The following is a 199,143-nucleotide window of genomic DNA, read 5'->3' on the forward strand; positions in this document are numbered from 1 at the left end:
AGGTCTTTGCGTTGCTATGTCCCTCTTGCTGAGCGTGTTCGCGTACAGCCCGTGACCCAATCAGTTACGTACCGAACCTCTGACTAGGTGCTTAGGTGCTCGTCCGGACCCGGGCGCGATCTTGAAAAGACGCGTTTGTTGCGCACAAGTAAAAGTCCATCGATGTCATTGACCACTCGGCGGCCCTCTGATGATCTGTGATCACGGCGCGACGGAAGGTGGCGCAAGCTGGACACAAGCGAGTTCGACGTGGTCATCGTCGGAGGCGGAACGGCCGGCTCGGTCGTCGCCTCCCGGGTGTCCGCGGACCCGGCGGTGCGGGTCTGCCTCATCGAGGGCGGCCCTTCGGACGTGGGTGACCAGCGAGTTCTGCAACTGCGGAACTGGCTGAACCTGCTGGAGACCGAGTTCGACTACGACTACCCGATCGTCCCGCAGCCGCGCGGCAACTCGCACCTGCGGCACTCGCGGGCCCGGGTGCTCGGCGGCTGCTCGTCGCACAACACGATGATCAGCTTCCGGCCTCCGCCCGGTGACTTCGCCGACTGGGTCGCGGCCGGCGCCACCGGCTGGTCCTACGACGAGATGCTGCCCCTCTGGAAGCGCCTGGCCGTCAACATCACGCCGGTGGCCGAACCCCGCAACCCGCTCGCCGCCGATTTCGTGGCCGCCTGCCACCGCGCGCTCGGCGTGCCGGTGCACGACGACTTCAACGCGGCGCCGTTCGCCGACGGCACCGGGTTCTTCCCGGTCGGCTATTACCCGGAGAGCGGTGTGCGATCCTCGGCCTCGGTCGCCTACCTGCACCCGCACCTCGACCGCCCGAACCTCACGATCATGACCGAGACCTGGGCGTTCCACCTCGACCCCAGCACCGGCGTCACGGTCCGGCAGGGCGAGCAGATCAAGACCATCAAGGCCCGGCACGAGTACGTGTTGAGCGCGGGCGCCATCGACACACCGCGCCTGCTGCTGCTCTCCGGCATCGGGCCGGCTGCCGACCTGGAACGGCTCGGCATCGAGGTGCGGGCGGACCTGCCCGGCGTGGGCGAGCACCTGCTCGACCACCCGGAGTCGCTGATCCTGTGGGAGGCCTCGCGGCCCATCCCGCCGATGTCGGCGATGGACTCCGACGCCGGCCTGTTCGTGCGGCGGGACGCCACCGCCGAACGCCCCGACCTGATGTTCCACCTCTATCAGATCCCGTTCACGGTCAACACCGAACGGCTCGGGTACGACGTACCCCAGCATGGTTTCGGAATGACGCCGAACGTGCCCCGCCCGCACAGCGTGGGCCGCCTCACGCTGGCCGACGCCGATCCGGCGACCAAGCCGCTGCTGGACTTCCGCTACTTCACCGATCCGGACGGCTACGACGAGCGGACCATCGTGGACGGCCTGCGGCTGGCCCGCGAGGTCGCCGCGACCGAGCCGTTCGCCTCCTGGATCACCCGGGAGATCGCGCCCGGGCCGGCGGTGCGCACCGACGAGGAGCTCTCCGCGTACGGCCGGGCCGTGCACCACACCGTCTTCCACCCGGCCGGCACCTGCCGGATGGGCGCGGCCGGTGACGACCTGGCCGTGGTCGACCCGTCGCTGCGGTTGCGCGGCTTCCCGAACGTACGGATCGCCGACGCCTCGGTCTTCCCGACGATGCTCACGGTGAACCCGATGGTGGCGGTCTTCCTGGTCGGGGAGCGCGCCGCGGATCTGATCAGCGCCGATCTCGCGAAGCGTTAGCTCCGCTACGTCCCGGGAGGGCCGATGACGTCCACGATCACCGTCGAGCATTTGTGGAAGGTCTTCGGCCCGAAACCGGAACGCGTCGTCGGCACCGAACTCGCCGACCTGCCGCGGGCCGAGCTGCGCGCCCGCACCGGCTGCCTGGCCGCGGTGAAGGACGTCAGCTTCGCGGTCGAGGCGGGTGAGGTCTTCGTCGTGATGGGGCTCTCCGGCAGCGGCAAGTCGACGCTGGTGCGCTGCCTGACCCGGCTGATCGAGCCGACCAGCGGCGAGATCGGCATCGACGGCGAGGCGGTCCGCTCGATGAACGCCCGCCGCCTGCGCGAACTGCGCCGGCACCGGGTGGCGATGGTGTTCCAGCACTTCGGGCTGCTGCCGCACCGGCCGGTGCTGGACAACGTCGCCTACGGCCTGGAGGTCCAGGGAGTCGGCCGGGCTGAACGGCACCGGCGGGCCGGCGAGATGCTGTCGCTGGTCGGCCTGGACGGACACGAGCACCAATACCCGGAGCAGCTCTCCGGCGGCATGCAGCAGCGGGTCGGCCTGGCCCGGGCGCTCGCCATCGACCCGGCGGTGCTGCTGTTCGACGAGCCGTTCAGCGCACTCGACCCGCTGATCCGCCGGGACATGCAGACCGAGGTGCGCCGGCTGCACGCCGAGGTGGGCAAGACGCTGCTCTTCATCACCCACGACCTGGCCGAGGCACTCACCCTGGGCGACCGGATCGCGGTGCTGCGCGACGGCGAACTGGTGCAGGTCGGCACCCCCGAGGAACTGGTCGGCGACCCCGCCGACGACTACGTCGCCGACTTCGTGCGCGACGTGCCCCGCTCCGACGTGCTCACCCTGCGCTGGATCATGCGCGACCCCACCGACGGCGAAACATGCGACGACCACCCCCTGCCGCTGACCACCGTGATCCGCGACGCGGTCCCCCGCATCCTGCGGGCCCACCACCCGGTCCCGGTAACCGACGGCACCCGCCGAGTCGGCGTAGTCGACGCCGACCAGCTCCTGCCGGCCCTCGTCGGCCACCACCGCCAGGTCCCCGCATGACCACCGAGCCGAGCGTGCTCTCCGCGCCACGCGTGTCCGCCGCGCGGAACGTGTCCGCCGAGCCGAGCATGTCTGCCGTGCCGGGCCTGTTCTCCGTGCCGGGCCTGTTCTCCGTGCCGGGCCTGTTCTCCGCGCCGGGCCTGTTCTCCGCGCCGGGCCTGTTCTCCGCGCCGGGCCTGTTCTCCGCGCCGCGCAGTGGGGTCCGGTCATGACCGCGACCGTCACCCCGCCTGCGGTTCAGTCCGGGGGCCGGGTGCTGGCCGCGGCCGGCGCTGGTGCGGCGCCACGGCGATTGACTCGGCGGCGCGCGCTCTGGGTCGTTCTCGTTCTTGCTGCCGTGGCTGCCTACCTCGGCTTTCGCACGAGCGGGGCGGCGGATTCGGATGATGCGGCGGCGTTCCGGTTCTTCACCGACGTGCGCAACTGGGTCGACGACAACCGGGACTCCAGCCCGCTCTTTCTCTACGGCTTCAATTACCTGCGGCTCGGTGTGCGGCTGCTGGTCGACGCGGTGCATGCCGGGCTCTACGGGCTCGGGTTCGCCGGGCTCGTCGCCGCGGTCACGGCGGTCGCGCTGGTGCTGGCGGGCTGGCGGACGGCCCTGGTGGCGCTGGGCGGATTTCTCGCGTTCGGGTTCCTCGGGCTGTGGGCGGAGAGCGTCGACACGCTGGTGCTGACGGTGTCGGCGGTGCTGCTGGCGGTCGTGATCGGCGTGCCGATCGGGGTGCTGGCGGCCCGGGTCGGCTGGGTGAGCGCAGCCTTGCGGCCGGTGCTCGACGTCATGCAGATCATGCCGACCTTCGCCTACCTCGCGCCGATGACGCTGCTCTTCCTGATCGGGGAGCCGGCCGCGGTGATCGCGACCCTGATCTACGCGGTGCCGGCCACGATCCGGATCACCGAGCTGGGCATCCGCGAGGTGCCGCCGGTCAGCGTCGAGGCGGCCACCGCGCTCGGCTCGACCGGGTGGCAGCTGCTGACCAAGGTGCGCCTGCCGATGGCCCGGCCGACCATCGTGCTCGCGGTCAACCAGACGATCATGATGGCGCTGTCCATGGTGGTGATCACCGCGCTGATCGACGCCCCGGGGCTGGGCCAGAACATCGTCAAGGCCCTCGAGCGGGTCAACGTCGGCCTCGCCTTCGACGCCGGCCTGGCCATCGTGATCATGGCCGTGGTCCTGGACCGGATAACCGCCGGCGCCGCCCGCCGCCGCCCCACAGCAAGCGCCGGCGGTTCCCGCCCCGCAGCGAGCGCCGGCGGTTCCCGCCCCGCAGCGAGCAGCCGCGGCCACCAGCCCGTGATCCGCGAGGCCTGGCTCGCGGTCCGTGGCCGCGGTGCCTGGTTTGCGGCCCGTGGGCTGAGCCGGTGGGGCGGGGCGGGGGCTGCTCTCGTCGCGGTGGTCGTGGTGGCGCTGTTGCCGATCGGGGAGGGGCTGCCGCGCGTTTCGTTTGCGGCGCCGGTCAACGAGGTCACCGGCTGGGTTGAGCTGCACTGGTATGACGCCACTGAGTGGATCAAGAACACCGCCAGCGCCGGGCTGCTCGACCCGCTCGAGACGGTGCTCACGACCACGCCTTGGTGGCTCTTCGTGCTGTTCGTGGGCGCTTTCGGTGCGCTGGTCGGTGGTCTGCGGGCGGCGGTGATCGCGGCCGGTGCGGCGGCTGGGATCGCTGGTCTGGGGCTGTGGCAGCACGCCATGCAGACGCTGGCCACGGTGCTGATCACCATCGTGCTCACCATGGTGGCCGGGATCGTGCTGGGGGTCTGGTCGGCGCGGCACGACTGGTTCGCCGCCGGGCTGCGGCCGCTGCTGGACGCCGCGCAGACGATGCCGTCCTTCGTTTATCTGCTGCCGGCCGTGGCGCTTTTCGGCGCGAGCCGCTTCACCGCGATCATGGCCGGTTTCGTCTACGCCGTTCCGCCGGTGGTGCGGCTCGTCGACCGGGGGCTGCGCGACGTGCCGGCCACCGTGATCGAGGCCGCGCTCTCGGCCGGTTCCACTCCGCGGCAGCTGCTCTGGAAGGTGCAGCTGCCGATGGCCCGCGGCGGCCTGTTGCTCGCTGTGAACCAGGGGATCGTCATGGTCCTGGCGATGGTCGTCCTCGGTGGCCTGGTCGGTGCGGGCGCCCTCGGTTACGACGTGGTCGCCGGCTTCTCCCAGCGTGAGGACTTCGGCAAGGGCCTCGCGGCCGGTTTCGCCATCGTCCTGCTCGGCATCCTGCTCGACCGTCTTACCCAGGGTTTCCATGATGCGAAGGGACCTCGTCGATGAGATTTCGGACAGTTGTCGCGGCGGCACTGATATTGAGCCTGACCGCCTGTGGCGGTGCCACGTCGGGCGCCGGGGAGTCGGCGCCGAGCGCGGGCGCGAAGGGCACCGTGAAGCTGGCGGTCAACCCGTGGGTCGGTTATGAGGCGGACGCCGCGGTCGTCGCCTACCTCCTGGAGAAGAAGCTCGGTTACACGGTCGACAAGAAGGAGCTCAAGGAGGAGATCTCCTGGCAGGGCTTCGAGACCGGTGAGGTCGACGCGATCCTGGAGAACTGGGGGCACGACGACCTGAAGAAGACTTACATCACCGACAAGAAGGTCGCGGTCGCGGTCGGCTCGACCGGCAACAAGGGCGTGATCGGCTGGTACGTCCCGCAGTGGATGGCTGACCAATACCCGGACATCACCGATTCCAAGAACCTCAACAAGTACGCCGGCCTCTTCAAGACCTCGGAGTCGAAGGGGAAGGGGCAGCTGCTCGACGGCGACCCGTCCTACGTCACCAACGACGTGGCGCTGGTCAGCAACCTGAAGCTGGATTACCACGTCGTCTTCTCCGGCAGCGAAGCGGCGATCATCAAGGCCGCCCAGCAGGCCACCGCGCAGAAGAAGCCGCTGCTCTTCTACTTCTACGAGCCGCAGTGGCTGTTCGCCAAGGAGAAGTACGCCCGGGTCAAGCTCCCCGCTTACACCACCGGGTGCGACGCCGACCCCAAGAAGGTCGCCTGCGATTACCCCGATTACGACCTCGACAAGATCGCCAGCAAGAAGTTCGCGGATGCGAACAGCACTGCTTACCAGCTCATCAAGAACTTCCAGTGGACCAACGACGACCAGAACCTCGTCTCGGATTACCTCACCAACCAGGGCATGACCGCCGACCAGGCGGCCGAGAAGTGGGTGACCGAGCACGAGTCGACCTGGAAGCCGTGGATCCCGGCCGGGAGCTGAGCGATGGGACCCAAGGTCGTGATCATCGGCGCCGGCATCGTCGGTTGCGCGCTCGCCGATGAGCTGACCGCGCGCGGCTGGACCGACGTCACGGTGCTGGACCGGGGCCCGCTCTTCGTGACCGGCGGCTCCAGTTCGCACGCGCCGGGCCTGGTCTTCCAGACCAACCCGTCGCGCACGATGGCCCGGATGGCGCGTTACACCGTGGAGAAGCTGGCCGGCCTGGACTGTTTCCGCCAGGTCGGCAGCCTCGAGGTGGCCACCACCCCGGAACGGCTGGCCGAGCTGCACCGCCGCCACGGTTTCGGTCAGTCGTGGGGGATCGGCTCGTCGGTCATCGACGCGGCGCAGTGTGCCGAGCTGTTCCCGCTGCTCGACCGGGAGCGGGCGCTCGGCGGTCTGCATGTGCCGACGGACGGCCTGGCTCTCGCCGTGAAGGCGTGCGAGATGCAGGCCGGCCGGGCGGTCATGCGCGGCGCCCGGTTCGTCGGCGGGGCCGAGGTCGTCGAGATCCTCCAGCTCGGCGGCCGGGTGGTCGGCGTCCGCACGGCGGACGGAGATTTTCCGGCTGAGATCGTGGTCAGCTGCGCCGGTTTCTGGGGGCCGCGGATCGGGGCGCTGGCGGGGGTGCCGATCCCGCTGCTGCCGATGGCCCACCAGTACGCCCGGAGCACGCCGGTCGGTGCGGCCGACGACCTGCCGATCCTGCGCCATCAGGACCGCGACCTGTATTTCCGGGCGCACGGCGATGCCCTCGGCATCGGCTCCTATCTGCACGAGCCGATGCCGGTCGACCTCGACGATCTGCCCGGCGGTGAACACCCGTCGATGATGGCGTTCACCCCCGACACTTTTTCCGAGTCGTGGGCGGCGGCCGGCGACCTGCTGCCCGTTCTGCGGGATGCCGAACGAACGGACGGCTTCAACGGCGTCTTCTCGTTCACCGCCGACGGCTTCCCGCTGCTCGGCGAGTCCCGTGACCTGCGCGGGTTCTGGACCGCCGAGGCCATCTGGGTCACCCACTCGGCCGGCGCCGCGAAGGCCGTCGCCGAGTGGATGGTCACCGGCCGGCCGGAGACCGACCTGCACGAGTGCGATCTCAACCGGTTCGACCCGGCCCAGCTCGCGCCGCACTATGTGAAGACCAGGGCGATCCGCAGCTTCGTCGAGGTCTACGACATCGTTCATCCGCTCGACCCGCCGTCCGTGCGGGAGTTGCGGGTCAGCCCGTTCCACGAGCGGCAGGTCGCGCTGGGCGCGGTCTTCGGCGAGGCGGCCGGCTGGGAGCGACCGCTCTGGTACGCGACCAACCCGCCCCCGCCGGACGTGACACCCCGCGACGAGTGGTCGTCCCGGCACTGGTCGCCGATCGCCGCGACCGAGGCCCACCTGACCCGCGAGGGCGTGGCGCTCTACGACATGACCCCGCTGACCCGCCTGGAGGTGATCGGCCCGGTCTCCTTCCTCCAGTCGCTGACCAGCGGAAACGTCGACCGTCCAGTTGGCAGTGTGGTCTACACGCTGCTGCTCGACCGGGCCGGCGGCATCCGCAGCGACATCACCGTGGCCCGGCTCGGCGAGCAGCGGTTCCAGGTCGGCGTCAACGGTCCGCTCGACCTGGACTGGCTGCTGCGGCACGCCCCGGTCGGCGTCACGGTCCGCGACGTCACCGGCGGCACCTGCGGCGTCGGCCTCTGGGGACCGAAAGCCAGAACAACCATCGAAAAGCTGACCGACATCGACGTACGGCCGGAGTCGTTCCGTTATTTCCAATGCCGTGAGGGCTATCTCGGCACCGTCCCGGTGACCATGCTGCGCCTGTCCTACGTGGGTGAGCTGGGCTGGGAGATCTACACCCGGGCCGAGTACGGCCTGAGGCTGTGGGACACCCTCTGGGCCGCCGGGCGCGACCACGGCCTGATCGCCGCCGGCCGGCACGCCTTCACCAGCCTGCGCCTGGAGAAGGGCTACCGGGCCTGGGGCGTCGACATGACCACCGAGGACGACCCGTGGCAGGCGGGTCTCGGCTTCGCGGTGGCCGGCCTCGGACCGGACCCGCAAAGAAGGCTGACCTGCCTCGTTCTGGCGGAGAGCGACGCGGTCCCGATGGGCCGGGAGCCGGTTTTCCGCGAGGGGCAGCCGGTCGGGCACGTGACCAGCGCCGCGTTCGGGCACACCATCGGGGCGCCGATCGCCTATGCCTGGTTGCCGGCGAGCGAGCCGGGAACCGAGGTGGAGATCGGCTACTTCGACCGCCGGCTGCGGGCGACCGTGACCGCTGAGCCGCTCGTCGACCCGAAGCACGAGCGCCTGAGAAGGTAGGGGGCACCATTTGTCCGCGTACGATGTGATTGTCGTCGGCCTGGGCGGGATGGGCAGCGCCACCGCCATGCATCTCGCCACCCGTGGCGTGCGGGTGCTGGGCCTGGAGAAGTTCGGTCCGGCGCACGACCGCGGCGCCAGCCACGGCGGCTCCCGGATCACCCGCCAGTCGTACTTCGAGGGCGCCGAGTACGTCCCGCTGCTGTTGCGCGCCTACGAGCTGTACGACCAGCTGGCGGTCGACTCGGGCCGGGACGTGATCACGCTGACCGGCGGGCTGATGATCGGCCGGCCGGAGACGCGGACCGTGGCCGGCAGCCGGGCCAGCGCCGAGCAGTGGGGCCTGGAGCACGAGATCCTGGACGCCGTCGAGATCCGCCGCCGTTACCCGACCCTGGCCCCGGAGCCCGAGGAGATCGCCCTCTACGAGGCGAAGGCCGGCTTCGTGCGCCCCGAGGCGACGGTGGCGGCGAACCTGGAGCTGGCCGCGAAGCGGGGCGCCGACCTGCGCTTCCAGGAGCCGATGACAAGCTGGGAGCCGGCCGGCGACGGCGTCCGGGTGACCACCGGCCGGGGCACGTACACGGCCGGGCAGTTGGTGATCGCGCCGGGCCCGTGGGCGCCGGAGCTGCTCGCCGACCTGGGCGTTCCGTTCTCGATCGAGCGACTGGTGCAGTTCTGGTTCCGCCCGCGGGGCGGGGTGGCCCCGTTCCTGCCGGACCGCCATCCGATCTACATCTGGGAGGACGTGTCCGGCGAGCAGATCTACGGCTTCCCGGCGATCGACGGCCCGGACGGGGGCGCCAAGATCGCCTACTTCCGGAAAGGCACCCCGACCACGCCGGACACCCTGGACACCGAGGTGCGCCCGGCCGAGATCGCCGAGATGGCGGCCTACTGCGGCAAGCGGCTGCCGAATCTGCCCGGCGAATTCCGCCGCGGCGAGCCGTGCATGTACAGCACGACGCCGGACGAGCACTTCGTGATCAGTCGTCACCCGGCGCACGAGGCGGTGACCGTGGCCTGCGGTTTCTCCGGGCACGGATTCAAGTTCGTGCCGGTGATCGGCGAGATCGTGGCCGACCTGGCGACCACCGGCACGACCGCCCACCCGATCGCCCTGTTCGATCCCCGACGGCTGACCGGAGCGAAACCGTGAGTACGAGCAGCCTGCTGCCCACGCTGACCGGCAACTACTACACCGACCCGGCGATCTTCGCGGCCGAGCAGGAGCTGATCTTCGAACAGATGTGGTTCTGCGTGGCGCGCGGCGAGGACGTCGCCACGCCGGGCGCGTTCCGCACGGTCGAAGTCGGCCGGGAGAGCCTGCTGGTCACCCGGGCCGCCGACGGCGCCGCGCGCGCCTTCCTCAACGTCTGCCGGCATCGTGGCGCGAAGCTGTGCGCCGAGGAGTCGGGCGCGGTGAAGCGCACCTTCCGCTGCATGTACCACGCCTGGGCGTACGACCTGGACGGCAAGCTGGTGGCCGCACCCAACCTGGTGAAGATGCCGGACGTGAACCGGGTCGAGTACGGCCTGCGCAAGGTGCACGTCCGCGAATGGCTCGGCTACGTCTGGGTCTGTCTCGCCGAGCGGCCGCCGTCCTTCGAGGCCGACGTGATGGGCGCGTGTGTGGAGCGGCTGGGCAACCTCGACTCGATCGAGCGGTACGGCCTGGAAGCGCTCACGGTGGGCCGGCGGATCCGCTACGACGTCAAGGCCAACTGGAAGCTGATCATCGAGAACTTCATGGAGTGTTACCACTGCTCGACGATCCATCCGGAACTGGTGCATGTGCTCCCCGAGTTCGCCGGTGGCTACGCCGCGCAGTACTACGTGGGGCACGGCGCCGAGTTCGGCCGCGACGTCGAGGGCTTCACGGTGGACGGCAGCGCCGGGTTGCCGGCGATCTCGACGATCGCCGCCGAGCAGGACCGGCGCTACTACGCGATCACCATCAAACCCCAGGTCTTCATCAACCTGGTGCCCGATCACGTCATTTTCCACCGAATGTATCCGCTGGCCGTGGACCGGACGATCGTCGAATGTGACTGGCTGTACCCGCCCGGGGTGGTCGCGTCGGGCGCCGACCTGTCCCGCTCGGTGGAGCTGTTCGACCGGGTCAACCGGCAGGACTTCGAGGCGTGCGAGCGCTGCCAGCCGGGCATGAGCTCGCGGGCGTACGCCGAGGGTGGCGTTCTCGTGCCGAGCGAGCACCACATCGCCGTTTTCCACCACTGGGTGCAAGATCGACTCGTACGTCCGGAGAAGTGATTAGAAGTCCAATTTGGGGTAAATAAACCAGTCTCGGTTACGCGACTCTGCGCACTGTCCTACGTTAGGCCACGTCCAAGTAGGGCAAATCATCCGAATTGGAGCGCAGAACCGTGTTCTCTTCACGTTCTTCGCGAGTCGCTCGCGGCGGCCTGGTGGCCGCTTTCACCTTCTCCATAGCGATCGCCGCCGCGCCCGCCTATGCGTCCGTTCCCGACGGCCAGGCGCTGATCAACTACACGACGTTCGCCGGTGCGTCGAAGACGCTGGACCGCAACGGGACGGCTGACATCCTCACCTCGGCCGGCAAAGTCCACCAGCGGATCCTGCGCCTGTCGGCCGGTGGCTTCCGCCAGTCCGGCTCGGCCTGGGACCGGCAGATGCTCGACCTGACCGACTCGTTCGAGTCGACCTTCAAGGTCTACCTGCACCATGGCCAGCCGGGCGCCGACGGCATTGCGTTCGTCGTGCAGGCCGAGGGCCCGCGCGCGCTCGGCGGCTGGGGCGGCGGTCTCGGTTACCGCGGCATCAAGCGCAGCGTCGCCGTCGAGTTCGACACCTTCCAGAACACGCCCGACCCGAGCAGCAACCACCTCGCGGTGGTTCTCGGCGGCAACCCCGACGTGCACCACTCCGTCGCCGAGCCGTCGATCCCGCTCTACGGGCGGCCGTTCCTGGCCCGGGTCAACTACGACGCGGACAGCAACGAGCTGCGCGTCTACGTGAAGTCGCTGCGCGCCGGCGCCAAGGAACAGCTGGCGCTCAAGGACACCGTGGATCTGGCCGGCGAGACCGGGTCGAGCGACGCCTGGGTGGGCTTCACCGCCGCCACCGGCGCCGCTCTGTCGAAGCAGGACATCTACTCGTGGTCGGTCCAGGGCTCCGGCGCCTGACCGAGTAACCGGCGCCGCCGGTGCCATGGAGCGTCCGTGGCGCCGGCCGTGCCTGCCCGCCCGTCATCCCACCGCACGACGAGACTTGGAGAACTGTCATGTCCACGGTCCCCTACGTTCCACCATCAGCCGGAACGGGAACCGCGCTGCCGCCGCCGGCGGTGGTAGATGCGAGCGAGCCGCTGGTCAGCGTCATCATTCCGGCCCTCAACGAGGCGCGAAACCTGCCGCATGTGATGGCTGCCCTGCCCGAGGTCGACGAGGTCATCCTCGTCGACGGCGGCTCGACCGACGACACGGTCGAGGTCGCCCGCCGGCTGATGCCCGGCATCCGCGTCGTCACCCAGAACCGCAAGGGCAAGGGCAACGCGCTGGCCTGCGGTTTCGCGGCGGCCACCGGAGACATCCTGGTGATGATCGACGCCGACGGCTCGACCGACCCGCGGGAGATCCCGAGCTTCATCGCCGCGCTGCGGGCCGGCGCCGACTTCGCCAAGGGCTCGCGGTTCCGCGGCCCCGGCGGCAGCGCCGACATCACCCGCCTGCGCAGCGCCGGCAACCACTGCCTGAGCCTGCTGGTCAACACCCTTTTCCGTACGCGTTACAGCGACCTCTGCTACGGCTACAACGCGTTCTGGGCCAAGCACCTCGACGTCTTCGAACTGGACTCGACGTCGCCGCGGCCGGTCGGCGACGGCCGCCTGTGGGGCGACGGCTTCGAGATCGAGACCCTGCTCAACCTGCGGGCGGCCCGGGCCCGGCTGCGCATCGTCGAGGTGCCCAGCTTCGAGCAGGCCCGCATCCACGGGGAGAGCAACCTCAACGCGGTGACCGACGGCCTGCGCGTGCTGCGGACCATCGTGCGGGAATGGCCACGGCGCAACCACACGGTGAAAACGCCGGAGAACGCAAGGTGAGGATCGGCGTCGTCACCAGCGCCTACCACCCCGATGTGGGTGGGGTGGAGACGCACGCCCGCCGGCTCTGCGCGGCCCTGGTCGCGGCCGGCGACGAGGTCGAGGTGCTCACCCAGCACGCGGTGGGCACCGACGAGACGATCGACGGGGTGCTGGTCCGGCGCTTCCCGCTGACCGTCGCCGCATCGAACTACCGCTTCTCGCGCGCGCTCTGGCACTACCTGAGCGGTCATGCCGGCCGCTACGACGTGCTGCACGCGCACAGTTATCACGCCCTGGCCGCGCTGCCGGCCGCCCTGACCAACAGCGTTCCGCTGGTCTTCACCCCGCACTACCACGGCACCGGGCACAGCCTGCTGCGCCGGGCGCTGCACCCGATCTACCGCCCGGTCGGCCGGCGGATCGTGGCCCGGTCGAGCCGGCTCATCTGCGTCACCCACGCGGAACGGGAGCTGCTGATCCAGCACTTCCCGGAGGCGGCCGACCGGATCGTGGTCATCCCTAACGGCACCGACCCGGCTTCCCTCGTCGGGCGGCTCGGTGTCGAGCCCGCCGTCGAGCCCGGCCGGAGCATCCTCTGCGTCGGCCGGCTCGAGAAGTACAAGCGGGTCGACCGGGTGATCCGGGCGATGCGGCACCTCGGCGACGACCACCGGCTCGAGGTGGTCGGCGCCGGGCCGGCCCGCGACGAGCTCGAACAGCTGGCCCGCCGGCTCGGCCTGGCCGGCGACCGGGTGCGCTTCCACGGGCGGCTGGCCGAGGAGGCGTTCGCCGGCCGGATGTCGGCGGCCGCCGCGGCCGTCTCCGCCTCGGCCCACGAGGCGTTCGGGATGGCGGTGGCCGACGCGCTCGCGGCCGGCCTGCCGACCGTGGCGTCGTTCATCCCGGCGCATCGGGAGCTGGCCGTGATGGCCGGCTCCGGCGTTCCGCTGTGGCTGGTCAACCCGGACGACGAGGTCGCGCTCGCGGAGGCGTTGCGGGTCGCGTCCGCGACCCCGCGGGCCGATCTCGGCCGGCATCCGCTGCCCACCTGGAGCGACGTGGTGCTGGAGACCCGGGAGGTCTACGCGAGCGTCGCGCCCAGGGTGCGACTGATTCAACAGAGTGGAGCGGGAGCCACCGAACGATGACCCTGACCGCGCCCGCCGCTGTATTGCCGAAGACTTCCGTGCCCGGCCCACGCCGGGACCGCAGCGCCCTCTGGTGCGCCGCGTCGCTGACGGCCGCGGGCGTGGCCGGGGCGGTGGCGCTGGTCGCGGCGGATCGGGCCGCCGAGTGGGGCCACGGCCGGCCGTTCGAGCTGTTCTGGCTGGGCATGCTGGTGTTCACGCTGCCGGCCGCCTTCTGGGCGGGGCGACGTGCGACCGGCTCCCGGCTGCGGTTGGCGGTGCTCATCGCGTACGCAAGCTTCAGTTATCTGCCCAAACTGCTGCGCAACCCGACCGGTCCGCTGTACCACGATGAATTTGCGCATTGGCGGCAAAGCCGCCAGATCCTGCTCGAGGGGCGCCTGTTCGAGGCGAACCCGATCGTCCGGGTGGTCGGCGACTTCCCGGGCCTGCACTCCACGGTGTCGGCGGTCTCCGCGCTGACCGGTTTCTCGGTCTGGCACGCCGCGCTGGCCGTGCTGATCGGCGCACACCTGCTGATGGTGCTCGGCGTCGCGGTGCTCGCTCAGGAGATCTGGAAGGACGGGCGGACCGCCGCGATCGCCGCCCTGATCTACGGGCTGAACAGCTCGTTCCTGTTCTTCGACACGCAGTTCGGCTACGAGTCGCTGGCCATCGCGCTGTGGGTCTGGACGCTGGTGGCGCTGGTCCGCGCGCTGCGTTCGCCGGCGAAGGCCGGGCTCGCCGTGCTGCTGATCGCGGCCACCGTGATGACCCACCACCTGACCGCGCTCGGCCTGATCGCCACCATGCTGATCCTGACGCTGATGGTGAGCGTCCGGCCCGGACCGGCCGCGGCCCGCTGGACCGCGTGGGCGCTCACCCTGACCGCCGTGGCCATGACCACCGGGTGGCTGCTCTGGGTCGCGCCCAAGACGGCCGGCTACCTGGAGCCCTATCTCGGCCGGTCGCTCGACCAGTTCGCCGGCATGTTCAAAGACAGCGGCGAGAGCGGGCGCACCCTGTTCAAGCAGTCGATCGCGCCCTGGTGGGAGCAGAAGACCGCGTTCGCCGCGCAGATCTGCGCGCTGGTGGCGATGATCGGCGCCGCGCTGCACGTGTGGCGCCGGACCAGGCGCGAGCCGCTCGCGCTGGGCATGCTGCTGATCGGCGCCTGCTACTTCCCGGCGGTGGGGCTCATTCTCACCCCGTCCGGCGCCGAGGGCGCCCGCCGCTCCTGGGCGTTCAGCTATCTCGGCATCGCCCTGGTGGTCGCGCCCCTCGCGGTCCGGCTGCTGGACCGCTGGGTGGCCAAGGCTGCCACCGTCCTGCTGATCGGCTTCGCGATCGTCCAGGTCGGCAACACCGCGGCCGGGATGAACCCGTCCTACCGGTTCCCCGGCCCGCCGGTGTACGGCTCGGACACCCGCGCGATGACCCCCGAGGTGGTCGCCGCCTCCGACTGGCTGCGCACCACCCAGGGCCGCGGCCTGCGCATCGTCGCCGACCGCTACTCCGGCCTGATCTTCGGCTCGTTCGGCGGGCAGGACCCGGTCACCGGCTCGGTCACGTTCCCCACCTACGACGTCTATCTCGCGAAGCCCGGCCGGCCGGTGCCGCCGAAGCTGATCGGGCAGCTCAGCGCGTGGCACTTCGGCTACCTCGTGGTCGACCGGCGGATGGCCACCCAGGTGCCGGAGATCCAGATCTACTTCGAGAACAACGAGCCGATCGCGCACGACGGGCGGCCCGGGTTCACGCTCGGCCAGCTCACCAAGTTCGACCGGACGCCGTGGACCATCAAGATCTACGACAGCGGCAACATCGCGATCTACCGCTTCGACTTCGACCTGGTCGGCCACCCGGCGATCGGGGGGACGAAGTGAGCACCTATCGCGTCCTCGCCGCCGACCTCGCCGCGCTGGGCCTGCTCGCGCTCGCCGCCGGCCATCCGGCGCTGCGCTGGGGGTTGCCGCCGGTTCTGCTGCTCGTGCTGCTCGCGACCGGCGAGCTGTGGCTGCGGGTGCTGGTCGCCGAATCGGTGGCGCCGGCCGCCCGGATCGGCCTCGGCGCGGCGTGCGGGCTGGTCAGCCTGCCGCTGGTGGCGGTCGTGCTGCACCTGCTGTCGGCGCCGGTGCGAGCGGTGCCGATCACCGCCGGGCTCGCCGTCCTGTCCGTCCTGCTGGGCGCGGGGACGCTGCTGCGCGAACGCGCCGGCCGGGTGCCGGCCGACCCGCGCCTGGCGCGGACCCTCGTGGCGGTGGCCATCCCGGTGGTGGTTGCGCTGGTCGTCGGCGGTGCGGCGGCCATCGCGTACGTCCGGCTGCCGCACCCGCCGCAGCAGGGATTCACCAGCCTGGCCCTCGGCGGGTGGGCGGCGAGCATCGATCGGCCGGTGACGTTCCCGCGCGCCGGCCTGGACGTGCCGATCCGGCTGAGCAGCACCGGCGAGCCCCGCACGGTGGCCCAGCTGCGGGTGCGTGTCGGCGACCGGCCGGCCGCGGCCCCGCGCCCGGTGACCCTCGAGGCCGACACCACCCGCTCGTTCGCGGTGCACGTGCCGGCGCCGCTGACCGGCTGCCTGCACCGCATCGAGATCAGCGTGGGCGGCGCGAGCACCGTCTTCTACGGACGGGGGCCGGCCGCGTGCTGAAGAACTCTCTTGCCCGCAACAGTGCGCTGATCATGCTGAGCACGGTCGGCACCAGCGGGCTCGGCTATCTCTACTGGATGATCGCGGCCCGCGAGCTGCCCCGGCCGGCGATCGGCACCGCCACCGCGCTGATCTCCGCGGCCACCGTGGTCAGCATGGTGGCCAACCTCGGGCTCGGGCACATGTTCATCCAGCGGCTGCCGTCGACGCCGACCCCGGCCTGGTCCCGGATCGTCAGCGCCGGCTTGTTGATCGGCTGTGCCGCGACCGCGTTCGCGTCGATCGCGGCGGTGCTGGTGCTGCCGCGGCTGGCCGGAAATTTCGGTTTCCTGAATGGTCTGTCGGGCGCGATTGCGCTGGTGGTGACGGCCGTCGCGCTGACCGCCTCGATGCTGCTCGACTACGTCTTCGTCGCGCACCGGGCCAGCCAGGGGATGCTCTGGCGCAACCTGGCCCTGGCCGCTGGCAAGGTGGCGGCGCTCGCCGGGCTGACCGCCGCCGGGCTCGCCTCGGCGTCGGCGGTGGTGCTCGCCTGGACGGTGCCGTCGCTGCTGGTCTCCACATACACCCTGCGGTGGAGCCTGCGCCGGCTGCAGCCCGGCTATCGGCTCGGCGGCTCGGGTCTCGGCGCCGAGCTGCGGCACGTGCGCGGCTCGATGACCGGCCATCACCTGGTCAACCTCGCCCAGGCCGGGCCGAGCGCGGTGCTGCCGGTGCTGGTCACCGCCCGGCTCGGCGCCGCCGAGAACGCCCACTTCTACGTGGCCTGGATGACCGCGTCGGTGCTGTTCATGGTGTCGCCGGCGGTGGCGTCCGCGTTCTACGCCGAGCGCACCAACGCGGCCGGCCGGTCGGCGTCGCTGCCCCGGGCCGCCTTCGTCGTCCTGGTCGTGATCGGCGGCCCCGCCCTCGTGCTCTTCCTGGCCGGCGGCTGGATCCTCGGTCTGTTCAGCCCGGCCTACGCGGCCGCCGGCGGGCTCCTGCTGAAGATCCTGGTCCTGGCGGCCATCCCGGACGCCATCACCAATCTCGCGGTGGCGCACTGGCGGTCGCTCGGCGAGCTGCGCCGCTGCGTGCGCCTCAACCTGGCGATGGCGGTCAGCTGCCTGACCCTGACCTGGCTGTGGCTGCCTTCGTTCGGCATCGAGGCGGCCGGCCTGGCCTGGCTGGCCGGCCAGACCCTGGGCGCCCTGCTGGTCGCGGCCGTGGCCGCCGGCAACCGGGTCCGGACCTTCCTCCTCGGCCCGGACCGGGCGACCGGGTCGCTGCGCGGGCGGATCGCGCCCCGGCCGCGGCGGCCGCTCTTCCATCCGGCCGTGCGCGGGCGTCCGGCCCTGCGCATCCGGTCCGGCACCCGACGCCCCTCTCCGCACGCCCGGCCCCGTTCGCGATCTTGGAGAGTCCCGTGAGGATCCTGCATCTGGCCAACCTCTACGCGCCCGTCATCGGCGGGCTCGAACGCAGCATCGCCACCAGCAGCGAGGAACTGGTGCGGCGCGGCCACGACGTGACCGTGCTGACCCTGGCCACGCCCGGCTTGCCGCTGGAAGAGAAACACCACGGCGTGCGGGTCGTCCGGGTGCGCAGCGTCGCCACCAGCCTGCTCCCGGGCATCAACCAGGACCCGGCCAAACCGTTCCACCCGACTGCGCCCGACCCGCTCGCCCTCGCCGGCATCCGGCGTGAGCTGCGCGGCGGCCGATACGACGTGGTGCACAGCCACGACTGGCTGATGTACAGCTACCTGCCACTCCGGTTCGGCCCGGACGGGCTGCCGCACGTGCACACCGCACACGACTTCGGGCTGGCCTGCGTGAAGAAGACGTTCGCCCGGGACGGCGGCGGCTGCTCGACCGGGCCGCGGCTGTCCCGCTGCCTGCCCTGCGCCTCCGGGCAGTACGGCCGGCCCAAGGCGGTGGCGCTCACCGCGGCGCTGCGCTCGCACCGGCACCGGGGCATCGACGCGCTCACCGCGATCTCGCCGTCCGTGGCCCAGGCCCTCACCCAGGCCCGACTGCCCGCCGGGCTGCCGGTGCGGGTGGTGTCCAGCCTGGTGCCGGACGGGCTCGACGAGATCGCCGGAAACACGCCGCGGCCGGACTGGCTGCCCGACCGGCCGTACCTCCTCTTCGTCGGCGCCCTCGGGCCGCACAAGGGCGTGGACGTGCTGTTCACCGCGTACCGGAATCTGGTCGGGCGATGGGCCGGCAGCGCGCCGCCGCCGGCGCTGGTCTGCATCGGGACCTCGCGCCCGGACACCCCGCCGATCCCGCCCGGGGTTCTGGTGCGGCACGACGTGCCACACGCGCAGGTGATGGCGGCCTGGCACGGCGCCGCGGCCGGCGTGGTGCCGTCGCTCAACGAGGCGATGGGGCAGGTCGCGGTGGAGGCGCTGCTCGCCCGTACGCCGGTGATCGCCTCCCGGGTCGGCGGCCTCGCCGACATGATCCGCGACGGCGAGAGCGGCCTGCACGTGCCGCCCGGTGACGCGGACGCCCTGCTCGTGGCCCTGGAACGGGTTCTCACCGATGACGCCCTCGCCGACCGGCTGCGCGAGGCCGGCTATCGGCGCGGGCTCGACTTCACCGCCGCCCGAGTCGTCCCGCAGATCGAGGAGGTCTACCGTGCCTGCGTCGCCTGAGTCCCGCCACGCCACCGTCCCCACCGTCCGCCCGCCGGTGCCCGCGGAGCCCTCGCCCACCCCGGCAGCGGAGGCCGCGCACGCCTGGGCATCCGTCGCCACCGCTGGTCCGATTTGTGCGGAAATGCGGGCCGCGACGGCGCCCCCGCGCATTCTTGTCGTCGGGTCCGGCTGGCGGTTTCTCTCCGGGATCAGCTACTACACCTGCCGGCTGGCGAACGCGCTGAACACCCGTTACGACGTCGGCGCCGTCCTGATGCGACAACTGCTGCCCGCGCGCCTCTATCCGGGGCGCGATCGGGTCGGCCGTCAGCTCAGCGACCTGCGTTACGACGACGGGATCCCGGTTTTCGACGGGGTCGACTGGTGGGGCGTGCCGAGCCTCGCCCGAGCCGTCCAATTTATCCGTAAATTTCACCCAGACGTTCTCGTTCTGCAGTGGTGGACCGGCACCGTCCTGCACTCCTACCTGGCACTCTGCATCGCCGCCCGGCTCGCCGGCGTCCGGGTGATCGTCGAGTTCCACGAGGTGCAGGACACCGGCGAGGCGCAGCACCGCTGGGCCGCTGCTTACGTCCGCAAATTCATTCAGCCGCTGCTGCGGCGCACCGACGGCGTGGTGGTCCACTCGCGCTTCGATCAGAAGACACTGCGGCAGACGTACGCGTTGAGCAACGTCCCGCTCGTGGTCGCCCGGCATGGGCCGTTCGACCATCACGACGCCGCTGTCCCCGAGCCGCGCAACCCGAGCGGCCCGCGACGGATTCTGTTCTTCGGGACGATCCGGCCGTACAAAGGCCTCGAGGATTTGATCGAAGCTTTTGCCTCTCTGCCCCGCGACTATCAGCTGACCGTGGTGGGGGAGACCTGGGAGGGCTGGGACCGGCCGGCCGGTCTGATCGCCACCTCGCCGGCGGCCGGCCGCATCGAGTTCGTCAACCGCTACGTCGCCGACTCCGAGGTGGACGCCTACTTCGCGGCGGCCGACCTGGTCGTGCTGCCGTACCGGCGCAGCTCGGCGAGCGGCCCGCTGCACATCGCGATGAGCCACGGCCTGCCGGTGGTGGTGACCGCGGTCGGCGGCCTGGTGGAGGCGGCCGAGGAATACCCGGGCGCGGTGTTCGCGCCGGCCGGCGACCCGGCCGCGCTGTCCGCGGCGATCCGCGACGCCGACCGGCTGGTCGGCCGCCGGCACGCCGACCCGTCGTCGTGGGAGAAGACCGTCGCCGCGTACGACGAGTTGCTGTCCCGAATCGGCGTGACGCCGCCGCCTCTGGCCGAGGCGGCGGCGTCTTTCGTCAAGGAGGATCAGGAAGCGGAGACGACCACGTCGTCGAACCAGACGGTGCCCTTGTTCTCGCCCGACTTGAGGTGAATCTGCATGCTGGCGGAGCCGGCCGGGGCGACCCCGTCCACGGTCAGCTTCGTCCAGTTGGTGGTGCCCACCGGCAGCGCCGCCGAGGCAACGCCGCCCAGCCACTTGTCGTTGATGTCGAACCAGCTCAGCGCGATCTGGGTGGTGCCGGTGGCGGCGTTGCCGCGGACCCAGGCCTCGACGTGCCACTTCTGGTTCGACGAGACCGGCGCGATCGGGGAAACCCGGAAGGACGGTGTGCCGGACGCGTTCTTGCCGGTGTTGGTGAGGCTGACCGACCACTTGCCGGTGCGCGCCTGCGCCTGCGTCTTGACCGCCTGGCCGAGCTCCGGCAGGTAGGCCCGCCACGGGGTGAGGCCGGTCGCGTTCTCGAAGCTGGTGTCCATCAGCGTGGCCGGCATGGCGGTGCCGGTCCAGGCCGACTTCACGACGGCGGCGGCCGCCTTGGCGGCGCCGTTGGTGCGGTAGAGACCGTAGTTGTACTGGGCCGGAATCTTCGACACCGCCGACTCGGGGATGGCGCCGGTGGTGAAGTCGTTGAGGGTCCACGGCGCCACCGACTGCACGCCGGCCACGCCCGCCGCCTGGAACACCCGGGCCAGGAACGCGGCCTGCTCGCCCTCGGTGTTCTGCAGGGTGTTCAGGCCGACCTCGCCGATCACCATGGGCGTCGGGGCCACGGTCGCCTGCGCCTGCTTGATCGTCGCGAGCGCCCGCTCCGAGTTGCCGTAGTAGTGGAAGTCGTAGTAGTCGATCGGGTTCGCGGTCATCGCTGCCTTGATCTTGGCCATCCCGGCGGCGCCGTCGTCGCCGTTCACCGAGAAGGTCAGCGGCATCGTCGGGTACGCGGCCCGGACCAGCGGGACGATCTTCTTGCCCCACACGATCGCGCCCGCGTCGTCCGGGTCGAACTCGTTCTGCAGCTCGACCGAGATCACCCGGGGGTCGTCGCGGTACGGCTTGAGCAGGTTGTTCGCCCAGTTGAAGCTGTTGGCGACCTCGCTGTACTGGCCCCACCAGTCGAAGAGCGTGAACTTGACCGTCATGCCGTACTTGTCGGCGGTGTTCACGAAGGTGGCGAGCTTGCTGGTGTACGCGGAGTTCAGCGTCGGGTAGCCGAACGTCGACGGGAAGATGATCGCCCGGGCGCTGGTCGCGCCGAGCGCGTCGGCCTTCTTCAGGTCGGCGTCGATCGTCGCGGCGTCGAAGTTGGTCCACATCTTCGACCAGCCGGCGTTGGCCGGGTAGTAGTTGATGGTCTTGGCGGTCTTCACGGCGGCGAGCCGGGACGCCAGGGTCGGCACCGCGGTGGTCGTCTTGGTGCTGACGGTGGTGGCCGCCGGCTTGGCGCTGGCGGGGCCGTGCGGGACGGTGAGTGCGAGCATGACCGTCGAGGCGATGACGGCGGCGCGGCGGCGGGAGAGGTTCACTTGCGGTCCCTTCCGTGGGACATGTGAGATCAGTGCGGCTGTGGCCCCTCTCATCGGCAGAGTTGTTTTCGGGGGATCCAGGTTTACTGATTGCATCGACGGTGCGGCTCGGTGGCGGCCCGGTTGCCTGCACCCGAATCCATCCGACTTTTTGCCTTTGTAGAGCCTGTGAGCTGCGGAAATGTGCCGAAGGCCGGTCATTTTCCGGGCTGCGGCACGGGTGCGGCACGGTGGTAGCCGCCCCGATGCATGCAGGATGCATCGGGGGCTGAAGCGGGTGTTTAGTGGCGTAAACCCCCGCGACAGTTGCGGTCGGGTTGTTACCGCTGCGGGTAGTGCCTCGGGGTGTAGACGCGAGGGGTCCCGTCGGCCGCGGTGACCGCCTTGGTCTGGCTCGAGCCGATCAGCACCAGGCAGCGCATGTCGACGGTGGCCGGGTCGAACTCGCCGAGGGTGGTGACCCGCACCGACTCGGCCGGACCACCCACATCGCGGCCGATCACCACCACGGTCGCCGGCGGGCGGTGCTCCAGCAGCGCCGCCCGCGCCCGCACCAACTGCTCGGTGCGCGACTTCGAAGCCGGGTTGTAGATCGCGATCACCAGATCTGCGTTCGCCGCGGCGACCAGGCGCGACTCGATCACCGACCACGGCTTGAGCCGGTCACTCAGCGACAGCACACAGAAGTCGTGCCCGAGCGGCGCCCCGACCCGGGCGGCGACCGCCTGCGCCGCGGTCAGCCCCGGCACGATCCGCACCGCGACGTCCTTCCACTGCGGGTCGTCGGCCACCTCGAGCACGGCGGCGGCCATCGCGAACACGCCCGGGTCACCGGCCGAGATCACTGCGACCCGGCGGCCGCGGCGGGCCAGGTAGAGCGCGAACGCGGCCCGCTCGGCCTCGACCCGGTTGTCGGAGGGATGTTTGCGCTGGCCGGGCCGGTCGGTGACCCGATCCAGGTAGGGCCCGTAGCCGATCAGGTCATCGGCGGCCGCGATCTCGGCGCGCGCCTCCGGGGTGAGCCACCGCGGGTCGCCCGGCCCCAGCCCGACGACCGCGACGCTGCCTTCCCGGTCGGTCCGGTCCACCCCGAAGCCGGCCGCCGCCGGGCTCGGCAGCAGAGCCAGCGAGAAGTACGGCACGGTCGCCGGGTCGACCTCGGCCAGCGGTGCGGTGCGCTCGCCGGTCGTGGTCGCCCGCTCGACGTACCACGCGTCGCCGAGCCGGCCGGACTTCTCCAGGGCGGCCCGTACGTTCGGGAACGTGCGCCCCAGCTTCATGATCGCGGCGGACTCGGTGCCGGCCAGGTGGGCGGCCAGCTCGCCGGCGGGCAGCGTGCCCGGCAGGATCGTGAGCACCTCGTCGCGCTCCATCAGCGGCCGGCCGAGCGCGGCCGAGGCGGCGCTGACCGAGGTCACCCCGGGCACGACCACGGTCTCGTAGCGGCCGGCGAGGCGCTTGTGCATGTGCATGTAGGACCCGTAGAAGAACGGGTCGCCCTCGGCCAGCACCACCACGTCGCGACCGGCGTCGAGGTGCGCGGCGAGCCGGGCTGCCGACTCGGTGTAGAAGTCGTCGATCGCACCCTGGTAGCCGCCCGGGTGGTCGGTGGTCTCGGTGGTGACCGGGTAGATCAGCGCTTCCTCGATCTGATCCTCGCGCAGGTGGGCGGCGGCGATGGCGCGCGCGTTGCTGCGTCCGTGCCGGGCCGCGTGATAGGCCACCACGTCGGCCGCCTCGATCAGCCGTACCGCCTTCACCGTGATCAGTTCCGGGTCGCCGGGGCCGACCCCCACGCCGTAGAGCTTTCCGGCCATGGACGTCACTCCGCCTCCGACGCGAGAGCGTTGACGGCAGCCGCGGTGATGGCGCTGCCGCCCCGCCGTCCACGCACGATCAGGAACTCCAGGTCGGAGGCGGCGAGCGCCTCCTTGGACTCGGCCGCCCCGATGAACCCGACCGGGATGCCGAGCACCGCCGCGGGCCGCGGCGCACCTGCCGCCACCATCTCGAGCAGCCGGAACAGCGCGGTCGGCGCGTTCCCGATGGCCACCACGCTGCCGCCGAGCCGCTCGGTCCAGAGGTCGAGCGCGGCCGCGCTGCGCGTGGTTCCGAGCTTCGCGGCCAGCTCCGGCACACCAGGCTCGCGCAGCGTGCAGACGACGTCGTTGCCGGCCGGCAGCCGCTTGCGCGTGATCCCCGAGGCCACCATCTGCGCGTCGCAGAGAATCGGCGCCCCGTCGAGCAGCGCCTTACGCGCGGCGTGCCCCACTCCGGAACTGAACCCGACGTCCCCCGCGAGGTCGACCATCCCACACGCATGGATCATCCGAACCACGACGCGATCCAGCTCCGCCGGAAACCGCGCCAGATCAGCCTCGGCCCGAATGGTCGCGAACGACCGCCGATAAATCTCGGCCCCGTCCCGCTCGTAGTCGAATTCCATACTCAGCTCCTGCGTGCCGCAGCGACAACGGCGGCCAGACCGGCGTCGCCGCCCGCGGCGGGGTGGGGGTGGGTGGCAGCGACGTCTTCCGCCGGACCGGCTTGGTCGCCGCCTGCGCCGGGGTGGGGTGCGGCGTTCTTTTTCGTCGGGTCGGCTTGGCCGCCTGGGGCGGGGTGGGGTGCGGCGGTGTTTTTCGTCGGGTCGGCTTGGCCGCCTGGGGCGGGGTGGGGTGCGGCGGTGTTTTTCGTCGGGTCGGCTTCGCCGCCCGCGACCGGGTGGGGGTGGGCAGTGAGGGGCGCCGCGGTGGCGGCTGCTGGTGACGCCGATGCCTTGGTCAGCGTGCCGTCCGGCGTGCGGATGACGTAGCCGTCCGGGGTGGCCTCGACGCGGACGTGCGGGCCGGCGGGGGAGCCGCAACCGCGGTCGCAGCCGAGCCAATGCACGGGCAGGCCGTCGACGAAGCGGGTGGCGGTGAGGGCGTCGGCGCGGATGTCGGCCCGGGACTTGGCGCAGCCGGGGAGGCCGGCGCAGGCGGTCACGCCGGTCCAGCGGGAGTCGGGCTCGGCCGGCAGGCCGGCCTCGGTGAGGCGACGCTGCCAACCCACGGCCGCCTCCGGCGACAGATCGGCCACGACGACCCCACGCCAGGCGGTAACGACCAGCTGATCGGCTTCGGCCAAGACCTGCATCTGTACGCCGGTGAGCCGCCCCAGCGGAACAATCGCCCCCACCGCGACCCGCCCGTCGGGCTGTCGCAGCACACCGACCGGCGACGTGGGAAAACCGGGCGCGAGCGCCGCCACTTCCCGAAGCGAAACGCCAAGCGCGGTGGCCGTCTGCTCGGCGATCATCCGCGCGCCCCCGGGAAGCTCGGCTAGCCGCCAAGCAAGCGCCCCCGCCCCGGCCGCGCTCCGCGGCTCAGCCCCGCCTTCAGCCGATCTTGGCGAGTTGGTGTTCGGGCCGGACGCTATTTCTCCAAGATCGGCGAAGCGGGCTTGAGTGCTGTCCGGCTTGGCTGCGCCTTCAGCGGATCTTGGTGAGTTGGTGTTCGGAGCGGACGCTATTTCTCCAAGGTCGGCGAAGCGGGCTTGAGCGCTGTCCGGCCCGGCTGTGCCGTTGGCGGATCTTGGTGAGTTGGTGTTCGGGGCGGACGGTAACTCTCCAAGATCGGCGGCGGGGCGATGGGTGGCGGTGAGGCGGGCTCGCGTTGACAGGAATGCGTGAGCGGCGGCGAGCAGGGCCGTTACCACGCGGTTGGCTGGGACGCGCAGGCCCTCGTCGTGGCCGGCGAAGAGGATCGCGAACGCGTCGCCGTCGGGGACCGCGGACACGTCGGGAGCCAGCGGGACGGTGCCGATGGCGAACAAGAAGCGCCCCGGCAGGGCGGCCAGTGCCGGATCGGCGCACAGCGCGAAGTCGAGGTCGTGGATCAGGGCGCGGGTCCGGGCGTCGGCCAGGGGCGGGGCGGCGATGTTGCGTACCGTCTCGTGGGTTGGTGACGGCAGCAGGCCGGCGGCGGACAGCCGGGCCGCCAGTTCCGTGGGGGTTGTCCGGTTCAGGGCGCGGAGCTGGACGTTGGCCCGGGAGGTCAGCTCCATGCCGCCGTCGCCCGCCTCGGTGGCCAGCGATGCCAGGACCGCCAGCTGGGCGCCGGTCAGGCGGCCGCCGGGGAGACGGATGCGCGCCAGCGGACCGTCGGCTGCCTGGTGCAGCCGGAGGGCGCCGGGGCAGGCGTCGGTCTCGGACCGGCGGATCGGGTGGGGCACGATCCGGATCCTACGGAGCGACACCGACATGAACGCATCCTCGGGTCGGCATAGTCACACCGGCGACCCCGGCTTGACGGCGGTCGGCGCGGCCCGGGAGGCTGGGAGTTCACGAGCGGCGACGCCGCGGAGGAAGCCGGTGGAAGTCCGGCGCGGTCCCGCCACTGTCACCGGCCTGATCAGGGCCGGGAGCCAGGAACTCCGGTCGCCGTGATCCGTCTACCCGGGGCGCGGACCCCGAGGGGAGTGCGCGTGTTTCTGCTGCTGTCGACGTCCGACACCGACCTGCTCAGCGCCCGGGCGAGCGGCGCCGACTGGCGACTCGCCAACCCGGCCCGCACCGGGGTGGATGATCTGCCGGGCCTGCTCGACGGGGTCGATCTCGTCGTCGTGCGCATCCTGGGCGGCAAGCGGGCCTGGGAGGAAGGGCTCGACGCGCTGCTCGCCGGGCCGGTTCCGGTCGTGGTGCTGGGTGGCGAGCAGGCGCCGGACGCCGAGCTGATGAGGTTGTCCACGGTGCCGGCCGGGGTGGCCGCCGAGGCGCACGCCTACCTCGCGCAGGGCGGCCGGGAAAACCTCGCCGCGGTCTGGCACTTCCTCTCCGACACCGTGCTGCTCACCGGGTTCGGCTTCGCGCCGCCGGTGGCCGCGCCGGACTGGGGGCCGCTGCCGCGCGAGTCCGCGACCGACGCCGGGCCGGTCGTCGCGGTGCTCTACTACCGCGCGCACCACATGGCCGGGAACACCGCCTTCGTCGAGTCGCTCTGCCAGCAGATCGAGGCGAAGGGCGCGCGGCCGCTGCCGATCTTCACGGCCTCATTGCGTACGGCATCAGATGAGCTCCTCGCCGAATTGCGCAAGGCCGACGCCCTGGTCGTGACCGTCCTCGCTGCCGGTGGCACGAAGCCCGCGACCGTCGGCGCCGGAGGCGACGACGAGGCGTGGGACGTCGGTGTTCTGGCCGGCCTGGACGTGCCGATCCTGCAGGCGTTGTGCCTGACCAGCAGCCGGGCCACCTGGGAGGCGAGCGACGACGGGCTGTCGCCGCTGGACGCGGCCACCCAGGTGGCGATCCCCGAGTTCGACGGCCGGATCATCACGGTGCCGTTCTCGTTCAAGGAGATCGACCCGGACGGCCTGTCGGTCTATGTCGCCGACGACGAGCGGGCCGCGCGGGTGGCCGGCATCGCGGTGGCGCACGCCCGGCTGCGGCACATCCCGGCGGCCGAGCGGCGCATCGTGCTGATGCTGTCGGCCTACCCGACCAAGCACTCCCGGATCGGCAACGCGGTCGGCCTGGACACCCCGGCCTCCACCGTCGCGCTGCTGGCGGCGCTGCGCGAGCGGGGTTACCGCACCGGGTCGTTCGGCGACTACGACGGCGACGGGCTGATCCACGCGCTGATCGCGGCGGGCGGGCAGGACCCGGACTGGCTGACCGAGGACCAACTGGCCGCCAACAAGGTGCGGATCCCGGCGACGCGGTACGCGGAATTCTTCGCCACGCTGCCGGCCGACCTGCGTTCCCGGATGGAGCAGCACTGGGGTCCGCCGCCGGGCGAGCTCTACGTGGACAACGGCGACATCGTGCTGGCCGCCATGCGCGACGAGAACGTCGTGGTGATGGTGCAGCCGCCGCGCGGCTTCGGCGCCAACCCGGTGGCCATCTACCACGATCCGGACCTGCCGCCGAGCCACCACTACCTGGCCGCCTACCGCTGGGTGGCCGACGAGTTCGGCGCGCACGCGGTCGTGCACGTCGGCAAGCACGGCAACCTGGAGTGGCTGCCGGGCAAAAATGTGGGGATGTCGGCGAGCGACGGCACCGACGCGGCTCTCGGCGATCTGCCGCTGATCTATCCGTTCCTGGTCAACGACCCCGGCGAGGGCACCCAGGCCAAGCGCCGGGCGCACGCCACCCTGGTCGACCACCTGATCCCGCCGATGGCCCGGGCCGAGTCGTACGGCGACGTCGCCCGTCTCGAGCAGCTGCTGGACGAACACGCCAACATCGCCGCCCTCGACCCCGCGAAGCTCCCGGCCGTCCGGGCGCAGATCTGGACCCTGATCCAGGCGGCCAAGATGGACCACGACCTGGGCCTGGACAACCGCCCCGGCGACGAGGAGTTCGACGAGTTCATCCTGCACGTCGACGGCTGGCTCTGCGAGATCAAGGACGTGCAGATCCGCGACGGCCTGCACATCCTCGGCGCCGCACCGGTCGGCGAGGCACGCGTCAACCTGGTGCTCGCGATGCTGCGGGCCCGGCAGATGTGGGCCGGCAAGGTGGCCGCGCTGCCCGGTCTGCGCGAGGCGCTGGGGCTGGCGGAGGACGCGTCCACGGCGGAGACCGATGCGGTGGAGGCATCCGCGAGGGCGTTGGTCGTGGCGATGGAGGAGGCCGGCTGGCCCACCTCGTGCGACCTCTCCGACCTTCCGGAAGTGAACCGGGTGCTGGAGTTCGCCGCCACCGAGATCGTGCCCCGGCTGGCGCGCACCACCGACGAGCTGACCAACGTGCTGCACGCGCTGGACGGCGGTTACGTCCCGGCCGGGCCGAGCGGCTCACCGCTCCGCGGCCTGATCAACGTGCTGCCCACCGGCCGCAACTTCTACTCGGTCGACCCCAAGGCCATCCCGAGCGCCCTCGCCTGGGAGACCGGCCAGGCGATGGCCGACTCGCTGCTCGAGCGCTACCGCGCCGACTACGGCGAGTGGCCCCGCTCGGTCGGCCTATCCGCGTGGGGAACCAGCGCGATGCGCACGGCCGGCGACGACATCGCCGAGATTCTCGCGCTGATCGGCGTCCGCCCGATCTGGGACCCGGCGTCTCGCCGGGTGACCGGCCTGGAGCCGATCTCGCGCGCGGAACTGGCCCGGCCCCGCGTCGACGTCACGGTCCGCATCTCCGGCTTCTTCCGGGACGCGTTCCCGCACGTGGTGGCGATGCTCGACGACGCGTTCCGGATGATCGCCGAGCTTGACGAGCCGGACAACTACGTGCGCGACCACGCGATGCGCGACAACAACGAGCACGGCGACTGGCGGCGGGCCACCATGCGCATCTTCGGCTCCCGGCCGGGCGCCTACGGCGCCGGCATCCTTCCGCTCATCGACAGCCGGAACTGGCGCGACGACAAAGACCTGGCCGAGGTGTACGCCGTGTGGGGCGGCTTCGCCTACGGCCGTGGCCTGGACGGGGTGCCCGCGCGGCCGGACATGGAAAACGCCTACCGGCGGATCGACGTGGCCGCCAAGAACATCGACACCCGCGAGCACGACATCGCCGACTCGGACGACTATTTCCAATATCACGGCGGCATGATCGCCACGGTGCGCGCGCTGACCGGCAAGGCCCCCGCGGCGTACGTCGGCGACTCCACCAACCCGGACGCCACCCGCACCCGCAGCCTGACCGAGGAGACCGCGCGGATCTTCCGGGCCCGGGTGGTGAACCCGCGCTGGATCGCCGCGATGCGCCGGCACGGCTACAAGGGTGCGTTCGAGCTGGCCGCGACCGTCGACTACCTGTTCGGCTTCGACGCCACCGCCGGCGTCGTCACCGACTGGATGTACGAACAGCTGGCCGCGAGCTACGTGCTCGACCCGGAGAACCAGAAGTTCATGTCCGAGTCGAACCCGTGGGCCCTGCACGGCATCACCGAGCGCCTCCTGGAGGCGGCCGACCGCAAGCTCTGGGAGTCGCCCGACCCCGGCACGCTGACCGCCCTGCAGGAGGTCTTCCTGGCCACCGAGGGCGACCTGGAGGACCACTAGTCAGGGCCGGCGCAGCAGGTAGGTGTCCATGATCCAGCCGTGCTTCTCGCGGGCCTCGGCCCGGATGCGCAGGATCTCGCCGGACACCTCGGCGACCGGGCCGGACGCGAGCAGCTCGTCCGGGGTGCCGAGGTAGGCGCCCCAGTAGATGTGGGCGTCCGGGTGGGCGGTGAAGGCCTGCTGGGCGTCGAGCATGACGACCAGATCGTCGACGCCCTCCGGCCAGCCCTCGTCGGCGAGCCGGCGGCCGGTCGTCACCTGGAACGCGCGGCCGACCCGGTTGAGGCCGATGCGGTGCTTGGCGGCCAGGGCGGAGACGCTGCTGACGCCGGGGATCACCTCGTATTCGAAGAGGGTCTGCCCGCGCCCCAGGATCTCGTCGAGGATGGCGATCGTCGAGTCGTAGAGCGACGGGTCGCCCCACACCAGGAAGCCGCCGGTCTCGCCGTCGAGCAGGTGCTCGCCGATCAGCGCCTCGGTGACCTCGGAGCGCCGGTGCCGCCAGTCGGCGATCGTGCCCTGGTAGTCGTCGGGGGTGCGGTCCCGGGACGGGTCCTGGCCCTCGGCGATGCGCCGGCTGGGCCGCCCGTACGCCTTCATCAGCTGCCGCCGCAGCTCGATCATGCTCTCCTTCGCCTCGCCCTTGTCGAGCACGAAGAAGACATCGGTCCGCCCGATCGCCTTGGCTGCCTGCAGGGTCAGGTGGTCCGGGTGGCCGGCACCGATCCCGATCACGTAGATCTTCCGCACGGTTGTGCACGTTATCTCGGGTCCGGCCAGATCTCGAAGTCGACTATCTTCTATATATATGGGGAGCGAGCCGACCGCGGGGGCCCTGCTCGCCGCCGGGCACGAGGCGATGCTGGAGGCCGGCTTCCGTGCCGGTGACTATCTCCCGGCCCGGCAACTGCTGGAAGCGGCCCGGGGCCGGGCGCAGGCGGGCCGGGACCGGATCACCGAGGCGGCCGCCCTGACCCGGCTCGGCATGCTCGCGCATTTCGCGGCGATCAGCGAGGACCTCAGCCGGGCCGACTGGGCGGCCGAGGAGCGGTTGTTCCAGGAGGCGCTGGACATCCAGCGGGAGGCCGACGACCCGGCCGGCGCGGCCGAGTCGCTGTTCGGGCTGGGTCTGGTGCACCAGGTGCTGCGCGGCGACTGGGCCACCGCGATGCCGTTCTACCGCGAGGCCCTCGAGTTGGCCGAGCGGTACGCCGACGAGATGGTGCGCTCCGAGGTGCACCGGCATATCGGGTTCTTCCACGTCTACGTGGCCGGTGACCCGGAGCGCGGGCTCCGGCATCTGCGCATGTCGCAGGTGCTGCGCGAGCGTTACGGCGATCCGCGCCGGGTGGCGACCGGCACCCTCGCGCTGGGCGAGGCCGAGCTGGCCGCGGGCAACCGGGCCGAGGCGATGCGCCTGCTCCACGAGGCGGTCTACCAGGCCCGGGCGGCGGGGCTGAGTGAGCAGCGGATCGGCTGGGCGCAGCGGGCCCTGCACGACGCCGAGGTCCGGCGCCCGTAATCGGGAACGCCGCTGTCCAGCCTTCGTCGGATTGCCGACGGATCGATCGTGATCAGTTCCCGTCGTCAGTAAGTTAACCGACAGTGAGCTGGTCATAGGGGGCGGCCTTGACCGAGCACAGCGATTCGTCCTCTCCCTACCATCCCGTCGTCGGGATCGACCTCGGCACGACCTCGTGCACGATGTCCGTCTGGGACGGCTCGAAGCTGATCGTCATCCCGGCCCCGGACGGCGCGGCTACTCTCCCGGCCGTGGTCGGGCAGAACCCGGCCGGTCAGATCGTGGTCGGCCGCCCGTCGCCGACCGATGCCCTGCCGCAGATCGACGGCATCAAGCGCGAGCTCGGCACCGACGAGCGGCTCCGGTTGCGCGGCCGGCAGTACCGCCCGCCGGAGATCTGCGCGTTTCTGTTGATCGAGCTGAAGCGGCAGGCCGAGGCGTTCCTCGGCGGCCCGGTGCACGACGCGGTGATCACGGTTTCCTGCTCGGCGGGGGAGCCCCAGCGCCGAGCGATCCGGGAGGCGGCCGCTCTCGCCCAGCTCAACGTGCGCCGGCTGCTCGACGACCCGATCGCGGCCGCGGTCGCGCTCGGCGCCGACGACCAGGAGCGCACCTATGCGATCTACGACCTCGGCGGCGGCACCTTCGACACGGCGATCGTGCGGATCGGGCCGGAGGGGGTGGCGGTGCTCGGCGCGGCCGGCGATCCGCGGCTGGGCGGCGACGACTTCGACGAGCACATCGTGGGGTACGCGTTGCGTCAGATCCGGGAGCGGCATCACGTCGACCTGAGCCGCGACGAGCACGTGCGCCGGCGGATCCGGCGGGAGGCCGAGCGCCGCAAGCGGGAGCTGTCCACCGCCGAGACCACGGTGCTGGAGCTGCCGCTGCTGACCGCGACGGTGAGCGCGAGCGTGCCGCTGTCCCGCCGCGGCTTCGAGGCGATGATCGAGGCGGACGTGACCAAGTCGCTCGGCTACCTGACCGCCGCGCTGGAGGCGGCCGCGCTGGTGCCCGGCATCGGCCGCCGCGGCGTCGACCAGGTGATCCTCTCCGGCGGCTCGACCCGGATCCCGTCGGTGCGGGCGAGGCTGGCCGACTATTTCGGCCTGGGCGCCGACGGGGTGCGGGCCGACGTCGACCCGGCCGAGCTGAACGCCCGCGGCGCCGGCCTGATCGCCCGCGAATACCAGCCGGCCCTGACCTTCGAGGGCCTGCGCCCGGGCCTGCTCGGCGCCAACCTCCGCCTGCGGGCCGAGATGGCCGACCTGTCCCCGGCCGCCGAGATCGCCGACCCCGGCCCACCCGACCTGCTGCCGGGTGTGCCGGCCGAGACCCCGGCCGATTTCCGCCCGGTCGCGGTGGCCGCCCACGGCTTGCTGGCCACCACCCTGGACGGCGGCCGCGCCGACCTGCGAACCGCCTACCTGGCGTTCGTCGCCGCCATCCAGGCAGCGGCACCGGACAGCCGCCTCGCCGAACTCGGCAGCCGGTTGTCCGAGGAGTACGGCCGGCCGGGTTTGGCCACGCACGCAGAATGAAGGCCTCGGGCCAGCTCTGCTGGGCCCCAGGCCGGCCTCGGCGGGAGCAGCGGTCCGCACCATGCAACCAGGCACGACATCAAGAATTTGATCTTGAGGGCCCGAGGTGGGGTGGTGCAGACCTCGGGCTAACGTGAGAGTTATGTTGATCAGCCTAGGTTTGCCCGTCTCGGGGGCGTGGGCGACACCCGCGTCGCTGGGCCGGATCGCCAAGCTGGCGGAGGAGCTCGGCTATCACGGGCTGTGGGCGTTCCAGCGGCTGCTGGTCGGGGCGGACCAGGAGCTGGCGCCGGTCTACCAGAGCGTGCTCGACCCGATGGTGGCGCTGAGTTACACGGCCGCCTGCACGTCGCGTATCCGGCTCGGGGTCGCGGTGATCAACCTGCCGTACGTGTCACCGGCCTACCTCGCCAAGCAGGCGGCCTCGCTGGACGTGGTCTCCGGCGGGCGGCACGACCTGGGCCTGGGCACCGGCTGGTCGGAACCGGAGTTCGTGGCGACCGGCTCGGACCCGAACCCGCGCGGCCGGCGCACCGAGGAATATTTGGCGGCGCTGCGCACTCTCTGGAACGACCCGGAGGCATCGTTCGACGGCGAGTTCTACACGGTTCCGCCGAGCCGGTTCGCGCCGCCGCCGGTTCAGGCCGGTGGGCCGCCGGTCCTGCTGGGTGGCACCGCCGACGCGGCCCTGCGCCGGGCCGGCCGGATCGCCGCGGGCTGGGTGAGCAGCAGCCAGGCCCGGCTCGCCGACGTTGAGCGCGGCGTGCAGGTGGTGCGGCGGGCGGCCGAGGAGTCCGGACGGGACCCGGACGAGATGCGCATCGTGGTCCGGGGCTGGGTAAAAGCGGGTGTTCGGGACGATTCGCTGCCGCTTTCCGGCGATGCCGAGCAGATCCGCGCCGGCGCCTCGCGTTACGCCGAGGCCGGGGTGACCGAGCTGTTCTACGACCTGAACTGGGACCCGCTGATCACGGGGGCGGATGCCGACCCGTCGGTGGCGCTGGAGCGGGCCGCAGCGATCATCACCGATCTTGCACCGGCCGACTTCGCAACGTAGGGAAGACGCCCGTCGAAGTCCGCGGAATGGCCGGGAATGGCACCCGATTCGTAATCGGAATGGCCCGTAGGCCCTTTCGGCAAGTGTGCACTGGGTAACCGACCGCACGACAGATCCGTGTCTTTAGGCCGGTCCAGGCCGTGGATCCAGCCATCTTGGACATGATCCACGGGAGATCTTCCTTGTGAGAGCGCTCACGGCCGGACGATCGTTCGGGGCACCCTTCCAAGATCGACATCCGGCCGAAACCCTGACGAAACAGCGGCCTTCCGTGACCTGACCGTTACTTCCATGACTTTGCGCAACAGTACGATTGCCCTTTGGCTTGTGATATCCGACAATAAGGACACTCCGCGCTGCTGTATCAGGTCTTTTGTCCGATCAAGTGGTGCTTCGTGCAGGGCTGGCAGTATGAGCGCCGCAGGATGGTCAAGCCATCGCTTTCAGCTGGCTGTTATTCATTCGATGCGTCAACTCATTTCCTACGGACGATTTCCGGGCTACCTTCCCAACCGCAGCATCCGAATACCTCTCGCGCACGGCGCATGTGAGGGTGTGTCGTTCGATGGAGGTGATTGAGCGTGGAACCGCTGATCGAAGAGGCCGCGCTGGAGAGCAAGGGCGCGTCGCTCGACGCGATGACCGCTCCCACGGGGGACACGAAGAAGGTCGAGACGCGGCGTAAGTCGCCGACCCAGATCGCTCTTGCGCGGCTGCGCAAGGACAAGGTCGCGATGATCTGCATCGGGGTCTTCAGCTTCTTCATCCTGATCGCGGTGTTCGCCCCGCTTCTCGTGAAGCTCGAGGGCCAGGACACCACGACACTGCACCAGGACCTGCTCGACCAGTACGGCTTCCCGACCATCTCGGCCACCAGCGACCACTGGTTCGGCGTCGAGCCCCGGCTCGGGCGCGACCTGTTCGCCCGCTTCGTCTACGGCGCGCGGCCGTCGCTGATCGTGGCCATCTCGGTCACCCTGATCACCGGCCTGGTCGGCGTGGTCATGGGCCTGCTGGCCGGCTTCCTTGGCGGCTGGGTCGACCGGATCATCTCCTGGGTCATCGACTTCGTCCTGAGCCTTCCTTACCTCCTGTTCGCCATCGCCGTCCCGGCCGTGATCCTCACGCTGTTCGTGGCCGACGCGTCGACGGCCGACACCAGCGAGGTCACCCGGGCGCGGTTCGCCTCGCTGATCCTGGTGCTGTCGTTCTTCGGCTGGGCGAGTCTGGCCCGGCTCATCCGCGGTGAGGTCCTGTCGCTGCGTGAGCGCGAGTTCATCGCCGCCGCACGGGTGCTGGGCGTGCCCACCCACAAGGTTCTGTTCAAGGAGCTGCTGCCGAACCTGGTGGCGCCGATCATCATCTCCACCTCGCTGGCCCTGCCGAGCTACATCGTTGCCGAGGCTGGTCTGACCTTCCTCGGTGTGGGTTTGGTCGAGCCGACCCCGTCGTGGGGGCTCACGATCAGCAATGCCACGACGTACTACCGGGCCGATCCGCTCTACCTGTGGCTGCCGGTCCTGGCGATCAGCATTCTGGTGCTGTCGCTGAGCCTCCTCGGTGACTCGATCCGAGACGCTTTTGATCCCCGCACCCGACGGTGACCCCGTCGACGCATTGTTTAGAAAGAGGACAAATGGCAAGGCGCTTCAAGGTGGCCGTGGCGGCGACAGCCGCCGTGGCGATCGGTTTGTCGGGCTGCGGTAGCCCGTCATCGAAGAGTGATACCGGCAAGGCGGACACCGGCAAGCTGCAGGCTCAGCAGGCCGCCACCGACCCGAACGCGAAGGGCCCGGCGGAGGAGGTGGCGGGGGCGAAGAAGGGCGGCACGATCACGATCGTGGCGCAGACCACGCCGTCGACGCTCGACCCGACCGACACGTACTACACCGACTCGAACGAGATCGAGAAGCTGACCTTCCGCACGCCCACGCAGTACGACGTGCGCAACGGCCAGCCGGTCCTCGTCCCCGACCTCACCGACCTCGGTACGGTCTCGGCGGACAAGCTGACCTGGACGTTCAAGATGCAGCAGGGCATCAAGTACGAGGACGGCACCGCCGTCAAGGTCGAGGACCTGGCGTACGCGATCAAGCGTTCGTTCGCCCACGACGTCTACCCGAACGGCCCGGCGTACCAGCTGACCTACTTCAAGGACGGCGACAAGTACAAGGGCCCGTACGCGTCCGGTGACACCTACTCCGGCGTGGAGACCCAGGGCACCGACACCCTGATCATCCACCTGGCGAAGCCGTTCGCCGACCTGCCGTTCTACCTGACCTTCCCGGCCTTCACGCCGATCCCGAAGGCCAAGGACACCAAGCAGGACTACAAGAACCACCCGATCTCGACCGGCCCGTACATGTTCGACCAGTACGTTGCCGGCACCTCGCTGACGCTGAAGAAGAACCCGAACTGGGACCCGGCGACGGACCCGGCGCGGCACCAGTACGCCGACGCGTGGAGCTTCAAGTGGGGCGGCGAGCTCGTCACCCTGCAGCAGAAGGTGCTCAACAGCGCCGGTGACGACGCCAACTCGCTGGCCTACGACGAGGTCGACGCGTCCCTGATCCCGCAGCTGACCGGCGACAAGGCCAACCAGCTGATCAAGGGTGAGAGCCCCTGCCTCTACATCCTGAACATGGACACCCGGAAGATCACGGACATCAACGTCCGTAAGGCGATCGCCAAGGCGTACCCGTACGACGCGCTGTCGAAGGCGAACGGCAACAACGACTACACGTCGGAGCCGGCCAGCACCTTCCTCCCCCCGGGCGTCCCCGGCTACACCAAGTACACCCCGCTCGCGGACCTGACCGGCACCGGTGCCGGTGACCCCGAGGGTGCCAAGAAGCTGCTCACCGACGCCGGCAAGCTCGGCTTCGAGGTCCAGTGGTACTACGACAACACCAAGCCGATCTCGCAGCAGATCTCGAACATCCGGGCCGACGCCCTCACCAAGGCCGGCTTCAAGGTCAAGGCGATCGGTGTGGCCACGGCCGACCTGCGTTCGAAGACCTCGGACTACGACGCTCCGGTCAACCTGGGCCAGTCGCCGCGCGGCTGGTGCTCCGACTGGCCGACCGGCTCGTCGTGGCTGCCGGTGCTCTTCGAGTCGAAGAGCATCGCCGAGGGCCAGAGCTGGGGCATGCTGCAGGACAAGACGCTCGACCAGAAGATCGAGGACGTCGCGAACCTGCCGACGGACCAGGCGACCGCCAAGTGGGCCGCTCTGGACCAGGAAATCATGAGCCAGTACGTCGCTCTGCCGTGGTACTACACCAAGATGGCCGTCATTGCCGGCACCAACATCGGTGGCGCCGTCGGCGACGCGACCGTGGGCATGCCGTTCTTCCCGGACATGTACCTCAAGAGCTGACCTAGGTCAGCTCGGCCGGTGGCCCGGCCGCTCGCGCGGCCGGGCCACCGTTCACGCCAACCGGCGTCCATCTACTTACCTGTCTCGATCTCTATCTACACGAGGTGCCGGCCGTGCTGTTTTACATCCTGCGACGCGTGCTCAGCGCGATCTCGGTCGTGATAGTCACGGTGGTGGCCAGCTTCATGCTGTTCTTCGTCGCACCGACTGACCCGGCCGGCGTCATCTGCGGCCCGAAGTGCACGCCGGACCGCCTCGCGGACATCAGCCGCAGCCTCAACCTCGACCAGCCCGCGGTCGAGCAGATCGGCCTCTACTTCAAGGGCATCGTGGCCGGCCGCGACTACAGCGCCGGCGGCGTCACCCGGCACTGCGCGGCGCCCTGCCTGGGCTACTCGTACATTCTCGGCGTCCCGGTCACCGACCTGCTCGTGAAGGCGGTCCCGGTCACCCTGTCGATCGTGTTCGGCGGCGCCACGATCTACCTGCTGTTCGGTGTGCTGATCGGAACGATCTCGGCCCGTGTCCGAGGAACGACGCTCGACAAGGTCTCGGTCGGCACGTCCCTGGTGATCGGCTCGATTCCGTACTTCATCGTCGCCCTGGTCATCGCGCTGTACGCGACGTTCCTGCCGAAGTCGCAGTACACGTCGTTCTTCGAGAATCCGGTGCAATGGGCGTCCGGCATGCTCGCGGCGTGGCTCTGTCTCGGCCTGACCAACTCGGCGTCGTACACCCGGTACTCCCGCGCCTCCATGATCGAGGCGCTGGGCCAGGACTTCACCCGGACCGCCCGGTCGAAGGGCATCTCCGAACGGCGCGTGGTCTATCGGCACGGCCTGCGGGCCGCCATGACCCCGGTCATCACGATCTTCGGCGTCGACGTCGCTTACCAGCTGGTCAACACGATCTTCACCGAGCGCATCTTCCAGCTGCCCGGCCTCGGCACCCGCATCATCAACGCGTTCAACCAGTACGACCTGCCGGTTCTGATGGGTGGCGTCATCGTCGGCGCGACCGTCCTGGTGGTCATGAACCTGGTGGTAGACATCCTGTACACGGTGCTCGACCCCCGGGTGCGGCTCGGATGAGCGACAACGGCCCAACCCCATCTGTCCCGCAAGGCGGCAACATGACCGATCAGACTGTCCGGTCCCCGCAGACCGTGACCCGCACACCCCGCACCCGCGCCGAGGGCGAGGAGGCCTACCTCGAGGTCTCCGACCTGCACGTCCAGTTCCCCACGGCGGACGGCAAAGTGCATGCGGTGCAGGGGCTGAGCTACTCGCTGCCGCTGCGGCGGACCCTGGCCATCGTCGGTGAGTCCGGCTCCGGCAAGAGCGTCTCCAGCATGGCCATCCTCGGCCTGCACGACCGCAAGTCGACCTGGATCTCCGGGTCGATCAAGGTCGGCGGCAAAGAGGTCGTCGGCATGTCGGAGAAGAGCCTGATGAGCTACCGCGGCGCCGACGCTGCGATGATCTTCCAGGACCCGCAGTCGTCGCTGCACCCGTTCTTCACCATCGGCGACCAGATCATGGAGTCGTACCGGGCGCACCACAACGTCTCGAAGCGGGCGGCCAAGGCGCGCGCGGTCGACATGCTCGGCCGGGTCGGCATCCCCAACCCGTCGCGCCGGGTGGATCAATATCCGCACGAGTTCTCCGGTGGCATGCGGCAGCGCGCGATGATCGCGATGGCGCTGGTCAACGACCCGAAGCTGCTGATCGCCGACGAGCCGACCACGGCCCTCGACGTGACCGTGCAGGCCCAGATCCTCGACCTCATCTCCGATCTGCAGCGCGACTTCGGCTCGGCGGTCGTGTTCATCACGCACGACCTCGGCGTGGTGGCCGAGATCGCCGACGACATCCTGGTGATGTACGGCGGCAACGCGGTCGAGCACGGCCCGGTGGAGAAGATCCTCGGGACCCCGCTGCACCCGTACACCTGGGGTCTGCTGGAGAGCATTCCGGCGGTCTCCGGCACGCCCGGCCCGCTGCACCCGATCCCCGGCTCCCCGCCAAGCCTGCTCGCCATGCCGACTGGCTGCGCCTTCCACCCGCGGTGCGAGTTCAAGGACCGGGTGGGCGGCGACCTGTGCCGCACCCTCAAGCCCGAACTCATCTCGCGGACCGCGGACCAGGGCCGCACCTCCCGGTGCCACCTGAAGGAACCCGACAAGGTGTTCGAGACCGAAGTCCTGCCCCGGCTGCCGTAAGAGGACCACTGCGATGACCGCTGCTACCAACACCAAGTCCTCCGGCGTCAAGCAGGTGGAGGGTGCCCCTCTGCTCGAGCTCGAAGACGTCAAGATGCACTTCCGGACGAAGGGCGACGGCCTGCTGGCCCGCGGCACCAAGTGGGTTCAGGCCGTGGACGGGGTCAGCCTGACCGTGCAGCCCGGCGAGACGGTCGGCCTGGTCGGTGAGTCCGGCTGTGGCAAGTCCACCACCGCCCGCCTGATCACCCGGCTGCTCGAACCGACCGCCGGCAAGATCAAATATCAGGGCGTGGACATCGCGCACATGTCCGAGCGTCAGCTGCGGCCGTACCGCCGGGAGATCCAGCTGATCTTCCAGGACCCGTACTCGTCGCTGAACCCGCGGCACACGGTCGGCACCATCGTCGGCACCGCGCTGCGCACGCACGGCATGGTGCCCAAGAACGGCGAGCTGAGCCGGGTGCAGGAGCTGCTCGAGGTCGTCGGCCTCAACCCGGAGCACTACAACCGCTACCCGCACGAGTTCTCCGGCGGTCAGCGCCAGCGCATCGGCATCGCCCGCGCGCTCGCCGCCCGGCCGAAGATTATCGTGGCCGACGAGCCGGTCTCGGCGCTCGACGTGTCCATCCAGGCCCAGGTGATGAACCTGCTGGAGAACCTCCGCAAGGAGCTGGGCATCGCGTTCGTCTTCATCGCCCACGACCTGGGCGTGGTGCGGCACTTCTGCGACCGGGTCGCGGTCATGTACCTCGGGCGCATGGTCGAGGAGGGACCGCGCGACGCGCTCTACAACGAGCCGCAGCACCCGTACACGCAGGCGCTGCTCTCCGCCGTGCCGGACATCGCGGTGGTTCGTGGTGTTCCGCCGAAGCAGCGGATCCGCCTGGTCGGCGACGTGCCGAGCCCGGTCGACCCGCCGTCGGGCTGCCGCTTCCGCACCCGCTGCTGGAAGGCGCAGGACATCTGCGCCACCCAGGACCCGGCCCTGGAGCGCAAGCCGGTCGGCGAGACCGTGGTGGCCTGCCACTTCGCCGAGCCGCCGGTCGAGTCGATCGTGGCCGAAGTGGTCTAGTGGCAGTTCCGCCGCCGGCGGCTCCGTCGGTCTACCGCACCCGTGCCTACCGCACCCGGCAGCGTGTTCTCATCGCGCTGGGGGCGGTAGGTCTTGTGCTGCTCGGATACCTGATCGGGCGCTGGCAGGACACGCCGGCCCCAGCGTCGGCCAAGGCTCTGCCGACGGCGCCGCCGCCGTCGGCCGCCGCGCCCTCGGCCGCGCCGACCACCTCCGCGCCGCCGACGCCGACGGTCTATCAGACGCTGCAGGCCGAGAGCGCCGACGGCAACGAGGGCATTCAGTCTCAGGACACCGAGGACCAGGGCGGCGGCAAGAACGTCGGCTGGATCGCCTCCGGCGACTCGCTGCGCTTCGACCACGTCGAATTCGGCGAGGTGCCGGCAAACACCTTGGATGTACGGGTGGCCAGCGACGCCGAGGACGGGCGGATGGACGTACGCCTGGACAGTCCCACCGCCGGTCCGGTCGGCACGCTACGGGTGACCAAGACCGGCGGTTGGCAGAACTGGCGGACGGACGAGGTAACCCTCACCCCGCCCGTCACCGGAACACACACCGTCTATTTCACGTTCGCACGTGATGGCGACGGAGAGTTCCTCAACGTCAATTGGTTCCAGTTCCAGCACTGACGCTGACCGGGATGCTCAGGGTGAGGACGCCGTTGGCGTAGTGCGCGTCGAGCCGGTCGGTGTCCAGCCGGTCGGACAGCAGTACCTGCCGGCTCACCGGGGCGCCCTGCGGTTCGGCGCTCTCGCCCGGGGCCTGCTTGCGCTCGGCCCGGACGGTCAGGACCTTGTCGTCGGCGGTGATGTCGATGCCGGCCGGGTCGATGCCGGGCAGGTCGATGTCGATATGGAAGGTCCCGTCGATCCGGTAGGCGTTCAGGCGGCAACCGGAACGGGTGGTATCGAACACACGCGCTGTGATCCGGTCCAGGTCGTGGACGGTCGCGCTGTGAAGCAACATGGGTGGTTCCTCCAGCGATTCAAAACCTGAGCGTTGTGCGCTCGCCCCGATAGAACCGGGATTCTCGCTGTGGAATTCCCTCACATAGATGTGGGGCGGGCAACGTGGCCCGCCCCACACTTGCTATCTACCTGGGGTTTCTATCGGAAAAACGCTGGCCCCGGGACGCCCACGCCGGTCTCGGCGTCGTAGCCACGGGTGCTGTGGATGGTCGTCGTCTGCACGTCGACCGTCTGCAGCAGGAACTGCCGGCCGTCCGAGGCGTCCTCGCTGTTCACGAAGTTCGTCCGGACCTGCTGGAGCGGCTTCTTCGGGGCGACGATGTCGGTGATCGCCGCCGTGCCGGCCTGGCGGTAGTACGACGGGTTGGCGAAGCCCACCGGGTGGTGCGCCTTCTGGCTGGCCACCGCCTGCAGACCGGCCAGCAGCGGGGACGCCAGGCTGGTGCCGCCGATGCGGTACTCGTCGTAGTACGTGCCGTCACTGAATTCCTGGGTCTGGCCGACCACGAAACCGGTGTTCGGGTCGCCCGGCATCGAGATGTCCGGGACGGTGCGCATCCGGGTCGATCCGAAGTATTTCGAGATCGAGTCGGGCACGACGCCGCGCTGGTAGAACGGCTGGCCGAACAGGATGCTCGTGCCGCCGCCGCCACCGGACGAGTAGGCCGGGTCGCCCCAGCTCTTGCCGTCGTCGGACAGCGGGGAGTAGGCCGACTGCCAGCCGTGCTCCCAGACCCGCTTGCCGTTCTTGTCGATGCCGACGCTGGTGCCGCCGACGCCGGTCACGTAAGGCAAATCAGCCGGGAAGTCGACTGTCTTCAGGGCCGGCTCGGTGCCGCCCTGGGTCTCGTCGCCCGCGTCACCGCTGGAGAAGTCCACGGTGATGCCGGTCAGCGCGGCCTCCAGCGAGAACTGCTGGTAGAACGCGATGAACTCGGCGCCGAGGTCCTCGACCTTGTCGGTGCCGGTGCCCCACGAGTTGGTCACGATGTCGGCCACGTGGTTGTCGATCGTGGTGGCCCACGCCTCGTCGAGACCGCTGTTGCAGTCGGCGCCGCCGACGTAGACGATCTTCGCGCCCGGCGCCATCGAGTGCACGGCCTCGATGTCGAGGGTCTCCTCGCCGTACCAGCCGGCGCCGCCGCAGTCCTCGACCGAGTCGTAGCCGTCGGGACCGGGGGTGATCTGGCTGAACTGCTGCCGGCCGAACGCGGGCAGGCCGTGCTTCTTGTTGTACGTCTTCAGGTCCGACGCGATCGTCGGCGAGGCGAACGCGTCGGTGACCGCCACGGTCACACCCCGTCCGTCGATGCCGTGCTTGATCAGGTCACTGACGCCGTACGCCGACTCGTACTGCTTCGGCTGGTAACCGCACACCACGTACGGCTTCTTCTGGCCGTTCGAGGCCGGCTGCGCGGTGGCGGTCTTCTGCCCGTAGTAGGACGAGCAGGGCTGCCCCGCCCGGAAACCGGTGTCCGGACCCGGCAGCGTCTCGCCCGGCTTCTTGAGCGCCTGGCCCTGGTCGAGGCCGAGGACGCCGGAGACGACACCGACCACCGACGAGGGGGTGTCCTCCGGCAGGGAGAGCGCGGTGCTGTTCGCGTGCACGGTCTGGCCCTGGTACGAGTAGTCCTTCACGGTCGTACCGAAGACCTTGTTGACCTGCGCGGTGCTGCCGGACGCCTCGACATACATCCCGCCGAGGGTGTCTCGCAGGGTGAAGCCCTGCCCCTTGAGCCAGGACCGGACCGCATCCACATCGGTCTGAGCCGGCGCGTAACGGGCCTTGAAGTCACTCGTCGTGAGCCACTTGCCGTAGCTGGCGCTCGACGGGTCGGAGAGCTGGGCGAGCGTGGCTTCGGCCGCCGCGCTGTCACGCAGGCTCAGCAGGATGCCGAAGGAGAGCGAATCGGCGGCGGCCGGTGCGCCGCCGGTGGCCCGTGCCCGGGTCAGCCAGCGCGGCTGGCTGCCGTTGAGAACGTGCCGTCCGGGACGGGCCGCGGCGGTGGCCGGGCCGGCCCCGAGGACCGAGGCGGCGGCGGTGCCGAGTGCGACAACCAGCGCCAGCCGCGACCTCATGGTCGTACTTCTGATCACTATGCCTCCACATTGAGTGGCAGTGAAGCGGATGAACGTCCCCACATAACGCCGATCGACGTTCGTCGGTCAATACCCCGCCGGAGAATTTCCTGTTGCATAGATGGATATCTTCCCAGCTCAAGGGCTCTGTCCCCGATCGAACATATGTTCTAAGCTGCTTCCGTGACCATCATGCACGCCGACCTCGACGCGTTCTACGCGTCGGTCGAGCAGCGTGACGACCCCGCGCTGCGCGGGCGACCGGTGCTCGTCGGCATGGGCGTGGTGCTGGCGGCGAGCTACGAGGCGAAGGCCTGCGGCGTGCGTACACCGATGGGCCTGACCCAGGCCCGGGCGCTCTGCCCGCGCGCCATCGTGGTCCCGCCCCGCATGAAGGCCTACACGGTGGCCAGCAAGGCCGTGTTCGAGATCTTCCGGGACACCACGCCGCTCGTCGAAGGCATCTCGATCGACGAGGCATTCCTCGACGTGACCGGCCTCCGCAAGATCCGGGGCGAGCCGCGGGAGATCGCCTCGCGGCTCCGGGCCGATGTGCGGGACCGGGTCGGCCTGCCGATCACGGTCGGCATCGCCGGCACGAAGTTCCTGGCCAAGGTGGCCAGCGCGGTCGGCAAACCGGACGGCCTGCTCGAGGTGCAGGCCGGCGCCGAGCTCGACTTCCTGCACCCGCTGCCGGTCGAGCGCCTGTGGGGCGTCGGCCCGGTCACCTCGGCCAAGCTGCGCGAAAACCGGATCAACACGGTCGGCCACGTGGCCCGCATCGGCGAGGCCGCCCTGGTCACCATGCTCGGCGCGCACTCCGGCCGGCATCTGCACGCGCTCGCGCACAACCGCGACCCGCGCCGGGTGCGCGTCGGCCACCGCCGTGGCTCGATCGGCTCGCAGTGCGCGCTGGGCCGCCGACCGCGACCGTTCGCCGAGATCGACGCCACCCTCGCCGCCCTGGTCGACCGGGTGACCCGCCGCATGCGCGGGGCCAACCGGGCCGGCCGCACGGTGACACTGCGGCTGCGCTTCGACGACTTCGGCCGGGCCACCAGATCCCGCAGCCTGCTCAAGGCCACCATGCAGACGCGTGTGGTGCTGGAGACGGCGCGGGCGCTGCTGGCCGAGGCCCGCCCGCTGATCCAGACCCGGGGCCTGACCCTGGTCGGCGTCGCGGTGAGCAATCTGGACGCTGACGGCAGCGTCCAGCCGTCACTGTTCGACGAGCTGTCCGACGACCGTCTCGACGTGGCGATGGACGCGGTCCGCGACCGCTTCGGCTCCAGTTCCCTGGGCCGGGCCGCGACCCTGGGTCGCCAGCTCAACCCGTCAGTGCCGATCCTGCCCGATTAGGGCCGATCCTGCCCGATTAGCCGGGTGACGGCCTCGATCACCGACCGGCGGCGGGCCTCGCGGTCGATCGCGGCGGCGGCCTCGGCGAACTCCGGGTTCATCGTGCCCCAGGAGCTCGCTATCGCCTGGATCAGCGTCAGCAGCTCGACCGGGGAGAAGGTGGTGGTTGTCGAGGCCGCGGCCAGGGCCTCGAGGCGGGTGCGGTTGGCCTTGATCACCGCGGAGAGGGCGCGGCCGGTGGGGCGCTCCAGTCGGTACCACGTGGTCAGGCGCTGGGCGTCCGGGTGGTCGGCGAAGTGGTCGAACATGCGGCCGGCGTAACCGGGCAGGTCGGTGGCGTCGAACGCGACCGCGTCGAGGGTCTGGCGGACCGACTCGGTGAAGACGGCGTCGAAGAGGGCGTCCTTGTTGCCGTAGTACGCATAGATGCGCTCCTTGGAGCTGGCCGCCTCGGTGGCGACCCGGTCCATCCGGGCGCCGGCGATGCCGTGGGCGGCGAACTCGGCCGTGGCGGCGACCAGGATGCGGCGGCGGGAAGCGGCGGCGTCACGGACTCGGGGCATGTGACGAGCGTAACCAACCAAACGGTTGGTTGTGTCCGCGGCACCGATGCAAGCTGAACGTGGTAACCAACCAACCAGTAGGTAGGTGGAGAGATGGCACGCACCTGGTTCATCACCGGAAGCTCCCGTGGGTTCGGGCGGGAGCTGGCCGTCGCGGCGCTCGAGGCCGGTGACAACGTCGTGGCCACGGCCCGCCGGCCCGAGCAGATCTCGGTGCGCGGCGATCGGCTCCTCGCGCTGCCGCTCGACGTCACCGACCCGGACGCGGCCGTCGACGCCGTCGCGCAGGCCGTCGCCCGCTTCGGCGGGATCGACGTGGTGGCCAACAACGCCGGGTACGGCAACTCCGGGTCCATCGAGGACACCCCGCTCGACGACTTCCGGGCGCAGGTCGAGGCGAACCTCTTCGGCGTGGTCAACGTGACCCGGGCGGCGCTGCCGGTCTTCCGGGCTCGGCGGGGTGGGCACTTCCTGCAGTTCTCGTCGATCGGCGGGCGGGTCGGGGGCACCCCGGGGATGGCCGCCTATCAGGCCGCCAAGTTCGCCGTGGAGGGCTTCTCCGAGGTGCTCAACGCCGAGGTCAAGCCGCTCGGCATCAAGGTCACGATCGTCGAGCCGGGGCCGTTCCGCACCGACTGGGGTGGCGCCTCGATGACGTTCCACCCGGTCAGCCCGGACTACGAGGAGACCGTCGGCAAGACCAACGCGTTCCGCCGGGAGACCGATGGCACCTGGCCGGGCGATCCGGTTCGGGCCGCTCGCATCCTCGTTGACCTGGTCGGCAACCCGGCGCCGCCGTTGCGGCTGCTGCTCGGCGCGACCGCGGTCGACCTGGCGGAACGTTCGTCGGCGGAGCGTGCGGCCGAGGCGGCGGCCTGGGCCGGGGTCAGTCGTGCTGCCGATTTCCCGGTATCGTCAACCCCGAGTTGACTCCTCTCGTGCGTCAACCTATGGTTGACGCATGACGACACCTGGCACCAGTTCAGTCCGGCTCGACGATCTGATCGACGACATCAAGAACACGCACACCGACGCGCTGGATCAGCTCACCGGCGCCGTGCTGGCCGCCGATCACCTGGGTGACGTGGCGGATCACCTGATCGGTCACTTCGTCGACCAGGCGCGCCGCTCCGGCGCCTCCTGGACGGAGATCGGCCGCAGCATGGGCGTCACCAAGCAGGCGGCCCAGAAACGCTTCGTCGCCAAGGGGGAGGCGCCCCTCGATGCCAGTCAGGGGTTCAGCCGCTTCACCGACCGGGCGCGGAAAGTCATCGTCACCGCGCAGGAGGAGGCCCGCGCCAAGGGCAGCAGCCAGATCGGCGTTTCGCACCTGGTGATCGGCCTGGTGGCGGACCCGGCCTCGCTCGGCGCGCGGGCGATCGTGTCGCAGGGCGTGTCGCTCGAGACGGTTCGGCAGACCGCCACCGCGACGCTGCCGCCGGCGGCCGACTCGTTGCCCGCGATGATCCCGTTCGACGCGCACGCCAAGAAGGGGCTGGAGCTGACCTTCCGGGAGGCCCTGCGGATGAACCACAACCACGTGGGCACCGAGCACATCCTGCTCGCGCTGCTCGAGCTCGAGGACGGCACGGGCGTCCTCGCCGGCCTCGGCGTCGACAAGGCCACCGCCGAAACAGCCATCACGGCCGCCCTGGCCGCGGCGGCGGAGTCCTAGGCTCGTCGAGTCAGGACGTAGGCGCGGCCGGCCAACTTGCCGGGCAGGCGGTAGATGTGCCAGTGGCAGTCGGCCAGCATGGTCAGGCCAAAGGCCATGGTTGGGAACGCTGGGGGACATGGGGCGGGCGGCGACGCGGTGGGACCGGCGGTGGCGTTGCGGCCGGGGCCGGGCGCCTGGCTTGCCGGGTGTGTCAGGGGGCTTGGCCGACGCCGTATTTATGCTGAATCTCGAATTACCAGCGACGGCTGGAACGTGACCGAGCGCGGGAGGCGGCCGGGGGTGGCGATGTGTGCCATCAGCACCTCGGCCATCTCGGCGGCCATCTCCTCGACCGGCTGGCGGACGGTGGTCAGCAGTGGGCGGCAGTCGAGGGCGGCGCTGCTGTCGTCGAAGCCGACCACGGCGATGTCGTCGGGGACGCGGCGGCCGAGATCCTGCAGGGTGCGCAGGGCGCCTTCGGCCATCAAGTCGTTTCCGACGAAAAGTCCGTCGATGTCGGGGTGGGTGGCCAGCAGTTCGCGGGCGGCCGTTTCGCCGCCGGCCCGGGTGAAGTCGCCCTCGATGGCGGGAATCGTCGGGAAGCCGCAGGTCGCCAGGTAACCGCGGAAGCCGTCCAGGCGGTCCAGGCCGGAGGGGATGTCGAGCGGGCCGCTGATCGTGGCCAGGTGGCGGCAACCGCGGTTGAGCAGGTGTTCCGCGGCCAGGCGAGCGCCCAGGCGCTGGTCGACGTCGACGTAGCTCACCGCGATCGGCGACGTCGGGCGGGCCGAGACGACCGCCGGAATGCCGAGGTCGTGCACCTGGCGGGGGAGGGTGTCCTGCTCGTGGCTGCTGATCAGCAGGACGCCGTCGACGTGGCCCTGGCGCAGGTAGCGGACCACCTGGTGGTGGTCGGTCGAGTCGGTCGGGATGACCACCAGGTGGATGTCGTGCGGGCGCAGGGCGCTGGTGGCCCCGGCGGTGATGCGACCGAAGTACGGGTCGGTGAAGATGCGGTTCAGGAAGCTGTGGTTGTCGGGGCGGTCCGGCTCGCTGATCACCAGCGCCACCGAGTTGGAGCGCCGGGTGACCAGGCTGCGGGCGGCGACGTTGGGGACATAGCCGGTATCGGCGATCGCGCGCTGGACCATTTCGCGGATCTTGGAGTCGACGCTGGGGGCGCCGTTGATCACCCGCGAGACCGTGGCTCGGGAGACGCCGGCGGCCTCGGCCACCTGGTCCATCGTCGGATGCTGCCCGCCGCGAGCGGGCCGGGAATTCATGCGGTCTGTTATAGCAGCGCGGGGGGCGCCGCCGCCCGGGACAGCGGCGGCGGCGCCCGTGCTCACTGGTAGACCCGCACGTAGTCGACGAGCATCTGCGACGGGAACGGCGTGGTGGCGTCGACCGCGCCCGGCCAGTCACCGCCCACCGCGAGGTTGAGGATGAGGTAGAACGGGTGGTCGAAGATCCACGCGCCCTTGGTGTTCTCGGTGGTCTCCTTGCTGGCGTAGAAGACCTGCGTGTTGTCGAGGAAGAAGCGGATCCCCTTCGAGTCCCACTCGGCCGCCCACGTGTGGAAGTCGGCGGACAGGTCGACCGTCTTCAAGGACTGCCCGTAACCCCCGCCGCCGTTGTACATCGGCGCGTGCAGCGTGGAGTACGTCGTGGTGGTGTCCTTGCCGAGGACCTCCATGATGTCGACCTCGCCGTTGTACGGCCACGGGCGGCCGGTCAGGAAGTCGGCGCCCATCATCCAGAATGCCGGCCAGAAGCCCTGGCCCTTCGGGATCTTGACCCGGGCCTCGACCCGGCCGTACTGGAAGGTGAACTTGCCGCCGGTGTTCATCCGGTGTGACGTGTAGTCACGGCCGCCGACGGTCTCCTTCTTGGCCGTCATCACCAGGTGGCCCTGGCCGTCCATGGCCGCGTTGTCGCCGTTGGTGTAGTACTCCTGCTCGCCGTTCTGGCCGGTGCCCGGGTCGAGCGTCCACTTCGACTGGTCGACCTTGGTGCCGGACGTGCCGTTGAACTCGTCGTCGAATACCAGGCGGCTGGCCGGGAAGGTCGGGTCGGCAGGCTTGGCCGGCGGGGCCTGCGGTGCGCCGCCGGTGCCATAGACGCTGAACTCCCACAGCGAGTAGCCGTAGGCGCTGCTACGGGCGGTGCCGTACATCCGGACGTAGCGGCCGGAGCCGGTGGCGTTGATGACGTCCTTGAGGCCGTCACTGGTCGTGGTGCTGTAGATCGAGGTCCAGTTGGCATTGTCGTTCGAGACCTGGATCTGGTACGCCTTGCCGTAGGCCGGGTCCCACTGCAGCACGACCTGGCTGATCTGCGCGGTGGCGCCCAGATCGACCGAGATCCAGCCGGGGTCGACCCAGCCGGTCGTGGAGCTCGTCGCCCAGCGGCTGGCCGGGTCGTTGTCGAACGCCTTGTCCGGGCTGCAGGGGTTGCAGTTGACGTCGTTCTGCCAGCTCGATGCCTGGGCCGGCTTGTTGTAGGAGAGAAGTCGCGCGGTGCCGGCCGGCGGGGTCGCGGTCGGCGGGGTCGTGGTGGGAGGCGTCGTGGTGGGAGGCGTCGTGGTGCCGCCGGCGAACACCTGGAACTCCCAGAAGGAGTAGCCGTAGGTCGCCAGCGCCCGCTCGGTCAGATTGATCCGGACATAGCGTGCAGTGCCGCTCACCGGGATGCTCTGCTGGCCGCCGGCGCCGGTCGTGGTCGCGTAGGCCTGCGTGAATGACGAGCCGTCGTTCGAAAACTGGATCGTGAACGACTTCGCGTACGCCGACTCCCAGTTGATGGCGATCCGGGAGACCGCGGTGGCCGATCCGAGGTCGACCTGCCACCACTGGGCGGCCGACCAGGCGCTCGCCCACCGGGTGCCGTTGTTGCCGTCGTTGGCCTCGGACGCCAGGTAGGCGCCCGCGACCTCGCTCGACGACGCGGTGGCCGTCTTGCCCTGCGAGACGACCACCTCGGCGGCGTCGGCGCGCGTCATGGTGACCACGAAGTAGGTGGCGAGCAGGCCGAGCAGGGCCAGCATCAGAACGAAGGGTCGTCTGCGGACCAGGATTGGGGATGTCATGGGGTTGACTCCTGGGTCGGGGATTGCGGTCTCACGTCGGGGATGTCACGTGAAAGCGCTCTTTTGAAACACACTGTGAACCGCCTCCCGAAGCCCTGTCAATGCCTGCTAGTGGCCTCGGGAAGCGCTTCCCAGGTGGGTGCCGGTTCCGGAACCGTCCTACAGGGAGACGGGCTCCTTCTCGGCGGATAACGGGGAACGGCGGGCGGCCAGCGCGAACAACGCCGCGGCCGGCAGCAGGAAGAACCCGGCCGCCGAGATGCCGGCGCCGAGTGAGCGCCGCTGACCGACCACACCGGCCGGTGGGCCGCCGACGATCTGGCCGAGCGCGTCGGCCTGGGCCTGGATGGAGAACACCGTGGCGCGGCTGCCGGGGCCGGTGGCGGACACCATCCAGATCGTCATGATCGGCGAGGCGGTGCCCCGCAGCAGCCGGACCACGAGGTAGAGCCCGAACGCCGCCCACCACTGCCCGGTCAGCCCGAAGCCGATCATGCCGATCGCGATGACGATCTGCAGGACGGTCATGAGCTCGCCGATCTGGCGCGGGTGCGTGGTGTCGAGGCGCTGTCCGATCAGGCCGGTCAGCGCGATCGAGCCCAGGGCCGCAGCCATCGCCAGGCCGCCGAAGACCCACGTCTTCGGCAGAGAAGTGAAGGGGAGCAGGAACGGCTGGCTCAGCCGGTCGAAACCCTCACTGCTCATGCCCGCGAAGAGCGTGCCGGCGACGATGCCGCCGAGCAGCATGCTGCGCCGGACCGCGCCGGCGCCGGCTGCGACCTGCCGGCCCATCGACCGCCACGACCCGCGGGTCTCGGCCGGCGACCAGCCGTCCTCTTTCATGAAGAACACGAGGAGTACGCCGAGGGCCAGCGTGAGCACGCCACCGACGACGATCGGGACGGCGAGTCCGAACAGGGCCAGCCCGGTGGCGGCGACGATGCCGATCAGCGAACCGGCCTGGCTGAGCTGGCCACCCCGCACGAACGCCTTGGTGACTCGATCCGGGTCGATCTCGTCGGCGGCCCAGGCCTCCTCGGCGCCGTCGACGCAGACGATGCCGATCGACCAGATGACGTTGGCGACCAGGATCGCGGCGAACGACGGGATCAGGCCCCAGACCAGCAGGCCGGCACCCATCAGTAGGTAGCCGATGAGGACCGAGAGGCGGCGGCTGCGCAGGTCGGCGATCACGCCGGTGGGCACCTGCGCGATGAAGCAGACCGTCTCCATGAGGGTGCCGACCAGCACGAGCTGGAGCGGGGAGAGGCCGATGCTCGCCTGATAGATCAGGTTGAGGGTGAAAGCGGTCGTGCCGGCTGCTGAGCCGAGACCGCAGATGAGCAGATATAGACGATATGCAGACATGCGGAAGCATCCCGAGGGCCGAAGGCTCCCGGCGCCTTAAATGAGGTGCGGCGCTGCTTCGTAGAGGGTGATCAGCCCAGCAGGCGACGCACGGCACCGGAGATGGACACGATGCCGCAAGGGGTTGTCATGGCGGGCAGTCTAGCGGCCGCCGATGAAGACCGGGGTGGGCGGCGCGAAGCCGTTGAAGTTCGACGCGTACGCGAGCGTGTAGGCCCCGGCCGAGCCGAAGTAGAGCACGTCGCCCACGGCCAGGCCGGCCGGCAGCGGGATCGCGTAACCGACGACGTCGGTGGCGTGGCCGCTCGGTCCGGCGATGGTGAACGGGAGGGTGGGCTGCCCACCGGGCAGGGAAGTCGACATCGGGTAGTCCCAGCCGCCCGGCGACTGCATCGGCTCCATCAGCCCGTGATAGGCGCCGACCTCGAGGTAGAGCCAGTGCTCGTCGCCGCGCAGCTCCCGCCCGATGATCTTCGCGGCCAGCACCGACGCCTCGGCGACCAGGAAGCGGCCGGGCTCGGCGGTGACGACCGCGGGCGGGTAGGGCAGCAGCGCGATCTCCGAGGCGATCACCCGGCCGAGCTGTTCGATCGACGGCTCGCCGGCCACGTAGGTCGCCGGGAAGCCGCCGCCCAGGTCGAGCATCTCCAGCTCGATGCCCTCGTCGCGCAGCCGGTCCATCAGCTCGCCGGCCTGCCGGATGGCCGACCGCCACGCGCCGGTGCTCTGGCACTGGGAGCCGACGTGGAAGGTCACGCCGTACGGCGTCAGGCCCATCCGGCGGGCCAGCAGCATCAGGTCGTACGCCTCCTCGAGGTCGGTGCCGAACGTGTGGCCGGCCGGGAAGACGCTGGTGCTGTCGTCGGCCCGCAGCCGTACGTAGACGTCCGCCTCCGGGGCGTTCTCGGAGATCTTGGCGAGCTCGTTCGGGGAGTCGAAGCCGAAGCGCCGGACGCCGGCCTTGAAGGCGGAGGCAATCATGCCGGGCGCCTTGACCGGGTGGCTGTAGAGCATGTCCGCCGGGTCGACGCCCTGCACCTGGAGCATGCGCATCTCGGCGATCGAGGAGATCTCGAAGCCCGAGCCGGCCGCCGCGAGGGTCTGCAGGATCTCGGGGGAGGAGTTGCACTTCATCGCGTAGTGCACGCGCGTGCCGGGCAGCGCCGCGGCGAACCGCGCGTACCGGTCCGCGACGACGTCCAGGTCGGTGACGAGGTAGGGCGTGGGTACGTCGATCAGCTGCAGGGTGGCGGGGGCGTGCAGGGCAGCGACAGTCATCGAGTTCCTTTTTATGAAACGGAGGAGGCGAGGAAGATCTCTCCGGCCTCGGCGGCGGGGACCGGGCGGGAGAAGTAGTAGCCCTGCGCGAAGTGGCAGCCCATCTCGCGGAGCGCGGCGAGCTGGCCGAACTCCTCGATGCCCTCGGCCACGGTGGCCATGCCGAGGCTCTTGCCGAGCTGCACGATGGTGTCGGCCAGCGCGGTGTCGTCGGTGAGGGCGCCGAGCCGCTCCACGAACGAACGGTCGATCTTGAGGGTGTCGACCGGGAAGCGGCGCAGGTAGGCCAGCGACGAGTAGCCGGTGCCGAAGTCGTCGATGGCGAGGGTGACGCCGAGCGCCTTGAGGCGTACGAGCTGCTCCAGGTTGTCGTCGGTGTCGGTCATCAGCACGCTCTCGGTCATCTCGAGGCACAGCTGGCCGGCCGGCATGCCGGTCTCCGCGAGGATCCCGGCCACCACCTCGACCAGGTCGGCCCGGTCGAACTGGCGCACCGACACGTTGACGGCCATCTTGACCGGGCGCCCGCCGGACTGCCGGGTCCACTCGACGGCCTGCCGGCACGCCTCTTCGAGGACCCAGCGGCCCAGCGGCACGATCAGGCCGGTGGCCTCGGCGATCGGGATGAACTCCGCCGGTGGGATCAGGCCGCGGGCCGGGTGGTGCCAGCGGGCCAGCGCCTCGAAGCCGATCACCTCGCTGGTGACCAGGTCCACGGTGGGCTGGTAGTGCAGCTCCAGCTGGCCGCGGTCGAGGGCGGCCCGCAGGTCGGCCTCCAGCTCCAGCCGCGCGACCAGGCCGGCCAGCATGTCCGGGTGGTAGGCGGCGTAGCAGCCACCACCGGCCGACTTGGCCTTGTACATGGCCAGGTCGGCGTTGCGCATGAGCTGCTCGGCGCCGTCGCCCTCGGGCTCGCCCAGCACGCTGGCCGCGGCCAGGCCGATGCTGGCCTGCACGTGGATGCCCCGGGAGTCGCCGGCGAACGGCTGCTCCAGCACCTCCACGATGCGCCGGGCCACCTGCTCGGCGTCGTCGGCGTTCAGCGACGCCTGGATCAGCACGGCGAACTCGTCGCCGCCGAAGCGGGCCACCACGTCGTCCTCGCGCACCGAGGTGCGCAGCCGGTCGGCGACCTGCACCAGCAGCTGGTCCCCGGTCAGGTGGCCGAGGCTGTCGTTGACCTCCTTGAACCCGTCGAGGTCGAGGAAGAGCACGGTGACGTCGTCGTCGGCGCCGCGGTTCCGCAGCGCCTCGGCGACCCGGTCGCGGAACAGCGCCCGGTTGGCGAGCTGGGTGAGCGCGTCGTGGTACGCCTCGTGGACGAGCTGGTCCTGGAGTTCCTTGCGTTCGCTGATGTCGCGGGCGTTGAGCACGAGACCGGCGACGCTCGGGTCGGAGAGCAGGTTGGTGATGGTCACCTCGGCCTGCCGGATCCGGCCGTCGCGGTGCGGCACCGGCAGTTCCAGCACGGTCGTCGCGTACGGGCGGCCGGAGACCTGACGCAGTGCCTGGGCCAGCCGCATGCTCGACTCGGCGTCCATCAGCTTCGTCAGCCGGCGGCCGGTCAGCAGCCGGGCCGGATAGCCGAAGACCCGCTGCACCGATTCGCTCTGGTAGAGCACGTCGGCCTCCGGGCTGACCACCGTGACCACGTCGGAGCTGTGCTGCACGAGCGCGTGGAAGCGCTGCTCGCTGGCGAACAGTTCGGCGGTCCGGTCGGCGACCCGGGTCTCCAGGTTGCGGGTGAGGTTGCGGTTCTCCCGGAGCGTGAGCAGCTGGCGGCCGATGATCAGCAGGATCAGCGCCGACCGGGTGTAGGCCACGAACAGGCTGCTGTGCCCGGTCCTGGTGTACCAGAAGACCGTGGTGAACAGGGCCGCGAGCACCGCCACGTAGGGCAGCAGGATGCCGATCGGCTGGTTGCTCTCGGCCGGGTCGGCGCCGTCGTGCCGGGGTGGCAGTGGCCGCATGGCCGCGAGCAGGATCAGCGCGAAGCCGGCGAACCAGCCGATGTCGAGCACGTCGCCGGACCGGTACGACCTGGTCAGGCTGAGGTACGCGTAGCAGATGTCGGAGACGGCGAACGCGCCGACGCCGCCCGCGATCAGCACCAGCGAGCCGAACACCCGCCCGTGCCGGCGCTGCTGGGCGAGCATGTACAGCACGATCGTGATGATCACGACGTCGCCGAGCGGGTAGGCGAGACCGGTGTAGAGCGCGAACGACGCGTCCATCCCCCCGCCGAGCACCGGCGCGACCACGAAGATCCAGGCGATCAGGACCAGTGAGGTCGCCACCATCAGGCCGTCGAGGACGCTGCGCAGCCGGTTGGCCAGGGCCTGCTGGGCGCTGGGCAGGACGAGCAGGCCGGCCGAGGTGAGCACGACCATGCCGACGTAGCCGATCGTGGAGGCGAGCGGGAACTGCGGCGGGCCGTCCCGGAAGGCCTCGACGTACATCCCGGTGCCCTGGCCGATTCCCCAGCTGAGCATGCCCAGGCCGATCAGGATCCAGCCGGCCCGGGTCCGGCCGGAGTGCAGTCCGGCGCACACCAGACCGGCGACGGCGGCCGAGAAGGCGGCGTAGCAGAGCCCGAAGCCGGAGATGGCCTGCGACATCCGGGGGCCACCGACACCGGTGCTGAGCAGCACGGCGAAGAGAACGAAGGCGACGCCCACGGCGATGCACAACCGTGCCCACCGGGCCGGCGTGAGCGGGGCCTTGACCCGCGCTTCGGTGGCAGCCATCAGACGTGTCTCCGGTCCGGTGGTGGCCGTCCCGAGATGGACGGCTGTACCGGAGATCGGGATCACGGCCGGTGGCCTGAGGAAATTCCGGGACCAAGGCTGTGTCCTCGGGTGCAAATCGGTTGCAAGGCCATTGACTTGTGTCACTGGCTTACGACAACGTTGTCAACGGTTGATCACCCCTGTAACGGGAGGTTTCGATGACCGCATTCGTATCGGCAGCGTTGCTGGCGGCGACCATGGCGCTGGCCCCGGTTACCGGGGCCGGCGCAGACGAGATAACGGTCAATCCGTTCGTCGGCACCGAGAACTTCGGCAACACCTTCCCCGGCGCCAGCGCGCCGTTCGGGATGGTGCAGGTCAGTCCGGACACCGGCGGCCAGGGCGGTTACGACTACCGGCAGAACACGATCTACGGCTTCAGTCAGACGCATCTCTCCGGCGTCGGCTGCGGAGTGGCCGGCGAGCTGCCGATCATGCCGACCACCGGCGCGATCAGCACCGATCCGGCGGCCTACCGCTCGACCTACTCGCACGACGACGAACAGGCCGCGCCGGGCTACTACCGGGTCGGCCTCAGCCGCTACGACATCGGCGCCGAGCTGACCGCGACCGCGCGCAGCGGCTGGCAGCGCTACACGTTCCCGGCCACCGGGGCGGCGAACGTCCTGTTCAACACCGGTAAGGCCAACCAGTCGGTGTTCGACTCGGAGATCCACGTGGTGGGGGACCGGACGGTCGAGGGCCGCGTGCACGCCGGCAACTTCTGCGCCGGCAAGGACGACCACACGATCTTCTTCACCGCCTCGTTCGACCGCCCGTTCGCGGCGTTCGGCACCTGGCGGGGCTCGACCGCGACGGCGGGCGCCCGGGATGCCGCCGGGTCGGGCGGGAACGGCGCCTATGTCACGTTCGACGCGGCCGACGATCGGGACGTCGTGGTCAAGGTGGGGCTGTCCTACACCGGCGTGGCCGGCGCCCGGGCCAACCTCGCCGCCGAGACCGGCGACGGCTACGACTTCGACCAGGTGCGTGATTCGCTGCGCGCTACCTGGGCGGCCACTCTCGACAAGATCAAAATAGGCGGCGGTACGGCGGAGCGGCGCGAAGCGTTCTACACGGCGCTCTACCACTCGCTGCTGCACCCGAACCTGGCCGGCGACGTGGACGGGTCGTACGTCGGGTTCGACCGGGCCGTGCACCACGCCGACGGCTATACGCCGTACCAGAACTTCTCGCTCTGGGACACCTACCGGCCGCAGAACCAGCTGCTCGAACTGCTCACGCCGGACGTCGCCCGGAATGTCGCGCTGTCGGTGCTCGCGATCGGGCGGGACGGCGGCTGGCTGCCACGGTGGGCGCTGGCCAACAGCGAAACCAACATCATGACCGGTGATCCGGTCACCCCGTTCCTGGTCGAGGCGTGGTCGAAGGGCCTGCTGAAAGGCCACGAGCAGGAGGCGTACGCGTTGCTGCGGGCGAACGCGCTGAGCGAGCCGCCTTTGAATTCGCCCTACAACGGGCGCACCGGCGTCTCTTACTACTCGTCCCGTGGCTACATCCCGTCCGGGCTTCGCCTCGGCACGGACTGCGCGGCCAAGGGCGGCGACAACGACTGCCAGCACCCGGCGTCCGCGACTCTGGAGTATTCGGCGGCCGACGCGGCGCTGTCCCTGATGGCTTCCGGGCTCGGCCGCACCGCCGACGCGCGCCTGTTCGCCGGGCGCGGCCAGTGGTACCGCAACCTGTGGGACTCCTCGATCGGGCAGTTCCGGCCGCGGACCGTCGACGGCACCTGGCTGACCCCGTACGACCCGGTGGCGGCGGACGAGCAGTTCCACGAGGGCGGCGCGTATCAGTATCAATGGCTGGTGCCGCAGGACCCGGCCGGTCTGGTGCGGCTGATGGGCGGGCGGCCGGCCACCGCGGCGCGACTTGACGACTTCTTCGCCTACCCCAAGCTGCTCACCGACTCGGCCGGCACCGCCCGCACCGACTGGATCGCCAGCCCCTACGACTATTACGCCAAGCGCACCTACAACCCGAACAACGAACCGGACCTGCTCGCGCCGTACATGTATCACTGGGCCGGCGAACCGGCCAAGACCGCGACCGTGGTGCGGGCCGCGATGACCCTGTTCACCACCGGCCCGGACGGGATGACCGGCAACGACGACCTCGGCACGATGAGCGCCTGGTACGTCTTCTCCTCGCTCGGCCTCTATCCGACCATGAGCGGGGCCAACTTCCTGGCGGTGTCGAGCCCGCAGTTCCCGTCCGCGGTCGTCGACGTGGCCGGACACCCGCTGACCATCACGGCACCCGGCGCGTCCGACACCCACCGTTACATCCAGCGGGTCAAGGTCGGCGGGCGCTCCCTGGAGAAGAACTGGATCCCCTGGTCGGCGATCGGGAGCGGCGGGACGATCACGCACACCCTCGGTGACACGCCGTCGCGCTGGGGCACCGCGGTCACCGACCAGCCGCCGTCGGTCAACCAGGCCCCGGCGGACGGGCGGACCCACATCGACGCCGCGATCCGGCCGTCGAGCGCCGCGCTCGCGCCGGGCGGCAGTGTGACGCTGACCGTCGACATCGTCGGCCAGTCACCGGGAGTGTTGCGTCCGCGGGTCACGGCCGAAGTGCCGGCAGGGTGGACCGTTTCGGTGCGGCAGCCGCGGCCTCTGATCTCTCATAAGCTGCCGGTTTCCGGCGAGGCGGCGGTAACGGTCACGGCTCCGGCGGGGGCGGCCCTCGCCTCGTACCCTCTCTCGGTGCAGGTGACCGGCGCCGAGCCGGTGGAAACGACGGCGAGCTTGGTCGTCAGTGAGCCGTTGACCTGTGCTTTCGTGGCGGATGAGCAATGCGCTGTCGATCTTGGACCGCTGCTGGGCCGGGATGGCACCGCGACCGTGGCCTCGCCCGCCGAGGGTAACTTCGACGGCGGGGGCTGGAGTTTCGACGCCGACCTGATGCCCGCGGCCGGCCCGGTGACCTGGGGCGGCGTGTCATATGCCGCACCTGACCCGCGCGGGACCGCACCGAACTTCGCGCCGGCGACCGGGCAGTCGCTGCTGGTGCCGTCGGGGTTCGGCGCCGTCCATCTGGTCATGACCAGCCACAACGGGCCCGTCGGCGGCGGGCTCACGGTCGGTTATACCGATGGCAGTTACGCCGCGGTGCCGATCGACATCGCCGACTGGTGCGGCAGCCCGACCGCCGGCACGACCACGTTGCTGGCCATGGACCACCGGATCAAGGCTGGTCAGGGCGTCGACGGGCCGCCGGTCAGCCTGTTCGGCGTGACGGTTCCGGCGGCCGCGGGAAAGCAGGTGCGTTCGCTCACGCTCCCCGCGGCCTCCGGCCTTTACCTGTACGCGGTGACGCTCGGCTGAATTACTGGCTCCAGCCGTAGAGACGCTCGACATGGATGCGGACGACCAGGCGGCCGTCCGCCACCATGGCCCGCCGGTAGTCGGCCCAGTCGGGGTGCTCCTTGCCGGCGATCAGGCGGTAGACCTCGATCAGCTCCTCGACGGTGGCGTCGTCCTCGGCCCAGGAGGGTGCGGTCAACTCGGCCGTGCCCTCCGCGACCGCGTAGCCCCAGCCGCCCTGCGCGGTCACCTTGATGCTCACCCGCGGGTCACGGCGCAGGTTGTGCACCTTGGCCAGCGCAGTGCGCGTGGAGAACCGGATCACCCGGTCGGCGGCGGTGTAGTTGATGTCGGACAGCTGCGGCCGCCCGTCCTTCTTGATCGTCGCCACGGTGCCGAGATCTCCGGCGACGATCACACCCCACAGTTGCTCTTCGGACATGACCCGAATCTAGCCCTCTTCACCAGATCCGGATTCGTGCATTCCCGGCGCTGAGAGCGTTGACCGGGCCGGCTGGGTAGTCGGTGCCGGGCTGCTTGCGGTCGCCGGTCAGGTCGGTGTCGATGACGGCCGGCGTGCCGTCCGGCTCCTCGAAATCAGCGTCGGCGAAGCGCACCCGGGGCAGGTCACGGCCGCCGATCAGGCCGATCCGGGCTCCGAAGCCTTCGGGCAGATCGGTTTCCAGCCAGACCTCGTCGCCCTCGCGGGTGATCGTCGCGGTCCCCTCACCGAGGACGAGCGGGTTCTCCTCGCCGGCGAACGGGACCGCGCCGGCCGCGAAGACGTTGCCGCGTGCCCAGACCGGCTGCTGCACGTCGAGGAACTTCCCGTGGTCGCCGGGGCCCTTGGCCTCGACCCGCTCGAGGTATTCCTCGAACGAGGCCGGGAAGCCGTCGTAGCCGGCCAGGCCGTGGAGCGCCGGCGCCTCGCCGTCGCCGCCCTGGCCGTACGCCTGGGAGACGTCGCCGCCGAGGAAGATGTTGCCGAGGTAGCGGTCGTCGCCGCCCCAGATCACCGCGTAGCCGGCGACCTGCGTGGAGTGCGGCCGGTGGTAGGGCGTGGCCCGGTCGGGCACGGCCTCGAGGCGCACGGTGCCGGCGAACAGGTTGCCGACGAACGCGCCGCCCTGGCTGAACGACTCGAACGACGCCTTCGACCCGAACACGTTGTGATCGACCAGGTAAGGGCCGTGGCTGACCTCGATGAACAGGTCGCGGCTGTTGGAGTGGTAGATGTTGCGGCTGATCCGGGTGCCCTGCGTCTGCCAGTCCAGCCAGGTGCCGAGCGTGCAGTCGTGGATGTTGTTGTGCCGGATGACGACGTCGATCGCGGCGTGCAGCTTGATGCCGCCGATCTCGTATCCGTAGTACTCGCGCTTGACCGCGATGTTGTAGATGTGGTTGTCCTCGATGGTGGAGAACACGCAGCCCAGGTGGCCGACGACGCCGTTCTGCCCGCAGTCGTGGATGGTGTTGCGGCGGATGATGTGCGAGCCGATGTGCTCCTTGTCCCAGCCGAGCTCGCGCGCGACGAAGACCGACTCGAGCTGGTATTGGTAGCCCGGCTTGTCGCCGCGTACGGTCGCGTAGTTGTGGCCGGTCGAGGCCTCCTTGCCGATGGAGATCGCCGAGCACTTCGCGTCGTGGATGTCGTTGTCCTCGATGATCCAGCCCTTGGCCCAGTTCGGGCCGATCAGGCCGGGCTGGTCGGCGGTCGGCGGCGTCCACGGGCTGGCCGCCTGGGCGAGCTCGAAGCCGCGCACCGTGATGTAGTCGAGGTGGTTCGCCTCGGGGTAGAACACCGACCGGCGCACGTTGATCTCGGTGTTTTCCGCATTCGGGTCGGCGCCCTGGAAGTTCGCCCAGATCGTGGTGGTGTCCGCGCCGACCTCGGCGTACCAGACCAGGGCGGTCTGCTCGAGGTTGTGGGCCGGGACCGTGACGGCGGTCCAGTCGTCGACCACCTCCGGTCGTGGTGTGGCCGAGGCGACCTCGTCGCGGCTGCCGACCTCGTAGAAGCTGAGGCCGTTGAGGTAGACGTCGCCGAGGTGTTTGTGCGGGGCGCCGTCGCGGTAGACGATCCAGTCGCCGGCGATCTCCTCGGCGTACGGGTTGAAGTCGCCGAACAGCGCGTTCGAGATGGTGTTTTTCCAAACCGCGCCGTCCGGCACCCAGCCGGTGATTCGCTCGGAGCCCTTGATCACCACGTGCTCGCCCTCGGCGGCGGTGTAGGTGATGCGGCGGGTGTCGCTGAGGCCACCGCGGCGGGGCTTCACCCATTCCCGATATTCGCCCGCGTGCACGATCACGGTATCGCCGGGCTGGGCGAGGGCGGCGGCGCGGTTGATGGTCCGGAACGGCTGCTTCGGCGACCCGTCCGCGGTGTCGTCGCCGGTGGTCGCGACGTGGAGTTCGGAAGTCATCTTTTCCTCCTACTTGCTGAAGCCGGCCGTCAGGCCGCTGAGCAGTTGTCGGCGTCCGATCGCGTAGAGCAGCACGATCGGGATGGTGGTCAGCGTGACCGAGGCGGCGATGGCCGGCGTGTTCACGCCGAACTGGCCTTGGAAGTTGACCAGGGCGAGCGGGATGGTGCGTTGGTCGGGGCTCTGGGTCAGCACGAGCGGGAGCAGGAAGCCGTTCCAGATGCCGAGCGCGTTGTAGATGGTCACGGTGACCAGTGCGGGGCGGGTGAGCGGGAAGGCGAGCCGCCAGAGGGTGCCCCAGTCGACCCCGAAACCGGCGCCGAGCCCGAAGTTCGGGTCGAGCAGCGCGGGAGCGGGCTGGATTGATCACGTTGAACTCCGTACTCCGAAGGGCTCGGCGCGCCGGTGTTAACGTAAGATTTCGAAAACTGGACTGTCAAGGGTTCGAAAACTTTCGAATACCTTAGACCTGAGCGGTCGACTTGCGGACGACCAACTCGGTGGCCAGCTCGACCCGCGGCGACACGAGCACCTCGCCGGCGATCATGCGCAGCAGGCGGCGCATCGCGACCCGGCCCATCTCGTCGAACGGCTGGCGCACCGTGGTCAGCGGCGGGGCCGACCATCGCGCCGACGCGGTGTCGTCGAAGCCGACGATGCTGAGATCCTCGGGAACGCGCAGGCCCAGGGTGCGGGCGGCCTCGATGGCGCCGAACGCCTGCGGATCGTTCGAGGCGAACAGCGCGGTCGGCCGGGGCTCTTTGCCGAGAAGAAACAGCGCCGCGCCGAAGCCGGCCTCGAAGTTGAACCCGGCCGCCGCCATCAGTGCCGGATCGCTGGTCAGGCCCCGCTGCGACAGCGCCGCGTGGTAGCCGTGCAGGCGGGCGATCGCGACCATCGCCTGCGGCGGCCCCTCGATGAACCCGATCCGGCGATGCCCCAGGTCAAGCAGGTGGCTGGTGGCGGCCATGCCGCCGTTGAAGTTGGTGGCGCCGACACTCGGCACCTCGGGCGCCGGCAGATTGACCGGGTCGATCGTCACCACCGGGATGCGCTGCTCGGCGAAGTGCTGCCACTGCTGAGTGTTGATCTCCGACGTGACCAGGATCAGCCCTTCCCGGCGCGCGGCCGCCATCCGCCGGGCCCACGCCGCCCCGAGCGGGTCATCGGGCGCGACGTCGACGACGACATGGAAATCCTCGGCCGACGCGGCCTCGGTCGCGCCGCGGATGATCTCGAGGTTGTTCGGGCTCTCCAGAGCATCAAAGACCAGATCAATCGTGCGTACGGCGTGCTGACTGCCCCCGGCCCCGCGCGCCACATAGCCGTGCCGGACGAGCAGAGCCTCCACCCGGGCCCGAGTCTCCGGGGCGACGTCGGTGCGCCCGTTGACCACCTTGGACACGGTGGGAACCGAGACGCCCGCCTCCTGCGCGACTGCTGCCAGGGTGGCCCGCTGCACCGACATCGCCACAGGTTACCGCCACTTTGCGAAAACTTTCGAGCCGCGGCCGGGGCAGACGGTGGAGATCTTCTGGGCGCAGCCGCGCGAGTCCGGCGACTCCGGCTACGAGGTCATCCTCATCTTCCAGCCCGACGAGGTGACCGCCCAGCTGATCCGCCAGCACGTCTTCACCTGGGAGATCACCGAGCGCCGTCGCGAGGCCGAGGCCTCCTGACGATCGCCGGCCGGTCAGCTCGGCTCGCCCCAGGTGGACAGGCAGAACGCGTGACCGGCCGGGTCGGCGAGCACCGTGCAGTGGTCGTCGTTCGGCTGGAAGTCGTATTTGGTCGCGCCCAGCTCGAGCGCCCGCTTCTCGGTTCCGGCCCGATCGGTGACGTAGAAGTCCAGGTGCATCTGGATCGAGGCGGCCGGGTCCGGCCACACCGGCGGCTGATATCCGGGCGTGCCCTGGAAGGCGATCTCTCCGTCATCCGCGCGGATCAGGGCCCAATGCGGTTGCCGCATCACCACGACGCCGCCGGTGAGCGCCGCGTAGAAGTCGGCGAGCGCACCCGGATCGGCGCAGTCGACCGTGGTGCCGCTGTACCGGATGCTGGGCGTCGCATCTTCGTCGAAGCCGGCGGCCAGCAGCGCGTCGAGCCGCTGGTGAGCCGCCTCGATGTCCGGGAGGTCGAAGTCCGAGCGGCCGTCGACGCGCGAGCGGCCGTTCCCCAGGTCGGTGAACGTGCGGGTCTCCAGGGACACGCGACCGTCGGATTCGACCGTCCGCACGATCCGCTGGTTCGGCGTGACCTCGTGGAACACGCCGTGGAAGGAGCGGCCGTCCGGCGTGGTGTACCGCCACCGGCCGCCGGCCCGTGCCGCGAACTGGTCGATCTGTGGTCCGATCCACCGTGCTGTCAGGGCGCTCCGCGTGTGTGCCGCGAACACGGATTCGGCCGGTGCCGCGAACTCGCGGCTGAACGTGTTGCTCATGTCTGCTCCTCGACTCGGGCTTGCACGCATAGGACTGGCCCGGTGGGGCAGAATCATCGGTCGTGGAGTTCTCCGCTGTCATCGCTCCGCTGCGTGACGAGATGCACGCGCATTGCTATCGCATGCTCGGCTCGTCACACGATGCCGACGACGCGGTGCAGGAGGCGATGGTCCGCGCCTGGCGTGGACTGGCGTCGGTGCGCACGCCGGCCGCGACGCGCTCGTGGATGTACGCGGTCACCACCCGGGTCTGTCTCGACGCCATTCAGCGACGCGGTCGCCGGGCGCTTCCCGCCGATCTCGGCCCGGCCAGCCCGCTCGCCGTGACCGCCGATGCGCCGGACACCGAGGTGGCGTGGCTGACGCCGTACTCGAGCGGGCCCAGTGCGCGCTATGAGCTGCGGGAGGCCGTCGAGCTGGCGTTCGTCGCCGCGCTGCAGCACCTGCCGGGCAATCAGCGCGCCGCGTTGCTGCTGGTGGAGGTGCTCGGTTTCGCGCCGGCCGAGGTCGCCACCATGATGGCCACGACACCTGCCTCGGTGAACAGCGCCCTGCAGCGCGCGCGGGCCGCGTCGCTGCCACGCCCGGCCGGGCCGCTGGACGAGCAATCACGAGCTCTCGCCGGCCGCTTTGCCGACGCGCTCCAGCGCGGTGACGCGAACGCGCTGGTCGCGATGCTGACCGAGGACGTCACCTGGTCGATGCCGCCGCTGCGGGGCTGGTACTCGGGGTTGCCGGCGGTGCGCGATTTCGTGGAGCGGGTGCCGCTGGGTTCGTGCGGCCGGTGGCAGCATCTGGCGACGACGGCGAACGCCCAGCCGGCCATGGCGTCGTACCTCTGCGCGCCCGGCTCGGACGTCTTCGACGCCTGGGCGATCGACGTGCTGACGGTGCGGGACAACCGGATCGCCGCGATCACGTCGTTCATCGGGGCCGGGCATTTCGCCGCGTTCGGCCTGCCGGGCGTCTATCCGTCCGAACTCGAGGCCGCCGTTCCGTAAGCCCGGGAAAATCGGGTGCGCCACCGCCCTGTGGCGCCCGCACTTCTGACGTTTCCTTCGGCTGCGCCCATCCGAACCGTGCTTTCCGCGGCCGAGATCAAACCCGACTTCCTGGTGTACGAGGTGGGCGCCGGCCGCGGCCGTCTCACCACCGCCCTGCTGAACACCGGCGCCCGGGTGATCGCGTACGAGGTGGATCCGGCCCTCGCGGCCGCGCTGCCCCGGCACCCCCGGCTCACGGTGGAGGGCGACTTCCTGGCCGCCGCTCCGCCCGGCGAGCCCTTCGCGGTCGTCGGGAACATCCCGTACGCGCTGACCGCGGCGGTCGTCGGCTGGTGTCTCGCGGCCGGCTCGCTGACCACCGCCACGCTGTTCACGCAATGGGAGTACGCCCGTAAACGAACCGGCGACTACGGGCGCTGGAGCCGGCTCACGATCGCCACCTGGCCGATGATCAGCTGGCGGCTCGCCGGGCGGATCCCGCGGGCGCCTTCCGGCCGGTCCCGCGAGTCGACGGCGGCGTCCTGCAGTTGGTTCGGCGGACCGCGCCGCTGGTGCCGGCGAGCGTGATGCCCGCGTACCGGCGCATGGTGGATGTCGGGTTTCAGGGCCGCGGCGGGTCGTTGCAGGCCTCGCTCGAATACCGCTACCGCGGCGTCCCGAGTGCGTTCCGCGCCGCCCGGATCGCACCGGGTTGCCCGGTCGGCGAGGTGTGGCCGGAGCAATGGCTGACCGTGTTCCGCCTGCTGAATCGCGTGCGGAACGCGTGGTGAGCCGCCGGCCGGGCTGGCGGGGCCCGGCCGGCGGTTGATCAGGTCAGAGCTTGGCGCATTGACCCAGGCGGATGCCCGATCCGGCGTTCTTCAGGCCGTTGTTCACCGGCGCGGGATTGTTGCCCGTGCAGGTGAGCGAGCCGTTGATGGTGTTGCCGGCCACGATCGTCGAGCCGTGGCCGGAGGTCAGCGTGACCAGGCCGCGGATCGTGTTGTGTTCCAGGGAGACCGGGCCGGAGCCCGTCGCCGTGATGATGCCGCCAACCGTGGTGTTCAGCAGCGACAGCGTGCCCGCGCCCGTTGCCGTCACGGCCGCCTTCAGGGTGGCGCCGTTGGCGTAGAGCGACGCGCCCTTCGTCACCGTGACCAGGCCGGTCACGGTGGCGCCGGGGGCCAGGCAGGTGACGCCCGACTTGATGGTCAGGGCGCCGCTCACCTGGTCGGCGATGGTGGTGGTGCAGGCCGGGGCCGGCTGGCCGAGCAGTTCGACTTCAGCCAGAGAACCGTTCAGTTCGAGCGCGTAGTACTTGTACCGGCCTGGGTTGGCGATCTTGAACGGTCGCGTCTGGAGACGCCAGTCGAACGTCTGCGCGGTTCGGCTGTCGATCGTGGTCCAGGTGGTGCCGTCGTACGAACCCTTCAAGGTCCATGCGGCCGGGTCGGTTCCGGTGGTGTCGGCCGAGGTGAGCGTGTAGAAGGTGGCCTGCTCGCCGGCCGACGCGAAGGTGTAGGTGAAACTGCCGTTCACCGCCGCGCGAGACGAAGACGTGTCGTCGACCAGCGCCGGGATCGACGCCGTGCCCTTGCCGGGGCCGGTCAGGTCACGCAGCGGCGAGGCCGGCGCGGAACCGGTGGTCAGCGACGGCGGCGGGGAGTCGGCGCCCCACGACGACGGCTGCGAGCCCATGTCGAAGTCGAGCGTCGCCCCGCCGGCCAGCAGCGAGTGCGGCAACGACGTACTCGCATAGGCCTTGCCGTTGACCTTGAGCCCTTGGATGTAGACGTTCTTAGCGGAATTCGACGGTGCGTTGATGACGATCTTCTTGCCGTTCTCCAGATTGACCGTGGCCTTGGTGAAGAGCGGCGAACCGATCGCGTACGACGGGCTGCCCATCTGCAGCGGGTAGAAGCCGAGGGCCGAGAAGATCTGCCAGCCGGACATCTCGCCGTTGTCCTCGTCGCCGGGGTAGCCCTGGCCGATCTCGCTGCCCAGGTAGAGCCGCGAGGTCGCCTCCCGGACGAGAGCCTGCGTCTTCGACGGCTGACCGGCAAAGTCGTACATGTACGGGATGTGGTGCGAGGGCTGGTTGCTGAAGCCCCACTGGCCCATGCGTACGTCGCGGGCCTCGAGCATCTCGTGGATGGTGCCGCCGTAGGAGCCGGGGAAGCCGGCCGTCTCCGGGGTGGCGAAGAACTGGTCGAGCTTGTCGGCCAGCCCGGCCTTGCCGCCGTAGAGGTTGGCCAGGCCCTGACCGTCCTGCGGCACGTGGAACGCCATGTTCCAGCCGTCGGTCTCGGTGTAGTCGTAACCCCAGACCCGCGGGTCGTAGTCGTCGGCTGAGGAGCGCCAGCGGCCGCTCGAGTCCTTGCCCTGGAAGAACCCGACACTCGGGTCGAACATGTTGACGTAGTTCATCGCCCGGTTGCGGAAGTACTCCGCGTCCTCGGTCTTGCCGAGCGCCGCCGCCATGTTCGCGATGCCGAAGTCGTTGATGTAGCCGTCCATCGCCCACGACATCGCCTCGCCGGTGGCGTCAGTCGGTGTGTAGCCCTTGAAGATCGACGACGCGAGTCCCTTGCGCCCGACGTTCTGGTTGGGCGGCGAGACCGTCGCGTTCTTCACCGCCGCCTGATAGGCCGCCTCAACATCAAAACCCTTGATGCCCTTGAGGTACGCGTCGGCAAAGGCCACATCGGAGCTGGTGCCGACCATCAGGTTCGCGTAGCCGGGGGAGGACCAGCGGGAGATCCAGCCACCGTCCTGGTACTGCTGCACGAACCCGTTGACCATCTCACCGGCGTCACTGGGGGTGAGCAGCGAGTAGGCCGGCCACGTGGTGCGATACGTGTCCCAGAACCCGTTGTTGACGAACACCTTGCCGTCCTTGACCGGCGCGCCGGTCTCGGTCGGGGTGCTGGCCGGCGAGGTGACGGCCGACTGAACGGTGTGCTGGTAGACCGGCGTCTCGGAGGTGCCGGTGTTCTCGTAGGCCGAGTTCGGGTAGAGGAACAGCCGGTACAGGTTGGAGTAGAGCGTCGTGAGCTGGTCCGCCGACGCGCCCTCGACCTCGATCGTGTGCATCTTGGCGTCCCACGCGTCCAGCGCCTTCTGCTTTACGGATTCGAGCGACTCGCTCGCTCCGACCTCGAGCTCGAGGTTGTGCTTGGCCTGGGCGACGCTGATCAGCGAGGTGGCGATCCGCAGGTTCACGGTCTTGGTCGCGAACTTGAGGTAGCCGGTGGACGGCCGGTTGCCGGTCGCCAGCATGCCGCTCGCGGTGATCGGGGCGTCGACCGTGGCGTACACGAAAAGCCTGGTGAATCCGGCCGAGAGGCTGCCGCTGTTCACGTCCGACCAGCCGGCGAACGCCTGGTTCGCGGCGTCGATGGTGAGCCCGGCGCTGCCGTTGACGTTGTCGAGGATCAGGTTGCCGCCGTCGCCGGGGAACGTGAACTTCATCAGCGCCGCGTGATCGGTCGGGGCCAGCTCGGTCTTCAGCCCGTTGTCGAAGCCGACGCCGTAGTAGTAGGGCTTGGCGACCTCGTTGTCGTGGCTGAAGCTCAGCGCGCGATTTGTCCGGTTGGCGTCCGGCACCCCGGCCGCCGTCGACGGCATGACCTGGAACGTCTGCCGGTCACCCATCCATGGCGACGGTTCGTGACTGGCCGAGAACGCCTGGATGGCCGGCCGGTTCGCCGCGTTGTTCTGCCGCGACCACTGGTAGAGCCAGCTGGTCGAGCCGGCGTCGGTCACCGGGGTCCAGAAGTTGAAACCGTGCGGCACCGCGGTGGCCGGGAAGTTGTTGCCCCGGGAGAAGTCGCCCGACGACTGCGTTCCGCGACGCGTGTCGGCGTACTCGGCCAGGTGGGTCTTGGGGGTCGCGGCCGTGACGTTCGCGATCGAGATGTCGTCGAACCAGGCCCGGAAGCTGGTGGGCCCGCTCGGCTTGTCGTAACCGACCAGGATGCGGTCGATGGTCTTGCCCGCCGCGACCGTGCCGATCCGCGCGGTCCGCTGGTTCCACTGCGCGGTGTAGAGGGTCTTGGACGCACCCTGCGCGGCCGGGCTGAGCACAATGCCGTGCTGGTCGGTCGCCTTCAGATCCGACAGATAGGTCCCGTCGGTGAAGGCCAGGTCAACCGCGGTGTAGGTGGCCGGATTACTCAGATCGGCGCGATTGAACTCGGGAAAGACCAGGTAGGAGAGCTCGGTCTGATCGGTCACGCTCAGATCGACATCAAAGACTTTGCTGTACGCATACCCGCGCCCGGCCACCGTGTGCCGCCCGGCCAGCTGGAACGCCTTGAGTCCCGAATAACCGGCGTTCGCCTTCGCGGCCGGCGCGCTGGCCGGACCGTTGCCGACCCGGCTCTGCGCCGGCCCCTCCTGCGGGGGAGTGGTGTTCGCGTCGGCCAGCTCGAGGCCGGCGAGCTGGGTGAGGTTGCCCGACGGATGCGCGGTGACGGTGAGCCGATAGATCGCCCAGCTCCCCGGCGTCGCCACGTCGTAGGTGTTGGTGGTGAACCGGTCGGCGAACGTCTGGCCCGACCGGGTGTCCACGGTCGTCCAGTCCGTGCCGTCGGCCGAGCCCTGCAGCGTCCAGTCCTGCGGATCCCGCTCCGGCGCGTCGTTCGCGCTGGTCAGCGCGTATTTCACGACGGTCGCGGGCGCGTCCAGGGTGTACTGCGCCCAGCTCGGCGACGTGTCGACCAGCCACTTGGTGGCTTCGTCGCCGTCGTTGAGGTTGTTGCCGTTCTCGTTCGAGTTCGGCTGGGCGTTCACCGCGACCGCGGTGACGTGTGACCGCAGGCTGCCGGGCATACCGGCAGTGATGTCGCCGTCGACCCCGCTCGCCCGCTCGACCGTGTCGGTCCAGTCCGGCTGGGGATCGCTCGTCTCGAACGACGACGCGAACCCCTCCGCCGGGGCGGCCCGTGCCGGACTGCCGATCATCATGGCTCCCACTAGGCTGCTCGCTGCCAGTGTCGCGACTATCCATTGTGGTCGGCGCATCCGTGCTCCTCCGCTCGTACCCGTAACCTCCGCGACACATCGTTACTGGTAGATCTATAAATGGGCAAGACTCTTTCGAACAGAATCGCGCATGATTGACATCGATGTCATCTCCGGCCTTGCACGCCCTGCGGGCCTGGCATATGGTTCGGGACGGACGGATCGGGCATTTCCCGGCTATGTTGGATTGTGTGCGTTTATCGATGCTGCCTGAGTGGCTTTCCGGGTGGTGCCGGGAACATCTCGGCGCGCCGCCCGCCACCGTGCTGCACTCGTCCGTCCACATGTCCGAGGTGTTCGGCCTGCGGTTGATCGACGGCCGCGACGTCGCCGTGAAGGCCCGCCCCGACCAGAACGGCCGCGAGGCCACCTGCGTCGAGGTGCAGCGGTTCCTGGCCGCGAACGGTTACCCGTGCGCCGCGCCGCTCACCGGGGTCACGGTCCGTGACGGCTGGGCCGTGCACGCCGAGGAGTGGCGCCCCGGCGGCCTGGTGCTCAGCGACCCCGGCCCCGGCACCGCGCGGCTCTACGCCGGCCCGCTCGCCGCGATGGTCAAGCTGGCCGCCGACATCGAGGTGGGCGGCGACGCGCCCGGCGCGGTCGAGCCCCCGCTGCCCAACCCCGAGTGGACCAGGTGGGACCACGAGGAGCCCGGCCCGTGGCCGCACATCGCCTACCTCTCCGGCCACGACCACGACGTGCCGGTGTTCGTGACCGAGGCGGCCCAGCGCATCCACGATCGACTGTCGGCCGTCTACCTTCCCCGGGTGCTCGGGCACGCCGACTGGGAGGCGCAAAACCTCCGCTGGCACGACGACCGCCCGTGGGCCGTGCACGACTGGGACAGCCTCGCCTGGCTCCCCGAGGCGGCCATCGCCGGCGCCGCGAGCGGCTCCTTCGCCAGCGCCGAGTCACCCACCCTCGCGCCGCTCGCCAGCTCCGAGGCGTTCCTCGAGGCGTACGCGGAGGCCCGCGGCCGCGCCTTCGACGACCAGGAGATCGAGGTCGCGTGGGCGGCGAGCCTGTGGCTGGCCCTGCACAACGCCCGCTCCGAAGCCCTGCACGGCAGTCGCCCGGTGGCCCTGACGGCCGTGGCCCAGCAGGCGGAGGAGCGGTTACGGCTGGCCGGCGCCTGATGGCAGTGCCGCGAACCAGCGCTCCACCTCGGCCGGCGTGCGCAGCAGCACCACCTCCGCCGGGAAGTCCGGGTCGGCGTGCCAGGCGCGCATGCGGGTCTGCTTGCGCTTGAACGACCGGAAGTGCCAGACCAGGATCGACTCCCGGTCGAGGAACGCGTTGCGCCAGGTCTCGTAGTTGCCGTTGCAGGTCGGCGTGCGCCGCGCGGTCTGCACGATCGTGCGCCGCAGCAGCCGCCCGAAGCTGCGCCACCGGGGCAGGTCGAGTCCGATGATCAGTTCCACCCGGGCGAGTGGGATGTCCGCCCACTTCCGGTAGGCCGAGTCGATCACCCAGGCGTCACCGGCGCAGATCTGCCGCACCCGGTCGCGCTGGATCTCGTCGCTGACCTGCACCCATCCCGGATCCCAAGTGAGGTCGTCGATCGCGTGATAGGTCAGCCCGAGCCGCTCGCCGAGCCGCCGGGCCAGAGTGGACTTGCCCGACCCGGTCACCCCGTAGACCAGAATCCGCCGCACCCCGCCACCACCTTCATCCCGGGACCAAACCGTCCTCGAACGCGATAATTACCAGCTGAACCCGATCCCGGACACCGAGTTTTGTGATGGCGCGGGTGATGTGGGTCTTCGCGGTCAAGGGGGGACGCGCACCGTCGGAGAACCCCAAGAAGGTCGACGACCAGCTACCGCGCACCACGCGTGGGCAAGGAAGGAAACCCAGATGGCATTACGCACGAACCTCCCAACGCTGACTCCGGTGAAGGTGGTCATCACCGCCACGCCTGGTGCGATCGGCGGGTCCATCACCGAGAAGACCTACTACACCGAGGTGGCCACCCCCGGCGAACACGTGGACGATCACGCGCCAGGACGGCCGGATCATCGACGTGCAGGCGGGCGACAAGACCGCTTAGCCTAAGGCCGGCATGGGCAGAATCGATTTGCGCAGCCGGGTACGTTGCTTAGCGTGAGGACGTGCACAGACTGCGACCTTGAGCTGGATGAAGCGGCCGACCCGGTGCCCTGTCCGGCGTGCGGCAGCACTCGGCAGACGGTGAGGGCGTTCGCCACCTGCGCTACGGGCGTGGGGATCGTGGACGCTGCCTATGTGGCAATCGGTTACGGGGCCGTCCGGCCGTGGGTCGAGCGCTGGCAGGACCTGGAAGACGCCAAGCAGCAGGTTGAGGTGGTCTGCCAAGTTGGCACCGACATCAGCCCTGATCGAGCACGCCGGGCCTTCTTGATGTTCTTCCGACTCTGCCGGGAGGCGGCCGACCACATCGAGGACGAGACCGGCCTACCGGCCCAGGCGCACGTCCATGCTGACCCAGCACTGCGCATTTGTGACGCGCTCGCGCAGACCACGAAGCACCGCACCAGGGACAAGAAGCCGGGCACTAAGGACCCGGACCCGATGACGGCTCGGATCAGCCAAGTCGAGAGCACCCCGAACGGGGAGCGTGTCACCATCGCTTGGAACACGTGGCACGGGCTAACCGGCACCGAGGACGCGCTAGCGCTCGCCCGGCGGTGCGCGCTCGCTTGGCAGCGGTTCTTCCAGCTCCACGGCTTGAACCCAGCCGCCTAACGACTCCTGGCGTAGGCTTGCGGCACCTCCTTTAGGGTGGTTCGTTACCGGCGCCTTGTGGCGAGCCCATGTCCTTCAGGCCCAGCTTCTTGGCGTGGGTGCTGAGGCGGTTGCGGTGGCGTTCATGGCTGGTCCCTTCGTTTGGAGCGGGTCTCTCCCGCCCGCTCACCAACGAAGCTGCGCCAATAAGTTGGAATGTATGTACATTTTACCTCCCAGGCCGGCGAAGTTGCTGGCGATGTGGGGGCCTGCCAGTCGTCGAGGTCTGGGAGTCTTTCCGGCAAGTGGAAAGTTCCTGCTCACGATCTTCAGCACCCACCAGATCAGGCGCAGCATCCAGATAGCGATGAGGACGCCAGCCGTTGCGGGTTCATCCGCGAGTCCACGCGATGAAGCGGTCGTGAGCGTTGCGGAACTGCTCCTCGGTGGCGTCGTGAGCGAAGTCCTCCAGGAACCCCCACATCAGCATCCCGAGGTAGGTGCGCTGGGCTTCGGCTCGCATCGCAGCCTTGGCGGGCTCGCAGGGCCACTCGGCTCCGCAGGCCCGGCAGTTCCAGTCGGGGCGGCTGGCAGTGTGCTCCGGATCGAGCGGGGTGTTGCCCCGGCTGAAGCCTCGGTAGCTTGCGAGTGGCGGCAGCGTCTCTTCGGGCATCTGCGACCTCCTCAGATCTGCCGTCGGCCGACGGCAGATCTAGAAGAAGACCGGGTTGCACGCAGCCGACGCTCAAGGCACGGCCACGGCAGCCCGCAGACGCAACGGGCGCGGCGGAACAGGCTCCACGATCGCTTTTGGTGCACGGCGTCCTCCAGTCGGTTGATTGCGACTGAGGGCGACGCTAAGTCCATTACGACCGGGAGCGATTACCGCCGGTAATCCGGCGTGATCAGGCGACTCCGATACGTGAGGCCAGCTCGCGTAGCTGGTTTCCACCAGCGTTGGCCTGTGCTCGCCGCAGCATGGTGCCCACCGACTCCCGCGCAGCGGGCGATCGACGGGTGCGCTGCGGCGCGGTGCGCTCGGCGCGGATGAAGCTGGCGACCGCCTCTGCGTCGTTCCGGCGGGTCTGTGCGAGGCCGCGCCCGTAGTCGATGAAGTACGCGGCCTTGCGGGTGTCAGAGTCGATCCGGTCCGGCTCTACGCGGCGCGCGATCTCACGGACTCGTCCGCCTTCACCGGTGGCTACCGCGATCGACGTTTCCCAGAAGGCCACGTTGGTCGGTCCGAACTGCATCGTGGCAAACCCGCCCTCCCCGGTCCGCTCCGCCAGACGCCGTGCCTCGCTGAGGTGGGTAGCCGTTTCGGGTGCATCCTCGGCCGTCGCAGCGGAGAACGCGGCCGACAGGTGGAGCATCCCCGCAACCTGGAGCGCTTCGCTGGACTCCGGCCCGTCGGCCAGCCGGTCAGCCGCCTCGACGGCCAGCCGCCGGGTGATCGGTTTGCTCTCGGCGGGCAGCGTGACCAGCCTTACGTAATCGGCCACCCCGCGCCACACCGGCTCATCCAGCTCGACGGCTGCCGCGTGTCCGAGGTCGGCCGCGATCATCGCCAGGTCCCCGCAGCTGAGGTGCCGCAAGGTAGAGGTGGCACAGTGCATCGCCTCGACCAGCAGCCGGAGCGCGGCACGCTGCGTCTGCTCGTCGCCGGTCGTCGCGAGCCCGTGGAGGTCGGTCAGCAGCTCCGGCATAAGCAAACTGAGCTGGTCGTATCGAGCGGCCTTCCAGGTTGGCGCCAATCCGGCGACCACCGCGCTGACCTCCGCCAGCGTCCGGCGTGGCTCCACCGCCTCATGCAGCCGTGCGACGTTGAGCGCGGCGCGAATCGCGGGCACCGTCGCCTCCGCCGCGTTGAGCTCGGGCGATTCCGGGCCTGGGAGGTCGACCAGTTCAGAGACCGAGACCTGGAGGGCACCGGCGAGGCGGATCAACGTGGAGCGCTTGTCGATCTCCTTGAGGCCGGCCTCGATCTGCGAGACGTAGCCCTGGGTCATGCCGGCTAGCCCGGCCAGCGTCCGCTGGCTCAGGCCGCGCTTGAGCCGCCAGTACCGGACGCGAGCGCCCGTGAAGTCCTCGGCCATGCGGATCACCTCCGGTGGTCTAGCTTCCGACGGTACGGGGTCGAGCGGTGATCGCCTACCCAAAGGCACGCCGATCGGTCCCACAACGACCGTCTATCCAGGTGGTTCGTCCCTAGCGCGTCCACCCCATAATGGGTCGGTTGTCCAGTAAGAGGAGGCGGGGGCTAGGTGCTGCTCTTCGTTATCGGTGTCCTGGTCTCGGTGCCGGTGTCAGTCTTCGCAAACGTGATGACTCCTCGCTGGCAGGCTTTCTGGTCGAACCGCAGTGAACGCTCGCGCAAAGCGAGTAAGGAGAGATCAGAGGCTGAGAAGCGACTCGTGGAGTGGCTCGCAGTTCACCCAGCGGAGATGCAAGCGATCTTCACGGCGGCCGTCGGCCGTGCCGTTCGGGACGTTGGAACAGGCATTCTCGGAACCGTACTTTTTACGTCGGTTTTTCCGCAGTTGGTTAGCCTCTCGACGAATCTATGGACACTTGCCGCTACTGGCGTCTTTTTCTTGGTCATGACCGTTGGCTCATTGGCCTATTTCTTCACCGGCGGGCGTGCCATGTTCCGCGTCCGGACGATCACCAAGGCAGTCGCTGCCGAAGAAGCGTGGCCCATTGATCTCGATACGTTGACATGGAAAGGCGAGCCCAGATCGGTGGAGGACCTGCCGAAGAATTCCTCCCTTCTAGACCCTTCCTAGAGTTCGCTTCTCCTTGTGTCCATCAGGATCACGTCCGGCCGGAGCTGCCGCGCGGTGCGCACCGCCTCGTCGCCGGTGGACGCCTCGCCGACCACCACGATCTCCCGGTCCCGGCGCAGCAGGCTGCGAAAATCGGCCCGGACCAGGTGCTGGTCGTCGGCGAGGAGAACGGAGATGGTCATCGGCGGCCCTATCCGGCGGCGATCGGGATGGTCGCCTGTACGGCAAACCCGGTCTTGCCCGGACCGGCCGTGAGCGCGCCGCCCAGCGCGGCCACCCGCTCCGCATGCCGGAGATTCCGTGCCCGTCGGCCGGCGCCCCGCGCCGCTGCCGTCGTCCTGCACGTCGACCACCACGCCTGCCCGCGTACCTCCTGGACCAGCCGCAGCGACCCCTTCGCCTCGGCCTGGCGGCGGCGTGAGTCCTGTTCGATGCGGCGGCCGACCTCGTCCCGCCAGCGCAGGGTATTGCGGTAGGCGGCGCCGGCCAGGGCGGCGGCCACCCAAAGGATCTCGCCGCCGACGTGGGCCATGGACCAGTCGACTCCGTGGTTGCGGTCGGCGAAGGCGTCCCAGCCGAACCCGTACATCAGCCCGCTCCCGGCCGTGATGATCGCGGCCCGCAGCCGGCCGCGCAGCGCGAGCGACGTCAGGCCGGCCGTGGCCGGCCACACACAGCCGGAACCGATCAACCCGGCCGTGTCGAGGTCACCCGCGTCTACATCGTTCGGTGTAGTTCGATCCCGTCGCTCATCCCGATAAGGTAGCCGGGTGATTGCCGCGGAACTACTCGCCGCTTCCGGCCGATTTCCCATCGCGACCGGGCTCTCCGAGCAGGAGCTGTCCACGATCGAGCACGAATTCGGCTTCACCTTCGCTCCCGACCATCGCGCGTTCCTGGCCGAGGGCATGCCGTCGGGCCGCGGCTGGCCGGATTGGCGCAGCCCCGACCGGGTCTCCCTGCGCGAACGGCTCGCCTGGCCGGTCGAGGGCGTCATCTTCGACGTGGTGGAAAACAATTTCTGGTACGAGGGGTGGGGTTTCCGGCCGTCCGAACCGGCCGCCGCGATGGCCGCCGCGAAGGGCTATCTGGTGACCGCCCCGCGAATGATCCCGGTCTATTCGCACCGCTACCTGCCGGCCGCGATCGGCGACCACCCGGTGCTGTCCGTCTACCAGACCGACGTCGTGCACTACGGCAACGACCTGGCCGATTGGCTCAACCGCGAATTCTCGCTGGGCAAACCCGCGGAACACCAGGCCCGCGCGACGGTCACCTTCTGGCGAGACCTTTTATAGGTACGCGCCGCAACTCCCCGCCATTTTCCGGCCGCCCCGGGCTCTTCGGGTTCAAAGCAGGCCGTTACTCCGCTTCGCGACGAGCCTTGGCGCGCCTCTTCCCCTCGTGCATGGCCTGCACCCGGGCCACCGGAATGGTGTGCCCCTCCTCGACCAGTCCACGCTCGAGCGGTTGCGGATCGGGCATGGCCTCCGCCCACGGATCCCGGTCGCCGATCAGCCCCGGCACCGTGTGAATGGTGAAGTCCTCCGGCTTGACGTTGTCCGCGTCGTCCCAGGCGATCGGGAACGAGACCCGCACGTTGGACCGGATGCGCGGGCTGTAGGCGGCAACCACGGTCGCGCCACCGGACCGGGTCGCGTCGAGAAAGACCTTTCCGTGCCGGTCATCGCGGATGAAGGCGGTCGTGGCGAGGTCGGGGTCGAGCTTTTCCGCCCGGACCGCCACCGCCCGGGTGGCCGCCGCGACCTCGTCGGCCGCCGCTTTCCCGTCGAGCGGAACGAAGACGTGCACGCCTTTCGAGCCGCTGGTTTTCAGCGCCCCGGCCATCCCGATCTCGTCGAGCACCCGCCGGACCAGTTTCGCCGCCGCGACCGCCTTGTCGAAACCGCCGGCCTCGGGTGGATCGAGATCTATGATGAGGTGCGTGGGGTGATGATCGCCGGCGACCATGAGCGCCGGGTGATATTCGATGGCCCGCTGATTGCCGAACCACAGCAATGTCTTTCGGTCGTTGCACAGTCCATACGTGACTTTCCGATGCGAGGCCTCCGCCCACACCTCGGTGCGCGGCACCCATTCCGGCGTGTATTTCGGCAGGTTCTTCTGCATGAACTGGTCCTGCCCGCGCAGCAGCCGGATCACCGACAGCGGCCGATCCCGGAGCACCCCGATGAACCGATCACCGACCGCATCCAGGTAGTCGACCAGGTCGCGCTTGGTCGCGCCGGCCCCCTCGTACAGCTCCTGGTCCAGGTTGGTCAGCTTGACCCCGTCGCGTTCCTCACCCTTGTCCGCCATCAGGACATCTTGCCTCGACCGGCGGTCGTATCGTCGGCAACGATCAACCTGAGGGGCGCCGATGTCACTGCCAACGGACGTGGAAGCGATTGTCTTCGACTGCGACGGACTCCTGGTCGACACCGAAACCTGCTGGACCCGGGCCGAGACCGCCATCTTTGCCGAGCACGGCCACGGCTTCGGCCTGGAACAGAAGAAGCTCCTGATCGGCAAGACCCTGGCGGACGGCGCCGCCGCCATGGCCGGCTATTTCGGCCGCCCGGACGAGGTGCCCGCGGTGACCCGGCGCCTGCATGATCTGGTCGCCCAGGAGCTGTCGGCCGGCGCCGACGCCCTGCCCGGCGCCCGCGACCTGGTCCTCGCGCTGCGCGACCGGCTCCCGATCGCGGTGGCGAGCAACAGCCCGCGCCCGTTTGTCGCGGCGGCCCTGATCTCGGCCGGCCTGGCCGACCTGTTCACCCACGTCTACACGGCCGACGACGTGCCGAACCCGAAACCGGCGCCGGACCTCTATCGGGCCGCCTGCGCCGGCCTGTCGGCCGACCCGGCCCGCAGCGTCGCCTTCGAGGACTCCGGCACCGGCGTGCGGTCGGCCCGGGCCGCCGGCATGTATGTCGTCGGAGTTCCGTCCCTGCCCGGCGTAACCCTGCAAACCGACGCCACCTTCAGCTCTCTCGCCGACCCCACGCTGATCAAGTGGGCGGCCGGATAAATCGGAGGTGGCGTCCCCGGCCGATCGGCTAGCGTGCCCGGTCATGGCGGAGTTCGTGCACATCACCACGGTGCGGGCGGCTCGGGGGATCGAGCGCTCGGGTGTCGCCGCGCGCAGTCACGGGCGCGCCGGCGGCGTCGGGGTCTACTGTGCGCCGGTTCTGCCGTCGTTCACGCTGACCTATCAGTGGGTGCGGGAGCTGCGCCGTTCGCATCCGGGGGTGCTGGTCGCCGTCCACCTGCGGGTGCCGGACGACGAGCCGGTGACCGCCGGGCGTTACCACGAGCCGCCGCGGGCGGTGACCGCCGCGCAGGCGGTGGCGACGGCGCGCGGCTTGGACGACCCGCGCGGCTATGAGGTGTTCGTGGCCCGCGCCGTCGGGCCGGGCGAACTCCGCCGGGTCCGGGACGTGCCGCAGGGGATCGGCTGGCGTTATCTGCCGGGCGCGCACGGTCGCCGGCCCTGTCCGTGCCCGGGTTGCCTGTCGAGCGGCGCCTACCAGGTGGCCCGGTTGCGTCGTCGCTTCCCGGACCGGCCGCCGCCCGCGCCGAAGGATGAGCTGATGGCGCGGTTGCGCGCGGCGGCCACCGCCGACGAGATCATCGAGGTGCTGTGCGAGCTGGGCCGGGGCCGGCGTGGTGGCGCCGAGGAACTCGCCTACCTGGCCGATCATCCGGACCTGCACGTGCGCTGGACCCTGGAGAGCGTCCTGACCTCCTACCGCGGCCCGGTGGCGCGCCGGCTGCGCGAGCGGCTCGAGCGGGAGTCGGCCGAGTAAAGGGCAGGGGCGGAGGGGAACAGGGTCGGGGACCTATCATCGGCCGTCGCCGATGATCGATTCACCTCGAGGACGCGCAGATGAGCACCGACGAGCCGACCCCGCCCCGCCGCGGCATCGGCCGGTGGATCGGCCTGCTGGCCGGCCCGGTGGTGGTGACCCGGTGATCACCCAACACCCCCAAGGCGGCAAGCTGGGTACGCCGTCCGAATCGTTCTCCTGCGGCAGCTCACCGGACACCAGCGTGATCAGCTTCGTCTCGAACGGCGTCATCAGCCGCCGACTGACCACCTCGATGCCCTTGCCTACTACGCCGCCCTGGCCGAACGCTCCGGCTGGCAGCCCGACAAAACCGGCGCCGGCCTCTACTCGGCGACCAAACCGGACGGCGCCTGCCCCTGGTGGTTCGTCCTGACCAGCGACAAACGCGGTTACGGCCTGCAGGTCTACTACCAGCCGATCGGCGTCCCGGCCGACGACTGCGAATGGGCGTCCGGCAGCCCGATGCTCATTCCGCTCACCAACTGATGAGCGTCCTCGACACCGATTGCCGGGAGCGGAATCCGAGGACTACGGCCGGCTGAGTCGCAGAGTTGTCGCCGCGGCGGCCTCGGTCACCATCGAGGCGGCGCCGGCTTCGCCGTATTTGGCGCGGTAGGCGGCGTCGACCTCGGCGCGGAGCGGGGCCGGGCCGGTGCCGATGTCGTCGATGGTGACGTCGGCGGTCAGGCCCGGGACGCGGATGCCGGCCTGCCGGGAGCGCAGGGCCTGGCCGAACCAGCCGGTGTCACGCCGGTGCCAGCTGCGCACATAGACCTGCTCGCCGGCGCGGACGACCCAGATCGGCACCCAGCGCGGCCGGGTGCCGTCGGCCCGGCTGACCGCGATCTCCAGCTCGCCGGCCGACCCGATGCGCTGCAACTCGTCCGCAGACCAAGCGGTGGCCATGGGATGATCGTACCGAGCTGCCCGCTGACCTCGGTGCGCTGAGTGAGGCGCGCCGGTAGTCTGCGCACGATGATCGATGATCTGTCGAAGCAGCAGGTGCGGGGCCTGGCGCGGAACTCGGCGGCAACGGTCGAGCAGCTGTTGCGCCTGCTGCGGGCGGCGCCGTCGGTCGCCGCCGGCGGGCTCGGTGACCGTCGTGATCTGCCGATGGCGGTGCAGGAGGCGATGGTGCGTCGCCCGGAACGCGCCGTCCGGGTGAATCTGGCCAGACATCTGCGGGTCGATCGGGACATTCGGAATCGTCTGCTGGCCGCCCTGGACATCCACGTGGTGCTGGCGGCGCTCGGCCGCCCGGAACAGCCGCCGCTCGATGACGACGCGCTGAATGCGTTCCTGCCGACCCGCTGTCGCGGGAGCTGGTGGAGCACGTGGTCGCCGCCGGTGACATCGCGCAGCTGGGCTTTCTCGCGATCAATCCGACCACCCCGCCGGACGTGGTCGAGGCTCTGCTCCGGCACCCCGACAGCGGGCTGCGCCGCCGGCTCGCCGGGCGCGCCGACCTGAGCCACGATCAGCTGCTCGAGCTGGCCGCTGATCGCAGCGTCGAGGTCCGGACCGCGGTTTCGGTCCACCCCGATCTCACCGAGCCGGAGCGGGCCGGCATCGCCATCGACGTCACCCTGGACGAGGCCGACGGCCACTTCGGCCCGCGGCACCGGTGCCACTGGTCGAATGCTTTCCAGCACGTCTACCACCGGGTGGTTCCGCTCGCCGACGCGGTGCGGTGGGCCGACTCGGTCAACCCGCTTCTGCGGCGTCGCGCCGCTCGCCATCCCGAGTTGCCGGCCGATCTCGCCGCTTCGCTGGTCGACGATCCTGACCTCGGCGTTCGGGTGCTGCTTGCCCTCTACCACCCGGACGCCCCGCCGGAACTTCTGCTGCGTTGCTATCGGCAGTATCTGGGCTGCGGCCGGGAGATGATGGCCGAGCTGCCGCAGTTTCCGACCGGAGGGCTGGCCTCGTTCGCCGACTCCGGCGACCCGGCCGAGCGGTTGCTGGCGCTCCGCGACCCGCTGGCCGGGCCCGAGCTGGTCGCGTGGCTGTGCACGGACGCCGACGCGGCCGTGTGGCAGGCGGCAGCGGCCTGCGCGCGCCTGCCGGTCGCCCGGATCGTCGAGCTTCTCGACGACTCGGAGCTGGCCGAGCACGCCGCCGCCAACCCGGCGCTGCCCGCCGACCGGATGGACCGGATCGTCGAGACGGTTACAGCCGGGTGATGGCGGCGGCGGGCAGCACCATGAGCAGGGTCAGCACGACGTAGGCGCCGCCCAGGCCGAAGCGGCGGTTCCTCGTGGCCATCACTCCGGCCGCGAACGGGCCCAGCAGGGTGGTGAAGGCGGCCGCGTTGAAGATGTCGTCGCCTCGGTGGTGGCCGGTCAGGCCGTAGAGCAGCAGCAGCGGGACGGTCACCAGCCAGGCCAGCGTGACCGCGGTCAGTTTGAGGTGGAGGTGGGTGCGGCGGGCCGGTTCCGTGGGGTCCTTCTGCAGGGCGAATGCCATCCGCCCGGCGTAGCCGGTGGCGGCCGGCTGGTCCTCGGTGGTCACCCGGGAAGCCTATCGGTCGGGACCGGGCGGCGCATCACTCAAAGCGGACAATTAGCCCCGGCCGGTCCCGCCGTTATTAGCTCTTTACCGAGCCCGCCATCAGGCCGCCGATGAACCACCGGCCGAGCAGGACGTAGACGATCAGGGTGGGCAGCGAGGTGATCAATGCGCCGGCCATCGAGGCCGCATAGTCCGGTGACTGGGCGCCGGCCAGCGCGTTCAGGGCGATCGTGATCGGGCCGTTGCGGGTGTTCGACAGGAAGATCGCGAACAGGTAGTCGTTCCAGGCCGACGTGAACTGCCAGATGATCGTGACCACGAAGCCAGGGATCGAGATCGGCAGGATGATCCAGCCGAACGTGCGCAGCAGGCCGGCGCCGTCGACCCGGGCCGCCTCGACGAGCTCTTCCGGCACGGTCGTGGCGTAGTAGTTGCGGAAGATCAGCGTGCAGATCGGGATGCCGTAGACGCAGTGCACGAAGACCAGGGTGGGGATGCCGGGGGCGATGCCGATCGTGGTCACGATGTCGCGCAGCGGGATCATCACGGCCTGGTAGGGGATGAACATCCCGAACAGGATCAGGGTGAAGACGACGTCGGCGCCCGGGAAGCGCCAGCGGGACAGGACGAAACCGTTCGCGGCGCCGATCACCGACGAGATCAGGGCGACCGGGATCGCCAGCTCGAAGGTGCGGATGAAGGACGGGCGCAGCGCGGTCCACGCCTTGCCCCACGAGGCCGTGGTCCAGTGCGCGGGCAGGTTCCACTGGCTGGTCACACCGATGTCCGAGCCGGCCTTGAAGCTGGTCACGATCAGCACGTAGAGCGGCATCAGGACGACGATCAGGAAGAAGATCGCCAGGGCGTACTTGATGATCGATGCGGGGTGGAAAGTGCGGCGCGGGGTAGTCCGGGTTGACACCGCGGCCGGCGGGGTGAGCACCGTTGTCATCGGCTCTTCTCCACGCGGTTGGTGTAGATCAAATACGGGACGATGACGATCGCGACCAGCAGGAGCAGCACGATCGAGATGGCCGCGGCCTTGGCGTAATCGCTGGTCAGCAGCGTCTGCCAGACGTAGACGGCGGGCACCTCGGTGAGCCACTGCGGGCCGGAGATGCTCATGATCAGGTCGAACATCTTCATCGACATGTGGCCGAGGATGATCAGCGCGCTCAGGGCCACCGGGGTCAGCTGCGGGAAGATCACGTTGCGGTACAGGCGGTAGGTGCTCGCGCCGTCCACGGCCGCGGCCTCGCGCAACTCCTGCGGGATGCCGCGGAATCCGGCGAGGAAGAGCGCCATGACGTACCCGCTCAATTGCCAGACCGCCGGCATGGCCATCGAGGCCATGCCCCAATCGGGGTTGGTCCACCAGGTGCTCTGCAGAAAAGGCAGATGCAGATTGCCGAGTACGGCGTTGAGGCCCCCGGCATCGTCGCCCTTGAGCGGGTTCATCAGCCAGCGCCACACCACGCCGGAGGCGATGAAGCTGACCGCCATCGGGAAGAGATAGACCGTCCGGAAGAAGCCTTCCGCGCGCAGGCCGCGCTCCAGCAGGAACGCCCAGAGCAGGCCGAAGAACATCGCGCCGACCAGGAAGACCAGCGTGAAGATCAGCAGGTTCTTCAGCGAGTGGGTGAACCGGTCCTGGATGTCGTCGGTGAACAGCTTCTGGTAGTTGTCCAGCCCGACGTAGCCCTTCGACCCCAGGGCGGTGTGCTCGTCGGAGATCGAGACCTTCGTCGTCCAGGCGATCAGGCCGTAGACGAAGACGGCGAGCAGGATGAGCGAGGGGGAGAGCAGTAACAGGCCCGGTCCCCAGTGCCGGAGGCGGCGCATCAGGGCTCCTCGTGGGAAAGGGCGGGACGGCGCCGGCCGTCCCGCCCGACAATCCGGCTTACTTCTTGACGAACTGCGCGGCGGCCGAGGCCAGGGCCTTCTGCAGGCCGGCCACGTCCTGGTTGGTGGAGAAGGCGCCGAGCGCGGAGTTGGCCGCGCCCTGCCAGCCCTGCGAGCAGGCCGAGCCGTGCGCACACGACGGGACCTGGGTCGCCGACTTCCAGTCGGCCATGGCGGCCTGCTGGTACTTCGGGTAGTCGGCGGGGGCGGCATCCGTACGGGCCGGGATCGAGCCCTTCTTGGTGTTGAACGCCTTCTGGCCGTCGGCCGAACCGACTGTCTTCAGCCAGCACTTGGTGCCGTCGACGTTCTTGGCGCCCTTGGGCAGCACGAACGAGTCGGCCAGCCACTGGAACGTGGTGCCGTTGCCGGGGAAGGTGAACCAGGCGTAGTCGGTGAACTTCTTGGCGTCCAGGTCGGCGGCTTCCCAGTCGCCCATCAGCTGGTAACCGGCCTTGCCGTCCATGACCAGCTTCTCCGCGTCGGTCCAGTCCAGGGCGTCGCGGTCGGTGTTGGTGTAGGTCAGCAGCGTCTTGAAGTCGTTGATCGCCTTCGTGACGTCGGCGCCCGCCCAGTCGGTGGTGCCCTTCCACAGGCCGGTGAACTTGTCGGCGCCGAGGTCGGTGATCAGCACGGACTCGAACAGCATCAGCTGCGTCCAGTCCTTGCCGATGGCGAGCGGGGTCTTGATGCCCTTCGCCTTGACCTTCTCCAGGTCGGCGATGAAGCCGGCCAGGTCGGTCGGGTCGCTGGTGATGCCGGCGTCGGCGAGGACCTTCTTGTTGGTCCAGACCACGTTGGCGCGGTGAATGTTCGCCGGCACCGAGTAGATCTTGCCGTCGACCGTCAGGTTGTCGATCAGGCCCTGCGGGAACGCGGTCTTGAGGCCCCACGTGGCGTAGTCGGCGCTGAGGTCCTCGACCTGGCCGGCGTTGATGTAGTCCTGCAGTTCCGCGCCGGCGTGCGCCTGGAACGTGTCCGGCGGGTCCTTCTGCTGCAGGCGGGAGGCGAGCACCTGCTTGGCGTTGGCGCCGGCGCCACCGGCGACCGCGCCGTTCACGAACTCCTGGCCGGCGCAGGCGGTGCCGAACTGGGCGACGAGGCCGTCGAGACCGGCTTTCTCACCGCCGTCGGCCCACCACGTGAAGACTTCTACCTTCTTGGAGCCGGAGCCGCCGTTGCCGCCGTCGTCGCTCGACCCGCAGGCCGACGCGGTCAGCAGCGCAGCAACACCGACGACAGCGACCGCAGCCCGTCGAGTGAAGCGCATCTTGGTATCTCCCATCGAGATATTGACATCGTTGTCAAGTAAGTCGGGGAGTACGGTGCCGCCTAAACCGCACACGTGTCAACGAAAGTTTCCGTGTCGTTACGTGCGGACCTATGTGGATCGTTCGCCGCTTCCGCGGGCAATCAGGGATGTAGATATGACGATGGTCCGGGCCGGGCCAGTATGGCCGCTGATGCGTTCGTAGGCGAGCCTTGCCGCCTCCCGCCCGATCGCGCTCATGTCGTGCGCGACCACGGTCGTGCCGAGCACGTCGGCCAGATCGAAGTCGTCGAATCCCACCAAAGCGGGCGGATTGACCACGTCCCGCAGCGCGCGCAGGGCGCCCGTGGTCAGTCGGTTGTTCGTCGCGAAGATCGCCGTCGGCGGGGTGTCGAGCGCCACCAGCTCGCGGACCGTGCGCTCGGCGTGCCGGACGTCGTGCACATCGGTGCGCACGTACGGCTCCCAGGAAACGTTTCCGGCGGATTTCATCGCGCTCACAAAGCCGTCGATGCGGCCCCGCTGCGGCGCCATCCGGGCCAGGTCGGCGACCAGCGCGATCCGCCGGTGGCCGTGGGCGAGCAGGTGCTCGCCGGCACTTCGCGCGCCCCCGGCGTTGTCTATCAGCACGGCGTCGGCGGCCAGGCCGTCCGGCGGCCGGTCCAGGAAGACGAACGGGACGCCGCGGTTGCCCTCGATCGACAGGTACTCGTGCTCGTTGCCGCTCGGGATGACCAGCAGCGCCCGCACCCGCCGCTCCAGGAACGCGTCGACCAGGCTGCGCTCCAGTTCGGCGTCCTCGTCGTTGTTCGCGGTGATCAGCAGCAGGCCGTGCTGGCGCAGCTCACGCTCGATGCCGCTGGCCACCGCCGAGTAGAACGGGTTGGCCAGGTCGCCGCTGACCAGCCCGACCAGCGCGGACGTGGCGCCCCGGCGCAGCTCGCGGGCGATGCCGTTGAGGCGGTAACCGAGCGAGTCGGCGGCGTCCTGCACGCGGCGGCCGGTGGACGGGGCGACGTTGGGCTCACGGTTGAGTGCGCGGGACGCCGTCTTGAGGCTGACTCCGGCGAGCGCCGCCACCTCGGTCAGCGTCGGCCGGCGGACGGTCGATTCTCCGGGCATGTCGCTCCGCGGGTTCGGGCGGCGGGAAACGCAGCAAGTATGACATCGATGCCGCCGAGAACCTCACGTCCAGTCGCGAAACGATCACATCGACGTACTCGCATCCTTATCTTGCACACAGCGTCGGGACAGTGCGGCCTCAGCGCTCGTTGGTTCGCTGCTTGCTCACCACCGAACGACACTGGAGGCGAGCCTGCATGCCGGACCCAGACCTCGGCAACCCGGAATTCGACAATGCCGCGTACGTGCGCGAGGTGCACGACAAAGGCCTGCAATTCGACCTGAACACGATGAGCCGCCGGCGCATGCTGGCCGTGCTCGGCGGGGCCGGCGCCTTCGCGGTCGCCGGCGGGGCCCTGCTGGGCGGCGGCTCCGCTCTCGCCGACACCCTCGAGGAGGTCGAGTCGGAGACGGCCGGCCCCTATCCCGCGGACGGCTCCAACGGGCCGGACGTGCGCACCCTCGACGGGATCGTGCGTAAGGACATCCGCACCTCGTTCGGCACCGCGTCGGGCACGGCTTCCGGTGTCCCACTCGACTTCTCGCTGACCGTGCTCGACCTGGACGGCGCGCCGATCGTCGGGGCGGCGATCTACGCGTGGCACTGCGACCGGGACGGCAACTACTCGTTGTATTCGACCGGGGTGACCGATCAGAACTATCTGCGCGGCATCCAGGTGACCGACGCGACCGGCCAGGTCAGCTTCAACAGCATCTTCCCGGCCTGTTACTCGGGCCGGTGGCCGCACATCCACTTCGAGGTCTACTCGTCGCTGGCCAACGCGACCAGCGGCGACGGCCCGATCGTGAAGACGTCGCAGATCGCCATCGCCGAAGACGCCGCCGACCTCGTCTACGCGACCGACGGCTACAGCAAGAGCGTCACCAACCTCAGTCAGGTCAGTCTCGCCACCGACAACGTCTTCGGCGACGACTCGGCCGCCCGCGAACTGGCCACTATCGCCGGCAACGTGACCGACGGCTTCACCGCGGCGCTGACGATCGCGGTCGACCCGTCCGGGACCGAGGAGAGCGGCGGCACCCCACCCTCCGGCGGAACGCCGCCGTCCGGATCACCCCCATCCGGTACGCCGACGGCGTCCCCCACCGCCACCACCACTGCGTCAGCGTCGGCGTCGGCTTCCGTTTCGACCAGCGCCACGGTGTCTCCCTCGGCCACCGCGACCGCCGCCAAGCCGCCCGCTCCGCAGAAGCAGCAGCAAAAGAAGAAGAAGCACCACTGGTGGAACCCGTTCTCCTGGTAGCACCCGGTCTGCCTGCCCCCGCCCGGCCTGACACACATCCCGCGCGGCGGGCAGGCCCCGCGGTCGTATCCCGGCGCCACCATGCCCCCGGCGCCGGGATACGACCGTCTCACCACGCCCGGCTCCCGCAACGACCAGGGCAAGAACAGGCCGCCGCGGCCGAGACCGGACATGGAGCATTCAGGTCGGGCCTCCCGCAAGGCCCTTTGTTTTTGGGGTTTAACCACTCACGCAGAATGAAGGCCTCGGGCCAGCTCTGCTGGGCCCCAGGCCGGCCTCGGCGGGAGCAGCGGTCTGCACCATGCAACCAGGCACGACATGAATTAGATCTTGATCTTGCCGGTTATACTTCGATGTTGATTTCGTAGACTTCATTGGTCGGGTGGCCGGCGCGTTCGTGGATGCGCATGATGGCCTCTTTGCTCGGGCCGGTGCTGAGACAGAAGACCTTGCCGGATTCCGGGTCGAGCCAGGCGCGTTCGAAGTGCACGCCCTCTTCCGCCTCGATCTTCAGGTCGGCCTCGTGGGCGTCGGCGAGTTGCTCCGCGGTGACTCCGACGAATCCGCTGTGTACATCCATGAACTTGGCCATCTGACGGCGCTCCCTGCGGTTGCGATGTGTCTGACATGGGAAGACTGCCGGAGCGCGGGCAGTCGGACATCGGTCATTGCACCTAGGAAGGGCCGAGTCGGTGACCTAAAGTCGCGAGCGTGGAAAGCGCGCTGAGTAGTCCCGTGCTCGTCGGGCGGGACGATCTGGTGGCGCTCGCCTCGCGTCGGCTCGCCGCGGCCGCGGAGGGGAGCGGTGAGTTGCTGTTCCTCGCGGGTGAGGCGGGGATCGGCAAGACGCGGCTGCTCGCGGAGATCGTGCGGCAGGCGGCCGGGTTCACGGTGGTGGCGGCGGTCGCATCGCCGGGCGACGCGGAAGTGACCGGGGCCGTGCTCGCCGATCTGGGGGCGGAATTGCGGCGAAATCCGGCCACCGCGGCCGCGGGTGAGGGTGTTTCCCGGCGGCTGCGGGAATTCGCCGACGGCGATGCCGATCGGCAACGGCGGCTGCTCGTCGCCGATCTGGCCGAATTGATCGCCGCCGCCGTCTCCGGGCCGACTCTCGTGACGGTCGAGGATCTGCACTGGGCCGACGATCTGACCCTCGACGTGCTGGCCCGATTGGGTCGCCGGGCCGCCGATCTGCCATTGCTGGTGGTCGGCACCTACCGCAGTGACGAGCTTTATCCGCGGGTTCCGATGCGGTCCTGGCGCACCCGGCTGCTGACTCAGCGGCACGCCGAAGAGGTGCGGCTCACCCGGCTGAGCCTGGCCGACACCGCGGCCATGGCGGCGGCCATTTCCGGGGGTGCGCTGCCCGGCGCGGTCACCGGCGACGTCTTCGTGCGCAGTGATGGCATTCCGCTGCATGTCGAGGAATTCCTGGCCTCCCGGGAAAGCGTTCCGGACACCCTCGCCGACGCGGTTCTGGCTCGGGCCGATGCGCTTTCCGCGCCGGCCCGGGAACTCGCCGAGACCGCCTCGGTGCTGGGGCGGTCGTTCGACCTGGATCTGCTGACCGCCATCACCGGGGACGGGCCGGCCGCGGTGGACGACGGATTGCGCGAGCTGGGTGCGCGATTCTTCGTGCAGGCCCATCCGGACCGGTTGACGTTCGACTTCCGGCACGCGCTGATCCGGGACGCGCTCTACACCGATCTGCCGCCGCATCGGCGCCGGGAACTGCACGCCCGGGCCGCCGCCGCGGCCGTCACCGCGGGCTTCCCGGCCGCTTTCGTGAGCGACCAGTACGAGCGGGCCGCTTTGCCCGGGCCGGCCTTCGAATACGCCGTGTCGGCCGGGCGCTCGGCCGCCGAGATGTCGGCCCACCGGGAATCGGCCGAACTGTATTCGCGGGCCCGGCGAACGGCGCCGGAAACGCTGTCGATGGAGTCCCGGGCCTCGTTGCTGACCGCCCTCGCCGAGGAATTGGCGGCGGTCGACGACAGCGCGGCGGCGGTCTCCTGTTACGCGGAGGCCTACCGCCTGCGGATGCAACTCGACGACCGGCTCGCGGCGGCCGCGCTGGTCCCGGACTGGGTGGCGGCCCGGCATCTGCTCGGCGCCGGCCTGGAGGAACGGGCCGAAGCATTGCGCGGCGCCCTCCCGCTGATCGCCTTCCGCGACGATTCGCCGGCTCAGGAGGTGCGGGCGAATATCCACGCCGCGCTCGCCGCCGCCTACATGCTCGACCGCCGGCTGGCCGAGGCGATCGAGGACGGCGAATTCGCCCGGTCGATCGCGGTCGAGGATTGCGATCGGGCCATGCGGTGCAACCTCGACGCGACGCTCGGTTCGGTGTTTCTCTTCGCCGGCCGCCTCGACGAAGGGCGTCAACTGCTCGAGGCGTCGATTGCCCGGGCCCAGGGGTGGCGGTTCGAGGGGCAGACCGCCCGCGGCTATCGCATGATCGGCTCCAGCCTGTCGGTCCTCGTCGAATACGAATCGGCGCTGCGCTGGCTGCCCGAGGGAATCGCGTACGCCGAACGCGTCGAGCAGATCAACGACCGGAACTATCTGACCGCCCACCTCGCGCACGTGCTGTGGGCCACCGGCGACTGGGTGGGCGCGGAATCGGCCGCCCGGCAGGCCCTCGCCGACAGCGGCGGGATCACCACTCGGATCACCGCGCTGCACGCTCTCGGATTCGTCGAAATGGGACACGGCGCGATCGCCTCGGCGGTCGAGCATCTGTCCGAGGCGGCCTCGCTCGGATCGGGCATGCGGGAACTGCAGCGGGTGTCGCCGGCCTGGTGGGGCTTGGCCGAGGTGGCGCTGCTCGGCGGCGATTTCCGGACCGCGGTGCAACGGTGCGAGGAAGGGTTCGAGGCGTCGGCCCGGGTTCGCGATGCCGCCTATCTTTATCCCTATGTGCTCACCGGGGTGCGCGCTCATTTGGCGCTGTCCGGGCCGACTGCCGCGCGAGAATGGCTCGGCCGGGCTGGTGAGCTGATCGGCGAACGTGGCATTCCCGGCACTTTGGGCGCTCTCACTCATGCCCGCGGCCTGATTCATCTGCACGAAGGACAGACCGGAAAAGCGCGGGCGGAATTGGCCGAGGCGGCGGAATTCTGGGCCGGTCGGCTACGATTCTGGGAAGCGTCGGCGGCGTTGGTCGATCAGGCGCGGTGCGCTTCGCGCAGCCGCCGGGCGGGCGATGCGGCGGGATTCATGGCGGCGGCCCGGGAGGCGTACGGGCGGGTCGGCGCGACCATTCCTGGATATCTGTCCTCGCCGGACGTTGCCCCCTCGGCGCCTTCCTCGTCGCCCACGCTGCCCGCGTTGCCCGCGCGGTCGGCGCTTTCGGCTCGGGAGATCGAGGTCGCACGCCTGGTCGCGGCCGGGATGACCAACCGCGAGATCGCCGCGAAACTGGTGATCGCGCCCAAGACCGCGGCCGCCCACGTCGAGCACATCCGCACCAAGCTCGGCGTCTCCCGCCGAGCGCAGATCGCCGCGTGGGTCGCGACCCTCGGGTGAACCGCCACGATTTGTGGACCGTCTCGGCTGATCTGAAGTCTTACTTCCATCGGGGTACGTCAAACGGGCCATAGCTGGTGATCGATCAAAGTGGCGACAATCGTTGCCATGAGCGCGCCCGGCAACTCACCCCTGATCTTCACCCTGCTGGCGGTTTTCGTGGCCTGCTGCGGTTACGCCGCCGGCCGGTTCCATCAGCGGCACCAGATGGAGGACGACCGCGAGGAGGCCTACCGGGACGGCTACGAGACGGCCACCCGCAGCGTGTTCAGCCTGGCGGCCCGAGCAATCTCACCACGCCGGGGGAACCGAACCACGCCACCGGGCGGCGCGGCAGCCGGCAAGGCATCGGTCCGCGCAGCGGAGCAGGTCGTCGTCGCACGCGCGGGCATGACCGGCCCGGCCACCTCGGGCTCGGCTGGGGCAGGCACCGCCGTTCCAGGCTCGGCTGGGTTGGGTTCGGCTGTGGGCGGCGTGGGCCGGACAGGGGCGGCCGGATCTGGCGCGGGCGCTGCGGGAGCGGCCGCGGCCGGCCCGGTTGCGTCTGGCGTAGGTCCGGCTACGTCCGGTGTAGGCCCGGCTGGGCCGGCCTTGGCCGGCACGGGCCTGGCGGTATCCGGTGCGGGAAGGGTTGGGGCGAGCAGGGATTCGGCTGGGGCCGGTATGGATTCGGCCGGGGCCGGGGCAGATGAGGGTTCGGCCGGTCGGCTGGTCGGCCCGTCTGTCGCGGTCGGGCCGGCGGAGACCGGTGAGCCGCTCGGGGCGGGCGCTCCCGAGCGGCTCACCCTTCCGGGACGGCTCGGGCACCCGCCGCTGCTGCGGAGATCGGCCACGCCCGGCGCGGCGTCGATTCCCGCTTCCCGCACGCCGTCGGCGGCGGAGAGCGACCCGGGCTCGCTCGGCTTCCCCGTTCCGCTGCCGCCACCGCCGCGCGTGGTCGCCGAGCCGGCCGCCCTGGGCGGAGTGGTCTACCGGCCGTTCCCCGACCCGCGAGCACCGCGCGACGCCGAGCTGCAGCCGGTCGAGGGGGCGTCTCGTCGGTCGTTCGTGGAGTCGCGCGATGGTGAGCTCTCGTCGGGCGATGGGTCTTCTCGGCGGATTCCGGCGCCGTTCGGGCCGAGCCAGATGCCGCGGTCGGCGCCGGTTCCGTCCAACAGCCTGCCCGGAATGCCGGGGTCTGCCCCTGGGGTGCCGGTTGACGTCACGCCGGGTGGGCCGGCTTCCTCGGGGCATTCGGTCTTCGCGCCGACCGGGGGCAGTCCGGTGGCCGCGTCGCCGGCGGGTTCCGGGGTGGAGGACGGGTGGGCTACCCCGGGCGATCGGCGGCGGGGGGCCTGGCCGGGGCGGTCGCGGGGTGCTTTCCGCCCGTCGGAGGAGGGGGCGGCGGCTGTGCGTTCGGGGGCGGCCGACGGCGTACCGTCCGAAGGCAGAGGGACCACCCCGCCGCCGTTCCTCGGCATGCCTGGGCCGGCCAGCGGCATGCCGGATGCCGTTGTCGGCGCGCTCGGCGCCGATGCCGTAATGCCGGCCGGCGCCGAGGTGGAGGTCGAGTCCACCGGGCGGCACACCGTGCCGGACGAGCTCGTCCAGGCGGCCACCTATCGCCTCCCGGCGGACCGGGTGTTCCGCGCGCGGGTGCCGGAGCCGGCCGAGGAGTCCACCGCCCGAGTCTCGGTGCCCAAGCCGCGGCAGTCCTGAATTTCTGTCACACCCCCGGCGTACGTTCTCGGCATGGTCAGCGTCGATGACGTGCGCCGGGTTTGCCGTGATCTGCCGCGCAGCTCGGAGCATTTGATACACGACCGGGTGAAATTCCGGGTCGGTGCGATCGTCTATGTCGCGTTTTCGCGGGACGAGACGGTAATGGGCTTCGGTTTCCCCAAAGAGGAGCGGGCGGCACTGGTTGCGAGCGAGCCTCACGTGTTCCATTTGCCTCGCGAGTCCGACCTGCGGTTCAACTGGGTGCAGGCCTGGCTGTCCGAGCTGGACGATGAGCGAATGACCGAGTTGGTCCTGGACGCTTGGCGCATGGTTGTGCCCAAAAAGGTGTGGTCGGCCTATCTTCCGCGTCTGGCCTAAGGATTCCGAACGAGGGAAGTTCTACCGCCAACGTGTCAACTAAACCGTTTAGGCATTGGCGCGACCCGGCCGACCCGCGAACCTGATCTCACGATGTTCCGGGCAGCCACCCCAGGGGAGAAGATGAAGCGCCTCAGCGCCTTTGCCGTTGTCTCGTTCGCCGCCGCGTTATCGCTCAGCGGTTGCGGCATTCTCGACGTCAAAACCAATGGCAATTCCGCGTCGGCGGCCGGCAACCAGCCGACACCGAGCGGCGATGCCGCCCAGCCGACGCCGACCGGCACGGCGGTGAGTGGCGTCGGGTCGGCGAAGGACGCCGGCGATCTGCCCGACCCGTGCACGCTGCTCAGCAAGGACGAGGTCGTCGACCTGACCGGCCGGCAGATCACCCAGATCGACGAGGACGGCGCTCAGCCGAGCGACAGCACCCGCTTCTGCCAGTGGCAGCAGGACAGCGGACAGCTGGCTCTCTTCATCTCCCGCACCACCGAGGACGAGTTCAAGACGGCGATCGCCGACGCGCAGGCGGTCGACGGGGTGGGGGAGAACGCATACGAGCGGGCCGGCCACCTCTATGTCCTCTATGGCACGGTGCAGGTCGACGTCTACACCCGGGGCGGTTCCGACGACGAGAACCTGACCGACTCCAAAGAGGTGGCCAACACCGTGATCCCGCGGATCTGAGGAGTCGTCACGGCCAGTGGTGGGCGGCGGCGCGGATCTCGGTGACGAAGAGTTCGGGCTGTTCGAAGGCGGCGAAGTGGCCTCCTCGGGGTGGCTCGTTCCAGTAGCGGATGTCGGGGAAGCGGCGCTGCGCCCAGCGGCGGGACGGGTGGGGTAGCTCGTGCGGGAAGACCGAGCAGGCCGTGGGGATGTCGATCACGTCGGTGGTGCCGGTGCGGAACAGCGCCTGCACCTCGGCGAAGCTCTCCCAGTAGACGCGGGCGGCGGACGCGCCGGTGGCGGGCAGCCAATAGAGCATGAGGTTGTCGAGCAGTTGCTCGTTGGTGAGCTCGGTGTCGGTCCAGGCGTGGAATTTCTCGACTATCCACGTGCACAGGGCGGCGGGGGAGTCGACCAGGGCGTAGCCGATGGTCTGCGGGCGGGTGGACTGCTCGAAGGAATAGCCGTCGCCCGCCGCGGCCGCCTCCAGATCCGCGGTCGCCCGGCGTTCCGATGGCGTCACGCTGTCGGACGGGGCCACCAGCGGGGGCATCAGGTGAATGCCGATCAGCCGGGCGGGATGGCGGACGGCCAGGGACGTGCTGATCGTGGTGCCCCAGTCGTGGCCCTGCGCGACGAAGCGCTGATGGCCCAGCCGGGTCATCAGCTCGGCCCAGGCGTCGGCGATGCGGTGCACCGTCCAGCCGGCGGCCGCGGGTTTGTCGCTGAAGCCATAACCCGGCAGGGACGGGCACACCACGTGGAAGGCGGGCTCGCCCGGCGGCGGATCGGTGAGCGGGCCGACCACCTCGGCGAACTCGACCACCGAGCCGGGCCAGCCGTGGGTCATCAGCAGCGGCGTCGCGTCGGCCCGGGGTGACCGGGCGTGGACGAAGTGGATCGCCAGCCCGTCGATCTCGGTGCGGAACTGCGGGTGCTGGTTGAGACGGGCGAGGGCGGCGTCGAAGTCGTAGGTGTCGGCCCAATAGGCGCAGAGCGACCGCGCGACCGCCAGCGGGGTGCCCTGCTCCCATCCGGGCGCCGTCGCTTCTTCCGGCCAGCGGGTGCGGCGCAGCCGGTCGCGCAGGTCGTCGACCGCGCCGGCTTCGAACGAGACTGTGAACGGGGTGATCATGAGCGTGGTGGCCCGGCGGCGATGCGGTCGCGGATCTCGTGCTTGGTCTCGGCCTGCCAGCGGGTCTCCATCCACCAGGTGCAGCCGGCCTCGGCCCAGGGCGCCACCTGCGAAGCGCCCTCGGCGGCCGAGGTCTCGCCCTCGGCCAGGATGTCGGCCGACGAGCCCTGCGCGGTGAGCCACTCGCGCATCTCGCGGGTCGCGCCGGGGCTCTGCTCGTGGCCGGGGATGACGCCGTCGCAGCGCAGCACCCGCCGCATCGATTTGAGCCGGGGCCACACGCCGACCACCCAGATCGGGACGCGCTCCTGCACCGGTCTCAGGTCGTTGCCGCCGGCCCGGTACGAATAGAAGTCGCCGGCGAACGTCGGCTCGCCCGCCCACAATGCCCGGATCAGGTCGATGCCCTCATCCATCCTCGCGGCCCGCTCACGCAGGTCGGTGGGCTCGCCGGTGACCGGCAGGCCGGCGTCGACCGCGCCGACGCCGATGCCGAGCACGGCCCGGCCGCCGGAGAGCTGGTCGAGGGTGGCGACCTGACTCGCCACCTTCCACGGGCGGCGCCACGGCAGCGGGGTCAGCATCGTGCCGAGCCGCACCCGGCTGGTGCCCACCGCCATCGCCGACAGCAGCGACCAGGCGTCGAGGCCGTAGGCCGCCTCCCACACGAACACGCCGTCCCACCCCGCCTCCTCGGCCAGCACCGCCTGCTCGAGCTGCTCGCGGGCGGTGCCGCCGGGAAGGACCACGCCGAATTTGAGGGCCATGCGTAATTCCTAACAGGCCCCTACGACAATTTTTGAGGGCAAGAGGCCGGGTCTCGGCCGAGAAGCAGCAGGATCTCGTCGAGCGGGTCGGTGCCGGCCGGGATGGGCAGGGCCGGAGCGAAGGCGGACCCCGCTTCCTGCCGCGCCGCGCCGTCCGGAACGGCCCGGGCGATCGGCAGGGTGAGAGCGAGAACGTCCGGCGCCGGGCGGAAAGGCACCCCGAGCGCCGCCGCCACATCCCAGCCGTGCACGACGTAGTCGACCAGGTGGAACCCGATCGCCTGCCGCCCCGGGAAGGTGATCGTGGGATGGATCTCCGGGAGGACGAAGGGTCGATCGAGCACCCCCGGCCCGGCGAACGCGGCGAGCACGAGGTCGGCGGCCTCGGCGTACGTCCGTACTGCTGGAACTTCTTCGCCCCGCGCCGCGGAAGCGAAGATCCGGTGCTGGTCCGTCATGTGCGTGACCAGCGCGCTCAGGTCCCAGCCCGCGCAGGGGGTGGGCAGCTGCCAGGAGGTGATCCGACCGACCAGCTCGACGGTGGCGGTCACCACGGCCGCGTCGGCCGCAACCAAATCTGTATGCATTCGCCTATCATCTACATGTGCTTACGATTATGCAAGGGTAGGAAGATCTGGGGATGGAGAGTGAGCGGCCCGACCTGGGCGCGATGGTGATGCGGCTGGGCCGCCGCCTGATCGCGATGGAGGAGCCGATCCTCGAGCGGCACGGCGTGACGATGTGGGCCTACGTCGTGCTGACCGCGCTGCGCGACGGCCCGACCCGCACCCAGGCCGCCCTCGCGCAGAGCATCGGCGCGGACAAGACCCGGCTCATCCCGATCCTCGACGACCTGCAGAAACGCGGCCTCATCGAGCGTGAACCCGACCCGGCCGACCGCCGGGTGCGCCTGCTCGGCCTGACCGCCGACGGGCGGGCGAAGCAGCGCGCGATCCAGGCCGAGATCCGGGTGGCGGAAAACGACCTTTTGGAACAGACCGAAGATCGGGAGGCGTTCATCCGGGCCTTACGAAGCCTTTAGGGCCTCCTGCATGCCCCGGGTGGCCAGACGGTCGGCGCGCTCGTTCTCCGGGTGGCCGGCGTGGCCCTTCACCCAGTGCCACTGCACGTCGTGACGCTGGACGGCGGCCTCCAGGCGCTGCCACAGATCCACGTTCTTGACCGGCTGCCTCGCGGAGGTCTGCCAGCCGTTGGCCTTCCACTTCGGCAGCCACTTGGTGATGCCGTCGCGCACGTAGATGCTGTCGGTGTAGAGCAGCACCTGCATCGGCGCCCGGTTCAGCGCCTCGAGCGCGCTGATCGGGGCGAGCAGCTCCATGCGGTTGTTGGTGGTGGAATCCGCCGTACCGCCGCAAAGGTCTTTTTCGCGGGAACCGTAGCGAAGGACGGCGCCCCAGCCGCCGGGGCCGGGGTTGGGGGCGCACGCCCCGTCGGTGTAGATCTCCACCACGCTCATGCGTGCACCCTACCGATGGGTGACAGTGAGGTCGGCCATGCCGAGGCGGGCGGTCACCGGCCGGCACGTAAAGTGGCCGGGGCGGAAGGGGTCTGACGGGTGAGTGACGGCGCGGTCGAGGTTCGTGACGTCGTCGTGCGCTACGGCGCCACGACCGCCGTCGACGGGGTGTCGCTGACCGTGCCCCGCGGCCGGGTCCTGGCGCTGCTGGGGCACAACGGCGCCGGCAAGACGAGCCTGCTCCAGGTGTGCGAGGGCTTCCGGCCGGCCGATGGCGGCCGATGCCGGGTGCTGGGTCTCGACCCGATCGCCGACCACGACGCGCTGATGCCGCGGCTGGGCATCATGCTGCAGTCCGGCGGCGTCTACCCGTGGGCGACGGCCGGCGAGATCCTCCGGCTTTTCGCCTCCTTCTCGGCCAATCCGCTGAGCCCCGACATGCTGATGGACCGCCTCGGCCTGCGGAAGTTCGAGCGCACCCGGTTCCGCCGCCTGTCCGGCGGCGAGCAGCAGCGGCTCTCCCTCGCCATCGCCCTGGTGGGCCGGCCCGAGTTGGTCTTCCTCGACGAGCCGACGGCCGGCATGGACACCGAGGCCCGCCACACCACCTGGCAGCTGATCGAGGAACTCCGCGCCGACGGCGTCTCCGTCCTGCTCACCACGCATCTGCTCGACGAAGCCGAACGGCTCGCCGACGACGTGGTGATCATGCGAGCGGGCCGCGTCGCGGTCACCGGAACCCCCGCGGAACTCACGGCCGCGGCGGGCATCGACCTTTTGGAAGTACGCGCTGACGCCGGCCTCCAACCGCGGAGCGCGCACTTCAGCGCGGTGGAGAAGACCCCGGGTGAATACGTCATCACCGGCAATCTGGACGCGGCCGCGATCGCCGAGGCGCTGACCTGGTTCGCCACGCAGGGCGCCCAGGTGACCGCGGTCAACTCGCGCCGGCGCACGCTGGAAGACGTCTACCTGGCGCTGACCACGGAGAACAAGGCAGGTGTGCGTCGATGACCGGCACGTTCGCCCCGGCGCCGGCCCGCGCCCCGATGCGTGCCGTCCTGCGCAGCCAGATCCGGATGGAACTGATCCTGACCGCCCGCCGCGGCGAGGCCGTCGTGCTGGCCATGGGCGTGCCGCTGCTGGTCCTGCTCGGCGCCGGCCTCACTCACGTCACGACCGTGCCCGGCGACGATCGCCTCGCCTTCGTGGTGCCGGGCGTGCTCGCGCTCACCGTGATGTCGACGGCCTTCACCGGCCAGGCGATCACGACCGGTTACGAGCGGGGGTACGGCGTCCTCAAGCGACTCGGCGCGTCCCCGCTGACCCGCCCCGGCCTGCTGGTGTCGAAGACCGCCGCGGTCCTCGGCCTGATCGTGGTCCAGCTGCTGGTGCTGTCCGCGGTCGGCGTCGCGGTCGGCTGGCGCCCGCACGCCGGTCAGCTGCTGCCGGCGATCGGCGCGACCGTGCTGGCGACCGCGGCCTACACCGGGCTCGCCCTGCTGCTGGCCAGCGTGCTCAAGCCGGAGACGACCACCGGCGCGGCCACCCTGATCTACGTTCTGATGCTGGCGGCCGGCGGCATCATGTTCACCACCCCCGACGTGGCGGTCGTGCTGCCTCTGGCCGCACACGCCGAGGTGCTGCGCGCGACCCTCTCGCACGCCACCGCCGCCCCGCTGTCGGCTTGGATCAGCCTCGCGGCGTGGGCGCTCGTCTGCGTCACGGCGGCCGTGAAGAAGATGCGCTGGGAATAGTCTGTCCATCGTTCGGTGGACACCGGGTGACGGTCCTCCGGTCCTATCGGCGGACCGTGATCAACACGCACGATGGCATGCATGGACGCCATTGAAGTCAGGGGACTTCGCAAGACCTACCGCGGGCACGACGCGGTCCGGGGCATAGATCTCAGTGTCATCCGCGGTGAGGTGTTCGCGCTGCTCGGCCCGAACGGCGCCGGCAAGACGACCACCGTGGAGATCCTCGAAGGCCACCGCAAGCGCACCGGCGGCGAGGTCAGCGTGCTCGGCGAGGACCCGGGCACGGCCGGGCGCAACTGGCGGGCCCGCATCGGCGTGGTGCTGCAGGACACCGACGACGCCGCCGACCTGACCGTCACCGAGATGGTCCGGCACGTGGCCGGCTTCTATCCCGGCCCGCGCCCGGCCGCCGAGGTGATCGACCTGGTCGGGCTGACCGAGAAGAAGTCCAGCAAGATCCGGGCGCTGTCCGGTGGGCAGCGGCGCCGCGTCGACGTAGCGCTCGGCATCGTCGGCCGCCCCGAACTGCTCTTCCTCGACGAGCCCACCACCGGTTTCGACCCGGCCGCCCGCCGCCAGTTCTGGGACCTGATCCGCACGCTGGCCACCGAGGGCACCACGATCCTGCTGACCACGCACTACCTCGAAGAGGCGGAGGCGCTCGCCGACCGGCTCGCGGTCCTGTCCGACGGCGTGATCGTCGCCGAGGGCACCCCCGCCACGCTGGGCGGCCGGTCCGCAGCCGGCGCGAAGGTCAGCTGGCGGCACGGGGGCGTGCAGCACACCGAGCAGGTGGCCGACCCGACCGAGCTGATCCGCAAGCTGGTCGCCGACGAGGCCGACCTCACCACGCTCACCGTGACCCGTCCGACGCTCGAGGACACCTACCTTCAGTTGATCGGAGCGAACCGATGACCGCCGCCACCGTTGCCCTGCCCTCGAATCTGACGATCGGCCTGAGCCGGGGCCGGGTCGAACTGCTCCAATTCATGCGGGACCGGACCGCGGTGATCTTCACGTTCGCGTTCCCGGCGATGCTGCTGCTCCTGTTCGGCACGATCTTCGGGGACTCCTACGACCAGACCGGCGTCAGCGCGAGCCAGGTCTACGCGGCCAGCATGATCGCGTACGGGATTCTCTCCACCTCTTTCGTCACGATGGGCTCCGGGCTGGCCATGGACCGCGAGGACGGCACCCTGAAGCGGCTGCACGGCACGCCGATCACCGCGACCGCGTACCTGATCGGGAAGTTGGTCCTGGTCCTGGTGCTGAGCGTCGCCGAGTCGGCCACCCTGATCCTGGTCGGCGCGCTGGTCTTCGACATGCCGCTGCCGGACGCCGCGCACTGGCTGACCTTCGCGTGGCTCTTCGTGCTGTCGACGACGGCCTGCGCACTCTGTGGCGTGGCGGTCAGCGCGATCGTCAAGCATGCCCGCTCGGCCGGCGCGATCCTCAACGTGCCGCTGGTGGCGTTGCAGTTCATCTCCGGCGTGTTCATCCACCCGATCACCCAGCTGCCTTCCTGGCTGATCACGGTGGCGTCGTTCTTCCCGGTCAAGTGGATGAGCCAGGGGTTCCGCCACGTCTTCCTGCCGGACAGCATGAAGGTCTACGAAGCGGCCGGGCAGTGGGAGCTCGGGCGCACGGCCTTGGTGCTCGGCGTGTGGTGTGTGGTCGGATTGGTGCTGTGCCTGATGACCTTCCGCTGGAGCGAGCGCGACCGGTGACCGATCGTCACGAGCACAGCAGCTACCTGCGGTGGTGGGAGGCCTATTTCGCCGTGGTCGCCGTCGCGGTCGCCGGGGCCGTGGTCGTCGCCGACGATCACGCGTTCTGGCGGCGGCTCGTGGCCGCGGCGGCCGTCGCGGCGATGGTGGCGCTCTATGCGGCGGTCGGGCACCGGGCGATCGTCAAGGGCCGCGAGGACTGGCTCAACGTGGTCGTCGTCGCCGGCGAGATCGGGTTCTTCGCGGTTGCGGTGGCCGCGGCGCCCTTCGTCACCTGGATGCTGTTCGCGATCATCCCGCTGTTCTTCCAGCTCGTGGAGATGCGCGTGGCCGTCCCGGCGGTGATCGCGGTCAACCTCGTCACCCCCACGGTCAACTTCTTCGAGGAGCCACGCCTGGTCCCGATGGACCTGCTGATCTCCGCGATCTCCATCGCCACCGGCATCTGGCTCGGCTTCTGGACGACCCGGGTGATCGCGCAGAGCATGGAGCGGGCCGACCTGATCGAGGAACTCGAGAAGAGCCGGGCCGAGAATGCCCGCCTGTCCCACCAGGCCGGTGTGGCGGCCGAGCGGGCCCGGCTGGCCGGCGAGATCCACGACACCCTGGCCCAGGGTTTCACCAGCATCATCACCCTGCTCCAGGCGGCCGACCCGGCGCTGCGCGACGAACGGCTGGCCCTCGCCGTGCGCACCGCAAAGGAAAACCTGGCCGAGTCGCGGGCCCTGGTGGCTGCCTTGACTCCGGCCGCGTTGGCCGAGGGCTCACTGCCCGATTCGGTACGCCGTCAAGCCGCTCGATTCACCGAAGAGACCGGCACCCCGGCGACCGTGCGCGTCACCGGTTCGGAGCGTGCGCTGCCGACCGCCGTCGAGGTGGTGCTGCTGCGGGCCGCCCAGGAGGCGCTCACCAACGTCCGCCGGCACGCCGCCGCGCAGGAAGCCGCCGTGCTCCTCGCCTATGCTCCCTCCTCGGTGCGGCTGGTCGTGCGCGACGACGGCCGCGGTTTCGACCCGGCCGCCGCCGACGGTTTCGGCCTGAACGGCATGCGCGCCCGCGCGTGCCAGGTCGAGGGCGCCCTGACCGTCCACAGCGACCCGGCCATGGGCACGACGATCGAGCTGGAGGTGCCGGCGTGACAGCCCGCGCCGCGCGGCGTCCCGCTCGCCCCGCGCCGCGCTCGCACCCCCCGGCGTCTCGCCCGCCTCGCGTGGCGTCCCGCACGCATTACCGGCAACAGCTCGAAGGAGAGCGCAGCGTGACGATTCGGATCGTGCTGGTGGACGACCATCCCGTGGTGCGGCTCGGGCTGCGCGGGATGCTCGACGCCGAACCGGACCTCACCGTCGTCGGCGAAGCCGGCTCCGGCGACGCCGGTGTCGAGCTCGCCGCGGCCGAGCGGCCCGACATCGTGCTCATGGACCTGCGCATGCCCGGCGGCGACGGCGTCTCCGCCACCGAGCGGATCCTCGCCACCGTTCCCGGCGTCCGGGTGATGGTGCTGACCACCTATGAGTCCGATCGCGACATCCTGCGCGCGATCGAGGCCGGGGCCAGCGGTTATCTGCTCAAGGACGCATCTCCTTCCGAACTGGCGAACGCCGTGCGCGCGGCCGCGCGCGGTGAGACCGTGCTGGCGCCGAGCGTGGCCTCCACCCTGGTGCGTCAGGTGCGGCAGCCGGCGCCGCCCGCGTTGTCGGCGCGGGAGGCCGAGGTGCTGCGCCTGGTCGCGCAGGGCCACACCAACGCCGACATCGGCAAGCAGCTCTTCATCGCCGAGGCCACGGTAAAGACGCACCTCCTGCGCGTCTTCAACAAGCTCGACGTCGCCGACCGCACCGCCGCGGTAACCACCGCAATGCGACACGGCCTGCTCTGACGCCAGCCGCGCCGCCCAGTCGCGCCGCCCAGTCGCGCCGCCCAGTCGCGCCGCCCAGCCGCGCCGCCCAGCCGCGCCGCCCAGCCTGGCCAGGCGGCTTGGCCGCATGGTGGTTAGCGCTCGGCGAAGCGCTGGACGAAGGCCAGCGACGTGTTGGCGACCTCGAGCCAGCCGCTGTCGATGGTCAGGGAGTGGCCGCGGCCGGGAATCTCGGCGAACTCGGTGATGCCGGTGTTCTTCTGCTGGATCTTGTAGTTGAACTCGGTGATCGCCGGCGGGACGGTGTGGTCCTTCTCGCCCGAGATGAGCAGCATCGGGCCCCGCTGCGGGTTGTCGTGGTCGACCTTGGTCTCGGACCACGGGTTGAAGTTGGCCACCGCGGCCTGGAACAGCGGCGCGCCCGGAGCCGGGACGGCGAACTCCTCATACAGCTTCTGTGCCTCGCCCTCGTCGACCGCATTGGCGAACGCGTAGCGGAACTGCTCGTAGGTCAGCGGGATCGCCTTGTGGTAGTTCGTCGGGTTGGACAGCACCGGCGACGCCGCGCGCAGCGCCGAGATCGGCAGTGGCAGCACGCCCTGGAACGGGGCCGCGTCGATCGCCACGGTCACATTGGACAGACCGCGACCCGCCAGGATCTGCGCGAGCAGACCGCCGAACGAGTGGCCAACCACGGCCGGCTGCTTGTCGAGCTTGCCGATGATCTCGTCGTAGTGGTCGGCGACCTGGCCGACCGTCTTGCCGGCGAACACCTCGGGGTGCTCCTTGGCCTCGGCGACCGTCTCCGGGTCGTCGGGCCAGCCGGGGGTGATCGGCGCGTAGCCCGCCGCCTTGAACACCTCGGCCCACCTGTCCCAGCTGCTCGGCAGCAGCCACAGGCCGTGGATGAAGACCACCGGGGTGAGCCCGGTCGCGTTGACTGCGGCGATCTCGTCAAGGGTGTGCTGCGGAATCTCGGACATCGGCGCGGCTCCTTAGTTCTGGCTTCGAGATTCAACCTAGAGAGTCGGGCCCCCGGGTCGGTAGGACCCAGGTATTAACTTTGGGCTTCACAGGAAGTGCGAAGGATCCGCACAGGTCTGGGCGAGAACCGGCGCGCACGCTTTGTTGAGCCATCAACGAAGGGGGAGCGTGCAGATGAAACGGGAAACCGGACTGCGGCGAACGTCGTTGCTCACCGGCGCACTGATCGCGGCCAGCCTGGCCGGCGCGGCCGGGATCGGCGTGGCCGCCTACGCGTCCGACAACACCTCGACCACCACGAGCACCACCACTTCCGACGCCGATTCCAGCAGCTCATCGTCGAGCAGCAGCACCAGCGACGACTACCCCACCCTCTCCGGGAACAGCGACAGCAGCAGCAGTAGCAGCAGCGGTGGCCAGGCCACCTCGGGAGGGTCGTGACATGCCGCTCGTGGAGACATTGCCGGTCGGCGCGGACACCGCGCAGTGGGGCGTCTGGGGCACCGTCGCCCGGATCGTGGTCACCGACCCGGCCCGGCTCGACGCCGCCGCCAACCTCGTCCGGGCCGAACTGGCCGCCGTCGACGCGGCCTGCAGCCGGTTCCGGGACGACTCCGAACTGCGTTATGCCTGCCGGGCCGGCGGCCACCCGGTCACGGTCAGCCCGTTACTCGCTCACCTGGTCGCGTCGGCCCTCGACGCGGCCCGGGAGACCGGCGGCGCCGTCGACCCGACCGTCGGCGGCGCGCTGTGCGGGCTCGGTTACGACCGGGACTTCGCCCTGCTCACCGGCAAGGAGGTGGCACCGGCCGTGCGGGTCTTCCCGACCCCGGACTGGCGGTCGGTGAAGCTCTCGGTGCGGGAACTGACCGTGCCCGACGGGGTGCTGCTCGACCTGGGCGCCACGGCCAAGGCGGTGGCGGCCGACCGGGCCGCCGCGCAGGTCGCCGCCGAGCTCGGCATCGGCGTGCTGGTCGCGCTGGGCGGCGACATCGCCACCGCCGGGATCGCGCCGGCCGGTGGCTGGCAGATCCTGGTCCAGGACCGGCCGGGCGATCCGGCCGACGTGATCCATCTGCCGGCCGGAGCGGCCCTGGCCACCTCGAGCACGGCCGGCCGCACCTGGGGCCGACCCGGCGAACAGCTGCACCACATCATCGACCCGTCGACCGGGCGGCCCGCGGCGCCGGTGTGGCGGACCGTGTCGGTGGCCGCCTACAGCTGCCTGCACGCCAACACCCTGAGCACGGCCGCGATCGTACGGGGCCACGCCGCCCCGGACCTGCTCGGCCGCGCGCCGAGCCGTCTCGTCACGCCGGACCTGGACGTCTTGCGGTTGGGATGGCCGTCATGACCGCCTGCACCGAGCGGCACTCAGCCGGAGTTGCGGACGGCCTCGCAGGCGAGGGCCAGAAGGGCATGACAAAGGAGGTTCCGTCATGACCGCCTGCACCGAGCGGCACTCAGCCGGAGTTGCGGACGGCCTCGCAGGCGAGGGCCAGAAGGGCATGACAAAGGAGGCCCAGCCGTCATGAGCGACGCGCTCTGGTACTTCGCTCGCGGCAGCGGGGTCGTCTCGCTCGTGCTGCTCACCGTGGTGGTGGCGCTCGGCATCGGCTCGCGTTCGGGCAAACCCGCGTTCGGCCTGCCCCGGTTCGCGGTCAGCCTGCTGCACCGCAACGCGGCCCTGCTCTCGGTCGTGTTCGTGGCCGGCCATGTGATCAGCCTGCTGTTCGACCCGTACGCGCAGCTTCGGCTCTTTGACTTCGTTCTGCCGTTCGTCGGCAACTACCGGCCGTTCTGGCAGGGGCTCGGCACCCTCGGCTTCGACCTGCTCGTCGCGATCATCGTGACCAGCCTGCTGCGGCAGCGCCTCGGCGCCCGCGCCTGGCGGGCCGTGCACTGGCTCGCCTACCTGTGCTGGCCGATCGCGCTCGCCCACGGGCTCGGCACCGGCTCGGACAACGGCACCTGGTGGCTGTGGGCCATCTCGATCGCCTGCACGCTCGTGGTGGTCGCCGCCCTGGCCTGGCGGATCTCGCCGAACTTCAGCCGGTTCCCGGCGCGGGCCGACCGGCAGGTATCCGCACGGCTGCGGCCGGACAAGCAGTTGGAGGAGGTCCGATGACCAGCGTGGCGCAAGCACCGGCCGGCCGGGTGGAACGGCGGCTGCTCGACGGGGAGGCGGGGCTCAGCGGGGAGGCGGGGATCAGCGGGGAGGCGGGGCTCAACGGGGAGGCGGGGCTCAACGGGGAGGCGGGGCTCGACGCCCACCTGGCCCGGCACGGTCGGCTGCCGATCCTGGACGGCAGCCAGATCATCGGGATGGCCCGGGACTCCGGTCTCACCGGCCGCGGCGGCGCCGGTTTCCCGGTGTGGCGCAAGCTCACCGCGGTCACGCCCGGCGGCGTGGTGATCGCCAACGGGGCCGAGGGCGAACCGGCCAGCGGCAAGGATCGCGCGCTCCTGACGTACCAGCCGAACCTCGTACTCGATGGGTTGCAGTTGGCCCTGGCCGCAACGAAAGCTCGCGCCGCCCGTCTCTATGCGCCGAAGGCGGCGCTCGCGCCGCTGAAAGCGCTGCTGGCCACCCGCCAGGCAGCCGGGCTCGACCGGATCAAAGTCGAGCTGCACGCCGCCCCCGACGCGTTCGTCGCCGGCGAGGAATCGGCCGTGGTGTCGGCGATCAATGGGAGCGGGGCGGTGCCGACCGACAAGCGGGTCCGGATCGTCGAAGCCGGATTTCTCGTGCAGAACGTGGAGACGCTCGCGCACCTCGCGCTGATCGCCCGCTACGGCGCCGGCTGGTTCCTGACCGCCGGCACACCCGATGAACCGGGCACGTTCCTGGCCACGGTCAGTGGCGCGGTGCGGCGGCCCGGCGTGGTCGAGGCCGGTTACGGCGTGCCGCTCGGCGATCTGATCGCGGCGGCCGGCGGCGCGACGATGGATCTGCAGGCCGTCCTGATCGGCGGCTACCACGGCGGATGGGCGCCGGCCGACCCGGCGCTGCCGGTGAGCCGGCGGGCGCTGGAGCCCTACGGAGCGTCGCCCGGTGCCGGGGTGGTGGTTGCGCTGCCGCGCAACGCCTGCGGTCTGGGTGAGACGGCGCGCATCGCCGGATACCTCGCCGACCAGGTGGCCGGCCAGTGTGGACCCTGCGTCAACGGCCTGCCCCGGATGGCCGGCACTCTCGCCGATCTGGCCGCGCGGCGCCCGCATCCGGGGCTGGCGACCGAAGTGGAACGACTGGCCCGGATGGTCACCGGGCGGGGTGCCTGCCGGCATCCGGACGGCACCGCCCGGCTGGTTCTCAGCGCGATGCGGGCCTTCGAGGCGGACGTGGTGGCGCACCTGCACGGACGCTGCCTGGCGACGGAGGGACTGCGATGAACCGGCTGCACATCGACTGGACGGCCTGCGACGGGCGCGGTGTCTGCACCGAGCTGCTCGAAGAGGTGCTGACCGAGGACGACTGGGGGTTCCCGGTGATCCGGGACGGGCAGGGCGCGATTCCGCCGGCCCTGGAGGGCGCGGCCCGGCAGGCCGTGGACCGCTGCCCGATGCTGGCGTTACGGCTGGTTCAAAAGTAGAAAGGGGGGCCACCCGGCCCCCCTTCCGATGACCGCAATTACCGCAGGCCCAGGGCCCGCTTCATGGTGAAGAAGAGGTCGGTCTGGTTGGTCACGCCGAGCACGTTGGCCGCCTGCGGGCCGCTGGCGGCGATCCGCACCTCGGTGCCGGTGTGCTGCTGCGAGCCGGTGATCTCCGCCGTGGCGTACGAGATCGTCATGTTGGCGTTGTCGTGCGTGATCAGCGTGGCCGTGTAACCGAGCGTGGTGGTCTCCACGATCTGGCTGGTGTGGCCGTGGTCGGCGGTGACGACCACCAGGGTGTCCGGGTGCGACTTCTGGTAGTCGAGAGCCTTCTTGATCGCGGCGTCGAACGCCACCGTCTCACCGATCTGGCCGCACGGGTTGGCGGCGTGGTCCTGCTTGTCGATCGAGGCGCCCTCCACCTGCAGGAAGAAGCCCTTCTTGCCGTGTCGGGTCTGCTTGTCCAGCACGTCCAGCGCCTTCGTGGTCATGTCGACCAGGTGCGGCTGCGTCGCCGTACGCGCGGAATTGGTTGCGCATTTTGCCGGGGTGGTGCCGGTCTTGGTCGGGGTCGGGCCGACCCACTCCACATCCATGTTGTTCTTGGCGAACGCGCCCAGGATCGGCTTGTTCGGGCTGGCCGCGGCGAGGCCGGCCGCGTCGGTGACGATCTGGTAGCCGTTGACCTGCGCCTGCTGCGTGACGGTCAGGCCCTGGTACTTTCCGGCCTTCACGGTCTGGTCGAAGTACTGCTTGCCGCCGCCCAGCAGGACATCCGGCTTCGTCTGCACCAGCTGCTCGGCGATCGAGCCCGCGCCGCCGTTGAGCTTGTCGTTGACGACGCACTCGGCCATCGCGTCCGGGCCCTTGCAGTTGCGGCTGATCACGTGCGAGCCGAGCACGGCCGGGGTGGCGTCCTGCAGTTCGGCGGTGGAGACGTCGCCGGTCTTGTAGCCTGCGGCCTTCGCCAGCTCCAGGATCGTCGGGACCGGCTTCTCGTTCGGCAGCACCGAGATCGCGCCGTTGTAGGACTTGTGCCCGGTGGCCCAGCCGGTGCCGGAGGCGGCCGAGTCGGTCACGTACTCAGGCAGCGCCGGGTTCGCCTTCTGCACCGCGTAGGTGGTGTATGCGCCGGTCAGCGGCAGTTTGTCCATGGCCAGCCGGCCGTTCGCGCCGACCTCGTAGTTGCGGGCGATGGTGATCTCGCTGTCGCCCATGCCGTCACCGATCAACAGGATGACGTTACGGGCCTGGCCACCCTTGATGGCCTGCTTGGCGGCCTGGGTGCGGTCCTGGTGCGCGTCAGAGGCCAGCGCGCCGGTCGGCACCGCGACCAGCGCGGTGGCGGCGACGGCCATGGCCACGCGTCCACGAACATTCATTGATGCGCACTCCAATATGTGTGAATGGGTGGTCACGTGCACGTCATCAGCTGTGAGTTGCCTGTGGGTGGACGCCGGTTGACGTGTCGGCGAACACGAGCGTGCGGCTTTTAAGATCGGCCGATGGCTCGGGTGCTGCGACTGCTGACGGCCGCGATGATCGGCGTGGTCGCGCTGGTCGGCGCGGTCCGGCTGGTTGCACCGCCGGACACCCCTGCTTCGGTACGGCGTCAGCTGACGTTCCTGCGATCCGCGCTGGAGGATGGCGCGGCCGAGAAGGCGCAGGGTCAGTTCCCGGAGGGCTATTTCTTTCTGTACGCCCTCTACGGCCTGACCGAAGTGGATCTCGGTGGCCTGGATGCCGCACGCTGGGCCCTGAGCCGGCTCGAATCGGATGCCGGGCGCGAGCCGTTCGATCCCGGGCTCGTCCCCGCCTACGGCGTCTTCTACCGCGGCTGGGTCAACTGGCTGCGTGGCAAGATTCTCGCCCGCCAGCCTGGTGATGCGGTCGAGACCGCCAAGTTCGAACGCGACTCCGCCGAACTGGCCGCGGCCTTCGATGCCTCGCCGACCCCGTTCCTGGCCGCCTACCCCGGTCAGGCCTGGCCGGTCGACTCCACCGTCGCGGTCGCCTCGCTCGCCTTGCACGACCGGCTGCTGACGCCTCGCTTCGGCGCGACCGTGTCACGGTGGCTGACCGGGGTGCGCGCCGACCTCGACCCGGCGACCGGGCTCATCCCGCACACGGCCGACGTCGGCACCGGCGCGCCCACCTCCGGGCCGCGCGGCACCTCGCAGAGCATGATCCACCGCTTCCTCGGTGAGATCGATCCGGACTTCGCCCGCCGGCAGTACCTCCGCTTCCGCGACCTGTTCCTGGTCACGCCGCTGGGGCTGGGGCCGGCGGTGCGGGAGTACCCGCGCGGGACCGACGGGCCGGCCGATGCCGACTCCGGGCCGCTGCCGCTCGGGATCAGCCTGTCGGCGACCGTGGTGACGGTCGGCGCGGCCAAGGTGCAGGGCGACGAGTCCGTCGCCGACGGGCTGGCCAACTTCGGCGAGGTGCTGGGCGTGCCGGCGGACACCTGGCACACGCGGCGCTACGCGCTCGGCCTGGTTCCGATCGGGGACGCGTTCCTGGCCTGGTCGAAGACCGCTCAGCCGTCGCCTTCGGCGGCGCCCCCGCGCGAGATCTCCCGGTGGTGGCGGCTGCCGTTGCTCACCTTCTTCCTACTGATGGGTACGGGGCCTTGGCTGGCTCGCGCCGTATCAGGTTGCCGCGGTCGAAAAACGCGTTCCGGATTTAATCCGATTTCTGGGGACTAGATTACGGACCGGCGCGCGTGGTTCTCCGCACGCCAGACATGTCACCTGGTGGCCGGTCAAGCGACGTACATCGTCGTCTTCGGTCGATTTGCACGGAAAAACGCATTCCGCCGGTAACGGGGCAATAGCCCGGTTAGATTACGGATGGCGCAGCATCCGGCCGGATCTTCACATTCGGTCCGCGCTGCCCCGCCGGTTCAACCGGCGCCCCGAGCCGCCCCTCAGGTGCGGTACCCGAACAGGCAAACCCGCGGCAACGCGGGGACGCAAAGCTAGGGGCCTCCCCGACGGAGGTAGCCCAGCCGCCGAAGGAGAAAGAAAAAACATGCGCTATCAAGAAGCCCATGCGGCCAAGAGCGGCTCGGTTCCGTTCACGCTGCGTGGCAAGAAGCTGAGCCGGACGGTCCTGGCGACCGCCGTGGCCGGCGCAATCGGCCTCGTGCCGGCAGTGATGGTCCCGTCACCGGCGTTCGCCGTGGTGGCCGGCGACCTCACGATCACGCCCAACACGCCGAGTGAGGGGTCGCCCCTCACCTTCAGCGTGACTTCCTCTACGGTGGCCGCCCCGACGGGCGTCACGTGGAGCACGAGCGATGGCACGGCCAAGGCGGGCTCGGACTACAACGCCGTGACCGGGCAGACGATCACGTGGGGTGGCGCGACCACAGCGTGGACGGCGACGCTCAGTGTCACGACGCTGAATGACAACCTCTACGAGGGCCCCGAGACCGTCAACCTCAACATCTATGACACTGCCACCAGCACCACCACGGCAGTGAAGACGTCGGTAGGCACCATCACCGATCTTCAGACCGCACCGACGGTGAACATCACGCCGGCTGCGGCTCCGGAAGGCAACAGCGGGTGGCACGCGCAGACCTACTCGGTGAATCTGTCGCCCGGCATGCAGGCCGCTACGTCGTTGCGCTGGACCGCGGCAGTCGGCGCCGGCACGGCGACCGACGGCACGGACTTCAAGGGCGCTACCGGCACCCTCGACTTCGCCTCCGGTGAGACGTCGAAGACGTTCACCGTCGACGTCAACGGTGACACCTCCTACGAAGGAGATGAGACCTTCGAGATCGCGCTCGACCATTTCTACCTGGCAGGCACGACGAATGCCAGCGCCGTAGTAGCTCCGGGAGGGCCGTTCACCGAGACCATCACGGATGACGATGCGAAGCCGACCTACACCATCTCGGACATCAAGATGGATGAGGGCGACGGGCCGATGGCCGCACTGGTCGAGGTGAAGCTCTCGAACCCGACCAAGTCGACCGCGACCTTCACCGTCAGCTCTACTGACATCACTGCGGACTCGGGTCAGTTCGTCGTGACGAACGCGCCTTCGGGCGTCGGCACGAACGACTACGGTCTGGCGCTGACCACGGCCACCGTGGCGGCCGGCAAGGACACCGGCTACGGCTTCATCCTGATCAACGGCGACTCGATCTTCGAGCCGGACGAGACCGCGACCCTCTCGGTCGTGCCGAACGCCGGCACGATCGCGGCCAGCATCCTGGGCAGCCAGGCGGCGGTCAATAGCAAGCTCACGCTGGTGAACGACGACAAGGCGCCGCAGCTCGAGGTGGACAACGCCACGGTCGACCAGGGCGGCTCCGTCGCTCTGACCGGCACCACCACCGGCATCTCGCAGTCGGACACGCCGTTCAACCTGAGCTTCATGGGCGGCGGCGACCACCCGGCTTCGACCAGCGACTTCATGCCGCCGGCGAACATGTCGCCGATCGTTCCGGCTGGCACCGCCAGCGGTTCGAAGGTGCAGCTGGGCACGCTGACCGCGTCGAAGCCGAGCCACCCGCAGTCCGACAAGACCGTCATCGTTTCCGGCACCGGTTTCGGTGGGGCGACGGTCAAGGAAGGCTGGGTCACCATCAAGGGCAACGCGCCCGCGGTGGAGCTCACCCTCAAGGCTCCGACCTGGAGCACGGGTGGCGTAGACGTTCCGCTCTCCGGCACGGCTGAGGCCGGCGCCACGGTGGACCTCTGGGCCGCTCCGATCTCGGCGAGCGAGCCGGATCTGATGAAGGTCGCCAGCACCAAGGCGGACAAGGACGGCGAGTTCTGGTTCAAGCGGACCATCATGCAGGGCTACCGCTTCAAGGTTGCCTCGGGTGGAGACACCTCGGACGAGAAGTGGGTCCGCGTCACCCAGATGCCGGTGTTCTCGGCGGTCTCCAGCGCCAAGGGCATGGTCACCTTCACCGTCCAGGGCACGCCGAAGGGCGTCGGCCAGGTCGTCATCGTCCAGAAGTGGGTCGGTGGCAAGTGGGTCAACACCTGGAAGGGCGTTACCGCGAGCAACGGCCAGTTCAAGTGGAGCGGCAAGAACGCTTCCGGTGCGCTGACGGTCCGGGCGTTCGTCCAGGGCTACACGCCGAACGGCATCGCGGGCGGCTACTCCGCTCAGAAGAAGATCACCGTTAAGTAAGTGATCTAGCAACACCTGACCCGACGAAGACGGGGGCGGCCATTCGGCCGCCCCCGTCGCCTTTTGCCAAGAAATCAGTCGACCTCGGCCACGGCCTGGGCGAACTGGGCCGAGTAGAGCCGGGCGTACGCCCCACCGGCCTCGATCAGGCCGTCGTGGGTGCCCTGCTCGACGATGCTGCCCTGCTCCATCACCAGGATCACGTCGGCGTCGCGGATGGTGGACAGCCGGTGCGCGATGACGAAGCTGGTGCGGCCGCTGCGCAGGGTGTTCATCGCCTTCTGGATCAGCACCTCGGTGCGGGTGTCGACCGAGCTGGTGGCCTCGTCGAGGATCAGGATGCTCGGCTCGGCCAGGAACGCGCGGGCGATGGTGATCAGCTGCTTCTGCCCGGCGCTGACGTTCGAGCCTTCCTCGTCGATGATCGTGTCGTAGCCGTCCGGCAGCATCTTGACGAACGCGTCGACGTGCGCCGCCTCGGCCGCCCGCTTGACCGATTCCATGTCGAACGAGTCCGCGCCGTACGCAATGTTCTCCGCGATCGTGCCGCCGAAGAGCCAGGTGTCCTGCAGCACCATGCCCATGTGTTCGCGCAGTTCTTCGCGCGGCATCGCCGCGATGTCGGTTCCGTCCATCGTGATCCGGCCGGAGTCCACGTCGTAGAAGCGCATGAGCAGGTTGACCAGGGTGGTCTTGCCGGCGCCGGTGGGTCCGACGATGGCGACGGTCTGGCCGGGTTCGACCGACAGGGACAGGTCGTCGATGAGCGGCTTGTCCGGCAGGTAGCGGAACGACACGTCCTCGAACGCGATCCGGCCCTGCACCCGGTCGAGGCCGGCCACGGGCGGCTCGGGGCTCTGTTCCTTCGCGTCGAGCAGGTGGAACACCCGCTCGGCCGAGGCGACGCCGGACTGCACCAGGTTGGCCATCGACGCGACCTGGGTGAGTGGCTGGCTGAACTGGCGCGAGTACTGGATGAACGCCTGCACGTCACCGAGTGACAGCGAGCCGCTGGCCACCCGAAGGCCGCCGACGACCGCGACCAGCACGTAGTTCAGGTTGCCGATGAACATCATGGCCGGCTGGATCAGGCCGGAGATGAACTGGGCCCGGAAGCTGGACGCGAACAGCTTCTCGTTGTGCTGGTCGAAGGTCTCCTGCGCCTCGTCCTGCCGGCCGAACACCTTGACCAGCGAGTGGCCGGTGAACATCTCCTCGATGTGGCCGTTGAGCTGGCCGGTGGTCTTCCACTGGGACACGAAGTTGGGCTGGGCCCGCTTGCCGATCTGGGTGGTGATCAGGATCGAGACCGGCACCGTGACCAGCGCGATCAGGGCGAGGAGCCAGGAGATCCAGAACATGAAGGCGAGTACGCCGATGATCATCAGCAGTGAGTTGAGCAGCTGGGCGAACGTCTGCTGCAGGGTCTGCGCGATGTTGTCGGTGTCGTTGGTAGCCCGGCTGAGCACCTCGCCGCGCGGCTGCTGGTCGAAATAGGACAGTGGCAGCCGGGACAGCTTGGCCTCGACGTCCCGCCGCAGCCGGGACACGCTGCTCTGCACGATGGTCGCGATGAGCCGGCCCTGCAGCACGCCGAGCATCCACCCGACGAGGTAGACCACCACGACCCAGGCCAGCAGGTGCGCCAGCCGGGTGAAGTCGATGCCCTGCCCGGGGGTGAAGTCGACCGCGGAGAGCAGGTCGGCCTGGGTGTTGTTGCCGGCGGCGCGCATGGCGGCGACGGCTTCGGCTTTGCTCGTCCCGGGCTGGAACAGCTTGCCGATCACGCCGGAGAAGATGATGTCGGTGGCCTTGCCGAGCAGCTTGGGCCCCCACACCGTCAGGCCGACGCTGCCGATGCCGAACAGGAGCGCGGCGGTGAGCAGCGCCCGCTGTGGTTTGAGCAGCTTGAGCAGTCGCAGCGTGGAGCCACGGAAGTCCTCGAGCTTCTCGGTGGACTTGCCCCCAGCCATCATCATCCGAGCGGCCGGCGGCCCGCCTACGGGCGGCCCTGGCCTCCGAGTGGGCGCGGTCATACTCTGCCTCCGACAAAATTAGAAACCAGGACGCGATCAAGACACTCGCTGCGCTCGGTCATGCCGCGGCCTCCTGCTCCGTCAATTGCGAAAGAACGATTTCCCGGTACGTCGGGTTCGTGTCCATGAGTTCGGTGTGCGTGCCGGTGCCGACCACCTTGCCGTCGTCCAGCACGATGATGCGGTCGGCGTCGCGGATCGTGCTGACCCGCTGAGCGACGATCACCACGGTGGAGTCGGCGATGTAGTCGGTCAGCGCCGCCCGTAGCGCCGCGTCGGTGGCGTAGTCGAGCGCCGAGAACGAGTCGTCGAAGAGGTAGATCTCCGGCCGGTGCACCAGTGCCCGGGCGATCGCGAGCCGTTGCCGCTGCCCGCCGGAGACGTTGGTGCCGCCCTGCGCGATCGGCGCTTCCAGGCCGCCCTCCATCTTCTCGACGAAGCCCTTGGCCTGCGCGACCGTGAGCGCCTCCCACAGCTGATCGTCGGTGGCTTCCGGATTGCCGTAGCGCAGGTTGCTGGCGACCGTGCCGGTGAACAGGTACGGCTTCTGCGGGACGAGACCGACCGACCGGGACAGCAGGCCCGGCTCGAGCTCGCGCACGTTGACGCCGTCGACCAGCACCTCGCCGTCGCTGGCGTCGAAGAGCCGCGGGATGAGGTTGAGCAGCGTGGTCTTGCCACTGCCCGTACTCCCGATGATCGCGGTGACCTCGCGCGGCCGGGCCGTGAGGTTGATGTCGTGCAGCACCGACGCCTCGGCGCCGGGGTAGTGGTAGTCGACGTCGCGCAGTTCGAGGTAGCCGTGCCGGCTGAGCGTGGTGACCGGGGCGACCGGCGGGACGACGGTGGAGTCGGTGCCGAGCACCTCCTCGATCCGCTCGGCGCAGACCTCGGCGCGCGGGATCATGACGAACATGAAGGTCGCCATCATGATCGACATGAGGATCTGCATGAGGTAGCTGAGGAACGCGGTGAGCGCCCCGACCTGCATGTGCCCGGAGTCGATGCGGTGCCCGCCGAACCACAGCACCGCGATGCTGGAGATGTTCACGATCAGCATCACGGTCGGGAACATGATCGCCATGATCTTGCCGGCGCGCATCGACACGTCGGTCAGTTCGGCGTTGGCCCCGGCGTACCTCTCCTGCTCGCGGTCGTCGCGGACGAAGGCGCGGATGACCCGGATGCCGGTGATCTGCTCGCGCATGATCCGGTTGACCTTGTCGATGCGCACCTGCATCGAGCGGAACAGCGGCCGCATCGCCCGCACGATCAGGGTGACCACCCCGATCAGGATCGGCACGATGACCAGCAGCAGCGACGACAGCGGCACGTCCTGGTGCAGGGCGAGCGCGATGCCGCCGACGCACATGATCGGCGCCGACACCATCAGCGTGAACGTGAGCAGCACCAGCATCTGCACCTGCTGCACGTCATTGGTGGTGCGGGTGATCAGCGACGGGGCGCCGAACTGGCCGACCTCGCGGGCCGAGAAGGTCTGCACCCGGCGGAAGATCGAGGATCGCAGGTCGCGGCCGACCGCCATCGCGGTCCGGGCGCCGAAGTAGACCGCCACGATCTGCGTGGCGATCTGGCCGACCGTGATGACCAGCATCCAGATGCCGATCTTCATCACGTAGCCGGTGTCGCCCTTGATGACGCCGTTGTCGATGATGTCGGCGTTCAGCGTGGGCAGGTAGAGGGTGGCCAGGGTCTGCAGGAACTGGAAGAACACGACCAGCGCGATCGTGCCCTGATAGGGCGCCAGGTGGGCGCGAAGCAATTTCAGAAGCACGTCTACTGAGCCCCCCGCTTGAGAAAGCCGTCTAGTAGGAGCGAGACCAGGTCGGCCCCGATGAAGTTGTCCGGGTCGCCGAACGGCCCGTACGTATTGGCGCCGCAGAAGAGCAGGAGCATCGAAGCCACCGCCTCGGGCGACTGGCGCAGCAGCGCCGCGTCCGGCTCGATGACCTCGACCAGCGCGTCCTTGAGCCGTTCCCGGCTGGAGGCCATCCGCTTGGCTGTGTCGGGGTCGTTCTGCCCGGCGAGGATGAGTTTGCGTGCGGCGCTCATCAGCGCCGCGTTCTCCGCCATCCGGGCGTGGATCAGCTCGGCCGCCTCGGCCATCCGCTCGCGCAGCGGGAGCGACTGGTCGATCGCGGCCAGTCCGCCGAGGGTGTCCTGCGGGTCGAGCGCCTGGATCACCGAGCACACGACCAGCGAGTTCTTGCTTTCGAAGACGCCGAAGATGGTGCCCTCGGCGACGCCGGCGGCCGCGGCGATCTGCCGCGTGCTGACCTCGAGACCGTGCTCGTGCAGCAGCGGGATCGTCGCGGCGATCAGGGCCGCGCGGCGTTCCTCCGGCGCGAGCGCCGGAACTCTTCTGCGCCTGTTTTCCACGTGGGGAACCTTAACTGAGCGAGCACTCACTCAGCCACTGACATTTGTCATGGGTGTTCCGCTCAAGTGGGCGGCGGCCCGGCCGATGAAGCGCTCGTGCCGAGACTCGAGGTAGACGATCACACGGCGGACTACTGGGTTCGTCAGATCCGGATCGGCACCGTCATTGCCGCGCTCGGCACGCTGATCGGCGCCGTCCGGGTGGCGCTCAGCTGGGACTCGGACAGCCGATGGTGGCTGGTGCCGGTGTTCACCGCGGTGGTCGTCCAGATTGCCGCGATCAAGCTGCCCTGGCGCCGGCTGATCCGCAGCAAGAATATTCGCAAGCGGTTGCTGCTCTGGTGGTATGCCGAGATCCCGATCCTCGGGCTCTTCGCCGTCGCCGACCCGGCCGGGATGATGGTCTACGTCCCCGGCGCGCTGTTGCTGCTGATCACCCTGGCCGCCCTGTTCACCCCGCGTACCGTGGTCGTCTTCGGAGCGTTCTGCGTCCTGTGTTATGTGGTGCTGCTGCCGTGGCAGACCGGCGCCGGCCCGGCCACCACGTTCTTCCTGGCGGGCGAACTCGCCACCCTGGTCGGCCTGACCGCGATCACCGCGCAGAGCCGCCGCCGTCTGGAATCGCGCCGCCGCACGGCCGAGAAGCGTGCCGAGACCCTGCTCGAGGCATCCGCCGACACGGTCCTCGCGGTCGGCCGGGACGGCACTCTGAAGTACGTGAGCGGGTCGATCAAGCAGCTGCTCGGTCTCGATGCGGCCGAGCTGACCGGCACCCAGATCGCCCGGGTGATGACCGTCGACCGCCTGGCGGAGCTGCAGGACTTCCTGAACAAGATGCTGGCCCTGCCGATCGGGCAGAGCCTTCGGGTGGAGAGCCGGCTGCGCCACACGTCCGGCGAGTGGGTCTACGTCGACGTGATGGGCACCAACTGGATCAACAGCGTCGAGCTGCAGGCGATCGTGGTGAGCCTGCGCGACATCGGCGCTCGACGCGAGCTGGAGATGCAGCTCAGCCGGCAGGCGTTCACCGACTCGCTGACCGGCATGCCCAACCGGGTCAAGTTCCGCCAGAAGCTCGAGGAGGCGGTCGAGCGCGGCGGCGAGCTGCCGGTCACCGTCCTGCTGCTCGACCTCGACGACTTCAAGCTGGTCAACGACAACCTCGGGCACAGCGCCGGTGACGAGCTGCTCACCACCATCGCCGAGCGGCTGCGCGCGGTGGTGCGCCCCGACGACGTGCTGGCCCGCCTCGGCGGCGACGAGTTCGCCATCCTGCTGCACGATCTCGACCCGGCCGACGCCTCCGGTCTCGCCGAGCGGCTGCTGACCATCGCCCGCGAGCCGATCCGGCTGGGCAGCCGGGACGTCACCTGCTCCCTGAGCATCGGCATAGCCAGCACCAAGGGCGCCGGCGAAAGCAAAGACGCCGAGCAGCTTCTCGGCAACGCCGACCTGGCCATGTACGCGGCCAAGCGGAACGGCCGCAACGCGTACGCCGTCTTCGATCCGACGATGACCATGTCGGTGCTGGAGGAGGCGCAGCAGCGCGCCGACATCGAGCACGCGCTCGAGCACGACGAGTTCCTGGTGCTCTACCAGCCGGTCGTGGACATGAATTCGCAGCGGCTGATCGCGGTCGAGGCGCTCGTGCGGTGGCAGCATCCCCGCGATGGACTGCTCGGTCCGTACCACTTCATCGCCGGCGCCGAGGCGAACGGCCTGATCGTTCCGCTCGGCCGGTGGGTTCTCCGGCAGGCCTGCGCCCAGCTGGCCCGCTGGCGGGCCGAGTCGCCGGCCGCCGCCGGCCTGCACGTCAACGTCAACCTCTCGGCCCGGCAGTTCCAGGACCCCGGCCTGGTCGGCGACGTCGAGCAGGCCCTGGCCGACGCGGGTCTCGACGCCGGTTCGCTCACCCTGGAGATCACCGAGTCGATGCTGATGGCCGACATCGAGCTGGCCAAGGACACCCTGCACGCGCTGCGCGGGCTCGGCGTCCGGCTTGCCATCGACGACTTCGGCACCGGCTACTCGTCGCTGAGCTACCTGAAGCAGCTCCCGGTCGACGTCATCAAGATCGACAAGACGTTCGTCGACGAGGTGCACATCGACGAGGACGACGTCGCCCTGGTGGACGCGGTGGCCGGCCTCGGCGCGGCGCTGAAGATGCAGACCGTGGCCGAGGGCATCGAGACCGACGAGCAGTGGGCCACGCTGCGCCGGCTCGGCATCGACCACGGCCAGGGCTACCTGTTCGGCCGCCCGGCCGAGCCCGGCGGAATTCTGGACATGTTGCACGCTCCCGCCGCGCAGGGGTGAACCAAGCCCCCGCGCCCGCCGTTTACCTTGAGGCAAGTAGTAGTCGGCGGTAAGGAACCCGAGTTGTCCCAGATCATGCACCGATCGCGCCGTGTCGGCGGCGCGTTGGTCACCACACTGGCCGCGCTCCTGGTCTTCCTCGAGCTCGTCATGCCCGACCAGATCACCCGGCTCCCACCGGGCAATTTCTGGCTGAACGGGCTGGTCCGCATTCCCATCGAGGCGATCGTGGCGATCGCCGTGCTGCTCGCCCTGCCGGAGCGCATCCGGCGCATCGGCGCCACCCTCCTCGGTCTCACGCTCGGCCTGCTCACCGTCGTGAAGATCGTCGACATGGCGTTCTACGCGGTGCTGGCCCGCGAGTTCGACCCGGTTCTCGACTGGGTGCTGTTCCCCGACGGCTACCACTTCCTCGAGGACTCGATCAGCAAGCCCGGCGCGTTCGGGGTGGCGGCCGGCGCCCTCCTGCTCGTCGCCGCGCTGCTGACCTTCACCACCCTGTCGGTCCGGCGGCTGTCGCGGCTGCTCGCCGAGCACGCCCGCCCGACCAGGCACGCGGTCTTCGCGTTCGCCTCCGCGTGGGTCGTGCTCGCCGTCCTCGGCATTCAGATCATCGGCGGCATCCCGGTGGCCGCGCAGGCCGCCGCCGACCTGGCCCGCGACACCGCGCTCAAGGTGCCGCAGGACATCGCCGACAAGAAGGCCTTCGAACGCGAGGTCACGGTCGACGCGTTCCGCGACATGCCGGACGCCCAGATGCTCAACGCGCTGCGCGGCAAGGACGTGATCGTCAGCTTCGTCGAGAGCTACGGCCGGGACGCGGTCGAGAACCCGGACTTCAACTCGGCGGTGCTCACCCAGCTCAAAGCGGACGACACCAAGCTCGCGGCGAAGGGGTTCACCGCCCGCAGCGGCTTCCTCACCTCGTCGACCGCGGGCGGCGGCAGCTGGCTCGCCCACTCGACGTTCCTGTCCGGGCTGTGGATCGACAACCAGCAGCGTTACCGCAGCCTGGTCAACACCGACCGGCTCACCCTGACCCGGGCCTTCAAAAAGGCCGGCTTCCGTACGGTCGGAGTCGAGCCCGGCGTCACGTTCGCCTGGCCGGAGGGGCAGTTCTACGGCTACGACCAGGTGTGGGACTCGCACACGCTGGACTACCACGGCCCGGCGCTGAGCTGGTCGACCATGCCCGACCAGTACGTGATGAAGCAGTTCCAGCAGTTGGAGTACGCCAAGAAGAACCGCGGCCCGCTGCTCGCCGAGATCACCCTGACCTCCAGCCACACGCCGTGGGCGCCGCTGCCGACGATCTTGCCTTGGGAGCAGCTTGGCGACGGCTCGGTCTACGGCCCGATGATCAATTCGGCCGAGGGCGCCGGCAGCGTGTGGAAGGACAACGAGCGGATCAAGCAGGCGTACGCCACATCGATCGCCTACTCGGTCGACTCGCTCACCTCGTACGTCGAGAAGTACGGCAACGACAACCTGGTCATGGTGTTCCTCGGCGACCACCAGCCAGCCTCGGTGGTGGTCGGCCAGAACGCCAGCAAAGACGTGCCGATCTCGATCATCGCCAAGGACCCGAAGGTGTTCGACCGGATCGCCGGCTGGGGCTGGACGACCGGGCTCACACCGGCGCCGGATGCGCCGGTGTGGCCCATGAACGAGTTCCGCGACAACTTCCTGACCGCGTTCAGCCCGCAGGGCGGGCTGCACTGACCGTTAGTCGATCGTCCGCGGCAGCGTCGCGGCGGCCTGCTTCAGGGCGGCCGCGGCGCTGCTGTACGGGTTGTAGGTGTACGACCGCGACAGCGTCCCCGGCACCGTGAAGTACTCGGCCGACAGCTTCGCCGGGTCGGTCGCGATCTCCCCCCGGAGCGGCACGTCGTTGCCGTCGTCCCAGCCCCACGGCGCGTTGGCCGAGTTCGTGGTGCACGAATAGGTGCCGACGCCGCAGTCGCCCGAGGTGTCGCCCTTGAACGTGCCCAGCGACGCGAACAGGCTCGCGTTGTTGCGCTGCGCCCACATCCCGCCGTCGGCGAAGATGTCGATCAACTGATACTGCACGTCCCGGTCGTCCGCCCCGCTCGGCGCCTCCGACGCGGTCAGCGAGGGGTAATAGACGATCCCGTCACCGTTGATGTCGTACTGCGGCCAGGCCTTGAGCCCGTGTCCTTTCGCCTCCTGCGCGGTCACCGGGTGCGGGAACGAGTCGTGCGTGGACGCCTTGAGCTGCAGCGTCCCGTCGATCGTCTCCTTGCCGTTGGTCCACGTGCTGCCGGCCGGCGCGTAGGAGTAGAAGTCGCTGTGCGCGACCGTGACGGCGGCGCGCAGAACGCCGTACTCGGAGCCGTCCTTTTCAATGATCTCGGTGAGGCCCTCGCCGTCGTTCTCGTGCTCGCCCTCGAAGAACGGGTGATCGATCCAGTCGCGCGGGTGATAGAAGAAGTACGTGATGAACCAGTGGCTGCTGGTCTCGGCCACCGAGTAATAGGCGGCCGCGGTGATGCTCTGCCCGGCGTGATCCCAGTTGTCGGTGCCGATCAGGTTGTTGTCGTAGTCGTACCGGGTGATGAAGTCCGACTTGCCGCTCAATGCGTGGCTGCCGGTCGCATCCACGTCCTGGTAATGGATCGGCGCCCACCGCAGCGCCACCTCGGCCCGCGACGGCGCCGCCTGTGCCGGTGCCGCGAAAAAGCCGGTGACCACGACGACTGCCGCCGCCACGATTCTGACCCTCATGCCCGCTCCTTAGATCGATCAGGCTAAATCTTTTAAGAAGGTTCCGATCTATGGGCGGCCGAGAGGTGAAAATTGCCTGGACGGCAGACGTAGGCTTCCCGCGTGTACAGCGTCGATCTCGGGGACGGCGCCGCGCTGCGGCCCTTGGAGCCCTGGCAGGCCGAAGAATTCCTCGCCCACATGGACCGCGCCCGGGAAACCGTCGACCCGTGGATTCCCTGGGCCAGCCTCAGTTCCGATCTGGAGTCGGCTCGCGCCACCCTGCAGCGTTACGCCGACAAACAGGCTGCCGACAAGGGCCGCATCTACGGCATCTGGCTCGACGGCACCCTGGTCGGCGGCGTCATGTTCGTCTCCTTCGACCTCGTCTTCGGCGTCGCCGAGGTCGGCTGCTGGCTGGAACCGGCGGCCACCGGCCGCGGCCTGATCACCGCCGCGATCCGGCACCTGATCGACTGGGCCTTCCACACCCGCGGCCTGCACCGCATCGAGTGGCACTGCCGCCCCGACAACACGGCCAGCTCCAACGTCGCCCGCCGCGTCGGCCTTCAGCTCGACGGCACCCTGCGGCAGAGCTACCTCTGGAAGGACGTCCGGTACGACACCGAGATCTGGGCGGTTCTCGCGCCGGAGTGGAAAGGGTAAGCTCCCACGCATGTCACAGACACCGCCGTAGCGGCCGCTCCGCATCGAGCCGCCCCTACCCGTCGTGACATTCCCAGGAGCTTGCTGTGCCCGCCCACATCGAGGCGGGAAGTTACCGCGACGTCCTCCGCCTGCCATCTGCGCTGCGCATCTTCGCGCCCGCACTGGCCGGCCGCTTGGCGTACGGTCTCCTCCCGCTGGCCACCCTGTTCACCGTCCACCAGACCACCGGCTCGTTCGCCGCCGCCGGCCTGGCGCTGGCCCTCTTCGGCCTGACCTCGATCACCCTGCCCTTGAAGTCCCGCCTCGCCGACCGCCGCCCGGCCCGGCTGGCGTGGATGGCCCTCGCCTGCGCCGTCAGTCTCGCGGTCGCGGCCTTCGTCCCCTGGCCGGTGCCGTTCGTCGCGCTGGCCGGCCTCGCGGCTCCGCCTCTCGGCCCGGCCATGCGGTCGGCGTGGCGCCGGCTCACCGAGGGCACTGCTCTCAAGGAGCGGGCGTACGCGCTGGACGCGATCGCCGAGGAGACGCTCTACCTGGTCGGCCCGGTGCTGGCGGGCGCGCTGATCGCCATCGCCCCGGCCCGCTGGGCACTGCTGCTGACCGCCGTCCTGCTGCTGGCCGGCACCGTCGGCACGGTCCGGCGGGCGCAACCCGCGGTCGGTCTGCCGAAGGCGCGCGTCTTCGACCCCGGCCCGCTGCGCTCCGCCCGGCTGTGGGGCGTCCTGGCCGTGCTGGCGGCGGCCGGCGCCGGGATCAGCGTCGCCTACACCGCGATGGCCGTCACCGCCCAGCAGGCCGGGCATCCCGGCGCGGCCGGGCTGCTGGAGGCCGGCGTCGCCGCCGGCAGCGTGGCCGGCGGCCTGCTCTGGGCCCGCCGCAAGCACCGGCGCTCCCGGTCGCACCATTTCGCCGGCCTGCTGGCGATCTTCGCGGCCGGCCTGCTGACCGCCGCGGCCGCCCCTGGCCTGCTCGCCCTGGGCGTGGTGATGGCCCTGGCCGGCGTGGCGGTCTCCCCGCTCTACGTGGTCGCCTACCTGGCCGCCGACGACCTCACCCCACCCGAGCACCGCACCGAGGCCGGCACCTGGATCAACGTGGCCGCCAACGCCGGCAACGCACTCGGCGCCGCCTCCGCGGGCGTGCTGACCGACCGGCACGGCCCGTCCCCGGCGTTCCTGGCCGCCGGAATCCTGCTGACGGCCACGGCCCTGCTCTGCGGGGTCGGGGTGCGTCTCGAGCCGGCCCGACTTTTTCGGTCCTGGCGAGCCCGGGGCCATGATGACTAGAATTCTGGTCATGGACACGATCCCGTTGGCTGACGCGAAAGCTCGCCTGTCCGCGGTGCTGGACGAGGTGCGTGACACCCACGAGCGGGTGGTGATCACCCGCAACGGGCGGCCGGAGGCGGTGCTGATGGCCGTGAGCGACTTGCAGGCCTTGGAGGAGACTCTCGACCTGCTGTCCACGCCTGGGGCGATCGAGCAGATCCGCCAAGCCGAGGTGGATCTGGCCGCGGGCGAGGGCGTCGACGCTGACGAGCTACGTCGGCTCCTGGCTGTGCGAGCGGCGCGGGAGTCACGTGGCTGACGACGCCTACCGACTGTCGCTGGCGCCTGCCGCACGACGAGCGTTGACCGAGGCGCCCCCGGCGGGTCTGCCGATGGCTGTGGCGGCAGTGGTCGGCGAGTTCATCACCGGGCCGCTGCTCGATAGGCCACGCGTCGTTGGCAAGCCACTCGCCCGCGAGTTGGCCGGCTACCACAGCGCTCGACGCGGGACTTACCGGGTGATCTACCGCATCGACGACCGGACCCGGACGGTGCACGTGGTCCGAATCGACCACCGCGCCGACATCTACCACGCATAGAGGTCAGTGGCCGGCGGCCTGCTCAGGGCCCGCCGCAAGCACCATCGCTCCCGGTCGCACCATTTCGCCGGCCTGCTGGCGATCTTCGCGGCCGGCCTGCTGACCGCCGCGGCCGCCCCTGGCCTGCTCGCCCTGGGCGTGGTGATGGCCCTGGCCGGCGTGGCGGTCTCCCCGCTCTACGTGGTCGCCTACCTGGCCGCCGACGACCTCACCCGACCCGAGCACCGCACCGAGGCCGGCACCTGGATCAACGTGGCCGCCAACGCCGGCAACGCACTCGGCGCCGCCTCCGCGGGCGTGCTGACCGACCGGCACGGCCCGTCCCCGGCGTTCCTGGCCGCCGGAATCCTGCTGGCGGCCACGGCCCTGCTCTGCGGCGCCAGGGCCATCGGTGGTCCCGTCGATCGACGCCGGTAATCCCGCTATTCAGCCCAAAAGTGAATAACTTTTTTCTACGCTGAAGTGCCGGAGCCGCAGCCACACCGACGCCCAGACGCTGCGTGCACTGGCCCGAAGATCCACACTCAGCGAAGGATGAACCATCGATGAGAAAACGTCTCCTGCTCGCCTCGGCCGGCGCCATGGCCGCCGCCTTGGCCGGCGCCACCCCGGCGTTCGCCGCCAGCGGGACTGAGTCGGCCCGCACCGCGGTCCCCGCAGTGATCAAGGCTTGCGTAAACAGCAAGACCGGTGATCTGCGCTGGGTCAACTCGAATACCACGAAATGTCGTTCCGGTGAATGGATGACCTCGTGGAACTTGGCCGGTCCCGCCGGCCCCAAGGGACAGCCGGGGGCCCCCGGCCCGCAGGGCGAACCTGGTCCAGACGGTCCGAAGGGTGCCACTGGTCCGCAGGGTGCCCCTGGTGCCACGGGCGCGACGGGCGCGACGGGCGCGACGGGCGCGACGGGCGCGACGGGCGCGACGGGCGCTGCCGGCGCTGCGGGTGCCGCTGGTCCCGCTGGTCCCGCTGGTGCCGATGGTGCCGATGGAGTGATTCTCTCCTACGAACCCCAAGTGTTGACACCTAACGGGGGCACTGCATACGCATACAGCTGTGACTCCACTTTCGGCACTGCCATCGGCGGGACTGTCAGCCTGGATCAGGGCGACACGGCAGCGTTGACGGACAGTCGCCAGGACCCGAGCACCTCCAGGAACTGGCTGTTCACCTTCGATCAGGCGCCGGCTCCAGGCGGCAGTGTGAGTGTCACTTGCGTAACGCCGCCGATACCGTAAGGCACACGTAGGCGGCACCGAATGGCAGATGGCCGGCGAGTGAGAATCACCCGCCGGCCGCGCCAGAACGAGCGGCAAGCGTGACAGAGCCTTACCGTCCTACGTCATCGACCGGAGTCGCGGACAAATTGCGCCTGATTTAGGTAGCGCCGTCATCGAATGCCGACCGCAACGTGGCGCTCGTGGCGAGGCTGCTCTCTGACAGTGCTTCAGCCCTCAGTGGTAGGTCAGTTCCCCCGCCTCGATGGCGGCGGCCAGCCGGTTCTCTGGTGGGGCCAGGGGGCACAACCAGGCGTCGTTGTAAGCGCAGGACGGGTTGTAGAGGTAGTTGAAGTCGAGGCGCACCCGGTTGCCGCCGAGCGGTTCGACACCGCGCCCGTGCGTGCCCTTGACCGTGTCGGTCAGGTAGCGCCCACCGCCGTAGGTCGTCTTTCCGCAGGTGGCGTCGCGCACCGGCAGGAACAGGCCGCCCCCGTAGACCGCGAACCACCACAGCGACAACTCGCCGAAAGGCGTCGGCAGGATCCCGACCCGCCGGTAGTGGACCACGCCGTCCGGTCCGCCGGTGTCGATGTCGATCTCGCCGTCGGCCGGCACCAGGTCGACCTCGACGATGGCGTCATCGTTGGACGGGTAATAGCGCAGCCCGGTGAACGACCCCGCCGGCACCGGGGACTGCGGATGCGTTGAGAACAGCTCGTCGCGGCGGGCCCGAAAGTCCTTGAGATCGTTCGCCTCCAGGTAGATGCGGGAGTTCGCGGCGCGGTAATCGGACAGCTCGAGTGCCTCCATGCGGCCAACGCTAGCCGTCAGGCCGGGTAGGCGGTCGCCTCCGTGGCCTTTACCGTGGCCCACACCGCACGGCCGGGCGCCAGCTCCAACTGCACCGCCGCGGCTGGTGTGACGTCCGCCGCGACCTGGATCGGGCCGGTCAGCTCGATGCGCAGGGCGTCTCCGTGCCTGGCCACCGATGCCACCGTCGCCGGCCAGGTGTTGCGCGGGCTGCCTTGCGGCCGGGCCGCGAACAGCGACACCGCGGACGGCGGAAACGCAACAAAGACCGCACCCGCTTGCGGTACGGCGGTGACCAGCGAAAATCCGTCGGGGAGCAGGACGGTCGTGCCGTCCGCGCGGCCACGGTAGAGGTTGAGGCCGACCAGGCGGGCCACGTAATCGGTACGCGGGCGGGCGGTGATCTCGGCGGCGTCGCCGGACTGCACGATCCGGCCGTCCTCGACGATCACCAGGCGGTCGGCCAGCATGAGGGCGTCGAGCGGGTCGTGCGTGACCAGCACGGTCGCGCCGGGGAACGAGGTGAGGTGGCCGCGCAGCGCGGCCCGGGTGTCGAGGCGGGTGCGGGCGTCGAGGGCGGCGAGCGGCTCGTCGAGCAGCAGCAGTTTCGGCTCGGCGGCGAGCGCGCGGGCCAGGGCGACCCGCTGGGCCTGACCGCCGGAGAGCTGGCGCGGCTTCTTGCGTACGTGCTCGGTCAAACCGACCCGGCTGAGCCATTCGCCGGCCTTCTCCCGCGCTTCCCGGCGTGGCACGCGTCGGCAGCGCGGCCCGAAAGCGACGTTGTCGAGCGCCGTGAGGTGCGGAAAGAGCAGGTAGTCCTGGAAGACGACGCCGATCCGGCGGTGTTCGGGCGGTTCGTCGTCGAGTCGGGTGCCGTCAAGCGTGACGTGCCCGCCGTCGAGCGCGGTGAGCCCGGCGAGGGCCCGCAGCGCGGTGGTCTTCCCCGCGCCGTTCGGCCCGAGCAGCGCGACGACTTCGCCGGGCGCGGCGGTCAGGGTGATGTCGAGGGCGAAGCCCGGCCGCCGCACGACCAGCCGAGCGTCGAGGCTCACTCGGCACCTCCCTGCGGCGTGCCGTTTCTGCCTTCGCCGGCGCGGCCGCGCGCCGGCGCGATGGGGCGTCGTTCGGCGCGGTCGCCCGCACGTGTGGCGAGGTGCCGCTCGTTGCCGGCGGTCACGGCGCGACCCACTTGTCCCGCAGGGCGGCCAGGATGACGATCGAGACGACCAGGAGCAGGAGACTGAGCACGATCGCGGCGTCGACGTCCTGCTCGAGGGCGAGATAAACGGCCAACGGCATCGTTTGGGTACGCCCGGGGAAGTTGCCGGCAAACGTGATCGTCGCGCCGAACTCGCCGAGCGCGCGCGCCCAGCAGAGCACCCCGCCGGCCGCGATCCCGGGCGCGATCAGCGGCAGTGTGACCCGGCGGAACGCCGTCCAGCGGCCGGCGCCGAGGGTGGCCGCGGCCTCCTCGTAGCGGGCGTCGGCGCCGCGCAGCGCGCCCTCCACGCTGATCACCAGGAACGGCATGGCCACGAACGCCTCGGCCACCACCACGCCGGCCGTGGTGAACGGCAGGCTCACCCCGAACGTGGCGTCGAGCCAGCCGCCGAGCAGACCGCGCCGGCCGAAGACCAGCAGCAGCGCGACCCCGCCGACCACCGGTGGCAGCACGAGCGGCACGGTGACCAGGGCGCGCACGAACCGGCGGCCGGGGAAGTCGGTGCGGGCCAGCATCCAGGCCAGCGGCACGCCGAGGACCAGGCTCACCGCGGTGGCCAGGGTCGCGGTCAGCACCGACAGGCGCAGCGCGGCGAGGATGCCGGGTTCGGCGAGCCGTTCCGGCAGGGTCGACCAGGGCGCCCGCCAGAGCAGCCCGAACAGCGGCAGGACGAGGAACGCCAGCCCGGCGATCGCGGGGATCGCCAGGGCCGGCGGGATCTTCGAGCGCTGCTTCTTTATGGCTTCTGGAACCCTGCGTCGATGAGCACGTCGAGCTCGGGGCCGCTCTGCACGAAGGCGACGAACGCGGCGGCCGCGGACGGGTTGGGGGCGCTCTTGAGGGTCACGATCGGATAGTCGTTGATCGCCCCGGCCGACTCCGGGAACTCGATGCCCTCGACGTCGGTGGCGGCGGCCTTGGCGTCGGTGCGGTAGACCAGCGCGGCGTCGACCTCGCCCAGCTTGACCTTGGACAGTGCCGACTTGACGTCCTGCTCCAGGGTGACCGGGGTCAGCTTGACGTTGGCGGCGGCGAGCGCCTTCTTCGCGGCCGCGCCGCACGGCACCTGCTCGGCGCAGAGCGCGACCTTCAGGCCCGGCGCGGTGAGGTCGGACAGCGCCTTGATGCCCTTCGGGTTGCCCTTGGCGACCGCGATGACCAGTTGGTTCTTCACGAAGACGGCGGCTTCGCCGTTGGCGTCGCCGGCGTCGGTGACGGTCTTCATGGTGGCCGGGCTGGCCGACGCGAACACGTCGGCGGGAGCGCCCGAGGTGATCTGCTGGGCGAGACCGGAGCTGCCCCCGTACGAGAAAGTGACCTTGACGCCGGGGTTGGCGGTTTCGAAGTCCTTCCCGATCTTGTTGAAGGACTCGGTCAGCGACGCCGCGGCCAGCACGGTGAGGTTGCCGGAGACGCCAGCGCCGCTGGACGCGCCGGCTGCCGGGGTGGAGGTGTCGGTGGAGTCGCTGCAGCCGGACAGGGCCAGGGCGGCGATGGCCACCCCGGTGAGGATTTGCTTCACTTCTCGTCTCCTCGTTCCACGACCACCGTGGTCGATTTGATCACGGCAACTGCCGTCGAGCCGACTTCCAGGCCCATCTCGTCGACCGCTTCGCGGCTCATCAGCGAGACCACGCGGAACGGACCGGCCTGGATGTCGACCTGCGCCATCACCGAGTCGCGGGTGATCGCGGTGACGATGCCGCGCAACCGGTTGCGCGCCGACGACCGGCGAACGCCCGGATCGGGCTCGTCGGCCGCCGATCGGGCGAAGCCGGCGAGGTCGGCGCCGCCGATGGTGCGGTGCCCGTGGTCGTCGCGGCCGGCCGGAAGCCGGCCCGCGTCGACCCAGCGCCGCACGGTGTCCACGCTGACGCCGAGGAGATCGGCGGCTTCCCCGATGCGGTAGGTCGTCACATGGTCACCTTAGGGCCGCAAAAACCAGGCAAGAAAGCCGATACGGGTCGCAGATGCGTAACCGTTGCACGGGTCACATCGGCGACGGCATGCTGGTGGCGTGCCGGAACGGATCCACGAGGTCACCACCTTTCTCGCCGAGCTGCTGGCTCCCCGCGCGCCACTCACCGTGATCGTCGATGGGGGTGACCACGGCGCCGCGGCCACTTTCGCGTCCCGGCTCGCCGCGGCCTTCCCGCCCTCGGCCCGGGCCTGGACGGTCGACGCGGTGCTCGGGCTCAGCGGCCCCGCCGGCGGCCTCTCCGATTCGGCGCTCAACGTGCTCGAGCCGGCCGCCGACCGGGTCATCGTCTATCTGCGCAGCGGGCCGCGCGGCCGCACGCTCGGCAACGGCGAGGGGGAGCGGCGCGCCCAGGTGGTGATCGACCACCACGATCCGCAGTGGCCGGTCATCCGGCACGTGCACCCCCGGCTCGCCGACCCCGAGAGGTGGTATTTGACCGAGAGCCGAGCGTTCTTCGCCGCCCGGGCGGCCGGGTGGGACGCGAAGTTCGGCGACGACCTCCCGGCGTACGCGCAAGCCATCGAGACCGCCGCGCCGCGCCCCGGTGACCTCGCCCTCGACGTCGGTTGCGGCACCGGCCGTGCGTTACCCGCGCTGGCCGCCGCGGTCGGGCCGAAGGGCCGGGTGATCGGCCTCGACCTGACCCCGGCGATGCTGCAGGCGGCCCGCGACGCCGGCCGCGGCGAGTGCGCCGAGCTCCTGATCGCCGACGCCCGCCGGCTGCCGTTGCCGGACGCGGTGGCCGGCCTGGTCTTCGCGGCCGGGCTGGTGCAGCACCTGCCCGACCCCGGCGCCGGCCTGACTGAGCTGGCCCGGGTGACCCGCGACGACGGCCGGCTGATGATCTTCCACCCGTCCGGCCGGGCGGCCCTGGCGGCTCGGCACGGCCGCACGCTGCGCCCGGACGAGCCCCTGAACAGGGAGAACCTGGAGCCGCTGATGGCGGGCTCCGGTTGGCGGCTGCTGCGCTACGACGACGCCGAGGACCACTTCCTGGCCCTGGCCGAGCGGCAGTAAGCGTCCGCCCCGCCCTGTTTTCCGCGGCTCGGGCGACCCCGGCGTCCCCGTTTCCAGGAAATGAGGCCCCGATTTTCAAGGAAATCGGGGCCGGAGCACCGAGGAGGGCCGATTTCAAGAATTTTGGGCCGGCAGCGTGAGGACGATGCGGCCGAAGACCTCGCCGGCGTCCATCCGGCGGTGGGCCTCGGCGGCCTCGGCGAGCGGAAGCACGTCCTGCACCACCGGCCGTAGCTCACCGCGGGCGGCCGCGGCGAACTGGGCGGTCCGCACCCGGTTCCGCTCGCCCTCGTCCACGGTATTGAGACTGAACGTCGCGAACGACCGCGACCGCTGGAACGACCGCAGCAGCGCCATGCCGAAATCCGCCGGCGGATGCCCGGCGACCACGCCGATCGTGACCATCCGCCCGTTGTCGGCGAGCCGGTCGATGAACGCCGGCATCGCTGCGCCACCGACGATGTCGATGACGACGTCGAACTCCCTGGGCGCGCCGTCCTCGGCCGCCACCTGCCCGCCCGAAATCCTTGATGTCGGGGCCTCATCCCGCCTTCCAGACCCGGATTTCAAGGAAATCGGGGTCTGCACCTCGGCCGCGGCGCCCTCGCGGCCTTCGCGGTTGAGCACGATCATCGCGCCGAGTTCCTGGAGGCGCTTTCCGCGGTCGGCCGACGAGGTCGTCACCGCGATCACGCTCGCCCCGCCGAGTGCGGCGAGCTGGACGGCCATGATGCCTAGACTGCCGGCCGCGCCCCGGACCAGGACCGACTCGCCGGGGGCGAAGCGGGCGTGGGCCAGCGCGAAGTGGGCGACCGGCCCGGCGCTGCCGAGCGTGACCGCGTCGACCGGCGAGAGGCCGTCGGGCAGCGGGGTCACGTCCTCGACCCGGGCAACCGCCCGCTCGGCGTAGGCCCCGCCGACCCCGGTGAATGCCCACACCCGGCGCCCGATCCACGCGGCGTCGCCGCCGATCACCCGGCCGGCCACCTCGCTGCCCGGGATCAGGCCTTCCTCGAAGCCGTAGCCGCTGAGCGTGCCGCGCCGGACGACCGCGTCGACGCCGCCGACGCCGATCGCCTCGGTCGCGATGAGCACCTGACCGGGTGCCGGCTCGGGCGCCGGCGCGTCGACCAACGCCATGCCGCTGGGGTCGCCGAACGACTGGATACGCACTGCTCTCATGGCGCCGACGCTAGCGGACGCGCCCGTCCACTTGGCTAAAGTGAGAGCTTGTGACCGACCAATTGCCTCACCTGCTGCGCGCCGACGCCCAGGACAACCGGGATCGCGTGCTCGAGGCCGCCCGCGCGCTCTTCGCCGAGCGCGGCCTCGACGTGCCGATGCGCGAGATCGCCCGCCGCGCACAGGTGGGCCCGGCCACGCTCTACCGGCGCTTCCCGACGAAGCAGTCACTCATCGACGAGGCGTTCACCGACGAGCTGCGCACCTGCGGCGCGATCGTGCAGGCCGGCTGCGCCGACCCGGACCCGTGGCGCGGGCTGTGCTCGGTCGTGCACGAGATCACCGAGCTCAACGCCCGCAACCAGGGGTTCGTCGACGCCTTCACGTCGTCGTTCCCGGCCGCGGTCGACTTCGGCGCGCACCGGGCAAGCCTGCTCCGGTCGCTCGCCGACCTATGCCGGCGGGCGAAGGAGGCCGGCGCGCTCCGCCCGGACTTCGTCCTCGACGACCTGATCCTCGTGCTCATGGCCGGCCGCGGGTTGTCGGCCGCCCCGCCCGAGGCGCGGGCCGCGGCCGCGCGCCGGTTCGCCGCGCTGGCGCTCGAGGCGTTCCGCGGCACGACCGCCCTCCCACCGCCGGCCCGGATCGCGCTGTAGCCCGGCCGGCCCCGGTCTGAGCGCCGCCGGCCCGGATCGGGCTATAGGCCGGCCAGTTCCGCTTCGAGCAGCCCGATCAGGTAGTCGTGCCGGCCCTCGGAGCGTTCGATGCCGCGGCTCGGGCCTTCGGCGATCATCAGCGTGTAGAGGTGGACGCGGTAGAGCGACAGCCGGGTGCGGGCCGACTCGTCGAACGGCTCCGGCCGATAGCCGGCCAGGAACGGGTGGTCCGGGATCTCCTCGATGCGGCGGAACAGTGCGGGGGAGACGAAGTCGAGCAGCGGATCGCCGTAGAGGTAGCGCTCGCCGTCGACCAGGCCGGTCATCGCGCCGTCCGGGCCGACCAGGACGTTTCCGTCCCACAGGTCGAAGTGCAGCAGCGCCGGGCGGGTCACCGTGGCGAGCACGTCGTGGTGTCGCTCGACCACGCCGGAAAGCGGCGGCAGCGGAACGTTCCAGTCGGCGGCGTCGGCCCGCAGCGCCTCGATGATCCCGTGGAACGCGGTCGGCCAGTCCGGCCCGGTGGCGCGGTCGCCGGTGTAGCCGAAGTGCGCACCGGTGATCGTGTGCACCTGGCGGATCGCGGCACCCAGCTCGGTGCGGGCGCGGGCCGAGTCGTTGCTCGCCAGCGGCGCCCCCGGCAGCAGCGACGTGATGATCCACTCAGCGGAAACGGCCAGGACCTCCGGCACCGGTACGCCGGGGGCCTGCTCGCGGACCATCGAGAAGTACTCCGCCTCGGCCGGGATGATGCCCGACTCGTACCGCAGCATGCGAGCCGACGCCGGCGGGGCCACCTTGACCACCACCTGCCGGCCGTCGTCGAGGCCGGCCCGCCAGACGGCGGCGAAGGTGCCGCCGCTCAGCTCCTCGGCGCCGGCCAGACCGGCGCCGAGAGCTTCCGAGACGATCGCGGCGATGTCCTTCTCGGACAGCGTGGGCTGGGTGGGACTGCGCATCCCGCGAATCTAGACAACTTTCCGGGCCAGGGTGACCCCGCCGGTCGTCAGACCGGCACCGCCTGCCCGAACCGGCCGCCCAGCGTGTGCTCGCCGAAGGCGCGGTAGCGCGCCAGCTCGATGAACAGCCAGCCGACGCTGATCAGACCCAGAATGATGTACGCCCACAGGTTGGTGAACGTGTCCCAGCAGGTGTGCAGGATGACCGCGCCGACGAAGGTGAGCGCGAACTGGATCACGCGCTTGCCGGACGGCGAGGCGATCAGTGCCCACAGCGCGCCCGCGGTGAGGCCGGTCCACGCGGTGTGCCCGGCCGGTGAGGTCAGGCCGCGGACGAACAGTGTCTGCTCGACGCTGCCGATGTTGCCGTTGGAGGAGAGCAGCGCGGTGAATGCGTACCCCATCGTCTCCAAAGCGGCGAAGCCCATGCCGGAAGCCACTCCGATGATCAGGCCGTCCGAGGGGAGCCGGCGGCCGTGCCGCGACAGGATCCAGAAGAGCAGGATCACCGGCACGATCAGCTTCGCCGACTCCTCGATGATCGCGACCAGCACCATCGGCAGCACGCCGAGCCCGCGCAGCGTGTTGTATTCGAGGGTGCCGGCCACCACGATGCCGATCACGCCGCCGAAGAACGCCGCGGTGACCAGGCTCGACGCCGGCACCTCCCAGCGGCCGGTGCGGGCCTGGGCGAAGGTGAGGAACGCCAGCGGCACGACCGTCGCGCCGAGCAGGATCAGGGCGGGCACGAAGTTGGGGTTCTGCGTGTGGACCAGGGTCCGCAGCACAATGACGTAGAGAATGAGGCCGGTGACCAGGACACCGAGCCACGCCCACCGGCGAGATCGATCGCGCATGGTCAGAGTCTTTTTCCCCGGCGCGACTTCGTCAATCCGTGATGGCTGCGACACGCGTCTGATCACGCCAGCCCGTTGATCATCAGGTTGATGGTGAAGTCGAAGCGGTCGTGGCCGGCGCCCGCGGTGAGCTCGGCCGCATAGCGCTTGGTCTGCGGGAACGTGTCGGGCAGAGCCCGGAACCGGCTCAGCAGCTCGTCGCGGCTGACCACCCAGGCGTCGTGCGGGGCGGTGCGGCGGCCGTCGCGCAACGAGACCTCGAAGCAGTAGCCGTTGACATAGAGCGTCAGCGCGTCCGCGGTCCAGGCGGCGGTCTGCGGGGCGACGCCGCCGGCCAGCAGGATCGCGAAGATCCCCTCGCTGATCCGCAGCGTCTCGAGGTTGGTGGGCACGATCGCGAGGGCGGCCCGGGTGATGCCGGGGCAGCGCAGGTACTGATCGCGTAGCTGACCGCAGACGCTGCTGAGCTGCTGCCGCCAGGTCGCCGGATCGGGGTCCGGGATCTCGACGCCGGCGCAGAGCCGGCCGATGAGCAGCTCGTCCAGGTCGTCCTTGTTGACCACGTGGGCGTAGAGCGACGCCGGACCGGTATCCAGAGCGGTGGCCAGCCGGCGCATCGTCAGCGCCTCGTAACCCTCGGCGGCCACCAGCTCGAACGCGGCGTCGACGATGGCGTCGACCGTGATCGGCTTTTTCGTGCCGCCCGAGGGCCCCCGCCGGACCCTCGGGGCGTCGACCGCGGGCTGCTGGTGACGTTCGTTACGTCGCTGCTGAGGGTTCCGAGCCATGCGACCACTTTACAACCCATGGGAACGACGTTCTATGGTGTAGGAACATCGTTCGTACCAATGCGAACGATGTTCCTAAGGAGTTGGCTCTTGACCGTCACACCACGTTCACTCCGCGAAGCCTGGGTCGCCCTGGCCGGATTGTCGGCAGTGTTCCTGTTCGAGATGCTGGACAACTCGATCCTCAACGTCGCGCTGCCCACCATCGGCCGCGAACTGCACGCCTCGACCATCGCCCTGCAGTGGGCGACCGGCGCGTACGCCGTCGTGTTCGGTGGTCTGATGCTGGCGTTCGGCGCGATCGCCGACCGGTTCGGCCGCCGCCGGCTCATGCTCATCGGCCTGGCCCTGCTCGGCATCGCCAGCCTGGCGACCGCGTTCGTCACCACCGCCGAGCAGCTGATCGCCGTCCGGGCGCTGATGGGCGTGGCGGCCGCGATGACCACACCCGGCTCCGCCGCGCTGGCGTTCCGCCTGTTCTCCGACGACGGCCTGCGCGTCCGGGCGATGACCCTGATCTCGACCATCGGCCTGGTCGGTCTCGCGATCGGCCCGACCACCGGCGGCTTCGTGCTCGCGATCGCGCCCTGGCAGGCCCTGCTGCTGATCAACGTGCCGGTCGCGGTCTTCGCGATCATCGGCGTGCGCACCGGCATCGCCGCCGACGAACCCGCCGACCTGCACCGCGACCCGATCGACGTGCTCGGGGCGGCGCTCGGCACCGCGACGATCGTGCTCGCCCTGGTCGCGCCCACCCTGTTCGTCAACGAGGGCACCGGCTCGTGGGCGCCGTGGGCGATCACCGCCGCGGCCGTCGCCGGCGCGGTTCTCTTCGTCCGGCGCGAGCGCTCCGCGCGATACCCGCTCATCGACCTCGGGATGGTCGGCCGCCCGCTGGTCTCGGCCGGCCTGGCCTACAAGGCCGCGGCCGGGCTCGCGACCGCCGGTCTCGGCTACCTGGTGACGCTGCAACTGCAGCTCGACTGGGGCTGGTCACCGGCGCTGGCCGCGATCGGCATGCTGCCGCAGGTCATCGTGCTGGTCGCCGGCGGCGCGTTCGTCAACCCGTTCGTCGAGCGGGTCGGCCTCGAACGGGCTGCCTGGATCAGCGCCTCCGCGGTCGTGCTCGGTCTGGCCGTCTACGGCCTGCTGGGCGGTTACGGCTACGTCTGGGTCGCGCTCGCCCTGGTCATCGAGGCCGCCGGCATGCGGGTGGTCGGCGTGGTCGCCGCCGTCAACGTGATGCGCGGCCTGCCGCAGAACCGCACCACGATCGGCGCGGCCCTCACCGACACCGCCACCGAGGTCGCTTCCGGCGTCGGCCTGGCCGTCACCGGCACCATCCTGGCCGCCATGTTCGCCGGCGACATCGCCACGTCACACTGGAGCCCGCAGCAGACCACCCAGTTCCACCACGCGGTCACCCTCGGCGGCCTCGTCCTCACCGTGGTGGCGGGCGCACTCGTCGGCTGGGCGACGCTTCGCACGCGGAGCGCCGTGGAGGCGCCGCCGGTCAAGACTTCTGCCGTTCGGTGATCGCGGCCTGGATGCGGCGGAGCGTGCGCAGGGCCTTCTTCGCCGCCACCCGAACCTCCCCGTCGAACACGGTCACCCCGCGGTCGCCGGCCATCAGCCGCTCCAAGGTCGGCACCGCCTGATCATCGCCCGTCGACCCGAGCGCGACCGCGGCCCAGTAGCGCTGATCCGGATCCGGGCTGTCGGCCGCGGCCAGCAGCCGGGGCATCACCTCCGGCGTGAACAGGGCCAGCGTGCTGGCGAGATAGCCGATCCGGGGGAAACGCCGATTCTCGAACTCGTACCAGAGCGCCTCCATCGCCTCCTCGCCACCGATCCGGGCCAGGGCATCGGCGGTCCGCTGGCGCAGCCAGTCGGCCTCGTCGCCGAGCAGCGGCCGCAGCGCGCTCACGACCGTGGCGTCGCCGAGGCGGCCGAGTGCGATCACCGTCTCGTCCCGGACGATCCACTGCGTGTGGTCGAGGAGCGTGACCAGCTGCGGCACGGCGGCCCGGATGTCCATCGCCGCGCAACCCTTGGCGGCCCAGGCCTGGCAGTTGTACCGGGTGTCGCCGAGCGCGGCGAGCAACGGCTCCTGCAGCCCGGCGTCGGCGAAGGCGGCCGCCTGGTTCATCGCCCGCGAATACAGCGACCGGTGGAAATCCCGGTAGTCGCGGACGAGCACGTGCAGCGCCGCGATGGCCGACTCGTCACCGTGCTTCCCGGCCCGCTCGAGCAGTTGGTGCACATGTGCTTCGCGGGTCTCGAGGTCGCCCGATCGAAGGCCCTGCAGGTCAGCGGGATTCACCGCACGACCATACGCGCCACCGTGCCGATGGCCGCCGGTGGCAACCCGCGAGGGCTGGGAGGTATTGCCTACGATCACTGTCCAACGGCCGCCGCATCGGAGGAGATTCGCATGACCGATCCCCAGATCGACGCAAGCCGGCCGAGCAGCGCCCGGGTGTGGAACTACCTTCTGGGCGGCAAGGACAACTTCGCGGTCGACCAGGAGCTGGGCGAGGCGCTGCGCGCGGCGAACCCGGGGATCGCGGCGGTCGCCCGGGCGCAGCGGCGGTTCCTCGACCAGGCGGTCGCGCTCCTGGCCGGCGAGGCGGGCATCCGGCAGTTCCTGGACATCGGCGCCGGTCTCCCGACGGCCGACAACACGCACGAGGTCGCGCAGCGGGTGGCCCCCGATTCCCGGATCGTCTACGTCGACAACGATCCGCTCGTGCTGACGCACGCCCGCGCGCTGCTGACCAGTTCGCCCGAGGGCGGGACCGCGTACATCGACTCCGATGTGGAGAACCCGGAACGGATCCTGAGCGAGGCGGCCCGCACACTCGACCTCAGCAAGCCGGTCGCGCTGACCATGATCGGCATCCTGGGCAACGTCGCCGACTACGCCGAGGCGCGCTCGATCGTCGAGCGGCTGCTCGCCGCCGTGCCGTCCGGCAGTTACCTGGCGGTGAGCGACGGGACGAGCACCAGCGTGCAGAGCGTGGAGAGCGAGCGGGTCGCCAAGGGCGGCGGCCACCCGTACAACCTGCGTACGCCGGCGGAGATCGGCGGTTATTTCCAGGGCTTGGAGCTGCTCGAGCCCGGCCTGGTGCCGACGTCGCAGTGGCGGCCGGCGCCGGGAACCGAACCGGCCGCCCTCGACGTGTACTGCGCGGTGGGTCGCAAGCCTTGATCCGCCACGAGGCGCTTTGTCATATCCCCGGTTCAGCCGGGAGGGATTCGGAAGGAGGTCTCTGGGTCTAATGGCTTACCTGGATCCGAAAGGTGAAGGGGACAGTAGCATGCCAGGAAAGCAATGATCGTGCCCAGGCGTAAGGGGCGAGGCGTTGCGAGACCCGCGCGATACGGTGAAAGCTTGATTGCCTGAACCCCAATCTCCAGTCGATGGAATGCGGCATCCACCGGAAAGACGTCTGAAACCGGTGCCCACTCTGCGCCGCAGTATTAGGGTCTGCGGCGCACCTTCCGGAGTGTGGAACGATATCCAGTGAGGGTATTCAAGGGGATATGTGGGGCACCTAAGTCGCGCTATCACGTATGACGAAGACGAACGTGGGATCGCCTAAGGGGCGCGAGCCCTATGGTGACGGAGGCCTCGTAGTAGTCGTGGGAGTAACGCCCCACCAAGGGGGACGGGAAATCCGTCCACAGGGCGAAGGGGGCCAGGTGACTGGACACTCACAACCCGCGAGGTATGCGTAATGCAGAACGCCGAAACGGTACTGGATGTCCTGCGTGAACGTGGCAGGCGTGGCCTGCTGGTAGACGAACTGTATCGGCAACTGTTCAACCCCGGACTGTATCTGCTGGCCATCGGCCGTCTGTACGCCAACCACGGCGCCATGACTCCCGGGGTCGACGGAGAGACCGTGGACGGCACGTCCCTGGCGACGATCGACCGCATCATCGACGCGGTGCGCCACGAGCGCTACCGATTCCAGCCGGTCAAGCGGATCCACATCCCGAAAAAGAACGGGAAGAGGAGACCGCTAGGATTGCCGACCTGGACGGACAAACTCGTCGGTGAAGTGATTCGCCTTCTCCTCGAAGCGTATTACGAGCCACGATTCTCCGATCAATCCCACGGGTTCCGACCCGGACGGGGATGCCACACCGCCTTACGCGACGTGGCCAATACCTGGACCGGGACGACCTGGTTCATCGAGGGTGACATCTCCGACTGCTTCGGGACACTGGATCACACTGTGATGCTGTCAACCCTGGCCCGGAACATCCACGACAACCGGTTTCTCCGGCTCCTGCGAAACATGCTCCGAGCCGGATACCTTGAGGAATGGACATGGAACGCCACGCTTTCCGGCGCGCCGCAAGGCGGAGTGGTCTCGCCTATCCTCTCGAACATCTACCTGGACCGGATGGACAGATTCGTCGAGACGGTTCTCATCCCGGAATACACCCGAGGCAGGATCAGAGCAAACAATCCCGCCTACAAACGGGTTGGATCGGCACTGCGGCGTGCCCGCAACCTGGGCGACCGCACCGCAGCGCGGACACTGCGCCAGCAGATGCACAGCATGCCCAGCATGGATCCCCGAGACCCCAGCTACCGGCGGCTGCGCTACACCCGCTACGCCGATGACACCCTACTCGGGTTCACCGGACCCAAGGCCGAAGCCGAGCAGATCAAGGCCCGCCTCGCGGCGTTCCTGCGTGACGACCTCGCGCTGCAACTGTCCCCCGAGAAGACCCTGATCACCCACGCCCGCACCGAGAAGGCGGCGTTCCTCGGCTACCAGATCACCGTCAAGCACGACGACCGCAAGGTCACCCGGGGCTACCGCAGGCTCAACGGCACCATCGGCCTGCACATCCCACCGGCGGTCATCGCGGCCAACAGCGCTCCCTACCTACGCCGTGGCAAACCCACGCACCGGCCCGAACTGGCCAACCACGACGACCACACCATCGTCGGCATCTTCGGGTCGCGGTATCGGGGCATCGTCCAGTACTACCTGCTCGCCGGCGACGTCTCCCGACTCGGCCGGCTGGAATGGGTCATGAAGACCTCCATGCTCAAAACGCTGGCAGCGAAGCACCGCTCGACAGTGACGAAGATGGCCGACAAACACAAGACCACCATCGTCACTCCCCACGGGCCACGCAGATGCTTCGAAGCCACCGTCGAACGAGCAGGCAGGAAACCACTGGTCGCACGGTTCGGTGGCATTCCACTACGACGGCAGAGAACAGCGGTCCTCACCGACCGCGACCCCGCCCCCTCCGCGCCCCGCCCCAAAGAACTGGTCACCCGGCTACGGGCAGGACGATGCGAGCTCTGCGAACAACGGGCCAAAGTTGAGATCCACCAAGTCCCCAAACTCGCCGACCTCGCACGGACAGGGCAGCCACCGCCCGCGTGGGCACAAATCATGGCAGAAAGACGACGCAAAACCCTGATCGTCTGCACACCCTGCCACGACCTGATCCACGCACCGCAACCAGCCGCATCAACCACGCCATAGTCACTGGAGAGCCGGATGCGAGGAAACCCGCACGTCCGGTTCGGGCCGGGGGCCGTCGGAAAAGGACCCGAACCTCAGCGGTCACCTCGCCGACGGCCTACCGGTGCATCCGCGGGCTTACTTGGCGACGATGCTCCCGGCCGGGCCGGGAGCAGCCGTGATGTTCTGCCAGTCGGTGGCGTCGATCTCGAGCGCCTTTCGCAGGAACGCCCAGGACGCCCGCCGGATGAGGTCGACGCGCTCGGGGCTCTCGTCGGTGGTGTCGGCCGCCCGGTAACCGTGGATGCCGCCGAGCGAGTGCTCGCCGCCGAACACGGTCAGCAGGCTTTCGGCGCCGGGGCTCAGCGCGTAGACGTCGGTGAACCAGTCCGGGCCGCGGGTGGACAGCTGCGACTGGTCGTGGTCGCCGGCCACCACGAGCGTGGGCGTGTTCAGCTGGGTGAAGTCCGGGCTCATGAACGGGAAGTTGTCCCGCGCGAACGGCGTGAGATCGGCGCCGCCGACGCCGGTCGTGGCCAGCAGCACGCCGGCCTTGACCCGCTTGTCGGTCGCGTCCTCGCCTTCGCCGGCCACCCGGGCTCCCAGCAGCATCCCTGCCGACTGGCCGCCCCAGGAGTGCCCGGCCACGGCAAGGCGTTCCCGGTCGACGCGCCCGGCGAGACCGGGGATCGCGGCCAGGATCGGGTCGAGGTCGTCGATCACTCGCTCGAGGTCGGCGACGCGGGTCCGCCAGATCTCCGGGTACCGCGGGTCGGCCGGGGTGAGCCCGAGCGTGGCCGAGTCGAGGAAGGTGGGCTGGACGACGACGAATCCGTTGGCGGCCCAGAAGTCGACGAGCGGGTCGTAGGAGTCCATGGCCTGCCCGAAACCATGGGCGAACACGATGACCGGCAGGTCACGCCCGGTGGCCGGCGCCGAGATGCGGACCTGGAGGTCGTCGCCGCGCTGAGGCGCCGGCAGCACGACCGGTTTGGCCGACAGGATCTGAGTAGGCATGGGGGAGTCCTCTCGAGTAAAGCGGAGCGTTGTTCCGTCTCGACGCTACGGAGCGCCGCTCCGTTTCGCAATGAGAGGTGGAACACTGCTCCGCTTCGGCTCGTGTGAGATGATCCGCCGATGCCCGCTCCGAAACGCCGCGCGGACGTGGAACGCAACGAACGCGCCCTGCTCGACGCGGCAGCGAAGGTGTTCGCCACCTCCGGCGTCGACGCGACCGTGCGCGAGGTCGCGGCGGCTGCAGGCGTGGGGATGGGCACGCTCTACCGGCACTTCCCGACCCGGGCCGATCTGGTGGTCGCGGTCTACCGGCACCAGATCGACGCGTGCGCCGACGCCGGCCCGGCACTGCTGGCCTCGGCGTCGTCACCGTTCGCGGCGCTGCTCGCCTGGATCCATCTGTTCGTCGACTTCCTCGGCACCAAGCACGGCCTGGCCGCCGTGATGCAGGGCGACCAGACCGGCTTCTCGGCGCTGCACACCCTGTTCCTCGACCGCCTGGTGCCGGTCCTGTCCGACCTGCTGACCACCGCCCGCGCCGCCGGCGAGGTCAGCGCCGACATCAGCGCGTACGAACTCATCCGAGCGGTCGGCGATCTATGCGCGTGGGCGGTGCCGGACGAGAACTACGACGTCCGGCGAATAGTCACCCTCCTGATCACCGGCCTCCGCCAGGAACAGCCCCAGCCGATGGACTAGTGCGCGACCACCACCGCGGTGTCGAGCTGCTCCACCGGCAGCTCCCGGGGCCGCACGACCAGGTACAGCGTCAAGGTCGCCGCCGTCATCCCGCCGAACACCACGATCGCCATCGGAACCGCCCCGGTGCCGAGCATCCCGACCAGCGGCGCAGCGAGCGCTCCGATGCCGAACTGCACCGCGCCGAGCAGCGCCGCCGCCGTCCCGGCCGCCTCGCCGTGCCGCCCCAGCGCGAGAGCCGGCGCGTTCGGCATGGCCAGACCGACCATGGCCAGCACGAACCACAGCGGCACGAGTACGCCGACCAGCCCACCGGTCTTCGTCGAGGCGAGAACCAGCAGCACCAGACCACCGGCCATCCCGGCCAGCAGCGACCCGCTCAGGATCTGCTGCGGCGACCAGCGGCGCAGCAGCCGCACGTTGAGCTGGGTGGCGCCGATCAGCCCGATCGCGCCGCCGGCGAAGACGTACGCGAACTGCTGCTCGCTCAGCCCGTACACCTCCTGGAAAACAAAGCTGGAGCCGCTGACGTAGGCGAAGAGCGCCGAGAACGCGAACCCGGCCACCAGGATCAGCCCGACGTAGACCCGATCGGTGAACAGCCGTCCGTAGTCACGCAGCACCTGCCCGCCACGCCGCGCGGCCGGCGGCAGCGTCTCCGGCAACACCAGAGCGGTGGCCGCCATGATCGCCACCCCGACGACGGTCAGCACCACGAACACCCCCCGCCAGGACGTCCACTCCAGCACCAGCCCGCCGATGGTCGGCGCGAGAATCGGCGCCACCCCGACGACCAGCATCAGCCGGGAGAACAGGCGAGCCGCGGCCATCCCGTTGAACAGGTCACGGACGATCGCCATCGCCACCACGGCGGCCGCCGCCGCGCCGAGCCCCTGCAGCACCCGCAGCGTGCCGAGCAGCGCCAGGTTGGGCGCGATCACGCACAGCACGGAGGCGAGGATGTGCACCGCGATGCCGGCCAGCAGCGGCAACCGCCGGCCGAGCGAGTCGGAGAGCGGCCCCACGATCAGCTGCCCGAACGCCAGCCCGATCAGCGTTCCGGTCAGGGTGAGCTGCACGGACGCGGCGCTCGCGTGCAGGTCGGCGGTGATCGTCGGAAGCGACGGAAGGTACATGTCGATCGTGAGCGGCCCGAGCGCGGTCAGGAACCCGAGCACGAGCACGATCCGGAAACGGCGCCCGGCCGGGATCAACTCCCCCGGGGAAAGATCGACGGCGGGCGGACTGCTGCGGATCTCGGTCTCTGCCACGACTGGTGACAAGTTGTTTGCCACCCACAAGATTCCGCCGGGTCATCCTCCTCACACCAAGACCATTCTCTGGGAGTACGCGGAGCATCGCCCCCAACCGCAGCGACGCCCGAACCCGGCGACTTATGCCTTTCCATCGAGAAATGTCGATGTACGGTCCCGACATGTCATTTGGGATGAAACGCGCACCGGCAAGCTGACCAACCTGACCGGCGGCCGGGCGCTCGCCGGCGACCCGGCCGGCCCGGACGGGCACTTTCGCCCCTCGTGGTCGCCGGACGGCCGCCTGATCGTCTTCACCCGCCGCACCGGTGGGGCCAACTTCGACATCTGCACGATCCGTCCGGACGGCACCGGTCTCCGCGTGCTGACCAGCAGCGGCGCCAACGACGCCCACGCCGTCTGGACCCACGACGGACGGATCCTCTACAACAGCGGCATGTACGGCTTCCGGGAGGAAGCCGCGCTCTACGACGACACCTTCCAGTCGTACGGGCAGATCTTCAGCATGAACGCCGACGGCACCGGCAAGCGGATGCTCACCGACAGCCTGACCGAGGATTCGATGCCGCTCTACCTCCCGCAGGAGTTGCTGGCGTGACACGGAAGGAGCCCCGGACCATCCGGCCCGGGGCTCCTGGGGTGAAGAGGATCAGAACGGGGTCATCGTGATGATGGCCTCGCGCGGGTCGCCGTCGTGCACCAGGGATTCCTGGTTCTGCACGTCGTCGAAGGCGAACGCGTACGCCTTGCCGTCGATCATGTTTTCGTGGATGACCTTGGCGTACACATCGGCCAGGTTGTTCTTGTAGAAGTCGGTGGCGGTGCCGCTCGGCTGGGTGTCCAGGGTGCCGAGCGTGCCGCGGGTCAGCGCCGCGCACAGGGTGCGGGCGATCGGGCCGACCACCTGGTCGTTCGGGGCGCCCAGCGCGCCGTCGCAGCCCCACACGTTGGCGGTGGACGGCTTGGTGAACGACGCCACCGTCTTGCCGGTGGTGTCGGTGAAGTTCATGACGTTGCCGCTGGTCCGGCCGGAGAACTTGTTGCTGGGCTGGTCGCCGAACGGCACGACGGTGAGCGTCTTGCTGCTGTAGGCGTTCCAGGCGCTGTTGATGTACGAGTCCAGGTAGGTCGGGCTCATCAGGCCGGCGTCGGCCGCCTTGCCGGGGGCGAGCACGCGCAGGACGGTGCCGTCGGCGCGGGTGACGACGCTCTTCGCGAAGTCGGCGTTGCCCTTGACGGCGTTGATGACGTTCTGCCGGCCGCCCGGCTTGAGCTCACCGGTCTTCAGCGTGGCGCCGGCGCCGTTGGTGATGCTGACGATGTGCGGCACCGCGAACATGTCGACCTGCGAGCTGTTCAGGAACAGGCCGCCGGCGTCGAGGGTGAACTCGCTCCAGTCGAACAGGATGTCGTGGTTGGGGTCGCCGCCGGCCCACGGCGCGGGCTGCACCAGGCCGTCGGTGGTGAGGCGGAAGTCGAGCTTCTGCCCGAACGACATGTACAGCCGGCCGGAGAGGCCCTTCGGCATCTTGATCGTGGTGCTGTTGCCGTTCGTCGGCCCGGCGATGGAAACATCCGGCGCCGGTACGGGCGTGGACGCGCCCCCGGTCCAGGCGGTGAAGGTGCCGGCCGCGTTGACGTACCCGAGCTTGCCGGTCGCCAGGTTGACGCCGAGCAGGTAGAGGAAGACCGCGTCGTTGCGGCCGGTGTTGTTCTTCACGATGACCGGCAGCAGGTTGGAGGCGGGCGGAACGTCGGCTTTTGTGGTGGGTGCAGCGGTGGGCGCGGTGGTCGTGGGAGCGACGGTGGTGGGCGCAACCGTCGTCGGTTTGACCGTGGGCGTCGTAACCGTCGTGGTGGGAGCGGTGACAACCACACCGTTGCACGGCAGCCCGTTGATCTTGCAGTTCGAGGGCTGGCCGCCGGAGCCGACGAACCCGAAGGTCGTCTTGGCCCCGACGGCCAGCGTCCCGTTCCACCCCTGGTTCGCGAAGGTGACATGCCGCCCCGAGGTTGTCATCTGCGTGTCCCAGAAGCTGCCGACCGTGGCACCCGCCGGCAGATCGAACTCCACCTTCCAGGCCGTCATGCCCGCCGCCCCGGTGTTGCTGACGGTCACTTCGTCCTGCCAGCCGCTGCCCCAGTCCGACACCGTGCGCAGGGATGCGGTCGGTGCTGCGGCCGAGGCGGGCAGGGCGATCCAGGTCGTCGTCGCGGCCGCCACCGCAGCGACGACAGTGAAGATGAGAGTTCGTTTCCGCATCGTCGGGATACTCCAAAGATCGGCTAGGGGGACCTGGCCATCCTCTGGAGCAGCCCGCCGATGCGCCCAGTCGAACCTGATCTTTTACGGTTCCTTTAAGGTGCTTCTGCCCGTTTGCCCGCGCCGGATTACCCGCGGTGCCACTTCTGGTTGGCGGTGCCCGCGCAGTCCCACAGCTGCAGCCCGGCGCCGTCGTTGCCGTTCCAGTCCTTGATGTCGATGCACTTGTTGGCCTGCGGGTTTACCAGGTCACCGGCGGCCGACAGGACGAACTGCTGGGCCGCGTTGCCGCTGCAGCCGACGATCTGGATGACCGCGCCGCTGGCCGTCGAGCCCCAGGCCACGTCCATACACTTGCCGTTCGACGTCTGCAGCGTCCCGTTCACGAACGTCCACTTCTGCGCGCCCGAGCCGTTGCAGTTCCACGTCTGCAGCGCCACCCCGTCGGAGAAGTTGGAGTTGGGCACGTCGATGCACTTGCCGTTCCAGTCGCTGATCAGCGAACTGGTGCTGCCGCCGCTGGTGGTCAGCGACAGACCGTAGGCGCCGAGGATCTCGTTCACCGGCTGGAACCACATCGTGCCGCCGGACGAGCAGTTGCCGGTGCCGCCGGAGGTCACGCCCTGTGCCTGGTTGCCGGAGATCCATGACCCACCGGAGTCGCCCGGCTCGGCGCAGGCGTTGCTGCGCGACAGCCCGGAGACGGAGCCCTGGGCGTACACGATCGTCTCGTCGCGGCCCAGCAGGGTGCCGCAGCGCCAGCCGGAGGTGCGGCCGGAGCGGCAGATCGAGCTGCCGATCGCGGCGTCCGCCGAGCCCGCCACCACGACGTTGCCACCGGAGTAGTTGTTCACCCACGGTTGCGACGTCCAGTTGCTGTTCGTGCGGATCCACGAGTAGTCATTGCCCGGGAACGACGAGCCGGCGAACGTGCCCTGGCTGACGTTGTTGTAACCGAGCGTGGGGCTGCCGGTGCCGCCGCAGTGGCCCGCGCTGACGAACCCGCCGGCGACCGCGAACCCGATCGAGCACAGCGTGTTGCCGTTGATCACGTACTGGTCGCCGCCGCGCACGTCATACATCGGTCGCGGCTGCTCGGCCAAGGCCTGAACGGATACGTCGGCGGCTCCGGCGGCCTCAGCGAATCGTGAAGCCGCACGCTCCGCGCCCGGCTTCGCCAGGACGACGACGCGATTGTTCGGGACATCGACATACCAGCCACGGACGTTTGCTTGCGCCGCGTGCGACGCATTGCGGTCCAATTGTGTACGGGTGGCAGCAAGGTCACCGGCGCCACGGCGTACGACGATCGGGTCGGCGCCTTCCGCCCGTACCGAAGCCTCGGCAGTCGCTGAAGTCACCGCGACCGTGAGTTTCGACGCACCCGCCGGAATCCACGCGCCGGCGAAGGCGGAGCCGAGCCGGGCGCGCAACCGCTTCTCCACCACCGGCGCCGCCGCCTCGGTGCGCAGCCGCACCGCGATCTGGCCGTCGTCGAGCTTGAGGTCGCGGCGCATGGCGGCGAGCATTCCGGGCGCGATGTCCGGGTTCGGCGGCGCCGCGGACGCCGGTGGTGGGGTCAGAGTGGCCGCCGTGATCGCCGCAGCCGCGATCGCCAGCAATTTTCGACGCATGGGGGAGTCCTTCCACGCAGGGGATATGTGCGGAAGGAGAGCGCTCTCCTAATCGGAGTTTGTCTATGTGTGACAACGCTGTCAAGAAACCTTTCAGAAACATGCCCGAAGGCGCCAGAAGGTGCCCTCGCCGCCGACGGGCACCTCGTGCAAGGCTGGTGCTTTCGGGGTGGCGGAGGAGTACGCATGGGCATGATCAAGGTCGTCGGGCTGGTGCTGCACCCGCGCCGCGACTGTGGGTCGGCGATCAATGCCATCGTCGAGTGGGCCATCCGTCGCGAGGTGACCGTCCTCGGGCTGCACGACGAGATCAACCGGATCGACTGCGAGGCCGTCGCGGTCACCTCGGAGGAGATGGTCGAGCGGGCCGGGCTGCTGGTCAGCCTGGGCGGCGACGGCACCATGCTGCGCACCATGCGGCTGGTCGAGGGGCGCAAGACGCCGGTGCTCGGGGTCAACGTGGGCCGGCTCGGCTTCCTCGCCGAGGTCGACCTGCCCGACCTGGCCGGCGCGCTGTCCGCCATCGACGAGCACCGGTTCACCATCGAGTCGCGCACCGCGGTGCGCACCACCTTGCCCGACGGCCGTGAGGTGTCGGCGTTCAACGACATCGCCATGGTGCGGGTGCCCGGCGACGGCCTCGCCGCGGTCGGCATCACGGTCGAAGGCAAAAACTTCGTGAACTATGCGGCCGACGCGGTCATCGTGTCGACGCCGACCGGTTCCACCGCCTATTCCTTCTCGGCCGGCGGCCCGATCGTCTCGCCCAACGTCGAGGGCCTGATCGTCAGCGCCTCGGCCGCGCACTCGTCCTTCAACCGCTCCCTGGTGCTCGCGATCACCGAGCGCCTCGAGCTCGATGTGCTCGCCCCCAGCGGGCGGCTCGCCATCGAGGTCGACGGCATCATCGAGGGCTATGCCGGCCCGGCCGACAAGCTCGAGATCGAGCCGGTGCCGGCCGCCGCCCAGGTCGTGCGCCTGGGCAACACGTCGTTCTACGAACGGGCCCGCCGCAAGCTGCGGGTCGAGGGCAGCGCCCAGGTCGGCGTGCCCGACTCGGCCGAGGCCACCGTGGTCGACAGCTTCGAGCGGCAGCGCTACGAGATCGTGCTCGGTGGCGAGATCGCCGGGGTGCTGCACTACCGGCGGCACGGCGGCAACATCGAACTGATGCACACCGAGATCGAACAGACCTTCTCCGGTCGTGGCCTGGCCTCCCGGCTCGCCTCGGCCGCGCTCGAGGACGCCCGTGTCCGGGCCACGCCGGTCAAGGCCACCTGCCCGTTCGTCACCGGCTTCCTCGACCGCCACCCGGAATACAGCGACCTGCTATCAGATGGGGTTTGACAGCATGGGCCATCCCGCCATCCTGACCGTTGACGACGACCCATCGGTGTCCCGGGCGATCGCCCGGGACCTGCGCCGCAAGTACGGCGAGCAGTACCGGATTGTGCGCGCCTCCTCGGCCTCCGAAGCCCTCGAGGCGCTCAAGGAGCTGAAACTGCGTGGTGGCCGGGTCGCCGTCATCCTAGCCGACTATCGGATGCCGCAGATGAACGGCATCGAGTTCCTCGAACAGGCGATGGACCTGTTCCCCAACGCCCGCCGCGCGCTGCTGACGGCCTACGCCGACACGGACGCGGCGATCCAGGCGATCAACCTGGTGGACGTCGATCACTACCTGCTCAAGCCGTGGGACCCGCCGGAGGAGAAGCTCTATCCGGTGCTCGACGCGCTGCTCGACGCGTGGCAGGCCACCGGCGACCGGGAGATCGAGGACATCCGGGTCGTCGGCCACCGCTGGTCCGAGCCGTCGTACGCGATCCGCGACTTCCTGGCCCGCAACCTGGTGCCTTACCGCTGGTTCGCGGCCGACGAGCCGGAGGGCCGCCGCCTGCTCGAGGCGGCCGGCACCGGGCCGGAATCCATCCCGCTGGTGGTCACCACCGACGGCCGGGCGCTGGCCAAGCCGACCACCGCCGAGGTCGCCGAGGCGGCCGGCCTGTCCACCACCCCCGGCCGCGACTTCTACGACCTGATCATCGTGGGCGGTGGTCCGGCCGGGCTCGGCGCGGCCGTCTACGGCGCCTCCGAGGGCCTCAAGACCCTGCTGGTCGAGCGCACCGCGGTGGGCGGCCAGGCCGGGCAGAGCTCGCGGATCGAAAACTACCTGGGCTTCCCGGACGGCATCTCCGGCGCGCAGCTCGCCGACCGGGCGCGCCGGCAGGCCAGCAAGTTCGAGGCCGAGGTGGTCAACACCCGCGAGGTGACCGGGCTGCGGCTGGACGGCTCGGCCCGCACGCTCACCTTCGCCGACGGCGGCGAGATCTCCGCGCACTCGATCGTGCTGGCCACCGGCGTGGCCTACCGCCCGCTGGTAGCCGACGGCATCGCCCGGCTCACCGGTTCCGGCGTCTATTACGGCTCTGCCTCCACCGAGGGCCCGGCCTGCTCCGGCGCCGACGTCTTCATCGTCGGCGGCGCCAACTCGGCCGGCCAGGCCGCGCTGTTCTTCGCCCGCTACGCCAAGCGGGTCACCCTGCTCGTGCGGGGCGAGTCGCTCGAGGCGTCGATGTCCTATTACCTGATCCAGCAGCTCGCCCAGATCGACAACATCGAGGTGCGCACCAGCTGCGAGGTGATCGCCGCGCACGGCGAGGGCCACCTGCAGGCGATCACCATTTGCAAGAGCCCGGACCGGATGGAGACCACGGTCGAGTGCGGCGCGCTGTTCGTCTTCATCGGCGCCGAGCCCCGCACCGACTGGCTCGGCGAGACCGTCGCCCGTGACGAGCGAGGCTTCGTCTACACCGGGCCCGATCTGCTGGCCGGCGGAACCCGTCCGAAGGGATGGGATCGGGACCGCGATCCGTTCTACCTGGAGTGCAGTGTTCCCGGCATCTTCGCCGCCGGCGACGTCCGGGCCAACTCGGTCAAACGAGTGGCCTCGGCGGTCGGCGAGGGCGCGATGGCCGTCACGCTGGTTCATCGTTACCTGGAGGCGCAGTAATGTCCGACATCCCTACCCTCGCCCCGTGTGACCCCGGCGCCCTCACCCCGGACGAGCTGCGCACACTGTTCCTGTTCGAGAAGCTGACCGACGAGCAGCTGCAATGGATCTCCGATCACGGCTGCACGATGCACATGCCGGCTGGCGGCATGGTGCTCCGTGAGGGCGATCCGGCCACTCAGTTCTTCGTGCTGCTCAGCGGCACCATCGCGCTGTCCCGCCGGGTCGGCCAGGACGACGTGCAGACCTCCCGCACCGAGCAGCGCGGCGTCTACATGGGCGCCACCCAGTCCTACCTGCGTGACGACGGCGTGCCCCGCACCTACATGGGGAGCATGCGGGCGCTCGACGACTCCGACTTCTTCGTCATGTCGGCCGAAGACTTCGGCTGGATGATGCGCGAGTGGTTCCCGATGGCGATCCACCTGCTCGAAGGCCTGGTCATGGGCATGCGCAGCTCGGCCGCCGCGATCAGCGAGCGGCAGCGCCTGCAGGCCCTCGGCGCGCTGTCGGCCGGCCTCATGCACGAGCTCAACAACCCGGCCGCGGCCGCCTCCCGGGCCACCGCCGTGCTCCGCCAGCGGGTCGCCGGCATGCGGCACAAGCTCGGCAAGCTCGCCTCCGGCAAGGTCCCGGCCGACCGGCTCGACGCGCTCGTCGAACTGCAGGAAGAGGTCATCGAGAAGGCGTCGAAGGCGCCCGCGCTGACCGCCATGCAGGCCTCCGACCGGGAGGACGAGCTCGGCGACTGGATGGACGAGCACCAGGTCACCGGCGGCTGGGACATCGCACCCGTGTTCGCCCAGGCCGGCATCGACATCGACTGCCTCGACGACATCGTGGTCAAGGTCGGCTCGCCCGAGCTGCTCGACCAGGCCATCCACTGGATCGGCTACGCCCTCGAGACCGAGCAGCTGATGACCGACATCGAGGACGCCACCGGCCGGGTGTCGTCGCTGGTCAACGCGGCCAAGCAGTACTCACAGATGGACCGTGCCGCGCACCAGTGGATCGACGTGCACGGCGGCCTCAAGTCGACCCTGGTCATGCTCAACCACAAGATCGGCACCGGGATCACCGTCGTCAAGGACTTCGACCGCACGCTCCCGCAGATCCCGGCGCACCCGGCCGAGCTCAACCAGGTGTGGACCAACCTGATCGACAACGCGGTGCAGGCCATGAACGGCGTCGGCACGCTGACGATCAAGACGTACCGGGAGGACGACCACGTGATCGTCTCGATCGGCGACACCGGCCCCGGCGTGCCCGAGGAGTTGAAGAAGCGGGTCTTCGAGCCGTTCTTCACTACCAAGCCGGTGGGCCAGGGGACGGGCCTGGGCCTGGACATCTCCTACCGAATCGTGGTCAACGGCCATGGCGGCGACATCGTGCTGAAGTCGCAGCCGGGCGACACCCGCTTCCTGGTCCGCCTGCCCCTTGTCGAACCGGCGTCCGCGTGACGTTCTAGACCAACGCCGCCTCCGCCTCGAGCCATGTTTTGGTGTGCCGCACCCAGGCGGGTGGCGGCGTGCGTTGCGGGCCGAAGAGGTAGCGGTGCTCGACGACGCCGCGTAACGCCTCGTGGACGTCGAGCTTGTCGTCGACGAAGTGGGTGATCCCCAGCTCGGCGCAGTGGATGGCCTTGTCCGGCCGGGTGCGGCAGAACCGCAGGTGATCGCGCGGAATGCCGGTCCGGGCGAAGAAGTCGTGGTGGTCTGGCCACCGTCCGCAACGGCCAGGCCCACCTCGGCGTGGGCGTGCTCGACGTCCTGCCCGACGACCTGACCGCCACCGAGCTGGCATCCTTCCCGCAGGTTCTGCTGATGCCGGCCGACCACCGCCTGGCCGGGCGCGACTCGGTGACGCTGGGGGACCTGGCCGGCGCCCGCCTGGTCGTCCCGCCCCAGCCCCGGCCCCACCGGGCGCTGCTGGAACGGGCCCTCCGCGTCGCCGGTGCGAATGGGACGGTGGCAGTCGAGGCCGAGGGCTGGCCCCTGATCACCCACTTCGTCACGCTCGGGGTGGGCCTGGCGATCGTCAACGGTTGCGTGCCCGCCCCGCCCGGCCTGGTCGCCCGCCCGGTGGCCGACCTGCCGCCGGTCACTTACCACGTGGTGCACCGGCCGGCCGCGCTGTCCGACCTCCGGGTCGCCACGCTCCTCGAACGCCTTCTCCCCGGCCGGACCGGCGCCGGTCAATAGGTCGCGACCGGGAAGCGCGGTCACGCCGTACCCGACATCGTGGCCCATGGAAAAAGCGGGCACGCGGCACTTTCACCGCGTACCCGCAAGGAAAATCGCTCAGAGCAAGCCGCGGACGTAGGCCGCCTGGCCCGCGTGCTGGGCGTCGTCGTCGATGACGCTGATCAGCCGGACGCCCAGCGTGACCGGGGGATCCCAGGCCTTGTCCACCACCCGGTCCAGGTCGTCGGCCGTCAGGCCGGCGACGAAGTCCAGCGTGCGCTCGTGCACCGCCCGGTAGTAGTCCTCCAGCGCCTGCGCGCTCTCCGGGGCGACGGCCGCGACCTCGTCGGCCGAGTGGCCGTAACCGGTGTCGGACGAGTCGGCGGGCAGGCCGAACCGCTTCGCCCAGTCGCCGGTGGCGTAGAGCTGGTCGGTGCCGATCAGGTCGGCCACGTGGTCGTCCTGCACCCTTGTCAGGTGCCAGACCAGCCAGCCGATCGAGTTGGCGCCGGGCGCGGGCGCCCAGCGCAACTGCTCGGGGGTCAGGCCGTGCACGGCTGCGTGCACCAGGTCGGGCAGGCGCCCGAGGGCGTCGGTCAGGATGTCCTTGGCGTCCATGCTGCTTACTCCGTCCCGTCGTTCAGGTTCTGAGTATCCGCGCCGCCAGCGCCCGACTTCTGAGAGTTGTCAGCATTTCCGGAGCCGCTGTCAGTCCCGGAGTCGGTGTTCCCGCTATCGCCGGTGGGAGCCTGGGTGGCCGATGTGGCCGGGGCTTCGGTGGGCTGCTGGTCGGTCGGCGCGGTGGTCGGGTCGGTGGTCGCCTGCTGGGTCGGCTGGTCGGTGGTGCTCTGGTCGGTCGGGGACGACGACGGCGTGGTCGCCGGGGTCGTCTCTTCCGAATTACCGCTCTTGTCGCTGAAGAAGCTGGACACCGTCGACGAGTCGCCGCTGCCGCCCCGGGTGACGTCCGCGACGGACTTGCCCGCGAACAGCTCGGCGACCGTCAGTGTGCCCATGGCCAGCACGAACAGCGCCCCGGCCACCATCGCCACCCGGCCCCAGCGGATCTTCTTGGGCGTGGGCGGCTCCGACGGTGACTCCTCGACAGCCGCCTCCACCGGTGGCGTGCCGACCGCGGCCGGCGCCAGGAACGTACCGGTGATCTTCTTGTGGCTCCGGTGAATGAAGCGTTGGTAGATCTCGGTGCCTACCGAGCCGATCAAGCTCGCCACCGCGGCGCCCACGAGCGTGCCCGCGACGCCGAGGAACGACCCGACAACGGCCGCCGAGAGCGCAGCAAGCACTCCGGCAATGGTCTTCGGGATGTCGATTCCGGCCAATATGCGGTCCGGTGCGTGCTCGGCCATGTCCTCCTCAACCCTGCCTATCGGTGTCTCCGCGGAAGAGTCTCCGCACGGACTTTTGCTAAACCCCGCCGCTCCGCCAGCACCACCCGCAAGGGGCGCACCACGACGCCCTCGGTGGCCAGGCGCACCCGGGCCAGCCTGCGATTACGCAAGATTCCGAACAGTCCGATCGCGAAAATGAGATATTGCACCGACATCGCGATCTTGAAGTCGCCGATATCGTAGTCGGCACCGCCGCCGGTGCGCGCGTCCAGGATCAGGCCGATCAGCTCGATGCACACCAGCGAGGCGACGAAGCCGCCCACGTTGACCACTCCGGTCGCGGTGCCGAGCCGGCTGGGCGGGTTGAACGTGCGGGCGTAGTCGAAGCCGATCATCGAGCCGGGGCCGCCGAGCCCGAGCGCCACGATGAGCAGCACCAGCACCGGCATCGGCGCATGACCCGGCCAGAGCAGCACCACGCCCCAGGCCAGTGCGTTCGCCCCGATGATGCCGAGCACCAGGTTGGAGCGGCGCAGCGGATAGCGCTGCACCAGGGTCCCGATGATCGGGCCGGCAGCCATGCCGACCAGCACGAACAGGGTCAGCAGCACGCTCGCGGTCGGCCGTTGCAGGCCCTCGCCGGCGATCAGGAACGGGAAGCCCCACATCAGCGCGAACACGGTGCCGGTGAACTGGGTGGTGAAGTGGCTCCACAGCCCGAGCCGGGTGCCGGGGTGCCGCCACGCGCCGGTCAGGTCGGCGCCGAGCTGGCGCATCCTGATCGGCGCGCCGCTGGAGATCCGCTGCTGCGGGGTGTCCCGCAAGGCCGCGAGCGCGGCGATCGCGACGAAGACGCCGGCGCCGGCGGCGCCGAGGAACGCGGTGGTCCAGCCCGGTCCGGCGAGCAGGGCAGCCAGGGGTACGGCGGAGAGCACCTGCCCGGCCTGGCCGACGAGACCGGTCACCTGGGTCAGCACCGGCACCCGCCGCGCCGGGAACCACTGCGGCACCAGGCGCAGGACGCTGATGAACGTCATCGCGTCGCCCGCGCCGACCAGGACGCGGGCGATGACCGCACCCTCGACGCCGTGCGTGGTGGCCATCAGGGCCTGCCCGGCCGCCATGATCAGCCCACCGCTGACCACCAGCCGCAGCGACCCGAACCGGTCCAGCAACAGCCCGACCGGCACCTGAAGACCGGCGTAGACCAGCAATTGGAGTACGGCGAACGAGGCGAGCGCTCCGGCCCCGACATGGAACCGGTCCTGCGCGTCCAGCCCCGCCACCCCGAGTGAGGTGCGGTGCAGCACGGCCATGATGTACGCGGCGAGACCGACGGCCCACACCGCCCAGGCTCGCTTAGACATGACCTACCTTCCGTCCGCTCCTTACCAGTGCGTACGGAAGTCAACACTTCTCCGTGCGGCGTGGCCGCGACAATGAATCGCGGCCAAGCCCACACGTGCGTCTGGTCACCTAAAAGAGATCAAATCCGTCGCCGCCGCCGAACATCCCCGGCCCGCCGTGGTGTCCTCCGAAGAGCGTGTCGAAGATCAGCATCCCGCCGACCGTGCCGGCCGCTGCCCCGAGAGCCGTCTTCCACCAGGGCGTCGAGTACCACCCGGCCGGCACCGGCCGCCCCTGCACGTATCCGCCGGGGTAGTAGTAGGGCGTCGCGGCGCTGGAGCGCGGCCCCATCTGGTAGCCGTTCACCTCGCGCTCCTCGGTGATCGTCCCGACGCCGCGGGTGGCCGCGAGCGGCGGCAGCTCCGGTCCGGGGTCGAACCCGAGCGCGGTGCGCGCCGCCCGCACATAGGCGAGCCCTTCCAGCGCGGTCTCCCGCGCCAGTTGGTACTGCACCACCGTGGTCGCCTGCGCGAGTTGCGAACCGGCGGCCTGGTGCCGCTCGGCCGCGTCGGCGAGCGCCTGCCGGGCGACGGGACTGTCCTCCTGCAGGTTGACCAGCTGCCCGCCCAGCCGCTCGTACCACCGCTGTGCCTCGGCCCGCGCGTCCGCCACCGACTGGTCGTCCCGGATCGTGGCGCCGCGGCGCCCGCCGCCGACCAGCGCCGCCACCCCGATCCCCAGCATCACGAAAAGCACCAGAATCAACATGTTCCGACGGTAGGTCCGCGCTCTGAGTCACCCCCATGGGCCCGCTGTGGGCCTGCTGTGCGGCTATATTCAGCGTCGTGACCGAGCGTCGCGCCAGCCGCACGGCCGTCCTGGTCTGCCAGAGCCGGGCGGCGGCGCACGGCCGCATCGCGCCGGACCGCTTCGCGGACCCGACAGCCATGACGCTCCTGCGCCCGGCGGAGCAGGATCAAGTCGCTGGTGTACGCGATGAGCAGCCCCCCAAAGGCATGACCGACCGCATGGCGTACGAGATGATCCGCGCCGGCCGCGAGGTCGTCGTGGCCCGCACGGTCGCGATCGACGACGCCGTGCTCGCCGTCCCGGTCCCGCAGGTGGTGATCCTCGGCGCCGGTCTCGACGGCCGCGCCTGGCGCCTCGACCTGGCCGGCGCGACCGTCTTCGAGGTCGACCACCCCGCCTCCCAGCAGGAGAAACGCGATCGCGCTGCTGCCCTCGCGGGCGAGCCGCCGCGGTTCGTGCCGGTCGACTTCGCTCGCGACCGGCTCACCGACGCGCTGGCGTCGGCCGGCCACCGTGACGACCAGCCCACCACCTGGATCTGGGAGGGCGTCGTGCCCTACCTGACCCGGCCCGAGGTCGCCGCCACGGTCGCCTCGATCACCGCCCGCTCGGCGCCCGGCAGCCGCCTGATCGTCAATTACCAGGCCCCGTCGCTGCTCGGCGGCCTGACCCGCAAGGTGATCGGCGCCCTGCTCCGCCGCACCAACCCGTGGGCGGCCGAGCCCTGGCGCTCGACCTGGACCCCGGCGGCCATGGCCCGTCTGCTGGCCACCCACGGCTTCGCCGTCCGGAGCGACCACGACCTGCAGGTGACGGCAACGGCCCTGGGCGTACGCCCCGATCAGCCGACGTCGTTGCGCAACGGCCGCGTGGCGCTGGCCGAGCACTGAGCTCGCGTCGCCTCAGAAGATCTGTTCGGCGGGCCATCGCTCCGGCTGCCCGGCGATGGCGCACGCCTGCGCGGCCAGCTCCGGATCCACCTCGCACCGGCCGGGCATCTGGTCGGGGGTTCGCAGCTGTCGTCCGACGAAGGCGGCGACGCGATGGTGCACCGCCGCGGACGGGTCGGCCAGGAGGGCGGGGGCTTCCGCGTTGACCTGCGGACCGGCGAGGCGGAGAGCGGCCTCGGCTAGGCACGCGCGCGCCCGCTCATCCCGCTCGTCGGTGCCGAGCAGGCGCAGGAGCGCGCGGTCCGCGGTCGTCTCGGTGGAGATCCAGCCCAGCGGCAGCGCCGCCATCGACCTCGTCTCGGCGTCCGGATCAATCAGCAGATCTCGTACGAGCTCGTCGAAGCCGGCCAGGGCCTCGAAGACCGCGAGTTCCCCGGCGATCTGCGTGTCGTCGGCCCGTCGAGCCGCCGACCGCAGCGCCTCGAGCGCCGCCTCCGCCCGGGCATCCCGCCAGGTCACCTCGTGCTGATCCGTGGCGGTCAATCTAGATGTCGGCATGCGGCCTCAGGCCGTCCAGGAGGAGTTGCAGGCTGCGGTCCAGGACGGCGGCCGGGTAGTCGCCGGTCTCTGCCGCCATTGTTGCTCCGCGTAGCAGGGCCAGGATTTCGGGGAGTGCGGCGTCCCGGCGTACGGCTGCGGTCTGTTGGGCGTTGCGCAGGAGGTCGTCGATGGCCTGCCGCATCCGGGCCGCCTGGGCTGCCTGTTCCGATTTCAGGTCGATGCCGGCCGTGCGCAGGGCGTCCGTGTAGGCCTTCTTGCCGGTGGCGTCGGCGACGATCCGGGTGAAGAACGTGAAGAACGCGGTGCGCGGGTCACCGGACTCGCGTAACTGGTCCGCCTCGGCCAGCAGCACGTCCACACGCGCGGTGACGATCGCCTGGTAGAGGGCCTCCTTGGTGGCGAAGTGGCGATACACCGTGCCCACCCCGACCCCGGCCCGCCGGGCGATCTCGTCCATCCGGGCCGACAGGCCCTGCTCGCTCAGCACCGTTTCGGCCGCCTGGCGGACCTTCTCGCGGTTACGCACCGCGTCCGAGCGTGCCATGCCACTCCTTTGACAAGCGGAATGCAGGTTCCGTATGTTCAAGCGGAATCCAGATTCCGATTATAGCGAGGTACGCATGCCGCACTCGCCGCTGGGCCGCTCCGGGCTGCAGGTGTCCCGCGCCTGCCTGGGCACGATGAACTTCGGCGCCGACCCGCAGGCGCCCACACCGGAGACCGAGGCCCGCCGGATCGTCGGCGCGTTCTTCGACGCCGGGCACAACCTCGTCGACACCGCCGACACCTATCGCGGCGGCGCCAGCGAGGAGATCGTCGGGCGGGCGATCGCGCACCGGCGGGCCGACGTCGTGCTGGCCACCAAAGGCGCGGCGCCGCAGGGTGACGGGCCCAACCATCGCGGGCTGTCCCGGGCGCACCTCACCCGCGCGCTGGAGGCCAGCCTGCGCCGGCTCGGCACCGACTACGTCGACCTCTACCAGTGCCACCTGCCCGACCCGCACACCCCGATCGACGAGACGATGGCCACGCTGGACGGGTTCGTCCGGGCCGGCAAGGTGCGCTACCTCGGCTGTTCGAACTTCACCGCGGCCGGCATCGTCGGCGCGCAGTGGGCGGCGCAGCGCCAGGCCGGAACCCCGTTCGTCAGCCTGCAGGCGAGCTATTCGCTGCTCGACCGGGACATCGAGGGGGAGACCACGGCGATCTGCCGGGAGCACGGGCTCGGCATCCTGGCCTACAGCCCGCTGGGCGGCGGCGTGCTGGCCGGGCGGTACCGGCGCGGCGCCCCGCCCGAGCCCGGTTCGCGGCTGGCCGAGTGGGCCGCGATGCCGAGCCCGCGGGCCCGCGCCTATGTGGACGGCCTGCTGACCGGCGAGCACTTCGACGTCGCGGAGCGGGCGGCCGCGATCGCCGGCGACCTGGGCACGACGGCCGCGGCGGTCGCGCTGGCGTGGATCGGCGCGCGGCCCGGCGTCACCTCGGTGATCCTCGGCCCGCGCACCACCGATCAGCTGACGGCCAACCTGGCCGCCCTGGATTTCACCCTGCCCGCCGAGTCACTGCAGGCGGTAGGTGGACACGTGTGACGGGGAGTCGGCGGTGAACGGGGTGCCGACCCAGTCGGCGTGCCGCGACTCCAGCTCGAAGCCGGCCAGCTGGGCCATCAGGTCGAGCTCGGCCGGCCAGATGTAGCGATGCGGGCTGCGGCCGAGCGTGGCCTGCCGGCCGTCGTCGAACCGGAAGTGGTGCGAGACGACATGCTGGTTGAGCACGTCGTAGGTGTCCAGCAGGATGTAGCCGGGCTCCACGATCCCGACCGTGGCGCCACGCCCCGGCGGCAGCGCCCGCAGCTCCGGGACCCACAGCTCGATCACGAATCGCCCGCCCGGCGTCAGGTGGCGGGCCGCGTTGCGGAAGCACTCCACCTGCTCGGCCTGGGTGAGCAGGTTGGAGATCGTGTTGTAGACGAGGTAGACCAGCGCGAACTCGCCCGGCACCCGCGTGCCGGCCATGTCACCGACCTCGACCCGAAACTCCGGATCCTTGGCGTGCAGCCGCTCGATCATCGGCCGCGACATCTCGATCCCGACGACCGGCACCCCGCGCGCCGCAAGCGGCAGCGCAACCCGCCCGGTGCCCACCGCGAACTCCACCGCCGCCCCACCCCCGGCCAGCGCCGCGAGCCGGTCAACGGTCGGATCGAGCACTTCGGACGAGAACACGCCTTCACCAGGCGTGTCATAGGAAGCAGCGGTCTCGGCATCCCACAGCATGCCGCCGACCCTACGACCGCCCGGGCCCACTCGCATCCTGTTTTTATCAAGCGAAAGGTGGGTCTCAGTGCCGGAAAGCCGGTGATGGTCTTGACTAATTTATACGTCGCACCACGGGGTCCAGAACTTGCTTCAACATTGTAATATCAGTGGTATTAAGATGAATTCTGCATGCTCAATTTTTCGGCCTTGCTGAGTTCCGACCAGTCGAGTTGGAAGCCGGCCGCAGCGCCCAGCTGCCGCAGAAAAGCGCGTATCGTTCGTCCATTTCCTTCACGAAATGGATGCCTTGCATTCAGTTCTCCGTAGAAGTGCGCCAGGCCAGAAAGGAATGCCTCCCGATTGAAGCCGACCAGGTATCCCTCGGTGGCGAGTTCGGCTAACACGGCGCCAGCCTCGTCGTCTACGTAGCGCCAATGGCAAAAACGTGCGCCGGGCTTGCTGATGTCGACGGTTCGAGTTCGGCCTGCCCAGGCGTACACATCTTGAAAGAGGAAGCGATGGAAATTTTGGAGGTGAGTAAGGCCGAAGTTCCCTGGTATGGAGATGCGTGATGCCTGAATATCACGGATTGAACAATACGAAATTCGGCATCGCTCAGGACGACCGTGTCGGTTAGGCCGAGTTTATTGATCAGGCCGTCTGAGCCGGGTTGTGTATACGGATCATCCACCGGTTATCCGCGCTATTTCCTCGGCCACGAGATCGTCGGCAGAGACCAAGCCGGTTGCTACGTCGCGAAGGCGGTCTTGCCAGTCATCGTCAAACTCAACGCCCTCCAATGCAGCGTTGGCAGTGGCGAGAGCAACGGCAGTCTCGGGGTCTGTCAGCTGGCGTGAGTAATACGTTCTCATGATGTCGATGCTCAGCGGGGCTGCCGAGGATGCAGAATCGGGAAGGGCTCCACGGGCCGCACGCCAAGGCAATTCGCTGTGAGTCATGTGGGAAAGCTCAATGGCGGAGAACTTGCCGTACTCTGCTGTCACCCAATCGACGGTATCGCGCTGGGATGAATCCAGCTGCGTAAGATCGCCGTCAGGCCAAGCCGACACGTTATTTTGCTGGCGGTGCTGGCGGTAAAGTGCCGGAACGACCGGACCTCGTCGCCATGCTTGAATATCTTCGCGGAACAGCGGAACTCCGTGTCGAGCAAGGTGCCAGCCCTGGCAGTAATAGACAAGCTTTTCGAGCTTCATTGCATTCATGCTGCCGAGCCGGTCTATCACTGCCGCAGCAACGTCGTGTACCGAACTCAATTGGCACCCCCTTCCACGTTTGTCGTGAGACTAGCGACCTAGGTCCGCGAACGCCGGGACCCCAGATGGGCGTGTCGCTTGACTTCGGATTCTACAGGTGTAGGCGTGGCAGCGCATAGAACATATGTACTAATGATCTCTTGCGTGCCGACGGCGGGATTCAGGAGAGGTGGTCGGTGAGCCAGGTGACTGTTTCGTGCAGGTAGTCGGCTCGGGAGGTGCTGTGCAGGAAGGTGTGGCCCTCGTTGGGGAAGAGCAGGTAGCGGTGTTCGACGCCGCGTTCGGTCAGGGCGGCGGCCACCTGTTCGGCCTCGATCACCGGGACGTTGGTGTCGTTCTCGCCGTGGACGATCATCAGCGGGGTCGTCAGCCGGTCGATGCGGGTGATCGGGGAGAGGTCGGCCAGCAGGGCGGCGTCCTCGACCGGGTCGCCGTATTTCGAGATGGCGGCGGCGGCGATCCAGGGCTCGGTGTGCTGGTAGAACGTGGAGAAGTTGGACATGCCGCAGACGTCGATGCCGACCGCGAACAGGTCGGGGAAGCGGGTCAGCGCGGCCAGCGTCAGGTAACCGCCGTAGGAGCGGCCCATGCAGCCCATCCGTGACTCGTCGGAGACGCCGGTCGCGACCAGGTGACGGACGCAGGAGCGGACGTCCTCGATGCCGGCGTAGCGCAGCACGCCGTTGTCGGCGTTGACGAAGCTCTTGCCGAAGCCGGACGAGCCGCGCACGTTCGGTGCGAAGACCGCGATGCCCCGGTCGACCAGCGACTGGAACAGCGGCGAGTGGCCGGGGCGCTCCTGAGCCTCGGGGCCGCCGTGGAACCACAGCACGGTCGGGTGCGGGCCGTCGCCGGCCGGGCGGAACAGCCAGCCACTGAGTTCGAGGCCGTCGTGGGCCGCGAAGACCTCCAGCGTCGGCTGCACCGAGCCGGGTGCGGGGCGCGCGGCCGAGACGGGGCGCACCTCGTCGCCCGCGAAAACCCAGACGCCGTGCGGCTGACCGGGCCCCTCGGCGGTGAAGGCCAGCCCGGACCCGTCGAAGCTCCAGGCGAGTTCGGAGATCACGCTGGCGGGGAGCGGCTCGACCCGGCGCCGGGTGCCGTCACGCAGGTCGACGACCTCGATCTCGGATTCGCCGCCGCGCACGTTCCACAGCACCGCGGCCGCGGTGGCGTCGGCGGTCAGCGTGAACGCCTCGACCTCGGCGCGGGCGGCGGCCGCGATGACGCTCACGCCGCCGTCCGGGGCGACCCGGATCAGGGCCGGGAACTCGCCGGCCTCGGAGCGGGCGAAGACCGCGCCGTCGGGGGCGAAGATCGCCTGCTCGCCCAGCGCGACCATGGTGTCGGCGCCGGTGGTCAGGTCGCGGGTGACGATCTGGCGGTCGCCGCGCGGGCCGATCCGCAGCAGCGCGTGGGTGGCGGACACGTCGAGCAGGACGGTCAGCGAACCCTTGGCGACGACCGAGCGGGTGTTGTGCACCGGGTCGATGAGCAGGCCGGTGGTCAGGTTCTCGGTGAGCGCCAGCAGCGAGCGGCCGGGCAGCCAGCGCATGTTGTCGGCGTCGTCGGCGCCGAAGCCGGCCACCTGGTGCAGCTCCGAGCCGTCCGGCCGGATCAGCCACACCTCGTGCCGGGGGCCGCCGCCGGGGGCGAGCTGGCAGGCCAGCCAGCCGCCGCCGGTGGACCACTGCACGCAGGTGACCGGTTCCGGCCCGGTGTCGACCAGGAAGTCGAGTTCGGTGCCGACCGGCTGCACCCACACCTGCGGACGACCGCCGCGGTCGGAGATGTAGGCGCAGTGCCGGCCGTCCGGGGAGAGCGCCGGTGACCAGCTGCCACCGGCCTCGGGAGGAAGCGGTTTCGTCCAGCTCAGCGGGAGCACGGTGACGTCGATCCGGTTGAGCTGTCCGGTCATGCAAACCCCCAAAAGAAGCCTTAGATGCCTTTGTCCTGCAACCACATCTCCAACAGGGCCAGCTGCCATAGCTGGTTGGCGCCGAGTGTCGTGCGCGCCGTGTTCGGATCGGCGAGCAGCCGATCCACGTATTCCTTACGGAACAGCCCTCGCGAACGGGCGGCCGGTGCGTGGAGCGCGTCCCGCACCTTGTCGAACATCGGGCCTTCGAGGTGCCGGATGCCCGGGACCGGGAAGTAGCCCTTGGTGCGGTCGATCACCTCGTCGGGCACGACACCGCGGGCCGCCTGCTTGAGAACCCCCTTGCCGCCGTGCGCCAGCTTGAGCTCGGGCGGGCAGGCCGCAGCCAGCTCCACGAGCTCGTGATCCAGGAACGGTACGCGAGCCTCCAGCCCCCACGCCATGGTCATGTTGTCGACCCGCTTGACCGGGTCGTCCACGAGCATCACCTGGGAGTCGAGCCGCAACGCTGCGTCGACCGCGGTGTCGGCGCCGTGCCGGCCGAAACTCGCCGCGACGAACTCGCGGCTGACATCGTCGTCGATGAGCCACTCGGGGTTGAGCTGCTGGGCCAGGTCAGCGTGCGGGCGGTCGAAGAACTCCGCAGCGTACGCGTCGACCGCCTCGGAGTACGGAACGTGGGCCAGCGGCGGATACCAGCTGTAGCCGGCCAGGATCTCGTCCGCTCCCTGCCCCGACTGTACAACTTTCACCGACTTTGAGACGTCTTCGCTCAAAAGGTTGAACGCGATGCAGTCGTGCGAAACCATCGGCTCGCTCATCGCGGCCACCGTCCGGTCGACGGCCGGCAGGAAGCGGTCGCGGCCGATCCGGATCTGGTGGTGCACGGTGTCGAACTGCTTGGCGACGATGTCGGAGTAGGCGAACTCGTCGCCGCTCTCCCCGCCACCGGCCTCGAACCCGATGCTGAACGTGGTCAGGCCGCGCTGCCCCTGCTCGGCCAGCAGCGCCACGATGTAACTGGAGTCGATGCCGCCGGAGAGCAGCACCCCGACCGGCACGTCGGCGACCATCCGCCGCTCGACCGCGAGCGCGAGCTTCTCGTGGATCAGCGCGGGCCACTCGTCGGCCGGGATATCAGTGCGCCGGGTGTGCGACGGCTCCCAGTAGAGCTCGTCGGTGAACGACCCGTCGGCGCTGATCATCCGTACCGTCGCGGGTGGCAGTTTGCGGACCCCGGAGATGATCGTTCGCGGCGCCGGCACCACCGAGTGGAACGTCATGTAGTGCTGCAACGCCACCTTGTCGATCGACTTGTCGACGTCGCCGGCCGCGAGCAGCGCGGGCAACGTGGAGGCGAACCGCAGCCGGTCACCGGAGGCGGACAGGTACATCGGCTTGATCCCGAGCCGGTCGCGGGCCAGCATCACCTCGCCGGTGTCGTGCCGGAGTAGAGCAAACGCGAACATCCCGAGAAAGCGGCGTACGCACGACGAACCCCACCGGTGGTACGCCTTGATGATCACCTCGGTGTCGGAGGTGGAGAAGAACCGGTAGCCGTACGACTGGAGCTCGTCCCGCAGTTGCTTGTAGTTGTAGATGCAGCCGTTGAAGACCAGGGTCAGCCCGAGCTCGTCGTCGGTCATCGGCTGGCCGCCGGCCTCGGAGAGGTCGATGATCTTCAGGCGGCGGTGGCCGAACGCGACCGGTCCGCGGCGGAAGAGGCCCTCGCCGTCCGGGCCGCGCGATTCGAGGCACGGCAGCATCCGCCGGATCGCCCCCTCATCCGCGGCGTTTCCGTCGTACCGAATTTCCCCGGCGATCCCACACATCGCTGCCAATCTCCTCTAGCTCGATTTCCGGCCTGTTAAGAACAGCTACGACCCCAGCAACCAGGTGTCTTTCGAGCCTCCCCCGCGCGAGGAGTTGACGATCATGCTGCCCGCCGGGGCGACCCGGGTGAGCGCGGCCGGGGCCACCACCGACTCGGCGCCGCTGAAGACGAAGGCCCGCAGGTCGACGTGGCGGGCGGCGAGCTGGTGGCCGTCGAAGACCGGGTGGGTGGAGAGCCGCACGACCTCCTGGGCGACCCAGCGGTGCGGGGCGGTGACGATCTGCCGGCGCACGGCGGCCAGGTCCTCGGGCGAGGCGTGCGGGCCGATCACGATCCGGTCGCCGCCGTAGCCGTCGACCGGCTTGCAGACCAGCTCGTCCAGTCGGCCGAGCACCTCCTCCCGCTGTTCACGGATGCCGCACAGATAGGTCGGCACGTCCGCGAGCAGCGGCTTCTCGCCCAGGTAGTACTCGATCAGCTTGGGCACGTAGGCGTACACCGCCTTGTCGTCGCCGATGCCGTTGCCCAGCGCGTTGGCGAGGGTGACGGTGTCCGCGTGCAGCGCCGCGACCAGGCTCGGCCCGAGCGGCATGCCGTCCGCGCCCGGCGAGTGCACCAGGCTGTCCTCGCCCATCCGCAGGTAGATCACGTCGACCGGGTAGCGCTTGCCGTTGCGCATCCGGAAGACCCGGGTGCCCTCGACGAACAGCTCGGTGCTGCGCACCACCGGCACGCCCATCTCCTCGGCGAGCATCCGGTGCTCGAACCAGGCCGAGTCGTCCGGCCCCTGGCTGAGCACCACGATCGACGGGTCGTCGCCGGCCGACGGGCGGGCCGCCTCGCGCAGCACCTTCAGCAGCATCTTCGGCGTGCCCTCGACCGACAGCAGGTGCTCGGGCACCGGCAGTTCGGGCAGGACGCTCTCGGTGAGCCGGCGGTTCTGCATGGCGTACGCGATGCCGGACGGCACCCGCAGGTTGTCCTCCAGCACGCACCAGTCGCCGTCCACGTCGAGCACCAGGTCGACGCCGGCCACCTGGGCCCGCACGCCGTCGTGAGCGACCAGGGCGCCGCTGGGCCGCAGCTCCGGCGAACCGTCGATGACCCACTCCGGCACGATGCCGTCGCGCACGACCGCGCGTTCGCCGTAGACGTCGGTCACGAACCGGTCGAGAGCCCGGACCCGCTGCACCAGCCCCGCGCTCAGCCGGGTCCAGTCATCGGCCGGCACGATCCGCGGCACCAGGTCGAACGGGAACAGCCTGGTCGCGGCCTCGCCGGCCACGCTGAACGTGTTGCCGCGGGCCCGCTGTTCGTCGTCCCGCACGTCCTCACGACGGCGCAGACCCCCCGACCCAAGAGCATTCAAGACATTCAAGATGCCTGCGTACGCCGGGGAGACGTCCCCGCCGTCGAAAGCCTCGTCGCCATCCACCGCGTACGGGAAAAGCCCCGCCGGAATCGTTTGACCTTCCGGCCCGATGCCGGTGGCGCCGCCCCGGGTGTCCGCCACGACCAGGTCGACCACGTCGGAGATGCGGCCGCGCCGGGCCATTGCCCGGCGCTGGCGGGCGGCCGAGCTGCCCCGGCTGAGCGCCCGCACCGAAAGGTCGAAGACCTGCTCCCAGTCGCCCAGTTCCTCGAGCTGCGGGCGCAGGTCGCCGACCAGGCGTTCGACCGCGGCCGCCGCCGGGACCGGCGAGGGCGAGTGCGGCAGGTCGAGCAGGTCGCCCTCGAGGCCCGAGCGGGCGGCCCGCCACATGGCGGCTCGGTGCAGCGGCGGCCGGCTGACCGGCAGCGGGCGGCCGGCGCGGTGCTCGTCGCGGGCGCGCAGGGCGAGGGCGCGGAACAGGCCGGCCAGCAGCACGACGGTGTCGGCGTCCGGCGACGAGTCGGTGACCCGCAGCTCCACGGTCGGCAGGTGCGCCGACGGGCGGACGTCGAAATAGACCATCTTGGGGTCGGTGATCGTGCCGGAGGCGATCAGGTCGTCGACCAGCGCATCGTGTTCGGCGGCCGAGTTGAGCACACCGGGGTCGCCGGCGGTCGGCCAGCGCATCCACACCAGCGAGCGCACGCTGGCATACCCGGAGTCCTCACCCATCCAGTACGGCGAGCTCGCCGACAGCGCCAGCAGCACCGGCAGAATCGGGGTGACCCGCTGCGCCACCGCGACCGCCTCGTCCCGGTCGGGGACGCCGACGTGCACCTGAGCGCCGCAGATCAGCTGCTCACGGGCGAGCAATTGGTAGTCGTCCAGCATCCGGCGGTATCGCGACGTCGGCGTCACGGGGAGTGACTCCAGGTCGACGAGGGGGACCGTGCCGGTGGCGGCCAGGCCGAGCCCGAGCGACTCGGCGACCGTGATCGCGGCCCGCCTGCGGCCGACGATCCCGTCCCGCAGCTCGTCGAGCGTCGCGGCCACCGGGGTGTTGGTCTCGACCACCGAGCGATGCAGCTCGGCCGAGAAGTGTTCGGGGTCGAGCCGGGCGAGCACCTCGGGCGCGCGCGGCACGAGCTCGCGAGTGGCCAGGTCGACGACGTGCAGTTCCTCTTCGACACCGAGCGTGAGGCCTTGCGCCGCGGCGACTTGTTCCGCCGTGACCGGGAGAGACTCCGTCATGAAGACCGCCTATGTCCGTGTTGATGGCTGTCCCTGGACCCGGAGCCTCGCCATCGGATGTGCCGAATACGTGACGTGCCCATTTCACCTCGGGACCAAGCATGACCTTCGCGACAGGTTGTCCGGTTCTTACCAGGAGTGCATACACCCTGTAACCTCGGGCCGTTCCGACCAAGCTTTTCGCGGAGGTCTTGATGAGCAGCAGTGTTGTCGTGGTCACCGGTTCGGCCGGTCTGATCGGTTCCGAGTCGGTGCGGCATTTTGCCGGTCTCGGCATGGACGTGGTCGGCGTCGACAACGACATGCGTGGCTACTTCTTCGGCAAGGACGGTTCCACCAAATGGAACCTGGATCGGCTGACGAAGGAGGTGGGGGAGCGGTACACCCACCACGATATCGACATCCGCGACCGGGACGGACTCAACAAGCTCTTCGCGGGCCTCGGCCGGAACGTCGGCCTGGTCATCCACTGCGCCGCGCAGCCGTCGCACGACTGGGCGGCCCGCGAGCCGTTCACCGACTTCGACGTGAACGCGGTCGGCACGATCAACATGCTCGAGGCCGTCCGGTTGAACACCCCGGACACCCCGTTCATCTTCACCTCCACCAACAAGGTGTACGGCGATCTGCCCAACTCGTTGCCGCTGGTCGAGCAGGAGACCCGGTACGAGATGCCGGCGGACCACCGGTGGTACGACGGCATCGACGAGACCATGTCGATCGACCAGAGCATGCACTCGGTGTTCGGGGCCAGCAAGGTCGCCGCCGACGTGATGGTGCAGGAGTACGGCCGCTACTTCTCGATGCCCACCTCGGTCTTCCGCGGCGGCACGCTGACCGGGCCGGGTCACTCGGCGGCGGAGTTGCACGGCTTCCTGGCGTACGTCATGCGTTGCGTCATGGAGCAGCGGCAGTACCACATCTACGGCTACAAGGGGAAAATGGTCCGCGACGCCATCCACTCGCACGACCTGGTGTCGGCGTTCGAGGCGTTCCACCGCGCGCCGCGGGTCGCCGAGGTCTACAACATGGGCGGCGGGCGTTTCTCGAACTGCAGTCACATCGAGGCTTTCAAGATCGCTGAAGAGATCACCGGTCTCGAGGCGCGGACCGATTATGTCGACCAGGCCCGGGCCGGCGACCACCAGTGGTGGATCAGCAGCACGGCCCGGTTCGAGGAGCACTACCCCGACTGGAAGCTCACCTACGACGTGCCGGCGATCCTGCGCGAGATGTACGAGGCGAACCAGGAGCTGTGGAAGCCCCAGTCGTAGCATCTGGTTGATCATGCTGCCGCCCGCTGTGTAGTGGGCGGCAGTTTGCTGTGGCTTGCCTGAAGAAGCACGCGGCGTAACGCCCCTTTAACTCTTCTTCGCTATTTTTCGGACATGTCCGTCATGAGGCTTCTACGGCATGACCTTCCCGCGTCGATCGTGGTCTTCCTGATCGCCATCCCGCTCTCACTCGGCATCGCGGCCGCCTGCGGCGCGCCCCTTCTCGCCGGACTCATCGCCGCCGTGGTCGGCGGCATCGTCGCCGGCGCGCTCAGCGGCGCTCCGCTGCAGGTCAGTGGCCCGGCCGCCGGCCTCACCGTGATCGTGGCCGGCACCATCGCCAGCTACGGCCCGGCCGGCACCGCCGCGATCGTCGCGGTCGCCGGCCTGGTCCAGATCGTGCTCGGCGCGTCCCGGCTCGGCCGGGCCGCGCTCGCCCTGTCACCGGCCGTGGTGCACGGCATGCTCGCCGGCATCGGCCTGGTCATCGCGCTCAGCCAGGTGCACGTGCTGCTCGGCGGCGACCCGCAGAGCTCCGCCTGGCACAACCTGCGCGACCTGCCCGCCCAGATCGCCGGCCACCACGGCGTCTCCGCGCTGCTCGGCCTGCTCACCATCGCCGTGCTGCTGCTCTGGCCGCGCTTGAAGAAAGTCGCGATGATCCCGGCCGCGCTGGTCGCGGTCGTCGTGGTGACCGTGCCGGCCGCCGCGATGGGCGCCGACGTCGAGCGGGTCGACCTGCCCGACGCGCCGCTGTCCGCCCTCATCCTGCCGGTCTGGCCGAACGCCCCGCTCGGCGAGATCGCCGTCGCCGTGTTCACCATCGCCCTGGTCGCCAGCGTCGAGTCGCTGCTGTCCGCGGTCGCCGTCGACCGGATGCACGACGGCCCGCGCGCCGATCTCAACCGGGAGCTGGTCGCCCAGGGCTGCGCCAACACGGTCAGCGGTCTGCTCGGCGGCCTGCCGGTCACCGGCGTCATCGTGCGCAGCTCGGCCAACGTGGCGGCGGGCGCCCGCACCCGCGCGTCGGCCATCCTGCACGGCGTCTGGATCGCCGCAGTCGTGCTGCTCGGCGCGTGGATGCTCGAGGCCATCCCGCTGGCGGTGCTGGCCGCCGTCCTGGTCGTGGTCGGCCTGCGGCTGATCAGCCTGGCCCAGATCCGCACCTACGCCCGGCACCGGGAACTGCCCACCTACCTGGTCACCGCGGTCGGCGTGGTGGCCACCGACCTGCTCACCGGGGTCGCGGCCGGGCTCGCCTGCGCCGTGGCGATGATGCTGTGGCGGCTGGCCCGTTGCGAGATCCACACCGACGGCACGACCGTCACGATCAGCGGGAGCCTGGCGTTCGTCGGCTCCGGCCGGGTCGCCCGCGCCCTGGCCACGCTGCCGGCCGGCCAGCACGTGACGGTCGAGCTGCACCTCGACTATCTGGATCACGGTGCTTTTCAGGTCATCGAGGACTGGCGGGAGGCGTACGTCAAAAGCGGCGGAACCGTCGACGTCAGAGAAACCCACGACGGTTGGTTCGGCCGCGCCTCGCGCGGGCGCCTCGGCGCCGGAAAGAGCACGCCGCGGCGGTTCGGCTCCTGGTCGCAGTGGCAGGACATGGACCGGCAGCGCCGGAACGCGATGGCCGCCGGCATCCATGAGTTCGAACGCAGCGTCGCCCCGCTCGTGCAACCGCACCTGGCCGGCCTGGCCCGCGACGGCCAGCAGCCCGAACAGCTCTTCATCACCTGCGCCGACTCGCGCCTCGTGCCCAACCTGATCACCACGAGCGGCCCCGGCGACCTGTTCTGCGTCCGCAACATCGGCAACGTGGTGCCACCGCACGGCGGCCCCGACTCATCGGTCGGAGCCGCCATCGAGTACGCGGTGGGCGTCCTCGGCGTCCGCACGATCACCGTCTGCGGCCACTCCGGCTGCGGCGCCGTGCGCGCCATGATGGCCGGCGGCAACACCGGTGACCTGGGCCGCTGGCTGACCTGGTCGACCAACGACTTCACCGGCGAGATCGACGAGACCCGCTGCGTGACCGACAACGTGACCCGCCAGCTGGCCAACCTGCGCACCTACCCGGTGGTCCGGGACGCCGAGGAGGCCGGCCGGCTGACGCTGACCGGCATGTACTTCGACCTGTCCGAAGCCAAGATGTACGCGGTCGACCGCCTGGGCCTACGCCCGGTCGCCGCCGCTTGAGAACCCGTCCAACCGCCCCGCCGCCGCCCTTAACCGGCCTGAAGCAGTTCTTGAAGCGAGGTGGCCGGGTGGCCGGTGAGGGTCTCCACATCGCCGGAGACCCGGTCCAGCTCACCGGCCGCGATCGCGGTGTAGGTGCTGACCCACGCGTCGACCTGCCATTTCGGCGCCTGATAGCGCTCGCGTGACGCATAAGCCTCGTCGAGGGTCTCGTCGTAGTAGGTGGTCGAGCCACCGATGATCGCCGCGACCTCGGCGAGGCCGAGCGCTTCCGGCCCGGTCATCTCGTACGTCTTCCCGGCGTGCGGCGCCGGATCCCGCAGCACCGCGACGATCGCGTCGGCGATGTCGTCCTGCGCCACCACGGCGGCTTTCCCGTCACCGGCCGGCCCGCGGATCACCCCGTCCTCGCCGACCATGAACGGCAGGAAGTCGGCATAGAGGTTGTCACGCAGGAACGTGAACGCGAGCCCGCTCTCCCGGATGTGCTGCTCGGTGTGCCAGTGGTCGCGCGCAAGCGTGAACGTGGCATCGGGCGAGGCCCCGGCGAACGAGGTGTAGACCAACTGCCGCACGCCGGCCGCCCTGGCCGCGTCGACGAAGCTGCGATGCTGCCCGACCCGGTCCGGAGTCTCGGCCGCGGAGACCATCAGCACGGTCTCGGCCCCGTCGAGCGCCCGCCGCACGGCCGCACCATCGGCGTAGTCGGCCACCGCGACATCGGCCCCCTCCGGAGCCCGCTTCGGATCACGCACAAGAAGCCGCGGCGCCCCGCCGACGAGCCGAGCCACCCGCCCACCGAGCCGCCCGGTGGCCCCGGAAACAACGATCAATCCCATACCTCTTTTGTACGCCGCCGTCAGCGTGGCCGGCGACGCAGCAAGGACGCTGCTTCGACGCGGAGAGCAAAGGGCTCATCCGAAGCCAGCGTCTGGCCGAGGCCCGCTACGGCGAAGGGCGCGTAGTGATCGCCGGCCAGCCTGTGCAGGTGCAGTTCGACCGAATCCGGAGGTTGTTCCACTCGCAGGTACCAATCGATCCCGGCGGCCGCGTACAGCTGAGGCTTGAGCAGCCGATCCGTTCCGGCGTTGCTCGGCGAGACGACCTCGATCACCAGCTTCGCCTCGCCGGCCTCGACCGTCGTGCCGACGTCGTCGGTGTCGGCCACGACGAGGTCCGGTTGCACGATGCGTCCACTGGCCAACCGAAGATTGACGTCCTGGAGCACCAGAAGTCCGGCGTCTTCGGCCGGACCGTAGAGGTCCATGGCAAGCAGGAGCGCGATGTGCTGATGACGCTTACTCGGTGCCGGGCTCACCCACAGGCTCCCATCGATCAGCTCGACCCGGTTCGGGGTCTCGCCGAGCGCGAAGTACTCGTCCTCGCTCCATGGTTCGGGGTGTTCCAGCATGGCCACGCTCATCGGATCGCCTCACCTCTCGGCGGATGCTGCGCCAAGCGTCCCATGTCAAGCCCTGCCAATGCGACAGCAGCCGGCGAGGTCATACCGCTGACCTGCCGCCTCCCGACGCATCCGACCTGAAGGAGATTGTCATGAAGCATCTTGTCATGAGACCAGGGTGAAGCCAACCCGCAATCCTATGCGTTCCTTCTAGGGTCCTCTTCCAGGTGCGGGAAGATCGAGAAGTCGACGACGCCCAGCGCGCGGTCGTCGCCGGTGGGCGGCTTCCAGCCGACGAAGTCGGAGCCGATGCGGGGCGTCAGCGCCATGCTCCCGGCGCTGAGGCCCACCCAGACCTGGTCGGTCAGCGACGGCAGCAAGTCGGCCAGCCCGGACTCCCGCAGCCAGTGGCTCAGATAGAGCGCGTCGCCACCGCCCACCAGCAGGACGTCCGCCTCCCGCACCCACGGGACCCAGTGTTCCGCGCCGATGCTGGGCAGCGCGGTCAGCTCCAGCACGCCCACCGATTTCCATCCCAGACCGCACATCTGCAGGGGCGAGCGTCCGGCGATGAAACGCCAGGCATTCTCCGGCCGGGCCATCGGATGCCCATAACCTGCCGTCGGGATGCAGAGTGCGGCGGCCTCAGCGAGCGGCTTGCCGAGCAGTTCGACCAAAGCGCTGTGGATGCTCGGGTTCTTGACCCCGGCAGACGTGAGAAGAAGCCTCATGAGCCGCAACCTACCGCCTGCGCGACGCGGAGGCCGCCCGCCGTCAATCGGGCCATGACGTGCCCGGCCGCCGTATCCTCAACTCGCCGGGGAAAGGCTCGCCGGGGGAAGGGGAGCCATGCGGATCACCGTGCTGGGTGCGGGTTCCTGGGGCACCACGGTCGCGTCCGTGCTGACCCGCCGGGATCACGAGTCGTTGATCTGGGCGCGCAGCGCGGCCTCGGCGGAGGAGATCAACGCCAAGCACACCAACGAGCATTATCTCGCCGGCTTTCCGCTGCCGAGCCGGCTTCGGGCCACCGCGGACCTCGCCGAGGCGGCCGCCCATGCCGAGTTGCTCGTGGTCGGCGTGCCAACCGGGGCGTTCCGCGCCACCCTGGAGCAGGTGCGGCCGGACCTGCATCCGTGGATCCCGGTGGTCAGCCTCAGCAAGGGTCTGGAGCGCGACTCCCTGCTGCGGATGACCGAAGTGATCAAGGACGTGCTGCCGGGGCATCCGGCCGCCGCGCTCACCGGGCCCAATCTGGCCAAGGAGATCATGGCGGGCATGGCGGCGGCCACGGTGATCGCGACCGAGGACCTCACCGTTGCCGCGGAGATCCAGCGGGTGTTCCGCCGCGGTCTGCTGCGGGTCTACACCAACCACGACGTGATCGGCTGCGAGGTCGGTGGGGCGCTGAAGAACGTCGTGGCGATCGCCACCGGCATCGCCCAGGGCCTCGGCGTCGGTGACAACACCCGGGCCGGGGTGATCTCGCGTGGCCTTGCCGAGCTGACCACGCTGGCGGTCGCGATGGGCGGCGAGCCGAGCACGCTGGCCGGGCTGGCCGGGATGGGTGACCTGGTGGCGACGTGCATCAGTCCGCACAGCCGCAACCGTTACGTCGGCGAGCAGCTCGGCCGCGGGCGGAGCCTGGAGGACATCCTCGCCGAGATGGGGCAGGTCGCCGAGGGGGTCAAGACCGTGCACGCCGCGGTTCGGCTGGCCGACCAGCACGGGCTGGCCATGCCGATCACCCGCACGATCCACCGGGTCGTCACCGGCGACCTCACCGCCGAGCGGGCCTACGACGGCCTGCTGCGCGCCCATCCGGCCGGGCACGAGTCCGAGCCCGGCTGAGCCCTCAGGATCGTGGGCGGACCGCGTCGTCGAGGACCCGGGCGGTGGCCAGGACGTCGGCGAAGCGGGCCGGGTCGAGGTCGAGGCCGGCCGGGATCCACGTGACGCCGGGGCCGGTCATCGACTGGAGGATGTCGTTCGGGGTCAGGCCGGCCTGTTGCAACGCTCGGATCTCGCGCGGGTTCACGCCCGGGATCAGGGGGCCGTTGCCGAGGTCGGTGCCGTAGCGGACGCTTCCGCCGTACTCCAGGAAGCGCCGCAGGTTGCCGACGGCCGTGACCAGCTCGGGGGTGGGGGTGCCCCAGCCGTGGATGTCGAGGGTGCTGATCCAGCGCATGCGCTCGGCGCAGGCCCGCACCAGGCCGCGGTCCAGCGGCTCGGTCCACGGCGTGTGCGCGAGCAGGTCAGCGCCGGCCTCGTAGGCCATCGCGACCGTGCCCGGGCCCTCGGCGTGGACCACCACCGGCAGGTCGCGGTCGTGGGCGGCGTCGACCACCGCGGTCATCGTGAACAGGCGCAGTTGCGGGCCGCCGGCGTGGGCGGTCACCTTGATCAGCTCCGCGCCGAGGGTAGCGGCCTCCTCGACCGCCTCGGTCGCCTGAGCCGCCGAGTCGATCTCGCGCCAGCTACCGGGCGTCGCCCACGACCGGTCGCTCGGATAGCCGCCGGGGGCGATCAAAAACGGTCCGGCGAAGCGAATGCGCGGAAGGCCGCGATCGGCGGCGGCCAGCGACGCCACCTGGGACGGCACCGAGCCGAGGTCCCAGACGCCGGCGATGCCGCCGGCCCGCACCGTGGCCAGGTCGACCAGGCCGGAGTGCACGTGCGCGTCGACCAGGCCGGGCAGCAGGGTGCCGGGCAGGGTGCGGACCGGCGCCGATTCCGGCACCTCGGCGACCGGGGTGGCCGCGCCGGACGGATCGAGGCGCAGGGCGACGCCGGTGTGTAGCCGGCCGTCCCACCAGAGGGTGGCCGCCCGGACGAACGACGTCACTTCTCGAGGAGGTCGCGCAGCGTCGCCAGGCCGCGGTGGACCTCGCCGAAACTGGTGCTCAGCGGGGCCGGGCCGATCCGCAGGCCGTCCGGCTGCCGGTAGTCGGGGATCACCCCGGCGGACCACAGCGGGTCGAGCAGCTTCTCGAAGCCGGGCTTGCTCAGCGTGACGTGACCGCCTCGGCGCGACGGGTCGCGCGGGCCGGCCACCTCGACGCCGAACGGCGCCAGCCACTCGTCGGCCAGGTCGAGCACATAGCTGGTGAGCAGCAGCGACTTGGCCCGCACCGCCTCGATGCCGGCCGCGGCGAGCATGTCCAGGTTGGCGTGCAGCGGCACCATCCCGAGGATCGGCGGGGTGCCACTGAGCAGGGCGCGGCGGCCGGCCGCGGGCAGGTAACCAGGGCCCATCTCGAACGACGCCTGGTGGCCCATCCAGCCCTGGATCGGCTGGCGCAGGGTTTCCTGCAAACCCTTCCGGAGGTACGCGAAAGCCGGCGCTCCCGGTCCACCGTTGAGGTATTTGTAGGTGCAGCCGACCGCGAGATCGACGCCCCAGGCATCGAGCTGAATCGGCACCGAGCCGGCCGAATGGCACAGGTCCCACATGGTCAGCGCGCCGGCCTCGTGCGCGATCCGGTTGATCTCGGCGACGTCGGCGAGCCAGCCGGAGCGGTAGGCGACATGGCTGAACAGGACGAGGGCGGTCCGCTCGTCGATCACCTCGGCGACCTGGGCCGGGCGGATCCCCGAAGCCGGATCGGTCGAGATCCAGACCAGTTCGAGATCCTGCTCGGCGGCGATGCCTTCGAGGACGTACCGATCGGTGGGGAAATTGTCGGTATCGAGAATGACCCGGTTCCGGCCCGGGGAGCCGGAAAGGGCGGCCCGGGCCAGCTTGTAGATCAGCACCGTCGTCGAGTCGGCGATCACGACCTGGCCGGCGGCGGCGCCCAGCGCGACTGATCCAAGTCGGTCACCGAGCTCCAGCGGCCAGGAGAGCCAGCCGTCCGTCCAGCCCCGGATCAGCCGCCCGCCCCACTGCTCGCGGATGAACTGCTCCATCAGCGCCGCGGTCGCGATCAGCGGCCGGCCCAGCGAGTTGCCGTCCAGGTAGGACACGACGTCGAAGTCGGCCGGCGCCAGGAACTGCTCGCGGTAACCGGCCAGCGGATCGGCCGAGTCGAGCGCGTCGGCGCGGGCGCTCAAGCTGATCAACGGGGGGCTCCGATCTCGGTGCGTACGGCGTACAGCTCCGGGAAGAACGTCAGGTCGAGGGCGGCCTTCAGATAGGAGACCCCGCTGGAGCCGCCGGTGCCGCGCTTGAACCCGATCGTGCGCTCCACCGTCTTGAGGTGCCGGAACCGCCAGAGCTGGAAGTTTTCCTCCAGGTCGACGAGCTCCTCGCAGGTCTCGTAGGCGGCCCAGTGTTTCTCCGGGTCGGAGTAGATCCCCACGAACACCGGCACGAGATCCTCGTTGAACTCATACGGCCGCGTCACGTCGCGTTGCAGCAGCTCGACCGGCACGTCGTAACCGTGGCGGTGGAGGTAGCGCAGGAACTCGTCGTAGACGCTGGGCGCCTCGAGCGCGTCGGTCAGCAGGGCGAGCGCGGACGGGTCGTTCTGGAAGATCGACAGCATCCGGCGGTCCTTGTTGCCGAGCATGAACTCGACCGCCCGGTATTGGTACGACTGGAAGCCGCTCGACGTGCCGAGGAAGCTGCGGAACTCGGCGTATTCGCTCGGGGTCAGGGTGGCCAGCACCGACCACTGCTCGGTCAGCGTGCGCTGGATGTGCTTGACCCGGGCCAGGCCCTTGAGCGCCGGGCGCAGGTCGTCGCCGGCGATCTGCCGCCGCACCGCGCGCAGCTCGTGCAGCACCAGCTTGAGCCACAGCTCGGAGGTCTGGTGCTGCAGGATGAACAGCAGCTCGTCATGGTGCTCGGGCACGCTTACCGGGTGCTGGGCTTCGAGGATCTCGTCGAGGTGCAGGTATTGCCCGTACGACAAATTGATCTTGAAGTCCAGGGGTCGCTCTTCACTGGCCACCCGGCAAGCAGATCACACCGGTCAGATGTTGGCGAGCGAGCCGTCGGTAAGGATCGGACCCCAGTACACCCACTGACCGTCATGCCGGACGAAACGGCTGCGCTCGACCATGTCGCCGCGTTTGCCGTGGTCGCGGTAGTGGGCCCGGAACTCGACCACGCCCTCGGCGTCGAACAGGCCGCCGCCGGTGGACTCGAGGATGTCGAGGCCCTCCCAGCGCAGGTGCGAATCGGGCTCGACGAGGGCCGGCCGGGTGTCCGGGTGCCAGGAGCTCAGCACGTACGCGTCGTCGTCCATCGCGTACGCCGAATAGCGCGACCGCATCAGCGCCTCGGCGGTGGAAGGGGCGTGCCCCTGGTGGGCGGGAGCGCAGCACTCGTCGTACGCCATGCCGAGATTTCCGCAGGGGCAGACGGTAGCGACCTTGGTTCGTCGAGCCATGCGTCAATTCTCTCAGCAGCTCACGCGCTCGGCCACGAAACCCCTCTGCAAGTACAGCCAGCGCTTGCAAGAGCGGCAGCAAGTCCAGGTTCGGAATTTGCAGAGAACTGACGTAGGATTCCGGCGTGACCAAACGTCTGGCCGAGGTGGCGAAGAAGGCGGGCGTCAGCGAGGCGACCGTCAGCCGGGTGCTCAACGGACGCAGCGGCGTCTCCGAGGCCACCCGGGCGTCGGTGCTGACCGCGCTCGATGTCCTCGGATATGAGCGACCCACGAAACTGCGGGGTGAGCGCGGCCGGCTGGTCGGCCTCGTCCTGCCCGAGCTGCAGAACCCGATCTTCCCGGCGCTGGCCGAGGTGGTGACGGCGTCGCTGGCCCAGCGCGGCTTCACCCCGCTGCTGGCGGCCCGCACGATCGGTGGTGTGCCCGAGCGCGACTACATCGAGATGCTGCTCGACCACCAGGTCTCCGGCGTCGTCTTCGCCGGTGGCTCGTACGCTTTGGCCGACGCCGAGCACGGCCACTACCGCGCGCTGACCGACCGCCGGATGCCGGTCGTGATGGTCAACGCCGGCGTCGACGACCTGGGCTTCCCGCACATCTCGACCGACGACGCGGTGGCCGTCGAGCAGGCGTACGGACATCTGAAATCCCTTGGCCACCAACGGATCGGCATGGTCATGGGCCCGGAGGACCACGTGCCGTCGCGCCGCAAGCTGGCCGCCCTCGAGAAGATCGCGGGCGACGACTGGTTCGTCGAGCGCACGACGTTCTCGATGGAGAGCGCCCGGCTCGCCGCGGGCCGGCTGATCGGGCGCGGCGTGACCGGCATGATCTGCGCCAGTGACGTGCTCGCGCTCGGATCGATCCGGGCGGCGCGGCGGCTCGGACTGGACGTGCCGCGGGACGTCTCGATCGTCGGCTTCGACGACTCGGCGCTGATGACGTGCACCGACCCGCCACTCACGACGGTGCGGCAGCCGATCGAGATGATGGGACAGGCGGCCGTCGATCTGCTGGTCAACCAGATCGAGGGCAGCGGCGTACAGCCGGATGAGCTGTTGTTCGAACCGGAGCTGGTGGTGCGCGGCTCGACCGGGCCGGCACCTAGCTGACCAGCTAATACTCCTGACAAAGGGCGGGCCTTCGGGCCCGCCCTTTTTGTCGGAACCGCTAGTCGAGTTTTTTCTTCCTTCAGTCGCCTTCTTGCGGGTTGCCGTTTGTCTTTGTATCGTCACCTCCACGAAACATGACGGCGAGACCCAGGTCACACCGACTGCCGTCAGTGACGAATGCGCAGCTCACCGAGGTCAGACATAAGAAGGGTTGGACAAGATGTCCGTACCGCAGTACCGGAAGGTTGCGGCGCTAGCGCTCGTGGCCGGCCTGGGATTCAGCCTCACCGCCTGCTCCACCAAGGGCGACGACGACTCCGGTAAGAGCGCCGCCGGCAAGACCGTCATCACGGTCGACTGCCAGCCGGACGGCTCGCAGAAAGACCTGTTGAAGAACTGGAACGACGACGTCGCGGCGTTCGAGAAGGCCAACCCGGACATCACGATCAAGAGCGTCAGCGTCGGCCAGCAGTGCGACAACCCGCCGGACTTCACCGCCCGGCTCACCGGCGGCACGATGACCGACGTCTTCTACGGCTATATGACCGACCTCCAGCAGGTGCTGGACTCGGGTCAGGCGATGGACATCACCCAGTACGTCAACAAGGACACCGTCCCGACCTGGGACAGCGTCGACCCGGCGCTCAAGGCCGTCTTCACCGACGACAGCAAGGTGTACGCGGTCCCGTCGAAGAACTACTCGATGGGCCTGCTCTACAACAAGACGCTCTTCGCCAAGGCCGGCCTCGACGTCGCCAACCCGCCCAAGACCTGGGCCGACGTCCGCACCGCGGCCAAGAAGATCTCGGCGCTCGGCGGCGGCGTCGCCGGTTACGCGGACTACAGCGCCGGCAACACCGGTGGCTGGCACTTCACCGCCGAGCTCTACTCGCAGGGCGGTCAGATCCTCTCGCCCGACGGCAAGAAGGCCGACTTCAACAACGCCCAGGGCAAGCAGGTCCTGCAGAACATCAAGGACATGCGGTACGGCGACAACAGCATGGGCAGCCGCCAGCTGCTGCAGTGGGGCGACCTGCTGACCAACGCCGCCGGTGGCAAGGTGGGCATGTTCGTCGGCGCCCCCGACGCCACCACCGCGATCGTGCAGACCTTCCAGGGCAAGTACGACGAGTGGGCGATGGCACCGCTGCCCGGCCAGGACGGCGCGGCCAAGGGCACGCTCGGCGGTGGCGAGGGCTACTTCTTCCGCAAGGACCTCACTCCGGAGCAGGTCAAGGCCGGTCTGAAGTGGATCGCCTTCGAGAAGCTGACGCCGGGCAAGGGCCAGTTCGACTACGCCCGGGCCAAGCCGCAGAACCAGCCGGTCGGCCTGCCGCAGCCGCTGCTGTTCGCGGGCGGCAGCGACGCCCAGAAGCAGGAGGTCGACCTGCGTAAGGCCAACCAGAACCTGCCGACCGAGAACTTCGCGCTCTTCGAGGCGACCCCGGTCCCGATCAAGGGTGAGCCGGCCAACGCGCAGGCCATCTACGCGGTGCTCGACAGCGCGATGTCCGGGGTGCTGACCAACCCCAACGCCAACATCGACGAACTGCTCAAGACCGCCGAGACCAAGACCAACCAGCTCCTGGCCTCGAGTAAGTAACCGGACGGGTGCGGGGGCCGGCATGGCCCCCGCACCCTTGGAAAGCGGGAGTTTTCGTTGGCGACGATGACCAGCGTGCCGGAGACCAGGAAGCCGAGCAGGTTCCCGGCGCCGGTGCGCACGAAAAAGGGCCGCAAGCTGCGGGACAACCTCACCGGTTACGCGTTCCTGATCGGGGCGATCTTCTGCTTCGCCCTGTTCTCCTGGTTCCCGATGATCCGCGGCATCGTGATGAGCTTCCAGCACACCCGGCGCGGCGTGACGAGCTGGGTGGGCCTCGACAACTACGTGCGGATCGTCCAGGACCCGAGCTTCTGGACCGCGTGGAAGAACACCGCGTACTTCACCGGTCTCGCCCTGGTCTTCGGTTATGTCCTGCCGTTCGTGGTGGCGATCCTGCTCAACGAGCTGCGGCACGCCAAGGGCTACCTGCGGATCCTGGTCTACCTGCCGGTCATCCTGCCGCCGGCCTCGGCGCTGTTCCTCTTCAAGTACTACGCCTACGACCCGAGCGACGCCGGCCTGTTCAACGCCATCCTCAAGTTTTTGCACCTGCCCACGTCGGAGTGGATGCAGTCGCCGCACATGACGATGCCGGCCATGGTGCTCGCGTCGACCTGGATGAACATGGGCAGCGCGGTTCTGGTTTATCTCGCCGCCTTGCAGAACATCCCCGGCGAGTTGTACGAGGCGGCCGAGCTCGACGGCGCCGGGATCTTCCGGCGGATCTGGAACGTGACGATCCCGCAGACCCGGCTCATCCTCGCGCTGCTGGCGATGCTGCAGATCGTCGCCACCATGCAGGTTTTCATCGAGCCCCTGATCCTCGCCAACGGCGCCGGCACCCAGGATTCGGCGACCACCGTGGCGTACCTGATCTACCAGCACGGCTTCTTCCAGAACGATCTCAACGGCGCCGCGGCGCTGGGCGTGATCATGCTGCTGGTGCTCGCCGCCTTCTCCGCCGTATACGTGCGGCTGACCACGAAACAGGACTGAGACGATGTCCCGAACTCTCATCTCGCAGGCTCAGCTGCGCCGAGGCCGCGGCCGGTTCGCCTACTGGGCCGTGCTCGCCGCCGTCGTCATCGGCTTCACGCTCGTCTTCATCGGGCCGCTCTACTGGATGGTCACCGGCGCGCTGAAGAGCGGGCAGGAGATCGCGCAGACCCCGCCCACGCTGTTCCCGAAGGATCCGAAGCCGCAGAACTACAGCGACGCGTGGAACAACCTGAACCTCGCCAAGCTGATGTTCAACACCTTCTACTACGCGGTCGGGGCGGTCTTCTTCCAGCTCGTCTTCGACACCGCCGCGGCGTACGCGTTGTCGAAGCTCCGCCCGATCTTCGGCAACGTGGTCCTCGGCGCGATGCTGGCGACCCTGATGATCCCGGCGATGGTGCTGATCGTCCCGCAGTACGTGACCGCGATCGACCTCCCGTTCATCCACGTCAGCATGCTCGACTCGCCGTTCGCGATCTGGCTGCCGCTGGTCGCCAACGCGTTCAACATCTTCCTGTTGAAACGGTTCTTCGATTCCATTCCGGAGGACCTGATCGCGGCCGCGATGGTGGACGGCGCGTCGCCGCTGCGCACGCTCTGGTCGATCATCCTGCCGATGTCGCGGCCCATTCTCGGCGTCGTCTCGATCTTCGCGGTGACGTACGTCTGGAAGGACTTCCTCTGGCCGAAGCTGGTGATGCCGTCACCGGAGACGCGCACGCTCAGCGTCGGTATCTACGCCTTTTCCGGCGGCACCCCGATGAACGTGGTCGTCGCCGCCTCGGTCATCGCCGCCATTCCCACGGTGGTCATTTTCTTGATCTTCCAGCGGAACATCATGGCGGGTTTGACCACCGGCAGCCTCAAGGGCTGAACAATCAGATTGTATTTGGGTCCGGGAAATGCCGGGCCGACTCACCCATGCGAGAAAGCAGGTGCTCGTGTCCACAACCGAGTGGTGGCGTAGCGCGGTCATTTACCAGGTGTACCCGCGGAGCTTCGCCGACGCCGACGGCGACGGCATCGGGGACGTCGACGGCATCCGCGCTCACCTGGGACACCTGCGTGACCTGGGCGTCGACGCGATCTGGATGAGTCCGTGGTACCCCTCGCCGATGGCCGACGCCGGCTACGACGTGGCCGACTTCCGCGACATCGACCCGGTCTTCGGCACGCTCGCCGAGGCCGAGGCGCTGATCGAGGAAGCGCACGCGGTCGGCATTCGGATGATCGTCGACATCGTGCCGAACCACATCTCCAGCGAGCACCCGTGGTTCAAGGCCGCTCTGCATAACCCCGACGCCCCGGAACGCGACTATTTCTGGTTCCGAGAGGGCCGCGGGGACGAGATGCCGACGAACTGGAGGGGGGAGTTCGGCGGCACCACCTGGACCCGTACACCTGATGGCCTTTGGTATTTGCATCTGTTCACGCCCGAGCAGCCTGATTTGAACTGGGACCACCCGGACGTGCGGGCCGAGTTCGAGAGCATTCTCCGATTCTGGTTCGACCGGGGCGTCGACGGCATTCGTATCGATTCGGCGGCGCTGCTCTTCAAGGATCCTTCGTTGCCGGAAGTCGTCGACGGCGAAAAGCACCCGTTCCACGACCTCGACGAAGTGCACGACGTCTATCGCGCGTGGCGGCGGGTGGCCGAGTCCTATGGCGGCGACCGCGCCCTGATCGGCGAGGTGTGGATGCCGGAGGTGGAGCGGTTCGCCAATTACCTACGGCCGGACGAGCTGCATGCCGCGTTCAACTTCGACTTCCTCGGCTGTGCCTGGGATCCGCGGCTCATGCGCGAATGCGTGGACCGCACCCTCGACGCCCACCGTGCCGTCGGCGCCCCGGCCACCTGGGTGCTGTCGAATCACGACGTCACCCGGCACGTCACCCGTTACGGCCGGGCCGACACCACGTTCAGCTTCGACAACAACCTCGACGGCACCCCGGTCGACCTGGAGCTCGGCACCCGCCGGGCCCGGGCCGCCGCGCTGCTGTCGCTGTCGCTGCCCGGTGGCGCCTACATCTACCAGGGCGAGGAGCTCGGACTCTGGGAGAACGAGAACATCCCGCCGGCTTCCTATCAGGACCCGATGTGGGCCCGGCGCGGGCACAGCCGCGACGGCTGCCGGGTGCCGCTGCCGTGGAGCGGCGACGAGGAGTCGTTCGGTTTCAGCACCGGCTTGCCCTGGCTTCCCCAACCGAGCGAGTGGAAGGGCCTGACCGTCGAGGCGCAGGCCGGTGACCCCAACTCGATGCTCGCGCTCTACCGGCAGGCGATCGCGTTGCGCCGCCTCGAACAAGGGCTCCACCAGGGCGCTATGACCTGGCTCGACCTTCATCCCCAAGTTCTCGCCTACACCCGAGGCGAGCGTTTCGCCTTCGTCCTCAACATGTCCGGCGCCCCGATTCCCCTGCCGGACCACGAGACCTCCCTGCTCGCCAGTGGCCCACTCGACGGTGACCGCCTCCCCCAGGACACCGCCGTCTGGCTGCGATTGACGGCCTGACAGGGAGTCCGGGGGCTTTTTCACGGAAGAAAGGCTCGCTCCCGATGCCTCTCACCAAGAGACGACTGCTTGCCGTAGCGGTAGTCGTCGCCGCCACCCTTTCCGTCCCCACCGCAGCGTCCGCCGCCGGCCCCAACCTGGCCGCCGGCAAAACCTTCAGCGCCAGCAGCTATTCCGACGTCTACCAGGCCGGCAACGCCGGCGACGGTAACGCCAGCACCTACTGGGAAAGCAGCAACAACGCGTTCCCGCAGTGGCTGCAGGTTGACCTGGGCGCCGCCACCCAGGTCAACCAGGCAGTCCTCAAGCTGCCGCCGGCCACCGCGTGGGCCACTCGCACCGAGACCCTGACCGTCCAGGGCAGCACCGACGGCTCGTCGTTCGCCACCCTCAAGGCTTCGGCCGGCTACACCTTCAACCCGGCCTCGGGCAACAGCGTGACCATCGACTTCACCGCGGCCGCGGCCCGCTTCGTCCGGCTGTCGTTCACCGGCAACACCGGCTGGCCGGCCGGGCAGCTGTCCGAGCTGGAGGTCTACGGCGCGGCCACCGGGGGCGACACCCAGGCGCCCACCGCGCCCGGCAACCTCGCTTTCACCCAGCCGGCCGCCGGGCAGATCAAGCTGACCTGGTCGGCGTCGACCGACAACGTCGGCGTGACCGGCTACGACGTCTACGCCAACGGGGTGCTGCGCACCAGCCTCGGCGCGGGCGTGCTGACCTGGACCGACAGCCAGCCGGACACCGCCACCGTCGCCTACTACGTGCAGGCCAAGGATGCGGCCGGCAACGTGTCGGCGGCCAGTGCCACCGTCACGCGTAACGGCACCGGCGGGACCGGCACCAACCTGGCCCTCAACCAGCCGATCGACGCGTCGTCGACGGTCTTCACGTTCGTGGCCGGCAACGCCAACGACGGCAACACCGCCACTTACTGGGAGGGCAGCGCCTATCCCGCTCTGCTCACCGCGAAGCTGGGCGCCAACGCCTCGCTGCAGCAGGTGGTCGTCAAGCTCAACCCGGACAGCTCGTGGGGCACCCGGCAGCAGACGTTCTCGATCCTCGGCCGGGAGCAGAGCTCGACGGCGTTCACCACGCTCGTCGGGTCGGCCACCTACACGTTCAACCCGGCCTCCGGGAACACCGTCACCATTCCGGTCAGCGGGACGGCGGCGGACGTGCGGCTGTCGTTCACGGCCAACAGTGGGGCGCCGAGCGGGCAGGTCGCGGAGTTCCAGGTGCTCGGGGTCGCGGCCCCGAACCCGGATCTGACGGTCACTGGCCTGACGTTCTCGCCGTCGGCCCCGGTCGAGACGGACGCGGTGACGTTGACGGCCACGGTGAAGAACATCGGAACCGCCACGGCCGCCGCCACGACCGTCAACTTCTACGTTGGCGCCACTAACGTTGGTGCGGCTAACGTTAGTGCGACTAACGTTAGTGGCACTAACGTTGTCTCGCTGACCATCCCGGCTCGGGATGCCGGCAGCTACGCGCTGTCCGCCAAGGTCGACGAGGCGAACACGGTGGTCGAGACCAACGAGGCCAACAACTCGTACACCTCGCCGACCAACCTCGTGGTGACCCCGGTCAGCAGCTCCGACCTGGTCGCCTCCGCGGTCACCTGGTCGCCGGGCAACCCGGCCGCCGGCAACACCGTGACGTTCTCGGTGACGATCAAGAACCAGGGCTCCGCCGCCTCCGCCTCGGGCGCGCACGGCGTCACGCTGACCGTCCTGAACGGCTCGACCGTCGTGAAGACCCTGACCGGCTCCTACAGCGGCACCCTGGCCGCCGGTGCTTCCTCGCCGGCGCTCAACCTCGGCACCTGGACCGCCGTGAACGGCAAGTACACGGTCCGGACCGTGCTCGCGGTCGACGCCAACGAACTGGCGGTCAAGCAGGCGAACAACACCTCCGACAAGCCGTTCTTCGTCGGCCGGGGCGCCAACATGCCTTACGACATGTACGAGGCCGAGGACGGCGCCACCGGCGGCGGCGCGGCCGTCGTCGGGCCCAACCGCACGGTCGGCGACCTGGCCGGCGAGGCGTCCGGGCGCAAGGCCGTGACGCTCAACCAGACCGGTTCCTACGTGCAGTGGACCACCCGGGGCGCCACCAACTCGATCGTCGCCCGGTTCTCCATCCCGGACGGCACGACCAGCTCGATCAACGTGTACGTCAACGGCACCCTCAACAAGACCCTGCCGCTCACCTCGAAGTACGCCTGGTTGTACGGCGACGAGACCGCACCGCAGAACTCCGGCTCGAACCCGCGGCACATCTACGACGAGGCGAACATCCTGCTGACCGGCTCGTTCCCGGCCGGCAGCACGGTCAAGCTCCAGAAGGACTCGGCCAACTCGGGCAACATCGCGATCGACTTCATCAACACCGAGCAGGTCGCGCCGGTCGCAAATCCCGATACGACCAAGTACGTCGTGCCGACCGGCTTCGACCAGCAGTCGGTGCAGAACGCCCTGGACACCGCCCGGCAGGACACCACCAAGCTGGGCGTCTACCTTCCGGCCGGGGACTACTCGACCTCCAGCAAGCTGCAGGTCTACGGCCGGCCGATCGTGGTGACCGGCGCGGGCCCGTGGTACACCCGCTTCCGCACCCCGGACACCCAGACCGAGACCGACGCCGGCTTCCGGGCCGACGCGGGCGCGAACGGCTCGACCTTCAAGAACTTCGCGTTCTTCGGCAACTACACGACCCGGATCGACGGGCCGGGCAAGGTGTTCGACTTCGCGAACGTCTCCGGCATCACGATCGACAACATCTGGGCCGAGCACGTGGTGTGCCTCTACTGGGGCGCGAACACCGACAACATGGTCATCAAGAACGCGCGGATCCGCGACACCTTCGCGGACGGCATCAACATGACCAACGGCAGCACCGGCAACCTGGTCGACAACAACGAGGCCCGAGCCACCGGTGACGACAGTTTCGCGCTGTTCTCGGCGATCGACGCCGGCGGCTCGGACGAGATCAACAACACCTTCTCGAACCTGACGTCGATCCTGACCTGGCGGGCCGCCGGCGTCGCGGTCTACGGCGGGTACGCCAACACGTTCAAGAACATCTACATCGCCGACACCCTGGTCTACTCCGGCATCACGATCAGCTCGCTGGACTTCGGCTACCCGATGAACGGGTTCGGCGCCAGCCCGCCGACGGTGTTCGACAACATCTCGATCGTCCGGGCCGGCGGCCACTTCTGGGGCCAGCAGGTCTTCCCGGCGATCTGGGTGTTCAGCGCGTCGAAGGTCTTCCAGGGCATCCGGGTGAGCAACGTCGACATCGTCGACCCGACCTACTCCGGAATCATGTTCCAGACCAACTACGTGGGTGGCCAGCCGCAGAACCCGGTCAAGGACACGATCTTCACCAACGTGACGATCACCGGCGCGCAGAAGAGCGGTGACGCCTTCGACGCCAAGTCCGGTTACGCCATCTGGGCCAACCCGCTGCCCGAGCCCGGTCAGGGCCCGGCGGTCGGCACCGCGACCTTCACCAACCTGCAGCTGAGCAACAACTACCGGGACATCGAGAACACGACCAGCACGTTCACCATCGTGCGCAACTAGAACCCCGCTCCCATCCCCAAAAGGAAGGGCCCGTGCCACGTCCGGCACGGGCCCTTCCGCTCGTATGGTTGTCGCCATGGAAAGCGTGGTTCTGCCCGACGGGCGCGTGCTCGAATACCTGATCGACGGCCCGGCGGACGGCCTGCCGCTGGTGCTGCACCACGGCACCCCCGGTGGGGCGGTGCAGCGCGAGGGCCTCTTCCCGCCCGGTGTGCGGGCGGTGCTGATCAGCCGGCCGGGCTATGCGACCTCGACGTCGCTTCCCGGCCGCGACGTCGCCTCCGCCGCCGCCGACACGGCCGCCGTCCTCGACGCGGCCGGCATCGCCGAGTTCGTCACGGCCGGTTGGTCCGGTGGCGGCCCGCACGCGCTGGCCTGCGCGGCGTTGCTTCCCGGCCGGTGCCTCGCGGCGGCGACCATCGCCGGCGTGGCGCCCTACGACGCCGAGGGGCTCGACTGGCTCGACGGCATGGGCGCGGAGAACATCGAGGAGTTCGGCCTGGCCGTGGCCGGCGCCGGCCCGCTGGAAGATTTCCTGACGAAGGCCGAAGCCACGATGGCGAACGTGCAGCCGACCGACGTGGTGGCCGCCTTCGGCGATCTGATCTCCGAGGTCGACCGGCGGGCGCTGGAGGCGGGCTTCGCCGACTATCTGGCGGCGTCCCTGCGGCACGCGCTGTCCGGCGGGATCGCCGGCTGGCGGGACGACGATCTGGCCTTCTGCAAGCCATGGGGGTTCGCGGTCAGGGACATCGAGACGCCGGTCTCGCTCTGGCAGGGCGACCAGGACCGGATGGTGCCGTTCGGGCACGGCCGGTGGCTGGCCGACCACCTGCCGGAGCCGGAGGTGCACCTGGTCCCCGGCGAGGGCCACATCTCCCTGATCAGCAGCTTCGGGCAGATCGTCGACACGCTCCGCCGGCAGGCGGCCGTCTGAGGGACGGCCGCCCGGCGGTGCTCAAGCCTGGGGCTCGACGGCCTCGGGCTCGAGGGCCTCGGGTGCGAGCTGCGGCACCTCGCGCAGGTGGCGGTTGTGACGCGGCTCCTGCTTGTTCTTGGAGTCGTTGAGGCGGCGGCGCAGGTCGTCGCGGCAATCCATGACCGCCGCGTGCAGCTCCTCCTCCGAGGAGGTGGTGACGATCTTGTCGCGGCCGCCGATCCAGCACTCGAGGGTGACCTTCTGACCGCGGGCGTCGCGGTCCTTCACCGAGATCTCGATCTCCGTCGCGTCCGCGTGGAACGAGGCGAGCCGGGCGTCCAGGGTGGCGAACAGCTCGGTGAGCCAGTTCAGGTCGCCTTGGGTGAAACCGGTTCCGACCCGAAGGCAGTCCTCGACGGTGGCCGGGTTGCTGACGGCGCTCATCAGATCTCCTCGCTGTGGACAAGTGGGACAAGCCGACCTGTACCCGAGACCGCGATCCGAAAACCCGGGGACGCTGTCGCTTCACAAACTCGAAACGAAACTGTTCAATGTCTGGGAGCGCTCCCATCGCCACCGAAGGGGCATCCCCATGCGCCGTGTCCTGCTCGTGTTCGTCGCCCTGCTCACCGCGGTCGCCGGCTTCGCCTTCGCCAACGGGACGGCCTCGGCCGCCGGCGCCTACAACTACGGCGAGGCCCTGCAGAAGTCGATGTTCTTCTACCAGGCTCAGATCGCCGGCCAGAAACCGTCCTGGGACCAGGTCTCCTGGCGTGGCGACGCCGCCATGAACGACGGATCCGACGCCGGCCTCGACCTCACCGGCGGCTGGTTCGACGCCGGCGACCACGTGAAGTTCGGCTTCCCGATGGCGTTCTCGACCACGATGCTGGCGTGGGGTGCGGTCGAGTACCGCGACGCGTACGCGGCCAGTGGGCAGTTGACGTCGTTCCTCAACAACCTGCGGGTCCCGAACGATTACTTCATCAAGGCCCATCCCTCGGCCAACGTGCTTTACGGGCAGGTCGGCAAGGGCGATGACGACCACAAATGGTGGGGGCCCGCCGAAGTGATGCCGATGGCCCGGCCCGCCTACAAGATCGATGCCACGTGCGGCGGGTCCGACCTGGCCGGCGAGACCGCGGCCGCGATGGCCGCCAGCTCCATGGTTTTCCGGCCCACCGATGCCGCCTACGCCGACAAGCTTCTCGGCCACGCCAAGCAGCTCTATTCCTTCGCCGACAGTGTGCGTAAGGCCTACAGCGACTGCATCACCGACGCCGCCTCCTATTACAAATCCTGGAGCGGCTATCAGGACGAGCTCGTCTGGGGCGCGATCTGGCTCTACCGCGCCACCGGCGATGCCACCTATCTCGCCAAGGCGGAGAGCGAATACGACGCGCTCGGCACCGAACCGCAGACCACCACCCACTCCTACAAGTGGACGATCGCCTGGGACAACAAACAATTCGGCGCGTACGTGCTGCTGGCCAACCTGACCGGTAAGCAGAAGTACATCGACGACGCCAACCGCTGGCTCGACTGGTGGACGGTCGGCGTCAACGGGGAGAAGGTGCGCTACTCGCCGGGTGGTGAGGCCGTTCTCGACAGTTGGGGATCGCTGCGTTACGCCGCCAATACCGCGTTCGTCGCGCTCGTCTACAGCGACAAGACCGGCGACGCCACCCGCAAGACCCGCTATCACGACTTCGCTGTGCGGCAGATCAATTACGCGCTCGGCGACAACCCGCGGCAGTCCAGCTATCTGATCGGGTTCGGCGCCAATTCCCCGAAGAATCCCCATCACCGTACGGCTCATGGGTCGTGGTGGGACAACATGACCGTGCCGACCGAGACGCGGCACGTGCTCTACGGCGCCCTGGTCGGCGGGCCGTCCACGAACGACGACGCCTATGCCGATCAGCGCAGCGATTATGTGATGAACGAGGTGGCCACCGACTACAACGCCGGCTTCACCTCGGCGGTGGCCCGGCTCTATGCCGAATACGGCGGCGCGCCGCTCGCGGGCTTCCCGACGGCGGAGACGCCGGACATGGACGAGATCACGGTCGAGACGACCGTGATGCAGGACGAGCCGCGGGACACCGCGCTCAAGGTGATGATCTACAACAAGTCCGCCTATCCGGCGCGGGCGCTCACCAGCTCCTCCTACCGCTACTTCTTCCGGCGGGAGGGGACGGCCGCGCTCGTCGTCACCCCGGGCTACACACAGGGCTGTCCGTCGCCGTCGGCGGCCAAGCAGTGGTCGGGCGACATCTGGTACGTCGAGGTGAACTGCGCCGGCTACTCGATCACGCCGGCCGGGCAGTCGGCATACCGGATGGAGGTGCAGTTCAAGGTGGGGGTGGCCGACGGCGGCACCTGGGATTCGTCGAACGATCCGTCCTATCTGGCCGGAACGGCGATCAACAAGAGCGTGCCTTTGTACGAGGCGGGAAAGCTGATCTGGGGTCAGGAGCCGGGGGCCTCGTCGCCGTCGCCGACGGTTTCGCCGACAGTCTCACCGACCGTTTCGCCAACTGTCTCGCCGACCGTTTCGCCTACTGCTTCGCCTACTGCTTCGCCCACGGTTTCGCCGACGGCCTCGGCCGGCTGCAAGGTCACTTACGCCGTCAACGACTGGGGGAGTGGGTTCACCGGCACCGTCACGATCGCCAACACCGGGACCACGCCGTGGACCAGCTGGAATCTTGGCTTCACGTTCCCCGGTAATCAGAAGATCAGCCAGGGCTGGTCGGCGAACTGGACCCAGAGCGGCGCGACGGTGGCCGCTACCAGCCTGTCCTACAACGGCGCGGTTCCGGCGGGCGGCTCGACCAGCGCCGGTTTCCAGGCGACCTACACCGGTAGCAATGCGGCGCCCACGGCGTACACCATCAATGGTTTGACCTGCACCAAAGGGTGAGCTCATCCGGAGCTCACCCTTCGGATCGGGAGAGGTCAGACCTCGACCGGGGTGAGCTCCGGAAGGACCTGCGGCGTGTGCTCGACCACCCGCTTGGCCGCCGGGACGAGGAAGGCGACGCCGATCGCCGCCACCGCGACGACGCCGAGGATCAGGAACGACTCGGTGAAGCCGGACTCGGCGGGCAGGCCGGCCACGCCGGGGTGGCTGGTGACGATCGAGCTGACGATCGCGGTGCCGATGCTGGCGCCGATCGTGCGGATGTTGGTGTTCATGCCGGAGGCGACGCCGGTCTGGTGCATCGGGACGCTCTGCACGATCAGGCTGACCAGCGACGAGTAGACCAGACCCATGCCGATCCCGAACACTCCGCCGGCGACGGCCACCGCCGCCTGGCTGCCGTGCTCGAGCGCGATCGAGAAGCAGGACGCCGCGGCCAGCACCGAGCCGATGATCAGCTGTGCCTTGCCCGGCACCCAGCGGGTCAGCGGTCCGCTCAGCGAGCCGAAGACCGCCATGGTCACCAGCATCGGCAGCATCAGCAGGCCGGCGCTGGTGACGCTGGCGCCGAAGCCGTAACCGGAGGCTTTCGGCACCTGGACGAGCTGCGGCAGGAAGGCGAAGATGCCGAACATCGCGGCCCCGAACAGCAGCGCGACCAGGTTGGTGGTCCAGACCGCGGGCAGGCGCATCATGCGCATGTCGATCAGCGGGTTGGCCGAGCGGAGTTCGACGAGGAACCAGCAGGCGAACAGGGCCGCGGCCGCGATCAGCAGGCCGATGGTGCGGCCGGAACCCCAGCCCCACGCGGTGGCCTTGCTGAGCGGGAGGAGAAGAGCGACGAGCCAGGCCGACAGGAGTACGGCGGAGAACCAGTTCACCTTGCCCGGGGTTCGCACCGGTGAGGCCGGGACCACTCGCCAGGCCAGCACCCCGACCAGGGTGACCACGGCCATCGGGATCCAGAACAGCCAGCGCCAGTCGAGCGCGCTGACGATCGGGCCGGCCAGGACGATGCCGAGGCCGCTGCCGGTGGCGATGACTGCGGCCATGATGCCGACCGCCGAGGTGACCCGCGCGGGCGGGAACTCGTCGCGGATGATGCCGAACGACACCGGGAACACCGCGCCGCCCAGGCCCTGCAGGACGCGGGCCACGATGAGGACGCCGATGTTCGGGGCAAGCGCCGCCACCAGGCAGCCGGCCGCGATGGCGGCCAGCGCGACCAGCAGGGCGCGATCTTTGCCGACCATGTCGGCGATGCGGCCGACCAGTGGAGTCGCCACCGAGGCCGCGAGCAGCCAGGCGGTCAGCACCCAGGTGACCGTGCCGGTGCTCGTGTGCAGGTCCTGCTGGATCGTCGGCAGCACCGGCGTGACCAGCGACTGCATCAGTGAGAACGCGGCTGCCGCAGCGGCGAGCACCGTGAAGGTGGCGCGCGGCGAGGACTGATAAAGTCGAGGCATGCCTCCAGATTATCGGAGGGGGGCCTCCGGTTCGCAAGGCCTTTGCATGTGTTGGGAGTCACCATGGTTACCGTGCGTCGTCCGCAGCGGGCGGATGCTCGTCGCAACTTCGACGCGTTGCTCGCCGCCGCGCGTGACGCGTTCGCCGCCAACGGCACCGAGGCGTCGCTGGAGGACATCGCCCGGCGCGCCGGGGTGGGCATCGGGACGCTCTATCGCAACTTCCCGACCCGGCGTGATCTGTTCGAGGCGGTCTACGTCGAAGAGGTCAACCAGTTGGGCGAGGTCGCGGCGGCGGTCGCTTCGCTTCCGCCGTGGGAGGCGCTCACCGCGTGGCTGAAGCGTTTCGTGGCCTACGCGGTGACCAAGCGGGCCATCATCGAGGCGCTCAACCGGGAGTCGGAGATGTTCGCCGTCTGCCGCCGCACCATGTATGACGCGGGCGAGCCGTTGCTGGAACGCGCCCAGAAGGAGGGCATCGTCCGGCCCGACCTGACCTTCGACGACCTGCTGCGGATGGTGTCCGGCCTGACCTCGGGGGCATACGTCGACGATGCCCAGCGCGACCGGGTGGTCGCGCTGGCTCTGGACGGCCTGCGGCGCTTCTAGTTTTTCTTTTAGAGGCGGATTGCTTCGCCGGTGCGGGCGCTCTGCCGGGCCGCGTCGAGCACCGCCATCACGCGCAGGGTGTCGACCGGCTCGACCGGCACCGGGCCGTCGCCGCGCACCGCCTGGGCGAACGCGGGGTAGAACGTGTCCCACCGGCCGCGCTCGCTCGGCACCGGCGCGCTCGTCTCGCCACGGTGGATCCGGCCCCACAGGTGCTCGTGCTCCACGCCCCAGCGCTCGCCCAGGCCGGCGGGCGACTTGCCCGCCTTGAGCAGCGCCTCCTGCCCGTCCATGCCGTTGTCGATGACGTAGGCGGCGGTCGAGCCGGAGACCCGGAACCGCGGGCCCGGCGCGGCCTGCCGCCAGCTGCCCCACAGGTGCGACTCGACGCCGCCCACGTGGTGCAGGGCCGCGAAGAAGTCGTCGTCGAGCTCGCCGCCGCGCAGCTCCGCGTAGACCCGGGCGACCGGGCCGTGCAGCAGCAGCGCCTGATCCACCAGGTGTGACCCGAAGTCCAGCAGGGTGCCGCCGCCGGCGGCGCCGATCTTGCGCTCCGGCGCCCAGCGCTCGAAGCGCGACTCGAACCGCCGGACCGTGCCCAGTGCCCCCTCGGCGAGCAGCTTCTGCACGGTGCGGAAATCGGAGTCCCAGCGCCGGTTCTGGTACGCGCTGAGCAGCGTGCCCTTCTCGGCGGCCGCGTCGACCACACTCTTGGCCTGCTCGACGTCGAGCGCGAACGGCTTGTCGACCACCACGGCCAGACCCAGCGCGATCGCCTCCCGGGCCAGCTCGGCGTGGGTGGCGGCCGGCGTCGAGATCGCCACCGCCTCCGCGCCGGCCTCGGCGATCGCCGCGATCGAGTCGAACGCGGTCAGCCCCGGCCGCTCGGTGGCCAGCTCGGCGCGCCGCTCCGGCGATTTCGTGACCACGCCGACAAAGTCGACGTTCTTCGCCGAGGCCAGCAGCGGGGCGTGGAAGATCCGCCCACCGGAGCCGAAACCGACAAGCCCGAAACGCACCGCGTCGCTCATGCCGAAAGCGTGCCACACGACCGCCCGGCATGCCGATCAAGGGGGCTCAGGGGATGACCTTGTGCTCCTTGCAAAGGGCCTGGTAGCTGTCGGCGCAGAGCTGGGCGGCACTGACGAAACCGTCGGAGACCACGTCCTTGATCTCGTCGACCGTGATCGGCAGGGGCACGAGCCCGACGAAGGGAACCTCCCGGTTGGTTTCCGGGTCCCGCATCGACCCGCTGATCGCCGGGCGCTTGCCCTTGACCAGTTGGGTGGCGATGTTGGCGGCCGACTGCGCCTCGAGCTTGGTCCGCTTGTAGACCGTCATGCACTGGTCGCCGGTCATGATGTTGCGCAGGCCGTCGATCGAGGCGTTCTGCCCGGTCACCGGGATCTCGCCGTTGCGCTTGAGCCCGCGCAGGACGTCGATGGCGGCGTCGGCGATGCCGTCGTCGGCCGCCAGCACACCGCCGATCCGCGGCTGCTGGCCGATCATCTGGGCGAAGATGTCCCGGGCCTGGGTGGGCGCCCAGGCCGGCACGTTCTGCGACGGCCCCTTGGTGTACTCGGCGCTGTCGTACTTCGGCTCCAGCACGACCTCGTGCCCGGCCGAGAGCTGATCGGCGTTGTGGTCGGCCACCGCCCCGTTCAACTCGGCGACGACCGGGTTCGTCATACGCCTCGCGTCCAGGCACTTCATCAGGCCGTAGCCCTGCATCCGGCCGATCTCGGTGGGATCGAAGCTGACCAGATAGTCCGCGGCGCCGCCGACGGTGAGCCGGTCGTAGTCGATGACCGGGATCCGCTCCTGATGGGCGCCGGCGATGACCGCCTTTCCGGCGTCGGCGTCGGGGCTGGTGATGATCAGCACCTGGGCGCCGTTCCGGATCATCTCCGTACCGACCTGCTGGAACGTCTCGTTCGAGGCGTTCCGCACGTCGGCGGTGATGCCGGCGCTCCGGAACGCCTCCCGGAAGTACACCGGGTCCTGGGACTTCCAGCGCGATTCGCTCGTCGCGTTCGTGATGATCACGCCGACGCTCGCGCCGTCCGCCCCGGTCCCGGCGGCGGCCGATCCGGAGTCGTCCGGGCCGGTGCAGGCGGTCAGAAGTGTGATGGCCAGAACGCCGGCACCGGCCTTTTTCATCATGCGGCTCAGCCCAGCACGATCGGTTCGAAGATCTTCTGGAAGTTCTGTTGCTCCTCGGCGGTCTCGAAGGAGACGTAGTAGTGCAACTTCGCGTATTCCACCTGGGACGGGAACACCAGCTTCGAGTTGGCCACGTCGAGCAGGCCGGCCCGGTCGTCGCCGGTCAGCTTCGCGGCGTCCTTCTTGATCTGCGCCTGGGCGCTCGGCACCGGGGCGACGTAGTTGATGTACTCGGCCAGCGACGCCGCGATGTCGGTGCGGTAGAAGAAGTCGATCAGCGTGATCGCATCGAGCGGGGCCTTCGCGGTGATCGGGATCGTCATGTTGTCGGTCCAGATCGTGCCGCCCTCGGCCGGGATCACGAACTGGTAGTTCGTGCCCTCCGACAGGTTCTTCTGGAAGATGTCACCCGACCAGGCCTGGGTGATCCAGACCTCGCCCTTGCCGAGCGCATCGACGTACGACTGATCGTAGTAATTGCGGACGATCCCGGCGCTCTTCTGCTTCTCGAGGTGATCGGCGGCCTTCTGCCAGTCGTCGGCGGTCGACTCCGACGGCTTCAGCCCCAGCGCCAGCAACCCGAAGTTGGCCAGCTCCTGGGTGTCGGAGAACATGCCGACCTTGCCCTTGAACGCCGGGTCCCACAGATCCGCCAGCTTGGTGATCTTCCGCCCACCGAGCTTGTCCGGGTCGTACGCGATGCCGGTCATCCCGGACGCCCACGGCACGCTGTAGACGTTGTCCGGGTCGAACGCCTCCTTCTTGTACGCCGCGGCGGCGTTCTTGGTGAAGTTCGGCAGCAACGAATGGTCCAGCGGCGCCAGGAAGCCGGAGTCGCGGAACTGAGTGAATTGGTAGGAGTTGGTGATGACCATCAGGTCGTACCCGATCGACTGCCCGGCGGCCATCTGCGGCTGCACCTTGGCGAACCAGGGGCCCATCTCCTGGATTACTTCCTGGTAAGTAACCGAGATGCCGGTCTCGGCGGTGAACTTCTTCAGTTCCGGCTTCTTCGGGTCCATGTAGAGCGGCCAGTTGGCGAAGTCGACATGGCCGGTCTTGGTCTTGCCGGACCAGAATTTCTCGGCGGCGTCCGGGGCGGCGCTGGCACCGGGGCTGCCCTGCCCCTGCACACCGCACGCGGCCAGGGCAGCGCTCATGGCGGTGAGGCCGGAAAGTCGAAGGGCGTCACGCCGACCGAACCGGCGCTGCGTCATGCCACGAAGAAGTAACGGGTCAGAAATATTCGCAGACATCCTTCAGACTCCGAAATCATGTAAGAGCGCGATTTATGAAGGAAAGTGTCGGAATCCGGTAGGGCCCCGGAATGGATCACGTCGCTGGCGAAGATTATTTTCTTCGCTCCGATGTGTCAACGCCTGTGCGCTGCGTAACCGAATTTGGTGCCACGCTCGTTCCGGAATATAAAAAGATTACTTTCCTGTTCGAGTGTCCGGTCTCGCGATCCGATGTGGACCATTTTCTGACCCGGCGTGGCCGCGTTGCGTCAGGCGGCGGAGCGGCTCTTGCCGGCCGTCTTCGCGGTGTACATCGCCGCGTCGGCCCGGTTGGTCAGCTCGGTGACCGTGATGCCGGGCTCGGCCATGGCGACACCCACGCTCGCCCCGACCGTCACGGTCGCGACCGTCAGCGCCATCGGGGCCGTCAGGTGGGCGCGGACCTCGGCGGCGATCTCGTCCGCCTCGTGCCGGCCCGACAGGCCGGTCAGCAGCAGCGCGAACTCGTCGCCGCCGTAACGGGCCGCCAGCCCGCGGCCACGCACGGCCGTCATCAGGCGCGACGCCACCGCGACCAGCAGCTCGTCGCCGGCCGCGTGGCCGTAGCCGTCGTTCACCTGCTTGAAGTCGTCCAGGTCGATGTTCAACAGGGCCACCGTGCCACCCGGGTTGCGGTTGAGCGCATCGGCGATGGCGCCCTGCAGCTTCGCCCTGGTCGGCAGCGCGGTCAGCTCGTCGTGGTGGGCGCGGTGCTCCAGCTCGGCGTGCGCGTGGCAGCCGTTCTCGGCCAGCACGACCTGGTGCGACAGGTTACGGAACGAGTCCACCACATCGGTGTGGACGCGGCGCCGGCCACCGACAGCGATATAGACCTCGGCCGTTTCCGGGTCGGCGCCCAGCGCATCGACGTGCCACTCCCGCATGCCGGGCACCAGCTCGGTCAACCGGGCCGGCTCGGCGACCGCTCGCAGCTCAAGACGAGAGCCACGCACCCCGTCCAGTACACCGGCGGCGGTGCTCACCACGAGACCGCCCCGACTGCGGCGCAACACCAGAAGAACCACGCCGGGGCTGAGCGCGACCAGGCCGTCCGCGGTGCGACGGCCCACCTCACGCACCTGCTCGACATCGGTCACGCCAAGCATGGCGTGGCCGGCCCGGGCCAGCAGCGACTCGCGGGCGGCGGTGCGTTCCTGCCGCCGCAGGGACAGGTAGATGCCGCGGGTCAGCACCGCCATCAACAAGATCTGCGGCAGCACGCCGAGAACGGTCGGGGAGTTCCAGGTCATCAACCGGCCACCGGAATCGGGGGAGATGGCGACCGCGGCCGGGACGGCGATCACCGCGCCGATCACGCGGGCCGCCCACAGCCTCGTCGAGCCGTACAGCGACAGCACCACGGTCGTCGCCAGCGCCAGAGCGGTGCCGGCCACCGGATCCTTCAGGCCGGCTCCGCCGATCGTGACGAGAACCGGGAGGACGGCCGCGCTCCACCAGCTCGTCCGGCCGCGCACGTAGACGCCGAGCAGCACCAGGAGCGTCAAGACTATGCAGGCGGCGGACAGGCGGAGGTACTCCGGCGAGCGCAGCGCATTGCCGATCTGGGCCATCTCACTGAGCACGGCCAGACCGCCGATGGCGAGTGCCACCAGCCTGGTCCGCTCGAGGCTGCTCTCCGGGAGCCGCCGCCATTTCCACACCGAGGCATCTTCGGCCGTACCGGGCCGAACCTGAGTGCGCGCAGTGATCCCTCTTGTCGGATGAGTGACCGCTACCAGTGAAAAGCTCGTTCCATGGGTAAATATTTGCCCCATGAAGCCCGCGCAGATGGAACGCACCCCCTTCTCCGACCTGGACAGCCAGTCCAGCGAGATGACGACCATGCTGCTCGCCGCGCTCGAGGCGATGGGCCGCCACCCGGAGATCAGGCGGGTGCGCCGCACCGCGATGGAGGCGCTGCACCCCGAGCCGGGCGCCCGCCTGCTGGACGCCGGCTCCGGCGCAGGCGACGTGTCACGCTGGCTGGCCACGAAGGTCGGCCCGGCCGGCGAGGTGATCGCGCTGGACCACTCGGCCGCCACGATTGCCGCAGCGTTGCAGCAGCACGACGGCAGCAACGTGCACTACCTGACCGGCGACGTCTGCGCGATGAAGCTCCCGGCCGACAGCGTCGACGGCGTCTGGTGCGAACGAGTGCTACAGCACGTAACCAGCGCCGACGCGGCAATAACCGAGCTGATCCGGGTAACCCGCCCAGGCGGCCGCATCTGCCTGATAGACACCGACTGGGAGTCCCTGTCCTTCGACGGCGTACCGCCCCGCCTGGCCGCTAGGGTCGTTCAGTCGAGCCACGGCAAACTGACCCCAAAGCACCTGGACATGGGCCGCACCCTGCGCCGCCGCCTGGTAGACGCTCACCTGACAAACGTAACGGCCACCCCCGTAACCTGCCTCTTCAGCGACCCAGCCTCAGCCGCCGTGGTCCTGCCCATGGTCAACCCCTCAGTCCCAGCCGAAACCTGGCCCACCCCACCCGGCATACGCGCCAAATGGTTCACCCAGGTAGAAGCAGCCGGCACCCGAGGCGACTTCCTGGCAGTACTGACAATCTGGGTAGTAACCGCAACCGTGGCCTAACCCACCCCTCCCGCGCCGCCTCTCCCGCGCCGCCTCTCCCGCGCCGCCTCTCCCGCGCCGCCTCTCCCGCGCCGCCTCTCCCGCGCCGCCTCTCCCGCGCCGCCTCTCCCGCGCCGC

172 protein-coding genes, 3 pseudogenes and 2 riboswitches are annotated in these 199,143 nt (G+C 69.7%); of the genes and pseudogenes, 93 read left to right on the top strand and 82 right to left on the bottom strand.

The features are described 5' to 3' along the window. Positions 1-249 precede the first annotated feature (249 nt). From AB0E90_RS32885 to AB0E90_RS32960, 16 genes are all read left to right on the top strand, one after another. The gene (locus AB0E90_RS32885; protein WP_360414722.1) at positions 250-1,740 is read left to right on the top strand and encodes a GMC oxidoreductase; all 1,491 of its coding nucleotides are present in this window, start codon (positions 250-252) and stop codon (positions 1,738-1,740) included. Positions 1,741-1,764: 24 nt separating this feature from the next. Beyond that, complete coding sequence (locus AB0E90_RS32890) at positions 1,765-2,799, top strand: glycine betaine/L-proline ABC transporter ATP-binding protein (protein ID WP_360414724.1); 1,035 nt, start codon at positions 1,765-1,767, stop codon at positions 2,797-2,799. Continuing rightward, positions 2,796-3,011: a hypothetical protein gene (locus AB0E90_RS32895; protein WP_360414726.1), complete on the top strand. Its 216-nt coding sequence runs from the start codon at positions 2,796-2,798 to the stop codon at positions 3,009-3,011. The genes AB0E90_RS32890 and AB0E90_RS32895 overlap by 4 nt, the downstream gene beginning before the upstream one ends. After that, complete coding sequence (locus AB0E90_RS32900) at positions 3,008-5,074, top strand: ABC transporter permease subunit (RefSeq protein WP_360414728.1); 2,067 nt, start codon at positions 3,008-3,010, stop codon at positions 5,072-5,074. Before AB0E90_RS32895 ends, AB0E90_RS32900 begins: the two co-directional genes overlap by 4 nt. After that, positions 5,071-6,024 (top strand): ABC transporter substrate-binding protein, encoded by a 954-nt coding sequence (locus AB0E90_RS32905; RefSeq protein WP_360414730.1) that lies wholly within the window; start codon positions 5,071-5,073, stop codon positions 6,022-6,024. Before AB0E90_RS32900 ends, AB0E90_RS32905 begins: the two co-directional genes overlap by 4 nt. A gap of 3 nt (positions 6,025-6,027) precedes the next feature. Beyond that, the gene (locus tag AB0E90_RS32910; RefSeq protein WP_360414732.1) at positions 6,028-8,346 is read left to right on the top strand and encodes an FAD-dependent oxidoreductase; all 2,319 of its coding nucleotides are present in this window, start codon (positions 6,028-6,030) and stop codon (positions 8,344-8,346) included. A 10-nt stretch (positions 8,347-8,356) separates the two neighbouring features. Continuing rightward, positions 8,357-9,505, top strand: a complete 1,149-nt coding sequence (solA, locus tag AB0E90_RS32915; protein WP_360414734.1) for an N-methyl-L-tryptophan oxidase — start codon at positions 8,357-8,359, stop codon at positions 9,503-9,505. Then, positions 9,502-10,620 (top strand): aromatic ring-hydroxylating dioxygenase subunit alpha, encoded by a 1,119-nt coding sequence (locus tag AB0E90_RS32920; protein ID WP_360414736.1) that lies wholly within the window; start codon positions 9,502-9,504, stop codon positions 10,618-10,620. The genes solA and AB0E90_RS32920 overlap by 4 nt, the downstream gene beginning before the upstream one ends. A gap of 155 nt (positions 10,621-10,775) precedes the next feature. Next, positions 10,776-11,513: an L-type lectin-domain containing protein gene (locus AB0E90_RS32925; RefSeq protein ID WP_360414738.1), complete on the top strand. Its 738-nt coding sequence runs from the start codon at positions 10,776-10,778 to the stop codon at positions 11,511-11,513. Between the two features lie 98 nt (positions 11,514-11,611). After that, positions 11,612-12,430, top strand: a complete 819-nt coding sequence (locus tag AB0E90_RS32930; RefSeq protein ID WP_360414740.1) for a glycosyltransferase family 2 protein — start codon at positions 11,612-11,614, stop codon at positions 12,428-12,430. Next, on the top strand, positions 12,427-13,560 hold the full coding sequence (locus tag AB0E90_RS32935) for a glycosyltransferase family 4 protein (RefSeq protein ID WP_360414742.1): 1,134 nt from the start codon (positions 12,427-12,429) through the stop codon (positions 13,558-13,560). The genes AB0E90_RS32930 and AB0E90_RS32935 overlap by 4 nt, the downstream gene beginning before the upstream one ends. Before the next feature lie 38 nt (positions 13,561-13,598). After that, positions 13,599-15,425: a hypothetical protein gene (locus AB0E90_RS32940; RefSeq protein ID WP_360414744.1), complete on the top strand. Its 1,827-nt coding sequence runs from the start codon at positions 13,599-13,601 to the stop codon at positions 15,423-15,425. Next, complete coding sequence (locus AB0E90_RS32945; RefSeq protein WP_360414746.1) at positions 15,422-16,192, top strand: hypothetical protein; 771 nt, start codon at positions 15,422-15,424, stop codon at positions 16,190-16,192. The genes AB0E90_RS32940 and AB0E90_RS32945 overlap by 4 nt, the downstream gene beginning before the upstream one ends. Then, the gene (locus tag AB0E90_RS32950; RefSeq protein ID WP_360414748.1) at positions 16,186-17,601 is read left to right on the top strand and encodes a sugar transporter; all 1,416 of its coding nucleotides are present in this window, start codon (positions 16,186-16,188) and stop codon (positions 17,599-17,601) included. Before AB0E90_RS32945 ends, AB0E90_RS32950 begins: the two co-directional genes overlap by 7 nt. Beyond that, the gene (locus tag AB0E90_RS32955) at positions 17,598-18,833 is read left to right on the top strand and encodes a glycosyltransferase family 4 protein (RefSeq protein ID WP_360414750.1); all 1,236 of its coding nucleotides are present in this window, start codon (positions 17,598-17,600) and stop codon (positions 18,831-18,833) included. Before AB0E90_RS32950 ends, AB0E90_RS32955 begins: the two co-directional genes overlap by 4 nt. Further along, complete coding sequence (locus AB0E90_RS32960) at positions 18,817-20,208, top strand: glycosyltransferase (protein ID WP_360414752.1); 1,392 nt, start codon at positions 18,817-18,819, stop codon at positions 20,206-20,208. Before AB0E90_RS32955 ends, AB0E90_RS32960 begins: the two co-directional genes overlap by 17 nt. Here the strand turns inward: AB0E90_RS32960 and AB0E90_RS32965 are convergent. The 4 genes from AB0E90_RS32965 to AB0E90_RS32980 form a co-directional block, all read right to left on the bottom strand. Continuing rightward, positions 20,142-21,638 carry a glycosyl hydrolase gene (locus AB0E90_RS32965; protein WP_360414754.1) on the bottom strand — a complete coding sequence of 499 codons (1,497 nt, stop codon included), beginning with the start codon at positions 21,636-21,638 and terminating at the stop codon, positions 20,142-20,144. The two genes, AB0E90_RS32960 and AB0E90_RS32965, sit on opposite strands and share 67 nt — an antisense overlap. Positions 21,639-21,958: 320 nt before the next feature. Continuing rightward, the gene (locus tag AB0E90_RS32970) at positions 21,959-23,455 is read right to left on the bottom strand and encodes a precorrin-2 C(20)-methyltransferase (RefSeq protein WP_360414756.1); all 1,497 of its coding nucleotides are present in this window, start codon (positions 23,453-23,455) and stop codon (positions 21,959-21,961) included. A 5-nt stretch (positions 23,456-23,460) separates the two neighbouring features. Next, positions 23,461-24,084 (bottom strand): precorrin-8X methylmutase, encoded by a 624-nt coding sequence (locus AB0E90_RS32975; protein ID WP_360414758.1) that lies wholly within the window; start codon positions 24,082-24,084, stop codon positions 23,461-23,463. A 2-nt stretch (positions 24,085-24,086) separates the two neighbouring features. Then, positions 24,087-25,850: a hypothetical protein gene (locus AB0E90_RS32980; protein WP_360414760.1), complete on the bottom strand. Its 1,764-nt coding sequence runs from the start codon at positions 25,848-25,850 to the stop codon at positions 24,087-24,089. A 129-nt stretch (positions 25,851-25,979) separates the two neighbouring features. Continuing rightward, a riboswitch (cobalamin riboswitch) is annotated at positions 25,980-26,052 on the top strand. 44 nt (positions 26,053-26,096) lie between these two features. Between AB0E90_RS32980 and cobN the strand changes: the two genes are divergently transcribed. Next, complete coding sequence (gene cobN, locus AB0E90_RS32985; protein ID WP_360414762.1) at positions 26,097-29,627, top strand: cobaltochelatase subunit CobN; 3,531 nt, start codon at positions 26,097-26,099, stop codon at positions 29,625-29,627. Here cobN and cobF read toward each other — a convergent pair whose 3' ends face one another. After that, a complete protein-coding gene (gene cobF / locus AB0E90_RS32990; RefSeq protein ID WP_360414764.1) occupies positions 29,628-30,377 on the bottom strand; it encodes a precorrin-6A synthase (deacetylating) in 750 nt (249 codons plus the stop codon). Positions 30,378-30,435: 58 nt separating this feature from the next. Here cobF and AB0E90_RS32995 point away from each other — a divergent pair, with 58 nt between their 5' ends. The 9 genes from AB0E90_RS32995 (at position 30,436) to AB0E90_RS33035 (ending at position 41,054) form a co-directional block, all read left to right on the top strand. Continuing rightward, a complete protein-coding gene (locus AB0E90_RS32995) occupies positions 30,436-31,149 on the top strand; it encodes a tetratricopeptide repeat protein (protein ID WP_360414766.1) in 714 nt (237 codons plus the stop codon). 107 nt (positions 31,150-31,256) lie between these two features. Beyond that, positions 31,257-32,690 carry an Hsp70 family protein gene (locus tag AB0E90_RS33000; protein WP_360414768.1) on the top strand — a complete coding sequence of 478 codons (1,434 nt, stop codon included), beginning with the start codon at positions 31,257-31,259 and terminating at the stop codon, positions 32,688-32,690. Between the two features lie 142 nt (positions 32,691-32,832). After that, positions 32,833-33,747 carry a TIGR03619 family F420-dependent LLM class oxidoreductase gene (locus AB0E90_RS33005; protein ID WP_360414770.1) on the top strand — a complete coding sequence of 305 codons (915 nt, stop codon included), beginning with the start codon at positions 32,833-32,835 and terminating at the stop codon, positions 33,745-33,747. Positions 33,748-34,328: 581 nt separating this feature from the next. Further along, positions 34,329-35,351 carry an ABC transporter permease gene (locus AB0E90_RS33010; RefSeq protein WP_360414772.1) on the top strand — a complete coding sequence of 341 codons (1,023 nt, stop codon included), beginning with the start codon at positions 34,329-34,331 and terminating at the stop codon, positions 35,349-35,351. A 32-nt stretch (positions 35,352-35,383) separates the two neighbouring features. Continuing rightward, positions 35,384-37,126, top strand: coding sequence for an ABC transporter substrate-binding protein (locus AB0E90_RS33015; protein ID WP_360414774.1), 1,743 nt, complete (start codon positions 35,384-35,386; stop codon positions 37,124-37,126). A gap of 113 nt (positions 37,127-37,239) precedes the next feature. Next, on the top strand, positions 37,240-38,217 hold the full coding sequence (locus tag AB0E90_RS33020) for an ABC transporter permease (RefSeq protein WP_360414776.1): 978 nt from the start codon (positions 37,240-37,242) through the stop codon (positions 38,215-38,217). A 41-nt stretch (positions 38,218-38,258) separates the two neighbouring features. After that, positions 38,259-39,347 carry an ABC transporter ATP-binding protein gene (locus AB0E90_RS33025; protein WP_360414778.1) on the top strand — a complete coding sequence of 363 codons (1,089 nt, stop codon included), beginning with the start codon at positions 38,259-38,261 and terminating at the stop codon, positions 39,345-39,347. Positions 39,348-39,360: 13 nt separating this feature from the next. Next, positions 39,361-40,422 (top strand): dipeptide ABC transporter ATP-binding protein, encoded by a 1,062-nt coding sequence (locus AB0E90_RS33030; protein ID WP_360414780.1) that lies wholly within the window; start codon positions 39,361-39,363, stop codon positions 40,420-40,422. After that, on the top strand, positions 40,422-41,054 hold the full coding sequence (locus AB0E90_RS33035; RefSeq protein WP_360414782.1) for a carbohydrate-binding protein: 633 nt from the start codon (positions 40,422-40,424) through the stop codon (positions 41,052-41,054). Before AB0E90_RS33030 ends, AB0E90_RS33035 begins: the two co-directional genes overlap by 1 nt. Here AB0E90_RS33035 and AB0E90_RS33040 read toward each other — a convergent pair. After that, positions 41,029-41,391, bottom strand: a complete 363-nt coding sequence (locus AB0E90_RS33040) for an Hsp20/alpha crystallin family protein (RefSeq protein WP_360414784.1) — start codon at positions 41,389-41,391, stop codon at positions 41,029-41,031. The two genes, AB0E90_RS33035 and AB0E90_RS33040, sit on opposite strands and share 26 nt — an antisense overlap. Positions 41,392-41,531: 140 nt before the next feature. After that, entirely contained in the window at positions 41,532-43,472 is a 1,941-nt protein-coding gene (locus AB0E90_RS33045; protein ID WP_360414786.1) for a S53 family peptidase, read from the bottom strand. A 192-nt stretch (positions 43,473-43,664) separates the two neighbouring features. Between AB0E90_RS33045 and dinB the strand changes: the two genes are divergently transcribed. Next, on the top strand, positions 43,665-44,831 hold the full coding sequence (dinB, locus tag AB0E90_RS33050; RefSeq protein WP_360415105.1) for a DNA polymerase IV: 1,167 nt from the start codon (positions 43,665-43,667) through the stop codon (positions 44,829-44,831). On the opposite strand, the gene AB0E90_RS33055 is transcribed toward dinB, so the two are convergent. After that, on the bottom strand, positions 44,828-45,394 hold the full coding sequence (locus tag AB0E90_RS33055) for a TetR family transcriptional regulator (RefSeq protein WP_360414788.1): 567 nt from the start codon (positions 45,392-45,394) through the stop codon (positions 44,828-44,830). The two genes, dinB and AB0E90_RS33055, sit on opposite strands and share 4 nt — an antisense overlap. A 93-nt stretch (positions 45,395-45,487) precedes the next feature. Here AB0E90_RS33055 and AB0E90_RS33060 point away from each other — a divergent pair, with 93 nt between their 5' ends. Both AB0E90_RS33060 and AB0E90_RS33065 read left to right on the top strand, forming a co-directional pair. Beyond that, positions 45,488-46,324: an oxidoreductase gene (locus AB0E90_RS33060; RefSeq protein ID WP_360414790.1), complete on the top strand. Its 837-nt coding sequence runs from the start codon at positions 45,488-45,490 to the stop codon at positions 46,322-46,324. A 31-nt stretch (positions 46,325-46,355) separates the two neighbouring features. Then, a complete protein-coding gene (locus AB0E90_RS33065; protein ID WP_360414792.1) occupies positions 46,356-47,069 on the top strand; it encodes a Clp protease N-terminal domain-containing protein in 714 nt (237 codons plus the stop codon). A 218-nt stretch (positions 47,070-47,287) separates the two neighbouring features. Here the strand turns inward: AB0E90_RS33065 and AB0E90_RS33070 are convergent, their stop codons facing one another. From AB0E90_RS33070 to AB0E90_RS33090, 5 genes are all read right to left on the bottom strand, one after another. Beyond that, the gene (locus AB0E90_RS33070) at positions 47,288-48,334 is read right to left on the bottom strand and encodes a LacI family DNA-binding transcriptional regulator (protein ID WP_360414794.1); all 1,047 of its coding nucleotides are present in this window, start codon (positions 48,332-48,334) and stop codon (positions 47,288-47,290) included. Between the two features lie 62 nt (positions 48,335-48,396). Beyond that, entirely contained in the window at positions 48,397-50,139 is a 1,743-nt protein-coding gene (locus AB0E90_RS33075) for a discoidin domain-containing protein (RefSeq protein ID WP_360414796.1), read from the bottom strand. Positions 50,140-50,298: 159 nt separating this feature from the next. Beyond that, the gene (locus tag AB0E90_RS33080) at positions 50,299-51,507 is read right to left on the bottom strand and encodes an MFS transporter (RefSeq protein WP_360414798.1); all 1,209 of its coding nucleotides are present in this window, start codon (positions 51,505-51,507) and stop codon (positions 50,299-50,301) included. A gap of 141 nt (positions 51,508-51,648) precedes the next feature. Then, positions 51,649-52,785 carry a type III PLP-dependent enzyme gene (locus tag AB0E90_RS33085; RefSeq protein WP_360414800.1) on the bottom strand — a complete coding sequence of 379 codons (1,137 nt, stop codon included), beginning with the start codon at positions 52,783-52,785 and terminating at the stop codon, positions 51,649-51,651. 11 nt (positions 52,786-52,796) lie between these two features. Beyond that, a complete protein-coding gene (locus tag AB0E90_RS33090; RefSeq protein ID WP_360414802.1) occupies positions 52,797-55,532 on the bottom strand; it encodes an EAL domain-containing protein in 2,736 nt (911 codons plus the stop codon). 200 nt (positions 55,533-55,732) lie between these two features. On the opposite strand from AB0E90_RS33090, the gene AB0E90_RS33095 reads away from it, so the two are divergent. After that, positions 55,733-58,927: a GH92 family glycosyl hydrolase gene (locus AB0E90_RS33095; protein WP_360414805.1), complete on the top strand. Its 3,195-nt coding sequence runs from the start codon at positions 55,733-55,735 to the stop codon at positions 58,925-58,927. 1 nt (position 58,928) lies between these two features. Here the strand turns inward: AB0E90_RS33095 and AB0E90_RS33100 are convergent, their stop codons facing one another. The 4 genes from AB0E90_RS33100 to AB0E90_RS33115 all read right to left on the bottom strand — a co-directional run bounded on the left by AB0E90_RS33100 (position 58,929) and on the right by AB0E90_RS33115 (position 62,797). Further along, positions 58,929-59,348 (bottom strand): PPOX class F420-dependent oxidoreductase, encoded by a 420-nt coding sequence (locus tag AB0E90_RS33100; RefSeq protein ID WP_360414807.1) that lies wholly within the window; start codon positions 59,346-59,348, stop codon positions 58,929-58,931. A gap of 19 nt (positions 59,349-59,367) precedes the next feature. Further along, positions 59,368-61,329, bottom strand: a complete 1,962-nt coding sequence (locus AB0E90_RS33105) for a right-handed parallel beta-helix repeat-containing protein (protein WP_360414809.1) — start codon at positions 61,327-61,329, stop codon at positions 59,368-59,370. Positions 61,330-61,338: 9 nt separating this feature from the next. After that, complete coding sequence (locus tag AB0E90_RS33110) at positions 61,339-61,692, bottom strand: ABC transporter permease subunit (RefSeq protein WP_360415107.1); 354 nt, start codon at positions 61,690-61,692, stop codon at positions 61,339-61,341. A gap of 100 nt (positions 61,693-61,792) precedes the next feature. Next, a complete protein-coding gene (locus AB0E90_RS33115; RefSeq protein WP_360414811.1) occupies positions 61,793-62,797 on the bottom strand; it encodes a substrate-binding domain-containing protein in 1,005 nt (334 codons plus the stop codon). Positions 62,798-62,852: 55 nt separating this feature from the next. Here AB0E90_RS33115 and AB0E90_RS33120 point away from each other — a divergent pair, with 55 nt between their 5' ends. After that, entirely contained in the window at positions 62,853-63,008 is a 156-nt protein-coding gene (locus AB0E90_RS33120; RefSeq protein WP_360414813.1) for a hypothetical protein, read from the top strand. Between the two features lie 14 nt (positions 63,009-63,022). Here AB0E90_RS33120 and AB0E90_RS33125 read toward each other — a convergent pair whose 3' ends face one another. Beyond that, a complete protein-coding gene (locus AB0E90_RS33125) occupies positions 63,023-63,769 on the bottom strand; it encodes a VOC family protein (RefSeq protein WP_360414815.1) in 747 nt (248 codons plus the stop codon). A 62-nt stretch (positions 63,770-63,831) separates the two neighbouring features. On the opposite strand from AB0E90_RS33125, the gene AB0E90_RS33130 reads away from it, so the two are divergent. Both AB0E90_RS33130 and AB0E90_RS33135 read left to right on the top strand, forming a co-directional pair. After that, positions 63,832-64,770 carry an RNA polymerase subunit sigma-70 gene (locus AB0E90_RS33130; protein WP_360414817.1) on the top strand — a complete coding sequence of 313 codons (939 nt, stop codon included), beginning with the start codon at positions 63,832-63,834 and terminating at the stop codon, positions 64,768-64,770. A 102-nt stretch (positions 64,771-64,872) separates the two neighbouring features. Next, a pseudogene (locus tag AB0E90_RS33135) lies at positions 64,873-65,543 on the top strand (rRNA adenine N(6)-methyltransferase family protein); the annotation flags it as partial. A gap of 43 nt (positions 65,544-65,586) precedes the next feature. Here AB0E90_RS33135 and AB0E90_RS33140 read toward each other — a convergent pair. After that, complete coding sequence (locus tag AB0E90_RS33140) at positions 65,587-69,777, bottom strand: GH92 family glycosyl hydrolase (protein WP_360414819.1); 4,191 nt, start codon at positions 69,775-69,777, stop codon at positions 65,587-65,589. A 203-nt stretch (positions 69,778-69,980) separates the two neighbouring features. Between AB0E90_RS33140 and AB0E90_RS33145 the strand changes: the two genes are divergently transcribed. Then, positions 69,981-70,913 (top strand): hypothetical protein, encoded by a 933-nt coding sequence (locus AB0E90_RS33145; RefSeq protein WP_360414821.1) that lies wholly within the window; start codon positions 69,981-69,983, stop codon positions 70,911-70,913. On the opposite strand, the gene AB0E90_RS33150 is transcribed toward AB0E90_RS33145, so the two are convergent. Together AB0E90_RS33150 and AB0E90_RS33155 are read right to left on the bottom strand one after the other, a co-directional pair. Further along, complete coding sequence (locus AB0E90_RS33150) at positions 70,893-71,432, bottom strand: AAA family ATPase (protein WP_360414823.1); 540 nt, start codon at positions 71,430-71,432, stop codon at positions 70,893-70,895. The genes AB0E90_RS33145 and AB0E90_RS33150 overlap by 21 nt on opposite strands. A gap of 13 nt (positions 71,433-71,445) precedes the next feature. Then, positions 71,446-71,553: pseudogene (locus AB0E90_RS33155) on the bottom strand (DNA-binding response regulator); the annotation flags it as partial. A gap of 444 nt (positions 71,554-71,997) precedes the next feature. Between AB0E90_RS33155 and AB0E90_RS33160 the strand changes: the two are divergent. Then, positions 71,998-72,501 carry a hypothetical protein gene (locus AB0E90_RS33160; protein ID WP_360414825.1) on the top strand — a complete coding sequence of 168 codons (504 nt, stop codon included), beginning with the start codon at positions 71,998-72,000 and terminating at the stop codon, positions 72,499-72,501. 370 nt (positions 72,502-72,871) lie between these two features. Here the strand turns inward: AB0E90_RS33160 and AB0E90_RS33165 are convergent, their stop codons facing one another. After that, positions 72,872-73,153 carry a flavin reductase gene (locus AB0E90_RS33165; RefSeq protein WP_360414827.1) on the bottom strand — a complete coding sequence of 94 codons (282 nt, stop codon included), beginning with the start codon at positions 73,151-73,153 and terminating at the stop codon, positions 72,872-72,874. Between the two features lie 232 nt (positions 73,154-73,385). Then, complete coding sequence (locus AB0E90_RS33170) at positions 73,386-74,576, bottom strand: helix-turn-helix transcriptional regulator (RefSeq protein WP_360414829.1); 1,191 nt, start codon at positions 74,574-74,576, stop codon at positions 73,386-73,388. A gap of 168 nt (positions 74,577-74,744) precedes the next feature. Between AB0E90_RS33170 and AB0E90_RS33175 the strand changes: the two genes are divergently transcribed. Then, positions 74,745-75,266 carry a hypothetical protein gene (locus AB0E90_RS33175; protein ID WP_360414831.1) on the top strand — a complete coding sequence of 174 codons (522 nt, stop codon included), beginning with the start codon at positions 74,745-74,747 and terminating at the stop codon, positions 75,264-75,266. On the opposite strand, the gene AB0E90_RS33180 is transcribed toward AB0E90_RS33175, so the two are convergent. Then, complete coding sequence (locus AB0E90_RS33180) at positions 75,263-75,448, bottom strand: response regulator (RefSeq protein ID WP_360414833.1); 186 nt, start codon at positions 75,446-75,448, stop codon at positions 75,263-75,265. The two genes, AB0E90_RS33175 and AB0E90_RS33180, sit on opposite strands and share 4 nt — an antisense overlap. A gap of 8 nt (positions 75,449-75,456) precedes the next feature. Then, positions 75,457-75,939, bottom strand: coding sequence for a hypothetical protein (locus AB0E90_RS33185; RefSeq protein ID WP_360414835.1), 483 nt, complete (start codon positions 75,937-75,939; stop codon positions 75,457-75,459). A gap of 97 nt (positions 75,940-76,036) precedes the next feature. Here AB0E90_RS33185 and AB0E90_RS33190 point away from each other — a divergent pair, with 97 nt between their 5' ends. Beyond that, a complete protein-coding gene (locus tag AB0E90_RS33190; RefSeq protein WP_360414837.1) occupies positions 76,037-76,564 on the top strand; it encodes a hypothetical protein in 528 nt (175 codons plus the stop codon). Between the two features lie 64 nt (positions 76,565-76,628). Here the strand turns inward: AB0E90_RS33190 and AB0E90_RS33195 are convergent, their stop codons facing one another. Then, positions 76,629-77,585 (bottom strand): ATP-dependent DNA ligase, encoded by a 957-nt coding sequence (locus tag AB0E90_RS33195; protein ID WP_360414839.1) that lies wholly within the window; start codon positions 77,583-77,585, stop codon positions 76,629-76,631. Positions 77,586-77,646: 61 nt separating this feature from the next. Between AB0E90_RS33195 and AB0E90_RS33200 the strand changes: the two genes are divergently transcribed. Both AB0E90_RS33200 and AB0E90_RS33205 read left to right on the top strand, forming a co-directional pair. Continuing rightward, positions 77,647-78,297: an HAD family phosphatase gene (locus AB0E90_RS33200; protein ID WP_360414840.1), complete on the top strand. Its 651-nt coding sequence runs from the start codon at positions 77,647-77,649 to the stop codon at positions 78,295-78,297. A 43-nt stretch (positions 78,298-78,340) separates the two neighbouring features. Beyond that, positions 78,341-79,075 (top strand): HEAT repeat domain-containing protein, encoded by a 735-nt coding sequence (locus AB0E90_RS33205; RefSeq protein WP_360414842.1) that lies wholly within the window; start codon positions 78,341-78,343, stop codon positions 79,073-79,075. Positions 79,076-79,645: 570 nt separating this feature from the next. On the opposite strand, the gene AB0E90_RS33210 is transcribed toward AB0E90_RS33205, so the two are convergent. After that, positions 79,646-80,023, bottom strand: a complete 378-nt coding sequence (locus AB0E90_RS33210) for a DUF2255 family protein (protein ID WP_360414844.1) — start codon at positions 80,021-80,023, stop codon at positions 79,646-79,648. 428 nt (positions 80,024-80,451) lie between these two features. On the opposite strand from AB0E90_RS33210, the gene AB0E90_RS33215 reads away from it, so the two are divergent. Then, on the top strand, positions 80,452-81,300 hold the full coding sequence (locus tag AB0E90_RS33215) for a hypothetical protein (protein ID WP_360414846.1): 849 nt from the start codon (positions 80,452-80,454) through the stop codon (positions 81,298-81,300). Here the strand turns inward: AB0E90_RS33215 and AB0E90_RS33220 are convergent. From AB0E90_RS33220 to AB0E90_RS33240, 5 genes are all read right to left on the bottom strand, one after another. Beyond that, positions 81,287-81,628, bottom strand: a complete 342-nt coding sequence (locus AB0E90_RS33220; protein WP_360414848.1) for a hypothetical protein — start codon at positions 81,626-81,628, stop codon at positions 81,287-81,289. The two genes, AB0E90_RS33215 and AB0E90_RS33220, sit on opposite strands and share 14 nt — an antisense overlap. Before the next feature lie 76 nt (positions 81,629-81,704). Then, positions 81,705-82,580 (bottom strand): carbohydrate ABC transporter permease, encoded by an 876-nt coding sequence (locus tag AB0E90_RS33225; protein WP_360414850.1) that lies wholly within the window; start codon positions 82,578-82,580, stop codon positions 81,705-81,707. Continuing rightward, positions 82,577-83,473, bottom strand: a complete 897-nt coding sequence (locus AB0E90_RS33230) for a sugar ABC transporter permease (protein ID WP_360415109.1) — start codon at positions 83,471-83,473, stop codon at positions 82,577-82,579. The genes AB0E90_RS33225 and AB0E90_RS33230 overlap by 4 nt, the downstream gene beginning before the upstream one ends. Before the next feature lie 55 nt (positions 83,474-83,528). Then, positions 83,529-84,800, bottom strand: coding sequence for an ABC transporter substrate-binding protein (locus AB0E90_RS33235; protein WP_360414852.1), 1,272 nt, complete (start codon positions 84,798-84,800; stop codon positions 83,529-83,531). Positions 84,801-84,911: 111 nt separating this feature from the next. Further along, entirely contained in the window at positions 84,912-85,922 is a 1,011-nt protein-coding gene (locus AB0E90_RS33240; RefSeq protein WP_360414854.1) for a LacI family DNA-binding transcriptional regulator, read from the bottom strand. A gap of 197 nt (positions 85,923-86,119) precedes the next feature. Here AB0E90_RS33240 and AB0E90_RS33245 point away from each other — a divergent pair, with 197 nt between their 5' ends. After that, positions 86,120-87,187: an intradiol ring-cleavage dioxygenase gene (locus AB0E90_RS33245; RefSeq protein WP_360414856.1), complete on the top strand. Its 1,068-nt coding sequence runs from the start codon at positions 86,120-86,122 to the stop codon at positions 87,185-87,187. A gap of 343 nt (positions 87,188-87,530) precedes the next feature. Here AB0E90_RS33245 and AB0E90_RS33250 read toward each other — a convergent pair whose 3' ends face one another. Continuing rightward, entirely contained in the window at positions 87,531-87,779 is a 249-nt protein-coding gene (locus AB0E90_RS33250; RefSeq protein ID WP_360414858.1) for an SCO4226 family nickel-binding protein, read from the bottom strand. Between the two features lie 119 nt (positions 87,780-87,898). On the opposite strand from AB0E90_RS33250, the gene AB0E90_RS33255 reads away from it, so the two are divergent. The 4 genes from AB0E90_RS33255 to AB0E90_RS33270 all read left to right on the top strand — a co-directional run bounded on the left by AB0E90_RS33255 (position 87,899) and on the right by AB0E90_RS33270 (position 93,478). Continuing rightward, complete coding sequence (locus tag AB0E90_RS33255) at positions 87,899-90,715, top strand: AAA family ATPase (protein ID WP_360414860.1); 2,817 nt, start codon at positions 87,899-87,901, stop codon at positions 90,713-90,715. A 663-nt stretch (positions 90,716-91,378) separates the two neighbouring features. Next, complete coding sequence (locus tag AB0E90_RS33260; RefSeq protein ID WP_360414862.1) at positions 91,379-92,413, top strand: hypothetical protein; 1,035 nt, start codon at positions 91,379-91,381, stop codon at positions 92,411-92,413. A gap of 33 nt (positions 92,414-92,446) precedes the next feature. Then, on the top strand, positions 92,447-92,794 hold the full coding sequence (locus tag AB0E90_RS33265) for an MmcQ/YjbR family DNA-binding protein (RefSeq protein WP_360414864.1): 348 nt from the start codon (positions 92,447-92,449) through the stop codon (positions 92,792-92,794). Positions 92,795-92,917: 123 nt separating this feature from the next. Further along, a complete protein-coding gene (locus AB0E90_RS33270) occupies positions 92,918-93,478 on the top strand; it encodes a DUF3558 family protein (protein ID WP_360414866.1) in 561 nt (186 codons plus the stop codon). Between the two features lie 7 nt (positions 93,479-93,485). Here the strand turns inward: AB0E90_RS33270 and AB0E90_RS33275 are convergent, their stop codons facing one another. The 3 genes from AB0E90_RS33275 to AB0E90_RS33285 are packed head-to-tail and all read right to left on the bottom strand — an operon-like array spanning position 93,486 to position 95,946. Beyond that, positions 93,486-94,592 carry an epoxide hydrolase family protein gene (locus tag AB0E90_RS33275; protein ID WP_360414868.1) on the bottom strand — a complete coding sequence of 369 codons (1,107 nt, stop codon included), beginning with the start codon at positions 94,590-94,592 and terminating at the stop codon, positions 93,486-93,488. Next, positions 94,589-95,359 carry an LLM class flavin-dependent oxidoreductase gene (locus tag AB0E90_RS33280; RefSeq protein WP_360414870.1) on the bottom strand — a complete coding sequence of 257 codons (771 nt, stop codon included), beginning with the start codon at positions 95,357-95,359 and terminating at the stop codon, positions 94,589-94,591. Before AB0E90_RS33280 ends, AB0E90_RS33275 begins: the two co-directional genes overlap by 4 nt. 20 nt (positions 95,360-95,379) lie before the next feature. Further along, complete coding sequence (locus AB0E90_RS33285; RefSeq protein ID WP_360414872.1) at positions 95,380-95,946, bottom strand: TIGR03086 family metal-binding protein; 567 nt, start codon at positions 95,944-95,946, stop codon at positions 95,380-95,382. A gap of 53 nt (positions 95,947-95,999) precedes the next feature. On the opposite strand from AB0E90_RS33285, the gene AB0E90_RS33290 reads away from it, so the two are divergent. Next, the gene (locus AB0E90_RS33290) at positions 96,000-96,401 is read left to right on the top strand and encodes a MarR family transcriptional regulator (RefSeq protein ID WP_360414874.1); all 402 of its coding nucleotides are present in this window, start codon (positions 96,000-96,002) and stop codon (positions 96,399-96,401) included. On the opposite strand, the gene rnhA is transcribed toward AB0E90_RS33290, so the two are convergent. Beyond that, the gene (gene rnhA, locus AB0E90_RS33295; protein WP_360414876.1) at positions 96,387-96,836 is read right to left on the bottom strand and encodes a ribonuclease HI; all 450 of its coding nucleotides are present in this window, start codon (positions 96,834-96,836) and stop codon (positions 96,387-96,389) included. The two genes, AB0E90_RS33290 and rnhA, sit on opposite strands and share 15 nt — an antisense overlap. 99 nt (positions 96,837-96,935) lie before the next feature. On the opposite strand from rnhA, the gene AB0E90_RS33300 reads away from it, so the two are divergent. The 6 genes from AB0E90_RS33300 to AB0E90_RS33325 all read left to right on the top strand — a co-directional run bounded on the left by AB0E90_RS33300 (position 96,936) and on the right by AB0E90_RS33325 (position 102,202). Further along, positions 96,936-97,850 (top strand): ABC transporter ATP-binding protein, encoded by a 915-nt coding sequence (locus AB0E90_RS33300; protein ID WP_360414878.1) that lies wholly within the window; start codon positions 96,936-96,938, stop codon positions 97,848-97,850. Next, positions 97,847-98,593: an ABC transporter permease gene (locus AB0E90_RS33305; RefSeq protein WP_360414880.1), complete on the top strand. Its 747-nt coding sequence runs from the start codon at positions 97,847-97,849 to the stop codon at positions 98,591-98,593. Before AB0E90_RS33300 ends, AB0E90_RS33305 begins: the two co-directional genes overlap by 4 nt. Before the next feature lie 81 nt (positions 98,594-98,674). Beyond that, positions 98,675-99,511, top strand: a complete 837-nt coding sequence (locus tag AB0E90_RS33310; protein ID WP_360414882.1) for an ABC transporter ATP-binding protein — start codon at positions 98,675-98,677, stop codon at positions 99,509-99,511. After that, positions 99,508-100,323, top strand: a complete 816-nt coding sequence (locus AB0E90_RS33315) for an ABC transporter permease (RefSeq protein ID WP_360414884.1) — start codon at positions 99,508-99,510, stop codon at positions 100,321-100,323. The genes AB0E90_RS33310 and AB0E90_RS33315 overlap by 4 nt, the downstream gene beginning before the upstream one ends. Beyond that, complete coding sequence (locus AB0E90_RS33320; protein ID WP_360414886.1) at positions 100,320-101,462, top strand: sensor histidine kinase; 1,143 nt, start codon at positions 100,320-100,322, stop codon at positions 101,460-101,462. The genes AB0E90_RS33315 and AB0E90_RS33320 overlap by 4 nt, the downstream gene beginning before the upstream one ends. Positions 101,463-101,581: 119 nt before the next feature. Continuing rightward, positions 101,582-102,202: a response regulator transcription factor gene (locus AB0E90_RS33325; RefSeq protein ID WP_360414888.1), complete on the top strand. Its 621-nt coding sequence runs from the start codon at positions 101,582-101,584 to the stop codon at positions 102,200-102,202. A 113-nt stretch (positions 102,203-102,315) separates the two neighbouring features. Here the strand turns inward: AB0E90_RS33325 and AB0E90_RS33330 are convergent, their stop codons facing one another. Further along, positions 102,316-103,164: an alpha/beta hydrolase gene (locus tag AB0E90_RS33330; protein WP_360414890.1), complete on the bottom strand. Its 849-nt coding sequence runs from the start codon at positions 103,162-103,164 to the stop codon at positions 102,316-102,318. Positions 103,165-103,339: 175 nt separating this feature from the next. Between AB0E90_RS33330 and AB0E90_RS33335 the strand changes: the two genes are divergently transcribed. From AB0E90_RS33335 to AB0E90_RS33355, 5 genes are all read left to right on the top strand, one after another. Next, on the top strand, positions 103,340-103,606 hold the full coding sequence (locus AB0E90_RS33335) for a hypothetical protein (protein WP_360414892.1): 267 nt from the start codon (positions 103,340-103,342) through the stop codon (positions 103,604-103,606). A gap of 1 nt (position 103,607) precedes the next feature. Continuing rightward, positions 103,608-104,519, top strand: coding sequence for an FAD:protein FMN transferase (locus AB0E90_RS33340; protein ID WP_360414894.1), 912 nt, complete (start codon positions 103,608-103,610; stop codon positions 104,517-104,519). A 177-nt stretch (positions 104,520-104,696) separates the two neighbouring features. Beyond that, positions 104,697-105,293, top strand: coding sequence for a ferric reductase-like transmembrane domain-containing protein (locus AB0E90_RS33345; protein ID WP_360414896.1), 597 nt, complete (start codon positions 104,697-104,699; stop codon positions 105,291-105,293). Next, entirely contained in the window at positions 105,290-106,558 is a 1,269-nt protein-coding gene (locus AB0E90_RS33350; RefSeq protein ID WP_360414898.1) for an NADH-ubiquinone oxidoreductase-F iron-sulfur binding region domain-containing protein, read from the top strand. Before AB0E90_RS33345 ends, AB0E90_RS33350 begins: the two co-directional genes overlap by 4 nt. Further along, complete coding sequence (locus tag AB0E90_RS33355) at positions 106,555-106,758, top strand: ferredoxin (protein ID WP_360414900.1); 204 nt, start codon at positions 106,555-106,557, stop codon at positions 106,756-106,758. The genes AB0E90_RS33350 and AB0E90_RS33355 overlap by 4 nt, the downstream gene beginning before the upstream one ends. 38 nt (positions 106,759-106,796) lie before the next feature. Here AB0E90_RS33355 and phoA read toward each other — a convergent pair whose 3' ends face one another. Beyond that, positions 106,797-108,143, bottom strand: a complete 1,347-nt coding sequence (gene phoA / locus AB0E90_RS33360; RefSeq protein WP_360414902.1) for an alkaline phosphatase — start codon at positions 108,141-108,143, stop codon at positions 106,797-106,799. Between the two features lie 123 nt (positions 108,144-108,266). Here phoA and AB0E90_RS33365 point away from each other — a divergent pair, with 123 nt between their 5' ends. Continuing rightward, positions 108,267-109,469, top strand: coding sequence for a hypothetical protein (locus AB0E90_RS33365; RefSeq protein ID WP_360414904.1), 1,203 nt, complete (start codon positions 108,267-108,269; stop codon positions 109,467-109,469). Between the two features lie 231 nt (positions 109,470-109,700). Continuing rightward, a riboswitch (cyclic di-GMP riboswitch) is annotated at positions 109,701-109,779 on the top strand. Between the two features lie 15 nt (positions 109,780-109,794). Further along, the gene (locus AB0E90_RS33370; protein ID WP_360414906.1) at positions 109,795-111,921 is read left to right on the top strand and encodes a Calx-beta domain-containing protein; all 2,127 of its coding nucleotides are present in this window, start codon (positions 109,795-109,797) and stop codon (positions 111,919-111,921) included. Positions 111,922-111,995: 74 nt separating this feature from the next. Here the strand turns inward: AB0E90_RS33370 and AB0E90_RS33375 are convergent, their stop codons facing one another. The 3 genes from AB0E90_RS33375 to AB0E90_RS33385 form a co-directional block, all read right to left on the bottom strand. Then, positions 111,996-113,900, bottom strand: a complete 1,905-nt coding sequence (locus AB0E90_RS33375; protein ID WP_360414908.1) for an ABC transporter ATP-binding protein — start codon at positions 113,898-113,900, stop codon at positions 111,996-111,998. A 115-nt stretch (positions 113,901-114,015) separates the two neighbouring features. Then, positions 114,016-115,752, bottom strand: a complete 1,737-nt coding sequence (locus tag AB0E90_RS33380; RefSeq protein ID WP_360414910.1) for an ABC transporter ATP-binding protein — start codon at positions 115,750-115,752, stop codon at positions 114,016-114,018. A 2-nt stretch (positions 115,753-115,754) separates the two neighbouring features. Further along, positions 115,755-116,357, bottom strand: a complete 603-nt coding sequence (locus AB0E90_RS33385; protein WP_360414912.1) for a TetR/AcrR family transcriptional regulator — start codon at positions 116,355-116,357, stop codon at positions 115,755-115,757. Between the two features lie 96 nt (positions 116,358-116,453). Here AB0E90_RS33385 and AB0E90_RS33390 point away from each other — a divergent pair, with 96 nt between their 5' ends. Further along, the gene (locus AB0E90_RS33390) at positions 116,454-118,673 is read left to right on the top strand and encodes an EAL domain-containing protein (protein WP_360414914.1); all 2,220 of its coding nucleotides are present in this window, start codon (positions 116,454-116,456) and stop codon (positions 118,671-118,673) included. A 63-nt stretch (positions 118,674-118,736) separates the two neighbouring features. Further along, on the top strand, positions 118,737-120,395 hold the full coding sequence (locus AB0E90_RS33395; RefSeq protein WP_360414916.1) for a sulfatase-like hydrolase/transferase: 1,659 nt from the start codon (positions 118,737-118,739) through the stop codon (positions 120,393-120,395). 3 nt (positions 120,396-120,398) lie between these two features. On the opposite strand, the gene AB0E90_RS33400 is transcribed toward AB0E90_RS33395, so the two are convergent. Next, a complete protein-coding gene (locus AB0E90_RS33400) occupies positions 120,399-121,418 on the bottom strand; it encodes a hypothetical protein (protein ID WP_360414918.1) in 1,020 nt (339 codons plus the stop codon). Positions 121,419-121,520: 102 nt separating this feature from the next. Here AB0E90_RS33400 and AB0E90_RS33405 point away from each other — a divergent pair, with 102 nt between their 5' ends. The 6 genes from AB0E90_RS33405 (at position 121,521) to AB0E90_RS33430 (ending at position 124,926) form a co-directional block, all read left to right on the top strand. After that, entirely contained in the window at positions 121,521-122,063 is a 543-nt protein-coding gene (locus tag AB0E90_RS33405; protein WP_360414920.1) for a GNAT family protein, read from the top strand. 86 nt (positions 122,064-122,149) lie between these two features. Next, entirely contained in the window at positions 122,150-123,349 is a 1,200-nt protein-coding gene (locus AB0E90_RS33410) for an MFS transporter (protein WP_360414922.1), read from the top strand. Between the two features lie 10 nt (positions 123,350-123,359). Beyond that, positions 123,360-123,650: a type II toxin-antitoxin system Phd/YefM family antitoxin gene (locus AB0E90_RS33415; RefSeq protein WP_360414924.1), complete on the top strand. Its 291-nt coding sequence runs from the start codon at positions 123,360-123,362 to the stop codon at positions 123,648-123,650. Next, positions 123,643-123,930 (top strand): type II toxin-antitoxin system RelE/ParE family toxin, encoded by a 288-nt coding sequence (locus AB0E90_RS33420; protein ID WP_360414926.1) that lies wholly within the window; start codon positions 123,643-123,645, stop codon positions 123,928-123,930. Before AB0E90_RS33415 ends, AB0E90_RS33420 begins: the two co-directional genes overlap by 8 nt. Positions 123,931-123,936: 6 nt before the next feature. Then, the gene (locus AB0E90_RS33425; RefSeq protein ID WP_360414928.1) at positions 123,937-124,347 is read left to right on the top strand and encodes an MFS transporter; all 411 of its coding nucleotides are present in this window, start codon (positions 123,937-123,939) and stop codon (positions 124,345-124,347) included. A gap of 447 nt (positions 124,348-124,794) precedes the next feature. Continuing rightward, complete coding sequence (locus AB0E90_RS33430; RefSeq protein WP_360414930.1) at positions 124,795-124,926, top strand: hypothetical protein; 132 nt, start codon at positions 124,795-124,797, stop codon at positions 124,924-124,926. 458 nt (positions 124,927-125,384) lie between these two features. Here AB0E90_RS33430 and AB0E90_RS33435 read toward each other — a convergent pair whose 3' ends face one another. The 5 genes from AB0E90_RS33435 to AB0E90_RS33455 all read right to left on the bottom strand — a co-directional run bounded on the left by AB0E90_RS33435 (position 125,385) and on the right by AB0E90_RS33455 (position 129,099). Then, the gene (locus AB0E90_RS33435) at positions 125,385-125,960 is read right to left on the bottom strand and encodes a DUF1684 domain-containing protein (protein ID WP_360414932.1); all 576 of its coding nucleotides are present in this window, start codon (positions 125,958-125,960) and stop codon (positions 125,385-125,387) included. A gap of 17 nt (positions 125,961-125,977) precedes the next feature. Continuing rightward, a complete protein-coding gene (locus AB0E90_RS33440; RefSeq protein WP_360414933.1) occupies positions 125,978-127,012 on the bottom strand; it encodes an ABC transporter ATP-binding protein in 1,035 nt (344 codons plus the stop codon). Positions 127,013-127,133: 121 nt separating this feature from the next. Continuing rightward, positions 127,134-127,922 (bottom strand): ABC transporter permease, encoded by a 789-nt coding sequence (locus AB0E90_RS33445; protein ID WP_360415111.1) that lies wholly within the window; start codon positions 127,920-127,922, stop codon positions 127,134-127,136. Next, positions 127,919-128,677: a molybdate ABC transporter substrate-binding protein gene (gene modA, locus AB0E90_RS33450; RefSeq protein ID WP_360415113.1), complete on the bottom strand. Its 759-nt coding sequence runs from the start codon at positions 128,675-128,677 to the stop codon at positions 127,919-127,921. Before modA ends, AB0E90_RS33445 begins: the two co-directional genes overlap by 4 nt. Positions 128,678-128,700: 23 nt before the next feature. Continuing rightward, a complete protein-coding gene (locus AB0E90_RS33455; protein ID WP_360414935.1) occupies positions 128,701-129,099 on the bottom strand; it encodes a TOBE domain-containing protein in 399 nt (132 codons plus the stop codon). A gap of 100 nt (positions 129,100-129,199) precedes the next feature. On the opposite strand from AB0E90_RS33455, the gene AB0E90_RS33460 reads away from it, so the two are divergent. Beyond that, the gene (locus AB0E90_RS33460; RefSeq protein ID WP_360414937.1) at positions 129,200-130,180 is read left to right on the top strand and encodes a methyltransferase domain-containing protein; all 981 of its coding nucleotides are present in this window, start codon (positions 129,200-129,202) and stop codon (positions 130,178-130,180) included. A 114-nt stretch (positions 130,181-130,294) separates the two neighbouring features. Here AB0E90_RS33460 and AB0E90_RS33465 read toward each other — a convergent pair whose 3' ends face one another. Beyond that, a complete protein-coding gene (locus AB0E90_RS33465) occupies positions 130,295-131,362 on the bottom strand; it encodes a zinc-binding dehydrogenase (protein ID WP_360414939.1) in 1,068 nt (355 codons plus the stop codon). Positions 131,363-131,412: 50 nt separating this feature from the next. Here AB0E90_RS33465 and AB0E90_RS33470 point away from each other — a divergent pair, with 50 nt between their 5' ends. Next, positions 131,413-132,018 carry a helix-turn-helix domain-containing protein gene (locus AB0E90_RS33470; RefSeq protein ID WP_360414941.1) on the top strand — a complete coding sequence of 202 codons (606 nt, stop codon included), beginning with the start codon at positions 131,413-131,415 and terminating at the stop codon, positions 132,016-132,018. Between the two features lie 41 nt (positions 132,019-132,059). Here the strand turns inward: AB0E90_RS33470 and AB0E90_RS33475 are convergent, their stop codons facing one another. The 3 genes from AB0E90_RS33475 to AB0E90_RS33485 form a co-directional block, all read right to left on the bottom strand. Further along, positions 132,060-132,977: a phosphotransferase gene (locus AB0E90_RS33475; protein ID WP_360414943.1), complete on the bottom strand. Its 918-nt coding sequence runs from the start codon at positions 132,975-132,977 to the stop codon at positions 132,060-132,062. Between the two features lie 47 nt (positions 132,978-133,024). Beyond that, positions 133,025-133,834: a PrsW family intramembrane metalloprotease gene (locus AB0E90_RS33480; protein WP_360414945.1), complete on the bottom strand. Its 810-nt coding sequence runs from the start codon at positions 133,832-133,834 to the stop codon at positions 133,025-133,027. Between the two features lie 62 nt (positions 133,835-133,896). Continuing rightward, entirely contained in the window at positions 133,897-134,622 is a 726-nt protein-coding gene (locus tag AB0E90_RS33485) for a TetR/AcrR family transcriptional regulator (protein WP_360414947.1), read from the bottom strand. Between the two features lie 90 nt (positions 134,623-134,712). Between AB0E90_RS33485 and AB0E90_RS33490 the strand changes: the two genes are divergently transcribed. Then, positions 134,713-136,158 carry an MFS transporter gene (locus AB0E90_RS33490; RefSeq protein WP_360414949.1) on the top strand — a complete coding sequence of 482 codons (1,446 nt, stop codon included), beginning with the start codon at positions 134,713-134,715 and terminating at the stop codon, positions 136,156-136,158. Here AB0E90_RS33490 and AB0E90_RS33495 read toward each other — a convergent pair. Next, positions 136,136-136,945, bottom strand: a complete 810-nt coding sequence (locus tag AB0E90_RS33495) for a HEAT repeat domain-containing protein (protein ID WP_360414951.1) — start codon at positions 136,943-136,945, stop codon at positions 136,136-136,138. The genes AB0E90_RS33490 and AB0E90_RS33495 overlap by 23 nt on opposite strands. 111 nt (positions 136,946-137,056) lie before the next feature. On the opposite strand from AB0E90_RS33495, the gene AB0E90_RS33500 reads away from it, so the two are divergent. Then, positions 137,057-137,833, top strand: coding sequence for an SAM-dependent methyltransferase (locus AB0E90_RS33500; RefSeq protein ID WP_360414953.1), 777 nt, complete (start codon positions 137,057-137,059; stop codon positions 137,831-137,833). Between the two features lie 529 nt (positions 137,834-138,362). Then, positions 138,363-140,144 carry a reverse transcriptase domain-containing protein gene (locus AB0E90_RS33505; RefSeq protein WP_360414955.1) on the top strand — a complete coding sequence of 594 codons (1,782 nt, stop codon included), beginning with the start codon at positions 138,363-138,365 and terminating at the stop codon, positions 140,142-140,144. 117 nt (positions 140,145-140,261) lie between these two features. Here the strand turns inward: AB0E90_RS33505 and AB0E90_RS33510 are convergent, their stop codons facing one another. After that, positions 140,262-141,140, bottom strand: a complete 879-nt coding sequence (locus tag AB0E90_RS33510; RefSeq protein ID WP_360414957.1) for a chlorophyllase — start codon at positions 141,138-141,140, stop codon at positions 140,262-140,264. Between the two features lie 120 nt (positions 141,141-141,260). Between AB0E90_RS33510 and AB0E90_RS33515 the strand changes: the two genes are divergently transcribed. Beyond that, positions 141,261-141,839: a helix-turn-helix domain-containing protein gene (locus tag AB0E90_RS33515; protein ID WP_360414959.1), complete on the top strand. Its 579-nt coding sequence runs from the start codon at positions 141,261-141,263 to the stop codon at positions 141,837-141,839. Here the strand turns inward: AB0E90_RS33515 and AB0E90_RS33520 are convergent. After that, complete coding sequence (locus AB0E90_RS33520; protein WP_360414961.1) at positions 141,836-143,110, bottom strand: multidrug effflux MFS transporter; 1,275 nt, start codon at positions 143,108-143,110, stop codon at positions 141,836-141,838. The two genes, AB0E90_RS33515 and AB0E90_RS33520, sit on opposite strands and share 4 nt — an antisense overlap. Before the next feature lie 13 nt (positions 143,111-143,123). Here AB0E90_RS33520 and AB0E90_RS33525 point away from each other — a divergent pair, with 13 nt between their 5' ends. After that, positions 143,124-143,711, top strand: a complete 588-nt coding sequence (locus tag AB0E90_RS33525; protein ID WP_360414963.1) for a hypothetical protein — start codon at positions 143,124-143,126, stop codon at positions 143,709-143,711. 51 nt (positions 143,712-143,762) lie between these two features. Here AB0E90_RS33525 and AB0E90_RS33530 read toward each other — a convergent pair whose 3' ends face one another. Together AB0E90_RS33530 and AB0E90_RS33535 are read right to left on the bottom strand one after the other, a co-directional pair. Further along, positions 143,763-145,376, bottom strand: coding sequence for a beta-1,3-glucanase family protein (locus AB0E90_RS33530; protein WP_360414965.1), 1,614 nt, complete (start codon positions 145,374-145,376; stop codon positions 143,763-143,765). 128 nt (positions 145,377-145,504) lie between these two features. Beyond that, positions 145,505-147,010 (bottom strand): ricin-type beta-trefoil lectin domain protein, encoded by a 1,506-nt coding sequence (locus AB0E90_RS33535; protein ID WP_360414967.1) that lies wholly within the window; start codon positions 147,008-147,010, stop codon positions 145,505-145,507. A 186-nt stretch (positions 147,011-147,196) separates the two neighbouring features. On the opposite strand from AB0E90_RS33535, the gene AB0E90_RS33540 reads away from it, so the two are divergent. The 4 genes from AB0E90_RS33540 to AB0E90_RS33555 all read left to right on the top strand — a co-directional run bounded on the left by AB0E90_RS33540 (position 147,197) and on the right by AB0E90_RS33555 (position 152,221). After that, the gene (locus tag AB0E90_RS33540; protein WP_360414969.1) at positions 147,197-148,357 is read left to right on the top strand and encodes an NAD(+)/NADH kinase; all 1,161 of its coding nucleotides are present in this window, start codon (positions 147,197-147,199) and stop codon (positions 148,355-148,357) included. A 4-nt stretch (positions 148,358-148,361) separates the two neighbouring features. Next, positions 148,362-150,020, top strand: a complete 1,659-nt coding sequence (locus tag AB0E90_RS33545) for an FAD-dependent oxidoreductase (protein WP_360414971.1) — start codon at positions 148,362-148,364, stop codon at positions 150,018-150,020. Further along, complete coding sequence (locus tag AB0E90_RS33550; protein ID WP_360414973.1) at positions 150,020-151,480, top strand: ATP-binding protein; 1,461 nt, start codon at positions 150,020-150,022, stop codon at positions 151,478-151,480. Before AB0E90_RS33545 ends, AB0E90_RS33550 begins: the two co-directional genes overlap by 1 nt. Positions 151,481-151,777: 297 nt before the next feature. Then, positions 151,778-152,221, top strand: coding sequence for a LysR substrate-binding domain-containing protein (locus tag AB0E90_RS33555; RefSeq protein ID WP_360414975.1), 444 nt, complete (start codon positions 151,778-151,780; stop codon positions 152,219-152,221). A gap of 99 nt (positions 152,222-152,320) precedes the next feature. On the opposite strand, the gene AB0E90_RS33560 is transcribed toward AB0E90_RS33555, so the two are convergent. From AB0E90_RS33560 to AB0E90_RS33575, 4 genes are all read right to left on the bottom strand, one after another. Beyond that, complete coding sequence (locus tag AB0E90_RS33560) at positions 152,321-152,821, bottom strand: DUF664 domain-containing protein (RefSeq protein ID WP_360414977.1); 501 nt, start codon at positions 152,819-152,821, stop codon at positions 152,321-152,323. A 5-nt stretch (positions 152,822-152,826) separates the two neighbouring features. Then, the gene (locus AB0E90_RS33565; RefSeq protein ID WP_360414979.1) at positions 152,827-153,570 is read right to left on the bottom strand and encodes a hypothetical protein; all 744 of its coding nucleotides are present in this window, start codon (positions 153,568-153,570) and stop codon (positions 152,827-152,829) included. A gap of 17 nt (positions 153,571-153,587) precedes the next feature. Then, entirely contained in the window at positions 153,588-154,919 is a 1,332-nt protein-coding gene (locus AB0E90_RS33570; RefSeq protein WP_360414981.1) for an MFS transporter, read from the bottom strand. A gap of 109 nt (positions 154,920-155,028) precedes the next feature. Next, positions 155,029-155,667: a hypothetical protein gene (locus AB0E90_RS33575; RefSeq protein WP_360414983.1), complete on the bottom strand. Its 639-nt coding sequence runs from the start codon at positions 155,665-155,667 to the stop codon at positions 155,029-155,031. A gap of 77 nt (positions 155,668-155,744) precedes the next feature. Between AB0E90_RS33575 and AB0E90_RS33580 the strand changes: the two genes are divergently transcribed. Beyond that, positions 155,745-156,599, top strand: a complete 855-nt coding sequence (locus AB0E90_RS33580) for a class I SAM-dependent methyltransferase (protein ID WP_360414985.1) — start codon at positions 155,745-155,747, stop codon at positions 156,597-156,599. A gap of 12 nt (positions 156,600-156,611) precedes the next feature. Here AB0E90_RS33580 and AB0E90_RS33585 read toward each other — a convergent pair whose 3' ends face one another. Continuing rightward, positions 156,612-157,118, bottom strand: a complete 507-nt coding sequence (locus tag AB0E90_RS33585) for a hypothetical protein (protein WP_360414987.1) — start codon at positions 157,116-157,118, stop codon at positions 156,612-156,614. Positions 157,119-157,143: 25 nt separating this feature from the next. Beyond that, positions 157,144-157,704, bottom strand: a complete 561-nt coding sequence (locus tag AB0E90_RS33590; RefSeq protein ID WP_360414989.1) for a helix-turn-helix domain-containing protein — start codon at positions 157,702-157,704, stop codon at positions 157,144-157,146. A gap of 76 nt (positions 157,705-157,780) precedes the next feature. Here AB0E90_RS33590 and AB0E90_RS33595 point away from each other — a divergent pair, with 76 nt between their 5' ends. Beyond that, on the top strand, positions 157,781-158,749 hold the full coding sequence (locus AB0E90_RS33595) for an aldo/keto reductase (protein ID WP_360414991.1): 969 nt from the start codon (positions 157,781-157,783) through the stop codon (positions 158,747-158,749). Here AB0E90_RS33595 and AB0E90_RS33600 read toward each other — a convergent pair. The 6 genes from AB0E90_RS33600 to AB0E90_RS33625 form a co-directional block, all read right to left on the bottom strand. Continuing rightward, positions 158,720-159,436 (bottom strand): class I SAM-dependent methyltransferase, encoded by a 717-nt coding sequence (locus AB0E90_RS33600; protein ID WP_360414993.1) that lies wholly within the window; start codon positions 159,434-159,436, stop codon positions 158,720-158,722. The two genes, AB0E90_RS33595 and AB0E90_RS33600, sit on opposite strands and share 30 nt — an antisense overlap. A 155-nt stretch (positions 159,437-159,591) precedes the next feature. Continuing rightward, on the bottom strand, positions 159,592-160,023 hold the full coding sequence (locus AB0E90_RS33605; RefSeq protein ID WP_360415115.1) for a Fic family protein: 432 nt from the start codon (positions 160,021-160,023) through the stop codon (positions 159,592-159,594). Positions 160,024-160,101: 78 nt separating this feature from the next. Next, a complete protein-coding gene (locus AB0E90_RS33610; protein ID WP_360414995.1) occupies positions 160,102-160,632 on the bottom strand; it encodes a type II toxin-antitoxin system antitoxin SocA domain-containing protein in 531 nt (176 codons plus the stop codon). A 220-nt stretch (positions 160,633-160,852) separates the two neighbouring features. After that, entirely contained in the window at positions 160,853-162,610 is a 1,758-nt protein-coding gene (locus tag AB0E90_RS33615; protein WP_360414997.1) for a S9 family peptidase, read from the bottom strand. A 20-nt stretch (positions 162,611-162,630) separates the two neighbouring features. Continuing rightward, positions 162,631-164,403, bottom strand: coding sequence for an N-acetylglutaminylglutamine amidotransferase (locus tag AB0E90_RS33620; protein ID WP_360414999.1), 1,773 nt, complete (start codon positions 164,401-164,403; stop codon positions 162,631-162,633). A gap of 45 nt (positions 164,404-164,448) precedes the next feature. Further along, on the bottom strand, positions 164,449-167,028 hold the full coding sequence (locus tag AB0E90_RS33625) for a carboxylate--amine ligase/circularly permuted type 2 ATP-grasp protein (RefSeq protein ID WP_360415001.1): 2,580 nt from the start codon (positions 167,026-167,028) through the stop codon (positions 164,449-164,451). 194 nt (positions 167,029-167,222) lie between these two features. Here AB0E90_RS33625 and AB0E90_RS33630 point away from each other — a divergent pair, with 194 nt between their 5' ends. Continuing rightward, positions 167,223-168,302 (top strand): NAD-dependent epimerase/dehydratase family protein, encoded by a 1,080-nt coding sequence (locus AB0E90_RS33630; protein ID WP_360415003.1) that lies wholly within the window; start codon positions 167,223-167,225, stop codon positions 168,300-168,302. 114 nt (positions 168,303-168,416) lie between these two features. Then, the gene (locus AB0E90_RS33635) at positions 168,417-170,504 is read left to right on the top strand and encodes a bifunctional SulP family inorganic anion transporter/carbonic anhydrase (protein ID WP_360415005.1); all 2,088 of its coding nucleotides are present in this window, start codon (positions 168,417-168,419) and stop codon (positions 170,502-170,504) included. A 29-nt stretch (positions 170,505-170,533) separates the two neighbouring features. Here the strand turns inward: AB0E90_RS33635 and AB0E90_RS33640 are convergent, their stop codons facing one another. From AB0E90_RS33640 to AB0E90_RS33650, 3 genes and pseudogenes are all read right to left on the bottom strand, one after another. Beyond that, positions 170,534-171,343: an SDR family oxidoreductase gene (locus AB0E90_RS33640; RefSeq protein ID WP_360415007.1), complete on the bottom strand. Its 810-nt coding sequence runs from the start codon at positions 171,341-171,343 to the stop codon at positions 170,534-170,536. A gap of 20 nt (positions 171,344-171,363) precedes the next feature. Next, on the bottom strand, positions 171,364-171,927 hold the full coding sequence (locus tag AB0E90_RS33645; protein ID WP_360415009.1) for a Uma2 family endonuclease: 564 nt from the start codon (positions 171,925-171,927) through the stop codon (positions 171,364-171,366). A gap of 200 nt (positions 171,928-172,127) precedes the next feature. Next, positions 172,128-172,637 (bottom strand): annotated as a pseudogene (locus AB0E90_RS33650) (Type 1 glutamine amidotransferase-like domain-containing protein); the annotation flags it as partial. A gap of 118 nt (positions 172,638-172,755) precedes the next feature. Between AB0E90_RS33650 and AB0E90_RS33655 the strand changes: the two are divergent. After that, positions 172,756-173,757 carry an NAD(P)H-dependent glycerol-3-phosphate dehydrogenase gene (locus AB0E90_RS33655; RefSeq protein WP_360415011.1) on the top strand — a complete coding sequence of 334 codons (1,002 nt, stop codon included), beginning with the start codon at positions 172,756-172,758 and terminating at the stop codon, positions 173,755-173,757. 4 nt (positions 173,758-173,761) lie between these two features. Here AB0E90_RS33655 and AB0E90_RS33660 read toward each other — a convergent pair whose 3' ends face one another. Genes AB0E90_RS33660 through AB0E90_RS33675 form a run of 4 tightly spaced genes read right to left on the bottom strand, consistent with a single transcriptional unit; the run spans position 173,762 to position 177,242 of the window. Continuing rightward, the gene (locus AB0E90_RS33660) at positions 173,762-174,751 is read right to left on the bottom strand and encodes an amidohydrolase family protein (protein ID WP_360415013.1); all 990 of its coding nucleotides are present in this window, start codon (positions 174,749-174,751) and stop codon (positions 173,762-173,764) included. Beyond that, the gene (gene kynU, locus AB0E90_RS33665) at positions 174,748-175,968 is read right to left on the bottom strand and encodes a kynureninase (protein ID WP_360415015.1); all 1,221 of its coding nucleotides are present in this window, start codon (positions 175,966-175,968) and stop codon (positions 174,748-174,750) included. The genes AB0E90_RS33660 and kynU overlap by 4 nt, the downstream gene beginning before the upstream one ends. Beyond that, entirely contained in the window at positions 175,965-176,801 is an 837-nt protein-coding gene (gene kynA, locus AB0E90_RS33670) for a tryptophan 2,3-dioxygenase (protein WP_360415017.1), read from the bottom strand. Before kynA ends, kynU begins: the two co-directional genes overlap by 4 nt. Positions 176,802-176,822: 21 nt before the next feature. Next, on the bottom strand, positions 176,823-177,242 hold the full coding sequence (locus AB0E90_RS33675) for a YchJ family metal-binding protein (protein WP_360415019.1): 420 nt from the start codon (positions 177,240-177,242) through the stop codon (positions 176,823-176,825). 125 nt (positions 177,243-177,367) lie between these two features. Here AB0E90_RS33675 and AB0E90_RS33680 point away from each other — a divergent pair, with 125 nt between their 5' ends. The 7 genes from AB0E90_RS33680 to AB0E90_RS33710 all read left to right on the top strand — a co-directional run bounded on the left by AB0E90_RS33680 (position 177,368) and on the right by AB0E90_RS33710 (position 188,005). Further along, positions 177,368-178,357, top strand: a complete 990-nt coding sequence (locus AB0E90_RS33680; protein ID WP_360415021.1) for a LacI family DNA-binding transcriptional regulator — start codon at positions 177,368-177,370, stop codon at positions 178,355-178,357. A gap of 220 nt (positions 178,358-178,577) precedes the next feature. After that, complete coding sequence (locus AB0E90_RS33685) at positions 178,578-179,960, top strand: extracellular solute-binding protein (RefSeq protein ID WP_360415023.1); 1,383 nt, start codon at positions 178,578-178,580, stop codon at positions 179,958-179,960. 66 nt (positions 179,961-180,026) lie between these two features. Continuing rightward, positions 180,027-180,959 carry a sugar ABC transporter permease gene (locus AB0E90_RS33690; protein ID WP_360415025.1) on the top strand — a complete coding sequence of 311 codons (933 nt, stop codon included), beginning with the start codon at positions 180,027-180,029 and terminating at the stop codon, positions 180,957-180,959. Positions 180,960-180,963: 4 nt separating this feature from the next. Then, positions 180,964-181,836, top strand: coding sequence for a carbohydrate ABC transporter permease (locus AB0E90_RS33695; protein WP_360415027.1), 873 nt, complete (start codon positions 180,964-180,966; stop codon positions 181,834-181,836). A 28-nt stretch (positions 181,837-181,864) separates the two neighbouring features. Further along, complete coding sequence (locus AB0E90_RS33700) at positions 181,865-183,475, top strand: glycoside hydrolase family 13 protein (protein ID WP_360415029.1); 1,611 nt, start codon at positions 181,865-181,867, stop codon at positions 183,473-183,475. Positions 183,476-183,519: 44 nt separating this feature from the next. Beyond that, a complete protein-coding gene (locus AB0E90_RS33705) occupies positions 183,520-187,068 on the top strand; it encodes a discoidin domain-containing protein (RefSeq protein WP_360415031.1) in 3,549 nt (1,182 codons plus the stop codon). A gap of 76 nt (positions 187,069-187,144) precedes the next feature. Next, positions 187,145-188,005 carry an alpha/beta hydrolase gene (locus AB0E90_RS33710; RefSeq protein WP_360415033.1) on the top strand — a complete coding sequence of 287 codons (861 nt, stop codon included), beginning with the start codon at positions 187,145-187,147 and terminating at the stop codon, positions 188,003-188,005. Between the two features lie 21 nt (positions 188,006-188,026). Here AB0E90_RS33710 and AB0E90_RS33715 read toward each other — a convergent pair whose 3' ends face one another. Then, positions 188,027-188,431, bottom strand: coding sequence for an HPF/RaiA family ribosome-associated protein (locus tag AB0E90_RS33715; protein ID WP_360415035.1), 405 nt, complete (start codon positions 188,429-188,431; stop codon positions 188,027-188,029). A 148-nt stretch (positions 188,432-188,579) separates the two neighbouring features. Between AB0E90_RS33715 and AB0E90_RS33720 the strand changes: the two genes are divergently transcribed. Next, on the top strand, positions 188,580-190,913 hold the full coding sequence (locus AB0E90_RS33720; protein ID WP_360415037.1) for a glycoside hydrolase family 9 protein: 2,334 nt from the start codon (positions 188,580-188,582) through the stop codon (positions 190,911-190,913). 35 nt (positions 190,914-190,948) lie between these two features. Here AB0E90_RS33720 and AB0E90_RS33725 read toward each other — a convergent pair whose 3' ends face one another. Next, a complete protein-coding gene (locus AB0E90_RS33725; protein ID WP_360415039.1) occupies positions 190,949-192,379 on the bottom strand; it encodes an MFS transporter in 1,431 nt (476 codons plus the stop codon). Positions 192,380-192,451: 72 nt separating this feature from the next. On the opposite strand from AB0E90_RS33725, the gene AB0E90_RS33730 reads away from it, so the two are divergent. Continuing rightward, positions 192,452-192,988 carry a TetR/AcrR family transcriptional regulator gene (locus tag AB0E90_RS33730; protein ID WP_360415041.1) on the top strand — a complete coding sequence of 179 codons (537 nt, stop codon included), beginning with the start codon at positions 192,452-192,454 and terminating at the stop codon, positions 192,986-192,988. 8 nt (positions 192,989-192,996) lie between these two features. Here the strand turns inward: AB0E90_RS33730 and AB0E90_RS33735 are convergent, their stop codons facing one another. From AB0E90_RS33735 to AB0E90_RS33750, 4 genes are all read right to left on the bottom strand, one after another. Beyond that, positions 192,997-194,019 carry a Gfo/Idh/MocA family oxidoreductase gene (locus AB0E90_RS33735; RefSeq protein WP_360415043.1) on the bottom strand — a complete coding sequence of 341 codons (1,023 nt, stop codon included), beginning with the start codon at positions 194,017-194,019 and terminating at the stop codon, positions 192,997-192,999. Between the two features lie 46 nt (positions 194,020-194,065). After that, entirely contained in the window at positions 194,066-195,151 is a 1,086-nt protein-coding gene (locus AB0E90_RS33740; RefSeq protein ID WP_360415045.1) for a substrate-binding domain-containing protein, read from the bottom strand. A gap of 5 nt (positions 195,152-195,156) precedes the next feature. Further along, positions 195,157-196,311, bottom strand: coding sequence for a spermidine/putrescine ABC transporter substrate-binding protein (locus AB0E90_RS33745; protein WP_360415047.1), 1,155 nt, complete (start codon positions 196,309-196,311; stop codon positions 195,157-195,159). Between the two features lie 347 nt (positions 196,312-196,658). Continuing rightward, positions 196,659-198,089 carry a GGDEF domain-containing protein gene (locus AB0E90_RS33750; RefSeq protein ID WP_360415049.1) on the bottom strand — a complete coding sequence of 477 codons (1,431 nt, stop codon included), beginning with the start codon at positions 198,087-198,089 and terminating at the stop codon, positions 196,659-196,661. A 112-nt stretch (positions 198,090-198,201) separates the two neighbouring features. On the opposite strand from AB0E90_RS33750, the gene AB0E90_RS33755 reads away from it, so the two are divergent. Further along, entirely contained in the window at positions 198,202-199,026 is an 825-nt protein-coding gene (locus AB0E90_RS33755; protein ID WP_360415051.1) for a methyltransferase domain-containing protein, read from the top strand. Positions 199,027-199,143: the final 117 nt, after the last annotated feature.

Source organism: Actinoplanes sp. NPDC026619 (assembly GCF_040638295.1).
Lineage (GTDB): Bacteria > Actinomycetota > Actinomycetes > Mycobacteriales > Micromonosporaceae > Actinoplanes.

Excerpts from the sequence above, each read along its gene's own strand:
- AB0E90_RS33755 (WP_360415051.1), top strand. The coding sequence starts at position 198,202 with ATGAAGCCCGCGCAGATGGAACGCACCCCCTTCTCCGACCTGGACAGC.
- AB0E90_RS33560 (WP_360414977.1), bottom strand. The coding sequence starts at position 152,821 with ATGGACGCCAAGGACATCCTGACCGACGCCCTCGGGCGCCTGCCCGAC.
- AB0E90_RS33085 (WP_360414800.1), bottom strand. The coding sequence starts at position 52,785 with ATGACTGTCGCTGCCCTGCACGCCCCCGCCACCCTGCAGCTGATCGAC.
- AB0E90_RS33165 (WP_360414827.1), bottom strand. The coding sequence starts at position 73,153 with ATGCCCGAAGAGACGCTGCCGCCACTCGCAAGCTACCGAGGCTTCAGC.
- AB0E90_RS33115 (WP_360414811.1), bottom strand. The coding sequence starts at position 62,797 with ATGTCGGTGCAGCGGGCCACCCTGGCAGCAGTCGCGCAGGAGGCGGGC.
- AB0E90_RS33335 (WP_360414892.1), top strand. The coding sequence starts at position 103,340 with ATGAAACGGGAAACCGGACTGCGGCGAACGTCGTTGCTCACCGGCGCA.
- AB0E90_RS33465 (WP_360414939.1), bottom strand. The coding sequence starts at position 131,362 with ATGAGAGCAGTGCGTATCCAGTCGTTCGGCGACCCCAGCGGCATGGCG.
- AB0E90_RS33040 (WP_360414784.1), bottom strand. The coding sequence starts at position 41,391 with ATGTTGCTTCACAGCGCGACCGTCCACGACCTGGACCGGATCACAGCG.
- AB0E90_RS32895 (WP_360414726.1), top strand. The coding sequence starts at position 2,796 with ATGACCACCGAGCCGAGCGTGCTCTCCGCGCCACGCGTGTCCGCCGCG.
- dinB (WP_360415105.1), top strand. The coding sequence starts at position 43,665 with ATGCACGCCGACCTCGACGCGTTCTACGCGTCGGTCGAGCAGCGTGAC.
- AB0E90_RS33435 (WP_360414932.1), bottom strand. The coding sequence starts at position 125,960 with ATGGAGGCACTCGAGCTGTCCGATTACCGCGCCGCGAACTCCCGCATC.
- AB0E90_RS33505 (WP_360414955.1), top strand. The coding sequence starts at position 138,363 with ATGCAGAACGCCGAAACGGTACTGGATGTCCTGCGTGAACGTGGCAGG.
- AB0E90_RS32995 (WP_360414766.1), top strand. The coding sequence starts at position 30,436 with ATGGGGAGCGAGCCGACCGCGGGGGCCCTGCTCGCCGCCGGGCACGAG.
- AB0E90_RS33515 (WP_360414959.1), top strand. The coding sequence starts at position 141,261 with ATGCCCGCTCCGAAACGCCGCGCGGACGTGGAACGCAACGAACGCGCC.
- AB0E90_RS33055 (WP_360414788.1), bottom strand. The coding sequence starts at position 45,394 with ATGCCCCGAGTCCGTGACGCCGCCGCTTCCCGCCGCCGCATCCTGGTC.
- AB0E90_RS33595 (WP_360414991.1), top strand. The coding sequence starts at position 157,781 with ATGCCGCACTCGCCGCTGGGCCGCTCCGGGCTGCAGGTGTCCCGCGCC.
- AB0E90_RS33140 (WP_360414819.1), bottom strand. The coding sequence starts at position 69,777 with ATGCGCCGACCACAATGGATAGTCGCGACACTGGCAGCGAGCAGCCTA.
- AB0E90_RS33635 (WP_360415005.1), top strand. The coding sequence starts at position 168,417 with ATGTCCGTCATGAGGCTTCTACGGCATGACCTTCCCGCGTCGATCGTG.
- AB0E90_RS33210 (WP_360414844.1), bottom strand. The coding sequence starts at position 80,023 with ATGGCCACCGCTTGGTCTGCGGACGAGTTGCAGCGCATCGGGTCGGCC.
- AB0E90_RS33350 (WP_360414898.1), top strand. The coding sequence starts at position 105,290 with ATGACCAGCGTGGCGCAAGCACCGGCCGGCCGGGTGGAACGGCGGCTG.
- AB0E90_RS33270 (WP_360414866.1), top strand. The coding sequence starts at position 92,918 with ATGAAGCGCCTCAGCGCCTTTGCCGTTGTCTCGTTCGCCGCCGCGTTA.
- AB0E90_RS33645 (WP_360415009.1), bottom strand. The coding sequence starts at position 171,927 with ATGAGCGTGGCCATGCTGGAACACCCCGAACCATGGAGCGAGGACGAG.
- AB0E90_RS33545 (WP_360414971.1), top strand. The coding sequence starts at position 148,362 with ATGGGCCATCCCGCCATCCTGACCGTTGACGACGACCCATCGGTGTCC.
- AB0E90_RS33305 (WP_360414880.1), top strand. The coding sequence starts at position 97,847 with ATGACCGGCACGTTCGCCCCGGCGCCGGCCCGCGCCCCGATGCGTGCC.
- rnhA (WP_360414876.1), bottom strand. The coding sequence starts at position 96,836 with ATGAGCGTGGTGGAGATCTACACCGACGGGGCGTGCGCCCCCAACCCC.
- AB0E90_RS33095 (WP_360414805.1), top strand. The coding sequence starts at position 55,733 with ATGACCGCATTCGTATCGGCAGCGTTGCTGGCGGCGACCATGGCGCTG.
- AB0E90_RS32905 (WP_360414730.1), top strand. The coding sequence starts at position 5,071 with ATGAGATTTCGGACAGTTGTCGCGGCGGCACTGATATTGAGCCTGACC.
- AB0E90_RS33700 (WP_360415029.1), top strand. The coding sequence starts at position 181,865 with ATGCCGGGCCGACTCACCCATGCGAGAAAGCAGGTGCTCGTGTCCACA.
- AB0E90_RS33290 (WP_360414874.1), top strand. The coding sequence starts at position 96,000 with ATGGAGAGTGAGCGGCCCGACCTGGGCGCGATGGTGATGCGGCTGGGC.
- AB0E90_RS33340 (WP_360414894.1), top strand. The coding sequence starts at position 103,608 with ATGCCGCTCGTGGAGACATTGCCGGTCGGCGCGGACACCGCGCAGTGG.
- AB0E90_RS33735 (WP_360415043.1), bottom strand. The coding sequence starts at position 194,019 with ATGAGCGACGCGGTGCGTTTCGGGCTTGTCGGTTTCGGCTCCGGTGGG.
- AB0E90_RS33415 (WP_360414924.1), top strand. The coding sequence starts at position 123,360 with ATGGACACGATCCCGTTGGCTGACGCGAAAGCTCGCCTGTCCGCGGTG.
- AB0E90_RS33200 (WP_360414840.1), top strand. The coding sequence starts at position 77,647 with ATGTCACTGCCAACGGACGTGGAAGCGATTGTCTTCGACTGCGACGGA.
- AB0E90_RS33675 (WP_360415019.1), bottom strand. The coding sequence starts at position 177,242 with ATGGCTCGACGAACCAAGGTCGCTACCGTCTGCCCCTGCGGAAATCTC.
- AB0E90_RS33125 (WP_360414815.1), bottom strand. The coding sequence starts at position 63,769 with ATGAGCAACACGTTCAGCCGCGAGTTCGCGGCACCGGCCGAATCCGTG.
- AB0E90_RS33060 (WP_360414790.1), top strand. The coding sequence starts at position 45,488 with ATGGCACGCACCTGGTTCATCACCGGAAGCTCCCGTGGGTTCGGGCGG.
- AB0E90_RS33640 (WP_360415007.1), bottom strand. The coding sequence starts at position 171,343 with ATGGGATTGATCGTTGTTTCCGGGGCCACCGGGCGGCTCGGTGGGCGG.
- AB0E90_RS33740 (WP_360415045.1), bottom strand. The coding sequence starts at position 195,151 with ATGATGAAAAAGGCCGGTGCCGGCGTTCTGGCCATCACACTTCTGACC.
- AB0E90_RS33315 (WP_360414884.1), top strand. The coding sequence starts at position 99,508 with ATGACCGCCGCCACCGTTGCCCTGCCCTCGAATCTGACGATCGGCCTG.
- AB0E90_RS33105 (WP_360414809.1), bottom strand. The coding sequence starts at position 61,329 with ATGACTTCCGAACTCCACGTCGCGACCACCGGCGACGACACCGCGGAC.
- AB0E90_RS33285 (WP_360414872.1), bottom strand. The coding sequence starts at position 95,946 with ATGCATACAGATTTGGTTGCGGCCGACGCGGCCGTGGTGACCGCCACC.
- AB0E90_RS32890 (WP_360414724.1), top strand. The coding sequence starts at position 1,765 with ATGACGTCCACGATCACCGTCGAGCATTTGTGGAAGGTCTTCGGCCCG.
- AB0E90_RS33610 (WP_360414995.1), bottom strand. The coding sequence starts at position 160,632 with ATGAAGCTCGAAAAGCTTGTCTATTACTGCCAGGGCTGGCACCTTGCT.
- AB0E90_RS33655 (WP_360415011.1), top strand. The coding sequence starts at position 172,756 with ATGCGGATCACCGTGCTGGGTGCGGGTTCCTGGGGCACCACGGTCGCG.
- AB0E90_RS33570 (WP_360414981.1), bottom strand. The coding sequence starts at position 154,919 with ATGTCTAAGCGAGCCTGGGCGGTGTGGGCCGTCGGTCTCGCCGCGTAC.
- AB0E90_RS33550 (WP_360414973.1), top strand. The coding sequence starts at position 150,020 with ATGTCCGACATCCCTACCCTCGCCCCGTGTGACCCCGGCGCCCTCACC.
- AB0E90_RS33030 (WP_360414780.1), top strand. The coding sequence starts at position 39,361 with ATGACCGCTGCTACCAACACCAAGTCCTCCGGCGTCAAGCAGGTGGAG.
- AB0E90_RS33345 (WP_360414896.1), top strand. The coding sequence starts at position 104,697 with ATGAGCGACGCGCTCTGGTACTTCGCTCGCGGCAGCGGGGTCGTCTCG.
- AB0E90_RS33475 (WP_360414943.1), bottom strand. The coding sequence starts at position 132,977 with ATGCGCAGTCCCACCCAGCCCACGCTGTCCGAGAAGGACATCGCCGCG.
- AB0E90_RS32975 (WP_360414758.1), bottom strand. The coding sequence starts at position 24,084 with ATGGAATTCGACTACGAGCGGGACGGGGCCGAGATTTATCGGCGGTCG.
- AB0E90_RS33690 (WP_360415025.1), top strand. The coding sequence starts at position 180,027 with ATGACCAGCGTGCCGGAGACCAGGAAGCCGAGCAGGTTCCCGGCGCCG.
- AB0E90_RS33725 (WP_360415039.1), bottom strand. The coding sequence starts at position 192,379 with ATGCCTCGACTTTATCAGTCCTCGCCGCGCGCCACCTTCACGGTGCTC.
- AB0E90_RS33365 (WP_360414904.1), top strand. The coding sequence starts at position 108,267 with ATGGCTCGGGTGCTGCGACTGCTGACGGCCGCGATGATCGGCGTGGTC.
- AB0E90_RS33685 (WP_360415023.1), top strand. The coding sequence starts at position 178,578 with ATGTCCGTACCGCAGTACCGGAAGGTTGCGGCGCTAGCGCTCGTGGCC.
- AB0E90_RS33280 (WP_360414870.1), bottom strand. The coding sequence starts at position 95,359 with ATGGCCCTCAAATTCGGCGTGGTCCTTCCCGGCGGCACCGCCCGCGAG.
- AB0E90_RS33510 (WP_360414957.1), bottom strand. The coding sequence starts at position 141,140 with ATGCCTACTCAGATCCTGTCGGCCAAACCGGTCGTGCTGCCGGCGCCT.
- AB0E90_RS33715 (WP_360415035.1), bottom strand. The coding sequence starts at position 188,431 with ATGAGCGCCGTCAGCAACCCGGCCACCGTCGAGGACTGCCTTCGGGTC.
- AB0E90_RS33630 (WP_360415003.1), top strand. The coding sequence starts at position 167,223 with ATGAGCAGCAGTGTTGTCGTGGTCACCGGTTCGGCCGGTCTGATCGGT.
- AB0E90_RS33400 (WP_360414918.1), bottom strand. The coding sequence starts at position 121,418 with ATGAGGGTCAGAATCGTGGCGGCGGCAGTCGTCGTGGTCACCGGCTTT.
- AB0E90_RS33695 (WP_360415027.1), top strand. The coding sequence starts at position 180,964 with ATGTCCCGAACTCTCATCTCGCAGGCTCAGCTGCGCCGAGGCCGCGGC.
- AB0E90_RS33080 (WP_360414798.1), bottom strand. The coding sequence starts at position 51,507 with ATGTCTGCATATCGTCTATATCTGCTCATCTGCGGTCTCGGCTCAGCA.
- AB0E90_RS33090 (WP_360414802.1), bottom strand. The coding sequence starts at position 55,532 with ATGGCTGCCACCGAAGCGCGGGTCAAGGCCCCGCTCACGCCGGCCCGG.
- AB0E90_RS33005 (WP_360414770.1), top strand. The coding sequence starts at position 32,833 with ATGTTGATCAGCCTAGGTTTGCCCGTCTCGGGGGCGTGGGCGACACCC.
- AB0E90_RS33235 (WP_360414852.1), bottom strand. The coding sequence starts at position 84,800 with ATGCGCTTCACTCGACGGGCTGCGGTCGCTGTCGTCGGTGTTGCTGCG.
- AB0E90_RS33265 (WP_360414864.1), top strand. The coding sequence starts at position 92,447 with ATGGTCAGCGTCGATGACGTGCGCCGGGTTTGCCGTGATCTGCCGCGC.
- AB0E90_RS32910 (WP_360414732.1), top strand. The coding sequence starts at position 6,028 with ATGGGACCCAAGGTCGTGATCATCGGCGCCGGCATCGTCGGTTGCGCG.
- AB0E90_RS33485 (WP_360414947.1), bottom strand. The coding sequence starts at position 134,622 with ATGGCTCGGAACCCTCAGCAGCGACGTAACGAACGTCACCAGCAGCCC.
- AB0E90_RS33045 (WP_360414786.1), bottom strand. The coding sequence starts at position 43,472 with ATGAGGTCGCGGCTGGCGCTGGTTGTCGCACTCGGCACCGCCGCCGCC.
- AB0E90_RS33600 (WP_360414993.1), bottom strand. The coding sequence starts at position 159,436 with ATGCTGTGGGATGCCGAGACCGCTGCTTCCTATGACACGCCTGGTGAA.
- AB0E90_RS33310 (WP_360414882.1), top strand. The coding sequence starts at position 98,675 with ATGGACGCCATTGAAGTCAGGGGACTTCGCAAGACCTACCGCGGGCAC.
- AB0E90_RS33540 (WP_360414969.1), top strand. The coding sequence starts at position 147,197 with ATGGGCATGATCAAGGTCGTCGGGCTGGTGCTGCACCCGCGCCGCGAC.
- AB0E90_RS33575 (WP_360414983.1), bottom strand. The coding sequence starts at position 155,667 with ATGTTGATTCTGGTGCTTTTCGTGATGCTGGGGATCGGGGTGGCGGCG.
- AB0E90_RS33025 (WP_360414778.1), top strand. The coding sequence starts at position 38,259 with ATGACCGATCAGACTGTCCGGTCCCCGCAGACCGTGACCCGCACACCC.
- AB0E90_RS33705 (WP_360415031.1), top strand. The coding sequence starts at position 183,520 with ATGCCTCTCACCAAGAGACGACTGCTTGCCGTAGCGGTAGTCGTCGCC.
- AB0E90_RS33145 (WP_360414821.1), top strand. The coding sequence starts at position 69,981 with ATGCTGCCTGAGTGGCTTTCCGGGTGGTGCCGGGAACATCTCGGCGCG.
- AB0E90_RS33170 (WP_360414829.1), bottom strand. The coding sequence starts at position 74,576 with ATGGCCGAGGACTTCACGGGCGCTCGCGTCCGGTACTGGCGGCTCAAG.
- AB0E90_RS33625 (WP_360415001.1), bottom strand. The coding sequence starts at position 167,028 with ATGACGGAGTCTCTCCCGGTCACGGCGGAACAAGTCGCCGCGGCGCAA.
- AB0E90_RS33500 (WP_360414953.1), top strand. The coding sequence starts at position 137,057 with ATGACCGATCCCCAGATCGACGCAAGCCGGCCGAGCAGCGCCCGGGTG.
- AB0E90_RS33590 (WP_360414989.1), bottom strand. The coding sequence starts at position 157,704 with ATGGCACGCTCGGACGCGGTGCGTAACCGCGAGAAGGTCCGCCAGGCG.
- AB0E90_RS33195 (WP_360414839.1), bottom strand. The coding sequence starts at position 77,585 with ATGGCGGACAAGGGTGAGGAACGCGACGGGGTCAAGCTGACCAACCTG.
- AB0E90_RS33260 (WP_360414862.1), top strand. The coding sequence starts at position 91,379 with ATGGATTCGGCCGGGGCCGGGGCAGATGAGGGTTCGGCCGGTCGGCTG.
- AB0E90_RS33535 (WP_360414967.1), bottom strand. The coding sequence starts at position 147,010 with ATGCGTCGAAAATTGCTGGCGATCGCGGCTGCGGCGATCACGGCGGCC.
- AB0E90_RS33180 (WP_360414833.1), bottom strand. The coding sequence starts at position 75,448 with ATGACCATCTCCGTTCTCCTCGCCGACGACCAGCACCTGGTCCGGGCC.
- AB0E90_RS33065 (WP_360414792.1), top strand. The coding sequence starts at position 46,356 with ATGACGACACCTGGCACCAGTTCAGTCCGGCTCGACGATCTGATCGAC.
- AB0E90_RS32900 (WP_360414728.1), top strand. The coding sequence starts at position 3,008 with ATGACCGCGACCGTCACCCCGCCTGCGGTTCAGTCCGGGGGCCGGGTG.
- AB0E90_RS33480 (WP_360414945.1), bottom strand. The coding sequence starts at position 133,834 with ATGCGCGATCGATCTCGCCGGTGGGCGTGGCTCGGTGTCCTGGTCACC.
- AB0E90_RS33710 (WP_360415033.1), top strand. The coding sequence starts at position 187,145 with ATGGAAAGCGTGGTTCTGCCCGACGGGCGCGTGCTCGAATACCTGATC.
- AB0E90_RS33530 (WP_360414965.1), bottom strand. The coding sequence starts at position 145,376 with ATGCGGAAACGAACTCTCATCTTCACTGTCGTCGCTGCGGTGGCGGCC.
- AB0E90_RS32970 (WP_360414756.1), bottom strand. The coding sequence starts at position 23,455 with ATGGCCGGAAAGCTCTACGGCGTGGGGGTCGGCCCCGGCGACCCGGAA.
- AB0E90_RS33075 (WP_360414796.1), bottom strand. The coding sequence starts at position 50,139 with ATGACATCCCCAATCCTGGTCCGCAGACGACCCTTCGTTCTGATGCTG.
- AB0E90_RS33250 (WP_360414858.1), bottom strand. The coding sequence starts at position 87,779 with ATGGCCAAGTTCATGGATGTACACAGCGGATTCGTCGGAGTCACCGCG.
- AB0E90_RS33070 (WP_360414794.1), bottom strand. The coding sequence starts at position 48,334 with ATGAATTCCCGGCCCGCTCGCGGCGGGCAGCATCCGACGATGGACCAG.
- AB0E90_RS33355 (WP_360414900.1), top strand. The coding sequence starts at position 106,555 with ATGAACCGGCTGCACATCGACTGGACGGCCTGCGACGGGCGCGGTGTC.
- AB0E90_RS33720 (WP_360415037.1), top strand. The coding sequence starts at position 188,580 with ATGCGCCGTGTCCTGCTCGTGTTCGTCGCCCTGCTCACCGCGGTCGCC.
- AB0E90_RS33745 (WP_360415047.1), bottom strand. The coding sequence starts at position 196,311 with ATGAGCGCTGCCCTGGCCGCGTGCGGTGTGCAGGGGCAGGGCAGCCCC.
- AB0E90_RS33015 (WP_360414774.1), top strand. The coding sequence starts at position 35,384 with ATGGCAAGGCGCTTCAAGGTGGCCGTGGCGGCGACAGCCGCCGTGGCG.
- AB0E90_RS33375 (WP_360414908.1), bottom strand. The coding sequence starts at position 113,900 with ATGATGATGGCTGGGGGCAAGTCCACCGAGAAGCTCGAGGACTTCCGT.
- AB0E90_RS33245 (WP_360414856.1), top strand. The coding sequence starts at position 86,120 with ATGCCGGACCCAGACCTCGGCAACCCGGAATTCGACAATGCCGCGTAC.
- AB0E90_RS33370 (WP_360414906.1), top strand. The coding sequence starts at position 109,795 with ATGCGCTATCAAGAAGCCCATGCGGCCAAGAGCGGCTCGGTTCCGTTC.
- AB0E90_RS33275 (WP_360414868.1), bottom strand. The coding sequence starts at position 94,592 with ATGATCACCCCGTTCACAGTCTCGTTCGAAGCCGGCGCGGTCGACGAC.
- AB0E90_RS33620 (WP_360414999.1), bottom strand. The coding sequence starts at position 164,403 with ATGTGTGGGATCGCCGGGGAAATTCGGTACGACGGAAACGCCGCGGAT.
- AB0E90_RS33615 (WP_360414997.1), bottom strand. The coding sequence starts at position 162,610 with ATGACCGGACAGCTCAACCGGATCGACGTCACCGTGCTCCCGCTGAGC.
- AB0E90_RS33205 (WP_360414842.1), top strand. The coding sequence starts at position 78,341 with ATGGCGGAGTTCGTGCACATCACCACGGTGCGGGCGGCTCGGGGGATC.
- phoA (WP_360414902.1), bottom strand. The coding sequence starts at position 108,143 with ATGAATGTTCGTGGACGCGTGGCCATGGCCGTCGCCGCCACCGCGCTG.
- AB0E90_RS33225 (WP_360414850.1), bottom strand. The coding sequence starts at position 82,580 with ATGACAACGGTGCTCACCCCGCCGGCCGCGGTGTCAACCCGGACTACC.
- AB0E90_RS33565 (WP_360414979.1), bottom strand. The coding sequence starts at position 153,570 with ATGGCCGAGCACGCACCGGACCGCATATTGGCCGGAATCGACATCCCG.
- AB0E90_RS32930 (WP_360414740.1), top strand. The coding sequence starts at position 11,612 with ATGTCCACGGTCCCCTACGTTCCACCATCAGCCGGAACGGGAACCGCG.
- AB0E90_RS33100 (WP_360414807.1), bottom strand. The coding sequence starts at position 59,348 with ATGTCCGAAGAGCAACTGTGGGGTGTGATCGTCGCCGGAGATCTCGGC.
- AB0E90_RS33330 (WP_360414890.1), bottom strand. The coding sequence starts at position 103,164 with ATGTCCGAGATTCCGCAGCACACCCTTGACGAGATCGCCGCAGTCAAC.
- AB0E90_RS33240 (WP_360414854.1), bottom strand. The coding sequence starts at position 85,922 with ATGCCCGGAGAATCGACCGTCCGCCGGCCGACGCTGACCGAGGTGGCG.